The 230,686-nt window shown below is 69.4% G+C and carries 210 protein-coding genes, 1 tRNA gene, 12 pseudogenes and 1 riboswitch; of the genes and pseudogenes, 129 read left to right on the top strand and 94 right to left on the bottom strand.

All coding sequences use genetic code 11. The annotated features are described in order from the left end of the window. Nucleotides 1-16: 16 nt before the first annotated feature. The gene (locus NV348_RS01120) at nt 17-916 is read right to left on the bottom strand and encodes a RecB family exonuclease (protein ID WP_447145252.1); all 900 of its coding nucleotides are present in this window, start codon (nt 914-916) and stop codon (nt 17-19) included. Nucleotides 917-1,035: 119 nt separating this feature from the next. On the opposite strand from NV348_RS01120, the gene NV348_RS01115 reads away from it, so the two are divergent. Next, nucleotides 1,036-1,869 carry a tRNA (adenine-N1)-methyltransferase gene (locus NV348_RS01115; RefSeq protein WP_447145251.1) on the top strand — a complete coding sequence of 278 codons (834 nt, stop codon included), beginning with the start codon at nt 1,036-1,038 and terminating at the stop codon, nt 1,867-1,869. Nucleotides 1,870-2,242: 373 nt separating this feature from the next. On the opposite strand, the gene NV348_RS01110 is transcribed toward NV348_RS01115, so the two are convergent. Beyond that, the gene (locus NV348_RS01110) at nt 2,243-2,767 is read right to left on the bottom strand and encodes a WKL family lipoprotein (protein ID WP_447145250.1); all 525 of its coding nucleotides are present in this window, start codon (nt 2,765-2,767) and stop codon (nt 2,243-2,245) included. A gap of 201 nt (nt 2,768-2,968) precedes the next feature. Between NV348_RS01110 and arc the strand changes: the two genes are divergently transcribed. Continuing rightward, nucleotides 2,969-4,729 (top strand): proteasome ATPase, encoded by a 1,761-nt coding sequence (gene arc / locus NV348_RS01105; RefSeq protein WP_447145249.1) that lies wholly within the window; start codon nt 2,969-2,971, stop codon nt 4,727-4,729. A gap of 306 nt (nt 4,730-5,035) precedes the next feature. Here the strand turns inward: arc and NV348_RS01100 are convergent, their stop codons facing one another. From NV348_RS01100 to NV348_RS01085, 4 genes and pseudogenes are all read right to left on the bottom strand, one after another. Beyond that, nucleotides 5,036-5,728, bottom strand: a complete 693-nt coding sequence (locus tag NV348_RS01100; protein WP_447145248.1) for a peptidylprolyl isomerase — start codon at nt 5,726-5,728, stop codon at nt 5,036-5,038. A 104-nt stretch (nt 5,729-5,832) separates the two neighbouring features. After that, nucleotides 5,833-6,951, bottom strand: coding sequence for a methyltransferase (locus tag NV348_RS01095; protein WP_447145247.1), 1,119 nt, complete (start codon nt 6,949-6,951; stop codon nt 5,833-5,835). Between the two features lie 267 nt (nt 6,952-7,218). Further along, nucleotides 7,219-7,680 (bottom strand): aminotransferase class I/II-fold pyridoxal phosphate-dependent enzyme, encoded by a 462-nt coding sequence (locus tag NV348_RS01090; protein ID WP_447150898.1) that lies wholly within the window; start codon nt 7,678-7,680, stop codon nt 7,219-7,221. Nucleotides 7,681-7,829: 149 nt separating this feature from the next. Next, nucleotides 7,830-8,597, bottom strand: a pseudogene (locus NV348_RS01085) (GntR family transcriptional regulator); the annotation flags it as partial. Between the two features lie 122 nt (nt 8,598-8,719). Here NV348_RS01085 and NV348_RS01080 point away from each other — a divergent pair. Genes NV348_RS01080 through NV348_RS01050 form a run of 7 tightly spaced genes read left to right on the top strand, consistent with a single transcriptional unit; the run spans nt 8,720 to nt 15,757 of the window. After that, on the top strand, nt 8,720-9,559 hold the full coding sequence (locus tag NV348_RS01080; protein ID WP_447145246.1) for a nitrilase-related carbon-nitrogen hydrolase: 840 nt from the start codon (nt 8,720-8,722) through the stop codon (nt 9,557-9,559). Beyond that, entirely contained in the window at nt 9,559-10,977 is a 1,419-nt protein-coding gene (gene hydA / locus NV348_RS01075) for a dihydropyrimidinase (protein WP_447145245.1), read from the top strand. The genes NV348_RS01080 and hydA overlap by 1 nt, the downstream gene beginning before the upstream one ends. A gap of 27 nt (nt 10,978-11,004) precedes the next feature. Then, nucleotides 11,005-12,042, top strand: a complete 1,038-nt coding sequence (locus NV348_RS01070) for a TIGR03842 family LLM class F420-dependent oxidoreductase (protein WP_447145244.1) — start codon at nt 11,005-11,007, stop codon at nt 12,040-12,042. Further along, complete coding sequence (locus NV348_RS01065) at nt 12,039-12,986, top strand: ABC transporter permease (protein ID WP_447145243.1); 948 nt, start codon at nt 12,039-12,041, stop codon at nt 12,984-12,986. The genes NV348_RS01070 and NV348_RS01065 overlap by 4 nt, the downstream gene beginning before the upstream one ends. A gap of 26 nt (nt 12,987-13,012) precedes the next feature. Next, nucleotides 13,013-13,840, top strand: coding sequence for an ABC transporter ATP-binding protein (locus tag NV348_RS01060; RefSeq protein ID WP_447145242.1), 828 nt, complete (start codon nt 13,013-13,015; stop codon nt 13,838-13,840). After that, a complete protein-coding gene (locus tag NV348_RS01055; RefSeq protein WP_447145241.1) occupies nt 13,837-14,601 on the top strand; it encodes an ABC transporter permease in 765 nt (254 codons plus the stop codon). The genes NV348_RS01060 and NV348_RS01055 overlap by 4 nt, the downstream gene beginning before the upstream one ends. Nucleotides 14,602-14,614: 13 nt before the next feature. Continuing rightward, complete coding sequence (locus tag NV348_RS01050) at nt 14,615-15,757, top strand: ABC transporter substrate-binding protein (protein ID WP_447145240.1); 1,143 nt, start codon at nt 14,615-14,617, stop codon at nt 15,755-15,757. 57 nt (nt 15,758-15,814) lie between these two features. Here the strand turns inward: NV348_RS01050 and NV348_RS01045 are convergent, their stop codons facing one another. After that, on the bottom strand, nt 15,815-16,318 hold the full coding sequence (locus tag NV348_RS01045) for a nitroreductase/quinone reductase family protein (RefSeq protein WP_447145239.1): 504 nt from the start codon (nt 16,316-16,318) through the stop codon (nt 15,815-15,817). A gap of 68 nt (nt 16,319-16,386) precedes the next feature. Here NV348_RS01045 and NV348_RS01040 point away from each other — a divergent pair, with 68 nt between their 5' ends. Continuing rightward, nucleotides 16,387-16,743: an arsenate reductase family protein gene (locus tag NV348_RS01040; RefSeq protein ID WP_447150897.1), complete on the top strand. Its 357-nt coding sequence runs from the start codon at nt 16,387-16,389 to the stop codon at nt 16,741-16,743. 167 nt (nt 16,744-16,910) lie between these two features. Then, entirely contained in the window at nt 16,911-17,219 is a 309-nt protein-coding gene (locus NV348_RS01035) for a hypothetical protein (protein ID WP_355275517.1), read from the top strand. Here the strand turns inward: NV348_RS01035 and NV348_RS01030 are convergent. The 3 genes from NV348_RS01030 to NV348_RS01020 form a co-directional block, all read right to left on the bottom strand. Beyond that, nucleotides 17,213-17,746: an NUDIX hydrolase gene (locus NV348_RS01030; RefSeq protein ID WP_447145238.1), complete on the bottom strand. Its 534-nt coding sequence runs from the start codon at nt 17,744-17,746 to the stop codon at nt 17,213-17,215. The genes NV348_RS01035 and NV348_RS01030 overlap by 7 nt on opposite strands. Before the next feature lie 19 nt (nt 17,747-17,765). Further along, entirely contained in the window at nt 17,766-18,635 is an 870-nt protein-coding gene (gene yidC / locus NV348_RS01025) for a membrane protein insertase YidC (protein ID WP_447145237.1), read from the bottom strand. Nucleotides 18,636-18,738: 103 nt separating this feature from the next. Further along, complete coding sequence (locus NV348_RS01020) at nt 18,739-19,038, bottom strand: DUF6412 domain-containing protein (protein ID WP_447145236.1); 300 nt, start codon at nt 19,036-19,038, stop codon at nt 18,739-18,741. An 82-nt stretch (nt 19,039-19,120) separates the two neighbouring features. On the opposite strand from NV348_RS01020, the gene NV348_RS01015 reads away from it, so the two are divergent. Continuing rightward, nucleotides 19,121-19,852, top strand: coding sequence for a TetR/AcrR family transcriptional regulator (locus tag NV348_RS01015; protein WP_447145235.1), 732 nt, complete (start codon nt 19,121-19,123; stop codon nt 19,850-19,852). Between the two features lies 1 nt (nt 19,853). Here NV348_RS01015 and NV348_RS01010 read toward each other — a convergent pair whose 3' ends face one another. Both NV348_RS01010 and NV348_RS01005 read right to left on the bottom strand, forming a co-directional pair. After that, entirely contained in the window at nt 19,854-21,038 is a 1,185-nt protein-coding gene (locus NV348_RS01010) for a DUF418 domain-containing protein (RefSeq protein ID WP_447145234.1), read from the bottom strand. 90 nt (nt 21,039-21,128) lie between these two features. Then, nucleotides 21,129-21,305, bottom strand: coding sequence for a hypothetical protein (locus NV348_RS01005; RefSeq protein ID WP_447145233.1), 177 nt, complete (start codon nt 21,303-21,305; stop codon nt 21,129-21,131). 59 nt (nt 21,306-21,364) lie between these two features. On the opposite strand from NV348_RS01005, the gene dop reads away from it, so the two are divergent. The 5 genes from dop (at nt 21,365) to pafA (ending at nt 26,353) form a co-directional block, all read left to right on the top strand. Further along, nucleotides 21,365-22,864, top strand: a complete 1,500-nt coding sequence (dop, locus tag NV348_RS01000) for a depupylase/deamidase Dop (RefSeq protein WP_218718318.1) — start codon at nt 21,365-21,367, stop codon at nt 22,862-22,864. A 162-nt stretch (nt 22,865-23,026) separates the two neighbouring features. Further along, a complete protein-coding gene (locus tag NV348_RS00995) occupies nt 23,027-23,221 on the top strand; it encodes a ubiquitin-like protein Pup (protein WP_019047503.1) in 195 nt (64 codons plus the stop codon). A 65-nt stretch (nt 23,222-23,286) separates the two neighbouring features. Next, the gene (prcB, locus tag NV348_RS00990) at nt 23,287-24,063 is read left to right on the top strand and encodes a proteasome subunit beta (RefSeq protein WP_447145232.1); all 777 of its coding nucleotides are present in this window, start codon (nt 23,287-23,289) and stop codon (nt 24,061-24,063) included. After that, nucleotides 24,060-24,827, top strand: a complete 768-nt coding sequence (gene prcA / locus NV348_RS00985) for a proteasome subunit alpha (RefSeq protein WP_447145231.1) — start codon at nt 24,060-24,062, stop codon at nt 24,825-24,827. Before prcB ends, prcA begins: the two co-directional genes overlap by 4 nt. A gap of 167 nt (nt 24,828-24,994) precedes the next feature. Beyond that, the gene (pafA, locus tag NV348_RS00980) at nt 24,995-26,353 is read left to right on the top strand and encodes a Pup--protein ligase (protein WP_447145230.1); all 1,359 of its coding nucleotides are present in this window, start codon (nt 24,995-24,997) and stop codon (nt 26,351-26,353) included. A 92-nt stretch (nt 26,354-26,445) separates the two neighbouring features. Here pafA and NV348_RS00975 read toward each other — a convergent pair whose 3' ends face one another. Further along, nucleotides 26,446-27,081 (bottom strand): TetR/AcrR family transcriptional regulator, encoded by a 636-nt coding sequence (locus NV348_RS00975; RefSeq protein WP_447145229.1) that lies wholly within the window; start codon nt 27,079-27,081, stop codon nt 26,446-26,448. Nucleotides 27,082-27,219: 138 nt separating this feature from the next. Here NV348_RS00975 and NV348_RS00970 point away from each other — a divergent pair, with 138 nt between their 5' ends. The 6 genes from NV348_RS00970 to NV348_RS00945 all read left to right on the top strand — a co-directional run bounded on the left by NV348_RS00970 (nt 27,220) and on the right by NV348_RS00945 (nt 32,334). Then, a complete protein-coding gene (locus NV348_RS00970) occupies nt 27,220-28,371 on the top strand; it encodes an acyl-CoA dehydrogenase family protein (protein WP_447145228.1) in 1,152 nt (383 codons plus the stop codon). Nucleotides 28,372-28,387: 16 nt separating this feature from the next. Next, nucleotides 28,388-29,140: a 3-oxoacyl-ACP reductase FabG gene (fabG, locus tag NV348_RS00965; RefSeq protein ID WP_447145227.1), complete on the top strand. Its 753-nt coding sequence runs from the start codon at nt 28,388-28,390 to the stop codon at nt 29,138-29,140. Between the two features lie 16 nt (nt 29,141-29,156). Further along, complete coding sequence (locus NV348_RS00960) at nt 29,157-30,314, top strand: acyl-CoA dehydrogenase family protein (RefSeq protein ID WP_447145226.1); 1,158 nt, start codon at nt 29,157-29,159, stop codon at nt 30,312-30,314. Beyond that, on the top strand, nt 30,311-31,510 hold the full coding sequence (gene pcaF, locus NV348_RS00955) for a 3-oxoadipyl-CoA thiolase (protein ID WP_447145225.1): 1,200 nt from the start codon (nt 30,311-30,313) through the stop codon (nt 31,508-31,510). Before NV348_RS00960 ends, pcaF begins: the two co-directional genes overlap by 4 nt. 93 nt (nt 31,511-31,603) lie before the next feature. After that, a complete protein-coding gene (locus NV348_RS00950; protein WP_447145224.1) occupies nt 31,604-31,882 on the top strand; it encodes an AMP-binding enzyme in 279 nt (92 codons plus the stop codon). Further along, nucleotides 31,879-32,334, top strand: coding sequence for a MaoC family dehydratase (locus tag NV348_RS00945; protein WP_447145223.1), 456 nt, complete (start codon nt 31,879-31,881; stop codon nt 32,332-32,334). Before NV348_RS00950 ends, NV348_RS00945 begins: the two co-directional genes overlap by 4 nt. 18 nt (nt 32,335-32,352) lie before the next feature. On the opposite strand, the gene NV348_RS00940 is transcribed toward NV348_RS00945, so the two are convergent. Beyond that, nucleotides 32,353-32,667, bottom strand: coding sequence for a thiamine-binding protein (locus NV348_RS00940; RefSeq protein ID WP_218718308.1), 315 nt, complete (start codon nt 32,665-32,667; stop codon nt 32,353-32,355). A gap of 105 nt (nt 32,668-32,772) precedes the next feature. On the opposite strand from NV348_RS00940, the gene NV348_RS00935 reads away from it, so the two are divergent. From NV348_RS00935 to NV348_RS00905, 7 genes are all read left to right on the top strand, one after another. After that, complete coding sequence (locus tag NV348_RS00935; protein ID WP_447145222.1) at nt 32,773-33,768, top strand: helix-turn-helix transcriptional regulator; 996 nt, start codon at nt 32,773-32,775, stop codon at nt 33,766-33,768. Further along, a complete protein-coding gene (locus tag NV348_RS00930; RefSeq protein WP_447145221.1) occupies nt 33,765-34,748 on the top strand; it encodes a helix-turn-helix transcriptional regulator in 984 nt (327 codons plus the stop codon). Before NV348_RS00935 ends, NV348_RS00930 begins: the two co-directional genes overlap by 4 nt. Continuing rightward, a complete protein-coding gene (locus NV348_RS00925) occupies nt 34,745-35,773 on the top strand; it encodes a 2-dehydropantoate 2-reductase (RefSeq protein WP_447145220.1) in 1,029 nt (342 codons plus the stop codon). The genes NV348_RS00930 and NV348_RS00925 overlap by 4 nt, the downstream gene beginning before the upstream one ends. A 92-nt stretch (nt 35,774-35,865) precedes the next feature. Beyond that, a complete protein-coding gene (tatA, locus tag NV348_RS00920; RefSeq protein ID WP_447145219.1) occupies nt 35,866-36,132 on the top strand; it encodes a Sec-independent protein translocase subunit TatA in 267 nt (88 codons plus the stop codon). 95 nt (nt 36,133-36,227) lie between these two features. Continuing rightward, nucleotides 36,228-37,181 (top strand): twin-arginine translocase subunit TatC, encoded by a 954-nt coding sequence (tatC, locus tag NV348_RS00915; protein WP_447145218.1) that lies wholly within the window; start codon nt 36,228-36,230, stop codon nt 37,179-37,181. A gap of 3 nt (nt 37,182-37,184) precedes the next feature. Continuing rightward, the gene (locus NV348_RS00910; protein WP_447145217.1) at nt 37,185-39,881 is read left to right on the top strand and encodes a DEAD/DEAH box helicase; all 2,697 of its coding nucleotides are present in this window, start codon (nt 37,185-37,187) and stop codon (nt 39,879-39,881) included. A gap of 119 nt (nt 39,882-40,000) precedes the next feature. Next, a complete protein-coding gene (locus NV348_RS00905) occupies nt 40,001-40,732 on the top strand; it encodes a DUF4333 domain-containing protein (RefSeq protein WP_447145216.1) in 732 nt (243 codons plus the stop codon). 69 nt (nt 40,733-40,801) lie between these two features. Here NV348_RS00905 and NV348_RS00900 read toward each other — a convergent pair whose 3' ends face one another. After that, nucleotides 40,802-41,773, bottom strand: a complete 972-nt coding sequence (locus NV348_RS00900) for a 5'-3' exonuclease (RefSeq protein WP_447145215.1) — start codon at nt 41,771-41,773, stop codon at nt 40,802-40,804. Between the two features lie 118 nt (nt 41,774-41,891). Between NV348_RS00900 and NV348_RS00895 the strand changes: the two genes are divergently transcribed. Further along, the gene (locus NV348_RS00895; RefSeq protein ID WP_447145214.1) at nt 41,892-43,019 is read left to right on the top strand and encodes a M24 family metallopeptidase; all 1,128 of its coding nucleotides are present in this window, start codon (nt 41,892-41,894) and stop codon (nt 43,017-43,019) included. Nucleotides 43,020-43,028: 9 nt separating this feature from the next. Here NV348_RS00895 and NV348_RS00890 read toward each other — a convergent pair whose 3' ends face one another. After that, on the bottom strand, nt 43,029-43,427 hold the full coding sequence (locus NV348_RS00890) for a TIGR03618 family F420-dependent PPOX class oxidoreductase (protein WP_447145213.1): 399 nt from the start codon (nt 43,425-43,427) through the stop codon (nt 43,029-43,031). A 98-nt stretch (nt 43,428-43,525) separates the two neighbouring features. On the opposite strand from NV348_RS00890, the gene dprE2 reads away from it, so the two are divergent. The 3 genes from dprE2 (at nt 43,526) to NV348_RS00875 (ending at nt 46,526) form a co-directional block, all read left to right on the top strand. After that, the gene (gene dprE2 / locus NV348_RS00885) at nt 43,526-44,278 is read left to right on the top strand and encodes a decaprenylphospho-beta-D-erythro-pentofuranosid-2-ulose 2-reductase (protein ID WP_447145212.1); all 753 of its coding nucleotides are present in this window, start codon (nt 43,526-43,528) and stop codon (nt 44,276-44,278) included. Further along, entirely contained in the window at nt 44,257-45,510 is a 1,254-nt protein-coding gene (gene cbiE, locus NV348_RS00880; protein ID WP_447145211.1) for a precorrin-6y C5,15-methyltransferase (decarboxylating) subunit CbiE, read from the top strand. Before dprE2 ends, cbiE begins: the two co-directional genes overlap by 22 nt. Before the next feature lie 263 nt (nt 45,511-45,773). Further along, nucleotides 45,774-46,526 carry a cobalt-precorrin-6A reductase gene (locus tag NV348_RS00875; protein ID WP_447150896.1) on the top strand — a complete coding sequence of 251 codons (753 nt, stop codon included), beginning with the start codon at nt 45,774-45,776 and terminating at the stop codon, nt 46,524-46,526. Between the two features lie 5 nt (nt 46,527-46,531). Here NV348_RS00875 and NV348_RS00870 read toward each other — a convergent pair whose 3' ends face one another. From NV348_RS00870 to NV348_RS00850, 5 genes are all read right to left on the bottom strand, one after another. Beyond that, on the bottom strand, nt 46,532-47,074 hold the full coding sequence (locus tag NV348_RS00870) for a PadR family transcriptional regulator (RefSeq protein WP_447145210.1): 543 nt from the start codon (nt 47,072-47,074) through the stop codon (nt 46,532-46,534). Nucleotides 47,075-47,210: 136 nt separating this feature from the next. Then, nucleotides 47,211-47,714, bottom strand: coding sequence for a ubiquitin-like domain-containing protein (locus NV348_RS00865; RefSeq protein ID WP_447145209.1), 504 nt, complete (start codon nt 47,712-47,714; stop codon nt 47,211-47,213). 166 nt (nt 47,715-47,880) lie between these two features. Continuing rightward, the gene (locus NV348_RS00860; protein ID WP_447145208.1) at nt 47,881-49,446 is read right to left on the bottom strand and encodes a precorrin-2 C(20)-methyltransferase; all 1,566 of its coding nucleotides are present in this window, start codon (nt 49,444-49,446) and stop codon (nt 47,881-47,883) included. Then, on the bottom strand, nt 49,443-50,078 hold the full coding sequence (locus NV348_RS00855) for a precorrin-8X methylmutase (RefSeq protein ID WP_447145207.1): 636 nt from the start codon (nt 50,076-50,078) through the stop codon (nt 49,443-49,445). The genes NV348_RS00860 and NV348_RS00855 overlap by 4 nt, the downstream gene beginning before the upstream one ends. A gap of 48 nt (nt 50,079-50,126) precedes the next feature. Continuing rightward, entirely contained in the window at nt 50,127-50,564 is a 438-nt protein-coding gene (locus tag NV348_RS00850; protein ID WP_218718291.1) for an Lrp/AsnC family transcriptional regulator, read from the bottom strand. Between the two features lie 137 nt (nt 50,565-50,701). On the opposite strand from NV348_RS00850, the gene ddaH reads away from it, so the two are divergent. Beyond that, a complete protein-coding gene (gene ddaH / locus NV348_RS00845; RefSeq protein ID WP_447145206.1) occupies nt 50,702-51,586 on the top strand; it encodes a dimethylargininase in 885 nt (294 codons plus the stop codon). A gap of 114 nt (nt 51,587-51,700) precedes the next feature. Here the strand turns inward: ddaH and NV348_RS00840 are convergent, their stop codons facing one another. Both NV348_RS00840 and cobG read right to left on the bottom strand, forming a co-directional pair. Continuing rightward, nucleotides 51,701-51,922 carry an RNA ligase family protein gene (locus NV348_RS00840; protein ID WP_447145205.1) on the bottom strand — a complete coding sequence of 74 codons (222 nt, stop codon included), beginning with the start codon at nt 51,920-51,922 and terminating at the stop codon, nt 51,701-51,703. Between the two features lie 68 nt (nt 51,923-51,990). Further along, nucleotides 51,991-53,181 (bottom strand): precorrin-3B synthase, encoded by a 1,191-nt coding sequence (gene cobG, locus NV348_RS00835; RefSeq protein ID WP_447145204.1) that lies wholly within the window; start codon nt 53,179-53,181, stop codon nt 51,991-51,993. Between the two features lie 117 nt (nt 53,182-53,298). Between cobG and NV348_RS00830 the strand changes: the two genes are divergently transcribed. The 6 genes and pseudogenes from NV348_RS00830 to NV348_RS00805 all read left to right on the top strand — a co-directional run bounded on the left by NV348_RS00830 (nt 53,299) and on the right by NV348_RS00805 (nt 61,862). Then, complete coding sequence (locus tag NV348_RS00830) at nt 53,299-53,967, top strand: hypothetical protein (protein ID WP_447145203.1); 669 nt, start codon at nt 53,299-53,301, stop codon at nt 53,965-53,967. A 40-nt stretch (nt 53,968-54,007) separates the two neighbouring features. Next, the gene (locus tag NV348_RS00825) at nt 54,008-55,444 is read left to right on the top strand and encodes a DNA polymerase III subunit beta family protein (RefSeq protein WP_447145202.1); all 1,437 of its coding nucleotides are present in this window, start codon (nt 54,008-54,010) and stop codon (nt 55,442-55,444) included. A 116-nt stretch (nt 55,445-55,560) separates the two neighbouring features. After that, a pseudogene (locus NV348_RS00820) lies at nt 55,561-56,042 on the top strand (hypothetical protein). A gap of 154 nt (nt 56,043-56,196) precedes the next feature. After that, a riboswitch (cobalamin riboswitch) is annotated at nt 56,197-56,325 on the top strand. Nucleotides 56,326-56,363: 38 nt separating this feature from the next. Continuing rightward, entirely contained in the window at nt 56,364-60,056 is a 3,693-nt protein-coding gene (cobN, locus tag NV348_RS00815; protein WP_447145201.1) for a cobaltochelatase subunit CobN, read from the top strand. Then, complete coding sequence (locus NV348_RS00810; RefSeq protein ID WP_447145200.1) at nt 60,053-60,904, top strand: acyl-CoA thioesterase domain-containing protein; 852 nt, start codon at nt 60,053-60,055, stop codon at nt 60,902-60,904. Before cobN ends, NV348_RS00810 begins: the two co-directional genes overlap by 4 nt. Before the next feature lie 103 nt (nt 60,905-61,007). Beyond that, nucleotides 61,008-61,862: an acyl-CoA thioesterase domain-containing protein gene (locus NV348_RS00805; protein WP_447145199.1), complete on the top strand. Its 855-nt coding sequence runs from the start codon at nt 61,008-61,010 to the stop codon at nt 61,860-61,862. On the opposite strand, the gene NV348_RS00800 is transcribed toward NV348_RS00805, so the two are convergent. Then, a complete protein-coding gene (locus tag NV348_RS00800; protein WP_447145198.1) occupies nt 61,840-62,190 on the bottom strand; it encodes a hypothetical protein in 351 nt (116 codons plus the stop codon). The two genes, NV348_RS00805 and NV348_RS00800, sit on opposite strands and share 23 nt — an antisense overlap. Before the next feature lie 330 nt (nt 62,191-62,520). Then, nucleotides 62,521-62,976, bottom strand: a complete 456-nt coding sequence (locus tag NV348_RS00795) for a hypothetical protein (RefSeq protein ID WP_447145197.1) — start codon at nt 62,974-62,976, stop codon at nt 62,521-62,523. A gap of 126 nt (nt 62,977-63,102) precedes the next feature. On the opposite strand from NV348_RS00795, the gene NV348_RS00790 reads away from it, so the two are divergent. The 3 genes from NV348_RS00790 to NV348_RS00780 all read left to right on the top strand — a co-directional run bounded on the left by NV348_RS00790 (nt 63,103) and on the right by NV348_RS00780 (nt 66,931). Further along, nucleotides 63,103-63,972 carry a Sir2 family NAD-dependent protein deacetylase gene (locus NV348_RS00790; protein WP_447145196.1) on the top strand — a complete coding sequence of 290 codons (870 nt, stop codon included), beginning with the start codon at nt 63,103-63,105 and terminating at the stop codon, nt 63,970-63,972. Then, complete coding sequence (locus NV348_RS00785; protein ID WP_447145195.1) at nt 63,969-64,346, top strand: DUF5655 domain-containing protein; 378 nt, start codon at nt 63,969-63,971, stop codon at nt 64,344-64,346. The genes NV348_RS00790 and NV348_RS00785 overlap by 4 nt, the downstream gene beginning before the upstream one ends. A gap of 176 nt (nt 64,347-64,522) precedes the next feature. Continuing rightward, nucleotides 64,523-66,931, top strand: a complete 2,409-nt coding sequence (locus NV348_RS00780; RefSeq protein WP_447145194.1) for an MFS transporter — start codon at nt 64,523-64,525, stop codon at nt 66,929-66,931. Nucleotides 66,932-66,968: 37 nt separating this feature from the next. On the opposite strand, the gene dmpG is transcribed toward NV348_RS00780, so the two are convergent. From dmpG to NV348_RS00755, 5 genes are read right to left on the bottom strand one after another with little or no spacing between them, the layout of a single operon-like run. After that, nucleotides 66,969-68,003 carry a 4-hydroxy-2-oxovalerate aldolase gene (gene dmpG / locus NV348_RS00775; protein WP_447145193.1) on the bottom strand — a complete coding sequence of 345 codons (1,035 nt, stop codon included), beginning with the start codon at nt 68,001-68,003 and terminating at the stop codon, nt 66,969-66,971. 14 nt (nt 68,004-68,017) lie between these two features. Then, nucleotides 68,018-68,926 (bottom strand): acetaldehyde dehydrogenase (acetylating), encoded by a 909-nt coding sequence (locus tag NV348_RS00770; protein ID WP_447145192.1) that lies wholly within the window; start codon nt 68,924-68,926, stop codon nt 68,018-68,020. 15 nt (nt 68,927-68,941) lie between these two features. Continuing rightward, the gene (locus NV348_RS00765; RefSeq protein ID WP_447145191.1) at nt 68,942-69,727 is read right to left on the bottom strand and encodes a 2-keto-4-pentenoate hydratase; all 786 of its coding nucleotides are present in this window, start codon (nt 69,725-69,727) and stop codon (nt 68,942-68,944) included. After that, a complete protein-coding gene (locus NV348_RS00760; protein WP_447145190.1) occupies nt 69,721-71,223 on the bottom strand; it encodes an MDR family MFS transporter in 1,503 nt (500 codons plus the stop codon). Before NV348_RS00760 ends, NV348_RS00765 begins: the two co-directional genes overlap by 7 nt. 15 nt (nt 71,224-71,238) lie before the next feature. Then, nucleotides 71,239-72,294 carry a 2Fe-2S iron-sulfur cluster-binding protein gene (locus NV348_RS00755; RefSeq protein WP_447145189.1) on the bottom strand — a complete coding sequence of 352 codons (1,056 nt, stop codon included), beginning with the start codon at nt 72,292-72,294 and terminating at the stop codon, nt 71,239-71,241. Nucleotides 72,295-72,486: 192 nt separating this feature from the next. Here NV348_RS00755 and NV348_RS00750 point away from each other — a divergent pair, with 192 nt between their 5' ends. After that, nucleotides 72,487-73,284, top strand: a complete 798-nt coding sequence (locus NV348_RS00750; RefSeq protein ID WP_447145188.1) for a mycofactocin-coupled SDR family oxidoreductase — start codon at nt 72,487-72,489, stop codon at nt 73,282-73,284. A 1-nt stretch (nt 73,285) separates the two neighbouring features. Beyond that, nucleotides 73,286-74,113, top strand: a complete 828-nt coding sequence (locus tag NV348_RS00745) for a mycofactocin-coupled SDR family oxidoreductase (RefSeq protein ID WP_447150895.1) — start codon at nt 73,286-73,288, stop codon at nt 74,111-74,113. A 108-nt stretch (nt 74,114-74,221) separates the two neighbouring features. On the opposite strand, the pseudogene helR reads toward NV348_RS00745, so the two are convergent. From helR to NV348_RS00710, 7 genes and pseudogenes are all read right to left on the bottom strand, one after another. After that, nucleotides 74,222-76,372 (bottom strand): annotated as a pseudogene (gene helR / locus NV348_RS00740) (RNA polymerase recycling motor ATPase HelR); the annotation flags it as partial. 196 nt (nt 76,373-76,568) lie between these two features. After that, nucleotides 76,569-77,447: an alpha/beta fold hydrolase gene (locus NV348_RS00735; protein WP_447145187.1), complete on the bottom strand. Its 879-nt coding sequence runs from the start codon at nt 77,445-77,447 to the stop codon at nt 76,569-76,571. Continuing rightward, the gene (locus NV348_RS00730) at nt 77,444-78,235 is read right to left on the bottom strand and encodes an SDR family NAD(P)-dependent oxidoreductase (protein ID WP_447145186.1); all 792 of its coding nucleotides are present in this window, start codon (nt 78,233-78,235) and stop codon (nt 77,444-77,446) included. The genes NV348_RS00735 and NV348_RS00730 overlap by 4 nt, the downstream gene beginning before the upstream one ends. A gap of 25 nt (nt 78,236-78,260) precedes the next feature. After that, nucleotides 78,261-78,518 carry a hypothetical protein gene (locus tag NV348_RS00725; protein WP_447145185.1) on the bottom strand — a complete coding sequence of 86 codons (258 nt, stop codon included), beginning with the start codon at nt 78,516-78,518 and terminating at the stop codon, nt 78,261-78,263. A 10-nt stretch (nt 78,519-78,528) separates the two neighbouring features. Continuing rightward, a complete protein-coding gene (locus NV348_RS00720; protein ID WP_447145184.1) occupies nt 78,529-80,190 on the bottom strand; it encodes an FAD-binding protein in 1,662 nt (553 codons plus the stop codon). 11 nt (nt 80,191-80,201) lie between these two features. Beyond that, complete coding sequence (locus tag NV348_RS00715) at nt 80,202-80,573, bottom strand: nuclear transport factor 2 family protein (RefSeq protein WP_447145183.1); 372 nt, start codon at nt 80,571-80,573, stop codon at nt 80,202-80,204. A gap of 105 nt (nt 80,574-80,678) precedes the next feature. Continuing rightward, nucleotides 80,679-82,214 (bottom strand): FAD-binding protein, encoded by a 1,536-nt coding sequence (locus NV348_RS00710; protein ID WP_447145182.1) that lies wholly within the window; start codon nt 82,212-82,214, stop codon nt 80,679-80,681. A 196-nt stretch (nt 82,215-82,410) separates the two neighbouring features. Here NV348_RS00710 and NV348_RS00705 point away from each other — a divergent pair, with 196 nt between their 5' ends. Next, nucleotides 82,411-84,045 (top strand): flavin-containing monooxygenase, encoded by a 1,635-nt coding sequence (locus NV348_RS00705; protein WP_447145181.1) that lies wholly within the window; start codon nt 82,411-82,413, stop codon nt 84,043-84,045. Between the two features lie 46 nt (nt 84,046-84,091). On the opposite strand, the gene NV348_RS00700 is transcribed toward NV348_RS00705, so the two are convergent. Next, nucleotides 84,092-84,598 (bottom strand): flavin reductase family protein, encoded by a 507-nt coding sequence (locus NV348_RS00700; protein ID WP_447145180.1) that lies wholly within the window; start codon nt 84,596-84,598, stop codon nt 84,092-84,094. A gap of 128 nt (nt 84,599-84,726) precedes the next feature. Here NV348_RS00700 and NV348_RS00695 point away from each other — a divergent pair, with 128 nt between their 5' ends. Continuing rightward, nucleotides 84,727-85,422: a PadR family transcriptional regulator gene (locus NV348_RS00695; protein WP_447145179.1), complete on the top strand. Its 696-nt coding sequence runs from the start codon at nt 84,727-84,729 to the stop codon at nt 85,420-85,422. Nucleotides 85,423-85,508: 86 nt separating this feature from the next. On the opposite strand, the gene NV348_RS00690 is transcribed toward NV348_RS00695, so the two are convergent. Continuing rightward, the gene (locus tag NV348_RS00690) at nt 85,509-86,408 is read right to left on the bottom strand and encodes an alpha/beta hydrolase (RefSeq protein ID WP_447150894.1); all 900 of its coding nucleotides are present in this window, start codon (nt 86,406-86,408) and stop codon (nt 85,509-85,511) included. Between the two features lie 212 nt (nt 86,409-86,620). On the opposite strand from NV348_RS00690, the gene NV348_RS00685 reads away from it, so the two are divergent. Then, the gene (locus tag NV348_RS00685) at nt 86,621-86,968 is read left to right on the top strand and encodes a hypothetical protein (protein ID WP_447145178.1); all 348 of its coding nucleotides are present in this window, start codon (nt 86,621-86,623) and stop codon (nt 86,966-86,968) included. Beyond that, nucleotides 86,961-87,590 (top strand): Dabb family protein, encoded by a 630-nt coding sequence (locus NV348_RS00680; RefSeq protein ID WP_447145177.1) that lies wholly within the window; start codon nt 86,961-86,963, stop codon nt 87,588-87,590. The genes NV348_RS00685 and NV348_RS00680 overlap by 8 nt, the downstream gene beginning before the upstream one ends. A 42-nt stretch (nt 87,591-87,632) precedes the next feature. On the opposite strand, the gene NV348_RS00675 is transcribed toward NV348_RS00680, so the two are convergent. From NV348_RS00675 to NV348_RS00660, 4 genes are all read right to left on the bottom strand, one after another. After that, entirely contained in the window at nt 87,633-88,490 is an 858-nt protein-coding gene (locus tag NV348_RS00675) for an IclR family transcriptional regulator (RefSeq protein ID WP_447145176.1), read from the bottom strand. A 180-nt stretch (nt 88,491-88,670) separates the two neighbouring features. Beyond that, complete coding sequence (gene bphC / locus NV348_RS00670) at nt 88,671-89,576, bottom strand: biphenyl-2,3-diol 1,2-dioxygenase (protein WP_447145175.1); 906 nt, start codon at nt 89,574-89,576, stop codon at nt 88,671-88,673. Between the two features lie 28 nt (nt 89,577-89,604). Next, nucleotides 89,605-90,783: an acyl-CoA dehydrogenase family protein gene (locus NV348_RS00665; protein WP_447145174.1), complete on the bottom strand. Its 1,179-nt coding sequence runs from the start codon at nt 90,781-90,783 to the stop codon at nt 89,605-89,607. A gap of 34 nt (nt 90,784-90,817) precedes the next feature. Next, nucleotides 90,818-91,993, bottom strand: coding sequence for a 3-ketosteroid-9-alpha-monooxygenase, oxygenase component (locus NV348_RS00660; RefSeq protein WP_447145173.1), 1,176 nt, complete (start codon nt 91,991-91,993; stop codon nt 90,818-90,820). Between the two features lie 201 nt (nt 91,994-92,194). Here NV348_RS00660 and NV348_RS00655 point away from each other — a divergent pair, with 201 nt between their 5' ends. The 4 genes from NV348_RS00655 (at nt 92,195) to map (ending at nt 95,006) form a co-directional block, all read left to right on the top strand. Then, nucleotides 92,195-92,779, top strand: coding sequence for a hotdog family protein (locus NV348_RS00655; RefSeq protein WP_447145172.1), 585 nt, complete (start codon nt 92,195-92,197; stop codon nt 92,777-92,779). Nucleotides 92,780-92,799: 20 nt separating this feature from the next. After that, the gene (locus NV348_RS00650) at nt 92,800-93,291 is read left to right on the top strand and encodes a nuclear transport factor 2 family protein (protein ID WP_447145171.1); all 492 of its coding nucleotides are present in this window, start codon (nt 92,800-92,802) and stop codon (nt 93,289-93,291) included. 68 nt (nt 93,292-93,359) lie between these two features. Then, complete coding sequence (locus tag NV348_RS00645; RefSeq protein WP_447145170.1) at nt 93,360-94,169, top strand: mycofactocin-coupled SDR family oxidoreductase; 810 nt, start codon at nt 93,360-93,362, stop codon at nt 94,167-94,169. Between the two features lie 69 nt (nt 94,170-94,238). Next, nucleotides 94,239-95,006 (top strand): type I methionyl aminopeptidase, encoded by a 768-nt coding sequence (gene map, locus NV348_RS00640; RefSeq protein ID WP_447145169.1) that lies wholly within the window; start codon nt 94,239-94,241, stop codon nt 95,004-95,006. 18 nt (nt 95,007-95,024) lie between these two features. Here the strand turns inward: map and NV348_RS00635 are convergent, their stop codons facing one another. The 6 genes from NV348_RS00635 to NV348_RS00610 form a co-directional block, all read right to left on the bottom strand. Further along, the gene (locus NV348_RS00635; RefSeq protein WP_447145168.1) at nt 95,025-95,288 is read right to left on the bottom strand and encodes a helix-turn-helix domain-containing protein; all 264 of its coding nucleotides are present in this window, start codon (nt 95,286-95,288) and stop codon (nt 95,025-95,027) included. A gap of 88 nt (nt 95,289-95,376) precedes the next feature. Continuing rightward, nucleotides 95,377-97,005 (bottom strand): MFS transporter, encoded by a 1,629-nt coding sequence (locus tag NV348_RS00630; protein ID WP_447145167.1) that lies wholly within the window; start codon nt 97,003-97,005, stop codon nt 95,377-95,379. A 134-nt stretch (nt 97,006-97,139) separates the two neighbouring features. Beyond that, the gene (locus NV348_RS00625; protein ID WP_447145166.1) at nt 97,140-97,742 is read right to left on the bottom strand and encodes a TetR/AcrR family transcriptional regulator; all 603 of its coding nucleotides are present in this window, start codon (nt 97,740-97,742) and stop codon (nt 97,140-97,142) included. Nucleotides 97,743-97,922: 180 nt separating this feature from the next. Further along, nucleotides 97,923-98,696: a 2-phosphosulfolactate phosphatase gene (locus tag NV348_RS00620; protein ID WP_447145165.1), complete on the bottom strand. Its 774-nt coding sequence runs from the start codon at nt 98,694-98,696 to the stop codon at nt 97,923-97,925. A 158-nt stretch (nt 98,697-98,854) separates the two neighbouring features. After that, entirely contained in the window at nt 98,855-99,754 is a 900-nt protein-coding gene (locus NV348_RS00615) for an SMP-30/gluconolactonase/LRE family protein (protein ID WP_447145164.1), read from the bottom strand. A gap of 96 nt (nt 99,755-99,850) precedes the next feature. Further along, a complete protein-coding gene (locus tag NV348_RS00610) occupies nt 99,851-100,576 on the bottom strand; it encodes a DUF8817 family protein (RefSeq protein WP_447145163.1) in 726 nt (241 codons plus the stop codon). A gap of 321 nt (nt 100,577-100,897) precedes the next feature. On the opposite strand from NV348_RS00610, the gene NV348_RS00605 reads away from it, so the two are divergent. Then, on the top strand, nt 100,898-101,278 hold the full coding sequence (locus tag NV348_RS00605; RefSeq protein WP_447145162.1) for a PPOX class F420-dependent oxidoreductase: 381 nt from the start codon (nt 100,898-100,900) through the stop codon (nt 101,276-101,278). A gap of 76 nt (nt 101,279-101,354) precedes the next feature. After that, nucleotides 101,355-102,644 carry an acetyl-CoA C-acyltransferase gene (locus NV348_RS00600; protein ID WP_447145161.1) on the top strand — a complete coding sequence of 430 codons (1,290 nt, stop codon included), beginning with the start codon at nt 101,355-101,357 and terminating at the stop codon, nt 102,642-102,644. Between the two features lie 44 nt (nt 102,645-102,688). Here NV348_RS00600 and NV348_RS00595 read toward each other — a convergent pair whose 3' ends face one another. Both NV348_RS00595 and NV348_RS00590 read right to left on the bottom strand, forming a co-directional pair. After that, on the bottom strand, nt 102,689-104,068 hold the full coding sequence (locus NV348_RS00595) for a metallopeptidase TldD-related protein (RefSeq protein ID WP_447150893.1): 1,380 nt from the start codon (nt 104,066-104,068) through the stop codon (nt 102,689-102,691). A gap of 11 nt (nt 104,069-104,079) precedes the next feature. After that, nucleotides 104,080-105,609: a TldD/PmbA family protein gene (locus tag NV348_RS00590; RefSeq protein WP_447145160.1), complete on the bottom strand. Its 1,530-nt coding sequence runs from the start codon at nt 105,607-105,609 to the stop codon at nt 104,080-104,082. Nucleotides 105,610-105,785: 176 nt separating this feature from the next. Between NV348_RS00590 and NV348_RS00585 the strand changes: the two genes are divergently transcribed. Beyond that, nucleotides 105,786-106,436, top strand: a complete 651-nt coding sequence (locus NV348_RS00585) for a TetR/AcrR family transcriptional regulator (RefSeq protein WP_447145159.1) — start codon at nt 105,786-105,788, stop codon at nt 106,434-106,436. Here NV348_RS00585 and NV348_RS00580 read toward each other — a convergent pair. Further along, nucleotides 106,433-107,200, bottom strand: a complete 768-nt coding sequence (locus tag NV348_RS00580; RefSeq protein ID WP_447145158.1) for a TSUP family transporter — start codon at nt 107,198-107,200, stop codon at nt 106,433-106,435. The two genes, NV348_RS00585 and NV348_RS00580, sit on opposite strands and share 4 nt — an antisense overlap. 72 nt (nt 107,201-107,272) lie before the next feature. Here NV348_RS00580 and NV348_RS00575 point away from each other — a divergent pair, with 72 nt between their 5' ends. The 11 genes and pseudogenes from NV348_RS00575 (at nt 107,273) to NV348_RS00525 (ending at nt 129,101) form a co-directional block, all read left to right on the top strand. Then, a complete protein-coding gene (locus NV348_RS00575) occupies nt 107,273-108,445 on the top strand; it encodes a sensor histidine kinase (protein WP_447145157.1) in 1,173 nt (390 codons plus the stop codon). A gap of 21 nt (nt 108,446-108,466) precedes the next feature. Beyond that, nucleotides 108,467-109,126, top strand: a complete 660-nt coding sequence (locus NV348_RS00570; RefSeq protein WP_447145156.1) for a response regulator — start codon at nt 108,467-108,469, stop codon at nt 109,124-109,126. A 62-nt stretch (nt 109,127-109,188) separates the two neighbouring features. Continuing rightward, a complete protein-coding gene (locus tag NV348_RS00565; RefSeq protein ID WP_447145155.1) occupies nt 109,189-109,683 on the top strand; it encodes an FxsA family protein in 495 nt (164 codons plus the stop codon). A 44-nt stretch (nt 109,684-109,727) separates the two neighbouring features. After that, nucleotides 109,728-109,931, top strand: a complete 204-nt coding sequence (locus NV348_RS00560) for a hypothetical protein (protein ID WP_447145154.1) — start codon at nt 109,728-109,730, stop codon at nt 109,929-109,931. Nucleotides 109,932-109,961: 30 nt separating this feature from the next. After that, nucleotides 109,962-111,554, top strand: a complete 1,593-nt coding sequence (locus tag NV348_RS00555) for an amidohydrolase (protein ID WP_447145153.1) — start codon at nt 109,962-109,964, stop codon at nt 111,552-111,554. Nucleotides 111,555-111,720: 166 nt separating this feature from the next. Further along, complete coding sequence (gene lnt, locus NV348_RS00550) at nt 111,721-113,277, top strand: apolipoprotein N-acyltransferase (RefSeq protein ID WP_447150892.1); 1,557 nt, start codon at nt 111,721-111,723, stop codon at nt 113,275-113,277. Between the two features lie 202 nt (nt 113,278-113,479). Then, a pseudogene (locus tag NV348_RS00545) lies at nt 113,480-122,086 on the top strand (non-ribosomal peptide synthetase); the annotation flags it as partial. Then, nucleotides 122,064-122,300, top strand: a pseudogene (locus NV348_RS00540) (AMP-binding protein); the annotation flags it as partial. The pseudogenes NV348_RS00545 and NV348_RS00540, both read left to right, overlap by 23 nt. Nucleotides 122,301-122,615: 315 nt before the next feature. Beyond that, complete coding sequence (locus tag NV348_RS00535) at nt 122,616-127,148, top strand: non-ribosomal peptide synthetase (protein ID WP_447150891.1); 4,533 nt, start codon at nt 122,616-122,618, stop codon at nt 127,146-127,148. Continuing rightward, on the top strand, nt 127,145-128,134 hold the full coding sequence (locus tag NV348_RS00530; RefSeq protein WP_447145152.1) for an ATP-binding cassette domain-containing protein: 990 nt from the start codon (nt 127,145-127,147) through the stop codon (nt 128,132-128,134). Before NV348_RS00535 ends, NV348_RS00530 begins: the two co-directional genes overlap by 4 nt. A gap of 76 nt (nt 128,135-128,210) precedes the next feature. After that, complete coding sequence (locus tag NV348_RS00525; protein WP_447145151.1) at nt 128,211-129,101, top strand: ABC transporter permease; 891 nt, start codon at nt 128,211-128,213, stop codon at nt 129,099-129,101. A 147-nt stretch (nt 129,102-129,248) separates the two neighbouring features. On the opposite strand, the gene NV348_RS00520 is transcribed toward NV348_RS00525, so the two are convergent. Continuing rightward, nucleotides 129,249-129,584, bottom strand: a complete 336-nt coding sequence (locus tag NV348_RS00520) for an RNA polymerase-binding protein RbpA (protein ID WP_110040609.1) — start codon at nt 129,582-129,584, stop codon at nt 129,249-129,251. 192 nt (nt 129,585-129,776) lie between these two features. Between NV348_RS00520 and NV348_RS00515 the strand changes: the two genes are divergently transcribed. Beyond that, on the top strand, nt 129,777-130,103 hold the full coding sequence (locus NV348_RS00515) for a hypothetical protein (RefSeq protein WP_447145150.1): 327 nt from the start codon (nt 129,777-129,779) through the stop codon (nt 130,101-130,103). 54 nt (nt 130,104-130,157) lie between these two features. Here NV348_RS00515 and NV348_RS00510 read toward each other — a convergent pair whose 3' ends face one another. Together NV348_RS00510 and NV348_RS00505 are read right to left on the bottom strand one after the other, a co-directional pair. Next, on the bottom strand, nt 130,158-131,192 hold the full coding sequence (locus tag NV348_RS00510) for a hypothetical protein (protein WP_447145149.1): 1,035 nt from the start codon (nt 131,190-131,192) through the stop codon (nt 130,158-130,160). A 111-nt stretch (nt 131,193-131,303) separates the two neighbouring features. Then, nucleotides 131,304-132,170 (bottom strand): SDR family oxidoreductase, encoded by an 867-nt coding sequence (locus tag NV348_RS00505; protein WP_447145148.1) that lies wholly within the window; start codon nt 132,168-132,170, stop codon nt 131,304-131,306. Between the two features lie 94 nt (nt 132,171-132,264). Here NV348_RS00505 and NV348_RS00500 point away from each other — a divergent pair, with 94 nt between their 5' ends. Then, nucleotides 132,265-132,867 (top strand): TetR/AcrR family transcriptional regulator, encoded by a 603-nt coding sequence (locus tag NV348_RS00500; RefSeq protein WP_447145147.1) that lies wholly within the window; start codon nt 132,265-132,267, stop codon nt 132,865-132,867. Here the strand turns inward: NV348_RS00500 and mqo are convergent. Then, nucleotides 132,851-134,293 (bottom strand): malate dehydrogenase (quinone), encoded by a 1,443-nt coding sequence (mqo, locus tag NV348_RS00495; RefSeq protein ID WP_447145146.1) that lies wholly within the window; start codon nt 134,291-134,293, stop codon nt 132,851-132,853. The two genes, NV348_RS00500 and mqo, sit on opposite strands and share 17 nt — an antisense overlap. Before the next feature lie 90 nt (nt 134,294-134,383). Here mqo and NV348_RS00490 point away from each other — a divergent pair, with 90 nt between their 5' ends. Then, the gene (locus NV348_RS00490; RefSeq protein WP_447145145.1) at nt 134,384-135,286 is read left to right on the top strand and encodes a LysR family transcriptional regulator; all 903 of its coding nucleotides are present in this window, start codon (nt 134,384-134,386) and stop codon (nt 135,284-135,286) included. Between the two features lie 6 nt (nt 135,287-135,292). Here the strand turns inward: NV348_RS00490 and NV348_RS00485 are convergent, their stop codons facing one another. Next, nucleotides 135,293-136,057, bottom strand: a complete 765-nt coding sequence (locus NV348_RS00485; protein ID WP_447145144.1) for a M23 family metallopeptidase — start codon at nt 136,055-136,057, stop codon at nt 135,293-135,295. A 184-nt stretch (nt 136,058-136,241) separates the two neighbouring features. On the opposite strand from NV348_RS00485, the gene NV348_RS00480 reads away from it, so the two are divergent. Continuing rightward, nucleotides 136,242-136,574 (top strand): ArsR/SmtB family transcription factor, encoded by a 333-nt coding sequence (locus tag NV348_RS00480; protein ID WP_447145143.1) that lies wholly within the window; start codon nt 136,242-136,244, stop codon nt 136,572-136,574. Here NV348_RS00480 and NV348_RS00475 read toward each other — a convergent pair. Then, a complete protein-coding gene (locus tag NV348_RS00475; RefSeq protein ID WP_495885067.1) occupies nt 136,556-137,536 on the bottom strand; it encodes a glycosyltransferase family 9 protein in 981 nt (326 codons plus the stop codon). The two genes, NV348_RS00480 and NV348_RS00475, sit on opposite strands and share 19 nt — an antisense overlap. A gap of 166 nt (nt 137,537-137,702) precedes the next feature. Here NV348_RS00475 and NV348_RS00470 point away from each other — a divergent pair, with 166 nt between their 5' ends. After that, nucleotides 137,703-138,287 carry an HdeD family acid-resistance protein gene (locus NV348_RS00470; protein WP_447145141.1) on the top strand — a complete coding sequence of 195 codons (585 nt, stop codon included), beginning with the start codon at nt 137,703-137,705 and terminating at the stop codon, nt 138,285-138,287. Between the two features lie 78 nt (nt 138,288-138,365). Beyond that, nucleotides 138,366-138,716 carry a hypothetical protein gene (locus NV348_RS00465; RefSeq protein WP_447145140.1) on the top strand — a complete coding sequence of 117 codons (351 nt, stop codon included), beginning with the start codon at nt 138,366-138,368 and terminating at the stop codon, nt 138,714-138,716. Nucleotides 138,717-138,721: 5 nt separating this feature from the next. On the opposite strand, the gene NV348_RS00460 is transcribed toward NV348_RS00465, so the two are convergent. After that, nucleotides 138,722-138,901 carry an alpha/beta fold hydrolase gene (locus NV348_RS00460; RefSeq protein ID WP_447150890.1) on the bottom strand — a complete coding sequence of 60 codons (180 nt, stop codon included), beginning with the start codon at nt 138,899-138,901 and terminating at the stop codon, nt 138,722-138,724. A gap of 167 nt (nt 138,902-139,068) precedes the next feature. Between NV348_RS00460 and gloA2 the strand changes: the two genes are divergently transcribed. Further along, the gene (gloA2, locus tag NV348_RS00455) at nt 139,069-139,455 is read left to right on the top strand and encodes an SMU1112c/YaeR family gloxylase I-like metalloprotein (protein WP_447145139.1); all 387 of its coding nucleotides are present in this window, start codon (nt 139,069-139,071) and stop codon (nt 139,453-139,455) included. Here gloA2 and NV348_RS00450 read toward each other — a convergent pair. The 3 genes and pseudogenes from NV348_RS00450 to NV348_RS00440 all read right to left on the bottom strand — a co-directional run bounded on the left by NV348_RS00450 (nt 139,452) and on the right by NV348_RS00440 (nt 142,438). Then, nucleotides 139,452-140,252, bottom strand: a complete 801-nt coding sequence (locus NV348_RS00450; RefSeq protein ID WP_447145138.1) for a HugZ family pyridoxamine 5'-phosphate oxidase — start codon at nt 140,250-140,252, stop codon at nt 139,452-139,454. The two genes, gloA2 and NV348_RS00450, sit on opposite strands and share 4 nt — an antisense overlap. Then, nucleotides 140,249-141,506, bottom strand: a pseudogene (locus NV348_RS00445) (lipase family alpha/beta hydrolase). Before NV348_RS00445 ends, NV348_RS00450 begins: the two are co-directional and overlap by 4 nt. A 215-nt stretch (nt 141,507-141,721) precedes the next feature. Further along, a complete protein-coding gene (locus tag NV348_RS00440) occupies nt 141,722-142,438 on the bottom strand; it encodes a metal-dependent hydrolase (protein ID WP_447145137.1) in 717 nt (238 codons plus the stop codon). Between the two features lie 233 nt (nt 142,439-142,671). On the opposite strand from NV348_RS00440, the gene NV348_RS00435 reads away from it, so the two are divergent. Beyond that, on the top strand, nt 142,672-143,130 hold the full coding sequence (locus NV348_RS00435; protein ID WP_447145136.1) for an SRPBCC family protein: 459 nt from the start codon (nt 142,672-142,674) through the stop codon (nt 143,128-143,130). A gap of 69 nt (nt 143,131-143,199) precedes the next feature. Here NV348_RS00435 and katG read toward each other — a convergent pair whose 3' ends face one another. The 13 genes and pseudogenes from katG to NV348_RS00370 all read right to left on the bottom strand — a co-directional run bounded on the left by katG (nt 143,200) and on the right by NV348_RS00370 (nt 156,094). Next, on the bottom strand, nt 143,200-145,428 hold the full coding sequence (katG, locus tag NV348_RS00430) for a catalase/peroxidase HPI (protein WP_447150889.1): 2,229 nt from the start codon (nt 145,426-145,428) through the stop codon (nt 143,200-143,202). 11 nt (nt 145,429-145,439) lie between these two features. Next, nucleotides 145,440-145,874: a Fur family transcriptional regulator gene (locus NV348_RS00425; protein WP_447145135.1), complete on the bottom strand. Its 435-nt coding sequence runs from the start codon at nt 145,872-145,874 to the stop codon at nt 145,440-145,442. A 170-nt stretch (nt 145,875-146,044) separates the two neighbouring features. Continuing rightward, nucleotides 146,045-146,650 (bottom strand): GTP-binding protein, encoded by a 606-nt coding sequence (locus NV348_RS00420; protein WP_218722350.1) that lies wholly within the window; start codon nt 146,648-146,650, stop codon nt 146,045-146,047. Next, a pseudogene (locus NV348_RS00415) lies at nt 146,631-147,004 on the bottom strand (DUF742 domain-containing protein). Before NV348_RS00415 ends, NV348_RS00420 begins: the two are co-directional and overlap by 20 nt. An 11-nt stretch (nt 147,005-147,015) precedes the next feature. Beyond that, nucleotides 147,016-147,423, bottom strand: a complete 408-nt coding sequence (locus NV348_RS00410; protein WP_019047390.1) for a roadblock/LC7 domain-containing protein — start codon at nt 147,421-147,423, stop codon at nt 147,016-147,018. A 152-nt stretch (nt 147,424-147,575) separates the two neighbouring features. Continuing rightward, on the bottom strand, nt 147,576-149,915 hold the full coding sequence (locus tag NV348_RS00405) for a sensor histidine kinase (RefSeq protein ID WP_447145134.1): 2,340 nt from the start codon (nt 149,913-149,915) through the stop codon (nt 147,576-147,578). Between the two features lie 215 nt (nt 149,916-150,130). Then, a complete protein-coding gene (locus NV348_RS00400; protein ID WP_447145133.1) occupies nt 150,131-150,538 on the bottom strand; it encodes a DUF779 domain-containing protein in 408 nt (135 codons plus the stop codon). Then, on the bottom strand, nt 150,538-152,055 hold the full coding sequence (gene exaC / locus NV348_RS00395; protein WP_447145132.1) for an acetaldehyde dehydrogenase ExaC: 1,518 nt from the start codon (nt 152,053-152,055) through the stop codon (nt 150,538-150,540). The genes NV348_RS00400 and exaC overlap by 1 nt, the downstream gene beginning before the upstream one ends. 87 nt (nt 152,056-152,142) lie before the next feature. Further along, entirely contained in the window at nt 152,143-153,273 is a 1,131-nt protein-coding gene (locus NV348_RS00390; protein ID WP_447145131.1) for a transcriptional regulator, read from the bottom strand. 249 nt (nt 153,274-153,522) lie between these two features. Next, nucleotides 153,523-153,843, bottom strand: a complete 321-nt coding sequence (locus NV348_RS00385; protein WP_218716218.1) for a hypothetical protein — start codon at nt 153,841-153,843, stop codon at nt 153,523-153,525. A 65-nt stretch (nt 153,844-153,908) separates the two neighbouring features. Further along, a complete protein-coding gene (locus tag NV348_RS00380; protein ID WP_447145130.1) occupies nt 153,909-155,063 on the bottom strand; it encodes an alkaline phosphatase family protein in 1,155 nt (384 codons plus the stop codon). Next, nucleotides 155,060-155,377, bottom strand: a complete 318-nt coding sequence (locus NV348_RS00375; protein ID WP_447145129.1) for a nuclear transport factor 2 family protein — start codon at nt 155,375-155,377, stop codon at nt 155,060-155,062. Before NV348_RS00375 ends, NV348_RS00380 begins: the two co-directional genes overlap by 4 nt. 93 nt (nt 155,378-155,470) lie before the next feature. Continuing rightward, on the bottom strand, nt 155,471-156,094 hold the full coding sequence (locus NV348_RS00370) for a TetR/AcrR family transcriptional regulator (RefSeq protein ID WP_447145128.1): 624 nt from the start codon (nt 156,092-156,094) through the stop codon (nt 155,471-155,473). Between the two features lie 121 nt (nt 156,095-156,215). On the opposite strand from NV348_RS00370, the gene NV348_RS00365 reads away from it, so the two are divergent. Together NV348_RS00365 and NV348_RS00360 are read left to right on the top strand one after the other, a co-directional pair. Next, nucleotides 156,216-157,277: an NAD-dependent epimerase/dehydratase family protein gene (locus NV348_RS00365; protein ID WP_447145127.1), complete on the top strand. Its 1,062-nt coding sequence runs from the start codon at nt 156,216-156,218 to the stop codon at nt 157,275-157,277. A 16-nt stretch (nt 157,278-157,293) separates the two neighbouring features. Continuing rightward, nucleotides 157,294-157,524: a hypothetical protein gene (locus NV348_RS00360; RefSeq protein WP_447145126.1), complete on the top strand. Its 231-nt coding sequence runs from the start codon at nt 157,294-157,296 to the stop codon at nt 157,522-157,524. A gap of 3 nt (nt 157,525-157,527) precedes the next feature. On the opposite strand, the gene NV348_RS00355 is transcribed toward NV348_RS00360, so the two are convergent. The 5 genes from NV348_RS00355 to NV348_RS00335 all read right to left on the bottom strand — a co-directional run bounded on the left by NV348_RS00355 (nt 157,528) and on the right by NV348_RS00335 (nt 161,432). Then, a complete protein-coding gene (locus tag NV348_RS00355; RefSeq protein WP_447145125.1) occupies nt 157,528-159,057 on the bottom strand; it encodes a polyamine aminopropyltransferase in 1,530 nt (509 codons plus the stop codon). Next, a complete protein-coding gene (locus NV348_RS00350; protein WP_355280310.1) occupies nt 159,057-159,482 on the bottom strand; it encodes a DUF350 domain-containing protein in 426 nt (141 codons plus the stop codon). Before NV348_RS00350 ends, NV348_RS00355 begins: the two co-directional genes overlap by 1 nt. A 28-nt stretch (nt 159,483-159,510) precedes the next feature. Beyond that, on the bottom strand, nt 159,511-159,945 hold the full coding sequence (locus NV348_RS00345; protein WP_447145124.1) for a DUF4247 domain-containing protein: 435 nt from the start codon (nt 159,943-159,945) through the stop codon (nt 159,511-159,513). 220 nt (nt 159,946-160,165) lie between these two features. Beyond that, entirely contained in the window at nt 160,166-160,747 is a 582-nt protein-coding gene (locus NV348_RS00340; RefSeq protein ID WP_447145123.1) for a class I SAM-dependent methyltransferase, read from the bottom strand. Nucleotides 160,748-160,817: 70 nt separating this feature from the next. Then, the gene (locus tag NV348_RS00335) at nt 160,818-161,432 is read right to left on the bottom strand and encodes an HAD family hydrolase (protein WP_447145122.1); all 615 of its coding nucleotides are present in this window, start codon (nt 161,430-161,432) and stop codon (nt 160,818-160,820) included. A gap of 460 nt (nt 161,433-161,892) precedes the next feature. Between NV348_RS00335 and rox the strand changes: the two genes are divergently transcribed. The 10 genes and pseudogenes from rox to NV348_RS00280 all read left to right on the top strand — a co-directional run bounded on the left by rox (nt 161,893) and on the right by NV348_RS00280 (nt 174,812). Then, on the top strand, nt 161,893-163,317 hold the full coding sequence (gene rox, locus NV348_RS00330; RefSeq protein WP_447145121.1) for a rifampin monooxygenase: 1,425 nt from the start codon (nt 161,893-161,895) through the stop codon (nt 163,315-163,317). A 139-nt stretch (nt 163,318-163,456) separates the two neighbouring features. Continuing rightward, nucleotides 163,457-164,956, top strand: a complete 1,500-nt coding sequence (locus tag NV348_RS00325; protein ID WP_447145120.1) for a flavin-containing monooxygenase — start codon at nt 163,457-163,459, stop codon at nt 164,954-164,956. Between the two features lie 186 nt (nt 164,957-165,142). Beyond that, nucleotides 165,143-166,414, top strand: coding sequence for a GlnX family signal transduction membrane protein (locus NV348_RS00320; RefSeq protein WP_447145119.1), 1,272 nt, complete (start codon nt 165,143-165,145; stop codon nt 166,412-166,414). Beyond that, a pseudogene (locus tag NV348_RS00315) lies at nt 166,411-167,389 on the top strand (glutamate ABC transporter substrate-binding protein). The gene NV348_RS00320 and the pseudogene NV348_RS00315 overlap by 4 nt, the downstream one beginning before the upstream one ends. Continuing rightward, nucleotides 167,386-168,558, top strand: coding sequence for a hypothetical protein (locus tag NV348_RS00305; RefSeq protein WP_447145116.1), 1,173 nt, complete (start codon nt 167,386-167,388; stop codon nt 168,556-168,558). The pseudogene NV348_RS00315 and the gene NV348_RS00305 overlap by 4 nt, the downstream one beginning before the upstream one ends. Then, nucleotides 168,555-170,957 carry a serine/threonine-protein kinase gene (locus NV348_RS00300; RefSeq protein WP_447145115.1) on the top strand — a complete coding sequence of 801 codons (2,403 nt, stop codon included), beginning with the start codon at nt 168,555-168,557 and terminating at the stop codon, nt 170,955-170,957. Before NV348_RS00305 ends, NV348_RS00300 begins: the two co-directional genes overlap by 4 nt. Next, complete coding sequence (locus tag NV348_RS00295; RefSeq protein WP_447145114.1) at nt 170,954-171,970, top strand: PP2C family protein-serine/threonine phosphatase; 1,017 nt, start codon at nt 170,954-170,956, stop codon at nt 171,968-171,970. The genes NV348_RS00300 and NV348_RS00295 overlap by 4 nt, the downstream gene beginning before the upstream one ends. Further along, the gene (locus NV348_RS00290) at nt 171,967-173,253 is read left to right on the top strand and encodes a vWA domain-containing protein (protein WP_447145113.1); all 1,287 of its coding nucleotides are present in this window, start codon (nt 171,967-171,969) and stop codon (nt 173,251-173,253) included. Before NV348_RS00295 ends, NV348_RS00290 begins: the two co-directional genes overlap by 4 nt. Nucleotide 173,254: 1 nt before the next feature. Next, the gene (locus NV348_RS00285) at nt 173,255-173,923 is read left to right on the top strand and encodes an FHA domain-containing protein (RefSeq protein ID WP_447145112.1); all 669 of its coding nucleotides are present in this window, start codon (nt 173,255-173,257) and stop codon (nt 173,921-173,923) included. 34 nt (nt 173,924-173,957) lie between these two features. Then, entirely contained in the window at nt 173,958-174,812 is an 855-nt protein-coding gene (locus NV348_RS00280; RefSeq protein ID WP_447145111.1) for an SDR family oxidoreductase, read from the top strand. Between the two features lie 98 nt (nt 174,813-174,910). On the opposite strand, the gene NV348_RS00275 is transcribed toward NV348_RS00280, so the two are convergent. Further along, nucleotides 174,911-175,858, bottom strand: a complete 948-nt coding sequence (locus NV348_RS00275; protein ID WP_447145110.1) for a threonine/serine dehydratase — start codon at nt 175,856-175,858, stop codon at nt 174,911-174,913. 292 nt (nt 175,859-176,150) lie between these two features. Here NV348_RS00275 and NV348_RS00270 point away from each other — a divergent pair, with 292 nt between their 5' ends. The 5 genes from NV348_RS00270 to thpD all read left to right on the top strand — a co-directional run bounded on the left by NV348_RS00270 (nt 176,151) and on the right by thpD (nt 180,063). Beyond that, the gene (locus NV348_RS00270; protein ID WP_447145109.1) at nt 176,151-176,861 is read left to right on the top strand and encodes a response regulator transcription factor; all 711 of its coding nucleotides are present in this window, start codon (nt 176,151-176,153) and stop codon (nt 176,859-176,861) included. A gap of 71 nt (nt 176,862-176,932) precedes the next feature. Then, nucleotides 176,933-177,487, top strand: coding sequence for a diaminobutyrate acetyltransferase (gene ectA / locus NV348_RS00265; protein WP_447145108.1), 555 nt, complete (start codon nt 176,933-176,935; stop codon nt 177,485-177,487). Beyond that, nucleotides 177,484-178,755, top strand: a complete 1,272-nt coding sequence (ectB, locus tag NV348_RS00260; protein WP_447145107.1) for a diaminobutyrate--2-oxoglutarate transaminase — start codon at nt 177,484-177,486, stop codon at nt 178,753-178,755. Before ectA ends, ectB begins: the two co-directional genes overlap by 4 nt. Further along, nucleotides 178,752-179,153: an ectoine synthase gene (locus NV348_RS00255; protein ID WP_357920275.1), complete on the top strand. Its 402-nt coding sequence runs from the start codon at nt 178,752-178,754 to the stop codon at nt 179,151-179,153. Before ectB ends, NV348_RS00255 begins: the two co-directional genes overlap by 4 nt. After that, nucleotides 179,104-180,063 (top strand): ectoine hydroxylase, encoded by a 960-nt coding sequence (gene thpD / locus NV348_RS00250; RefSeq protein WP_447145106.1) that lies wholly within the window; start codon nt 179,104-179,106, stop codon nt 180,061-180,063. The genes NV348_RS00255 and thpD overlap by 50 nt, the downstream gene beginning before the upstream one ends. Here thpD and NV348_RS00245 read toward each other — a convergent pair. Then, on the bottom strand, nt 180,060-181,499 hold the full coding sequence (locus NV348_RS00245; protein WP_447145105.1) for a tetratricopeptide repeat protein: 1,440 nt from the start codon (nt 181,497-181,499) through the stop codon (nt 180,060-180,062). The genes thpD and NV348_RS00245 overlap by 4 nt on opposite strands. Nucleotides 181,500-181,902: 403 nt before the next feature. Beyond that, the gene (locus tag NV348_RS00240; RefSeq protein WP_447145104.1) at nt 181,903-182,523 is read right to left on the bottom strand and encodes a hypothetical protein; all 621 of its coding nucleotides are present in this window, start codon (nt 182,521-182,523) and stop codon (nt 181,903-181,905) included. Here NV348_RS00240 and NV348_RS00235 point away from each other — a divergent pair. Beyond that, on the top strand, nt 182,507-183,712 hold the full coding sequence (locus NV348_RS00235) for a glycosyltransferase 87 family protein (protein WP_447145103.1): 1,206 nt from the start codon (nt 182,507-182,509) through the stop codon (nt 183,710-183,712). The two genes, NV348_RS00240 and NV348_RS00235, sit on opposite strands and share 17 nt — an antisense overlap. 92 nt (nt 183,713-183,804) lie before the next feature. Beyond that, entirely contained in the window at nt 183,805-183,996 is a 192-nt protein-coding gene (locus NV348_RS00230; RefSeq protein ID WP_447145102.1) for a hypothetical protein, read from the top strand. Nucleotides 183,997-184,209: 213 nt separating this feature from the next. Here NV348_RS00230 and NV348_RS00225 read toward each other — a convergent pair whose 3' ends face one another. After that, on the bottom strand, nt 184,210-184,389 hold the full coding sequence (locus NV348_RS00225) for a hypothetical protein (protein WP_447145101.1): 180 nt from the start codon (nt 184,387-184,389) through the stop codon (nt 184,210-184,212). Between the two features lie 127 nt (nt 184,390-184,516). On the opposite strand from NV348_RS00225, the gene NV348_RS00220 reads away from it, so the two are divergent. Next, a tRNA-Leu gene (locus tag NV348_RS00220) sits at nt 184,517-184,601 on the top strand. Nucleotides 184,602-185,334: 733 nt separating this feature from the next. Here NV348_RS00220 and NV348_RS00215 read toward each other — a convergent pair. The 3 genes and pseudogenes from NV348_RS00215 to NV348_RS00205 form a co-directional block, all read right to left on the bottom strand. After that, nucleotides 185,335-186,243: pseudogene (locus tag NV348_RS00215) on the bottom strand (recombinase family protein); the annotation flags it as partial. A gap of 1,343 nt (nt 186,244-187,586) precedes the next feature. Beyond that, nucleotides 187,587-188,719 (bottom strand): IS3 family transposase gene (locus NV348_RS00210; RefSeq protein WP_447145096.1). Its coding sequence is split into 2 segments (ribosomal slippage): nt 187,587-188,458 and nt 188,458-188,719, totalling 1,134 coding nucleotides; the frame shifts between segments, so codons are not numbered across the junction. Nucleotides 188,720-188,797: 78 nt separating this feature from the next. Next, nucleotides 188,798-189,097 carry a Hachiman antiphage defense system protein HamA gene (locus tag NV348_RS00205; protein WP_447145100.1) on the bottom strand — a complete coding sequence of 100 codons (300 nt, stop codon included), beginning with the start codon at nt 189,095-189,097 and terminating at the stop codon, nt 188,798-188,800. A 361-nt stretch (nt 189,098-189,458) separates the two neighbouring features. Between NV348_RS00205 and NV348_RS00200 the strand changes: the two genes are divergently transcribed. The 4 genes from NV348_RS00200 to NV348_RS00185 all read left to right on the top strand — a co-directional run bounded on the left by NV348_RS00200 (nt 189,459) and on the right by NV348_RS00185 (nt 193,306). Continuing rightward, a protein-coding gene (locus NV348_RS00200; protein ID WP_447145096.1) for an IS3 family transposase occupies nt 189,459-190,591 on the top strand; the annotation gives its coding sequence in 2 pieces (ribosomal slippage) (nt 189,459-189,720 and nt 189,720-190,591; 1,134 coding nt in all). A 3-nt stretch (nt 190,592-190,594) separates the two neighbouring features. Then, entirely contained in the window at nt 190,595-191,026 is a 432-nt protein-coding gene (locus NV348_RS00195) for a Hachiman antiphage defense system protein HamA (protein ID WP_495885066.1), read from the top strand. Next, nucleotides 191,010-192,476, top strand: coding sequence for a DEAD/DEAH box helicase (locus tag NV348_RS00190; protein WP_447145098.1), 1,467 nt, complete (start codon nt 191,010-191,012; stop codon nt 192,474-192,476). The genes NV348_RS00195 and NV348_RS00190 overlap by 17 nt, the downstream gene beginning before the upstream one ends. Nucleotides 192,477-192,499: 23 nt before the next feature. Next, nucleotides 192,500-193,306: a helicase-related protein gene (locus tag NV348_RS00185; protein WP_447145097.1), complete on the top strand. Its 807-nt coding sequence runs from the start codon at nt 192,500-192,502 to the stop codon at nt 193,304-193,306. On the opposite strand, the gene NV348_RS00180 is transcribed toward NV348_RS00185, so the two are convergent. Further along, a protein-coding gene (locus NV348_RS00180; protein WP_447145096.1) for an IS3 family transposase occupies nt 193,292-194,424 on the bottom strand; the annotation gives its coding sequence in 2 pieces (ribosomal slippage) (nt 193,292-194,163 and nt 194,163-194,424; 1,134 coding nt in all). The genes NV348_RS00185 and NV348_RS00180 overlap by 15 nt on opposite strands. A 102-nt stretch (nt 194,425-194,526) precedes the next feature. On the opposite strand from NV348_RS00180, the gene NV348_RS00175 reads away from it, so the two are divergent. From NV348_RS00175 to NV348_RS00165, 3 genes and pseudogenes are all read left to right on the top strand, one after another. Beyond that, nucleotides 194,527-195,726, top strand: a complete 1,200-nt coding sequence (locus NV348_RS00175) for a hypothetical protein (RefSeq protein ID WP_447145095.1) — start codon at nt 194,527-194,529, stop codon at nt 195,724-195,726. After that, nucleotides 195,727-196,191: pseudogene (locus NV348_RS00170) on the top strand (helix-turn-helix domain-containing protein); the annotation flags it as partial. Between the two features lie 28 nt (nt 196,192-196,219). Further along, complete coding sequence (locus NV348_RS00165; protein WP_447145094.1) at nt 196,220-196,786, top strand: IS630 family transposase; 567 nt, start codon at nt 196,220-196,222, stop codon at nt 196,784-196,786. Nucleotides 196,787-196,951: 165 nt separating this feature from the next. On the opposite strand, the gene NV348_RS00160 is transcribed toward NV348_RS00165, so the two are convergent. The 5 genes and pseudogenes from NV348_RS00160 to NV348_RS00140 form a co-directional block, all read right to left on the bottom strand. Then, nucleotides 196,952-197,215 carry a hypothetical protein gene (locus NV348_RS00160; RefSeq protein WP_447151223.1) on the bottom strand — a complete coding sequence of 88 codons (264 nt, stop codon included), beginning with the start codon at nt 197,213-197,215 and terminating at the stop codon, nt 196,952-196,954. A 33-nt stretch (nt 197,216-197,248) separates the two neighbouring features. Further along, nucleotides 197,249-197,410, bottom strand: a pseudogene (locus NV348_RS00155) (tyrosine-type recombinase/integrase); the annotation flags it as partial. A gap of 444 nt (nt 197,411-197,854) precedes the next feature. Further along, nucleotides 197,855-198,358 carry a hypothetical protein gene (locus NV348_RS00150; RefSeq protein WP_447145093.1) on the bottom strand — a complete coding sequence of 168 codons (504 nt, stop codon included), beginning with the start codon at nt 198,356-198,358 and terminating at the stop codon, nt 197,855-197,857. Between the two features lie 78 nt (nt 198,359-198,436). Beyond that, the gene (locus tag NV348_RS00145; RefSeq protein WP_447145092.1) at nt 198,437-198,685 is read right to left on the bottom strand and encodes a hypothetical protein; all 249 of its coding nucleotides are present in this window, start codon (nt 198,683-198,685) and stop codon (nt 198,437-198,439) included. Nucleotides 198,686-199,184: 499 nt separating this feature from the next. Next, nucleotides 199,185-200,003: a helix-turn-helix domain-containing protein gene (locus NV348_RS00140; protein ID WP_447145091.1), complete on the bottom strand. Its 819-nt coding sequence runs from the start codon at nt 200,001-200,003 to the stop codon at nt 199,185-199,187. A 916-nt stretch (nt 200,004-200,919) separates the two neighbouring features. Between NV348_RS00140 and NV348_RS00135 the strand changes: the two genes are divergently transcribed. The 26 genes and pseudogenes from NV348_RS00135 (at nt 200,920) to NV348_RS00010 (ending at nt 227,790) form a co-directional block, all read left to right on the top strand. Beyond that, entirely contained in the window at nt 200,920-201,543 is a 624-nt protein-coding gene (locus tag NV348_RS00135; RefSeq protein WP_328715463.1) for a hypothetical protein, read from the top strand. Continuing rightward, nucleotides 201,540-202,772: a cutinase family protein gene (locus tag NV348_RS00130; protein ID WP_447145090.1), complete on the top strand. Its 1,233-nt coding sequence runs from the start codon at nt 201,540-201,542 to the stop codon at nt 202,770-202,772. The genes NV348_RS00135 and NV348_RS00130 overlap by 4 nt, the downstream gene beginning before the upstream one ends. Continuing rightward, nucleotides 202,769-203,890, top strand: coding sequence for a lipase family protein (locus NV348_RS00125; protein ID WP_447145089.1), 1,122 nt, complete (start codon nt 202,769-202,771; stop codon nt 203,888-203,890). The genes NV348_RS00130 and NV348_RS00125 overlap by 4 nt, the downstream gene beginning before the upstream one ends. A gap of 242 nt (nt 203,891-204,132) precedes the next feature. Then, complete coding sequence (locus NV348_RS00120) at nt 204,133-204,597, top strand: cutinase family protein (RefSeq protein WP_447145088.1); 465 nt, start codon at nt 204,133-204,135, stop codon at nt 204,595-204,597. Continuing rightward, the gene (locus tag NV348_RS00115; protein WP_447145087.1) at nt 204,579-205,508 is read left to right on the top strand and encodes a hypothetical protein; all 930 of its coding nucleotides are present in this window, start codon (nt 204,579-204,581) and stop codon (nt 205,506-205,508) included. The genes NV348_RS00120 and NV348_RS00115 overlap by 19 nt, the downstream gene beginning before the upstream one ends. Before the next feature lie 114 nt (nt 205,509-205,622). Beyond that, nucleotides 205,623-206,303 (top strand): DUF8176 domain-containing protein, encoded by a 681-nt coding sequence (locus NV348_RS00110; RefSeq protein WP_447145086.1) that lies wholly within the window; start codon nt 205,623-205,625, stop codon nt 206,301-206,303. A 419-nt stretch (nt 206,304-206,722) separates the two neighbouring features. After that, on the top strand, nt 206,723-206,953 hold the full coding sequence (locus NV348_RS00105) for a hypothetical protein (protein WP_447145085.1): 231 nt from the start codon (nt 206,723-206,725) through the stop codon (nt 206,951-206,953). A gap of 2 nt (nt 206,954-206,955) precedes the next feature. Then, nucleotides 206,956-207,252: a hypothetical protein gene (locus NV348_RS00100; protein WP_062990422.1), complete on the top strand. Its 297-nt coding sequence runs from the start codon at nt 206,956-206,958 to the stop codon at nt 207,250-207,252. 88 nt (nt 207,253-207,340) lie between these two features. Next, the gene (locus tag NV348_RS00095; protein WP_447145084.1) at nt 207,341-208,117 is read left to right on the top strand and encodes an alpha/beta fold hydrolase; all 777 of its coding nucleotides are present in this window, start codon (nt 207,341-207,343) and stop codon (nt 208,115-208,117) included. Next, nucleotides 208,114-208,344, top strand: coding sequence for a hypothetical protein (locus tag NV348_RS00090; protein WP_301903560.1), 231 nt, complete (start codon nt 208,114-208,116; stop codon nt 208,342-208,344). Before NV348_RS00095 ends, NV348_RS00090 begins: the two co-directional genes overlap by 4 nt. A 17-nt stretch (nt 208,345-208,361) precedes the next feature. After that, on the top strand, nt 208,362-209,006 hold the full coding sequence (locus NV348_RS00085; RefSeq protein WP_447145083.1) for a DUF8175 domain-containg protein: 645 nt from the start codon (nt 208,362-208,364) through the stop codon (nt 209,004-209,006). 12 nt (nt 209,007-209,018) lie between these two features. Continuing rightward, nucleotides 209,019-209,816 carry a DUF8175 domain-containg protein gene (locus NV348_RS00080; protein ID WP_357370154.1) on the top strand — a complete coding sequence of 266 codons (798 nt, stop codon included), beginning with the start codon at nt 209,019-209,021 and terminating at the stop codon, nt 209,814-209,816. Beyond that, nucleotides 209,813-211,243 carry a hypothetical protein gene (locus NV348_RS00075; protein ID WP_447145082.1) on the top strand — a complete coding sequence of 477 codons (1,431 nt, stop codon included), beginning with the start codon at nt 209,813-209,815 and terminating at the stop codon, nt 211,241-211,243. Before NV348_RS00080 ends, NV348_RS00075 begins: the two co-directional genes overlap by 4 nt. Beyond that, nucleotides 211,240-212,712 carry an SCO6880 family protein gene (locus NV348_RS00070; RefSeq protein WP_447145081.1) on the top strand — a complete coding sequence of 491 codons (1,473 nt, stop codon included), beginning with the start codon at nt 211,240-211,242 and terminating at the stop codon, nt 212,710-212,712. The genes NV348_RS00075 and NV348_RS00070 overlap by 4 nt, the downstream gene beginning before the upstream one ends. Beyond that, the gene (locus tag NV348_RS00065) at nt 212,709-214,439 is read left to right on the top strand and encodes a putative type IV secretion/conjugal transfer ATPase (protein WP_447145080.1); all 1,731 of its coding nucleotides are present in this window, start codon (nt 212,709-212,711) and stop codon (nt 214,437-214,439) included. The genes NV348_RS00070 and NV348_RS00065 overlap by 4 nt, the downstream gene beginning before the upstream one ends. A gap of 82 nt (nt 214,440-214,521) precedes the next feature. Further along, nucleotides 214,522-215,477, top strand: a pseudogene (locus NV348_RS00060) (M23 family metallopeptidase); the annotation flags it as partial. Nucleotides 215,478-215,501: 24 nt separating this feature from the next. Continuing rightward, the gene (locus NV348_RS00055; protein WP_495885077.1) at nt 215,502-216,038 is read left to right on the top strand and encodes a lytic transglycosylase domain-containing protein; all 537 of its coding nucleotides are present in this window, start codon (nt 215,502-215,504) and stop codon (nt 216,036-216,038) included. 147 nt (nt 216,039-216,185) lie between these two features. Then, nucleotides 216,186-216,746 carry a hypothetical protein gene (locus tag NV348_RS00050; RefSeq protein ID WP_447145077.1) on the top strand — a complete coding sequence of 187 codons (561 nt, stop codon included), beginning with the start codon at nt 216,186-216,188 and terminating at the stop codon, nt 216,744-216,746. Next, the gene (locus tag NV348_RS00045) at nt 216,739-218,337 is read left to right on the top strand and encodes a hypothetical protein (RefSeq protein ID WP_447145076.1); all 1,599 of its coding nucleotides are present in this window, start codon (nt 216,739-216,741) and stop codon (nt 218,335-218,337) included. The genes NV348_RS00050 and NV348_RS00045 overlap by 8 nt, the downstream gene beginning before the upstream one ends. Before the next feature lie 170 nt (nt 218,338-218,507). Further along, nucleotides 218,508-218,867 carry a hypothetical protein gene (locus NV348_RS00040; RefSeq protein ID WP_447145075.1) on the top strand — a complete coding sequence of 120 codons (360 nt, stop codon included), beginning with the start codon at nt 218,508-218,510 and terminating at the stop codon, nt 218,865-218,867. Next, complete coding sequence (locus NV348_RS00035) at nt 218,867-220,759, top strand: hypothetical protein (RefSeq protein WP_447145074.1); 1,893 nt, start codon at nt 218,867-218,869, stop codon at nt 220,757-220,759. Before NV348_RS00040 ends, NV348_RS00035 begins: the two co-directional genes overlap by 1 nt. Before the next feature lie 396 nt (nt 220,760-221,155). After that, nucleotides 221,156-221,785, top strand: a complete 630-nt coding sequence (locus tag NV348_RS00030) for a hypothetical protein (protein ID WP_447145073.1) — start codon at nt 221,156-221,158, stop codon at nt 221,783-221,785. Nucleotides 221,786-221,892: 107 nt separating this feature from the next. Beyond that, nucleotides 221,893-222,768 carry a hypothetical protein gene (locus NV348_RS00025; protein WP_447145072.1) on the top strand — a complete coding sequence of 292 codons (876 nt, stop codon included), beginning with the start codon at nt 221,893-221,895 and terminating at the stop codon, nt 222,766-222,768. Further along, entirely contained in the window at nt 222,765-223,793 is a 1,029-nt protein-coding gene (locus NV348_RS00020; protein WP_447145071.1) for a hypothetical protein, read from the top strand. Before NV348_RS00025 ends, NV348_RS00020 begins: the two co-directional genes overlap by 4 nt. Before the next feature lie 2,026 nt (nt 223,794-225,819). Beyond that, a complete protein-coding gene (locus tag NV348_RS00015; RefSeq protein ID WP_447145070.1) occupies nt 225,820-227,118 on the top strand; it encodes a TraM recognition domain-containing protein in 1,299 nt (432 codons plus the stop codon). 474 nt (nt 227,119-227,592) lie between these two features. Further along, nucleotides 227,593-227,790 carry a DUF4913 domain-containing protein gene (locus NV348_RS00010; protein ID WP_447145069.1) on the top strand — a complete coding sequence of 66 codons (198 nt, stop codon included), beginning with the start codon at nt 227,593-227,595 and terminating at the stop codon, nt 227,788-227,790. Between the two features lie 2,707 nt (nt 227,791-230,497). Here the strand turns inward: NV348_RS00010 and NV348_RS00005 are convergent. Continuing rightward, nucleotides 230,498-230,686 (bottom strand): hypothetical protein (locus NV348_RS00005; RefSeq protein ID WP_447145068.1); only part of this gene is annotated, 189 nt, incomplete at its 5' end.

Raw genomic sequence — 230,686 nt, 5'->3', positions numbered from 1 at the left:
CGCTTCCCCCGTCGGTTCAGACGTCTTCGGCGGACCGCGCCTCCGGCAGTCCCAGCTCGACCGGCGCCTGCTGAGGCCAGCCCGGATACGGCGGCGGGGTGCCACCGAACTCCGGGCACAGCTGCTGGAAGTCGCAGAAACGGCACATCGAGTTGCGGGTGGGCGGGAAATCGCCGGTGCGGCCCGCCGCCAGGATCGCCTGCCACAGCGCGGTCAGGATTCGTTCGAAACGTTCCAGCTCGTCACGGTCGGGGGAGTAGGTGAGCAACACCTTGTCGGCCAGGTAGATCAGCCGCAGCTGGGCGGGCACGATATCGCGGGTGCGCAGGATCATCAGCGCGTAGAACTTGAGCTGGAACAGCGCCCGCGCCTCGTGCAGCGGACCGGGGGCGCGCCCGGTCTTGTAGTCGACGACCCGCAGCAGGCCGTTCGGCGCGACATCGATGCGGTCGACGAACCCGCGCAACGGGATGTCACCGGCCAGTTCGACCTCCACCCGCTCCTCCCGCGCGTGCGCCTCGAACCGGGTCGGATCCTCGAGCTCGTAGTAGCTCTCGACGAGCCGACGCACCTCGTCGAACAGTGCCTCGGGCCCGCTCTCGGCGACCAGCTCGTCGATCCCCGTCCGATCGGCCCGCACCCGATCCCAGGCGCCGGGCACCAGCTCGGCCGCGCGCTGCGGGTGCCGCTCGGCGGCGGGCAGCCCGAACAGGTCCTCGAGCACCGCGTGCACCACCGTGCCCCGCACCGCGGCCCGCGTCGGCGGCTCCGGCACCCGATCGATCGCGCGCAACCGGTACTTGAGCGGACACTGCTTGAAATCGCTTGCCCGCGAAGGAGACAGCGCGGGCCGCGACCGCGGAGCCGGACCCTCGGCGGTGTCGTCGGCAAGGGACGTGGAGACGGGCACTGACATAGTTCGCAGGGTATCGGCACCCACCGACACACGTGCCGCACTTCACCTCCGCCGCACCCCGTTCCGGCGACCGCACCTCGACCTGGCAGGCTGAGAGTCCACTCGAAGAACGGAGATACATGACGGCCAGACGGACCGGTCCATTCGCCATCGGGGACCGGGTGCAGCTGACCGATGCCAAGGGGCGCCTCTACACGGTGGTGCTGGAGGACGGGAAGGAATTCCACACCCACCGCGGTGGCATCAAGCACGACGACCTCATCGGTACCGACGAGGGCACCGTCGTGAAGTCCACCAACGGCACCCCCTACCTGGCGTTGCGCCCCCTGCTCGTCGACTACGTGCTGTCGATGCCGCGTGGCGCGGCCGTCATCTATCCGAAGGACGCGGCGCAGATCGTCCACGAGGGCGACGTGTTCCCCGGCGCGCGGGTGCTCGAGGCGGGTGCCGGCTCCGGCGCGCTGACCTGCTCGCTGCTGCGTGCGGTCGGCCCCGAGGGCGAGGTGATCTCCTACGAGATCCGCGACGACCACGCCGAGCACGCCGTCCGCAACGTCGAGACGTTCTTCGGCGAGCGCCCGGCCAACTGGTCGCTGACCGTCGCCGACGTCGCCCAGTACGAAGGCGAGCAGGTCGACCGGGTCGTGCTGGACATGCTCGCCCCGTGGGACGCGCTGCCGGCCGTGTCCAAGGCGCTGGTCCCCGGCGGTGTGCTGATCGTCTACGTCGCGACCGTGACACAGCTGTCGAAGGTGGTCGAAGCGCTGCGCGAGCAGGAGTGCTGGACCGAACCCCGTTCGTGGGAGTCGATGGTGCGCGGCTGGCACGTCGTCGGCCTGGCCGTGCGGCCGGAACACCGCATGCAGGGCCACACCGCCTTCCTGGTGAGCGCGCGCCGCCTCGCCGAGGGCACTGTCACCCCCAAGCCGCAGCGCAGGCCCTCCAAGGGCTGAGACCCCGCACCCGGGCGGCTCCCGCTTCGCGCCACTAAGGTGCCCTGTGAAGAGCCGCTCGCGGTCGGGTGGCACGGATCGCGACCGAGCGGGTCGCGCCTGGAGGGGGCAGCATGCCGAGCATCGAACCGTCCGCGACGAAGGATCCGTCCGCCGGGGTGCTGTATCCCGGTGATTCCCCGCGCCTGTATCGCGCGGTGTTCGACGTCTTCCCGCCGTATCTGTTCCGCCGGGCAGCAACTCTACGTCCGGCGGCTGCCGGACTGAGCGTCGAGGGTTGTCGGGAATCGGCTGGCGCGGGTTCTCTGCGCGGTGCACAGCGAGCGAACGGCCCCGGCCGGACTATCCGGACAGCGCGGGGCCGCAGCGGGCGTCAGGCGGGCGTGCAAGGGGCCTGTGCGAAGCCGAGCAGCAGGCAGCCGCTGGCGTCGGAGAGCTTCCAGGTGCCGTCGACCTGCTCCCAGGTGACCGGGAAGGCGGGCGCCGTACCGTGCGGCGAGGTGATGGTGACATCGGCGGTAGCGGTATTTCCGCTGGTCACGACGTTGTCGACAGCGAAGGTGAGGGTGTAGCCGGCGAGCATACCGTTCATCTGGTCGATGTTGGACTTGCGCGCGTCACCGTTGACGATGAGCTTGGCCTTCTCGTCGGTGGACAGCGCTGGGTCCGCGAACTCGATCAGCGTCGCCTTCAGGGAATCGGCGGTGGGGGCGGCGGCGTTGTCACCGGACGGAGTTGCCGAAATGCTGGACGGAGCGGCCGCGATACTGGTACTGCTGCTGGTGGCCTTCGTCGAGGAATCGTCGGAGCCGCCGCAACCGGTCAGGGCGACGGTAACGGCGAGTGCCGCAGCGGCGGTAGCGACGGTGACACGGATCGTGCGGGTAGGAAGGAGCATGCTCGGCAACCTTTCGGCTCGATGGGCGAGTGCTCTCGCCTGCTGCCCCGGATCGGGGTGTTAGGGGAGCCTAACACGCGTAATTCGGCGGCCGATGTCGTACCTGCCGTACAAGATGTGATCACGACGAAACCATGTCGGAAAGCGAGAACGGACCGCGCCCGGTAGCGTTGAAAGACCGGGACTGGGAGGAGCAGCATCATGAGCCCCAACGAGAATTCGGATTCGGCGGCCTGGCGAGAGCTCGAGGCGGTACGCGCCGAGGCGGCTGCTCTTCGCAGACAACTCGCCGACTCGCCGGATCGCGCACGCGAATTGGAAGCACGGATCGATTCGCTGACAATCCGCAACGGCAAGTTGATGGACACGCTCAAGGAAGCGCGCCAGCAGCTGATCGCCCTGCGTGAGGAAGTCGATCGCCTGGGTCAGCCGCCCAGCGGCTACGGCATCGTCATCCACACCTACGAGGATCAGACGGTCGACGTCTTCACCTCCGGTCGCAAGATGCGCCTCACCTGCTCGCCCAACATCGACGTCGCGACGCTCGAGTACGGCCAGACCGTGCGCCTCAACGAAGCGCTCACGATCGTGGAGGCCGGGTACTTCGACGCCATCGGCGAAATCGGCACGCTGCGCGAGATTCTCGACGACGGCAGGCGGGCCCTGGTGGTCGGCCACGCCGACGAGGAGCGCGTGGTCTGGCTGTCCGGCCCGCTGTCCAAGATCGCCGAGTACGACGACATGGACGATCCCGATTCCCCGATTCGCAAACTGCGGCCCGGTGATTCGCTGCTGGTCGACACCAAGGCCGGCTTCGCCTTCGAGCGGGTGCCCAAGGCCGAGGTCGAAGACCTTGTGCTGGAAGAGGTTCCCGACGTCGACTACACCGACATCGGTGGCCTCGGCCGGCAGATCGAGCAGATCCGCGACGCGGTGGAACTGCCCTTCCTGCACAAGGATCTGTTCCGCGAGTACGCGCTGCGCCCGCCCAAGGGCGTGCTGCTCTACGGTCCGCCCGGCTGCGGTAAGACGCTGATCGCCAAGGCCGTCGCCAACTCGCTGGCCAAGAAGATCGCCGAAGCCCGTGGTGAGGACGCCAAGGAAGCCAAGTCCTTCTTCCTCAACATCAAGGGCCCGGAGCTGCTCAACAAGTTCGTCGGTGAGACCGAGCGCCACATCCGGATCATCTTCCAGCGGGCCCGGGAGAAGGCGTCCGAGGGCACCCCGGTGATCGTGTTCTTCGACGAGATGGACTCGATCTTCCGCACCCGTGGATCGGGCGTCTCCTCCGATGTGGAGACCACCGTCGTGCCGCAGCTGCTGTCGGAGATCGACGGTGTCGAGGGCCTCGAGAACGTCATCGTGATCGGCGCGTCCAACCGCGAGGACATGATCGACCCCGCGATCCTGCGGCCGGGTCGTCTCGACGTCAAGATCAAGATCGAGCGGCCGGACGCGGAATCGGCGCAGGACATCTTCTCGAAGTACCTCACCGAGACGCTGCCGCTGCACGAGAGCGACCTGCGCGAGTTCGACGGCGACAAGGCCGCGTGCGTCGACGCGATGATCGAGAAGGTCGTCGAGCGGATGTACGCCGAGAGCGACGACAACCGGTTCCTGGAGGTCACCTACGCCAACGGTGACAAGGAGGTCCTGTACTTCAAGGACTTCAACTCCGGCGCGATGATCCAGAACATCGTCGACCGGGCGAAGAAGTACGCGATCAAGTCCGTGCTCGACACCGGTAACCCGGGTCTGCGGATTCAGCACCTCTTCGACTCGATCGTCGACGAGTTCGCCGAGAACGAGGACCTGCCCAACACGACCAACCCCGACGACTGGGCGCGGATCTCGGGCAAGAAGGGCGAGCGGATCGTCTACATCCGCACGCTGGTCACGGGCAAGAACGCCTCGGCGAGCCGGGCGATCGACACCGAGTCCAACACCGGTCAGTACCTGTAAGCCCAACCGCAGAAGGCCGCGTTCCCTCGGGAACGCGGCCTTCTCGCGTACCGGATCGTGTGAACTTATTTCCCGAAAACGCCACGCGACACAGTGTGGATAGGGCACGCTTCACATGTTCGTTGCACCTGATGAGGACCCGTAAACGAGGAGTGTTGTCATGGCCGGTTCCGCCGCTGATCTGCTGACCGAGATCATCCTGCAGACCATTCAGAACCTGTTCAGCTCGATCAGCGCCGGCTGATCACCAGCCGTCCGACGAGGGCCGCGTCTCCCACTCCCGGAGACGCGGCCCTCGGCCGTTGATCAGCCCTGTGTGGTGGTCACCGTGTTGAACACCACATCGGCCACCGGGGTGCCGTCGGCGCCGCCGCCGGTCACACCGGCGCCCGCGATGGTGGCCAGCGCGTCCATGCCCGCGGTGACCCGGCCGAACGGGGTGTAGTTCGGCGGCAGCTGGGTGTCGCGGTAGACCAGGAAGAACTGGCTGCCGTTGGTGCCGGGGCCCGCGTTGGCCATCGCCACGGTGCCCGCCGGGTAGACCGCGCCCGCGAGGTTCTCGTCACCGAACTCGTAGCCGGGGCCGCCCATGCCGGTCGCGGTGGGATCGCCGCACTGCAGGACGTAGATGCCCTGGGTGGTGAGCCGGTGACAGCGGGTGTGGTCGAAGTAGCCCTCGTTCGCCAGGAACGCGAAGGAGTTCACTGTGCGCGGCGCCGCGGCGGCGTCGAGTTCGATCGAGACGGTGCCGCAGGTGGTGTCGAGCGTGGCGGTGTAGGCGGCGGCGGGGTCGATCGTGAGGGCGGGCTCGGCGGCCCACTGCTTGCCGTTCGGCACCCCGGCGGCCGCCGGGGCGCACCCGGGGACGACCGCCTGATGGGCGGGCACGGCCTGGGCGGCGGGGGCGATCGCCACCAGTGCCGCGACGGCGGCGCCGAGGCCGAGCGCGGCCCGCCGGGTGGTGCCGACGATGGAACGGTCCTGCGAATGACTGCTCACCTGGACGGTGTCTCCTCGGAATGGGGTGCTGCCGGACGATGTACCGCGCATCCTGCCAGCCGCCGCCGCGATGCGGGGAGGGACCGCCGAACTCGGTGGCGTGGCTAGCGTGCTCGCAATCGCCACAGCGAGGTGGTCTCCGCGGTGCGGGCCGCGGCCAGTGGATCGTCGCGATCGCTCGCGCGCGGATGACGTGGCCGGGTGGTGAGCCGGGCCAGCACCTGCAATCCGGCGTCGTCGAGCAGGCGGGGGATGTGGTCGGCCGAGCGCAGACCGAGCAGTTCGGCCAGGTCGGACAGCACCAGCCAGCCTTCGCCCCGCGACGTCAGATGCGCGCGCAGGCCGTGCGCGAAATCGGTGAGCATCGACTGGTCCTGGTCGTAGACACCGCGTTCCAGATCGGAGGTCGGGATGCCGGGGAGCCAGGGCGGATTGCACACGACGAGATCGGCGCGCCCCTGCGGATACAGCGTGGGACCGGTGACGGTGATCCGGTCGGCGTAGCCGAGGCGGGTGAGATTGTCGGTCGCGCAGCGCACGGCGCGCGGGTTGATGTCGGTGGCGGTGATCCGGGAGACGCCGCGCTGGGCGAGCAGGGCGGCGAGCACGCCGGTGCCGGTACCGAGATCGAAGGCGGTGCGCACTTCGGGATTCAGCGGCGCGTCCGCGACCAGGTCGACGTACTCGCCGCGGGTGGGGGAGAAGACGCCGTAGCCGGGATGGATGCGCGCGCCGAGCGCGGGCACCTCGACGCCCTGCTGCTGCCAGCGGTAGGCACTGAGCACCCCGAGCAGTTCCGGGAAGGTGACGACCCGGCCCGCGGCGGCCGGGCCGTAGGCGGCGATGCAGGCCGCTCGCACATCGGGCGCGCGGCGAAGATCGAGGTCGTTGGCGTCGTCGAGCTGGACCAGGACGGCACCGAGAATGCCCGCGCGCCGGCGCTTCCTGGCCCGCTCGTGGTCGTAACGCGCCGTCAGGTCGCCGGCCGGGGACGCGGCGCGCGCACGGTCGGCGCGACGGCCCAGCGCCTGCAGGAGCTGGCGGCCGTTGTGGTAGTCGCCCTGCCAGAGCAGGGATTCGCCCGCCCGGATCCGCCGGAACGCCTGATCGGCGGGCAGGCGATCGTCGGCGGTCGTCACGGCGGTCGGCGCGGGTGCGCCGTTCTCGGAATGCCACGGCGCGGTGTGCTGCATGCGGTCTTCGGTCCAAACGATGGTGGACACGGGAGTCTCCCGGTGGTCGACGGTGCTGGTGACACGACGAGCACTTCGACGCCGGGCGCGAGGAGTGAAGCGGACAGCCTCGGTCGCTACCGCGCCGAAATGCGCGGGTCTGCGTCGCCGAGGACCATGCCGAGCGTCACCACTGCTGCCTTTCGAGGGGAGGAAGGCTCCATTCTGCCGTATCAGCCCCGCGCACGAGCCTCCGGGTCGGGCGCGGGGCCGGGCTACCGACTTCGGCGGGCAGATCACCGCAGCCTGGGCGACCGTTCAGGGGCGGCGGATGCGGCGGTAGGTGGGGGTGGCGGTGGTGGCGGTGGCCAGCTCGGCGGCGAGCCAGGGGAGGTCTGTGGACGCGGTGAGGGCGCCCAGGGTGAGGCGGAGGTGGTCGGTCCGTGGGTGCGGGCCGACCTCGAAGGGGCCGCCGGGGGCGGCTTTGATGCCCGCGGCGGCGAGGCTGATCATGGCGGCGTTCTCGTCGTGGACGGGGAGCCAGAGGTTGATGCCGTCGCCGGGGGTGACGGTGACGCCGTGAGTGGCGAGGGCGCGGCGCAAGGCGGTGGCGCGGCGGCGGTATTCGAGGCGGGCGCGGGTGACGGTGGCGCGGGCGTCCGCGTCGTGCAGCATCGTGAGCAGGACGCGCTGGAGCAGGCGGCTGGACCAGCCGGGGCCGAGCATCCGGCGTTCGACCACCGAATCGAGCAGCGTCGCGGGGCCGCCGGCGACGGCCAGGCGCAGATCGGCGCCGTGGGATTTGGAGTACGAGCGGAGGTAGACGCGGCCAGTGAGCGCAGCGGGCTGGTCGCGATGCCCGCGGAGTGGTCGTCCTCGATGATCACGGCAGGGTGCGGGGCCAGCACCGCCGCGAGCGCGCGGACCCGGGCGGTGTCGAGGGAGGCGCCGGTGGGGTTGTTCGCCCGGGGCTGCAGGATCACCGCGCGAGGGGCGGGGCCGTCGAAGGCGCGCGCGAATTCCTCGGGGCGGAACCCGGATTCGTCGAGGCGCACGGCGATCGGGCGGGCGCCGAGGCGGGCCAGCAGGTCCAGGAACGGCGGGAAGCAAGGGTCCTCCACGATGACCGGGTCGCCGAAGCGGACGTGCGCGGCGAGCAGCCGGTCGACCGCGTCGAGTGCGCCGTCGAGCACGGCCAGCCGCTCGCACGGCCACGGCCAGTCCTCGCGCAGCGTGGCGGCGAGGGCGGGCAGTACCGCCTCGCCGAGGTAGTGCGCGGACAGATCGCCGGGGGCGGTGTCGCGGGACAGGGCGTGCAGTGCGGCGGCCAGATCGGGCAGCAGGGCCGGATCGGGGGTGCCGCGGGACAGGTCGACGCGAAAAGCGTTGTCGGAGGGTGAATGCAGCCGCTGATAGCGTCCGGCGGGCTGCGGTGGCAGCTCGCCGACGAAGGTGCCTGCCCGCCCACGGGCAACGATCGCGCCCGTGGCCGCCAGCGCGCGCCACGCCTGGTTGACGGTGGCGGGCGAGACGCGCAGTTCGCGCGCGACCTCGCGCACGGTCGGCAGCCGGGTGCCGGGAGCCAGTGCGCCGGAACGGATCCGGCGGCCGACGGCGGCCGCGATGCCGGCGGCGCTGCGCTCGTCGAGGTCCCCGGCGAAGTCCGCGGGCAGCACGGTCGGCGAGGCGTCGGTCATGGCCCCATTCTGCGGCCGTAACAAACCCTATCCCCGGTACGCCGCCATGTTTTACGACAACGAAACTGTTTCCGCGCAGATGTAACACAATGCGATCGTCGGAGGGGGCAATATAACAAAGCATGGGAATCGTCAGAGCGGCCCTGGTCCAGACCACCTGGACCGGCGACAAAGAATCCATGATCAAGGCCCACGAGGACTACGCCCGGCAGGCGGCGGCGCAGGGCGCGCAGGTGATCTGCTTCCAGGAGCTGTTCTACGGGCCGTATTTCTGCCAGCAGCAGGATCCGAAGTTCTACGACTACGCCGAATCGGTGCCGGGCCCGACGACCGAGCGGTTCGCCGCCCTGGCCGCCGAGCTGAACCTGGTGATGGTGTTGCCGGTGTACGAGCAGGAACAGCCCGGCGTGCTGTACAACACCGCGGCGGTGATCGACGCCGATGGCAGCTACCTGGGTAAATACCGCAAACACCATATTCCGCAGGTACACGGTTTCTGGGAGAAGTTCTACTTCCGGCCGGGCAATTCGGGCTGGCCGGTGTTCGACACCGCGGTCGGTAAGGTGGGCGTCTACATCTGTTACGACCGCCATTTCCCGGAAGGGTGGCGGGCTCTCGGACTGGCGGGCGCGGAAATCGTGTTCAACCCGTCGGCGACCTCGCGGGGACTGTCGAGTTATCTGTGGAAGCTGGAACAGCCGGCCTCCGCGGTGGCCAACGAGTATTACATCGGCGCGATCAACCGGGTCGGTATCGAAGCCGAATACGGCGACGACGATTTCTACGGCACGAGCTATTTCGTCGACCCCGAGGGGAAATTCGTCGGCGAGGTCGCCTCCGACACCGCGCCGGAATTGGTCGTCCGTGATCTCGACATGGACTTGATCAAGGTGGTGCGCGATCGGTGGGCCTTCTATCGCGATCGCAGACCCGACGCCTACGGATCGCTGGTGGAGCCGTGATGCGCACCTTCATCCACGGCGGGACGGTGGTGAGCGCCACCGGGTCCCAGCTGCTCGACGTGCTGATCGAGGACGAGACCATCGTCGCTGTCCTGCAACCGGGTTCGACCGCGCTCGGGGCCGACCCGGCCGCCGCCGCCGAGACCGTCATCGACGCGACCGGCAAGTACGTGATCCCCGGCGGCGTCGACGGCCACACCCATATGCAGCTGCCGTTCGGCGGCACCGAGGCCAGCGACACCTTCGAAACCGGGACCAGGGCAGCGGCCTGGGGCGGCACCACCACCATCGTCGATTTCGCGGTGCAGAAGCCGGGGCAGCGGGTGCAGGACACCCTGGCCGAATGGCACGAGAAGGCGGCGGGCAACTGCGCGATCGACTACGGGTTCCACCAGATCGTCGGTGATGTCGACGACGAATCCCTGAAGGGGATGAGCGAACTCGTCGCCGAAGGGGTCACCAGCTTCAAGCTGTTCATGGCCTATCCGGGCGTCTTCTACTCCACCGACGGCCAGATCCTGCGGGCCATGCAGACCGCGGGCGATCTGGGCGCGCTGCTGATGATGCACGCCGAGAACGGCATCGCCATCGACGTGCTGGTGGAGCAGGCACTGGCGCGCGGCGACACCGCGCCCTACTTCCACGGCACCAGCAGGCCGTGGCAGCTGGAGGAGGAGGCGACCCACCGCGCGATCATGCTGGCGCAGCTGACCGGCGCGCCGCTGTACGTGGTGCACGTCTCGGCCAAGCAGGCGATGGAACAGATCGTCGCCGCACGCGACGCGGGGCACAACGTCTTCGCCGAGACCTGTCCGCAGTATCTGTACCTCTCGCTCGAAGAACAGCTGGGCGCACCGGGTTTCGAGGGCGCCAAGTGGGTCTGCTCGACCCCGCTGCGGTCGCGGGCGGAGGGGCATCAGGACGAATTGTGGCGCTATCTCCGCACCGGTGACGTCACCGCGGTCAGCACCGACCACTGCCCGTTCTGCATGAAGGATCAGAAGGAACTCGGCCTCGGCGATTTCAGCAAGATCCCCAACGGAATCGGCGGCGTCGAGCACCGGATGGACCTGCTGTTCCAGGGTGTCATCGACGGACGGATATCGCTGGAACGCTGGGTGGAGGTGTGCTGCACCAACCCCGCCCGGATGTTCGGGATGTATCCACGCAAGGGCGTCATCAGTCCGGGCGCCGACGCCGACGTGGTGATCTACGACCCCAACGGGCACACCAGCATCGGCCTCGGCAAGACCCACCACATGAACATGGATCACTCCGCCTGGGAGGGCTTCGAGATCGACGGTCACGTCGACACCGTGCTGTCGCGTGGCCGGGTGATCGTCGACGGCGGCGCCTATCACGGCCGCGCCGGGCACGGCCGTTTCGTGCGGCGCGGGCTGTCGCAGAACCTCCGGTAAGAACCCCTATCCGAAACGGAGAGTGCCATGGACATCGGTGTGGTCCTGCAGTGCACCCCACCCGCGTCGCGGGTGATCGAGCTGGCCAGAGTGGCCGAGACACACGGGTTCTCGCATGTGTGGACGTTCGACTCGCACCTGCTGTGGCAGGAGCCGTACGTGATCTACAGCCAGATCCTGGCCGCCACTCGCAAGGTCATCGTCGGTCCGATGGTCACCAATCCGGCCACCCGGGATCAGACGGTGACCGCGTCGACCTTCGCCACGCTCAACGAGATGTTCGGCAACCGCACCATCTGCGGCATCGGGCGCGGTGACTCGGCGGTGCGCGCGATCGGCGGCAGGCCGACCTCCCTGGCGGCGCTGCGCGAATCGGTGGAGGTGATCCGGGAGCTCGGCAACGGGCGCAGCGTCCGGATCGGCGACACCGAGGTGCGGTTCCCCTGGGCCGCCGATTCCCGGCTGGACGTGTGGGTCGCCGGGTACGGGCCGAAGGCGCTCGAACTCACCGGTCAGGTGGCCGACGGGTTCATCCTGCAACTGGCCGACCCCGACATCGTCGCGTGGACCGTCGCCAAGGTGCGCCGCGCCGCCGAGGCGGCCGGGCGTGACCCGCGATCGGTGAAGATCTGCGTCGCCGCGCCCGCCTATGTCACCGACGGATCCGCCGCCGCGCTGGCGCACGCCAGGGAGCAGTGCCGTTGGTTCGGCGGGATGGTCGGCAATCACGTCGCCGCCCTCGTCACGAGATACGGTGCGGACGGCGATATTCCGGCCTCGCTCACCGACTATGTCGCGGGCAGGCACGGCTACGACTACAACGAGCACGGGCGAGCGGGCAATCCGCACGCCGACTTCGTGCCCGACGAGGTCGTCGACCGGTTCTGCCTGCTCGGCTCGCCGGACGAACAGCTCGCCCGGCTGTGGGAACTGGGCAAGCTCGGCGTCGACCAGTTCGCGGTGTATCTGCAACACGATGCCAAGACGGCCACCCTCGAGGCCTACGGCGAGCGGGTGCTGCCCCGCCTGCGTCAGCCCGTCACGGCGACCAAGGACGTCGGGTGAGCGCGGTCGACATCGCGCACACGATCGACGCCACGGCGGTGCTGCCCTCGGCCGGCCGGCGGCCGACGGCGCGGCGAGCACGCGCGGTGCGCGGGGCCTACGCCGTCGCCGCGTTCGCCTCGGTCGTCGTGATCTGGGAACTGGTGAAGCTGCTCGTGCCCGCCGACGGCGTCAGCCTCGGCGGCGTTCGGGTGCTGCCGCGCACCGGCGACGGCGCACTGCCGCACGTCTGGGCCGTGGCGACCGTGCTCGGTGACCCGGACGGGACCGGCACCGTCGGCGCCACCCTGCTGCGGACGGCGGGTTTCACCCTCACCCTCGCGCTGCTCGCCCTGGTGCTCGGCGCGGTGATCGGGATCGGGCTCGCGGTGGCGATGCAGCGATTCGGCTGGCTCGAACGCGGCATCCTGCCCTATATCGTGCTCTCGCAGACCGTTCCGCTGATCGCGCTGGCGCCGCTGGTGGCTGCCTGGGGCGGCAAGCTCGCCATCGGTGGGCAGCCGTGGCGGCCCTGGATGAGCATTGTGGTGATCGCGGCCTACCTGGCGTTCTTTCCGGTCGCGATCGGCATGCTGCGCGGCCTGCAAACCCCGTCGGCGGCGTCGGTGGAACTGCTGCGCAGCTGCTCGGCCGGCTGGTGGGCGACGTTGACGCGCTTACGTTTTCCCGCCGCGGTGCCCGCGTTGATGCCCGCGCTGCGCCTGGCCGCCGCGGCGGCGGTGATCGGCGCGGTGGTCGCCGAGATCTCCACCGGCACGGCCGGGGGGATCGGCCGCCAGATCATCGTGTTCTCCCAGCAGGCCACCGGCGACGCGGCCCGGCTCTACGCGGCGGTCATCGCCGCGGCCCTGCTCGGCGTGGTGCTGACCGGGCTGGTCGGGCTGGTCGAGCTGGCGGCACGCCGCTACAACCATCCGCCGGGCACCGGCGAAAACCCCTCGTAGAACTCGCTTTCCAGGAAGAAGTACGCATGACCACCTCAGCAGTCGTCGGCGCACCGGCGCCACCGGCGGTCGAGCTCACCCACCTCGGCAAGACCTTCGCCGCCGGTGACGTGACCGCGCTCGCCGATGTCTCGCTCACCGTCGCGGCGGGCGAATTCGTCTCGCTGATCGGGCCGTCCGGTTGTGGCAAGTCGACGCTGCTGCGCATCATCGCCGACCTGGAGACCCCCACCAGCGGCACCGCCACCGTGCACGGCAAGACCGCGCGACAGGCCAGGATCGACCAGGACTACGGCATCGCCTTCCAACAGGCGGGGTTGCTGGACTGGCGCACCGTCGCCGCCAATGTCGAACTGCCGCTGGAACTGCACCGGGTGCCCAAGGCGCAGCGGCGGGCCCGCAGCGCCGAACTGCTGGCGATGGCCGGGCTCACCGAATTCGCCGACCGGTATCCGGCCGAACTGTCCGGTGGCATGCAGCAGCGGGTCGCGATCGCGCGGGCACTGGCCAGAAAACCGTCGCTGCTGCTGATGGACGAGCCCTTCGGCGCGCTCGACGAGATGACCAGGGAACGCATGCAGGGCGAGCTGCTGCGGATCGCGGCGGAGACCGCCGCGGCGGTGGTGTTCGTGACGCATTCGATTCCCGAGGCGGTCTACCTGTCGGACCGGGTGGTGGTGCTCTCGGCGCGCCCCGGCCGGATCGGCGACATCGTGCCGACCGGCGGCTGGGGGCGCGACGCCGCGGCCGACGTGCGGTCCTCACCCGAGTTCTTCGCCGCGGTGGCCGCCGTGCGCGCCGCGCTGCGGGGGGAGCACGCCGAGCGGGCCGTGGCCGGACGGGATCTGCCATGAGGACCTGGCTGCCGCCGATCGTCGTCGGTGTCGTCCTGGTGGTGCTGTGGCAGGTGGTCACGGTGGTGGCGGGGGTGCCGTCGTTCCTGCTGCCCGCGCCGAGCGCGATCGCCGGTCAGTTCGTCGACAACGCGGGCCGGATCCTGGACGCCGCGCTGGCCACCGGGGCCAACGCGCTGGTCGGGTTGGTGCTCGGGGCCGTGCTCGGCATCGCCGCCGCCGTCCTGGCGGTGCGGTTCGACGTCGTCGACGGACTGCTCACCCCGCTGGCCGCCGCCGCGGCCGCGGTCCCCATCGTGGCGCTCGCACCGCTGCTGAACACCATGTACTCGACCACTACGGAGACGCCACGCCGGATCGTGGTCACCATCGTCGTGTTCTTCCCGGTGTTCGTCAGCACCGCGCGCGGCCTGCGCCAGGTGCCGAAGGTGCAGGCCGACCTGATGACCTCCTACGCCGCCACCGGCTGGCAGATCACCCGCACCGTGCGGCTGCCCGCCGCGCTGCCGCACCTGTTCACCGGGCTGCGGATCGCCGCGCCCGGCGCGGTCATCGCGGCCGTGATCGCCGAGTACTTCGGCGGCCTGCAGAACGGGCTGGGGAGCCGGATCACCTCCGCCGCCGCCAACACCGCCTACCCCAGGGCCTGGGCGTATGTCGTGGGCGCGATGGCGGTCGGGCTGGTGTTCCTCGTCGCCGTTCTGCTACTCGAACAGCTCACCCGCCGGCCCAGAACACCCCTGCTGTCCACCATCCGATGAGGGAGATCCATCCATGAGCAAGACCGCACTCCGGCTGCGCGGCTGTCTGGCGCTGGCCGCGCTCGTCGCCGCCGCGTTGACCGGCTGCAGCACCACCGACACCGCCTCGGAGACCACCGCCGACGGTCTCACCAAGGTGAAACTGCAGCTGCAGTGGTTCAAGCAGGGCCAGTTCGCCGGGTATCTGGCCGCCGTCGACCAGGGGTTCTACCGTGAACAGGGTCTGTCGGTGGAGATCCTCGACGGCGGCACCGACATCGTGCCCCAGACCGTGCTCGCCCAGGGCCAGGCCGATTACGCCGTGGCCTGGGTGCCCAAGGCACTGGCCTCGCGGGAGGCGGGCGCGGGCATCACCGAGATCGCGCAGGTGTTCCAGCGCTCGGGCACCAAGCAGGTCTCGTTCAAGGCCGACAACATCACCGGGCCCGCCGCGCTGCGTGGCAAGACCGTCGGAAACTGGGGCTACGGCAACGAATTCGAGCTCTTCGCGGGCATGACCAAGGCCGGCCTCGATCCGGCGAAGGACGTGAAACTGGTCCAGCAGCAGTTCGACATGAACGCCTTCCTCGCCAAGGACATCGCCGCCGCCCAGGCCATGTCCTACAACGAGTACGCCCAGCTGCTCGAGACGAAGAACCCGGCCACCGGAAAGCTCTACACCGCCGACGATTTCACCACCATCGACTGGAACGCCGAAGGCGTGGCGATGTTGCAGGACGCGCTGTGGGCCAACACCGAGAAGCTGAAGGATCCGAAGTACCAGGAGCAGACGGTGAAGTTCCTGGTCGCCTCCCTGAAGGGCTGGGCGTTCTGCCGGGACAACCTCGACCGGTGCCGCGACATCACCGTCGCCGCGGGCGCGACGCTGGGCGCCGGGCACCAGCAGTGGCAGATCAACGAGGTGAACAAGCTGATCTGGCCCTCGCCCGCCGGGATCGGCACCGTCGACACCGCGGCGTGGGATCGCACGGTGACCATCGCCGAGGAGACCAAGAACGCCGAGGGCGCGACGGTGCTGACCAAGGATCCCGGCCCCGACGCCTACACCACCGAGTACGTCACCAAGGCCCTGGACCAGCTGCGGGCCGCGGGTGTCGACGTGACCGGGGCGGGATTCCAGCCCACGCAGGTGACGCTCACCGAGGGCGGCAAGTAGCCGGACGCGTCGACGGCCCGGCGGAGCGGTTCCGCTGGGCCGTCGACGTGCGCGATGTCAGCGCGGGGTGAGTTCGACGACCACGCCACCCTGCTGCCAGGTCTGGTAGATGTCGGCCTTGGCGGGCTCGCCGTCGGCGGTGAAGCCGATGCCGTTGAACTTGGCGTTCTGCTTGTTGTCGCGGGCGATGACCGTGTACAGGTCCAGCACGCCTTGCTCGTCGGAATGCACGGTGGCGATGAAGGACTCGGTGCCCCGGCCGCGGGAGAGCCGCACCTGCGCGCCGCCCCGCAGGTTCTTGACCCACGGGCGCAGGGCGGTGCCGATCAGCAGTCTGCCGTCGTGGACGGTGTAGGCGACCGGGACGTCGTAGACCGTGCCGGACTTGCGGCCGGTGACATGCAGGGTCGCCAGCCGCTTGCCGACGATGCCGGACAGTACCGGCACCTTCAGCAGGCTGCGGACGATCGCGTTGACCCGGCCCTGCGAGGGCCGGATCGGTTCGGGACCGGTGGTCGTCGGTGTGCCGTACGGGTTTTCGGAGGGCGCGGTGTCGCTCATCCCTCCAGTATCGGCCGGTGCGCCCGCGTCCGCAGTTCGCGCCGCTGCCCGCCTACTACGCTGCGGGCATGACCGAGATCTGGCACAACCCCCGCTGCACGAAGAGTCGCAACGCCACCGCGCACCTGGACGCCGCCGGAGTCGAGTACACCGTGCGGCGCTACCTCGACGATCCGCCGACGGTCGCGGAACTGCGCGCGGTGCTGGCCCGGCTCGGCGCGCAGCCGTGGGACATCACCCGCACCGGCGAGCAGGTCGCCAAGGATCTCGGCATGGCGGACTGGGGGCGTACCGACGCCGATGTCGACCGGTGGCTGGCCGCGCTCGCCGAGCACCCCAAGCTGATCCAGCGACCCATCGTGCTCACCGCCGACGGCGGCGCGGTGGTGGCCCGCGACGAGGAATCGCTGCGTTCGCTCGACTGAACCGCCGATAGCCCGCGGGTAACTATTCGGGCACGACCGTAACGGCGGAGGCGAATCCCATGATGTAGCTCACATCATCGGGACACGGTGTCCCGAGGCGGATATCGAACCGAACGTGGATCGCCGGCGGGTTCGACAGCGGGAACTCCACGCGGTGGGAGGTTGTCATGAAATCGCTTCGCAAGATCGCTGTGGGAGCCACGGCCGCCGGTCTCATCGGTGCCTCGACCCTGCTCGCCGGACCCGTCCAGGCGCAACCGCCGGGGCACTGTTCGGTGAACCCCATCGCCGGCACCGGCGCCTTCTCCCAGTGCGGGGACCCGGTCTGGCACCAGGTGCGGGTCACCTGCTGGGCCTGGTGGAGCTGGTTCAGCAGCTATGAGCGGTACGGGCAGCCCGCGTTCGGTGGCTTCCACTCCGAAACCGCCTGTGACCTGCCGTTCAGCATGCAGACTTGGCAGGTGATCGTCTACTGAGCCAGCAGGTCGCCGAGGATGACCCGGGTGTCGGGGACGAAGGGCCACGCCGGATCGGCCAGGTGCGCACGGAGTTCGGCGTCGGTCCACCACCAGCCGTCCGCGATCTCGGACGGCTGGTGGCGGATCGGACCGTCGGAGCGGACCTCGTAGCCGAACAGATGGCAGCGCAGCGGTCTGCCCGCCCAGCTGCCGTCCCAGGATGCGGTGGCGCGCAAGGTGAGTGGCGTGCTCGCGGCCGGTGCGATGCCGAGTTCCTCGTGCAGTTCGCGCCGTGCGGTGTCGGCCGGATCCTCGCCCGCGTCGACGACCCCGCCGGCCAGGCAGTCGTGCAGGCCGGCGAAGACGAGTTTGCTGTCGGTGCGCCGATGGACGTAGATCCGGCGGCCGTCGCCGGAGCGCACCAGCACGCCCGCGCTGGCGTGCCAGAGTCCCTCGCGATAGACGGTGCCCCGCTCGGCCGCGCCGATCACCGCACCGGCGGCGTCGTACACGGCGAGCAGTTCCGACTCCGGATGCACAGACACGGCCCGAGGGTAACGCGTCTCAGCGGCGCTGCCGTTTCGGTTTCACCCCCGGTCGCGGTGCAGCCGCCCGGGCACGCGCGGCCGACAGCTCCGCCGCGGCGGCGGCCTCGGCATCGAGCTTGCGGCGGATCAGATACTGCTGGCCGCAGGTCCACGCCGCGTTCGTGGCGAAATAGGTGAGCACCGCGACGGGCAGGATCGCACCGCTCACCAGCGCGCCCGCCGGGAACACCCACAGCGACAACCGGCGCAGGATCGCGGCCGTGCCGTCCTGGGCGGGTGGGGTCAGCCGGGCGGTGAGGTGGGTGGCGAGCGCGGTGATCAGCACCAGCGGGATCGCGAGCGCGGCGACCGAGCCGAACAGCTCACCCGCCCCGGTCAGGGTCGCCGACAGTGGAGCGCCGAAGAGCCCGGCCTCGAGGAAGGCGTTCACCTCGGGCACGCCGAACAGATAGTTCGGGGTCGCGCTGTTGACCGCGGGCGAGAGCGGGGAGTCGGTCGAGGCGAACGGGCCGACCGCGTAGGCGCCGGTCCGGTCGAACGAGCGCAGGACGTGGAACAGGCCGAGGAACACCAGAGCCTGGGCGATCATCGGGACGAACCCACCGAACAGACCGACACCGTGGTCACGGTGCAGCGCCCGGATCTTCTCCGCCTGTCCGCGCTGGTCGCCGGGGTGCTGGGCGCGGAACTTGTCGAGCTGCGGTTGCAGGGATCGGAGCACGGCCTGGGATCGGGCCTGCCGCAGCGCCGGGACGATCAGCAGGGCGCGGACGGTGACGACTAGGGCGACCACGGCCAGCAGCCAGGCGAGGCCGTCGGCGGGACCGAGGGGAACGGCGAGGAGCCGGTGCCAGCACCAGAGCATGGCGGACACCGGAAAATACACGAAATCGAGCATGACGGAACGACCTGTCCGGACAGCGTGCGCGCGGGCGCACGAGAGGGGAGTGGGATCACGGCAGCCGACCGGTGGCGCGCGGCGCTACCCGTCAGTGGTGATCGATACCCGGTGCTCGCGGGCGCGGACGACCCGCGGCGTCCGGATTGCTCTGTCGCAGAAAGGAACCGCGCAGGCGTCGTTGGGCCGAGCGCGGCGGACCGGCGGTGGCGACCCGGACCGGCAGCTGCCGGTGCGTGGTGATCGCGACCAGCGCGCACACCATGGCCGCGGCGACCGCGCCGCAGGCGAGCATGCGGGCGGTGTCGCCGCCCGGCGTCGTCAGCAGGACGAAGGCGGGCAGCACGCACGCGAGAACCGCGTACGACAAGAGCACTGCCCGGGACCGCATGCCGCCGAGCCTACCGACCGGCCGCGAGTGGTTGGTGGAACGCTGTGTCACGGTCATCGCTGGTCCGGGTATCGTTGGGATTGTGACTGCACCCTCCGCCCAGGACGCGCAGCCCGTCGGTGACGGGCGCGCCACTCGTTGGCACGGCCACAAGGCCCGCCGCCGCGCGGAGATGATCGATGCCGCGATCGAGGTGATCGACGAACACGGGCTCGAGATCTCGGTGCAGCTCATCGCCGAGCATCTCGGTCTGCCCCGGCCGGTGGTGTACCGGCACGTCGGTGGCCGCGCCGAACTCGACGCGCTCGCCCGCCAGCGCATCCTGGAGCTGCTGCTCGCGGAGCTGCTGCCCGCGCTGCAGCCGGACGGGACGCTCAAGGACGCGGTGCGCGGCGCCATCGGCACCTACCTCGGCTGGATCGAACGCCACCCCAACCTGCACCGCTTCCTCGGTGACGCCGCGCCCGACGGCAGCGGCACCGCCACCCTGGCCGGCGCCGGGCGCGAGGTGGGTGGGCAGCTGGCCGACATGTTCGCCGCCACCCTGGCCCGCTTCGGGATCGACCCCGCCCGCGCCAGGCCGATGGCCTTCGGCATGGTCGGCCTCGTCGACGGCGTGGTGGCCAGCTGGCGCGCCGACCGGGAACCGGTGCTGTCGACCGAACAGGTGCAGGGCATCCTGACCGAATCGGTGCTGTCGCTGTTCGAGGGCAATGCCCGCAGTCTCGGTGTTCCGCTGCAACGGGATTCGCTGGTGGCCGACCTGCTGGTCGCCCCCGATGCCGCCCCGCCGCCGGCGGAGCGGCTGCGCTGACTCACCCCGCAGGCGTGAGCAGCTGATACGTGCGGTGCCACAGCCATTCGACCGGGCCGCGCTCGAAGCGGCGCAACCAGAGGTGGGCGAACGCCGTGATCACGACGACCACCAGTAGATAGATCCCGATCGTGAACGGCACCCGCGCCGACGCCGGGACCTGCGCGGCCAGCCCGAAACCCCAGCCGTAGCAGAGGAATCCGGCGATCAGGTTCTGCAGGATGTAGCAGCTGAGCGCGGCCCGGCCGACCTCACCGAGCCGGGCGCCCGCATAGCCGACCCGCGACCTGCGCAGATAGAACTCCGCGACCGCGGCGAGGATGCCCAGTGCCACGAACGGCGCGGTCCCGTAGCGGGTGAGCAGCACCAGGTCGCCGCCACCGAAGACGCCGACCGCGAAGTCCAGCGGCGCCGCGACGCCGAAGCCGATCACCAGCAGCCACCGGCGAATCCGCGCCCCGGCGGGCTGGAACACCCCGGCGCGATAGAGCCGTGCGCCGAGCAGGAACAGCGCCACCGACATCGGGAAGACGAAGATCGCCTCCACCCGGAAGGTCCCGGCGTGTTCGAGCCGGAACAGCACCAGATCCCAGAAGGAGCCGTCCGCGTACGGATTCGGATCCAGCGACTCGGTGGCCGACGGTTCCGCGGCGGGCGCGAAGGCCAGGGCGGCCGCGATCGCTGTCAGCATCGTCACGTGGACCGACGCCGCGACGATCAGCCAGCGGCGTTGGGCCCGCTCACTCGTCGCCAGCAGGTAGGCGACGACGAGTCCGGTGACCGCGTAGCCCATCAGGACGTCGAACTCGGCGACGAACAGGAAGTTCACCAGACCGTCCAGGAACAGCAGCCCGGCCCGCACGGGATAGCGGCCCGGCCAGCGCCGCCCGCCGCGCCGGGCCGAATCCTGCTGGATGGCCAGGCCGATCCCGAACATGACTGTCAGCAGGCCGAGGAACTTGCCCTGGGCCAGCTGCTGCAAGACCCGTTCGGTCCACATCCAGCCGTCCGTCGCCGCGGCGCCGAGACTGCCGATGTAGCCGGTGAGCCCGGCCGGGTCGGTGAAGATCCAGATATTGGTGCCGAGAGTGCCCAGGATCGCGATGCCACGCAGGACATCGAGCGCGAGCAGCCGGGTCGGCCGGTCGGTCACCCCGGGGGTGAGCTGTTGCACGGATTCGCTCATGGAATCGAGTATCTCGGCCGGATCCGGCCGCCGGATCGCCCGCGAGGACCACCCCGGGTCATCCGAGCGGGGGACCCGGGGTGGGCACTGTCAGTCGCGCTGCGTCAGAACCTCTTCCACGAGGGTGACGGCCTCCGGCAGCTCGATGTGGTCGTCGGGGTAGGCGACGAGGCCACCGACCAGCAGTTCGACGTGTCCGCGCTCGGTCGGGGCGGCGGCGACGGAGGGGACCAGAAGCCTGCGCGCACCCGGGTGAGCTGGGGCCACCGGAGGCCGCTGGGCGGAGATGCCGGTGCGGGTCGGACGCGTCGCCTAGGCTCGACAGCATGCAGCGCATCATCGGAATCGAGGTCGAGTACGGCATCTCGACCCCCACGGAGCCGACGGCCAACCCGATCCTCACCTCCACCCAGGCCGTTCTCGCCTACGCCGCCGCCGAGGGCGTACCGCGGGCCAAGCGGACGCGCTGGGACTACGAGGTGGAATCCCCGCTGCGTGACGCGCGTGGTTTCGACCTGAGCCGGATGAGTGGCCCCGCGCCCGTCATCGACGCCGACGAGGTCGGCGCGGCGAACATGATCCTCACCAACGGCGCCCGGCTCTACGTCGACCACGCCCATCCGGAGTACTCGGCGCCCGAGGTGGTCGACCCGCTCGACGCGGTCATCTGGGACAAGGCGGGCGAGCGGGTGATGGAGGCCGCCGCCCGGCACGCCTCCAGCGTGCCCGGCGCCCCGCGCCTGCAGCTGTACAAGAACAATGTCGACGGTAAGGGCGCCTCCTACGGCACCCACGAGAACTACCTGATGAACCGCGACACCCCGTTCAGCCACATCATCGCGGGGCTGACGCCGTTCTTCGTTTCGCGCCAGGTGATCTGTGGTTCCGGCCGGGTCGGCATCGGCCAGTCCGGGGACCACGCGGGCTTCCAGCTGTCCCAGCGCGCCGACTACATCGAGGTCGAGGTCGGCCTGGAGACCACGCTCAAGCGCGGCATCATCAACACCCGCGACGAGCCGCACGCCGACGCCGACAAGTACCGGCGCCTGCACGTGATCATCGGCGACGCCAACCTGGCCGAGATGTCGACCTACCTCAAGGTCGGCACCACCGCGCTGGTGCTCGACCTGATCGAGGCAGGCGAGGACCTCTCGGAGTTCCAGCTGGCCCGCCCGGTCACCGCCGTGCACCAGATCAGCCACGACCCGACGCTGCGCGCCACCGTGGCGCTGGCCGACGGCCGCGAGCTGACCGGCCTTGCGCTGCAACGGCTCTACCACGAGCGGGTCGCCAAGTTCGTGCACCGCGAGGGCAACGACGATCCCCGGGTGCTCGACATCATCGACAACTGGGCGATGGTGCTCGACCTGCTCGAACGCGACCCGATGGAATGCGCGAACCTGCTCGACTGGCCGGCCAAGCTGCGCCTGCTCGAGGGCATGCGCAGCCGTGAGGGCCTGGGCTGGGCCGCGCCCAAGCTGCACCTGATGGACCTGCAGTACTCCGATGTGCGCCTGGACAAGGGCCTCTACAACCGGCTGGTGGCGCGCGGTTCGATGAAGCGTCTCGTCAGCGAGCAGCAGGTGCTCGACGCGATGACCAAGCCGCCGACCGACACCCGCGCGTACTTCCGCGGTGAGTGCCTGCGCCGGTTCGGCGCCGATATCGCCGCCGCCAGTTGGGATTCGGTGATCTTCGACCTGGGTGGCGATTCGCTGGTGCGGATCCCGACCCTGGAGCCGCGGCGCGGCACGAAAGCGCACGTCGGGAAGCTGCTCGACGCCGCCCAGACCGCTGCCGAACTCGTCGATCAGCTCACGCACTGAGGCGTTTTCCGGCACGACAGGGCGACAATCCGATCGCTAATAGACCACCTTGTCGGATCGGCTCGGTAGGGTTGTGGGACGAGCACGAACATCGCTCATGATCGCCGACCGTGCTCATCCGAAAGGTCGCGGTCATGATGAGGAAAGAGGAGGTCGGCTGCCATGGCACAAGAGCAGACCAAGCGCGCCGGGGGTGGCGACGAGGACGAGGGTCCCGAGGGTGTGGACGCGGCGGGTCAGGAGCGCCGCGAGAAGCTCGCGGAGGAAACCGACGACCTGCTCGACGAGATCGATGACGTGCTCGAAGAGAACGCCGAGGACTTCGTGCGGGCGTATGTGCAGAAGGGCGGCCAGTGACCTCAGGTGACCCGTTGCGCCTCCACGCGGGGCAGGCTCTCTCCTCGTTCACCGAACATCTCCGTATGCACGCACCGGACCTGTTGCCCGGCAACAGGTTCGGTGCCTCGGATCTGACCGCGGCCAAGGATCTGGCGCCACACGGCACCACCATCGTCGCGGTCACCTACCGGGGTGGCGTGCTCATCGCGGGCGACCGCAGGGCCACCATGGGCAACCTGCTGGCCAGCCGGGACACCGAGAAGGTGTACATCACCGACACCTTCTCGGCGGCCGGTATCGCGGGCACCGCGGGCATCGCGATCGAGATGATCCGGTTGTTCGCGGTGGAGCTCGAGTACTACGAGAAGATCGAAGGCGTACCGCTGACCTTCGACGGTAAGGCCAACAAGCTGTCGAAGATGGTCCGCGACAACCTGCCCGCCGCCATGCAGGGGCTGGCTGTCGTGCCGATCCTGGTCGGGTTCGACGACCAGATCACCGATCAGGACCGCTCGGGTCGCATCGTGTCCTACGACGTGGTCGGCGGGCGCAGCGAGGAGCGGTTCGGCTACACCGCCGTCGGCTCCGGTTCGATGTTCGCGAAGTCCTCGCTGAAGAAGCTCTACCAGCGCGGCATCGATCAGGACCGGGCGTTGCGGGTCGCGGTGGAGTCGCTGTTCGACGCCGCCGACGACGACACCGCCACCGGTGGTCCGGACATGCTGCGCGGGATCTACCCGACAGCGGTGGTGATCGACGTCGAGGGCGCGGCCGAGGTGGCCGAGGACCGCCTGGCCGAGATCGCTCGCGGTGTGATCGCCGACCGGGAAGCCGCGGAAGAAGGGGGCGCCGTCCGATGACGCTGCCGTATTACGCCTCGGCCGAGCAGATCATGCGCGACAAGACCGAGCTCGCCCGCAAGGGCATCGGTCGCGGTCGCAGCGTGGTGGTGCTGGTGTACGACAAGGGCGTGCTGTTCGTCGCCGAGAACCCCTCGGCGACGCTGCACAAGGTCAGCGAACTCTACGACCGCATCGGTTTCGCCGCGGTCGGCAAGTACAACGAGTTCGAGGCCCTGCGCCGCGGCGGCATCCTGCAGGCCGACCTCAAGGGCTATCAGTACGACCGGCGCGATGTCACCGGCCGTGGTCTGGCCAACCTCTACGCGCAGAGCCTGGGCTCGATCTTCACCGATCAGCTCAAGCCCTACGAGGTGGAGCTGTGTGTCGCCGAGGTCGGGTATCCGGAACAGTCGCCGACCTCGGTGCTGTACCGGATCACCTTCGACGGGTCGATCGTCGACGAACGCGAGTACGTCGTCATGGGCGGCACCACCGAGCCCATCCTGACCGCCGTCAAGGCCGCCTACAAGCCGGGTCTGTCCCTGGACGACGCGCTGAAGGTGGCCATCGGGGCACTGCAGGCGGGTCAGCCCGAGGCCGACAAGGACAAACGCGCGCTCGGTGAGGCCTCCCTCGAGGTGGCCACGCTCGAGCAGTCCCGGCCGCGCCGGGCGTTCCGCCGGCTGCAGGGTCCCGCCCTGGAGAAGGCGCTCGGTACGCCGAAGGCGAAAGCCGTGAAAGAGGCGAAGCTGCCCGAGCCCGAGGACGGCGCGGGGGAGTAGACCCCGCCGTCACGATCATGAACGGGCCCGCGGACCGATCCGGTCCACGGGCCCGTTCCCGTCGTGCTCGCCGGGGTCGTTCGCTGTCCGAATCGTTGTGAACACGTATGCGAATGGGATGTCCGGAGCGCCGCGCGGGCCCTGGTCATGGCTGTAGTGTCGATAGTGTGCAGCGACGAATCATGGGGATCGAGACCGAGTTCGGTGTGACATGCACCTTCCACGGTCACCGTCGGCTGTCCCCCGACGAGGTGGCCCGGTACCTGTTCCGCCGGGTGGTGTCCTGGGGCCGTAGCTCTAATGTCTTCCTTCGAAACGGTGCCAGGTTGTACCTCGACGTCGGATCGCATCCCGAGTACGCCACCGCAGAATGCGACAGCCTGGTGCAGCTGGTCACCCACGACCGGGCCGGTGAGCGGGTGCTGGAGGACCTGCTCATCGATGCCGAACAGCGTCTCGCCGAGGAAGGCATCGGCGGCGACATCTACCTGTTCAAGAACAACACCGACTCCGCGGGCAACTCCTACGGCTGCCATGAGAACTTCCTCGTGGTCCGCGCCGGCGAGTTCTCCCGGATCTCCGATGTGTTGCTGCCGTTCCTGGTCACCCGCCAGCTCATCTGCGGTGCCGGCAAGGTGCTGCAGACGCCCAAGGCGGCCACGTTCTGCCTCTCGCAGCGCGCCGAGCACATCTGGGAGGGCGTCTCCTCGGCGACCACCCGCTCGCGCCCGATCATCAACACCCGCGATGAGCCGCACGCCGACGCCGAGAAGTACCGGCGCCTGCACGTGATCGTGGGCGACTCCAACATGGCCGAGCCGACGACGATGCTCAAGGTGGGCACCGCGTCGCTGGTGCTGGAGATGATCGAGGCGGGCGTCTCCTTCCGCGACTTCGCCCTCGACAACCCGATCCGGGCGATCCGCGAGGTCAGCCACGACCTGACCGGCCGCCGCCCGGTGCGGCTGGCCGGTGGCAGGCAGGCCAGCGCGCTCGAGATCCAGCGCGAGTACTACGCCCGCGCGGTCGAGCACCTACGCAACCGCGACCGCGATCCGCAGGTCGACGCGGTGGTGGACCTGTGGGGCCGCACCCTCGACGCCGTCGAGGCGCAGGACTTCGCCAAGGTCGATACCGAGATCGACTGGGTGATCAAGCGCAAGTTGTTCCAGCGCTACCAGGATCGCTACAGCATGGAGATGTCGGACCCGAAGATCGCCCAGCTCGATCTGGCCTACCACGACATCAAGCGGGGTCGCGGCGTCTTCGACCTGCTGCAGCGCAAGGGTCTGGCCAAGCGGATCACCGAGGACGAGGCCGTCGACGCCGCGGTGGAGACCCCGCCGCAGACCACGCGCGCCAAGCTGCGCGGTGATTTCATCACCGCCGCGCAGGAGGCCGGCCGCGATTTCACGGTCGATTGGGTGCATTTGAAGTTGAACGATCAAGCGCAGCGCACCGTGTTGTGCAAGGATCCGTTCCGGTCGGTCGACGAGCGCGTCGATCGGCTGATCGCCTCGATGTAGGCGAACCCCCGGGACGGGGGGCCCGGCGACGGGACCGGTGGCGCAAGGGAGCGATTGCGTAGACGCCACCGGTCCCGTCGTCGCGTCCGGGCTCAGTCGGCGCCGACGACGCTCGCGTAGGTGCCACGCAGTCCGGCGACGAACGAGGTCAGGGCCAGTTCGAAGCTGTCGTCGTCGATCTCGTCGGCGACCGCGCGCAGCAGGTGCGCCTGGTTCAGATGTGGGTAGCGGTCCCGGTAGACCTGCACGTCGTCGGCGAATCCGCCCGCGAACGAACCCACCGTCGAGCCCATCACCAGGTAGCGGGTGGCCGCGCCGATCATGGTCGCGTAGCGCGGCGGCCAGCCCGCGCCGACCAGGCAGCCGTGCACGGCATCGGCCGCGCGCAGGTTCTCCGCGCGGCGGCCGGGGCCCGCGGCGAGGTAGGGCACGAAATTCGGGTGCGCGACCAGCGCCGTCCGATAGCTGCGGGCCCAGGCGGACAGTCCGTCGTACCAGGTCAGGCTGTCGAAGCCCGAGGTGTCGACGTGGCTCATGATGCCCGCCGCGATGTCGTCGAACAGGTCGTCCTTGTTGGGGTAGTGGCCGTACAGCGAGGCGGCCTGCACGCCGAGTTCGGCGGCCAGCTTGCGCATGGAGACCTCGGCGAGGCCATCCCGGTCGATCATGGCCAGCGCGGTGTCGCGAATGCGTTCGCGGCTCAGCAGCGGTACGCGCGGCCTCGCCATGCGCCACTCCTCGTCTGCTCGGGTCCGATGGGGCTTCGAACGCTATCACCGATGACCGGTGCGGCCCTTGATTAACCGAACGGCGTTAGGATACGGTGCCCGAGTAAACCTAACACCGTTTGGTTCAGGAGTGGTCCGATGGATCTCGCACTCACGCAAGCGCACAGCGACCTGCGCGAGCTCGCCCGCGCATGGGTGGACAAGGAAGTCGTGCCGCACGCCGCGCACTGGGATCGGGAGGAATCGGTCGACCCGGCCATCGTCGGCACACTCGGCGCGCTGGGATTCCTCGGCATCGGGATCGACGAGGAGTACGGCGGTTCCGGCGGTGACGCCCTGGCCTACTGCGTGCTGCTGGAGGAACTCGGCCGGGGCGACAGCGCGGTGCGCGGCATCGTGTCGGTCTCGCTGGGGCTGGTCGGCAAGTCGATCGCCGCCTACGGGACCGAGGAGCAGAAGCGCCGCTTCCTGCCGCCGCTGTGCGCGGGCGAGCAGCTCGGCTGCTTCGCGCTGACCGAGCCTGGCACCGGGTCCGACGCGGCGAACCTGATCACGCGCGCCACCCGGGACGGGTCGGACTGGCTCATCGACGGCACCAAGGTCTTCATCACCAACGGCACCTGGGCCGATGTCGCGCTGGTGTTCGCGCGGACCGGGGGACCGGGTCCGAAGGGGGTGACCGCGTTCCTCGTCCCGACCGACGCCCCCGGCTTCGGCCGGACCGAGATCAAGGGCAAGCTCGGCCTGCGTGGTCAGGCCACCGCCGAGCTGGTGCTGGACCAGGTCCGGGTGCCCGACGCGCTGCGTCTCGGCGAGGAGGGCCAGGGCTTCCGGATCGCGATGGCGGCGCTGGACAAGGGCCGGATGGGCGTGGCCGCGGGCTGCGTCGGCCTGGCGCGCGCCTGCCTCGAGGCCGCCGTGCGCTACGCGGGCGAACGCGAACAGTTCGGCAAGCCGATCGCGGGGTACCAGCTGGTGCAGGAACTGCTCGCCGATATCGCCGTGGAGACCGAGGCCGCGCGGCTGCTGGCCTGGCGCGCCGCCGATCTCGTCGACCGGGGCGAGCCGTTCGGTACCGCCGCCTCGATGGCGAAGCTGTTCGCCTCCGAGGCCGCGGTGAAGGCGGCCAACAACGCGATCCAGGTGTTCGGCGGCTACGGCTACATCGACGAGTACCCGGTCGCCAAGTATCTGCGCGACGCACGCGTGCTGACCCTCTACGAGGGCACCACCCAGATCCAGAAACTGCTCATCGGCCGCGCCCTCACCGGCGTGAACGCCATTGTCTGACAGAGGAGTACCAACCATGACCCACAGAACTGCCTTCGTTACCGGGGCGGGCCGTGGCATCGGCGCGGCCACCGCCGCCCGGCTGGCGGCCGCCGGATGCGCCGTCGCTGTCGCCGATCTCGACGTCGACGCGGCCGCGCTGACCGCGGGAAAGATCAATGCCGCGGGCGGCACCGCGATCGGGCTCGGCTGCGATGTCGCCGACGAGGATTCGGTGGCCGCCGCCGTGGCGCGCACCGTCGCCGACCTCGGCTCGCTCGACGTGCTGGTGAACAACGCGGGCGTGCTGCGCGACAACCTGCTGTTCAAGATGTCGGTGGACGACTGGGACACCGTCATGGGGGTGCACCTGCGCGGGGCGTTCCTGTGCAGCAAGGCCGCCCAGAAGCACATGGTCGAGCGCGGTGGCGGCGCGATCGTCAACACCTCGAGTGTGTCGGCCCTGGGCAATCGGGGGCAGGCCAACTACGCCGCGGCCAAGGCGGGCATCCAGGGGCTGACCCGCACGCTGGCCATGGAACTCGGACCGTTCGGCATCCGGGTCAACGCGGTCGCGCCCGGCTTCATCGCCACCGAGATGACCGCGGCCACCGCCGCCCGGATCGGCGTGAGCGCCGAGGAACTACAGGCCAGGACCGCCGAGATCACGCCACTGCGGCGGGTCGGCACGCCGGACGATATCGCCAATGTCGTCGCGTTTCTCGCCTCCGACGAGGCCGGGTTCGTCACCGGCCAGACCCTGTACGTCGACGGCGGACGCCGGCTGTAGGTTTCGGGAGATCATCATGCAGCGCACAGTTTTCACCGATGAGCACGAGGCGTTCCGCAAGACCGCGCGCGCGTTCATCGAGTCGCAGGTCGTGCCGGTCTACGACCAGTGGTACGAGGCGGGCATCGTGCCGCGCGAGTTCTACCGGTCGCTGGCCGATCTCGGCGTCTTCGGGATCGAGGTGCCCGAGGAGTACGGCGGCGCGGGGATCGACTCGTTCAAGTTCCAGGCGATCCTCATGGAGGAAACCGCCAGGGCCGGTGTGTCTTTCGGCGGCTCGGGGGTGCACGTCGGCCTGTGTCTGCCCTACCTGAAGAACCTCGCGACCGACGAGCAGAAGCGGCGGTGGCTGCCGGGGTTCGTGTCGGGCGAGATCATGTTCGCTATCGCGATGACCGAGCCCGGCACCGGGTCCGACCTGGCCGGGATGCGCACGACCGCGCAGCTGTCCGAGGACGGCACCCACTACGTGCTCAACGGGGCGAAGACCTTCATCACCGGTGGCGTGCACGCCGACCGGGTGATCGTGTGCGCGCGGACGGCCCCGCCGTCGGAGACCGATCGCCGCCACGGGATCTCGCTGTTCGTCGTCGACACCGCCTCGCCCGGTTACGCGGTCGGCCGCAAGCTCGACAAGCTCGGGCTGAAGGTGTCCGACACCGCCGAACTGTCCTTCACCGATGTGCGGGTGCCGGTGGCCGACCTGCTCGGCGAGGCGCACCAGGGCTTCGCCTACCTCGGGCAGAACCTGCCGCAGGAACGCCTGTCCATCGCGGTCGGCGCCTACGCGCAGGCCAAGTCGGCGATCCGGTTCGCCCTCGAATACACCAGGGGCCGGACCGTTTTCGGTCAGCCGGTGGCGCACTTCCAGAACACCAAGTTCGAGCTGGCCGCCTGCCGGGCCGAGGTGGACGCCGCCGAGGCCGTGGTCGACCGCGCGCTCGACGCCCTCGACCGGGGCGAACTCGGCCCGGCCGACGCCGCCTCGGCGAAGCTGTTCTGCACCGAGGTCGCCTCGCGGGTGATCGACCGCTGCCTGCAGCTGCACGGCGGGTACGGCTACATCACCGAATATCCCGTCGCCCGCCTGTACGCCGACAACCGGGTGAACCGGATCTACGGCGGCACCAGCGAGGTGATGAAGATGATCATCGCCAAGGACATGGGCCTGTGACGGGCCGCGCGTATCTGGTCGACGGCGTCCGCACGCCGTTCGGCCGCTACGGTGGCGCACTGGCCGAGGTGCGCCCCGACGATCTGGCCGCGCACGTGATCTCCGCGCTCACGCGACGACTTCCGGCCGTGGACTGGGCGCGGGTCGACGACGTGGTGCTGGGTTGCGCGAACCAGGCAGGCGAGGACAATCGCAATGTCGCCCGGATGGCGGCACTCTTGGCCGGGCTGCCGGTGGACGTGCCCGGCGTGACGGTCAACCGTCTGTGCGCGTCCGGACTGGACGCGATCGGTTACGCGGCCAGGGCGATCAAGGCCGGTGACGCCGATCTGGTGATCGCCGGCGGTGTCGAGTCGATGAGCCGGGCACCGTACGTGCTGCCGAAAACCGGTGCGCCGTGGGACCGTTCGGCACAGCTGGCCGACACCACGCTCGGCTGGCGGCTGGTGAATCCACGGATGCGGGCGGAGTACGGCATCGACTCGATGCCCGAGACCGCCCAGCACGTCGCCGACGACCACGGCATCGCCCGTCCCGATCAGGACGCGTTCGCGGTGCGCTCGCAACAGCGGGCGGCGGCGGCGATCGCGCGCGGCAGGCTGGCCCGCGAGATCACCCCGGTGCCGGTCCCGCGGCGGCGCGGCGAACCGGTCGTCGTCGACCGGGACGAGCATCCGCGCGCGACCACGATCGAGGCACTCGGCGGTGTGCGTGCGGTCGTGCCCGACGGCTCGATCACCGCGGGCAACTCCTCCGGGATCAACGACGGTGCCGCCGCGCTGCTGATCGCCTCCGAGGCCGCCGTGCGCCGCTACGGTCTGACGCCACTCGCCGAGGTCGGCGCGGTGACCGCAGCGGGGGTGCCACCACGGGTCATGGGTGTCGGCCCGGTGCCCGCGGTCGAGAAGCTGCTCGCGCGAACAGGTCTCGGGATCGCCGACATCGATGTCGTCGAACTCAACGAGGCTTTCGCCGCCCAAGCTCTGGCCGTACTGCGCGGACTCGGACTGCCCGACGACGCCGAACACGTGAACCCGAACGGCGGCGCCATCGCGCTCGGTCACCCGCTCGGTGCCAGCGGTGCGCGCCTTGCGCTCACCGCCGCACTCGAGCTGGCCGATCGCGATGCGCGCCACGCGGTGGTCACCCTGTGCGTGGGTGTCGGGCAGGGCCTCGCGGTCCACCTCCATCGCTGACCGACGTCGGCCGCACCGAGCCCGCTGCCCGGTGCGGGCCGACCGCCCTCGAACTCCGGCCGATCCGGTCGCTCACCGCGCGACACCGAGGGTGTGCGCGCTCCCTCGCCGAAGCCAGTCGAGGCCGCGCTGGTCCGGCATCCGCGCATCGCGCAGGTCGCGGTGCCCGACACCCATTACGGTGAGGAGATCGTGGCCGTCGTCGTGGCCGACGGCGAGCTGACCGCCGAGGACGTGATCGAGTTCGGCAAGCAACAGGTAGCCCGGTACAAGTACCCGCGCCGCGTGGAATTCGTCACCGAGCTGCCGCTCGGGCCTACCCACAAGGTGCTCGAGCGCGCACTGCGCCGACGTTTCGGAGGAGCGGCATGATTACGGATTTCGCCGATTTCGACACCCTGCGCGCGGCGGCGGGCGCCGAACTCGGACCCAGTGACTGGATCACGATCGACCAGGACCGGATCGACCGGTTCGCCGAAGCCACCGGTGATCACCAGTGGATCCACGTCGATCCCGTGCGGGCCGCCGTGGGCCCGTACGGCACGACCATCGCGCACGGTTTCCTCACCCTGTCGCTGATCGTGCCGATCACCCAGCAGGTGATGACCGTCAGCGCCGCGAGCGCGGCGATCAACTACGGCCTCGACCGGGTCCGGTTCCTCACCCCGGTGCCGGTGGGCGGCCGCATCCGCGGACGCGTGGCGCTCACCGAGATCACCGAGGTCCCCGGCGGCGTGCAGGTACACCGGCGCGTCACCGTCGAACTGGCGGGCGCCGAGCGACCCGCCTGCGTCGCCGACGCCATCGCCCGCTATCTCGGCTGAACCGCCCGGGGCGGCGGACTAGTAGCCGTCGCCCTCGGCCAGATAGCGCTCGATCGTCTCGACCTTGGTGGTGAGCGCGTCGGTGACACCGGGCCGCAGGTCGGCCTTGAGCACGAGGCTGCAGCGCGGCGCGACCGCGAGGATCGCGTCACAGGCCGACTTCACCACGGCCATCACCTCGTCCCAGTCGCCTTCGATCGTGGTGAACATGGCGTCGGTCCGGTGCGGTAGCCCCGAGGCGCGCACCACGCGCACGGCCGCCGCCACGGCGGCGCCGACCGACCCGTCGGCGTGGGCGGCGCCACTGGGCGCCACGGAGAACGCAACAAGCATGGTGGTCCTTTCGCTGCGGGTATCCGAACCATTCTCCCCGCCCGGACGGCCGGCAACCGTGCGCCGACGCGCCGCGACGGTCAGCCGACCATTACCCTCTATCGGGTGGCGATATCCAAGGTCGAGCGGCTGATGAATCTGGTCATCGCGCTGCTGTCGACCCGGCAGTTCCTGAGCGCGGAGCGGATTCGCGCCAGCGTGGCCGGTTACGAGGACTCCGCGACCGACGAGGCGTTCAGCCGGATGTTCGAGCGCGACAAGAACGAGCTGCGCGACCTGGGCATTCCGCTGGAAGTCGGCCCGGTGGGGCGGTTCTCGACGCTCGAGGGCTACCGGATCAACCGCGACGCCTACGAGCTGCCCGACATCGATCTGTCCAGCGAGGAGGCGGCCGCGGTCGCCGTCGCCGTGCAGATGTGGGCCTCGCCCGAGCTGGCGAGCGCCGCCGAGGGCGCGCTGCTGAAGCTGCGCGCGGCCGGCGTCACCGTCGAGACGGAGAACGTCGGGGTGTCGGTGCCCGCCGTACCCGCCCGCACCCGCGGCTCGGAGCCGGTGCTGCGCGAGCTGCTCGCAGCGATCGACGCCGGGCAGGCGGTGCGGTTCGGGCACCACAGCGCCGTCACCGATCCGTTCGTCACCCGCGATGTGGAGCCGTGGGGCGTGGTCACCCGGCACGGTCGCTGGTATCTGGTCGGGCACGACCGCGAGCGCGACGCCGTGCGCACCTTCCGGCTGTCCCGGATCGGTGGCGAGGTCACGCCGTACGGTCCGCTCAACGCGGTCCGCAAGCCCGCCGACACCGACCTGCGCGCTATCGTCGACCGGGTCACCGGCGACGCGCCCGTCACCGGCTCGGCCACTGTCTGGGTCGCCAAGGGCCGCGGTCGCGAACTGCGCCGCATCGGCACCGAGCTCGGCGCCAGGGAACTCGGCGGCCGGGACGGCTCGATCGTCGAGGTGCCGGTCCGGTCCCGCGACTGGGTGGCTCGGCTGATCACCGGGCTCGGCCCTGATGTCCTCGTGCTGGATCCGCCGGAACTGCGCGCCGACGTGATGAACCGGCTACGGTCGGTACTCGACCACACGGAGGTGGCGTCGTGAGTTCACGTCTGTCCCTACGCCTTTCGCGCCTGTTGAACATGGTGCCGTACCTGCTCGCGCACCCCGGCATCAGCGCCGCCGAGGCCGCCGCCGAGCTGGGCGTGACCACCAAGCAGCTGATGAGCGACCTCAACCAGCTGTGGATGTGCGGACTGCCCGGGTACGGGCCGGGTGATCTGATCGACCTGTCGTTCTCCGAGGAGAGCATCGAGGTCACCTTCTCCGCGGGTATCGACCGGCCGTTGCGGCTGACCTCCACCGAGGCGACCGCGCTGCTGGTCGCACTGCGCTCGATCGTGGAGATGCCGGGCATGGTCGACCCGACCGCCGCGCACGCCGCGATCGCCAAGATCGAATCGGCCATCGCCAGCACCGACGCCGTCGTCTCCGGCACGCCGGCCGCCGTGCCGGTCGAGCAGCCGGTCGTCGCCACCGTGCGTGCCGCGCTCGCCGACGCGCGTGCCCTGCGGCTGGTGTACTACTCGGCCAGCCGCGACGAGGTCTCCGAACGGATCGTCGACCCCATCCGGGTGGTGCTGGTCGACAACAACAGCTATCTGCAGGCGTGGTGCAGGCAGGCCGAGGGGGTGCGCCTGTTCCGGTTCGACCGGATCGAGGACGCCACCGAACTCGACGAACCGGCCCGCCCGCCCAGCCACGCCGCCGCCGACGCGGCGGCCCTCGACCTGTTCCAGGACGACCCCGACGTGCCGCTGGCCCGGTTGCGCATCCGCGCCGACTACGCCTGGGTGCTCGACCAGTACCCGATGCACCGCATCGAGTCCCGCCCCGACGGCAGCATCGAGGCGGGCATGCGCTTCGCCTCCGCCGACTGGATGGCGCGCCTGCTGCTGGGGTTCGGCACCGGCGTCAGCGTGCTCGGTCCGCCGGAACTGGTCGCGGCGGTGCGTGAGCGCGCCGACGCCGCCCTGGCCGCCTACGCGGCCGCCGGACTGCCAGGGGAGACCGAGCCCGCGTGAACCAGCGAGTACTGGTCCTCGGCGCGGGCAGCATCGGGGTCTTCATCGGCGGTCATCTGGCCGCGGCCGGCCTCGAAGTGATCTTCGTCGGCCGCCAGCGTGTCCTCGACGACATCGCCGAGCACGGCCTGCACCTCACCGACCTCGACGGTGGGTCGATCGTCGTGCCGCCGGATCGCTTCGGGCTGGCCCTCGAACCCGACGAACCGGAACTGGCCGACCTCGTGCTGGTCACCGTGAAATCCGCCGCCACTGCCGCGGTCGTGCGGACCGTCGCGGGCCGGCTGCGCCCCGGCACCCCGGTGGTGAGCCTGCAGAACGGTATCGGCAACGACAGCCTGATCCGGGAGGTCCTGCCGACCAGCGTCGTGCTGCCCGGCATGGTCCCGTTCAACGTGGTGCACCGCGGCAACGGGCGCTTCCATCGGGGCAGCGACGGCATCGTGGCGATCCAGGACGACCCGGTGGTCGACCGGTTCGCCGGCCAGTTCCGGGCCGCGGGCCTGCCGCTGCGCCGCTATCGCGACCTGCGCCCGGTGCAGTGGGCCAAGCTGCTGCTCAACCTCAACAACCCGATCAACGCGCTGTCCGGGCGGCCGCTGCGCGAGGAACTGGCCGAGCGCGACTACCGGCGCTGCCTCGCGCTCGCCCAGGCCGAAGCCCTCGCGGTGATGAACACTGCGCGAATTCGCCCCGCCCAGCTGACGGCGATCCCGCCGGAACTGATGGTGCATCTGCTGCGCGTCCCCGATGTCGTCTTCCGCCGCGTGTTCGGCCGGGTACTGGCCATCGACCCGCTGGCCCGCTCCTCGATGGCCGACGACCTCGCCCTGGGCAGGCGGACGGAAATCGCGTGGTTGTGCGGCGAAATCGTGCGCCTCGGCGAGATGGTCGGGCACCCGACGCCGGTCAACCGCAGGCTCACCGAGCTGATCCGGAAAGCCGAATCGGGGGACACCCGCCGGTTCACCGGAAGCCGGTTGTTCGCCGAGCTGACCGGGGCGGCGTCCGCCGTCGGGGGTTGAACACGTGGCGAACTCCGCTGCGGGTGACCGGTCATCATCGTCCGGGTGCAGGTAGCATCGGTAATCACCACAGTCTTTGGAGGTATCTGATAATGGGCACGTTCAGCTGGACGCACCTGCTGATCATCGCGTTGCTGTTCGTCCTGCTCTTCGGCGCGAAGCGGCTGCCGGACGCGGCGCGCGGTCTCGGCCGGTCGCTGCGGATCTTCAAGAGCGAGGTCGGGCAGATGCAGTCGGAGTCGGCCGCACCGGCCACGCAGCCGTCCGCCACCCCGGCGCCGCCGCAGCAGCTGCCCGCGTCGGCCCCGCAGGCGCAGACCCCGATCGTCGAACCGCAGCAGGGCCAGAAGTCGGCCTGACCTCGGTATTCACCCCCGGAGCGAGTCAACTGCTCCGGGGCTGAGTGCTGTTGTCGAGCATCCGCCGGACCGAGGGTTAGAGGCCACCACCCACCATGCGCATTCCGTTCGATCCACGGCGCAGCAAGCGCAGGACGAATCCCGACGGCACCATGTCGTTGGTCGAGCACCTGCAGGAACTGCGCACCCGGCTGTTGCTGGCGCTGGCCGCGATCGCGGTCACCACGCTCGTCGGCTTCTTCTGGTACGCGCATCCGTTCTTCGGCATCGAGAGCCTGGGCGAGATCCTGCGCGGACCGTACTGTGCGCTGCCGGAGTCGGCACGGGCGAGCCTGAGCCCCGACGGTGCCTGCCGCCTGCTGGCCACCGCTCCCTTCGAACAGTTCATGCTGCGCCTGAAGGTCGGCTTCACCGCCGGTGTCGTGATGGCGGCGCCGTTCTGGCTGTACCAGCTGTGGGCGTTCATCACCCCCGGTCTCTACGCCAAGGAGCGCCGGTACGCCGTCGGGTTCGTGGTGTCGGGCACGGTGCTGTTCGTGACCGGCGCCGTGCTGGCCTATGTGGTCGTCTCGCACGCGTTGTCGTTCCTGTTGACCATCGGTGACAACGTCCAGATCACCGCGCTCAGCGGTACCCAGTACTTCGGGTTCATCATCCAGTTGCTGATCATCTTCGGCGTCAGCTTCGAGACGCCGCTGGTGATCATCGGGCTGAACCTGGTCGGCGTGCTGCCCTACGAGAAGCTCAAGGCGTGGCGGCGCGGCATCATCTTCGGGCTGTTCGTCTTCGCCGCGATCGTGACCCCGCAGGACCCGTTCTCGATGCTGGCGCTGGCGATCGCGCTGACGGTGCTGTTCGAACTGGCGGTGCAGTTCGCCCGGTTCAACGACGCCCGCCGGGCGCGCCGCGCGGCGAACGAGGGCTGGGGTGCGCTGTCGGACGAGGAGGCCTCCCCGCTGGACACGCCGGACCCGGTGCGGCCCGCGGACCCGGTCGCCGACCCGGAGAAAACCACGCGCCCGGTGTCGGACTACTCCGATACGCTCTGACGGGTGACCGATTCTCCCGCGCGGGCCAACGAGTTGGCGCAGTTCGCCAGCGAAATCTCTTTCGATCTCGACCCTTTCCAGCGGACCGCCTGCGCGGCGCTGGAGGACGGGCACAGCGTGCTCGTCTGCGCCCCGACCGGCGCGGGCAAGACGATCGTCGGTGAGTTCGCGGTCCACTTGGCGCTGGCCTCGGGCGGCAAATGCTTCTACACCACGCCGATCAAGGCGCTGTCGAACCAGAAGTTCGCCGACCTGACCGCGCGCTACGGTCGCGACAGTGTCGGCCTGCTCACCGGCGACCAGTCGATCAACCCCGACGCACCGGTGGTCGTGATGACCACCGAGGTGCTGCGCAACATGCTCTACGCGTCCTCGGATTCGCTGCGCGGACTGTCCTATGTCGTGATGGACGAGGTGCACTACCTGGCCGACCGGTTCCGCGGCGCGGTGTGGGAGGAAGTCATCCTGCACCTGTCGCCGGACGTGCGGCTGGTGAGCCTGTCGGCGACGGTGTCCAACGCCGAGGAGTTCGGCGCGTGGATGGAGACCGTGCGCGGCGACACCGCGGTGGTGGTCGACGAGACCAGGCCGGTGCCGCTGTGGCAGCACGTGATGGTCGGCCGGCGGATGTTCGACCTGTTCGACACCAAGTCCAGCGACCAGAAGGTGCTGGTCGACGAAGACCTCGTGCGGTTCATCCGCCAGCGCGAGGCCGCCGACCGGATGCAGGGCTACGGCGGCCCGCGCGGGCGCGGTGGTCGCGGCAACTTCCGCCCGCTGCCCCGTCCGGAGGTGCTGGCCCGGCTCGACGAGGAAGGCCTGTTGCCGGCGATCACCTTCATCTTCAGCCGCGCGGGCTGCGACGGTGCGCTGGCCCAGTGCCTGCGCGCCCGGCTCGACCTGAGCAGGCCCGACGACGCCGCGCAGATCGACGAGATCATCGAGAAGCACACCGGCGACCTGCCCAAGGGCGACCTGGAGGTGCTCGGCTACTGGGAGTGGCGTGAGGCGCTGCACCGCGGGCTGGCCGCCCACCACGCCGGCATGCTGCCGGCGTTCCGGCACACCGTCGAGGAGCTGTTCGTCAAGGGTCTGGTGCGGGCCGTGTTCGCCACCGAGACCTTGGCGCTGGGCATCAACATGCCCGCCCGGACGGTCGTGCTCGAGCGCCTGGTGAAGTTCAACGGTGAATCGCACGCCGAACTGACGCCGGGAGAGTACACCCAGCTCACCGGCCGCGCGGGCAGGCGCGGCATCGACGTCGAAGGCCACGCCGTGGTGCTGTGGCAGCCCGAGGTCGACACCAGCGCGGTCGCCGGTCTGGCCTCGACCCGCACCTATCCGCTGCGCAGCTCCTTCCGGCCCGGCTACAACATGTCGATCAATCTGATCGACCGGATGGGCGCGCAGGAGGCGCGGGCGCTGCTCGAGCGGTCCTTCGCCCAGTTCCAGGCCGACCGGTCGGTCGTCGGGCTGGTCCGCGGTATCGAGCGCAACCAGGGCGCGATGCGCAAGCTGGAGAGCCAGCTCGGCGGCGTCGACGGCGGGTTCATGGAGTACATGTCGCTGCGCGAGCGGATCAAGCAGCGCGAGCGTGAGATCCAGCAGCAGGGCCGCGCCGATCGGCGTGGCGCCGCGGTCAAGGCCCTGATCGAATTGCGCCGCGGTGACGTGGTGGCGATTCCGTCGGGCAGACGCGCCGGGCTCGCGGTGATCCTGGAACCCGACCAGACCCCCGGCGACCCGCGTCCGCTGGTGCTCACCGAGGACCACTGGGCGGGCCGGGTCTCGGCGGCGGACTTCCCCGTGCCCGCCGAAGCGCTCGGGCACATGCGGTTGCCACGGCGGGTCGATCACCGGACCGCGCGCATCCGCCGCGATCTGGCCTCGGCGCTGCGCAGCACCGGGATCTCCGCGCCGGGCAGGCGCAGGCGCAACGACCACACGCGCGGCGGTGAGGATCGCGAACTGTCCACGCTGCGCCGCAGCCTGCGGTCGCACCCGGCGCACAACCGGCCCGATCGCGAACAGCTCAGCCGCACCGGCGAGCGCTACGCCCGGCTCGCGCGCGAGACCGAGTCGATGCGCCAGAAGGTTGCCGCGACGACGAATTCGCTGGCGCGCACCTTCGACCGGATCGTCGGCCTGCTCGAGGAGCGCGGGTTCGTCGAGCACGGTGAGGTGACCTCCGACGGCAGGCGGCTGGCCCGGATCTACGCCGAGAGCGACCTGGTGGTCGCCGAGGTGTTGCGCCAGGGGCTGTGGCGCGGGCTCGGTCCGGCCGAACTCGCGGCCGTGGTCTCCACGCTGGTCTACGAGTCGCGCCAGGAAGGCGGGTTCCTCACCGCGTCCGGCCCGACCGAACCGATCCGCCGGGCGGTCGGCGCGACCATCGAGGTGTGGACCGAGCTGCGCTCCGACGAGGCGCGGCACAAGCTGCCACCGACCCGCGAACCCGACCTCGGTTTCGTCACCGGCGTGTACAAGTGGGCCCGCGGCGACGCATTGGCCGAGGCGTTGCTGGCCAGTGGCGATCAGGGCACGCCGCTGTCGGCGGGCGATTTCGTGCGCTGGTGCAGGCAGGTCATCGACCTGCTCGACCAGATCCACAACACCGCCGACGACCCGGAGATCGCGGCCACCGCGGCTAAGGCGGTGCGTGCCGTTCGGCGGGGTGTCGTTGCGGTGGACGCCGCGTAGTGGATATGTCTGTGATTTGATTTCTTGGCGTACCGACCGTGATGGCGGAGTCGTGCGAAAGCGGCTGGCCTGGCGCGGGGGGCTACCGTATGTACAACGATGCGAGTGGAGGCGAGTGGATGAGCGGCCCGTACGGACCGAATGGCCCAGGGGAGGGAAGCAACGATCCCACCCAGCACTGGGGTGGTGGGCAGCAGCCGCAGCAGGCTCAGCCGACCCAGCACTGGGGGGGAGGGCAGCAGCCGCAGCAGGCTCAGCCGACCCAGCACTGGGGTGACCCGAACGCGCAGCAGCCGCAGCAGCAGTGGGGTCAGCAGCCGCAGCAGCCGGCCCAGCAGCCGCAGTGGGGACAGCAGCCGCAGCAGCCGACCGGCCCGCAGCAGCAGTGGGGTCAGACCCAGCCGCCGCCGCAGGACTGGAACGCGCAGGCCGCCAATGCCGGGCAGCAGCAGTGGGGTCAGCAGCCGCAGCAGCAGTGGGGACAGCAGCCGCAGCAGCCCGGCCAGCAGCAGTGGGGCCAGCAGCCCCCGTCGTCCGGTGGTAAGGGCAAGGGCCTGGTGATCGGTCTGATCGCGGCGGGCGTGCTGGTGCTCGCCGCCGTCGTCGGTCTGCTCCTGGTCGTGTTCTCCTCCGACGAACTCGACTCCGCCGCCGTGCAGGACGGCGTCTCGCGCGTGCTGAAGGATTCCTACGGCATCGCCGACGTCTCCGACGTGTCGTGCCCCTCGGGCCAGGAGGTGAAGGTCGACGCGACCTTCACCTGCGACCTGAAGGTCAGCGGCGAGGCGAAGAAGGTCACCGTCAAGATCACCAAGGACGATGGCACCTATGAGGTCGGCCGCCCGAACTAGGCTGCCGCACCACCGATTCCGGGCCGTCCGCGCGTACGCGGGCGGCCCGTCGTCGTCGGGCGGAGCGGATCAGCTGTGGGCCGCCGTCAGCGCGGTGACGAGCCGGGTGATCGGGCTCTCGGCGTTGTAGGTGGTGGCCAGGGCGAGCAGCCGATCGGGGTCGATCGGGGTCGCGGGCAGCCGGTCGGGTCCGGACATGATCACCTCGGCATCGCGCACCACCTGCACGACCGGTGCGGCGACCTTCAGGTAGTCCTGGGCCGCAACCAGTTTCGCGCGCACGCCCTTGGCCAGGTCGGAGGCGGGATCGTCGACCGCCGCCAGGAGGGCGTCGAGCGAACCGTACTTCGAGATCAGCTGCGCGGCCGACTTGTCGCCGATGCCGGCCACGCCGGGCAGACCGTCGGAGGCGTCGCCGCGCAGGGTCGCCATGTCGGCGTAGGCGGGGCCCGCGTTCTGTTCCGGCACACCGTATTTCGCCGACACCTCGACGGGGCCGAACAGTTCGGCCTTGGCCAGGCCGCGGCCCGCGTAGAGGACCCGGACCGGCGGCGCGGGCTCGTCGCGGACCAGCTGCAGCAGATCGCGGTCACCGCTGACGACGACCACCGGGTCCGTGCGCTCCCGGCTGGCCAGCGTGCCGAGCACGTCGTCGGCCTCGAGCCCTTCGGCGCCGCCGGTGGCGATCCCGGCGGCCGCGAGCACCTCGAGGATCATCTCCACCTGCGGTGTCAGCGTGTCGGGCACCTCCTCGGCGCCCGGCGCGGCGCCGGAGCTGGTGTCGAGTCGGTGCGCCTTGTACGACGGCACCAGCGCCACCCGGAACGGCGGGCGCCAATCGAGGTCGAGCCCGACGACCAGTCTGCTCGGCCGGTGCTTGGTAATCAGCGAGGCCACCATGTCGGTGAAGCCGCGCAGTGCGTTCACCGAGCGTCCGTCGGCCGCCCTGAGCTTGTCCGGGATCGCGTAGTAGGCGCGGAACCACAGGCTGGCGCCGTCGAGGATCAGCAGGGGTCCACGGGAGGTCTGGTCAGCGGTCACGGGGTCGATTGTGCCCCGAAAGGCCGCTGCGGCGCCCGCCGCGCACCGGGCGCGTCCGGTGCGCGGGTGGTCACTCCGTCCTGGGCCGGTGCGCTCGCGGCGGGTAACGTCGGACCCTATGAGCGCGCACACGGATGCCAGGTTCGCGGCGAATGTCTACGGTCAGCGGCTGGAGCGGGCGGTCGAACTGATGCGCGCGGCGCATCTGGACGCACTGCTCATCACCCCCGGCCCCGATCTGCGGTACCTCATCGGATCGGCCGCCGAATCCTTCGAACGGCTCACCTGCCTGGTGATTCCCGCCGACGGCTCGACGCCCTCGGTGGTGATCCCCAAACTCGAGCTGGCCTCGCTCGACGGGTCGGCCGCGGGCGAACTCGGCCTGCAGATCCTGGACTGGGTCGACGGCGTCGACCCGTATCAGCTGGTGCGCTCGACCCTGCACGCCGGCTCGCGCATCGCCGTCGCCGACGCCATGCCCGCCCTGCACCTGATTCCGCTCGCCGAATCGACCTCCGGCCTGCCCGCCTCGGCGACCCCGGTGCTGCGGCAGTCGCGGATGATCAAGGACGAGGCCGAGATCGAGGCACTGCGCCGGGCGGGCGCCGCCATCGACCGGGTGCACGCCAGGATGAGCGAATTCCTGCGGCCCGGCCGGACCGAGGCCGAGGTGGGCGCCGACATCGCCGCCGCCATCGTCGAAGAGGGTCACACCGAGGCGGCGTTCGTCATCGTCGGCAGCGGCCCGCACGGCGCCGACCCGCACCACGGGGTCTCCGACCGGGTGATCGAATCCGGTGACGTCGTCGTCATCGACATCGGCGGTCCCGTCGAACCCGGCTACTTCTCCGACTCCACCCGCACCTACGTGCTCGGGTCGCCGAGCAAGCAGGTCGCCGACCAGATGGCCTTGCTCGAGGCCGCCCAGGCCGCCGCGGTGGCCGCCGTACGCCCCGGGGTGACCGCGGAGTCCATCGACGCCGCCGCGCGCACCGTGCTGGCCGACGCGGGCCTCGGCGACGCCTTCGTGCACCGCACCGGCCACGGCATCGGCCTGTCGGTGCACGAGGAGCCCTACATCGTGGCGGGCAACGATCTGGTGCTCGAGCCGGGCATGGCGTTCAGCATCGAACCCGGCATCTACTTCCGCGGGAAGTGGGGCGCCCGGATCGAGGACATCGTGGTCGTCACCGCCGACGGCGCCGAGTCGATGAACAACCGCCCGCACGGTCTGACGGTCCTGTAGGCAACCGGCCTATGCCAGGGTGCTCGACGACAGCACCCGGCGTACCTGGATCGCGACGACGACCCGCGTCGGGTTCTCCCGCGGCACCCGGTAGCGGGCGGTGTAGCGGCGTACCGCTTCGGCCACGTCGTCGGCCTCGGTGAGCACGGTGGCAGGTCCCTCGAGGGTGAGCCAGCGTGGCCCCTCGACCTGACTCACCGCCGCGTACCCGCCGCGAGCCGCGTTGCGGGCCTTCACCGAGGCGCCGTCGGTGATGACGCGGGCGATCCCGCTCTCGGGATCCCAGGTGAAGCCCACCGCGACGACATGCGGTGTGCCGTCGGCGCGCAGGGTCGTCAGGGTGGCCAGGTGCCGCTCGGTGACGAAGTCGAGCGCGGCGGGGGAGAGCTGTGTCGTGGCGGTCGGCATGCAGGAAACGGTAGCCGGGGCGATCGGCGTCGGGCTCCGCGGGTTTCGGCCCTCGCCACCCGATTTCCCCGCGCGGCGGCGGATGACAGACTGAGCCCATGGCAAAGCAGCAGAACGAGGGACCCGTGCTGGTCCTGGGCGGGCGCAGTGAGATCGGCGTCGAGGTGGCGCGCCGGCTGGCGCCCGGACGGGTGGTGATCCTGGCCGCCCGCCGGTCCGACGCGCTGGACGCCGAGATCGAGCAGGTGCGCGCGGCGGGCGCGACCGCCGTGCACACCGTGGAATTCGACGCCGACGACACCGCCACCCACGCCCCCCTGCTGGAGAAGATCGCCGCCGAACACGGCGGCATCGGCACCGCGGTCGTGGCCTTCGGCGTGCTCGGCGATCAGGCGCGCGCCGAACAGGATCCGGCGCACGCGGTCGCGGTCGTGCACACCGACTACGTCGCCCAGGTCAGCGTCTTGACGACACTCGCGACGCTGCTGCGGGCACAGAACTCCGGGCAGATCGTCGTGTTCAGCTCGATCGCCGGGGTGCGGGTGCGCCGCGCCAACTATGTCTACGGTTCGGCGAAAGCGGGACTCGACGGTTTCGCGAGCGGTCTCGGTGACGCCCTGCACGACACCGGCGTCCAGCTGCTGCTGGTCCGGTCGGGCTTCGTGATCGGCCGGATGACCACCGGCATGGAGCCGGCGCCGATGGCGAGCACACCCGGCCAGGTCGCCGACGCCGTCGTCCGCGCCCTGGGCAAGGGCAAGGCCCGCGTCGCGGTGCCCGGCCGGCTCGCGGTGATGTTCTTCGTGATGCGGCTGATGCCGCAGTTCGTGTGGCGCCGGATGCCGCGGTGACCGACGCGGCCTGGGCGGGTCCCCCGATCGTTGTTGTCGGGATCGGCGCCGACGGCTGGTCCGGGCTCGGCGAGACGGCGCGCACCGCCCTCGGCGCGTGCGAGGTCGTCTTCGGTTCGCCGCGTCAGCTGGCCCTGCTCCCGCCGGGCGCGGCCGAAGCGGTGCCGTGGCCGAGCCCGCTGCTGCCCGCCCTGCCGGAGTTGTTCGCGCGCAACGCCGATCGGCGCATCGGGGTGCTGGCCAGCGGCGACCCCATGTTCTACGGCATCGGCGTCACCCTGGCCCGCCGCTTCGGCGCGCAGACGCTGCGGGTGTTCCCGCAGCCGTCCTCGGCGTCGCTGGCGTGCGCGCGGCTGGGCTGGCCGCTGGCCGAGGTGCCGGTGGTGAGCGTGGTTGCCCGCCCGTTGCCCACGGTGCTGCCCGAACTGGCCGACGGCCGTAGGCTGCTGGTGCTCAGCGAAGACGAGTCCACGCCACTCCTACTGGCTCGACTGTTGCGCGACAACGGGTTCGGCGCATCCGCGCTCACCGTGCTCGAACAGCTGGGCGGGCCCGCCGAACGCCGGCGCATCGGCACTGCGGCGCGCTGGGCCCACCCGCACGGCGACCCGCTCAATGTCGTCGCGATCGAGTGCGTCGCCGACCCCGGTGCCCGCCGCGACACCCGCCTGCCCGGCCTGGCCGACACCGCCTTCACCGGCGACGGCCAGCTCACCAAAGCCGAGGTCCGGGCCTTGACGGTCACCGCACTGGCCCCGGCGCCCGGCGAGACGCTGTGGGATGTCGGCGGCGGATCCGGCAGTATCGCGATCGAATGGTGTCGCACTCATCCGCTGTGCCGTGCCGTCACCTTCGAACGGCTGCCCGCGCGCCGCGCACAGATCGCCGGCAATGCCGCCGCGCTCGGCGTTCCCGGAATAACGGTCAGGGGCGAGGTGCGCTCGGAGTTTGCCGAGCGGGAATTCCCGGCGCCGGACGCGATATTTCTCGGCGGCGGGCTCACCCAGGACGGCGTGTTCGACGAGTGCTGGCGGCGGCTGCGTCCGGGCGGTCGCCTGGTCGCCAACGCGGTCACCGCGGAATCGGAAGCGCAGCTGCTGGACTGGACCGCCACCCACGGCGGCGCACTGCGGAAATTCCAGATCTACCGGGGTGAACCGCTCGGCGGGTTCACCGCGTGGCGGCCGCACCTCCCGGTCGCCCAGTGGATCGTCACAAAACCCGCTGGTTAGCGCCGCACGACCGCGATTGTTCGATCACGGACAAATCACGCGCAGATCACGGTGAAATCGTTCATGCTGGGTCCTGATGCCATGAAAGTTACGAACCGAACGTGTAAGAAGCGTGGCTCGGGGGTAGGGTCGTGGCCGTTCCGGGTAAATCCCGCCGGTTCGATTTTTTCCATGATGGGGAGTCACATGAAGTACACGAAGTTCACCGCACACGCGGACCGGTCGCCGGTTGATGCGGGTTCGGGCGACGTCAGCGGGCAGTCCTGAGGGTCCTGATCCTCGGCGGCACGGGCGAGGCCCGGGAGCTGGCGCGGATCGCGTCCGGTGAACGGGGACTCGACATCGTGTCCTCGCTCGCCGGGCGGGTCGCACAGCCGCGGCTGCCCGTCGGTCCGGTCCGGGTAGGTGGGTTCGGTGGTGTCGAGGGCCTCCGAACCTGGCTGCGCGAGAACGCGATCGACGCCGTTGTGGACGCGACCCATCCCTTCGCGGCGCAGGTCAGCTCGCATGCGGCGACCGCCGCGAACGATCTCGGCATCCCCGCCCTGCATCTGCGGCGTCCCGAATGGGTCCAGCGCCGCGGTGACCTGTGGACGCGGGTGCCCGATCTGGCGTCGGCGGCCGCCGCCCTGGCCGGGCACGGCGAGCAGGTCCTGCTCACCATCGGCCGACAGGGCGTCGGCGCGTTCGCCGGCTGCGGGCGGCACCGGTTCGTCGTCCGCTCGATCGACGCACCGGCCGCACCCCTGCCGCCGCGCTACGAACTGCTGCTGGCCCGGGGACCGTTCACCTTCGACGACGAGCTGGTGCTGATGTCACGGCACCGGATCGACGTGCTGGTCACCAAGAACAGTGGTGGTGAGCAGACCGAGGCGAAGATCTTCGCGGCCCGCACCGCGGGCCTGCCCGTGGTGATGATCGATCGCCCCGCGCTGCCTGCCGGCGCGGTGACGGTCGAGGAGGTCGGCGACGCCGTGGACTGGCTGCACGACGCCGCGTCACACCGGGTGCGCTGAGGCGCTCACTGCGGTCGCGGCCCGGTGAAGATGCGCGGGAGCTGGTCGAACCAGTGCAGCACGGCCCGCTCGTAGGCGATGCCGAATTCGAGGGTGGCGCGCTGGTGCGGGGCGAGCCCGGTCGGGTCCTCGTCGAGGTAGCGGTCGAGCCGATCCTGGTGGATGTTCTTGTTGGCGGCGATGATCCGATCGCGATGCGCGGGGTCGAGGTGTTCGCCGAAGGACAGCGTGAGCAGCAGCGGCACCCGGATCGTCTCGGCGCCGGGGTCGCGGGCGATCCACTCGGCGAAGGCGTCGCGTCCGGTGTCGGTGATCCGGTAGGGCGTGCGCTCCCTGGCGCCCCGTTCGCCCTTGGTCACCAGGCCGGCGGCGTCCATGGTGGTCAGCTCGCGATACACCTGGCTCTGGGTGATCGTCCAGAAGTCGCCGATCCGTTGCTGGGCCTGGGTGGCGAGGTCCCAGCCCGACATCGGGCCCTCGTGCAGGAACCCCAGTAGCGAGGCCGCGGTGGAGTTCAGCGGGCGGCGTCGAGTCGCGGTATCGGTCAACGGTCAACTCCCTTCGAACGACATTCCTAAGTGGAATGTTACGCCTGGGTGCGCTGTCCACCAAGACCACGGGTGTTGCGGTGTGTTCGCCGGTACGGCGGTGACCCACGGGGCGGGTCACCGCCGCGCGGCTCGATCAGCGCAGGGCGAGGGTGACGGTGTCGCCGTCGCCGAGCTGGTACTGCGCGAGCGAGGTGCCGTCGACGAGCTCGACGTCCCCGTCGATCAGCAGCCGCTGCTGCTCGACGGGGATACCGGTCTGCTCCTCGATGAGCGTCTTCAGCGTGTCGACCGGAGCCGCCGCGTCGACGGTGACCGCGAAGCTCGCCCCGTCGGCGTTCGTGACCGCCAGCGTGAGGGACTCCGCGATCGGTGCCGCGGGCGCACCGGGCAGACCAGGGAGGCCTGGCAGGCCCGGTGCCGCGGGCGCGCCGGGGGCCGCGGGTTCACCCGGTGCCGCGGGGGCCCCGGGCGCCGCGGGAGCGCTGGGGGCCGGTGGCGCCGGTTGAGCCGACGCGGTGGCCGGGACGACCAGGGCCGCGACCGGCGCGGCCAGTGCCACCGCGGTCAGCCCGGTCGCCAGCGCGCGGCGTACGGAAGTGGAGCGGGAGGTGCGACGTGCGTGGTGCTGAACTCTCATCGTGGTGAGTCCTTTCATCGTCCACGAGGACGCGTTGGGGAATCGAACCAGGAAACGAGATGTCACGCTTGTGCCATGGCGGGACGAGCCCGCCGCACCCCAGTGTGCCACCGGACGCCCGGGATGTGGCTGACCTCGCGGGTGTCCTCGTGGCGGAGGCCGTGAGCTAAACGGTCGTGCCGTAGCGCCGGGAGGTGAACACGCGGGTGCCCTCGCTGGTCTCGAACGCGGCGGTGGTGGACGAGCCGATGATCAGCAGCGTCCGCATGTCGACCTCGTCCGGATCGAGGTCGCCCAGGGTGATCACCCGGACCGACTCGGTCGGCCCGCCGACATCGCGGCCGAGCACCACCGGCGTCTCCGGCGCCCGGTGTGCCAGCAGCACATCGCGCATGGCGCCCACCTGCCAGCGGCGCTGCGACGAGGCCGGGTTGTAGATCGCGATCGCCATGTCGGCGGCCGCGACGGCCGAAAGACGCTGGGCGACAACGTCCCACGGCTTGAGCCGGTCCGAGAGCGAGATCATCGCGTAGTCGTGCCCGAGCGGCGCGCCCACCCGGCTGGCCACCGCGTTGGCCGCGGTGAGCCCCGGCAGCACCCGCACCGGCACCCGCTCGAACTGCGGCTCGGCCGATACCTCGAGCACCGCGGCGGCCATCGCGAACACGCCGGGATCGCCCGAGGACACCACCGCGACCTTCGCGCCCCGCTTGGCCAGATCCAGTGCCATGGCGGCCCGTTCGGATTCGACCTTGTTGTCGCTGGCGTGCCTGCGCTGACCCGGCCGGGCGGGGACGCGGTCGATGTAGGTGGTGTAGCCGACGAGATCGGTGGCCTCGGCCAGGGCGGCGGTGACCTCCGGCGTCGTCCACGCGGTGTCGCCGGGGCCGAGCCCGACCACCACGACTTCGCCCGGTGCCACCGGGGCGGCATGGGATTCGTCGTCGTCGTCGGCGCTGCTCGGCGCGGTCTTGTCGCGGGCGACGATCGGCGTCGTCGGTGTCGGGCCGGGCACCAGGGTGATCGCGAAGTAGGGCACGTCGGCTTCGTCGACATCGGCGGCGGGCATGACCCGTTCCCGGGTGCTGCTGGCCCGCTCGACGTAGTAGGCGTCGTCGAGTCGCCCGGAGTCCGAGAGTGCCTGGCGCACACCGGGATAGGTGCGGCCGAGCTTCATGATCGCCGCGGCGTCGGTGTCGCGCAGGCGGCGGGTGAGCTCCTCGACGGGCATGGTGCCCGGGAGCACGGTGAGTACCTGCTCGCCCTCGACCAGCGGCGTGCCCAGCGCCGCCGAGGCCGCGCTGACGGAGGTGATGCCGGGGACGATCTCGGCCTCGAACCGGTCGGCCAGGCGGCGGTGCATGTGCATGTAGGAGCTGTAGAACAGCGGGTCACCGGCGGCCAGCAGGGCGATGGAGCGCCCGGCCGCCAGGTGGACGGCCAGCCGGGCGGCGGCCTGCTCGTAGAACTCGTCGATCGCGCCCTGGTAGCCACCGGGATGATCGGTGGTCTCGGTGGTCACCGGGTAGACCAGGTGCTCCTCGATCTGCCCCGCGCGCAGGTACGGCTCCGCGATGGCGCGCGAGATGCTGCGCCCGTGCCGGGCGCTGTGGAAGGCCACCACGTCGGCGGCGGTGATCAGGCGGGCCGCCTTCACCGTCACCAGTTCCGGATCGCCGGGGCCCAGGCCGATGCCCCACAGTTTGCCGGTGCTGAGCTCGAGCTCGCTCATTCCTGTTCACTCGCGATCGCGTTGAGGGCCGACGCGGTGATCGCGCTGCCGCCGCGGCGGCCACGCACGGTGAGGTACTCGACCCCGCCGAAGTCGATCAGCGCCTGCTTGGATTCGGCGGCGCCGATGAAGCCGACCGGGATGCCGATGATCGCGGCGGGCGTCGGCGCGCCCGCGTCGAGCATGTCGAGCAGGTGGAACAGCGCGGTGGGGGCGTTGCCGATGGCGACCACGGCGCCGTCGAGCTGATCGCGCAGCAGTTCCAGCGCGGCCACCGACCTGGTGTTGCCCAGTTCGGCGGCGAGCGCGGGCACCCGCGGGTCGGTCAGGTTGCACAGCACCGCGTTGTCGGCGGGCAGGCGCTTGCGGGTGACGCCCGCGGCGACCATGTTCGCGTCGCAGATGATCGGCTTGCCCGCGTGCAGCGCGGCGCGCGCGGCGGCGACCACGCCGGGGGAGTAGGCGATGTCGCCGGCCAGGTCGACCTGACCGCAGCCGTGGATCATGCGCACCGCGACCCGCTCGACATCGGCGGGGAAACCGGCCAGGTCGGCTTCGGCGCGGATCGTCGCGAACGAGCGCCGATAGATCTCGGCCCCGTCGGTGAGGTAGCTGGTACGCACATCGGACATGCGGACAACCCTAGAACCTGTGTCCGGCGGCGTTTCCGTCGCGGTGTCTCAGGTGCGTGGCCGCTCGAGAATACGCGACATCACCAGCGAGCTGCGGGTGCGGCCGACGCGCGCGTTCTCCCTGATCCGCTCGACCGTCACCTCGATCTCGGCCATATCGGTGGCCATCACGTGGACCAGCGCGTCGGCCTCGCCCGCGATCGTCCACACGCCGACGACCTGCGGAATCGGTTCCAGGGTGCGCCGCAGCTCGGCGGGGGAGATGTTGTCGCGGTAGTAGACCTCCACGTACGCCTCGGTCGTCCAGCCCAGCGCCGCGGGATTCACCTGCGCGGTGAACCCGGTGATCTGCCCGCTGGCCACCATCTTGTCCACCCGCCGCTTCACCGCGGGTGCCGACAGCCCGACCACCGCGCCGATCTCCTGGAACGAGGCGCGCGCGTGGGTGAGCAGCACGGACAGGATGCGGCGATCGATATCGTCCACGTCACTCCTTCGGCGATGGAACGCAAGATTTCTCCATTTTGGCACCGGAATGCGCAATGAATCGGTGTTCCCCGTGCAACGCGCACACATTTACCTTCGTAGGAACACCTCGATCCGCGCAGCCACCGGGAGCCCTGATGACCGCCGCAGCCCCTCTTCGCGCCACCACCTCCGCGCGGGTCGCCCCGGCGCCCGCGCGGGTCGCCACCCCGCGCCGCTATGTCATGTGCAGGCCCGACCACTTCGAGGTCGCCTACGCGATCAATCCGTGGATGGACCCCGCCGCCCCCGTGGACCGGGCGCGCGCCCTGGCTCAGTGGGAGATCCTGCGGGCGGTGCTCGAGGACCACGGGCACACGGTGGAGACGGTGCCCGGCGAACCGGGCCTGCCCGACATGGTGTTCGCCGCCAACAGCGGGATCGTGATCGGCGGGCACGCGCTCTCGGCCCGGTTCGCCCGCCCCGAACGGGCGGCGGAGGGCCCGGCGTTCCACAGCTGGTTCGCGGCCAGGGAACTGCGCGCGCTCGCCCCGGCGTCCGAGACCAACGAGGGCGAGGGCGATTTCGCCTTCGCCGGGCAGCGGATCCTGGCCGGTGTCGGCTTCCGCTGTTCGCTGTCCGCCCATGCCGAGGTCGAGCGGTACTTCGCGCTGCCGGTGGTGTCGCTGGAACTCGTCGATCCGCGCTTCTATCACCTCGACACCGCGCTGATGGTCCTCGACGACACCACCATCGCCTACTATCCGGCCGCGTTCGGCCCGGCCGCCCGCGATGTGCTGGCCGCGCTGTACCCGGACGCGATCCTGGCCGACGAGAACGACGCGCTGTCGTTCGGCCTCAACGGTGTCAGCGACGGTCACCACGTCTTCCTCGACCCCGGCGCGACCGGACTCGTCGCCGCTCTCCGGGAGCGCGGGTTCGCGCCCGTGCCGGTCGACATGTCCGAACTGCGCAAGGGCGGCGGCGGCGTGAAGTGCTGTGTGCTGGAGCTGCACACGCGCCGCGACACGACCGCCGGGTAACACCCCGCTTGTTTGCTGTGCCGGCCGCTTCCGCGCTGGCCCCGACCTGGCCGGCACCACATCTCCGCGGGATGTGGCTGGTGGTCGGGGTGATGGTCACCCTGACGGTGACGGTCACTGGAATTCGGTGCCACCGTCGCGCAGTAGGTACGCGTCGGAGACGACCTTGCCGATCGCCCGTCCGCCGAGGACCGCCGACGGCCGCTCGGTCGCGGGCCGGACCACCAGGCCCTCCCGGATATTGGTGCCCGCGCCGCCGACGGTCTCGGTGCCCTCGGCCAGCGCCGGCAGCGCCGCCGTAGTGCAGGTCCTGCACGCCGGCGCCGTACACCTCACCGAACAGCCCGACCCGGTCGGCGTCGAGCGCGGTGGTCGGGTCGATCGAATTTCGCCGGGGGAGAACGTCAGTGGGTGTCGACGCGGTAGCCGTCGGGGGTGGCGACGACATCGGTGACCGGTCCGGTCGGGCGGCCGCAGCGGCGGTCGCAGCCGGACCAGTGCTGGCGGCCCGCCACCGCGACGTCCTCGGCCGGGACCACGACATGCGCGGGTGCCGGCGTGCCCGGCCGGACGCGCTCGCTCTCGACCGCGGCCGCGAGATCGGCGCGCACATCGGTGAGCGACTTCGCGCAGCCGGGTCGCCCCGCGCACGCGCTGACCCGCAGCCACGGCGACTGCGCGTCGAAGATCAGGCCCATCGGCGCGAGCACCCGGACCACGGTCTCGGCGGGCCCCTCGTCGAGGTCGGTGATCACCAGGCTGCGCCAGGGCGTCACGAAGACGGGTCGTTCGACGGCGGCGAGGAACTCGGCGGTTCGCGCGGGCAGCGTGCCGAGGGGCACCCCGGCGCCGAGGCTGACCAGGCCGTTGTCCTGGTCCAGCCAGCCGATCGGAAGATCGTGTGCCGCACCCAGATCCAGCGGGGCGCCGGCGGGGGAGCGGTCCAGCGTCTCGGTGATCCGCTCGACGCCGCCGGGGATCTCGTGCAGCCGCCATTGCCCGTCGTCGCCGGTGCCGCGCAGGTCGAGGAAGCCGTGCGCCGCGTCGAGCATCACCTCGACCGCCTCGCTCGCGCTCACCCGCAGCCCGGTGTCGGCGCCCGCGAGCACGACGGCGAACTCGTCGGCGCCGACGGCCTGGATGCCGATGTCGCCGCGCAGGGTGCTCACATCGCCGCGGCCGTCGTCGAGGGTGAACAGCACCCGGCCGGGCAGGTCCGCCAACCGGGGATCGGCCTGGATGCCCACGTCGAGGTCGACGGCGAGTCCGTGCACGTCCGCCCAGCCGCCGACCCGGCCCGACAGCGGTGACGCCACGATATTGCGGACCCGCTCGTGCGTGCGACTGGGCAGCAGCCCCGCGGCGCCGAGCCGATCGGCGAGCGCGGCGGCGTCGCGTACCCGCCGCAGCTGGATATTGCCGCGGGAGGTGAGTTCCAGGTGGCCGTTGCCCAGCTCGCGGGCCGCGTCGGCGAGGGCTTGCAGCTGCCCCGGCGCCAGTCTGCCGCCGGGGACGCGGATCCGGGCCAGCGGCCCGTCGGCGGCCTGGTGCAGGCGCAGGACACCGGGGCAGGAATCGGGGGTGCTCCTGGTCATGATCCGTCCAGCCTACGACCGCCGACCCGTGCGCCGTCGTCAGGCATTGCCGGTGGGCGTCGCCTAGGGTGAGCGGGAATCGTTCGCCAGGCGTTCGCCGACAGGAGAGGTCACCGCATGTTGCGTGAATTCGTGGACAAGCGTGTCGTTCCCGCACTCGACAAGGTCGCGCACGCCCAGACCGGGACCGTCGGCCGCTATGTCGACTGGCTCGAGCGCAGGCATCCGGGGGACGCGCCGGTGGAAACGCTGCAGCGGTTGTCGCGGCAGTACCTCGTCGTCGTCACCACCAGCGGTGTGCTGGTCGGCCTCACCGCCGCCGTGCCCGGGGTGGGCACCCTGCTGAGCCTGGCCGCGACCGGTGTCGACACCGCCGTGTTCCTCGAGGCGTCCTCGGTGCTGTCGGTCGGCGCGGCCGCGGCCTACGACCTCGACCCCGACGATCCGCGTCGCGAGCATCTGGTGTCGAAGGTCGTCCTCGGTGAGGCGGGCACGAAGGTGCTCGACGAGACCGCCGGACACAAGACCGGACAGTGGCTCTCGGTGGTCACCGATCACCTCCCGGGCTTGGCGAGCATGCCCGACTCCCCGGCCAAGCGCTTCATCGTCAACTACCTCGTCAAACGCACCCTGCTGCTGTTCGGCACCCTGATTCCGGCCGGTATCGGCGCCGTCATCGGCGGTGTCGGCAACAACGCCCTCGGCCAGATGGTGGTCGCCAACGTCTACCGCAACCTGGGGACCGGCTCCCCGGAGATGGTCGCGGTGGGCACCACGCGCGACTGACGCTTGACCTTCGACCAGCTCGAACCCCGATGATGACGCGGTGCCCGAATCCGACCTGCTGACCATCGGCGCCTTCGCCCGCGCCTGCGGCCTGAGCGCCAGTGCCCTGCGTTTCTACGCCGACGCGGGCGTCCTCGTCCCCGCCGTGATCGACGAGGCCACCGGCTACCGCTACTACACACCCGACCAGACCGGCCCGGCCCAGCTGATCCGCCGGCTGCGTGCCGCCGACATGCCGCTTCCCGCGGTCGTCGCCGTCCTCGCCGAACCCGATCCCGCCCGCGCCGCGGCACTGGTCGACGACCACCTCGCCGAACTGGACCGCCGACTCCGCGCGGTCCACGCGGCCGCCGACGCGGCCCGGTCGGCGGTGCGGGTCGGCACGATCCCCGGCCACGGCGCCCGGTCCCCGCTCGGCCCGACGCCCACTCCAGGTTCCGCTCGGCCGAGCGGCCCCGGTCCGGCGAGCGGCCCCGCTCTGTCCAACCGCCGCGTTCCGGCGAGCGGCTCCGCGCCGGCTGACGACACGCTGCCGGAGCGGTTCGGGGACGACATCGTGCGGATACGGGGTCCGGTGCTCGCGGCCGCCATCGACCAGATCGCCGCCGCGACGATCACCGACCCGGACCTGCCGGTGCTCAACACCATTCACCTCGAGTCGACCGCCCAGGAACTGACCCTCACCGCCACCGACCGCTACCGCCTGGCCACCCGCACCCTGCGCCCGGCCGACCCGTCCGCGGTCGACTGGTCGGCCACCGTCGATGCCGACGATCTCCGCACGGCCACGTCCTGGCTGCGCCGGGAGCACACGGTCACGATCCGCCCGGACGTCACCCACGTCGTCATCGCCGCCGCCGACCCGGCCGGGCGCGCAGGCGCACCCGAGCCCGGAGCGTCCGGAGGTGACCGTCGTCCGGAGGTACCGGGAGCCGCTGATCGGCCCGGGTCCCGGGCCGACGGTCGCCGACCTAGGGAGTACGCCAACGGTGGCCGACCCGGGCAGCGTGGGAATGCGGCTGACGAGCCTGGTGGCAGCAGCGAATTCGGTGTGGGTGGCCCGGATCGACGACGCTGCCGCCGATCGACCGAGCAATTCCCCGACTACCGGGCAATGCTGGCTGCGCTGCCCGCCGTCACCACACGGGTGGTACTCAGCAGGACAGCAGTGCTGGATGCGCTCGAACAGTCCGGCTCGCCCACGATCACGCTGCACATCGATCCGGCGGGTGAGGTGCGGACCGCGATCGACGACAACCCCCGGCCGCTGCCCGCGACCGTCACCGGACCAGGCATGACGATCCATTTCGCGGTCACCACCCTGTACCCCGCCGTCGCGGCTGCGATCGGACCCGACGTGATGCTCGATCTCACCGCCCCGGACCTGCCCGCCCGCATCCGCTCCGCCGACGACGGCGACCAGCTCACCCTGGCCATGCCATGTCGACCGGCGGCCGACGGCGTGCCGTTCCGGTGACGACGGGCGATCTGCTCGACCGCGTTCACTCGGTCGGCGACGGCGACATCGTGCCGTGCCGCCCGACGACGACCCGACCTCCGCTCCACCGACCACGACCGACGAGGAGACCTCCGATGACCACTGCCGACCCTGTCATGGCCCGAATCACCCAGGGCGTGACCGACTTCCGCTCCGGCGATCCCGAGGGCGCGCGAACCGCGCTGCTCGACGTCTGGACCGACATCGGCCCCACGGGCGACCCCCTCCACCGCTGCACCCTCGCCCACTACCTCGCCGACACTTACGACGACCCGGCCGAGGCGCTGGTCTGGGATTCCGCGCCCTCGACGCCGCCGACGCCCTCACCGACACCCGCCTGCGCGCACACCACGCCGAGCTGAATGTCGCCGGCTTCTACCCGTCCCTGCACCTCAATCTCGCCGACAATTTCCGCCGTCTCGGCGCCTTCGCTGCCGCCACCCGCCATATCGACGCGGCCCGCGCACGCCTGGCCGCTCTCCCGGACGACGCCTACGGTGCCCTCATCCGCACCGCTGTCACCGAGGTCGCCGACGCGATCGCCGCCAACGACACCACTCGCCGTCCGACCCACTGACAGCAACCGCAGCAGCAATGGGGGGGCAGCAGCCTGCCGGCAGCCACCAACCCCCGACGATGCCGGCTCTGCTCGAGACCACCACGCGCTGGTGCAGCGCCCGCTCGCTTCCGCCGGCGCGTGGTGATCATCGGTCCAGCGGTGGACCGCGGGCTGGAAAGTTGCGGTCGACGGGCGGCCAGTACGATCGGGATGCTCGGCGGGCGTCGAGGAAACCGGTGGAAATCCGGTGCGGTCGCGCCACTGTGAACAGCCAGACCCTCTCCGGCGAGCACGACAACCGATCCCGATGGGCGCGTCACCCGAGGAAGGCCTCACCCTGTGATCCTGCTGCTGTCCACCTCCGACACCGATCTGCTCAGCGCCCGCGCGAGCGGCGCCGACTACCGGTGGGGCAATCCCGCGCGGTTGCTGGTGGATGACCTGCCGGGGTTGCTCGACGGCGCCGATCTGGTGATCGTGCGCATCCTCGGTGGCAAGCGCGCCTGGGAAGAGGGTCTCGATGCCGTACGGGCGAGTGGGGTGCCGATGGTCGCCCTCGGTGGCGAGATCGCCCCCGACGCCGAACTCATGGAGTGCTCGACGGTCCCGGTGGGCGTGGCGGCCGACGCGCACAACTACCTCGCCGCCGGTGGCGCGGACAACCTGCGCGAGCTGCACAACTTCCTCTCCGACACGGTCCTGCTCACCGGTCACGGGTTCGAGCCGCCGGTGGAGCTGCCCACCTGGGGCGAACTCGACCGCGCCGCTCGCATTCTCGAACCGCACGCCCCGACCGTCGCGGTCGTCTACTACCGCGCCCAGCATCTGGCGGGCAACACCGACTACATCGACGCGCTGTGCACCGCGATCGAGGCCAAAGGCGCCCGCGCGCTGCCGGTGTACTGCGCCTCGCTGCGCACCGCCGAACCGGAACTGCTCACCCTGCTCGGCCGCGCCGACGCCCTCGTGGTGACAGTGCTCGCGGCCGGCGGCAGCAAGCCGGCCACCGCCTCGGCCGGCGGCGACGACGAAGCCTGGGATGTGGCCGCGCTGGCCGCCCTGGACGTGCCGATCCTGCAGGGCCTGTGCCTGACCAGCGGCCGCGCGCAGTGGGAGGACAACGACGACGGCCTCTCGCCGCTCGATGTCGCCACCCAGGTCGCGGTGCCCGAGTTCGACGGCCGCATCATCACGGTGCCGTTCTCGTTCAAGGAGTTCGACGACGACGGCCTGTCCACCTACGTCCCCGATCCCGAGCGTGCCGCCCGCGTCGCGGGCATCGCCGTGCGCCACGCCCGCCTGCGCCACATCCCGGCCGCCGACAAGCGGATCGCGATCATGCTCTCGGCCTACCCGACCAAGCACGCCCGCATCGGCAACGCCGTCGGCCTCGACACCCCGGCAAGCGCCATCCGGCTGCTCACCGAATTGCGCACCGCCGGTTACGATCTCGGCGAACCCGGCGAGATCCCCGGTCTCGACGAGCGCGACGGCGACGCGCTGATCCACGCCCTGATCGCCGCGGGCGGGCAGGACCCGGATTGGCTCAGTGCCGAACAGCTCGAGGGCAACCCGATCCGCATCGGCGCCGTCACCTACACCCGCTGGTTCGATTCGCTGCCCGCCGACCTGCGCGAGGCCGTCGTCGAGGCGTGGGGCCCGCCGCCGGGTGAGCTCTACGTCGACCGGTCCGCCGACCCGCAGGGCGAGATCGTCATCGCCGCACTGCGTTTCGGCAATGTGGTGCTGATGGTGCAGCCGCCCCGCGGCTTCGGCGAGAACCCCGTCGCCATCTACCACGACCCGGATCTGCCGCCGAGCCACCACTACCTCGCCGCCTACCGCTGGCTGTCGGCGCCCGACGGTTTCGGCGCCGACGCGATGGTGCACCTGGGTAAGCACGGCAATCTGGAATGGCTGCCCGGCAAGACCCTCGGCATGTCGGCCTCCTGCGGCACCGACGCCGCGCTCGGCGACCTGCCGCTGATCTACCCGTTCCTGGTCAACGACCCGGGCGAGGGCACCCAGGCCAAGCGCCGCGCGCACGCCACCCTGGTCGACCACTTGATCCCGCCGATGGCGCGCGCCGAGACCTACGGCGACATCTCCCGGCTCGAGCAGCTGCTCGACGAGCACGCCAACATCTCCGCCCTCGACCCGGCCAAGCTGCCCGCCATCCGCCAGCAGATCTGGACGCTGATGCGCGCCGCCAAGATGGACCACGACCTCGGCCTGGCCGAGCGGCCCGAGGAAGACGTCTTCGACGACATGCTGCTGCACGTCGACGGCTGGCTCTGCGAGATCAAGGATGTGCAGATCCGCGACGGCCTGCACATTCTCGGCCAGGCGCCCGAGGGCGAAATGGAACTCGACCTCGTGCTGGCCATGCTGCGCGCCCGCCAGCTGTGGGGCGGCGAGCAGAACGTGCCCGGCCTGCGCGAGGCACTGGGCCTCAGCGAAGCCGGTGACGAATCCCGCGACCGCGTCGATGTCGTCGAGGCCCGCGCCCGCGAACTCCTCGGCGCCCTGCAGGCGACGGACTGGTCGGTGGACGCCGTCGGCACCCTCGTCGGCGATTACGCCACCGCGATTCTTGCTGGGGGAGTAAGCGATTCGTCCACACCCGGGTCGGATGCGACCGGGCCCGGCGCTGCCGCCACGCCGGGCGGCGTCGAGGTCGGCGGGCGTCTGGCAGCGGTCGAGACCGTTCTGCGGTTCGCCGCGACCGAGGTCGTGCCCCGCCTGCGCGAGACCGGCATCGAGATCGCCCGGGTCCTGCACGCGCTCGACGGCGGTTTCATCCCCGCCGGTCCCAGCGGTTCCCCGCTGCGCGGTTTGATCAATGTGCTGCCCACCGGCCGCAACTTCTACTCCGTCGACCCCAAGGCCGTCCCGTCGCGCCTGGCGTGGGAGACCGGCCAGGCCATGGCGGAATCCCTGCTGGCCCGCTACCTGGCCGACCACGGCGACTACCCGAAGTCGGTCGGCCTGTCGGTGTGGGGCACCTCGGCCATGCGGACCTCCGGCGACGACATCGCCGAGGTGCTGGCGCTGCTCGGTGTGCGACCGGTGTGGGACGAGGCCAGCCGCCGCGTCACCACCCTCGAGGTGATCGCGCTCGACGAGCTCGCTCGCCCGCGCGTCGATGTCACCGTCCGCATTTCCGGCTTCTTCCGCGACGCCTTCCCGCACGTGCTGGCGCTGCTCGACGACGCGGTCCGCCTGGTCGCCGAGCTCGACGAGCCCGCCGAGTCGAATTACGTGCGCGCGCACGCCCAGTCGGATCTGGCCGAACACGGCGACGCCCGCCGCGCGACCACCCGCATCTTCGGTTCCAAGCCCGGTACCTACGGCGCGGGACTGCTGCAGCTCATCGATTCCAAGAGCTGGCGCACCGATGACGACCTCGCGCAGGTGTACACCACCTGGGGCGGCTACGCCTACGGTCGCGACCTCGACGGCGCCCCCGCCGCCGACGACATGCGTACCGCGTACAAGCGAATCGCGGTGGCGGCCAAGAACACCGACACCCGCGAACACGACATCGCCGACTCCGACGACTACTTCCAGTACCACGGCGGCATGGTCGCCACCGTGCGCGCGCTGACCGGCAAGAACCCCGAGGCCTACATCGGCGACTCCACCCGCCCCGACGCCGTGCGCACCCGCACCCTGTCGGAGGAGACCGCCCGCGTCTTCCGCGCCCGCGTGGTGAACCCGCGCTGGCTCGAGGCGATGCGCCGCCACGGCTACAAGGGCGCCTTCGAGATGGCGGCGACCGTCGACTACCTGTTCGGCTACGACGCCACCACCAATGTGGTCGCCGACTGGATGTACGAGAAGCTGTCCGAGAGCTACGTGTTCGACGACGTGAACCGCAAGTTCATGGAGCAGTCCAACCCGTGGGCGCTGCACGGCATCGCCGAACGCCTGCTCGAGGCCGCCGAGCGCAAGCTGTGGGAGCACCCGGAGCCCGAGACGCTGGACAAGCTGCGTCAGGTCTACCTCGAGACCGAGGGCGAGCTGGAGTGAGTACCGAGCAGTCCGCTGCGTATTTCCGGCGCGACGGCGAGATGTACACGCCGACGTCGTGGGGCCGGAGCCTGTGGGCCGACGGGATCCTGTCCGGCCCGCCGGTGTGCGGACTGCTGGCCCGCGCGATCGAGAACCGGTACCGCACCGGCGACTTCGTGCCCGCCCGGTTCACCGTCGACCTGCATCAGCCGGTGCCCGCCGTCCCGTTGACCGTGGACAGCGAGCCGACCCGCGACGGCAACCGGGTGCGCGCGGCGCAGGCGGTGCTGCGTGCCGACGGCGTGGTGGTGGCGCGGGCCTCGGCGGTGCTGCTGAAACGGTCGGCGCAGCCGCCGGGACAGGTGTGGCGCGAGGTGCGCCGCCCGCCGCTGCCGCCCGCGGAGCTGCTGGCCTCGGTCGCGCCGACCGTGCACCTGTTCGACAGTGACGGATCCGGCGACGGCTGGTCGGTCGAGATCTCCCGGCACGAGAACGACACCCGTAAACGCAAGTGGGTGCGCGGGATTCCGGTGGTGGCCGGGGAAGCCGGGTCGCCGTTCGTCTTCGCCGCCATGGCGGGCGAGCAGGCCAGCCTGGTGACGAACTGGGGCACCGAGGGGATCGGGTTCATCAACACCGATGTCTCGATCACCTTCGCCCGGTTGCCGATCGGTCCGGAGATGGGTATCGAAGCGGGCAATCACCTCAGCCACGACGGCATCGCCGCGGGCTCGGCCGTGCTCTACGACGCGGACGGCGAATTCGGCGTGTGCACCGTGTCGGCCGTGGCCAACGAGCGCAGGCAGATCAGCGGCGCGGCCATCGACGCCTATATCCCGCAGCGCGGCGGTGCGCAGCGCGCTTGAGCTGGCCGACTTGCCGGAAAACTAGAACGCGTTCTACTCTGATCATGGTGCGTGGGCGCACCACGGCACCCGGGTGCCGGCCGCAGGGCAGAAGAGAGTCGCAATGAGCACTTCACCGGCGTACTTCACGCAGGACGACGGCGTTTTCCAGCCCACCCGGTTCTCCATGAGCCTGTGGGCCCCGAGCACGCTGTCCGGGCCGCCGGTGTGCGGGCTGATCGCCCGCGAAGTCGAGGCGCGCTACTGCGGCGACGGGTTCGCGCCCGCCCGGCTGACCGTCGACCTGCACCGGGCGGTGCCCGCGGTGCCGCTGACCGTCGACAGCGAGCTGATCCGCGACGGCAAACGGGTCCGCGCGGTCGCGATCGTGCTGCGTTCCGGCGGTGAGCCGGTCGCACGGGGCAGCGCGCTGCTGCTGAAGCGGTCGACCCAGCCGCCGGGGGAGGTGTGGCGCCCCGAGCGGGAACGGCCGCTGCCGCCGCGCGACGCGCTCGCCACCGTCGACGAGGCCATGCACCTGTTCGGCAGTGACGGCAACGGGTGGTCGGTGAAGATGACCGAGCACCAGAACGACGCCAGGAAACGCAAGTGGGTGCGCAATATCCCCGTGGTCGCGGATGAGCAGTCCTCCCCGTTCTGCTTCGCCGCCATGGCCGGGGAACAGACCAGCCTGGTCACCAACTGGGGCACCGAGGGCATCGGGTTCATCAACACCGATGTCTCGATCACGTTCTCGCGCATGCCGATCGGGCTCGAGATGGGCATCGAGGCGGAATCGCATCTCAGCGACGACGGCATCGCCGCGGGCGCCGCGGTTCTCTACGACGCCGAGGGCGCGTTCGGTATCTGCACCACCACGGCGCTGGCCAACGAGCACCGGCAGATCCACGGCTCGGTCATCGACACCCTGTCCGAGGAGTTCGCCCTGACCCAGGTCACGCCGGATCGAGGCCGCTGAACGCCAGGCCCACGGTGGTCGCGCACAGCACGAAGCCGGTCGCGGTGGTGGTCAGCAGATAGCCGAGCGCGATGAGCCGGGCCGGGGGTAACAGCGCCAGCAGCAGTGTCGGGGTCAGCAGCGCGGCCAGGGTCAGCGCCCAGCTGAGCCAGTACGAGGTCTGGATCGGCTCCATCTCGGCGAACGCGATCGTCCGTGGCACCGGCACCTGCCACGCGTCCTGCACCGCGAATGTCGCCGGGACCAGCACGAACACGGCGACGAACAACCCCGCCGCCACTCCCCATCCCGCCCGCCACCTGACCTGTCCCGGCACCGCAGTACTCACCCGCCCACACACCTTCCCTGGCACCCGGTTCACCCACTCCGCCGCGCCCCATGCTGCCTCGAGTGGGCCCCGCCCGCGCGCAACCGCGCACCGTGTCGTCGGTCCCGATCGCCACCGCCGGGTCTCGGACCAGGGCATTCGCCGCTCGCGGCAGCGGGTGTCCGACCCTGCCGGAGGACGCCGGAGTGCCGGGCTGCCCGGCGAAAGGGAACTCGATCGACACGGTGTCCGTCGCAATCCCTTGTGCGCGCGGACTGTCCAGGATCGTCGCGAACATCGGCCGAGCCGCGGCGCGACGACGGAACAGGCCACCGAGCCGATCGAGCAGACTCAGGCCGGGACCAGCGTCACGATCAGTTCGTCGGCGATCGACTCCGCCTTCACCATGCCCGCACCGAGGTACAGGGTGGCGGCGCGCGGCCTGCCGTCGGGCAGCGGTACGACCGAGACCGCATCCACCCGGCGGCCCGCGAGGGCGGCGTAAGGCGGTTCGTCGGTGACGTCGAACGCGGTGTATTTGCCCGAGGCGGCGACGTATTCGATATTGACCGGGTCGACCAGCGGTTCGAACGGGTCCCGCCACGGCGCCGCGCCGATCCGCAGCTCCGCGCCGTCGACACCGGCGTCGAGGAGCAGGGTCGCCCCGTCGTGGAAGGTGAATTCGATCGGGCCCTCGGTGCGGTCGATATCGTCGCCCAGGACGTAGAACATCCGGCGGACGGCGACGATGGTCCCGTCGACCGCGGCATTGAGCGCGGTGCGGCCGTACTCGTCGTTGTCGGACACAGGTCTCCTCCCCGGGTGGATGAGCCATCATGTCGCCGGACGTCGCCGCCACGCAACTCCGGTCGGCGTGTTCGCCGCCGCGACCCGGCCGCGAGCGGCGCCCGCGTCCGCTCGTACAGTGGATTCATGGTGGATCCCACCCCGGACGACACCGTGGACGCGGTGGCGCGCGCGGCCGACCTGCTGGCCGGGCGCCGCGTCGTGGTGATCTCCGGTGCCGGGCTGAGCACCGACAGCGGCATCCCCGACTACCGCGGCCCCGATTCCCCGCCGCGCACCCCGATGACCTATCAGCAGTTCGTCGGTGACGCCGAGTTCCGGCAGCGCTACTGGGCCCGCAACCACCTCGGCTGGCGGCGGATGGACGCGGCCCGGCCGAACCGGGGGCACCGGGCCGTCGCCGCGCTGGAACGCGCGGGCGTGGTCTCCGGTGTCATCACCCAGAACGTGGACCTGCTGCACACCAAGGCCGGGGCGCGCCGGGTGATCGACCTGCACGGCACCTACGCCCGGGTGTGCTGCCTGCGGTGCACCGCGATGATCTCGCGGATGACGCTGGCCGAACGGCTGGAAGCCGCCAATCCCGGTTTCGCGGAGGATGTTTCGGCGACCGGGATCGAAGTGGCCCCCGACGCGGACGCGGTGGTCACCGACACCGCCCGCTTCCGCATGGTCGACTGCGCGAGCTGCGGCGGCATGCTCAAACCCGACATCGTGTACTTCGGGGAAACCGTGCCCGCCGACCGGGTGGCCGCGGCCTACGCCCTGATCGACGAGGCGCGGGCGGTGCTCGTCGCCGGGTCGTCGCTGACGGTGATGTCGGGTCTGCGCTTCGTGCGCCGCGCCGCGAAAAACGGTGTGCCCGTGGTGATCGTCAACCGAGGCCCCACCCGGGGCGACGACCTGGCCGCCGTTCGAATCCATGCGGGCTGCTCGGAGACGTTGCGCGCCTTCGCCGAACGCCTCACCACCCCGGGCGCGCCCGTCCGCCGATGAGCGATTCCCCTGACGACGCGATCGCCGCCTTCTTCACGGGCAAGCCGCATTCTCTCGAGATCTTCACCGTGCTGAGGGAATTGATCGCGGCCACCGGTCCCGCGGAACTATCGGTGGCATCGCAGATCTCCTTCGGGGTCGCGCGCAAGTTCGCGTGGGTATCGCTCTACAACGTCACCGGCCGGAATCCGGAAGGTACTGTGCAAATCATGCTCGCGATCGACCGGGAATTCGCGGGCCCACCGGTGTACCGGGTGAATCAGGTCGGCCGTGCGCGGTGGAATCACCTGGTAGTCGTGCATTCCCTGGCCGAGGCGCGGGCTCGGGAACTGCAAGTTCTGATCGCCGCAGCCTATCGTTTCGGTGCGAAATGATCGGTTACTTGATCCCTCGGTGACGGCGGCGGATTCGACGTGGGTAAGCTCTGCGCACCAGTGCATGAAGAGTTCCACCCGCGGCGCAAAGTTTTCCTCGCAGCGGGGTTGTCGGCCCTCGTGTGGGCCGCATGATCGACCCCCACTTGCCAGCCGATCAGAACCAGGGCTTTTCCATGACCGATACCGTCGTTGCCGAACCACGCCTCACGCATCGCCAGACACTGACGATTCTGTCCGGCCTGCTACTCGGGGTGTTCCTCGCCGCGCTCGATCAGAACATCGTCAGCGTCGCGATCGTCCGGATCGCGAACAGTCTGGACGGATTCGACGAACAGGCATGGGCGACAACGGCGTATCTGATCACCGCCACTGTCACCACCCCGCTCTACGGCAAGCTCGCCGACATCTACGGCCGCAAACCGTTCTATCTGCTGGCGATCGCGCTGTTCGTGCTCGGCTCGGCCGCCTGCTGCTTCGCGACCACGATGTACCAGCTGGCGGGCTGCCGCGCCTTCCAGGGTCTGGGCGCGGGCGGGCTGATGTCGCTGGCGTTCACGATCGTCGGCGATATCGTGCCCGCCCGGGAACGGGTCCGCTATCAGGGCTATTTCCTCATGGTGTTCGGCATCGCGACGGTGCTGGGCCCGGTGGTCGGCGGATTCCTGTCCGATTACGAGAGCCTCGGCGGCATCGAGGGCTGGCGCTGGGTGTTCCTGGTCAACGTGCCGGTCGGCGTGCTGGCGTTCCTGGTCGTGGCCAAGGTGCTGAACGTGCGGCACGCGCGCGTGCGGTCCCGGATCGACTGGCTCGGCGCGCTCACCCTGATCGTCGGAGTGGTGCCGTTGCTGATCGTGGCCGAACAGGGCCGGGTGTGGGGCTGGACCGCGCCGAAGTCGTTGCTCTGCTACGGAATCTGCGCGGGCGGGCTGCTGCTGTTCCTGATCGTCGAGTTCTTCATGAAGGACGCGGCGCTGATCCCGCTGCGCCTGTTCCGCAGCTCGACGTTCAGCATCGCCATCGTCGGCGGCTTCCTGATCGGTGTCTCGATGTTCGGCGCGATCACGATGGTTCCGCAGTATCTGCAGGTGGTGCGTGGTTTCTCGCCGACCGAGGCGGGCCTGTTGATGCTGCCGCTGGTGCTCGGGATCATGGTCGGCGCGCAACTGTCGGGACTGATCACCAAGGCCACCGGGCGCTACAAGGTGCTGCCGGTGCTCGGCGCGCTGATCCTGGCGATCGGCTGCGCGCTGTTCGCCCGGGTCGGCTACGACGGACCGCTGTGGCAACCGCTGGCCTACAGCGCGATCATGGGCTTCGGCCTCGGCGGCTGCATGCAGACGCTGATCATCGCCGCGCAGAACGCGGTGCCGCGCACCGAGATGGGCGTCTCGACCGCGTCGGCGACCTTCTTCCGCCAGCTCGGCGGCACACTGGGCGTCGCGGTCTTCCTGACCGTGCTCTTCGACCGGCTGCCCGGCTCGATCCTGTCCGCGTTCGGCGGCAGCCTGCCGCCGGGTCTCGACGCCGCCGGTCTCGACGCGCTGCAACGCGACACCTCCGGGATCGCCGGGCTGCCCGACGCGCTGCGGGTGCCGATCCTGGAAGGCTTCACCGGCGCCATGCAGGGTGTGTTCCTGCTCGCCGCCGACCTCGCCGTCGTCGCCTGCCTGGTGCTGGTGTTCATGAAAGAGATTCCGCTGCGCGAGGATCCGGTCCCCGAGGAGGAGTCCGACGGCACCCTGCTGCGCGATGTGAGCCTGCACGACGCGCACGAGATGGCCGGTGCCCTGCACCCCGCCGCGACCGGCCGGGTCATCGCGGGACTGCTGCGCCGCGACGACGACCGTCCCGTGCCCTCGGCCACGCTCACGCTCATCGACCAGCACGGGCACCAGGTGGCGCGCGGCAACGGTGACGCCGCCGGTGCCTACGTCATCGAGGCACCGCAACCGGGCAACTACGTCCTGATCGCCGCCGCCGCAGGCCACCAGCCCGAGGCGGTGAGTGTGTCGATGGGGGAGCGGGCCCTGCACGTGGACCTGATGCTCGTCGGCGCGGGCGAACTCACCGGCATCGTGCGCTCGGCCCGGCGGGGCGAACCGCTGCTCGGCGCGACCGTGACTCTCACCGATCCCGAGGGTGACGTCGTCGGCGCCGCGATCACCGGCGAGGACGGCGCGTACGTGTGCCGTGACGTCGTCAGCGGGACCTACACGCTGGTCGCGGTCGCCGATCACATGCGTCCGTCCGCGGTCGCGCTGACGGTGCCGGAGACCGGCTCGCTGCACCACGACATCGACCTCGAGCCGATGGCCATCCTGGTCGGCTCCGCCTGGGTGGACGGCGACCGCCCGGTCGCCGACGTCCAGATCACCGTCCTGGACGCGGGCGGCGATCCGGCGGCGACCACCCGCACCGACGAGAAGGGCCAGTACCTGGTCCCCGACCTGCCCGAAGGCGAGTACACGGTCGTAGCCCGCGGCTACCCACCGGTCGCCAGCCAGGTATCGGTGACCCGCGGCGAGATCACCCACGACGTCACCCTCGGCTACGACACCGAGGAGTCCATGCACCAGCGCTGACGTGTGCCCCGGGGGGAATCGCCCGGGGCACACGGGCTCACACGGTGGCGGTGGCTTCGCGCTGGAGTTCCAGGGCGATGTCGATGAGCTGGTCTTCCTGGCCGCCGACGAGCTTGCGCTTGCCCGCGCGGACGAGCATTTCGGCGGCGGAGACGCCGTAGCGTTCGGCTTGGCGTTCGGCGTGGCGCAGGAAGCTGGAGTAGACGCCCGCGTAGCCCATCATGAGGGCTTGGCGGTCGAGGAGGCATTCCGAGGGCATGGCCGGGCGGACGACGTCTTCGGCGGCGTCGGTGACGGCGAAGAAGTCGACGCCGGTCTTGATGCCGAGTTTGTCGCAGACGCCGATGAAGGCTTCGACCGGCAGGTTGCCGGCGCCCGCGCCGAAGCGGCGGGCCGAGCCGTCGATCTGGGTGGCGCCGGCACGCACGGCGTAGACCGAGTTCGCCACAGCGAGGCCGAGGTTCTCGTGGCCGTGGAAGCCGACCTGGGCGTCGTCGCCGAGTTCGGCGACGAGTGCGGACACGCGATCCGAGACCTGTTCCAGGACAAGAGCACCGGCCGAGTCGACGACGTAGACGCACTGGCAGCCGGCATCGGCCATGATCCTGGCCTGCTTCGCGAGTGCCTCCGGCGGCTGACTGTGCGACATCATCAAAAAGCCGACCGTCTCGAGACCGAGGTCGCGGGCGAACTGGAAGTGCTGCACGGAGACATCGGCCTCGGTGCAGTGCGTCGCGACGCGGCAGATCGAGGCGCCGTTGTCCTGGGAGATCTTGATGTCCTCCTTGACGCCGACGCCCGGCAGCATGAGGAACGCGATGCGCGCCCGCTTCGCCGATTCCGCGGCGGCCTTGATCAGTTCCTGCTCGGGGGTTGTGGAGAACCCGTAGTTGAACGACGAACCACCGAGGCCGTCGCCATGGGTGACTTCGATGACCGGCACACCGGCACTGTCGAGGGCGGTGACGATGTCGCGGACCTCGGTGACGGTGAACTGGTGGCGCTTGTGGTGGGAGCCGTCACGCAGCGAGGTATCGGTGACGCGGATGTCGAGATCAGCTGAATAGATCATGGTGTCGAATCTCCTTACACCCGAGCCGAGATGATCTGGTCGGCCAGCACGTCACCCACGCGGGTGGCGGCGGCGGTCATGATGTCGAGATTGCCCGCATACGGCGGCAGGAAGTCGCCCGCACCCTCGACCTCGACGAAGATCGACACCTTCGCCATGCCACCGGAGATCACCGAGGGGTCGTCGAACTGCGGGTCGTTGAGCAGCCGGTAGCCGGGCACGTATTCCTGGATCGACTTCTCCATGGCGAAGATGCTCTCGGCGATGGCGTCGCGGTCGGCGTCTTCGGGGATGGCGCAGAAGATGGTGTCGCGCATGATCATCGGCGGCTCGGCCGGGTTGAGGATGATGATGGCCTTGCCGCGCTGCGCGCCGCCGATGGTCTCCACGCCCTTGGAGGTGGTCTTGGTGAACTCGTCGATGTTGGCGCGCGTGCCCGGACCGGCCGAGACCGAGGACACCGACGCCACGATCTCGGCGTAGGCGACCGGCACGACGCGCGAGACCGCGGCGACCATGGGAATGGTGGCCTGGCCACCGCAGGTGATCATGTTGACGTTGGCCGCGTCGCGCAGCGAGTCCAGGTTCACCGGGGGGATCACGGCCGGGCCGACCGCGGCCGGGGTGAGGTCCACGGCACGGATGCCCGCGGCTTCGTATTTCGGCGCGTAGGCGCGGTGGACGTAGGCGGAGGTGGCTTCGAACAGCAGGTCGGGCTTCTCGTCGAGGGCGAGCAGCCAGTCCGCGCCCTCGGCGGAGGTTTCCAGACCGAGCCCGCGTGCCCGCTCGAGTCCTTCCGAGTCCGGGTCGATGCCGATCATCCAGCGCGGCTCGATCTTGTCCGAGCGCAGCAGCTTGTAGAGCAGGTCGGTGCTGATGTTGCCGGATCCGACGATCGCGGCGGTGACTGTCCCGTTGGACACGTCGAGCCTCCTTGGCTAGGCGAAAGACAAACGGACGGAACCGAGTCCGGTGAAGGTGGCGACGAAATCGTCGCCGGGGCGGGCGTCGATGGCGCGGGTGCACGATCCGGGCAGGACCACGTCACCGGCCTTCAGCCGCACCCCGAAGGTCGCGACCTTGCGAGCCAGCCACGCCACCGCGATCACGGGATTGCCGAGCACCGCGTCGCTGCGGCCCTCGGCCACGACCGCACTATTGCAGGTCAGCTCGGCGTCGATGGCGGTGATATCGAGATCGGCGGGCGCGACGCGCTCCTTGCCGAGGACATACCCGGCGGAGGAGGCGTTGTCGGAGATGGTGTCGCACAGGCCGATCCGCCAGTCCGTGATACGCGAGTCGATCAGTTCGATCGCCGGGGCGTAGGCGACAGTGGCGGCCAGGACATCGGCCTCGGTGCAGTCCTCGCCGGGCAGGTCGGCGCCGAGCACGAAACCGACCTCGACCTCCACCCGCGGCAGCAGGAACCGGGAGGTGTCGACCGGGACGTCCTCGAAGACCTCCATGTCGGCGAGCAGGTGACCGTAGTCGGGTTCGTCGACGCCCATCATCTGCTGCATGGCCTTCGATGACAGCCCCACTTTGTGGCCGACGATCTTCGCGCCGTCGTCGAGCCTGCGCCGGATATTGAGCAGCTGGATCTCGTAGGCGTCGACCACATCGATGCCCGGATACCGGTCGGCGATGGGGGACACGGCCACCCGATCCAGCTCCGCCCGCGCCAATTCGGCGGCGAGCTCGGTGCGCACGCTGGTTGTCAGCATCCTGGCTCCCTCTTCTCCTCTGGTGATGCTCTCCCATGCTCGTCGTCGAGAGGCTGGACGAACTCGCGTGTTCCCGCTGGATGGGCCGGAAATTGCGGGATCCGGCGTGGAATCATCGCGCACGCGGCGACCAGCACCAGCGTCATCGCCGCGATGCTCGCGAACACCAGATGCACGGCGGCGGACAGCGACTGCGGCGAGGGCGTGCCCGCACCGGCCAGCCGCGCGTTGACGATCGCGCCGAAGACCGCGACGCCCACCGCGCTGCCCAGCGACCGGGCGAACATGGTCGCCGAGGTGACGACGCCGCGATCGGACCACGGCGCGCTCGTCTGCGCCGCGATGAGCGACGGCGTGGCCACCAGACCCATGCCCGCGCCGACCACGAAACACGAAACGGCCACTTGCCACAGCGGCGAGTTCGCGCCGAGCAGCAACATCGAGGCCGTGCCGAGCGCGGCGACCGTACTGCCCAGCACCGCGCACGTACGGAATCCGAAGCGCAGGTACACCTTTCCGGCTCGCGCGGCGGCCAGCGGCCAGCCCAGGGTGAGGCCACCGGTGACCAGCCCGGCGACCAGCGCGCTGGTGCCGAGCACGCCCTGATTGAACATCGGCACATACGTCGTGAACCCGAAGAGCAGGGCGCCGCCCAGCATGGCGGCGACACTGCCGGCCGCCACCACCCGCCGGGTGAACACCCACAGCGGCAGAACCGGGTGCGCGGCCCGGGATTCGACCACCACGAACAGGGCGAGCGACAGCGCGGCGAGCCCGAACACGGCGAGCCCCGTCGGTGATCCCCACGCCCAGGCGCGACCGCCCTCGAGCAATCCCAGCACGAGCGCCCCGGCGCCGAGCGTGAGCAGCACCGCGCCCGCGTAGTCGACGCTGCGGCGATGGCGCGGCACCGATTCGTGGAAGTTGCGCACCAGCATCCAAGCGGCCAGCGCGGCCAGCGGCAGATTGACCAGGAAGATCCACCGCCAGCCGAGATAGTCGGCGCAGATTCCGCCCAGCAGCGGGCCGGTCACCGAGGCCACCGCCCACACCCCGGCCAGATAGCCCTGCACGGTGGCTCGTTCGGCGAGGGTGTAGAGATCACCGGCGATGACCATGGTCGTCGGCTGGATGGCACCGGCGCCGATGCCCTGCACCGCGCGGAACACGACGAGCGCGAGCATGCTGGTCGCCACCCCGCACAGCAGCGAGCCGAGGGCGAACACCGCGACACCGAACAGCATCACCGGTTTGCGGCCGAAGGTGTCGGCGAGCGCGCCGTAGATCGGCACGGTGACTGCCTGGGCGAGCAGGTAACTGGTGAACAACCACGGGAACAGCGCGAAGTCGCCGAGACTGTCGGTGATCGAGAGCACGGCGGTCGCCAGGATCGTCGAATCGAGGGCGACGAGGCCGGTGGCGAGCATGAGGGAGGCGAGCACGGGGCCGCGCTCCGAGCCGAAGCCGACCTCGGAGCGCGCGGTATCGGTTGCCACAGAGCACCTCTCGGGTCAGAAGCGGATGCGGACCGAATCGCTGCTCGGCCTGGCCTGACAGGCCAGCGTGTAGCCGGCGTCGATGTCTTCCTGATCGAGGATCGAACTGGGGCCCATGGTGACCGCGCCGTCGACGACCGTGCAGGCGCACGAACCGCATTCGCCCTCGCGGCACGAGTACGGCACATCGAGTCCGTCGGCCAGCATCACATCGACCAGGGTGCGCGACCGTGGCCAGCGCAGCGCGTGCACGGCGCCGTCGAGTTCCACCTCGACCTGCGCGGCGTCGCCGGCCTCCGCGGCCGCGATCGGCTCGGGCTCGGCGAACGGATCACCGGACAGCGAGACGAACACCTCGGTGGTGATCCGCTCCCGTGGCCACCCCGCGCCGGACAGCGCCTCGGTCACCGCCGCCATGAACGGGCCGGGCCCGCACACGAACGATTCGTAGGACGCGTACGGCGCGGCGAACTCCGCCAGCTGGGTGGCTGTGGGCAGGCCCTGCACCGATTCGAGCCAGTGCAGCACGTGCACCCGGCCCGGATGCCGCGCCACCAGCTCGCGCAGCGTCTCGGCGAAGATCACCGACTCCTGCCCGCGATTGGCGTAGAACAGCACCACCCGGCCCGTGCCGCGCGCCAGTGCCGAGCGCAGGATCGACATCACCGGGGTGATGCCGCTGCCCGCCGCCCACAGCAGCAGGTCGGTGTCGAGGGAGGCCGGGGTGAAGGTGCCCTGCGGCGGCAGCACGTCCAGGGTGTCGCCAGCGGAGACGTTGTCGCACAACCAGTTCGAGCCGTAGCCGTCGGCGGTCCGCTTGACCGTGACCCGCGGCGGTTCGCCGGTGAACGGTGAGCTCGCCAGGGAATAGCACCGGGCGACCGGCTCGGGCCGTTCGCTGGGGATGCGCAGGGTCAGGAATTGGCCCGGCCGGTAGGCGAACCGGTCGGCGGCGTCGTCGGGGACCTCGAACACGAGCGAGCGCGCGTCCGCGGTTTCCTCGATCACCGCCGCCACGCGCAGCGTCACCACCCGCGAGCCACGCGGAACGTCGACAGTCGCCTTCGTCACTGGTGTCCTCCTCGATCACAGAGCCGGTCTTGCGTGGCCACCGTCGCAGCTCGGGCACGGCGCGGTGTCCACCGCTCCCGGTGGCCGGGAGATCACCGCGCACTGTCCGCTGACCGGGAAGAACCGGGCCGACCGGCGCGGCGGCGAACCTAGCGTCGGGCTCGTGGACACTCGATCTCCCGGGGGCGCCCGATGAACCGCATGCAGAACACCGTCGCGCTGGTGACCGGCGCGGCCGGGGGAATGGGCCGTGCCCATTGCCGTCGGCTGGCCGAGGAAGGCGCCGACATCATCGCCGTCGACATCGAGGCCGCCGTGGCGGGGCTCGCGCAGACGGCGGCCGAGGTGGAAGCCGTCGGCCGGATGTGCGTCACCGCCGTGGCCGACGTCCGCGATCAGGCCGCCCTCGATGTGGCGGTCGCCGACGGGGTCGCCGCGCTGGGCCGCCTCGACGCGATCGTCGCCAACGCGGGCATCTACAGCGAGCTCGGCCTGTCCTGGGAGCTGACGGACGAAGCCTGGCAGCGCACCATCGACATCAATCTCACCGGCATGTGGCACACCGTGCGGGCCGGGGTTCCGGCGCTGAACGACGGCGGTTCGGTAGTCATCGTCAGCTCCACCAACGGCATCATCGGCGCGGCGACCGCCGCGCACTACTCGGCGAGCAAGCACGCCGTGGTCGGCCTCGCCCGCACGCTGGCCAACGAACTGGGCCCGCGCGGCATCCGGGTCAACACCGTGCACCCCGGCTCGGTGGCCACGCCGATGATCCTCAACGACGCCGTGTACGCCAAGCTCCGCCCCGACCTGGCCGAGCCCACCCAGGCCGACGCCGCCGAGGCGCTGGCGCGGCGCACCGTGCTGCCGGTGCCGTGGGTGGACCCGGTCGACATCAGCAATGCCGTGCTCTTCCTCGCATCCGACGAGTCCCGTTACGTGACGGGAACCCAGCTCGTGGTGGATGCCGGACTGACTCAGAAGGTGTGACATGGGACGGGTTTCGGGCAAGATCGCGCTGATCACCGGCGCCGCGCGGGGCATCGGCCGCGCACAGGCCATCCGGCTGGCCGAGGAGGGCGCCGACATCGTCGCCGTCGACATCTGCGGACCGGTCGACACCGTGGTGTCCCCGCCGGCGAACCGGGACGACCTCGCCGAGACGGTGCGCGCCGTCGAGGCGACCGGCGCGCGCATCGTCGCCGCCACCGTCGACGTTCGCGACGGCGCCGCCCTGCGCAGCGCCGTGGACGCCGCCGTCACCGAGTTGGGCGGCCTCGACATCGTCTGCGCCACTGCCGGTATCAGCTCCAGCGGGGCCGCGCTGGAACTGACCGAACAGCAGTGGCAGACCATGATCGACGTCAACCTGACCGGTGTGTGGCAGACCTGCAAGGCCGCCACCCCGCACCTGATCAGCCGCGGCGGCGGGTCGATGATCCTGACCAGTTCGATCGCGGGCCTGCGCGGGCTGGTCGGCGTCGCCCACTACACCGCCGCCAAGCACGGTGTGGTCGGCCTGATGCGCTCGCTCGCCAAAGAGCTGGCCCCGCACCATGTCCGGGTCAATTCGGTGCATCCGACCAATGTCGACACCCCGATGATCCAGAACGACATGGTGCGCAAGGTGTTCCGCCCCGACCGCGAGCATCCGACGCGCGAGGAGTTCGCCGAGGCGGCCGTGTCGATGAACATGCTGCCGATCCCGTGGGTCGAGCCCGTCGACATCGCCAACGCGGCGCTGTTCCTGGCCTCGGACGAGGCCCGCTACATCACCGCGGTGACCCTGCCCGTCGACGCGGGCTCGACCCAGCGCTGATCTGTCCGGTGGTGCGGCCTTCGACGGGGACGCACCACCGGGACATCGACAGCCGCCGAGGTTGTCGGCCGGGATGTCAGCTCGTCGGCACGAGATCGGCGAGTCCCGTCCCGTCATGGACTCGGGGAGCCTGCCGTGGTGGAGCACACCCAGGCGCTGGGTGGCGCGGGTGAGGGCGACATACAGTTCGGCCGCGCCGCGCGGACCGTCGGCGAGAATCCGTGCCGGCTCGACGACCAGGACGGCGTCGTACTCGAGGCCCTTGGTCTCCGACGCGGTGACCGTACCCGGCACACCGGGCGGACCGATCACCACGCTGGTGCCCTCGCGCGCGGACTCCGCGCGGACGAATTCCTCGATGGCCGTGGCGAGTTCGTCCGCGTCCACCCGGCGCGACCACGGCTGGACGCCGCACGCACGCACCGACTCCGGTGGCCGCACGTCCGGCGCGAAGTCGGCGAGCACCGCCGCGGCGACGGCCATGATCTCGGCGGGGGTGCGGTAGTTGACGGTCAGCGCGCGATAGGCCCAGCGGCCCGGCACGTACGGCTCCAGCATCGAGCCCCACGAGGTCGCCCCGGCCGCCGAGCGCCGCTGCGCGAGATCGCCCACGATCGTGAAGGACTTGCCGGGGCAGCGGCGCATCAGCACCCGCCAGTCCATTTCCGACAGTTCCTGCGCCTCATCGACGACGACGTGCCGGTAGGTCCACTCCCGGTCCGCGGCAGCGCGTTCGGCGAGCTCCCTGGTGTCGCGTTCGAGGAAGCGCTCGGCCAGATCCTCGCCGAAGAGCATGTCCTGGGCGAACAGGTGGTCCTCATCGTCCATGTGGTCCTCGCGGCTGACCATGTTCTCCAGCACCCGCGCGGCATAGGCCGCCTCGGCCCTGGCGGCCCGCTCGGCGGTGTCGTCGACGGGCTGGTGCCGGCCGAGCAGGTCGACGAGCTCGTCGAGCAGCGGCACATCCGAGACGGTCCAGGCGGCGCCGTCGGCCCGGTAGAGCGCGGCATCGGCGCCCGCCGCCCGCAGCCGGTCGTGCGACGAATACAGCTCGGACAGCAGGGTTTCCGGCGTCAGGATCGGCCACAGGTCGTCGAGTGCCGCGGTGAACGCGGCGTTGTCGGCGAGTTCGGTGACCAGGTCGGCGCGCAGCTGCTCCCACGCCTCGCGGTCGTCGCGGGTGAGCCAGCCCTGCCCGATCCGGCCGATCGCGCGCTCGGTGAGGACATAGGTGACGATCTCGCGGAACACCGCGCGCGCCTCGTTGTGCGGCCGCCCGCTCGCCCGGGCCTCCTCGGTCGCCCACTGCGCGGTCTCGGCGTCGATCCGCACGATGACATCGGAGAGCTCGATCGGCACCGGGTCCACCGGCAGCCGCTGCCGATCTGCGATCGCCGCCGCGAGGACATCGAGGATCCGCAGCGAACCCTTCCGACGGGCCGCCTCCGGCACGTCCTCGGCGGTCACGTGCAGTCCGGGCACGAGGTCACCCGCGGTCGTGAAGACCACGTTGGTTTCGCCCAGCGACGGCAGTACATGCGAGATATGGTGCAGGAACGCCGGATTGGGTCCGACCACGAGCACGCCCTGGCGCTCCATCCGCTCGCGCTGGGTGTAGAGCAGATAGGCGACGCGATGCAGCGCCACCACCGTCTTGCCCGTGCCCGGCCCACCCTCGATCACGAGGACACCGGGGTGGTCGAGCCGGATGATCTCGTCCTGCTCGGCCTGGATCGTCGCGACGATGTCGCGCATACCCTCCCCGCGCGGCGCGTTGACGGCCGCGAGCAGTGCCGCGTCGCCCCGCTCGTCGCCGTCGGGCCTGCCGAGCACCTCGTCGGAGAAGTCGCGCACCCGTCGTCCGCGGGTGTGGAACTGGCGGCGCCTGCGCATGTCCTCCGGCGACGCGGCGGTCGCGACATAGAACGCGCGGGCGGCGGGCGCGCGCCAGTCGAGCAGCAGCGGCTCGAAGTCGTTCGCCTCGTCGAACAGGCCGATGCGGCCGATGTAGGACACCTCGCCCGAGAGCGCGTCGAGCCGGCCGAAGCACAGCCCGTTGTCGGCCACGTCCAGGCGTTTGGCCTCCTTGGCCAGCGCGCGTGCCTCGAAATCCCGGTCCATGGCCGAGACGCCCTTGCCGCGCAGCGCCGCGCTGTAGCGGCCCTTCACCCTCGCGCGCTCGGCGTCGAGCCGCGCGTAGAGACCGTCCACGTAGTGCTGCTCGGACCGTAGTTCGTCCTGATACCCCTGAGTTGACACATGCCCTCACTTTCCCGGTGCACCGACCCCGGCGGAGCGCGTCGATCACTCCCGTTTCCGCAGCTTCTGGCTTCGGCGGACGATTATGCGGCACCACCGGGGCCTTGCGGCAAGGCCCCCTGTGCGCTATATGTTGGATACGGAAGGGGAGTGAGGACTCCTCCCGTCCGGCGCACAGGGGGTATCGGACCAGCGATCACGCCGTCCGATCGGCATCTTTCCGGGTCAGGAACGCCAGTACCGCCGACTCGAATTCGTCCTTGCGCTCGATCATCGCCCAGTGCCCGCAGTTCGGGAACACGTGCAGTTCGGCGCGCGGGATCGTGCGCATCGGGATCAGCGCCATGTCCAGCGGGCTCACCCGGTCGTCGCGGCCCCAGGTGATCAGGGTCGGCGCCTGCACCTTGTGCAGCATCGCCCACGGCGGGGGCGCGTCGGAAGCCTCCATCGCCCGCACCATCATTGCGAACGCGGCCTTGCTGTACATCCGGCGCGCGCTGTCCAGGGTCGCCGGATCGGTGGCCTGGGTCCAGCGCTCCTCGATCAGCTCGTCGGTGACCATCGCCGGGTCGTAGACCATCGAGTGCAGCCACTGGATCAGCCGCTCGCGGGTGGGCGCCTCGGTGAATTCCTGCAGCAGCTTGATGCCCTCGCCGGGCCCCGGGCTGAACAGATTGCGCCCGATACCGCCGATCGTCACCAGCTTGCCGACCCGCTCCGGGTGCGCGATCGCGTAGTTGAGCGCGACGCCGCCGCCCATCGAGTTGCCGATGATGTCGACGCTGTCCAGGCCCAGCGCGTCGACGAAGCGGACCACCGCGTCGAGCGCGGTGACCATCGGGTGCCCGCCGAAGTCGTCGCTCACCCCGAAGCCGGGGAATTCCAGGACCAGGCAACGGAATCGGTCGGCGAACGTGGCGAGATTGCCGCGGAAGTTGCGCCACCCGGTGACACCGGGGCCCGACCCGTGCAAGAGCAGCAGCGGCGGACCGTCGCCGGCCTCGTGGTAGCGCAGCACACCCGCGTCGGTGCGGATCTCGCGCAGGGTGGCCTCGTAGCTCAGATCGTCGGTCATGCGTGGGTGCCCCCGTCGATGCGGATCTCGGTGCCGGTGATGAACGCGCCGTCCTCGGAGACCAGCATCGCGATCACGCCGGCCACCGCGCTCGGGTCGCCCATGCCCGCGCCGCCGGATTCCTGATCGGTCGGCAGGACGGGGGACAATTTCGAGAACAGCGCCCAGTCGGCGTCGGCGGGCACGTAACCCGGCGTGGCGTCGGTGATCCCGGACTTGATGCTGCCCGGCGCGACGCACACCGCGCGCAGGCCCTTGCCGCCGTACTCGAGGGCGATGGCGTGGGTGAAGGACTGGATGCCGCCCTTGCTCGCCGCGTAGGCCGCCATGTACGGGTGCGCGAAGGCCGCCGAGGTGGAGCTGAAGTTCACGATGGTCGCGCGCGGGTTGGCCAGCAGCGCGGGCAGTGCCTCGCGGACCACCAGGAAGGTGCCGGTGAGGTTGATCCGCAGGATCAGATCCCACAGCTCGAGGGAAGTCTGCTCGGTGTGCGCGGCGCGCAGGATGCCCGCCGCGTTGACCAGCGAGTCCAGCCCGCCGAGGGTCTCGACCGTTGAGCGCACGCCGTCGATCACCGACTGCTCGGCGCCGATGTCGATGGTCAGGGTGGTCAGCCGGTCCGCGGTGCCGCGTTCGGTGGCCCGCGCCAGGGTGGCCGCGAGACCGTCGGCCGACACGTCGGCGCCGACCACCCGGGCGCCCTCGTCGAGGAGCCGGAGCACGGTGGCCTGGCCGATGCCGGACGCGGCGCCGGTGACCAGGGTCCGGTGTCCGTCGAGTCTGTTCATGAGTCGTCTCTCCTGAGGTGTGGGGTCAGCCGAGCCGGCCGGGGACCGGCTCGTGCCGCAGCTGATCGGTCGCCAATTCGCCCGCGCGGACCGCGTTCTCGATCGAATCGCGCAGCGCCGAGCAGGTGGGGATCCAGCTGCTCGGCTCGCCGAGGGCCGCGCGCCGGGCGAACTCCGGGCACGCGGACTCGGCGTCGTCGAGCCACTGGATGCTGGTGTGGCTGGGGCTGAACTTCTCGGCCAGCACCTTGTTGCCGCAGGTCGCGCATTCGACGGGATGCATGATGCCCGCCTCAGCGCTCACCGGCGGCGTGCCGCGCGCCGACGTAGCCGAACACCATCGCGGGGCCGATGGTGGCGCCCGCGCCCGCGTAGTCGTTGCCCATCACGGCAGCCGAGGTGTTGCCCGCGGCGTAGAGGCCGGGAATGGGCGAGCCGTCGGCGCGCAGCACCTGGGCGTCGGCGTTGTAGACCAGACCGCCCTTGGTGCCGAGATCACCGATGCGCACCCGCAGCGCGTAGTACGGGCCCTTGTCCAGGACATCGAGCGCCGGCGTCGACAGCGTCGGGTCGCCGTAGTAGTTGTCGTAGGCGCTGACACCGCGACCGAAGTCGGCGTCGTGACCCTCCTCGGCGAATCCGTTGAACCGGTCGACGGTCTCGCGCAGCGTGGCGACGGGCACGCCGATCTCGGTGGCCAGGCCGTCGATATCGGGCGCGCTGCGCACCAGACCGCTCGAGATCCACGACGCGGGGAACTTCTGCCCCGGCACGATGCCGCCGATGGGGTAGCGGCTCTTGGCCTTCGCGTCGACGATCAGCCAGGCCGGATCGTGGCTGCCGCGCAGCTGGGCGTGCACGAACGTCACATAGGGCGAGGCCTCGTTGGTGAAGCGCTTGCCCGTGCTGTCGACGATGATCGAGCGCGGAATCGACCGCTCCGAGACCAGCACCTGATTGATGCCGTCGGGCCGCTGGAACGAGGGCATCCACCACGCGTCGTCCATCAGATCGACCGCGGCGCCGATCTGCTCGCCCGCGACGATGCCGTCACCGGTGTTGTCGATCGAGGCGGCGCTGAAGTTGTCGCGCGCGCCCTCGGGCAGATAGCGCTTGCGCATCGCCTGATTGTGCTCGAAACCGCCCGTGGCCAGCAGCACCCCGTCGCGGGCCCGGATCCGGATCTCGCGGCCGTCGCGTTCGGCGACGACGCCGAGCACCGCGCCCGACGCGTCGGTGATCAGCGAGCGCAGCGGCGTGTTCAGCCACAGCGGCACGTCGGCGTCGCGCAGGGCCAGCCGCAGCCGCGCGATCAGCGCCCGGCCGAGGGTGTCCATGTGCCTGCGCAGCAGGATCGCCTTGACCGCCCGCAGCCCGGTCAGCAGCGCGGTCCAGCGCGCCTTCCAGGTGCGGGTCACCATGTTGAGCTGGACGAAGTCCTTGGAGGTGATGAACAGCCCGGGCGGGGTCGCCAGCGCGGCGGGGCGCAGCAGCTCCTCGTCCTCGCCGAGCTGCTTGAGATCGACCGGCAGCGGCTCGATGGAGCGACCGGCGGGCCGCCCGCCCGGCGCCTCGGGGTGATAGTCGGAATAGCCGGTGCACCACTGGAATCGCAGGTGCGGGCTGGTCTCGAGGAAGGCCAGCATGCGCGGACCCTCGTCGATGAAGGCGTCCAGGTTCTGCGTGGGCACCCGGTCGCCGACGACGGCGTCGAGGTAGGCCCGCACGTCCGCGCGGGAGTCGCCGAGGCCCTCGCGCAGCAGCGTCGGATTGTTCGGCACCCAGATGCCGCCGCCGGAGAGCGCGGTGCTGCCGCCGTACACCGAGGCTTTCTCGATGACGAGGGTGTCCAGCCCGCGATCGGCGGCCGCGAGCGCGCCGGTCAACCCGCCCGCGCCGCTGCCGACGACGAGGAAGCCGACTTCGTGATCCCAGTGTTGTTCGGTCGCAGTCACTCTCGCCTCGCTCAGCCGACGACCATGTCGTCCTGGGACCAGAACGCGCGCATGCTGGTGATGCGGGCGTCCTCGTCGAAGGTCATGACATCGATCGGATCGAGGGTGAACGTCTGGTCGCCGAACTCGGTGACCACCCGGAAGCTGAACGCGGCGCTGTTGCCCGCGACGCGCACGGAGAACAGTTCCGTCGACCGCTTCAGCGGCTCGATGGCCTCGTAGAACGTGGTGATCGCCGCGTGGCCGACATGCGGTTCGGTGCCGACCGGATCCTCCACCGTCGCGTCCTCGCGGTAGAGGGCGACGACGTCGGCAGCCGTACCGCTGCCGACGGCCTCCACATACTTGCGCACCGTCGCGCGAATGTCGTCCGCTGAAGCCATCGTATTGCTCCTGAAATGTCGAGAAGAGTGGATATGTGAACCGAACCACACTCGGTGGCCGGTGGCGACGGGCCCCTCCCGGCCAGCGGGAGGGACCCGGGCGGTTCAGTCGCCCAGCATGTGCCGCACGGCGAGGTAGCTGAACAGCATGGACGCGCCGATCGGGTTGCCGCCGCCGGGGTAGACCTCACCGCTGACCGCGGCCATGGTGTTGCCCGCCGCGTAGAGGCCCTCGATCGGCGTGCCGTCGCGGCCCAGCACCCTGGCCGCGGTGTCGGTGCGCAGGCCGCCCTTGGTGCCGAGATCGGAGATGCCGAACGCCGCCGCGTGATACGGGCCCTTGTCGATGGTCACCAGGGGCGGTTCGCCGCCGGAGAAGGCGCGATCGTAGGCCTCGTCGCCGCGCCCGAAGTCCGGGTCGACGCCGGCGGCGACCATGCCGTTGAACCGCTCCACCGTGGCCTCGAGATTCGCCGCCGGGACGCCGATCTTCGCGGCCAGTTCGGCGAGGGTGTCGGCGGTGTGCCACAGGCCCGCGTCGACATACTTCTGCGTCTCGACCATGGACACGTTGGTGGCCTTGATCGGCGGCACCTCGCCTTCCTTGTCGTCGTAGATCATCCAGAACGGCAGCGTCAGGCCGCGATCGTTCATCTGCCGGATCACCTCACGGCCGAGCCGGTCGTAGGGCGCGGACTCGTTGACGAACCGGCTGCCCTCCTGGTCGACGAAGATGCCGCCGGTGAACCACAGCGCGAACGCCGAGCGCCCGTCCGGGTGGGTCAGGCCCGGCGACCACCACGCCTGATCCATCAGATCGGTGTCGGCGCCCGCCGCGATGCCCGCCTGGTGCGCCAGACCCTGATTTCCCCAGGGCCCCATGGTGTCGCGCGCCTCGCCGGGCACGCCGTAGTGCGCGCGCAGTTGCGCGTTCTGCTCGAAACCGCCCGCCGCGAGCACCACGCCACGACGGGCCCGGATCGCGAACCGGCCGCCGTCGCGTTCGACGATCGCGCCGGTCACCACGCCGTCCTCGACCACCAGCTCCACCAGCGGCGACTCCAGGTACAGCTTCGCGTGCGGATAGGTCGACAGTGCGCGCAGCATCCGCCCGATCAGCGCCTGCCCGCCGATCAGCAGCTCCGGCAGGGGAGCGCCGAGCCGGTCGGTGTCGAGCGGTCCGCGCAGCGACTCGCGCAGCTCGCCGAGCTCGGCGGCGGGCAGCGGAGTCGGCATGATGTGGCGCTGCCCGTCGAGCCTGGCCTTGGGCGCCTTACCGAAGTAGTCCGGCCACGGCAGCATCTGGAAATCGAAATGGTCGTCGGCTTCCAGATAGGCGATGAGGTCGCGACCCCGCCGGACGTAGGTCTGCTGTAGCTCGTCGGGCGTGCGATCACCGACGACGGCGCGGTAGTAGGTGAGCGCGTCGTCGATCGTGTCGTCGGTGCCCGCCCGCTCCAGCACCGGGTTGCACGGGAACCAGACGCCACCGCCACCCGAATACGCGGTCGTGCCGCCGAACTTGTCGGTCGCCTCGACCACCGCGACGTCGAGCCCCTCGCGGGCGGCGGTGTAGGCGCCGGCCAGGCCACCGCCCGAGCCCGCGACCAGCACGTCCACCTCGTCGTTCCAGTCCACCACTGTTTCCTCCTGGTACCACCTCGTAGTGGCGATGACGGTAGGTCGGGTGACGGCGGTCACGGTGCGGGCCGTCCCGATCACCGGGAGGCGATCGATGCGCGAACGTGCCGGTCAGCGGGAAGGACATCTGCTCTCGGGGCTCGCCCGTCCTTAGCGTCGCTCGCAGAGAACCGGTCTCCATCGAAAGGTAGGCACTGTGAATCCCGAGACCCCATCGGCATCAGTGAACGGCCCGGCCGACGTCGACGTGGTCGTCGTCGGTGCCGGCATCGCCGACGGCCTGTACGCACTGCACCGCTTCCGCGGCAGCGGCCTGACCGTGCGGGTGTTCGAAGCAGGCGAGGGCGTGGGCGGCGTCTGGTACTGGAACCGCTACCCGGGCGCGCGGTGCGACGTGGAGAGCGTGGACTACTCGTACTCGTTCGACGACGCGCTGCAACAGGAGTGGAACTGGAGCGAGAAGTACGCCACCCAGCCCGAGATCCTGTCCTATCTCGAGCACGTCGCCGACCGCTACGACCTGCGTCGCGACATCGAATTCGGTACCCGCGTCACCGATATCGTGCTCGACGAGCAGACCCTGCGCTGGCAGGTCGACACCGACACCGGCCGGTCCGTCTCGGCCCGGTTCGTGGTGCTGGCCACCGGTCCGCTGTCGAACGCGAACACCCCGGCCATCGACGGCCTCGACACCTTCGCGGGCCGGGTGCTGCACACCTCGCACTGGCCGCACGAGGGCGTCGACCTGACCGGGCAGCGGGTCGGGGTGATCGGCACCGGATCGTCCGGCATCCAGACCATCCCGTGCCTGGCCGAACAGGCCGAGCAGCTGCACGTCTTCCAGCGGACCGCCAATTACAGTGTGCCCGCGGGAAATACGCCGCTGAGCGAGGCGGACCGGCAGGCGCAGAAGGCGAACTATGCCGAGCGCAGGCGGCTGTCGATGGCCAGCGGCGGCGGTTCCCCGCACCAGGCGCACCCGCAGTCGGCCCTCGCGGTGAGCGAGCAGGAACTGCGCGAGGCCTACGAGCGGCGCTGGGCGCTGGGCGGGGTGCTGTTCAGCAAGACCTTCCCCGATCAGCTGGTGACCCTGGCCGCCAACGACACCGCGCGCGAGTTCTGGGAGGAGAAGGTGCGGGCCGTGATCGACGACCCGCGGGTGGCCGACCTGCTGGTGCCGCGCGATCACCCGATCGGCACCAAGCGGATCTGCACCGACACGAACTACTACCAGACCTACAACCGGGCCAACGTCGAGCTGGTCGACCTGCGGGCGACTCCGATCAGCCGCGTCGACGCCACCGGCGTGCACACCACCGAGACGCACTATCCGCTCGACACCCTGGTGCTGGCCACCGGATTCGACGCGATGACCGGTTCGGTGTCGCGGATGAACATCGTCGGCCGCGGCGGCGAATCGCTCAACGAGGCGTGGCGGGAAGGGCCGAAGACCTATCTGGGACTGGGCATGACGGGCTTCCCGAACCTGTTCAACCTGACCGGTCCCGGCAGCCCGTCGGTGCTGGCCAACATGGTGCTGCACTCGGAACTGCACGTCGACTGGGTGGCCGAGGCCATCGGCTTCCTCGACGGCCGGGGAGCGGTGGCGCTGGAGGCCAGGCCGGACGCGGTGGCCGACTGGGTCCGCGAATGCGCGACCAGGGCGTCGGGAACACTGATGACCCAGGCGAATTCGTGGTACCTGGGCGCCAATATCGAGGGCAGGCCGCGGGTGTTCATGCCCTTCGTCGGCGGCTTCGGGGTCTACGGCGAGATCATCGCCGAGGTCGCGGCCGCGGGATACAAGGGCTTCGACGTCCTCGAGGCGTGAGACACGGCGGCGGGGTGGTCCGATCGGACCACCCCGCCGTTGTCGTTCAGGCCGCGAAGCCGCCGAACCCGCCGCGATAGAACAGCAGCGGCTTGCCGCCCTCGGTGGCCCGCAGATCGGCGATCCGGGCCAGCACCACCGTGTGATCGCCCGCGTCGTGCTCGAGCTCGACGCTCACCTCGATGTGGGCCAGCGCCCCGGCCAGCGCGGGCGCGCCGTTACCCGCCCGGTCCCAGTCGACGCCGGCGAACTTGTCGGCACCGCTGACCGCGAACCGGCGGCACAGCTCGCTCTGCTCCTCGGCCAGGATATTGATGCACAGGGCGCCCGCCTCGCGCAGCAGCGGCCAGCTGGTGGAACTCTTGGCCGGGCAGAACGACACATACGGCGGGTCCAGCGACACCGACACCACCGACTGGCAGGTGAAGCCGAGCGGCCGCGTCCCGTCGTGAGCGGCGATCACCGCGACGCCGGTCGCGAAATGACCGAGCACTCTGCGCAGGTCGGCGGGGGCTGGGATACCTGCGTCGACGGCGACGTTGTCTGCATTCATAGGGGTCCTCCCGAACGGAATTCGTTGCCTCCACGATCCGGGGTGAGCGGGGACCGGCTCAAGATGTTCTCCCGGTGAGCGGTTGTCGGCGGGCAAAAGGCGGTACCGGCGGTTGCTAACATGCACCGATGGCGACTCCCGACCCCGATCCCGGCGTGCCCAACCTGCCGCCGACCAGCTGGGCGGTTCTCGCCATGCTCTCCTACGAGGAAGAGGTCTCCGGCTACGACCTGAAGAAGTGGGCCGACTGGAGCCTGCGCTACTTCTACTGGACGCCGTCCTACAGCCAGATCTACGCCGAGCTGAAGAAGCTCGAGCAGCACGGTTTCGCGAGTTCGCGGCTCGACCACGACAACGCCATGCGGGGTAAGCGGCTCTACCGGATCACCGACGCGGGCCGGGCCGCGGTCACCCTGTGGTGGAACAAGGCGCCGGTCGATCCGTCGGTGCTCAAACACCATGTGCTGGTGCGGGTCATGTTCGGTCACCTCGGCTCGCCGGATCGGCTCAAACAGATCCTGCGCGATCACATCGCCGATGTCGACCAGCTCGAGCAGCGGGCCGCGATCGACGCCGAGGCCGCGAAATCCGAACCGGGCTGGGCCTATTCGCAGATCGTGCTGCAGTGGGCGCAGCGTCACTACGCGGCCGAGCGGGAACTGGCCCAGCAGCTGATCGACGACATCGACAACGCGGCCAAGGTCCTGGCCGGTGCCGAACACGACGATCGCGCCGACTACCCCCATCCGACGCCGGGGCGCTGGCGCGAGATCGAGCAACGGGTGCGCGAAGAAGAGGGCCTGCCACCCGACGCGGCGGAGTAGGCGTGGGGGCGCTCGCGGCGCCCCCACGACCGGTTACTTCGCGGTCAGCCGCTCGATGTCGTCCGCAGCGGCGCCGGGGGAAGCGGTCAGGGCGTGCCGAGTACCTCGCGCGTCATGGCCCAGATCTCGGTGCGCGCGGCGGCGGTCGCGGCCAGCGACGGGATGGTGAGGAAGCCGTGGAACAGCCCGTCGTAGCGGCGGTGCCGCACGGTGACGCCGTCGTCGGCGAGCCGGCGGGCGTAGGCGTCGCCCGCCGAACACGGCGGGTCGAGTTCGGCGGTGATCACCACCGCGGGCGGCAGCCCGGCCAGCGACTCGGCCCTGGTCGGGACCAGGCGGACGTCGTCGGTGCCGTGCGGGGCGTACTGCCGCCAGTACCAGCGCATCGCGCTTGTCGTGTTGTAGTGGCCGGTGCCGAACCGCTGGTAGGACTCGGTCTCGAAGTCGTCGTCGATCACCGGATAGAACAGGATCTGCGCCGCGATCGTGGGGCCTCCGCCGTCGCGGACCGCGATGGCCACGGTCGCGGCGAGATTGCCGCCCGCGCTGTCGCCGGCCAGCGCGATCCGCGCCGGATCACCGCCGTACTCGCCCGCGTGCTCGGCGACCCAGCGCAGCGCGGCGAGGACGTCCTCGTGCGCGGCGGGCCCCGGGTGCTCGGGCGCGAGCCGGTAGTCGACCGCGACCACGACCGCGCCGACCCCCGCGGCCATCGATCGGCAGAACTCGTCGTGACTGTCGAGATCGCAGAACACGAAGCCGCCGCCGTGCGCGAACACGATCACCGGCAGCGCCTGCCCGGAACCGTACGGCTGGTAGACGCGCAGGGTCAGCTCGCCGCCCGGCCCCGCGATGACCACATCGCGTGCCGCGCGCATCTCGGGCAGGTACTTCAGCGGCGCGCGCCTGGCGAGGATGGCGGCGCGCACCTCGGCGGCGCGCATCGTGGCGATATCGGGGAAACCGGCGTCGAGCGTGGCGAGCATCGCCGCCACTTCGGGATCCGGCACAGCCCCCGGTCCGGTGGTGGGATAGACGCGGACAGTCACTGACCCTCCTGGAGATCTCGCGACGAGGTTCGACGGTCGAACCGGTCGTCGGCCCACCGTAGGGTCGGGCCGGTACGGTTCGGACCCCGTTCTCCCGCTGGGCGGAAACCCCAGGTCGACGCGTCGCGCGCGATGCCTACCGTCGGCACATGAACACCGCGAAGGTCTACGTGACCGACACCGTAGTGACGAAACCCGGGCGGGCCAGGGACTTCGTCGACGCCTATCTGCGTGAGTACGCGCCGGGTGCCCGCGAGCGGGGGATGACGTTGGAGCGGATCGTGGTGAGTCCGCCGATCTGGTTTCCCGACGAGTCCAACACCGTCACCGCGACCTGGGTGCTCGACGGGGCCGAGGGGTGGTGGGCGATGACCTGGCAGGGGCGGTCCGACCCGGCGGTGCGGCGCTGGTGGGCCGACGTGGACGACCTGGTCGCGCGGCGCACGCGCTCGATCGGGGCCGAGGCGTCCGAGATCGAGAGGCTCGCCGATGTTTGATGTCGTTCGGCTGGTGCATCTGTCACCGGCGGGCGGTCCGGCCGCCGATCAGCTCAGGGCGGATCTGCGTTCGGCGGTGTCCGGGGTGGCCCGCCGGGTGCTGGTCCAGCCCACCCTGCCGGGGGTGCGCAACGGCGGTGATGTGCTGGCGCACTTGCGCTTCGACGAGGTCGCCGACTGGGAGACCTGTGCGGGCGCGGTGGACGCGGTGCTCGCCGACCCGTGCGTGAGGCATGTCGACGGTGCCGAATACGACGGCGGCACCGCTGGTTTCGCCGAGCCGCGCGCGCCGGGCTCGGTGTACCGGGTGCTGCTGCTGCGGGTCGCGCCCGCGACGCCGGGTGCGACGGTGGAGCGCTTCGAGGCGGACCTGCTGCGCATGCCGCACTACATCCCGACGATGCTGTCCTGGCGGTTGAGCCGGGTGCGTCACGGCATGGGATCCGTGCCGTGGACGCATGTTTGGGAGCAGGAGTTCACCGATCTCGACGGACTCGACGGCCCGTATCTGATGCATCCGGTGCACTGGGCGCACGTCGACCGGTGGTTCGATCCGGAATGCCCGGACGTGATCGTCCACGATCGCGTCTGCCACAGCTTCTGCGAGAACGACCCCGCTTGATCCCGGCCGCCGCCCGCTCCCGCCGGGCGGCGCACCGCGGGATCACGCGTAGCGGGGCGCGCGGTGATCGGTGGCTACCCGCGACGCCGGACCGACGCCCAGCGGCCGCGGATGCTGCTGCAGGGTGGGGCGGACCCGCACCCGGCCGTCGTCGACGTGGCGCCAGATATTGAGCGCCGTCGTGCGCACCGGCGCGGAGAGCCGATGGTCGAACACCATCCGGTCGACCGGCCCGCACACCGACACCGCGGCCACCGCGGACTCGCCGAGATCGCCGATCGGGGCGGCGATGCAGCCGAAGCCGGCCAGCGACTCCTCGCGCTCGACCGCGATCCCGTGCGCGCGCACCTTGTGCAGCTCGACATCGAGTTGGGCCCGGGTGGTCAGCGAGTACTTGGTGCGGGCGGTGGCCTGGCCGGTGACGACCTCGCCGAGCCTGCGCTCGTCGGAGTAGGCCAGGATCGCCTTGCCGACCGCCGTACAGTGCGCGGGCCGCCTGCCGCCGACCCGGGTCGGGACCGCGGCGGCCAGATCGCCGCCCACCTTGTCCAGGTACACGACGTCGGGACCGTCGAGGACGGCCAGATGTACGACGAACCCGGTGACCCGGTGCAGCTCGTGCAGGAACGGCATCGCCGCGCGATGCAGCCGGTCCTGGTGCACGGCCAGCGAACCGAGCTCCATCAACCGGATCCCGAGCTCGTAATCGCGCCCTTCGCGGCGCAGCCAGCGCAATTGCACCAGCCGCTCCAGCATGCGGTGCGCCGAGGACCGGGGTAGCCCGGTACGCCGGACGATCTGGGCGAGGGTGAGCCTGCCCGGGCCGTCGAAGGCGTCGAGCAGCAGGGACGCGCGATCGAGGATCGCACTGGGGGTGGTGGCCTCGGCCTGGATGACCATGGAGCGCTCCATTTCGGATCTACGAGCTGATGCCCAGCCGCATATTTCGATTAGGCATATACCTATTGATACCATCCTCTGTGTCCGTTGTCACATGATTCTTCGAACTGCGGGCAACGACGACGGCCCCCGTGCCGAGCGGAGAGCTCGGGACGGGGGCCGTCGAAGGGCTGTGCGCGGTTACATGGCCGCGAGCGGCTCGCTGCCGGACCAGTCGTGGCCCCAGTAGCTGTCGGCGGTGATTTCCTCGGCGGTGTAATAGGTCTCGTCGACCCGCATCCCCTCGGTGCCGAACTCGACATCCCAGCCGCCGGGCGCGCGCACGTAGAACGACACCATCTTGTCGTTGGTGTGCCTGCCCAGCGTCGAGGACACCGAGAACCCGTCCTTGGTGACGCGGTCCAGGGCCTGGCCGACGGCGTCGAGGGAGTCGACCTCCACCATGATGTGCACCAGGCCGGGGGCGCCACCGTGCGGCGCGGGGCACAGCGCGAGGCTGTGGTGCCGCTCGTTGACGCCGAGGAAGCGCACCCGCATCGGCCCGAACTCCGGCGGCGCCGGGATCCGGAACGCGCCGCGCGGCAGGAACCCGAGCACGTCGGTGTAGAAGCCGAACGCGCCGTTGGGGTCCATGGTCGGGAGCACCACATGGCCCAGGCCCTGGGCGCCGGTGACGAACCTCGCGCCGAACGGCGTCACCACCGGGCTGTGGTCGAGCACCGCGCCGTGGAAGATCTCGAGCGTCGCGCCGGTCGGGTCCTGGAAGGTGATGACCTCCTCGACCCGGCGTGCGTCGGCCTCCTCGACCGAGAGCGGCTCGACGGCGATGCCTGCCGCGGTGACCGCTTCCTGCACCCGGACCAGGGCCGCGTGATCGCGCACCTCCCAGCCGATGGTCACGATGGCGTCGCTGTCACCCGGCACGACCGTGATGCGCGCCGCACGCTCGTCCATCCGCAGGTACAGCGCGTTCTCGTCGGGTCCGCTGCCCTGCGCGAAGCCGAGCACGTCGAACGCGAAGGTGCGCCACCGATCCATGTCGGCCGTCTGGATCTTGACGTAGCCGAGGCCTCTGATGTCAGTCATTGTCCGTTGTCCTTCGTGGTATTTCGGGTCAGATCATCGAGCGGAGGTGGTCCGCCGGCTCGAGACCGAGGGAGCTGACGGCCGAGGCGTGGTACACGGTGCTCGGCACGTGGATGGCGTGGGCGAGGCCGACATGCGCGTCGCGCCAGTAGCGCTGCAGCGGCTTGTCGGTCCGCATGGCGTTGCCGCCGGAACGGGCGAAGATCTGGTCCACGGCCGAGACCGCGCGCCAGGCCGCACGCACCTGGGTACGCCGGACCGCGGCCCGCTCGGCGAAGCCGATCTCCTTGCCCGCGTCGACGGCGTCGAAGATCTTGTCGGCGTTGGCCAGCAGTTCCTGGCGCGCGGCATTGATGTCGGCGGCGGCCTCGCCGATGGCGAACAGCACGTACGGGTCGTCCTTGACCGCGGTGCCCTGCGCGCCGACCCGGTCGCGCTGGTAGTCCAGGTGCGCGGCCAGGGCGCCCTCGGCGATACCGACGACCGCGGAGCTGATGCCCAGCGGGAACATCGTCGACCACGGCATCTTGTACAGCGTCTCGGTGACCCCGTACTCCTTCTGCGCGGTGCCGTCGATGACGTGATCGCCGTTCATCACCCGGTAGTCGGGCACGAACGCGTCCTTGACGATGATGTCCTTGGAGCCGGTGCCCTTGAGGCCCACCACATTCCAGGAGTCCTCGACGATCTGGTAGTCCTGCCGCGGCAGGATCATGTGCAGCATCGTCGGCGGCAGGGCCATCGAGCCGTCGGGGTTGCCGAGCATGGCGCCCAGGAAGATCCAGTCACAGTGGTCGGTGCCGGAGCTGAACTGCCAGCGGCCGTTGAAGAGGTAACCGCCGTCGACCGGGCGGGCGATGCCGGTCGGCGCGTAGGGCGAGGCCATCCAGGTGTCGTGGTCGTCGGCCCACACCTCGTCCTGCACCTTCGGATCGGCGAAGGCCAGCTGCCACGGGTGCACGCCGACGATGCCGGTGATCCAGCCGCTGGCCGGATCGAGCGCGGCGGTGGCCATCACCGTCTCGGCGAACTCGCGCGGATGCGCCTCGAAGCCGCTGTACTTCTTGGGCTGCAGCAGGCGGATCGGGCCCGCCGTCTTGAGTAGCTGGGCCGTGGCGTCGGGCAGCTGCCCGAGACGCTCTGCCTCCGGGGCCTGATCGCGCAGCTGGTCGGCGATCGCGGCGATGTTGTCGAGAACCTTGGTCATCGCAGGTGGTGCTTTCTGTTCGGGGTGGGCGAAGTCAGGACAGGGTGTCGACGATGGCGCCGCGGGCGATGTTGTCGGCCACCTCGGCTTCCCAGCTCGTCACCGCGCGGTCGGTATCGATCTCGAACTCGAAGCGCTTGGTCATGTCCTCGGTGACGTCCTCGACGTCGACGTAGAACTGCTTGTACCAGCGTCGCAGCTGGTAGACCGGCCCGTCTTCCTCCGAGAGCAGCGGGTTGTCGATCGGTGCCTTGTTCTTCCAGATCGCCACGTCCTGCTCGAAGCCGACGGCCACACCGGCGGCGAACTGCTCGGCCATCGCGGTGGCGTCGGCGTCGGACATGCCCTCGGGCTTCTTCACCATCGCGCCGTACTGGAGCACGAAGGAGTTGTCGTCGACGGGGTAGTGGCAGTTGATCAGGACGGTCTCGATCGTCATGCCCTGTGCCTCGCTCCAGAGCCAGTCGATCATGTACGACGGGCCGAAGTACGAGGCGTCCGAACGCAGGGTGGAGTTCGGATCGTCGTAGCTGGTACCGACGGAGATGTCGTGGCGCGGGGTCGAGCGCATGTACTGGGTGGCGACGTGGCCGTCGAAGACGTTCTTGAAGTAGCGCGGGAACGAGTAGTGCACGTAGAAGAAGTGCGCCATGTCGACGACATTGTCGACGATCTCACGGCAGTGCGAGCCCTCGATCAGAATCGAATTCCAGGTGAAGTCGGTCCATTCCGGCGTGCCGTAGCCCTCGATCTCGGGGATGGTCACGTCGTCGGTGGGCGTGCTGCCCTGCGGGTCGTTCCAGACGAACAGCTGACCGTTGCGCTCGAGCGTCGGCCACGAGCGGGTCTTGGCCAGCGGGGGGACCCGGCGCGCGTAGGGGATCGCCGTGCACTTGCCGTTGCCGCCCCAGCGCCAGTCGTGGAACGGGCAGGCGATCGAGTCGCCCTTGACGGTGCCGTGCGCCAGGTTGCCGCCCATGTGGCGGCAGAAACCGTCGAGCACGTGCAGCGCGCCGTCGGATTCGGATTGGAACACCACCAGGGTGGTGCCGAACGCCTTCACCTCGTGCGGCGTGCCGTCGCGGAACGACGAGAGCAGGCCGAGGCAGTGCCAGCCGCGCGCGAAGCGGGTCGGCGCGGCAGCGGCCTCGATCTGTCGGTAATCGGCGGTGGCGTCCAGTGATCGGCCGTTCGGCGGGTTCTCCGGCATCGAAACCTCCATGTATCGGACGGAGTGGGATGAGCTGCGCCGATGGTCGCGCCGCCGACGGGGGTCCGCGCCGGTGGGTTCCCGGTCAGCGGACATGTTTTCGCGGTGTTCGCCCGGCGTCCCGATCAGTGGGAGAGGAACCGGTCACAGGCGCGCGGTCCGCCCTACCGTGACGGCATCCGCCGGATGAGAGGAATGACCATGGGTAACGTCGCGATGGTGCTGGAGACCGCCGACATCCGGATGTTCGCCGAGGCGGCGCACTCCCACAATCCGGCCTACCGGCTCGCCGAACGACCCGTGGTCCCGCCGACCTTCCTGCCCGCCGACGGGGTCGGCGCCGCGGGCGGCCGGGCGGAGACCGATCACCGATTCTTCGGCCCGCCGCCGCGCGCGGGCGACCAGCTGACCGCGATCCGCGCCGGCGCGCCGGGTGCGCCCGCGGTCAGCGCCGCCGAGTCGCTGACCCGCTACTTCGACCGCACCGGCGGACTCGTCGCCGAGTCCTGGGCCGCCGCCGAACCCCTACTGGGTGAACCGGTTTCACCGCAGGCGACTGCGCTGCTTGCCACCTACGCCACCGACTGGCTCGGCGCGGAGAACATCCGCCGGTTCCGCACCAGGGTGCTGCGCGCGCTGCCGTCCGGCGAAGTCATGACCTGCGCGGGGCACATCACGCAGAGTTACGTGCAGGACGGCGAAGCGCGCGTCGACGTCACCCTGTCCGGGACCGACGCCGCGGGCGAGGTCGTCGTCCGCGCGTGGGCGAGCTTCGCCCGCGACTGACCACGCCGAGCAGGAGCACCATGACCGACACCGCCCCCGACTTCGCCGCCCGCCTCGCCCGGCTGGAGGCGATCGAAGCGATCACCGCCCTCAAGCACCGCTACTTCCGTGCCTGTGATGCCAAGGACCCGGCCGGCTTCCGCGACTGTTTCCTCGCGGCGGGCGCCGAACTCGACTACGGCAGCCTGGGCACCCACGACGCGGACGGCATGGCCGCCGTCTTCACCTCGATCGCGTTGCGCCGGGTAGACGGCAAGCCGGTCGTTCTCGACATGCACCACGGCGTGCACCCCGACATCACCGTGCACGACGACACCACCGCGAGCGGCCGGTGGACGCTGCGCTTCCGGCAGCTGAACCTGCTCGCGCGCACCGAGACCGTGGCCACCGGCGAATACGCCGACGAGTACCGGGTCGAGGACGGCCGGTGGAAGATCGCGCGCTGCACGTTCATCCAGCTCTGGTCGCTCACCCGTCCACTGAGTGCGGACGCTCAGGTGGAAAACCTCTGATTCCGCACCGCTCGGGGGCTCGCGATGGTGAGGTGTTCATAGTGCACAACGACGTTCGGAGGTAGGACATGACGCGACGATACGAGGGCAAGGTCGTCTTCATCACCGGTGCGGCCCGCGGCCAGGGCCGGGCCGAGGCGATTCGCTTCGCCGAGGAGGGCGCCGACATCATCGCCATCGACGCGTGCGTGGATTTCGCCAGCACCAGTTATCCGGGCGCCACCGAGGACGACCTGGCCGAGACCGTCCGGCTGGTCGAAGCGGCGGGCGGGAAGATCGCCGCGAGCAAGGCCGACGTTCGTGATTTCGCGGGTCTGTCGGCGGCGCTGGCGGCGGGGATCGAGCAGTTCGGCCGACTCGACGTCGTCGTCGCCAATGCCGGCATCTGTTCGGCGGCACTGTCCTGGGAGATCACCGCCGAGCAGTGGCAGGAGACGGTCGACGTCAACCTGACCGGCGTCTTCCACACCGCGAAGGCCGCGATTCCGTACCTGATCGAGCAGGGCGAGGGCGGGGCGATGGTGTTCACCAGCTCGGTCGCCGGTCTCAAGGGCATCCCGTTCACGGCCCACTATGTGGCCACCAAGCACGCCATCACCGGGCTGGCCAAGACGATGGCCAACGAACTGGGCGCGCACAAGATCCGGGTCAACACCGTGCACCCGGCCGGCGTCGCGACCGGCATGCAGATGGCGGAGATGGGTCCGCTGTTCGAGCAGTACGCCAGCACACTCGCGCCCATTTTCATGAACGCCCTGCCGACCTACATCACCGAAGCCGCCGATATCGCGGCCGCTGTCGCGTGGCTGTGCTCGGACGAGGCGGCACAGGTCACCGGTGCGCAGATCCCGGTGGACATGGGCAACCTGAACCGCTGACCCCACGCCGAATTGGTATTTTTATACCGGCACCGCTAGTGTCGGTATGAAAATACCAATGGAGGCGTGATGGTGGAGTTGAAGACACCCGCGGAGATCGAGCGGATGCGGGTGACCGGTGCGTTCGTCGCCGACGTACTGGCCGGTGTGCATGCGAAGGCCGCCGTCGGGGTGAACCTGCTCGAGCTCGAAGAGTATGTGCGGGAACGGATTCGCGAGCGCGGCGCGGTGTCGTGCTACTGGGACTATGCCCCGTCGTTCGGTCGCGGACCGTTCCGCAACACCGTGTGCCTGGCGGTCAACGACGCGGTACTGCACGGGCTTCCGCACGACTACGTGCTGCGCGACGGTGACGTGCTCACCGCCGACCTGGCCGTCACCATCGACGGCTGGGCCGCCGACTCCGCGGTGACCGCCATCGTCGGCACGCCCGCCCCGGCCGATCAGCGCCTGGTGCGCGCCACCGAGGAAGCCCTCGCCGCCGGGATCGCCGCCGCGCAGCCGGGCAACCACCTCGGGGACATCTCCGCGGCCGTCTCGGCGGTCGCGCGCGCGTACGGCTACCCGGTCAACACCGAGTTCGGTGGGCACGGGATCGGCCGGACCATGCACGAGGATCCGCACGTGTCCAATGTCGGCCGGGCGGGGCGCGGGTTCCGGCTACGTCCCGGGCTCACGATCGCCATCGAACCCTGGTTCGCGGCGAGCACCGCGACGGTCGTCACCGATGCCGACGGCTGGACGATCCGCTCCGCCGACGGCTCCCGGTGTGCGCACAGCGAGCACACGATCGCCGTCACGGCCGAGGGCCCGAGCATTCTCACGCTGCGTGACTGAGCGGAAAGCCCGTGCCGGTCAGGCGGATTCGGCGACCTGCTCGGTGCGGTAGACCTCGGCGAGCTCGGTCAGCGGGATCGCCAGCGCCTCGGCCAGGCCGACGACGGTGCCGAAGGCGGGGGAGGGCAGGCGCCCGGATTCGATCTTGCGCAGCGTCTCGGGGGAGATGCCCGCCGCGCGCGCCACGTCGGCGAGATCGCGATCGCCCCGCGCCGACCGCAGGCAGCGGCCGAGGCGACGACCGGCTTCGACTTGGGCGGGACTGAGGGGGAGGCGCACCATGGCTCCGAGGGTAGGCGGGGTATTTAAATACCGCAAGCCGCGGACGGGCCGGCGATCACGCGGATCACCGGCCCGTCCGCCGCAGGGCTCAGTGTGCGGTGCCGCCGGTGGCCGGCGTGCGGCCGTGCCGCATGATCACGGCGAGGACCAGGGCCACGGCCGCCGCGGCGCCACAGACCCAGAAGCCCAGCTCGTACCCGCGATCACCGAACACATCCGGAATCGGCGCGGGCGGCTGCTCCTGCCCGCCCACGCTGATCAGCGCGGTCATCCCGTTGGCGTGCAGGAACGCGGTGACGATGGCCAGACCGACGGCGACGCCCATCGACTGCATGACGCCGAGCATGCCCAGGCTGATGCCCTGCTGCTCCTGCGGCACCGCCTCCACCATGAGAATCGGCATGGCCGCGTAGTAGAAGCCGAAACCGACGCTGAACACCGCGTTCACGAGCAGGAACACTGTGCTGGTGTGCGGCAGGACGGCGAAGGCCGCCGCCGAGCAGACGAAGATCACCAGCGCGACGACCAGCGGAAGCCGGGCGCCCATGCGCCGCGCGATCACGCCGGCGAGCGCACCGCAGACCATGGTGACCACGGCGCCCAGCAGGGCGATGCGCACCGCGAACTCCAGCAGCGTGTAGCCGCTGCCGTAGGTGTAGCCCGGGTCGAGCGTCACCTGGACGGCCTCGGCGGGCAGCGGCTGGCCGGTCATGGCCTGCATCTTGGCGAGAATGCCCTGCTGCGCGCCCGCTGCGACGGTCGCCTCGTCGGGTGTCTGGGACATGTAGGCGATGGCGTAGGAGACGACGCCGATCTGCAGTGAGGCGAACAGCGCACCGGCCAGGACCAGCGCGACGCGCGGATGGAACAGCAGCTTCATATCCATGATCGGCTGTGCGACCCGGGTTTCCACCAGGACGAACAGGAGTAGCAGCACGACACCGGTGATCACCCAGGCCAGCGTGGTCGGCTTCGCCCAGCCCCAGTCGTGGCCCTTGTCGAGGTAGATCAGGATCAGCGCGGCACCACCGGCGAGCAGCAGCGCGCCGACGTAGTCGATCCGTTCCCGCACGCGCAGCTTGGATTCCGGGACGATGAAGTACACCAGCGGCAGCATCACCAGGGTGAACCCGGCCAGGCACCAGAAGATCGCGCGCCAGCTGTAGTTATCGACCAGGAAGCCGCCGAGCAGCGGTCCGGCGATGGCGGAGACGCCGAGGCCGGTCGCGGTGACACCGAGGCCGAGCGGAACGTACTTGCGCGGCATCAGGTCCCGGATCAGGCCGTAGGCGATGACCGCCGTCGCGATGGCCGTGGCCTGCAGGCATCGGCCGAGCAGGAAGATGCCCCAGTTCGACGTGGTCGCGTCGAGCACGCAGCCGATCATGAACAGCAACCCGCAGATGAGGAACATCCGCTTCTTGCCCCACACGTCGCTCATCTTGCCGATGAGTGGCGAGGCGGCGGCGCCGATCAGGCCGAAGACGATGATGGCCCAGTTGATGTTCGCGCCGACGCCGGGGAAGGTCGGGGCGATCTTCTGCAACGCCGCCGCCACGATCGTGTACTGCATCGGCGCGATCTCGGTGAACAGCACGATCACCGCGAGGACGGTGAAGATGCGGGCTCGTGACGCGCCGTCCAGTCGGCCGGTGTCGTTGTCCGGGTCGGTCGCGACAGGACTCGACGGCTTCGGATCTTCAGGAATGGTGGACATGCCACGCTCCGTTGTTCGGGAACTACTTCGAGAGGGAGTGGAGCGCCGCCGATCGAGTGTGACGTAGATCGCACGACTTCCGACTCGGAGTATGTGACCCTACCGAACGCTAGGTTGGTGAAGTTATGCAAACGTTATGTTTGCTCCCGCTGAGTGGGTGAAAGCAGCGAAATGAAGTCCCGATAGGTGGCCGTGAGGTCGATATCGTCCCTGGCCAGCAGCCATTGGACCTGCAATCCGTCCATCACCGCGAGTAGTAGCGGCGACACCTGGTCGGGGGTGAGGCCGCCGGGCAGGCGGTCGCCGAATTCCGTGCTCAGGAGTGTGGCGAAGTCGGCGCGGGCCTTCGCGTAGCGCTCGGTGAAGAACTCGCGCGCCGGGTGTGCCTCGGTGGTGGACTCCGCGGCCAGGACCGTGAAGGCCTGTACCAGGTCCGGGCGTTCGGTGTTGTATTCGGCGATCTGCTCGAGATGGGCGAGCCGCGCGTCGGCCAGGCGGGCGACGAACGCCGCGAAGTCCCACCGGTCGCGCTCTTCGAGAACGCCGGTCAGGAGGGCGTCCTTGCTGGGGAAGTAGTGCAGGACGCCCGCCGGGGTGAGGCCGACGCGATCGGCCACGGCGGCCAGGGAGGTGCCCTGGTATCCGCGCTCGGCGATGAGGGTGGTCGCGGCGTCGATGATGGCCGCACGTCGTGCTTGCGCCTGGGCCGCCCGGCCGCCTTGTTGTCCCCGAGTCACTCCCCGAGCGTATCGGCCGGGCGCTGGTCGGCGTGTCGGCGGCGCGTCCGGCGCGACCGGTCGGTACGTCCAGGTGGTGAGAATTCCACTGTGGCGCAGCGCTATCCGGATCATGGCGATTAGGCGTTATGCGCTATAGCCAGGACGCATCGTAGGTGGGTATCGCGCTGAGCCCGGCGCTCAGGTCAGGGAGTGGTCGGTGAACGCGCCGTCGACGAGGACCGGCACGGTGGTGTCGGCGTCGAGCTCGATCGCGATCGCGACATCGTCGGCGAACCCGATCGCGGCGAGCTCGCGGCCGGAGGCACTGGACGCGATCAGCGCGGGCACATCGGGCGTGGCCGCGAAAGTGGCCGCCGCCGACTGTGCCTCGGGTGACGCGGCGGTGGCGCCGCGATCGAGGAGGGCGGCGGCGAGTGCGCCCGCACCGACCCAGTCCTCCAGCGCGGGGCGGAGTACCTCGCTCCCCGGCCACTGCTCGCCCGCCGCGACGATCGCGATCGGCTGCTCGGGGGTGCCCCACCCCTGGGTGATCAGCCAGTCGGCGACCGCGCGATAGTTGCGCAGGCAGGCAGCGACGACCGTGCTGCCGTCGACGGTGGCCGCGATGGCGGAGCCGTTCGGCGAGGGCAGCACCAGCCGTTCGGTGAACGGCGCCCGCCGGATCGCCGCGGGCGACAACGACCACGGCCGCCCCCGATCCGCCTCGCGCCGCCCGACCGCCAGCGCCGCACCGTGCCGATCGGCGAACTCCCGCGCCGACGCATCCCGCCACCGGTAGGGGAACACCGCCGTCCCCGCCTCGATCGCGACCGATACCGAGGTGGTGAACGACAACACGTCGACCACCACCACCCCGGCCGCCCCCGGCCCGATCGCCGCGGCCCCCGCCCGGCCCCACTCCACCGCGATCCCGAACCCCCGCTGCCGCGACCATTCCGGCGTCGAATACACCCTGCCCCCTCCTCGACTCGACCGACGAATCCACCAGTCCACCACACAGATCCGCGCGACATCGCGTCGATCCCGGTTCGGGCTCACCGAGGCGGACTTCGCGGCGGTGCGGGAGTGGTTGGGGGACAGACGATGAGGTCAGTGGGGGAGGGCGGGGATCAGATCGAGGGTGGTGGGTGGGCGGAGGCGGCGAAGCGTGCCGTCGATGCTGGTGACGTAGAGGGACCAGGTGGGGCCGTCGGGGGCGAGGCGGGCGGAGGTGGGGCCGATCGGGGGAGGGCGGGGAGCGGGCCGGTCGGGGGTGCGGTCCAGCCGGTCGCCAGGGTGCACCAGCGGCCGGTCGTGGTGTCGACCTGGTAGACGCTGCCGGAGTAGTCGCCGGCGACGAAGGCCAATCCGCTCGCGGTGGTGTCGAGGTCGTCGAGGCCGGGGAGCAGGCCGTCGGGGATCGAGGCGATCGGGGTGGGGCGGTCGGGGGCGTCCAGTGGGACGCGCAGGATCTGGGAGGTGGCGACGTCTTCGGTGAGAACGGCCTGGTGATCGGCGGTGAGGGCGAGGCCGTTGGGGCGGGGCACCGGGGACCAGCCGAGGGTGAATTCGCCGGTGGCGGGGCGATATCGGCTGATGCCGACCGGCGGCCACGGGACCGAGAGCTGGGACAGGAGCAGGTCGCCGTCGGGGAGCAGGAGCAGGCCGTTGGGCTGGACCAGGTCGGGCAGCAGCACGGTGACCTCGCCGGTCGGGAGGTGCAGTCGCCGTAGCGTGCCACCGCCGTTCGGGGTGGTGCCGTCGCCGGTGAGGAAGTAGAGGTCGTCACCGGAGCGGCGCAGACCGGCGGGATTGTCCAGCCCGGTGAGCAGCGTGGTGACCCGGCCGTCGGCACCGACGTGCCGCAGCTCGCCGCGCACGATGCCGGAGACATAGAAGCCGCCCGCGCCGTCGTACTCCAGGTTCTCCAGACCACCGAGATCGGTGGCCAGGACCTCGACCTGCCACCCGCCGCCGCATCCCGCATCGGCCTGCGCGACCCCCAGCGGGCCGAGCCCAGCGACCGCCACCGCGGCGAGTGTGGTTGCGAGACAGCGGATATAGCGAGTCCCGGCGCGTCGATCCATGGCCGAAGCCTAGCCGCCACCCGGCCCGGTCGCGCCGGCTCAGCCGGGGGCGATGGTGGTCAGCCAGGTGGCGAGCAGCGCGGAGGCGGCGGTGTCGGCGGACAGGGCCGCGTGTTCGTCCGCGGTCAGATCGACGGCGTCCAGTGCGGCCCGCCAGTGCGTGAGCCGCTCGGAATCCTCGGTCGCGACCGCGATCTCGGCCAGTGCGGCGTAGGCGCGGGCCCGATCGGGGGCCGACGCGGCCGTGGCGAATCGGCGCAGGCCGGTTTCCAGGACGCGGGCCGCCGCCTTGTCGTCATTCTTGAAATCGCGCAGGATGCGGGCATTGTCGAGGGCCTTGGTCAGCCCGGTCAGCGCACGGGAGCCGCCGTACTCGAGCTCCATCGGCTCGTCGCGCTGGATCACCAGCAGGGTGTTGCCGACGGGATCGACGAGCGAGAACCGGGACTGACCCGGCCGGAACCGGGTGATCCGCGGCAGCCCCTTGGCGGGGATCTTGCCGTACCGGGCACGCAGGGCCGCGGTGAAGTCGGCGTGGCGGGCGGCGACGTCGTCGACCATCACCAGCGCGCCCACATGCTCGGTGGGCAGCGCGACCCCGGGCGGCGCGGGCGCGAAATGCAATGCGCACCCGTGCCCTTCGACCGCGCCATAGACATACGGCCTGGTCTGCTCGTAGACGACGGTGTAGCCGAGCGCCTGGTAGAACGCGAGGGTGGTCGGCAGATCGCCACTCCACAGCATCGGCACGGCGGTATCGGTCATCGGGATCCTTCCGGAGAGCGAGTCGGTCGGATCCGAGGTTAGGAAGAGTTTCGCGAAACCGCCCATAACTCGTCGCGGGAATTCAGTCCCTGCGCGCGCAGCCGCACCGCGAGGGCGAGCATCGGCTGCGCCTCGCTGCGCGACCCGTTCGTCGACAAGAGAACCCGCATGTCACACCCCGTCCTGCGTCCGGATCTCGGCGCGCGAACAGCGATTCTGCACCCGTTCCCCGCCTTTGCGGCAAGACCCGTCGGCCGGTAGGCAATGACAGGGGACGCGGTGGCCGCTGCCGCGCGCGGCGGATATCACTAGGCTGCGAGCATGACCAACCGCCTCGGCGAGCTGCAGACCGCGAACTTCGTTCTCCTCACCACTTTTCGCAAGGACGGTACCCCGGTGGGCACCGCCGTGTGGGCCGTCGCCCGCGAGGACAAGCTGTTCGTCTGGACGGTGACCGACAGCTGGAAAGTGAAGCGGATCCGCCGCAATCCCGAGGTGACGCTGCAACCCTGTGACGCGCGCGGCAAGGCACACGGCGACGTCGTGTCGGGCACCGCCCGCATCCTCGACGCCACCGAGACCGAGCAGGTGCGCTCCTGGCTGCGTCGCAAGTACTGGCTGACCGGTCCGCTGGTGATCCTCGCCAGCAACCTGCGCCGTGGCAAAGCCGGGACCATCGGCATCGAGATCACGCCCGCCTGACGGATCACCCGAAGCAGTACCCAGTACCCGGGGTATCGGATAACGTGGGCTCAGCGGAACCTCCGAAGGGACTCACATGGCCGAGAAACGCACCCGCGCCGTCGTCGTCGCGGGCGCGCGCACCCCGTTCGTGCGCGCGTTCACCGATTTCACCCGCCTCGACAGCATCGCCCTGGCCGGCGCTGCCGTCCGCGGGCTGATCGAGCGCACCGGGATCGCGCCGGGCGAGATCCAGTCCATCGTGTGGGGCGGGGTCGTGCTGCCGAGTCACGCACCGAACATCGCCCGCGAGGTGGCGCTCGATCTGAAACTGGACTTCGGGTGCGAGGGCTACACGGTGACCAGGGCGTGCGCGTCCGGTCTGCAGGCGGTCACCTCGGCGGCCGCGGCGATCGAACGCGGCGAGTACGACATCATGATCGCCGGTGGCAGCGACTCCACCAGCAACGCCGAGATCAAGCTCCCGCAGAAGGTCGTGCACGCCGTCGCGCCGGTGGCGCTGGGCAAGCCGACGCCGAAGGACTACCTCGACGTAGTCCGTCAGCTCGCGCCGTTCACCGACATCCTGCCGCGCCAGCCCAAGATCTCCGAGCGCACCACCGGTGAGGTGATGGGCGAGTCCGCCGAGAAGATGGCCAGGATCAACGGCATCTCCCGCGCCGAACAGGACGAATTCGCCGCCCGCTCGCACCACCGCGCCGCGGCCGCCATCGCCTCGGGTCGCTTCGACGACGAAGTGGTCCCGGTGACCACCCCGTCGGGCACGCGGATCGCGACCGACGGCCTGGTCCGCGCGAACACCAGCGTCGACAAACTCGCCACCCTGCGGCCGGTGTTCGCCGAGGGCGGCACGGTCACCGCCGGCAATGCCAGCCCGCTCACCGACGGCGCCTCGGCGGTCCTGCTCATGAGCGAGGAGAAGGCACGTGCCCTCGGCTTCACCCCGCTCGCGGCGCTGCGTTCCTGGAGCTTCGTCAGCGTCGACCCCGCCGACCAGGTCCTCATCGGCCCCGCGATCTCCATGCCGCGCGCCCTGGACAAGGCGGGCATGACCCTCGCCGACATCGACCTCGTCGACATCCACGAGGCCTTCGCCGCCCAGACCCTCTCGGTCCTGCGCATGCTGGAAAGCCCCGACTGGGCCAAGTCCCGGCTCGACCGAGACGAGCCGGTAGGCACCGTCGATATCGACAAACTCAACGTCCACGGCGGCTCCATCTCCCTGGGCCACCCCTTCGGCGCCACCGGCGCCCGCATGGTCACCACCATGGCCAACGAACTGGCCCGGACCGGCAAACACACCGCCCTGCTCGGCATCTGCGCCGCGGGCGGCATCGGCGCCTCCGCCGTCCTCGAACGCGTGTGACCACGACGGGCAGGTGATCCGCACCGGGTCACCTGCCCGGGCGACTACGTCGCCTGGCTCACCGAGGACATGTGGAAGTCGGGGATGCGCAGGGGTGGCATGGCAGTGCGGGTGAACCAGTCCTTCCATTCGCGGGGGAGGGTGATCTCGGTGGCGCCTGCTTCGGAGATGCGGCGCAGGAGGTCGAGGGGACTCTCGTTGAAGCGGAAGTTGTTGACGGCGGCGGTGACCCGGCCGTCTTCGACGAGGTAGACGCCGTCGCGGGTGAGGCCGGTGAGCAGGAGGGTGGCCGGGTCCACCTCGCGGATGTACCACAGGCAGGTCAGCAGCAGGCCGCGTTCGGTGCGGGCGATCATGTCGTCCAGGGACGCGTCGGAGCCGCCGGTGAGCAGCAGGTTCTCGCCGGGAACGGTCGCGGGAGCGGAGAATTCGGCGGCGGTGGCGCGGGGGTAGACCAGCGATTCGATGACGCCGGCGCCGATCCAGTCGACGCGCTGGGCGGACAGGCCGTTGTCGAACACCGACAGCGACTCCGACGACGACGGGGTCGCCACGAAGGGCCGGTATTCCAGGCCGCTCGCGTTCGGGTCGGAGTAGAGGGTCAGCGGAATGTCGCTGAGCCGCTCCCCGATCCGGGTGCCACCCGCGCGGGAGAAGGCGGTGTGGCCCTCGTGCGCGCCGCGGCCCTCCATCGTCCAGGCGAGGTAGATCATCAGGTCGGCCACCGCCGAGGGCGGCAGCAGCGTCTCGTAGCGGCCCGCGGGCAGGTCGACGCGGGTGGCCGACCAGTCCAGCCGCCGGGACAGCTCGGCCAGCAGGCCGGCAGTGTCGACATCGGTGAAGTCGGCGGTGCCGACACCCACCCAGGCGCTGGCCAGATCGGCGCCCTCGCCACGCTTTCCGTTGATCTCCACCGAGCCGGTGGGCTGGCTGAACCGGCGGCGGATGCCGGTGGAGGTGCCCAGCCAGGTGGTGTGCAGCTGGTGATGGGCGAAACCGTAGAGGCGGTCGGTGCCGTCGAAACCGGTCGACAGATCGCGGGCGAGACCGGCGAACACGTCGATCTCGGTGGCACCGGGCGCGTGGTCCCAGGTGGCGGTGTCGTCGACGGTGGGTTCGAGCAGCGGCATCGCGTCGCGGGCGGGGGTCGCCGTGCGGGCGGCCTCCTCGCTGGCGCGCACCACGGCGTCGATCTCGGCCGGGTCGACGCTGGTGGAACTGATGCTGCCGACGCGGGCGGCGTTCGGGCCGTCACGGAAGACCGAGATCACCGCCCAGTCCCGCGACACCGACGACCCGTTGGTGGTCATCGAGTTGCCCGCCCAGCGCAGCGACGCCTCGTGCGCGTCGGTGACGATCACGATCGCTTCGTCGGCCTTCGACGCCGCCAGCGCGCGTTCGACCACCGCGCCCGCGGGGAACACACCCGATGCACTCACTGGCCGCCCTCCGTCCGGGTATTGAGAATGTTGACCCCGCGCACCAGCACCGACGGGCAGCCGTGGCTCACCGCCGCCACCTGACCGGGCTGGGCCTTACCGCAATTGAACGCGCCGCCGAGCTGCCAGGTGCTCGGCCCGCCGACCGCCTCCATCGCACCCCAGAAATCGGTGGTCGTCGCCTGGTAGGCCACATCGCGCAGCTGACCGGCCAGCTCCCCGTTGCGGATCCGGAAGAACCGCTGACCGGTGAACTGGAAGTTGTAGCGCTGCATATCGATCGACCACGACTTGTCGCCGACGATGTAGATGCCGTCGGAGACCCGCGAGATCAGCTCGGCGGTCGTCGTGTCGCGCTCCGGGTCGGGCTGCAGCGACACGTTCGCCATCCGCTGGATCGGCACATGATGCGGAGAATCGGCGTAGGAGCAGCCGTTGGACCGATCCAGCCCGAGACGGGGTGCGAACACGCGGTCGAGCTGGTAGCCGACCAGTACGCCGTCGCGCACCAGATCCCACTGCTGGCCCGCGACGCCCTCGTCGTCGAAGCCGACCGTGGCCAGCCCGTTGACCTGGGTGCGGTCCCCGGTGACGTGCATGATCGGGGTGCCGTAGCGCAGCGTGCCGAGTTTGTCGGGGGTGGCGAACGAGGTGCCCGCGTAGGCGGATTCGTAGCCGATCGCCCGGTCGTACTCGGTGGCGTGGCCGATGGACTCGTGGATGGTCAGCCACAGGTTGGTCGGGTCGATCACCAGGTCGGTGGGGCCCGCGACGACGCTGGGCGCCTTCACCTTCTCGGCCAGCCACTCCGGGATCCGCGCGAGTTCGCCGGTCCAGTCCCAGATTCCGTCGGCGCCGGTGACGTACTCCCAGCCGCGGCCCGCGGGCGCGGCGAGGGTGCGCATGGTCTCGAAGACCCCGGAGGCCGCGTCGACGGTGATCGCCTCGAACTGCGGATGCAGCCGTACCCGCTGCTGGGTGATCGACGAGCCGGCGGTGTCGGCGTAGAAGACCTGCTCTTTGACCTGCAGCACCGACGCGGTCACGTGATCGACGCCGTCGGCGGCCGAGAGCCGCTCCGAATAGTCCTGCAGCAGCGCCACTTTGTCGGCGGTCGGCACGGTGAACGGGTCGAGGTCGTAGGCCGATACCCACGACACGTCCGCGTAGCGCGGCTCGTCGGCGAGCTCCACCCGTTCGCGGTTGAGCGAACGCAACGTGGTCGCGACGGTGACCGCGCGCCGGGCCACCTCGGCGGCGGTGCCGGGGGTGAGCGCGGCGTGGGAGGCGAAACCCCAGGTGCCGTCGACGATCACACGCACGGCCAGGCCGAGTTCGGTCGAGTCGGTGACGGCCTCGACCCGCCCGTCGCGCAAGCGGATGGACTGGGTCACCAGCCGCTGCACCCGGAGGTCGGCGTGCTCGGCCCCGGCCGCCCGCGCCGCCGACAAGGCGGCCTCGGCCAGCGCGCGCAAGCCGAGTGCGCGGAACTCCTCGTCCACTTCTCCGGAAGTCGCGGTAGTCACTCCGCCTACGCTAGCCGGTAGCACCGACACACGGGAGCCGTGCCCGGGATTGCCGTCACTGCCAGGGCGCATTTCGTGCCATCGTGCGCGAAACCCCGGTTCCGGCAGTCACAACCGTGACGCGCTGACCGCGGTCCTCCCGCCGCGGAGCGCCCCGATGCCGTAGGGTGCCCGCCGTGCCGCCATCCGCCCTCCGCGATCGAAAAAGGGAACGAACCCGTCGTGCGATCCTCGTGGCCGCCGTCGGATTGTTCGAGGCCAGAGGCTATGAGGAAACGACCGTCGCCGACATCGCGGCCGAGGCCGAGGTCGGCACCCGGACCTTCTTCAACTACTTCGCGAGCAAGGAAGAACTGCTCTTCCCCGAACCCGACGAACGGGTGCGCGCCGCCGTCGCGGCCATCGCCACCCGGCGGCCCGGAGAGCGACCGGTGGAGGTGTTGCTGCGCGCGCTGCGCGCGGCCGGTGACAACCCCGGTGAGCATCTCGCCGACGATCTGAACTCGCGGGTGGCGGCGCTGCGCGCGCAGGTCTCGCGCACCGTTCCCGCGGTGAGTGGTCGCGCCGCGCACGCCCAGCTCGTCGCCCAGCGCGAGATCGCCCGCCAGTTGCACAGCGCGTTCCCGCACGAGCTCGACGAGGTCGGCGCGGCCGCGCTGGTCGGTGCGGTCGTCGGCGCGGTCTCGGGCGCGCTGACGGTGCTGTTCCAGCAGCCCCAGCACGGCATCGACGACGGTGAGCGACTCCACCGCAAGATCCACGAGACCACCTCGCGGGTGCTGCAGCCGTGGCTGGCCGCCTCGGCCCCGGTCGAACCGGCGCGCTAACCGAACTGCTGCCAGCCCAGCCGGATCACCATCACCACGACCACGACCAGCAGCACGATCCGCACGAAACCGGCGCCCTTGGCCAGCGCCATCCGCGAACCGACCAGTGCGCCCGCCACATTCGCGACCGCCATGCCCGCGCCGAGGCCCCACAGGATGTGCCCGGTCGCGCCGAGGAACAGCAGCGCGCCGAGATTCGATCCGCAGTTGATCACTTTCGCCATGGCCGCGGCCCGCACGAATTCGGTGCCGAGCAGTGTCGCGAAGGTGATGATCAGGAACGTGCCGGTGCCCGGTCCGAGCAGGCCGTCGTAGAGGCCGATGAGGCCGGCGGCCAGCGCCACCACCAGGATCACCTTGCGTCGCGTCGGCGGATGGGTGGCCATGGTCATGCCGATCGAGGGCCGCAGCGTGACGACCAGCGCGACGCCGACCAGCACCACCATGACCAGCGGAATGAACAGCTCGCGGTCGATCAGCGAGACCGCCGCCGCGCCGCAGGCCGCCGTGATCGCGGCGATCACCGCGCCCGGAATCAGCACCTTCCATTCCATCGGCACCCGGCGCGCGAAGGTGATCACTGCGGTCGCCGTGCCCGAGAACGCGGCCAGCTTGTTGGTGCCGAGCGCCGTCTGCGGGGCGATGCCGGGCGCGACCAGGAACAGCGTCGGCAGGATGATCAAGCCGCCACCCCCGACCACCGCGTCGACCCATCCCGCCGCGGCCGCGGCCACCAGCAGGACCGTCCAGTCTCCTAGTTGCACGCGACCAGGCAATCAAGATCAGGCCCGGAAAGCCAACCGGGTCCGGCCGCACCCGGCGATTAGGCTGGGCCGGTGCGCCGGTTCAGCTTGTGGCTTCGCGGCCGACCCATCGTCGCCGACTCCGTCCTCGCGCTGGTCTTGATGGTGCTCGACGCGCTCGGCGTCGGCGACGAGCACCACAAGGCCGTCTACCTGGTCTTCTCCCTGCTCCTGCCGCTGCCGCTGATCCTGCGCCGGATCTACCCGCGGGCGATGGCCGGGGTGATGTTCGTGCTCTCGGTGCTGTGCACGCTGGTGGGGTATCTGGTGGGTGACGACACCTCCGGACACGTCGCGCTGATCGGGCTCGGCGTGATGCTCTACACCCTCGTCGCCTATGTCGGCAGGCGCGACGGGCTGATCTACCTGGGCTGCCTGGCCATCGATCTGACGCTGTCGATCCTGGTCCTGCGCGAACCCAAGGGCGGCGATCTGGCGCTGGTCGGCGTGATCTACGCGCTGTGCTGGACGCTCGCCGAGTTCAACGGCGCCCGGCACGCCTACGACGCCGAGGTCGCGGCCCGGCTCGCCGTCGCCGACTACGACAAGGAACGCCGCGCCCACGAGGCCGTCGCCGCCGAACGCACCCGCATCGCCCGGGAACTGCACGACGTGGTCGCGCACGCGGTGAGCGTCATCATCGTGCAGGCCGACGGCGCGAAGTACGCCCTGCGCCACGACCCCGACACCGCCGAACGCGCGCTCGCGACCATCGCGGGCACCGGCCGCGACGCGCTGCGCGAACTGCGCCGCACCGTGGCGCTGCTGCGCACCGAGCACGCCCCGGAACTGCTGCCCCAGCACGGCAGCGCGGGCATCGCGAAACTGGCCGAGTTGATGCGCGACGCCGGTCTGGCCGTCGACCTCGAACTGACCGGTGAACTCGACGACATCACCCCCGAGGTCAGCCTCGGCGTACACCGCATCGTCCAGGAATCGCTCACCAACACCCTGCGCCACGCGGGGGCGAGCCCGAAGGCGACCGTGCGGGTGCAGCGCCGCGAGGACGACATCCTGGTCGAGGTGACCGACAGCGGCGGGGTGCCCGTGGAACAGCCGGCCGCCGAGATCCCCGGCGCGGGGATGGGCCTGGTCGGCATGCGCGAACGGGTCGCGGTGCTCGGCGGCACCCTGTCCGCGGGGCGGACCGGCGACGGCCGCTGGCGGGTACTCGCCACCCTCCCGCTGCGCGCCGACGGCGACTGATCCGCCCGCTAAGGTTGGGAAATGCCGATCAGCGTGCTCGTGGTGGACGATCAGGAACTCATGCGGATGGGCCTGAAGATGGTGCTCGGCGCGCACCCGGACATCGAGGTCGTCGGCGAAGCGGGCAACGGGGACGAGGCCGTGCGGCGCGCGGGGGAGCTGCGACCCGACGTGGTCCTGATGGACGTGCGGATGCCCGTCGTCGACGGGGTCACCGCCACCGGCCGGATCGTCGCCGCGGGCGAGGGCATCCGCGTGCTCGTGATGACCACCTTCGATCTCGACGAACACGCCCTCGGCGCGCTGCGCGCCGGCGCGAGCGGATTCCTGCTCAAGGACACCCCGCCCGAAGACCTCGTCTCCGCCATCCGCAGCGTCGCCGCGGGCGACGCGGTGGTCTCCCCGAAGGTCACCAAGCGCCTGCTCGACCGGCTCGTCGCCGAGGACCCGGCGGGATTGCGCGACCCGGGCGTGCTCGACGTGCTCACCGCCCGCGAACGCGAGGTGCTCGAACAGATCGCCGCGGGCCGTTCCAACGCCGAGATCGCCGGGGAGCTGTTCCTGTCGGAGGCCACGGTGAAGACACACGTGGGCCGGGTCCTCACCAAACTCGGGCTGCGCGACCGGGTGCAGGCGGTGGTGCTGGCTTATGAGACCGGTCTCGTCCGGCCGGGCGGCTGAGCGGCCGGGAGAAAAATCGGGCTCTCGTGCGTTGAGGGGATAGATCGTCCGAAAGGATCGCCATGACCGCCGTGCTGTTCGTGTCCTACCTCGTCGTCGAGATCGCCGCGTTCGCCGGCCTCGCCCAGCTGATCGGCGCGGGCTGGGCCCTGCTGGCGCTGATCGCGGTGTCCGGTGCCGGCTTGCTGCTGCTGGGCGCCCAGGGCAGGCGCGTGTTCGACCGGTTCCGCCGGGCGGCGCGGGGCGAGGTCACCGCCGAGAGCGCGGTCGCCGACGGGCTGCTGGTGGCCACCGGATCGGTGCTGCTGTTCGTGCCCGGTCTGGTCACTGGACTCGTCGGCCTGCTCGCGCTGTTCCCGCCGACCAGGGCGCTGATCCGGCCGGTACTGGAGAAGCTCGGCACGCGGCGCTTCGGCCCGCTGCCCTCGTTCGCGCCGTCGCCGTATCGCGGGATGGTGGTCGACGCCGACAGCGGCGATGTGGTCGACGGTGTGGTCGTCGGGCAGTGGTACGACGACGGACATACCGCCGGACCGCGCGCGCTCGGATCCGCCTGAGCCGAGGATTCCCTCCCACGGTGGCGAGGGTCTACAGTGTGCCGATGGCCACCGAGCAGATCACCGTCACGGTGAGCGCGGAACTGGCCGACGCGGTGCGTAGGGCGAGTGCCGCTGCCGGACAGTCCATGTCGGATTTCACGGTCGCCGCGTGGCGACTCGAACTCATCGCCGTCGAGGCGGGCGGACACAGTCCCGCCGGGCTGCGCGACGCCGACATCCGCGCCGTCCTGTCCCTGCCGACCTGACGATCCGCCGATACGGCAGACTGGGGCATCGTGAGTACCCAGTTGCTGATCGGCGGTCGTTTCTACAGTTCCAGCTCCCCGGACGCGACCGCGATGGCGGTCACCGACGGCACCGTGGTGTGGCTGGGGGCCGAAGCGCCCGGCCGGGCGATGCATCCCGATGCGGAGATCGTCGACCTCGACGGCGCGTTCGTCGCGCCCGCGTTCGTCGACCCGCACGTGCACGTCACCGCGCTGGGCCTGCAGCTGACCGGGCTCGATGTCAGCGGCACCGCGTCGCTGGCCGAGCTGCTCGCCGCCCTGCGCGCCCACGCGGCCGTGCAGCCCGACGGCGTGATCATCGGTGAGGGCTGGGACGACACCGCGTGGCCCGAGCAGCGCCCGCCCACGGTCGCCGAACTCGACGAGGCCGCCGGTGCGGGCAGGCTCGTGTACCTGGCCCGGGTCGACGCGCACTCCGCGGTCGCCTCCTCGGCGCTGCTCGACGCGGCGGGCGATCTCGGCGACGGTTACCGCCGCGGTGAGCCGGTGCGCGCCGGCGCCCACCACCGGGTGCGCACCGTGGCCCTCGCGGAACTCGGTCGCGCGCACCGCGATCGGGCCCGCACCGCCGCTCTCGACGCCGCCGCCGCGCACGGCATCGTCGCCGTGCACGAATGCGCGGGCCCGGACATCTCCGGCCGCGCGGACGTGCGCGAGCTGCTGGCCTTCGAGCACGGCGTCGAAGTGCGCGCCTACTGGGGCGAGGCCGTGCGCACCGCCGCCGAGGCCCGCGCCCTCGTCGACGAGCTGGGTGTCGCCGCGCTCGGCGGTGATCTGTTCGTCGACGGTTCGCTCGGCTCGCACACCGCGCTGCTGCGCGAGCCCTACGCCGACGCGAGCGGCTGCGGCAAGAACTTCCTCGACGCGGACACGGTCACCGCGCACCTGCGCGCCTGCACCGAAGCCGGTGTGCAGGCGGGCTTCCACGCCATCGGCGACGCCGCCATGGATCTCGTGGTCGCTGGATTCGCCGCCGTCGCCGCCGAACTCGGCGGACCGGCGGTCGCCGCGCGCGGACACCGCGTCGAGCACGCCGAGATGACCGACGCCGCCGCGATCGAGCAGCTCGCGGCGCTGGGCGTGATCCTGTCCGTGCAGCCGGGTTTCGACGCCGCGTGGGGCGGACCGGACGGCATGTACGCCACCCGCCTCGGCGCCGAGCGCGCCGCGACTCTGAACCCCTTCGCTGCGATGGCCGCGGCGGGCATCTCGCTGGCCATCGGCTCGGACGCGCCGGTCACCACGCTGAATCCGTGGGAGCAGGTGCGCGCGGCGGTCCACCACCGCACGCCCGGCCACGGTCTGTCCCCGCGCGCCGCCTTCGCGGCCGCCACGCGCGGCGCCTGGCGGGCGGGCGGCGTGCGTGACGGGGTCGCGGGCACCCTGGTGCCCGGCGCCCCGGCCTCCTACGCGGTGTGGGACGCGGGCGAGCTCGTCGTCGCCGCGGCCGCCGACACGGTGCAGCGCTGGTCGACCGACCCGCGGTCGCGCGTCCCCGGTCTGCCCCGGCTCGATCCCGGCGCCGACCTGCCGACCTGCCTGCGCACGGTGCACAACGGCGCCACGATCTACAGCCGCTGACCACGACCGCACCGGCACACGAATCACGGAGCAGGACACCATGATCGACCCCGCCACCGAACCCGGGCCCGACGCCACGACCGCCGACGCGGCCGGGGCGGGCCCGACCGACCCCGTGTCTCCGGGCAGTGCGGCGGGCGGTGACCGGTTCGGCGTCCTGGCGCGCATGGCGACCGCCGTCGCGGGCGGCCTGCTGCTGTTCGGCAGCTTCCCGCCCCGGCCGTGGTGGTTCCTCGCCCCGATCGCGCTGGCCCTGCTCACCGTCGCGGTGCGCGGCCCGGGGAAGCTGCGCGGTGGGTTCGGCTACGGGTTCCTCGGCGGTTTCGCGTTCTTCGTCCCCCTGCTGCCGTGGACCGGCATCTACGTCGGGCCGGTGCCGTGGCTCGCGCTCTCGACCGCCTGCGCGGTGTTCATCGGCCTGTGGGGCGTGCTGGCCCGGTGGCTGGGCGGGCTGCCCGGCTGGCCGGTCTGGCTCGCGCTCGCCTGGACGGCCACGGAATGGGCGAGGTCGAGTTTCCCCTTCGGCGGATTTCCCTGGGGGCGTGTCGCTTTCGGGCAGGCCGACGGCTGGTATCTGCCGCTGGCCGCCTACGGTGGCGCGCCGCTGATCGGGTTCGCGGTCGCCCTGACCGGGACCGGCCTGGCCGCGCTCGCGCTGCGGGTGCTCGCCTGGGCGCGCACGCCGGCGCCGCGGGCGACCGGCCGGACCACCCGGATCGGATTTGCCACGGCCGCGGTCACTGTGGCTATCATGCCCCTCGCCGGAGTGATCCTCCGGCCGACGCTGCCCGCCCCGGACGACGGCAACCGGACGATCACGGTCGCCGCGATCCAGGGCAGCGTGCCGCGGTTGGGCCTGGAGTTCAATGCCCAGCGGCGGGCCGTGCTGGACAACCACGTCCGGCGCACCGAGGAGCTCGCCGACGCCGTCGACCGCGGGCAGTCGCCACGGCCGGACGTCGTGATCTGGCCGGAGAACTCCTCCGATATCGATCCACTGCGCAACGCCGACGCCGCCGCGGAGATCACCGCGGCCTCCCAGCGGATCGGCGCGCCGATCCTGGTCGGCGCGGTCCTGGTGAACGGTGACCGCACGACCACCAACTCCGTGATGGTGTGGAACGGCGCGGACGGGCCGACCGACCGGCACGACAAGAAGATCATCCAGCCGTTCGGCGAATACCTGCCGATGCGGAGTTTCTTCCGATTGTTCTCGTCCTATGCCGACCAGGCCGGACATTTCGTGCCGGGCGATGGTGACGGAACGGTCACGGCGGCCGGCGTGCGGATCGGTGTCGCCACCTGTTACGAGGTCGCCTTCGATCGGGCATTCCGGGAATCGATGGCCGCGGGCGCCGAACTGCTGACCGTGCCGACCAACAACGCGACCTTCGGCCGGAGCGAGATGACCTACCAGCAGATGGCCATGTCGCGGGTGCGCGCGGTCGAGCACGGCCGGGCGCTGGTGATCGCAGCAACCACCGGGGTCAGCGCGATCATCACCGCGAACGGCGAGATCGCGCAACAGTCCGAACAGGTCGTCCCCGCCGCGCTGGTTGCCCAGCTACCATTGCGCGACACGACGACGATCGCGACGCGGATCGGCGCGGGGCCGGAAGTGGCGTCCGTTATTCTGACGGCGATCGGCGTGGCGCTGGTGTTTTTCCAGCGCAGGCGAGCGAATCAGACGCAGGTTTCGCGAAGCTCGCAGAATTCCGAATAAGCGGTTTGTTTCAACCCGGGGGAAGCGGCCGAAAGTAGCTGCTACAGGGGTGTATTCCATAGTGCTCGAAACAAATCCACATCGGTAGCCATCCGGCTGCCGGAGTACTCCGAATCAATGGGCGTGGATAGCCACGCCCAGGGCCGTCGTGTGCCCGGGCGCTGCTCGGGGAGTTGTGACACAAGGCAGAACGGAGTGCTTGATGAGTTCATTGGCCACCGACCGCGTCAGCTCATGCGTCACCGACGACGATCCGGGCCAACCGTTCGCTCTCTCGCCCGGTCAGACGGCCCTGTGGTACGCGCAACGGATCCGGCCCGATATTCCCCTCACGATCGCCCACTACGTCGAACTGCACGGTGACCTGGACGTCGGCAGGCTGCTGTACGCGGTCGAGCGCTTCGGTGCCGAATCCCAGGTGGGACATGTACGCCTACTCGAGATCGATGGCGTGCCGCACCAGCGGGTCGACCTGGCCTGGCGGCCGGGCTGGGCCCGGATCGACCTGCGCGGCGAGCCCGACCCGCGCGCCGCGGCGCTGCGCTGGATGAACGACCACGCCAGCACCCCGATCGATATGGAGCGCGAGCCGCTCACCATCAATGTCGTGTTGCGAATCGGTGACCGGGACTGGTTCTGGTACGAACGCGGACACCACATCGTTATCGACGGTTACGGTGCGATGAACGCGCTCACGCGGACGGCCGAGATCTACACCGCTGTCGGTGAACAGCGCGAACCGTCGGTGTCGCGCGCCGCCGCGCTGGTGGACCTCTACGCCGACGAGTCCCGCTACCGCGAGTCCAGCCGCTGCCGCGCCGACCGCGAGTACTGGACCGAACAGCTCGCCGGCGTGGGCGAGCCGATGACGCTGTCTTCGGTGACCGTCACCGGCGACCCCCACGATCCGGGCCGTCATCGGGCCACCGCGGTCCTGGATCCCGATCTCGACACCCTGCTCACCGACGCGATCACCACGCACGGCTCGGCCAACTCGGCGCTGATCGTCGCGGCGCTGGCCGCCTACGTGCGTTCGGTGACCGGTGACCCCGATGTCGTTCTGAGCCTTCCGGTCTCGGCCCGCACCACGGTCGCGCTGCGCCGGTCCGCGGGCGTGGTGTCGAACGTGGTGCCGCTGCGGGTGCGCTTCGACGAGCACACCACCGTCGCCGACGTCGTGCGCCAGACCGAGCTGCAGATCACCGGCGCGCTGCGGCACCAGCGCTACCGCTCCGACGACATCCGCCGCGACTGCGGCTACTCCCGCGACGCCCGTGGCTTCTTCGGCCCGATGGTCAACATCATGCTGTTCCACGACGAGCTGAAGTTCGGCGACATCGCGGGCCAGCTGCACGTGCTCGCGACCGGCCCCGTCGAGGACCTCTCGATCAACATCTACAACGGCGACGGCGGCCGCATCCAGCTCGACTTCGAAGCCAACCCCAAGCTCTACGGCGAGGCCGAGGTGGCCGCCCATCACGGTCGCTACCTGGATTTCCTCGCCCGCTTCCTGGCCGCCGAGCCCACCACGCCCGCCCGCGCGCTGACCGCGATCACCGGCGACGAGCAGGCGAAGGTCCTGCGGGAGTGGAACGCCACCGAGATGCCGGTGCCGACCGCCACGCTGGTGTCGCTGTTCACCGACCAGGCGGGGCGCAGCCCGCACGCCGTCGCCCTCGAATTCGGTGACCGCGCCATCGGTTACGCCGAACTCGGCGACCGGGTGAACCAGCTGGCCCGTGAGCTCATCACGCGCGGGGCAGGCCCGGAGACCACGGTCGGGCTGTGCCTGCACCGCAGTATCGAGATGGTCATCGGCATGTACGCGGTCCTGGCCACCGGTGCCGCCTACCTGCCGCTGGATCCGGAGCACCCGGCCGACCGGATCGAAGCCGTCGTGGCACAGGCGCGTCCGGTGTGCGTGCTCACCGCGGCCCGTGACATGGTGCGCCTGCCCGAGGGCACGGTGCGGGTGGATCTGGACACCCTCGATGTCACCGGGCACGCCGTCGCGCCGATCACCGATGCCGATCGGCGCGCACCGCTGCGCCCCGAACACCTCGCCTACGTCATCTTCACCTCCGGCTCGACCGGCAAGCCCAAGGGTGTCGGCGTGACGCACGCGTCGATCGTCAACCGGTTGCGCTGGATGCAGGCCGAATACCCGCTCGACCACACCGACGCCGTGCTGCAGAAGACACCCGCCACCTTCGACGTGTCGGTATGGGAGTTCTTCTGGCCGTTGCAGGTCGGTGCCCGCCTGGTGATCGCCGCGCCGGACGGTCACCGGGATCCGGCCTACCTGGCCCGCATCATCACCGAGAAATCCATCACGACAGCGCATTTCGTGCCGTCGATGCTGTCACTGTTCGTCACCGACCCGCGCGTGGCCGGCGGGGCCGGGCTGCGCCGGGTGTTCTGCAGTGGTGAGGCGCTACCGGGCGCCACCGTCACCGATTTCCACGCCGCGCTGCACGGGCCGGCCGGCGGTCCCGAGCTGCACAACCTGTACGGACCCACCGAGGCCGCGGTCGACGTCACCTACTGGCCGTGCCCGGCCGAGGTGACCACGGTGCCGATCGGCTCGCCGGTGTGGAACACCCAGACCTACGTCCTCGATCCGCAGCTGCGGCCGGTGCCGCCCGGGGTCGTCGGCGAGCTGTACCTGGCGGGCACGCAGCTGGCGCGAGGGTACCTCGGCCGCCCCGATCTGACCGCCGACCGGTTCGTCGCCAATCCGTTCACGCCCGGTGAGCGCATGTACCGCACCGGTGACCTGGCCCGCTGGCAGCTCGACCGGCCGGTTCTGGAATACCTGGGGCGCACCGACTTCCAGGTCAAGATCCGCGGCCTGCGCATCGAACTCGGCGAGATCGAGGCCGCGTTGCTCGCCCAGGACCACATCGCGCGCGCGGTCTGCGTGGCCCGCGCGGGCCGCACCGGCGACGACGAACTCGTCGCCTACGTCGTGGCCGCGCCGGGCAGCGCTGCGCCCGAGCCCGCCGTTCTGCTGGCGGGCCTGCGCCGTGGCCTGCCGTCCTACATGGTGCCCTCGGCGCTGGTCGTGCTCGACGAACTGCCGTTGAGCGCCAACGGCAAGGTCGACCGCAAGGCGCTGCCGGAGCCCACCATCGGCGTGCGGCTCACCACCGGTGCCGCCGCACCGCAGACCGAGCTGGAATGCGCCCTCGCCGAGATCTTCACCGAGGTGCTCGCCCTCGACGGCACCGCGATCGGCGTCGAGGACAGCTTCTTCGACCTCGGCGGCAACTCCCTGGTCGCCGCGCGCGCGGTCGCGCGGATCAACACCACCCTCGACGCGAACCTGACCATCCGGGAACTGTTCGAGGCGTCGACCATCGCGGCGCTGGCCGGGTACATCAGCACCCACAAGCCCGAAACCTCCACGCCGAAGCTGGTTCCCGCGGTCCGGCCCGAGCGGGTGCCGCTGTCGCTGGCCCAGCAGCGGCTGTGGATTCTCAACCGGTTCGCCGAGCACGCCGCCGCGTACAACATGCCGCTCGCGCTGCGGCTGACCGGGCACCTCGACCTCGCCGCGCTGCGGGCCGGTCTGCGGGACGTGCTCCATCGTCACGAGAGCCTGCGCACCAGTTTCCCGGAGGGGCCGGACGGCGCCTACCAGCTGATCCATCCCGCCGCCGCGGTGGAACCGGAACTGGCACCGGTCGACGTCATCGCCGCCGACCTCACCGCCCTGGTCGCCGAGGAGACCGGGCGCGGTTTCGACCTGTGCACCGAGACGCCGCTGCGGGTGGCCCTGTACCGGGTCGGCGCCGACGATCACGTGCTGCTGGTGGTGCTGCACCACATCAGCGGTGACGGCTGGTCGATCGCACCGCTGGCCAGGGACCTGATGTCCGCCGTGGCCGCACGAGCCGAAGGCACCGCGCCGCAGTGGACTCCGCTGCCGGTGCAGTACGCCGACTTCGCGCTGTGGCAGCGGGAACTGCTCGGCGACGAGACCGATCCCGAGGCGCCGCTGGGCAAACAGCTGGGCCACTGGCGCGACGCGCTGGCGGGCCTGCCCGATCAGCTCGACCTGCCGCTGGACCGGCCGCGCCCGCTGCGGCGCGGCACCGGCGGCGACACGGTGGGATTCACCATCGACGCCGAGCTGCGCCGCGCCGTGAGCGAACTCGCGCACAGCCACGGCGTCAGCATGTTCATGGTGCTGCACGCGGTGCTGGCGACCTTGCTGGCGCGGGTCTGCGCGAGCAGCGACATCACCATCGGCACGCCCATCGCGGGCCGGTCCGATCCGGCGCTCGACGAGCTGGTCGGCATGTTCGTCAACACGCTGGTGCTGCGCACCGAGGTCGACCTGGGCGCCGGTTTCGACCGCATGCTCGACCAGGTCCGCGAGACCGACCTCGACGCCTTCGCCAACCCCGACGTGCCGTTCGAGCGACTGGTCGACCTCGTCAATCCGGAACGCTCGACCGCTCGGCACCCGCTGTTCCAGGTGATGCTGTCCTATGACCGCACCCCGGAGCTACGCGTCGAATTGCCCGGTGTCAGTGCCGAACTCGTGCCGCTGGAGTCCGGCGTCGCCAAGTTCGACCTGCAGCTCGAGGTGCGCGACAACCACGACGACGGTCCGCTGGACGCCGAATTCGGTTTCGCCACCGACGTGTTCGACCGCACCACGGTCGAGGCGATCGCCCGCCGGTTCACCGGCCTGCTGGCCGCGGTGGTGGCCGACCCGACGCGGCCAACCGGCGATCTCGACCTGCTCGAGCGTCGCGAGATCGCGCGGCTGGTGCCCGTCGCAGGCGCGCCCGCCGAGCCGGCGGGCACCCTGGCCCGGCTGCTCGGCGAGACCGCGCAGCGACTGCCCGACGCCGTCGCCGTGCGGTACCTCGGCTTCGACACCACCTACCGCGAACTCGACGAGCGCTCGAACCGGTTGGCGCGCAGCCTGATCGCGCACGGCGTCGGTCCGGAGGCCGTCGTCGCGGTCGCGCTGCCGCGCAGCCTGGAATCGATCGTCGCCATCTGGGCGGTGGCCAAGTCCGGCGCCGCCTACGTGCCCGTCGATCCGGCCTACCCGGCCGAGCGGATCGCCCACATGATCGGCGACTCCGGCGCCGCGCTCGGGCTCACCCTGCCCGAGCACCTCGCGGCGCTGCCCACCACCACGGGCAAGCACCGAAAGGCGCCGGAGTGGCTGGTGTTCGGCACGGCCGACTTCGAGGCCGACTGCGCGAGCCGCTCGGCCACCCCGCTCACCGACACCGACCGCAGGCACCCGATGCGCGCCGGTCAGCCCGCGTACCTGATCTACACCTCCGGGTCGACGGGCACGCCCAAGGCGGTCGTGGTCACCCATGCCGGCATCGCCTCGCTCGCCAGCGAGCAGACGCAGCTGTTCAAGGTGACCGACGCGGCGCGGACCATGCACTTCTCCTCGCCCAGCTTCGACGCCTCGGTGCTCGAGCTGCTGCTCGGCTTCGCCGCGGGGGCGACCATCGTCGTCGCGCCCGCCGACCTGTACGGCGGCGCGGAACTGGCGGGTTTCCTGCGCTCGGAGCGGATCACCCACGCGTTCATCACCCCGGCCGCGCTGGCCACGGTGCCCGCGGGCGACTTCCCGGATCTGGGCACGGTCATCGTCGGTGGCGAGGCCTGCTCGGACGAGCTGGTGCAGCGGTGGGCGACGAACTACCGGATGCACAACATGTACGGCCCGTCGGAGGCGACCGTCGCGGTCACCGCGAGCGCGGCCATGGTGGCGGGGGAGCCGGTGCCGCTGGGCGCGCCGGTGCGCGGTATGCGGCTGTTCGTGCTCGACGGCCGCCTGCACCCGGTGCCGCCGGGCACGCCGGGTGAGCTCTACGTGTCGGGTCCCGGTGTCGCGCGCGGCTATCTGGGCAAGCTCGCGCTCACCGCGCAGCGGTTCGTCGCCAACCCGCATGGTCGGGTCGGCGAACGCATGTACCGCACCGGCGATCTCGTCGTCTCCGACGCCGTGGGCCGGTTGCGCTTCCTCGGCCGCGCCGACGACCAGATCAAGATCCGCGGCTTCCGCATCGAACTGCGCGAGATCGACCACGTGCTGCGGGAACACCCGGGCGTGCGCTCGGCGCTGACCGTCGTGCACGTCGACGAGCAGGGCCAGCAGCGGCTCGCGGCGTACGTGACCGCCGACCGCCCGGTGGACCCGGCCGCGGTGCTCGACACCGCGCGCGGCAGGCTGCCCGGCTACATGGTGCCCGCCGCGCTGGCCGTGCTGGACCGGATGCCGGTGACCCCGGCGGGCAAACTCGACCGCAAGGCGCTGCCCGCACCGGAATTCGCGGTCGCCACCGGATCGCGGGCACCGCGCACGCACCTGGAGATGCGGGTCGCCGCGGTGTTCACCGAGATTCTCGGCCGCCCGGTGCCCGGCGCGGAGGACAGCTTCTTCGAGATCGGTGGCAACTCGCTGCTGGCCACCCGGCTCGCGGCGGCCGTGCACGCGGATTTCAGTGTGGACCTGCCGGTCCGGCAGATCTTCGAGGCGCCGACCGTGGCGGGTATCGCCCAGCTGATCACGGAAGCGCCCCGGACGCAGCGGGTGGCGCTGGCGGTACACACCCCACGCCCGGGACGCATACCACTGTCGCTGCCGCAGCAGCGGCTGTGGTTCCTCAACAGATTGTCCCCCGAATCCAGCGCCTACAACATCGCATTCGTCTTGCGAATCGGCGGAGATCTGGACATCAGCGCTTTGCGGTCCGCACTCACCGATCTGGTGGAGCGCCACGAGGTGCTGCGCACGATCTTCCCGGAGGATCTGTCGGGCGCCCAGCAGATCGTGCTGCCGGTCGCCGCGGCGGTGCCCGCGATCGAGTCCGTCGAGACCGATCCCGACCGGGCGCTCGACGCGCTGACCGGGCTGGCCCGGCAGGGGTTCGATTTGACGAGCCAGCCGCCGCTGCGCGCGCGGCTGCTGCGGGTCGGGCCGGAGGAGCATCTGCTCGGCGTCGTCGTGCACCACATCGCCGCCGACGGCTGGTCGCTCGGCCCGCTCACCCGGGATCTGGCGCTGTCGTATGTGGCCAGGTCGGCGGGCACCGAGCCGGTGCGTGCGCCACTTCCCGTGCAGTACGCCGACTTCAGCCTGTGGCAGCGCGCGGTCCTCGGCGCCGAGGACGACCCGGACAGCATCGCCGCGACTCAGCTCGCACACTGGCGTGCCGCCCTGGCCGAACTGCCCGACGAACTGCCGTTGCCGTTCGACCGGCCCCGGCCGGCCGAGCCGACCGGAGTCGCGGGCAGCGTGCGGTGCGAGATCTCGGCGCCGCTGCAGAACGCCATGCAGGAATTGGCGGCCGAGGCGGGCGTCAGCCTGTTCATGGTGGTCCGCTCGGCGCTGGCGGTGCTGCTGCGCAGCGTCACCGGTGGCCGCGACATCCCGATCGGCACGCCGGTGGCGGGCCGCACCGACATCCAGCTCGACGATCTGGTCGGCATGTTCGTCAACACGCTGGTCCTGCGGTCCGACGTGGACCCGGGCCGCAGCTTCGTCGACCTGCTGCACGCCGACCGCGACGACGAACTGGCCGCGATCGCCAACTCCGACCTGCCGTTCGAGCGCGTCGTCGACGCGCTCGGCCGCGACAGCAGGGCGAGCAATCGGCACCCGCTGTTCCAGGTCGCGCTGAGCATGCAGGACGACCGCACGCCGGAACTGGAACTGCCCGGCCTGCGGCTGGCCGCCGAGGAACTCGACATCGCCCGCGCCAAGTTCGATCTGGAACTGCGGGTGGCGCCGGACGCGGGCGAGACCCGCCGGTTCGACTTCGTGTACTCCGCGGAGCTGTTCGACGCCGCGACGGTCGAGACCATGGCCACCCGGTTCGTCGAGATCCTCACCCAGGTGACGGCCGATCCGCGTCGGCTGGTGTGCGAGGTCGACGCCCTCACGGTGTCCGAGCGCCGTGCCCTGGTACCCGCACAGGGACCGGCCCCGGTGACCCCGATCGTGCTGGCCGACATCATCGAACGCGCGGCCACCACCTTCGCGCATCGGCCTGCCCTGCGCTGGTTCGCCGGCGGCAGCGTCGCGGGCGCGGTGGGGGAGCTGAACTACGACGAGGTCGGCTTCCGGGCGCACCGGCTCGGCCGCGCGCTGATCGCCCGTGGCATCGGCACCGGTGACCGTGTCGCCGTCGGCCTGACCCGCGGATTGGAGTGCGCGCTGGCCATTTTCGGCGTCGCGGCCAGCGGCGCGGCGTTCGTGCCGGTCGATCCGCGCTACCCGGCGGATCGGGTGCGGCACATGCTCACCGACTCGGGCGCGCGTGCGGTCCTGACCACCACGGCCGACGTCGAGGCCCTGCGTGCGGCGGCCGGTCCGATCGACACCCAGTGGCTGCTGGTGGACGACGAGGAACTGCACGCCGAACTGGCCGGCTACGACAGCGTTCCCATCACCGACGCCGAGCGGATCCGGCCGGTGCACCCGGCCGACCTGGCCTACCAGATCTACACCTCGGGCTCCACCGGTCTGCCGAAGGGCGTGACCGTCACCCACAGCGGCCTGGTCAGCCTGGCGGTGGATCTCCAAGAACGGATGGGCCTGGACCGGTTCGCCCGCACGTTCTTCTTCTCCACGCCCAGCTTCGACGTCTCCGTGCTCGACATGCTGCTGGCGGTCTGGTCCGGCGCCGAGATGGTGATCGGCCCGATCGACATCTACGGCGGCGACGAACTCGGCGCACTGCTCGAGCGCGAGGACATCACCCACACCTTCCTCACCCCGGCGGTGCTCGCCTCGATCGATGCCACCCGCTGGCCGCTGCCGCGGCTGCGCGGACTCATGGCCGGTGGCGAGGCCGTGCCGCCGGACCTGGTGGAGAACTGGGCGCCGGGCCGGGCGGTTCGTGAACGCCTACGGCCCCACCGAATTCACCGTCATCGCGGCGATGTCGCAGCTGCGCGTGGGTGTTCCGGTGACCATCGGTACGCCGGTGCGTGGTGCGCAGGTCCTGGTGCTGGACGAGCGGTTGCGCCCGGTCGCGACCGGCGTGCCCGGCGAGCTGTACCTCGGCGGCGCCGGCATCGCGCAGGGGTATCACGAGCGGTTCGGCCTCACGGCCGGGCGCTTCGTCGCGGATCCGGCCGGACCCGCGGGCGCCCGGATGTACCGCACCGGCGACGTCGTGCGCTGGACCGCCGACGGCGAACTGGACTACCTGGGCCGCAGCGACCACCAGGTCAAGGTGCGCGGCTTCCGGATCGAGCTCGGCGAGATCAGCGCCGTGCTCGGCAGTCACCCCGCGGTGCGGTTCGCGCACACCGAGGTCAGGCGGATCGCCGGCGACGACCGGATCGTGGCCTGGGTGCAGCTGGCCGAGGGCACCGACCCGACCGAACTGGCCCGGGTGCGCAACCACGCGGCGGCCCGGCTGGCCGGTCACATGGTGCCCGCGTCGCTGACCCTGCTCGACCGCGTGCCGCTCACCCCGGTCGGCAAGCTGGACCGGGGCGCGCTGCCGGAACCGGAGTTCACCGCCACCGCGGGCCGCGCGCCGCAGACCGCGTCCGAGCGACTCGTCGCGCGGGTGTTCCAGGAGCTGGTCGGCGGCAACGAGGTCTCGGCCACCGACAGCTTCTTCGACATCGGCGGCAACTCGCTGCTGGCCACCCAGCTGGTGGCGCGGCTGGCCGCGGCCAGCAATGTCCGGCTGGAGGTGCGGACCGTGTTCGCCGCGCCGACCGTCGAAGAACTGGCCGCGCTCATCGAATCCGGGCCGTCCGGCGACGAGGGCCGCCCCGACCTGGTGAAGCAGGAACGCCCGGAACGGATTCCGTTGTCCGCGGCCCAGCGCAGGCTCTGGTTCCTGAACCGGTTCAACGCGGGCGTCGAGGGCGAGAGCCAGTCGGCGGGCGCCTACAACATCCCGGTCGTGCTGCGCCTGCACGGTCCGATCGACCTGGATGCACTCATTGCGTCTTTGCATACGGTGCAACGTCGGCACGAGACGCTGCGCACGGTGTTCCCGGAGAGCGCGGGTGAGCCCGAACAGCTCGTGCTCGATCCGGAGGTCGCGGCCGTCACGCTGTTCCATGCGATGGCCACCCCTGACGAGGTCGGCGCCGCGGTGACCCGCTTCGTCACACCGGGATTCGACCTGTCGTCCTCGGTGCCGATGCGGGCCGCGCTGATCACCGTCGACCACACCGGCCTGCCGGTGCCCGCCCAGGCCAAGCTGGCCGTCGCGGGGTCGAAGGAGCACGTGCTGGTGCTCGTCGTGCACCACATCGCGATGGACGGCTGGTCGCTGGAACCGCTGGCCGGGGAAGTGGCCGCCGCCTACCGCGGCATCCGCGAAGGCGAGCCGTTCGGTGAGCTGATCCCGGAGATCCAGTACACCGACTACACGCTGTGGCAGCAGGAAATCCTCGGCACCGAGGACGATCCCGACTCGCTGATCAGCAAGCAGCTCGCGCACTGGCGTGGCGCGCTCGACGGGCTGCCCGAGCTGCTCACGGTCCCGGCCGACCGGCCGCGCCCGCCGGTGCCCTCCTACCGGGGCGGCACCGTCGACTGCGAGGTCGACGCGGCCACCCACCGGGCGCTGCGCAGCATCGCCACCGCCAACAACGTCAGCATGTTCATGGTGCTGCACGCGGCGCTGGCCGTTCTGCTGCACCGGGTCACCGGCGACGACGACATCGCCGTCGGCACCGCCACGGCGGGCCGTGGCCACCCGGCCCTGGACGCGATGATCGGCATGTTCGTCAACACCCTGGTGCTGCGCACCGAGGTCACCGACGAGCGGGCCTTCATCGACCTGCTGAGGTCCGTGCGTGACCGCGACCTCGACGCGTTCGCCAACGCCGACATGCCGTTCGAACGGCTCGTCGAGGTGCTCAATCCGGCCCGCTCCCAGGCCCATCACCCGCTGTTCCAGGTGATGCTGTCGGTGCGCAACGCCCCGGTGCGGATGCTCGAGCTGCCCGGGCTGCGGATCGAGGCGGTCGAGGCCGACGCCGGCATCGCCAAGTTCGACCTGCAGTTCACCTTCACCGAGACCGAGACCGCCGCGCGCGTAGCTGACGGCGTCACGCTGGCGGTGAACTACGCGGCGGACCTGTTCGACGAGGTCACCGCGCGCAGGCTGGGCGACCGGCTGGTGCGGCTGCTCACCGCGGTCGCCGCCGACCCGAACACGGCCGTGGGCGATCTCGCGCTGCTCGACGCCGTCGAGTGGACCGCGCTCGCGCCGGTACACGGCACCCGCGCGGACACCCCGGTCAGCTTCGCCGCGGTGTTCGGTGCCGCCGTCGCCCGGTCCAGGGACGCGGTGGCGCTGTGCGCCGGCGACACCGTCGTCACCTACGACGCGCTCGATCGCTGGACCAACCGGCTCGCCCGGGTGCTCATCGGTCAGGGGATCGGCCCGGAAAGCCTGGTGGCCCTGGGTATTCCGCGCTCGGTCGAGTCGGTGGCGACGATGCTCGCGGTCGCCAAGGCCGGTGCGGCGTTCGTGCCGGTCGACCCGAACTACCCGGCTCAGCGGATCAGCCACATGCTCACCGATTCCGGTGCTGCCGTCGGCCTGACGCTGCTGGCGCACCGTGATCGGCTGCCCGGCGACTGCCGCTGGCTGGTGCTCGACGACCCGCATACCCGCGCGACCGTGCTCGGCACCGACGATTCGCCGGTCACCGACGCCGACCGGATCCGGCCGCTGCGTGTGGCCAACCCGGCGTACGTGGTCTACACCTCCGGCTCCACCGGTACGCCCAAGGGCGTGGTGGTGACCCACGGCGGCATCTCGAACTTCGCCGCCGAGTGCGCGGAGCGGTACGACGTGCGGCCCGGCAGCCGGGTCCTGCACTTCGCCACGCCGAGCTTCGACGGGTCGATGCTCGACATCCTGTTCGCGCTCGGCGGGGCGGCGACCCTGGTGATCGCGCCGTCCGGGATCGTCGGCGGCGAGGATCTGCGGCAGCTGTTCATCCGGGAGCGGATCACGCACGCGTTCATCACCACCGCCGCGCTCGGCACCGTCGACCCGGCGGGGGTCCACTCGCTGGCGCACGTGCTCGTCGGTGGCGAGGCGCTGCCGCCGGACCTGCTGGCCCGGTGGGCGCCGGGACGCAACTTCTACAACGTGTACGGCCCGACGGAGACGACGATCGTCACGCTGATGCCGCAGCCGATGAGCCCGCAGGGACCGATCACCATCGGTGGCCCGATCCGGGGCGTCAGCGCCACCGTGCTGGATCGGCGGCTGCACCCGACCCCGATCGGCGTCACCGGCGAGCTGCAGCTGGCCGGCTCGGCGCTGGCTCGCGGCTACCACAACCGGCCGGGCCTGACCGCCCAGCGATTCGTCGCCAATCCCTATGGCGCACCGGGCGAACGGATGTACCGCACGGGCGACCTGGTGCGCTGGCGCGACGGCGCGAAGTCGGCGCTCGACGTCGAGTACGTGGGCCGCACCGACCACCAGGTGAAGGTGCGCGGCTTCCGGATCGAACTCGGCGAGATCGACGTCGCGTTCGGCAGGCACGCCGATGTCGAGTTCGCGCTCACCATCGGGCACACCACCCAGGCGGGCGTCACCGCGCTCGTCTCGTACGTGAAGGCCAGGGCCGGGACCGCGCCGACGGTGCGGGAACTGCTCGACCACGTCGGCGGGCACGTGCCGAACTACATGGTCCCGCAGTCGGTCATGCTGCTCGACGAGGTGCCGCTCAGCCCGGTAGGCAAGCTGGACCGGGCCCGGCTGCCCGAGCCGGTGTTCCTCGCATCCGAGGGCTACCGCGCGCCGGTGACCCCGGCCGAGGTGGCGCTGTGCACGGTGTTCGCCGAGGTACTCGGGGTGGAGCGGGTCGGTGCCGACGACGGGTTCTTCGAACTCGGCGGCAACTCGCTGCTGGCCACCAAAGTCGTTGCGGCGCTGCGTGAGCAGGGCTACGAAATGCCGGTGCAGCTGATGTTCGGCGACGCCACCCCGGCCGGTATCGCGGCCCGGCTCGACGGTGCCGACGCGGGCGCGGCGATGGCGGCGGCGACGGGCCCGGTGCTCGCCATCCGCCCGTCCACCGGCCCGCACGACACCCCGCTGTTCTGCGTGCACCCCGCGATCGGCCTGGCCTGGTGCTACGCCGGACTGCTCGCCCACCTGGCGCCCCAGCGCCCGGTGTACGGCCTGCAGGCGCCGCACGTCTCCGGCGACGACCGGTTCACCTCGATCCCCGAGGCCGCCGGACACTATGTCGCGCACATCAAGTCGATCCAGCCGCACGGCCCGTACCACCTGCTCGGCTGGTCGCTCGGCGGCCTGATCGCGCAGGAGGTGGCGGTGCAGCTGCAGGACGCGGGGGAGGACGTCGCACTGCTGGCCATGATGGACAGCTACCAGCTCGGCGACCGCTGGCTCGACACCGCGATGCCGAGCGTGGCCGACATCCTCGGCGAGTTCGGCGCCGACATCCTCGGCGGGGCAGCGCTGCCCGCCGATATCGACCTGCGTGAAGCGGCGGATCTGCTGCGGGCACAGCCGGGCCCGTTCGCCGCGCTCTCGGTCGAGAACCTCGAGCGGCTCTACACCGGGTACGCCGACGGCACGGTGATGGCGAACCGGTTCCGGCCGCGCACCTTCGACGGCGATCTCGTGTTCTTCACCGCTGCGGCGGACGAGATCAACGCCGCCGATCCGGCCCGGCGGGCCGAGGCCTGGCAGCCGTTCGTCACCGGCAACATCCACAACCACGACCTGCCCTGCAGGCATGCGGCGATGACCACGCCGGAATCGCTGGCGGCGATCGGCCCCGTGCTGCATCGCCACCTCGACGCGGTCCCGGAGATCACCGTGTGCGGCGGCGGCCAGAAGGAGATGCGTCCGTGAGTTTGGCGGTAGAAGTACGTGGCCTGGCCAAGAGTTACGGCAAGGTGCGCGTGCTGAAGGAGATCGACCTGGAGATCCCGGCGGGCACGGTCCTCGGCCTGCTGGGTCCCAACGGCGCGGGCAAGACGACCACCGTGCGGGTCGTCACCACGCTGTTGCGGCCCGACGCCGGCTCGATCCGGGTCGCCGGTGTCGACGTGCTGGCCGATCCGGCCACCGCGCGCACCAGGATCGGCCTGTCCGGCCAGTACGCGGCGGTCGATGCGAACCTGACCGGATACGAGAACCTGCGGATGGTGGCGCGGCTGTACGGCATGTCCCGCAAGCAGGCCGTCGCGCGCGCCGAACAGCTGCTCAACGCGCTCGGCCTGGAGTACGCGGCGGGCAGGCGCGCGGGGACCTACTCCGGCGGTATGGCGCGCCGGCTCGACCTGGCGGGCGCGCTGGTGGCCCGGCCGCCGGTGGTGGTGCTCGACGAGCCGACCACCGGCCTGGACCCGCGCGGGCGCCTGGACATGTGGCAGGTGATCGGCGACCTCGTCGACGACGGCACCACCGTGCTGCTCACCACCCAGTACCTCGAGGAAGCCGACCTGCTCGCCGACCGGATCACGGTCATCGACAAGGGCACGGTCATCGCGCGCGGCTCGGCCGACGAACTGAAGACCTCCATCGGCGGCGACCGGCTGACCGTCACCCTGGCCGCGGGACAGAACCCGAGCCCCGCGGTGCAGGTGCTGCAGCAGGTCGGCGTCGGTGAACCGATCCACGAACCCGGCAGCGACGAGGTGTCGGTGGTGGTGGGCAACGGCTCGCGCACGATGGTCGAAGCGCTGCGTCGCCTCGACGACGCGGGCGTGTGCGTCGTCGACGCCGTCGTCGTCCGCCCCACCCTCGACGACGTGTTCCTTTCCCTCACCGGCACCCCGGCCGAGCCGGCCGCCGAACCCGAAACCGACGATGTGCAAGAGGAGATCCTGTCGTGAGCGAGCCTCGGCGAGCGAACCATCGAGACAGCGTGCGCACGCGCACGACGGAGCCGAATGCCGGCGAGGTGCGGTCGTGAGCATGGCACCGGAGGTCGCGGACGAGTACGAGACCCGTGAGCTGCCGATTCAGACGAGTACACCCCGGCCCGCCGCTCCCGACGAGGCGCCGCCGCGGGCCCGGTTCATCCGTGACAGCGCGATCGTGGCGCACCGCAATCTGCTGACCATCCTGCGGGTGCCGACCCTGCTGGTCACCGCGACGATCCAGCCGCTGATGTTCGTGTTCCTGTTCGCGTACATCTTCGGCGCGTCGCTGGGCGGCGACCAGTATCGCGAGTTCCTGCTCGCGGGCATCTTCACCCAGACGGTCGCGTTCAACGCCGCGTTCACCACGGTCGGGCTCGCGGGCGACCTGCAGAAGGGCATCATCGACCGGATGCGGACGCTGCCGATGTCGCGGCTGGCGGTGCTGATGGGTCGGACGCTGTCCGACCTGGTGGTCAACGTCCTCAGTCTGGGCGTGATGGTGATCTGCGGCTATATCGTCGGCTGGCGCATCCACGGCAGTGTCGCCGACGCCGTGCTGGCCTTCGCCATCATCTTGTTGTTCGCGTTCGCGATGTCGTGGGTCGGTGCCCTCACCGGCCTGATCTCGCCGACCGTCGAGGTCGCGCAGAGCGCGGGCCTGATCTGGATGTTCCCACTGTCGTTCATCTCCTCGGCGTTCATCTCCGCCGAGACGCTGCCGGGCCCGCTGCGCACCATCGCCGAGTGGAACCCGATCACCGCGGTCTCGGCCGCGGGCCGCAAGCTGTTCGACAACGACGCCCCACCGTCGTTCGCCCCCGCCACCGGCTGGGCCGCCGACAACTGCGTCCTCTACGCGATCATCTGCTCGGTGGTCATCCTCGCCGTCGCCATGCCGGCGGCGCTATTGCAGTACCGAAAGGTCGCCAGCCACTGATCTTTCGACTACCCGGTGCCACCTGTTCGGCAAGAACATGGGTAACTCACCGGGTACGGGCAAACACAAAGGAGCGCTACCGGCAGCCGCCTGGCTTCCGGTAGCGCTCCTGTGTCTGGCCTGAATCCCGGGGAGGGCGGAGGAGCCTCAGCCGCGGCGGCGCGTCTTCAGGAGCTCCAGGCGCTCCTTGAGCAGCTCCTCGAGCTCCTCCTTGCTGCGACGCTCCAGCAGCATGTCCCAGTGGGTGCGCGGCGGCTTGACCTTCTTGGTCTCCACCGTGGTGCCCTCCATGAGCTGACCTTCCTGGCCGTTACGGCACAGCCAGGTCGGCGGGATCTCCGCGTCGTCGGCGAACGGGACGTCGAACTCCTCACCGTTGTCGGTGCGGTAGCGGGCGATCCGGCGGGGGGCCAGGTCGTGGTCGCGGTCGGTCTCGTAGCTCACCGCTCCGAGCCGACTGCCTCGGAGTACGCGATCTGCCATGTGTGCTCCCTGTCTTTGGCGGCTGGCGCCGGTCGTGGTCCTACCGTTAACGCACGGGACCTCTGAACTGTTCCATTGTAGTCGCAACGACGAATCGGCCGGGCGGCCCCTGAGCCGGGACGGCCCGGTTCGTGCCCGCTGAGCGAGACCTGAGCCGCCCGATCGGGCGCCGGACCGATAGGGTTTCGCAGCATGTCGCGCAGTCGCCTGCTGTCCTGCCTGTGGTGCGGGCGGGAGATCGTGGATTCCGAGTCGGGGCGCCGTCGCCGCTATTGCCGCCAGTCGTGCCGCCAACGAGCCTACGAGCACCGCACCAGCCTCAAGGGAACCGGGATTCCGGAGGACGCCGTGGTGCTGTCCGCCCAGGAATCCGCGGATCTGGCCGATCGCTGGTTCGCGGCCAGATGCGCCGCGGAGGACGTCGCGACGGCGGTGGCCGAAGGTGCCGAGCACGCGGAGCTGGCGCAGCTCAGCGCCACCCTGGTGCAGCTGTCGCGAGAAGCCGAGCGGTTGCGCTGAAACCCGGTGCGGCCCACCGCACCTCGGTGCGATGGGCCGGACTGCCGAGCGAGGCTAGCTGATGTCGGCGGATTCGCGGGCCCGCAGGTGGACGGCGGTCACCCCACCCGCGACGAGCAGCGCGAGTGCCGTCGCGGCACCCGCGGTGGCGAGGTCGGGGCTGGTCAGCGGCTGACCGCGCAGTGCTTGCCAGAGCACGAGGGTGAGCAACCCGAAGTAGCCCAGCACCGCGACACCGAGCAGTGCCGCGCGGACGGTCTCCTCGCGCAGCCACCGGTACCGGGGAGCCAGCGCGACCAGCACGACGGCCAGCAGCAGCAGCACCTGGATGCCGTGCAGGCCGACGAAGTGCGGGATCCGCAGATCGCCGCCGGTGGTGCTCCAGTGGGTCAGCGGCATGGCGCCGACCCCGTCGCGGACCGCGTCGCCGTGCGGGCCACCCGCGCGGACGGTGTGCCCGGCCATCAGCCCGACGACGGTGCCGTCGGACTGCCGCACCAGTTGCGGCCCGGTGAAGCCCATCAGATACCCGAGCATCATGCCCGCCACCGCCAGCCACAGCCCGGCCTTCAACGCGATCCTGGTAGGCCGATCGGCCAGCTTCTGCCACGAGATGATCACGGCCAGCACGAGATTGGCGAGGAACAGGCCGGGCACACCCGATGCGAAGACCTGCTGACCGATCTGGTTGACGGTGTCGGAGGCGGTGTTGAAATGGCTGAACGTGCCGCGCGCGGCCTGCAGCGCGATGAACCCGACGTCGGCGATCCCGGTCACGGCAAAGACGGTGCCCAGCCACCAGGTGGCCCGCCTGCCCCGGTGTGGCAACCGCAGGATCCAGGCCAGCGTGACGCCGTAGAGGGCGAAGGCGAGCCCGAACTTGGCGGGTTTGAGCCAGACCGACTCGCCGAGCAGCATCCGGTCGTCGACCAGCATGCCGACGACCGATACCAGCACGAGCGCGCTCATCAGCGCGGAGTTCACCAGCAGCGGGCCGTGCCAGGGCGCGCGGTCGGTGCCGGCACCGACCGCGGGTGCGGCGGGGAACCGGAGGCGGGACAGGGTGTGGGAGAGATCGATCGTCGCCATGTCTCGACGGTAGAAATCCGGTGCGCTGCAACACCTCCCGCTGCGGAACGGTTCGCGACCCGTACCCGGGTAGGGGGCAGGCCCTACTCCGGTGCGGTCATCGGGGGTGGATCAGATCCCGAGGCGCCAGATGACCGCGTCGACCGCGCGCGGCGACACCGTCGCGACGGCCTGCAGGATGCGGGTGTAGCGGGGATACAGCTCGATCGGCCGCGTGCGGATCGCGGTGCGGATCCAGTCCGCGGCCTGCTCGGCGGTCAGTGCCGCCGACTCGTCGTAGGCGCCGGTCGGGGCGATCATCTCGGTCCGCACCAGCGGGAATCCGACGGTGGTGACGTGGACGCCGCGTGCCCTGGTCTCGGCGCCGAGGCTGCGCCCGAACGCGCCGAGCGCGGCCTTGGAAGCGTGGTAGGCGGTGAACATCGGCATCGTGCCGGCAGCGACGCCCCAGGTGGCGACGTTGACGACGTGCCCGTCACCGGTCTCGAGCATCGAGGGCAGCAGCCCCATGGTGAGCCGCGCGGCGCCGAAGTAGTTCAGCGCCATGGTGCGTTCGTAGTCGTGGAACCGGTCGGTGGCCTCGGCCGCGCGGCGGCGGATCGAGCGGCCCGCGTTGTTCACCAGCACGTCGATCGTGCCGTACTGCTCGAGGACGGTCTCGACCAGCTCGTCGGTGTCGCCGGGGTCGGACAGGTCGCAGGTGATGCTGTCGGCCCGGCCACCGGCCGCCCGTACCGCGTCACGGACCTCGAGCAGCGGTTCGGTGGTCCGGGCGACCAGGATCAGCCGCGCGCCGTCGCGGCCGAGCGCGAGCGCCGCGGCCCGGCCGACGCCGGACGACGCGCCGGTCAGCAGGACGGTCTTGCCCGCGATCTCGTGCCGTTCGCCGAGCACGAGCCGCGCCACGGTGCGCGGTAACGCGGGCGGGTTGAGCAGCAGTGACTGCGCGAGGCGGTCGAGCACGAGGACTCCTGACATCGAGGGCTGGGGCCGAACGAATTTACTATCTAGTAAATTACAAATCAGTCAATTGAGTGTCAACAGGAGTCACCATAGTGGTTGGATGGGCTGGGTGAGCACAGCCGGAACCAAGGGCGTCCCGCGCCCCGAGCGCGAGCAGCAGATCCTCGACGCCGCCGTCGCCGAGATCGGGCGGGTCGGCTACGCGGGGCTCTCGCCCGCCGAGGTCGCGCAGCGGGCCGGTGTGTCCAAGCCCCTGGTCTACACCTATTTCCAGTCCAAGGACGGGCTCTACATCGCCTGTGTCGAGCGCGCGGCCACCGTCATCTACGACGCGATCGACACCGCCATCACCGGGGCGAGCGGCCTGACGAAGGCCGAACGGACCCTCGACGCGCTGTTCGTCGCCCTCGCGCCGCGCCCGCACGACTGGACCGTCGTCTTCGACCGCTCGCACCCGGACGAGGGCCCGGCCGCCGACGCCGTGCGCGCGGCCCGTCGGCGGATCGCCGCCCAGGCCGCGCGCGGCGTCGCCGACGCGCTCAGCACGCTCGCGCTCACCGACCCCGACGACCTGTCGGCTTTCACCGATGTCTGGATGGGGTCGGTGACCTCGCTGGTGCTGTGGTGGCTGCGACACCCCGAGCAGACGGCGGGCGAGATGAGCGCGCGCAGCCACCGTCTGATCGGGGCCCTGGTCAACGCGCCGCGCTGACCGCCGGTGCGCCCTCGGGCAGCAGCTCGGCCAGCAGCGGCGCCCACTCGTAGCGCCGTGCGGGGAAGCAGCGGTCGAGCAGGTCCCGCATGATCGACGGGGCGATCGAGGCGCCGGGTGACGCGCCGAGCAGTCCGGCGACAGTGCCGTCGGCGCCGGTCACCAGTTCGGTGCCGAATTCGAGCACGCCGCCGCGCCTGCGGTCGGGTGTGACCAGCTGGGCGCGCTGCCCGGCCGGGATCAGCTCCCAATCGGCCGGGTCGGCGGTCGGGTAGAAGCGCTGTAGCTGCCGGAACTTCCGGCGCGGCGACGCGAGCAGTTCGGTGATCAGATAGCGCACCAGATCGAGGTTCTGCAGGCCCGCGGCCACCAGCGGCACGATGTTGTGCGGTCGCAGCGTGGTGAACAGGTCGGTCAGTTTCCCGTGCCGCAGCAAGCGGGTACTGAAGGTGGCGTAGGGGCCGAACAGCAGCGCGGCCGACCCGTCGACCTCGCGGCGGTCGAGGTGCGGCACCGACATCGGCGGTGCGCCGAGCGCGGCCTGGCTGTAGACCTTGGCGGTGTGTTCGGCGACGACATCGGGATTCGTCGTCCGCAGGAACTGCGCGCCCAGCGGGAACACGCCGTACCCACGCACCTCGGGCAGGCCCGCTCGTTGCAGCAGCCGCAGCGCGTAGCCGCCCGCGCCGACGAACACGAAGCGCGTGCGCACCCGAAAACGCCTGCCGCTGTCCAGATCCCGGCCGCGCACGGTCCACAGACCGTCCTTGTCCCGGGTGAGCCCGGTGATCTCGCGGTGCAGCCGCACCGCGTTGCCCGCCGTGGTCATCGTCGACAGCAGCGACCTGGTCAGCGCGCCGAAATCGACATCGGTGCCCGCGGTGTGCCGGGTGGCGGCCATGGCTTCGCCGTCGGCCCGGCCGCGCACCAGCAGCGGCGCCCACCCGGCGATGACGGCGCGGTCTTCGGTGTACTCCATCGCGGCGAAGGCGGGCCGCTCGCGCAGGGTCGCGTAGCGCTGCCGCAGGTAGCTGATATCCCGGTCGCCGAACACCACGGTCACGTGCGGGGTCGGGGTGGTGAAGGTCGCCGGGTCGAGCTCGCCGCGACGGGCCAGTGCCGCCCAGAACCGCCGGGTGAGCTGGAACTGCTCGGCGATCCCGGCCGCGCGGTCGCCGTCACCGGGGTCGGGCATGTAGTTGAGTTCGCACAGGCCGGAGTGGCCGGTGCCCGCGTTGTTCCAGGGATGGCTGCTCTCGGCGGCGGGCTCGCCGAGCCGCTCGAACAGCGCGATCGACCAGTCCGGCGCGAGCGTGCTGAGCAGGGCGCCGAGCGTGGCCGACATGATGCCGCCGCCGATCAGCACCGCGTCGAGAATGTCGTCGCCGCCGCCGGATGCGGGGTGGCGGGGTGTCGTCTCGGTCATCGTCGAACCTCCCGTGAGCTGTGTACCGTCATCGTCACGCGACCGAGAGTGATCCGTCCAATACGGAATCATCGCGGATATCATCCGAATATGGATGATTCAGGCGACGGGGGAGCGCAGACGCTCGCGCCGCTGCTGGCCGCGTTCGATGCGGCGGCGGGCGAAGGGCACATCACCAGGGCGGCCGAGCGCCTCGGCGTGCCGCAGTCCTCGGTGAGCCGTCGGATCAAGACACTCGAGCAGACGCTCGGGGTAGCGCTGTTCCAGCCGGTCGGGCGCGGCGTGACGCTCACGCCGCAGGGCCGTGAGCTCCACGAACGCACGCGCGGCCTGGTGCGCTCTCTCGACGACGCGGTGCGCCGGGTGCGCGCCGACGCCGACCCCGACAACGGGCTGGTCCGCTTCGGTTTCCCGCTGACCCTGGGCCCGGTGAGCATTCCGTCGCTGCTGGCCCAGTTCCACACCAGGGCGCCGAGGATCCGGCTGCACCTGGTGCAGGCACACGGTGAGGCGCTGGCCGAACAGGTGCGCGCGGGCGGGCTCGACCTGGCGGTGATGATCCCGCCGCCCGCGGACCTGCCGACGGTGCCGCTGGGCAGGCAGCGCATCGACCTGCACGTGGCCCGCACCCATCCGCTGGCCGGCCGCGCCCGGGTCGATCTCGCCGAGCTGGCCGACGCGGCGTTCATCGCCAACCCGCCCAGTTACCAGCTGCGCAATTTGCTCGACAGCTGGTGCGCCGCAGCCGGTTTCACGCCGCGCGTGCTGTTCGAGATCACCGAGTTCGAGACCCTGCGCGAACTGGTCGCGCTCGGGCTCGGCGTCGCGCTGCTACCTGCCGCCGAGATTCCGCACCCCGATCTGGTGGTCGTGCCGATCGATGGCGAACGCGACCGCGAGATCGGCCTGGTCTCGGGAGACCATGGCCCGACACTCGCGGTCGCGCGGCTTCGGGATTTCCTGATCGCGCACACGGCGCGACTCGGGTGGTAGAGCGGATCAGTCCTGGGCGATACCGGCGTCGACGCCGCGGGCGGCGAGCCACGGGTGCGGGTCGATCGGGGCGCCGTAGAGCGAGCCGTCCTGGACGTGCACCTCGTAGTGCAGGTGGGGGCCGGTCGACTGGCCACGGTTACCGACGGTGGCGATGACGTCACCGGCGTTCACGTGCTGACCGGTCTGGACGAGGATCTCGTTGATGTGACCGTAGACGCCGATGGTGCCGTCGTCCTGCAGGATGCGGACCCACAGGCCGAAGCCGGAGGCGGGTCCGGTCTCGATGACGGTACCGTCGGTGACCGAGAAGACCGGCGCGCCGATCGGGTCACCGAAGTCGATGCCGTTGTGCGCGGCACCCCAGCGAGCGCCGAAGTAGGAGGTCAGCCGTCCGTTGACCGGGCGAACGGTGTGCGGGCGCGGCGGCGGCGGGGGCGGGGCGAGGGCCTGCAGCGGCGGCAGCGCGAGCGCGACGGCCTCGCGGTGCTCTTCCCACGGGATCGGGGCGGACGCGGGGGTCTCGCCCTGCGGCCCCTGGGCCTCGGCGGGGGTGTAGGCGGTGAAGCGGTACGGCGACTGGCCCGCGTGGACACCTTCGGTGGCGGCGGCGGTGATGCTGGTGTCGGAAACCGGGGCCTCGGGCTCACCGAAGGTGGCGACCGAGGTTCCCACGAGTGCGGACAAAGCCACCGCACCCGCGACAACGCCTCCCCAGCGACCGGCGAGGGCGTCGGAGACTCGAGCGGATAACGGGTTGGTCACGAACATGTTTCGAACGTAGCGAAACCGTGATCTCGACGGCGAATGATGTGGCTGCGATCACGATCGGCTATAACGCCAGTTGATCTATAACGACACCATAACGAATGCGGGAATTCCGAGGAGCGACCGGGGGGAATCCCCAGGACGCAAGATCATTGCCGAACCTCGGCTTCCCGGGGACACTGATTCAGTGGACGCTAACGGAGTTCGGGCCATCACCGCGCTGGCCGACCCCACCCGGCGCGTGATCTTCGAGGCTTTGCCCTCGGGTCCGCGGTCGGTGGCCGACCTCGCCGCGGCCGCCGGAATCACCAGCTCGGCGGCCTCCCAGCACCTGCGCGTCCTCCGCGAAGCTCACCTGGTGAGCATGCGCCGCGACGGCAACCGGCACCTGTACTCCCTGGACCCGCGCGGCCTCAACGACGCCCGCGACTACCTCGAGCAGTTCTGGCCCAGTGCGCTGGCCGCGCACGCCGCCGCCCTGCGCGACGCCGCGGCGTCAGGTCAGCCGACCCGGCGGTAACGCAATCGGGTCGATTCCGCCCAGTCCTGCTTGTCCAGCTGTGCGTCGACCGCAGCGATCACCTCGGGCACGCCGATCCGCAGCAGCCCCGGGTCGGGTACCCGGCCCTCGGGGTCGCCCACCTGGCCTGCCCACAGCACCGCGTGCCTGCCGAGCAGGTGGGCGGGCGGACCGCCGCGGCGCGGCGGCGTCGGGCCGAACAGCAGCACCGTGCGGGTACCGAAGGCCGTCGCCAGATGCGCGACACCGGTGTCGCCGCTGATCACGAGGGCGGCCTCGGCGACCGTGGCCGCCAGATCGGTGAGGTTCTGCCTGCCCGCCAGCACCCGGTCGTCGGGCAGTCCGGCCTGGGCGGCGACCTGGACCGCGATCTCGCGTTCGAACGGGTCGCCGGTCAGCACGACGTCGCGGCCCAGCACCAGCAGATGCCGGACCACGGCCGCGAAACGTTCCGGCGGCCAGCGGCGCGCGGGCGCCCCGGCGCCGACGTGCACGACCACGCAGTCGCGGCGGCTGATCGACGCCACCGGCGGCACCAGCCCCAGATTGCGGCGATCGGCCGCGATGCCCTCCGCTTCCAGCAGCCGGCACCACCGATCGACGACATGAGCTTCCGGGTCCCAACGGGGACCGGCGGGCCTGGGCGAGGCGGGGGAGCGGTGACCGATGATCCGCGCGGCGCCGGTGTCGGCGAGCGCGCGGGCACTGGCGCCATCGGCGCCGTGCAGGTTCACCGCGAGTTCGGGCGCGGGCCCGTCCCAGATCAGGGCGGCCGGATCGGCGGTGGGCACCAGTTCGTCGACCGAGGAGATCAGGTCGACGATCCGCTCCAATCGATGCGGCGCCGCCAGCACGATCTTGCTCCTGGGTTCGGCCCGACGCAGAGCACGCAGAGCCGGGACCGCGGCGAGGACGTCACCGAGGCCCCGAGCTTGCAGCACGAGTACAACCGACACCTTCATGACCTACCCGGGACCTGTACCGACCAAACGTTCGCGCATGCGACGACGTGGCGGTCGTCACGCGGGGAGGTCACGGCCACGGTCGGCGGGCGGTGGGTGATCGCGACACGATCACGGCTCCAGCTAATATCGGGAAAACGAGAGCTACCGGGCATAACATCTCGTCATGACGACAAATACCGTGCTGGAGAGCCCAATTGCGGCTCTTGCCAAGAAAACCTGGCAAACAATTCTGGTCACCGGCCTCCTCGCGGTGGTCCTCGGCATCATCGTGCTGGTGTGGCCCGGTCCGTCGCTGCTCGTGGCGGGCATTCTGTTCGGTATCTACATGGTTGTCAGCGGCGTCTTCCAGTTGATCGCCGCCTTCACCCATCTGCCGAGCACCAGCTTCCGCGTGCTCTCGTTCATCAGCGGTGTGCTGTCGCTGATCATCGGCATCTTCTGCTTCCGCGACGATCTCACCTCGATCTTCCTGCTGGGGTTGTGGATCGGCATCAGCTGGCTGTTCCGTGGCGTCGCGGTGCTGTTCGCCGCGGTGTCCGACAAGGGCGTGCCCGGCCGGGGCTGGCAGATCTTCTACGGCATCATCAGCGCGATCGCGGGTGTCATCCTGATCGTGTGGCCGATCAATTCGCTGGCGACCCTGACCGTGGTGGTCGGTATCTTCCTGATCGTCATCGGCATCATGGAGATCATCACCGCCTTCGGCGTCCGCAAGGATTCGCACCTGCTGGAGCAGCAGGGGCTGTAATACACGGAGAAAGTTCGTCGGGAATCGGCCGGTGCCTTCGGGCACCGGCCGCTTTCCTGTGAACTACGCTCGCCAATCATGGAATTCGTTTACAACCTGGTGGTCGTCACCCATCTGCTTGGCATGGCCGCCGTGGTCGGCGGCTTCGCAGCCTCGCGCCCGGTCGTCTCGGCGCTGATGGTGTGGGGTGCGCGGGTCCAGCTCATCACCGGACTGGTCCTGGCCGGGCTGGCCTCGGCGGTCGATTCGCTGGGCAAGGATCCGGACACAACCAAGCTGGCCGTGAAACTGGCGATCTCGGTCGTGGTCGTCGCGCTCGCCGAGATGGGCCGGGCCGATGCCAAACGCGGCAAGCAGATCGACTGGATGACCGACGCCGCCGGCGGACTCGCGATCGTCAACGTGCTCGTCGCCGCTCTCTGGAACTGAGTACCTCAGACGCGCGTGAGCAGATCGGCCGCCACCCGGTCGGGGATCTCGAGGTGCGGGCAGTGTCCCGCGTCCGGGTACTCGACCAGGTCGGCGCCGGGGGAGCGGTGGGTGATCGCGGCGGCCATGTGCTCGCCCGTCACGGGATCACGTCGGTAGTGCGTCGCGCCCAGGGCCGGGTCCAGCGGGTGATCCGGTGAGAAGACCTCACTCCAGCTGCGGACGAACAGCGACTCGGGACTGCCACCGATCCCAGAGGTCCGTCATCGCCCCTCCTGAGTCCCTGCCTGTCCTGCCGACCGAATGTAGTGGGCGAACGCGGGCACTGCCACCGCGGCGGTACCGTCGCGGGATGGAGTTTCTCGGGATCCATCATGTCGCGATCATCGCGACCGACTACGCCCGCTCGAAGCGCTTCTACACCGAAATTCTCGGTGGGACAGTGCTCGCCGAGAACTACCGGGCCGATCGGGACTCCTGGAAGCTCGACGTCACCCTGCCGGGTGGGTGCCGGATCGAGTTGTTCTCGTTTCCCGATCCGCCCGCGCGCCCGAGCAGGCCCGAGGCGGCGGGCTTGCGGCATCTCGCCTTCGTGGTCGCCGATGTGCCCGCCGCGCTCACCGCTCTGCGCGAACGCGGCGTCCGCACCGAGGAAGTGCGCACCGACGAGTACACCGGCCAGCACATGGCCTTCTTCTTCGACCCCGACGACCTGCCGCTCGAGCTGTACGAGGGTTAGTCGGCCGCGCGGGCCCGGCGCGTCAATTCGACCGTCGCCGAGCGCAGTTCGCCGATCTCCGACAGCGGTGCGGCGTACCCGACCCGGGTGCGCGCGACGCCGCGCGGCGTCTCGACCCGCAGGTCGAGGCCGTAGCGGTCGGCTCGTTCGCAGACCGCGGCGGTCGCGTCGGGGAAGCCGCCGAGCCGGGTGGCCATCGCCAGCAGGGCGTCGGCGTGGTCGGCGTTGAGGTGGGCGATGCCGGGGGTGGCCAGCGGCACGATCGGATCCGGCTGGGCCGCCAGGTACTCCTGCGCCGACGCGGAGTCCATCCGGCCGTATCCGCCGACCCAGCGCACCCGCTGCACGCGCAGCACCCAGAGGGTGAAGTCGCTGTAGTCGATGTAGTACTTCGCGGCCGGAATGGCTGCCAGATGGGCAGCGCGCGCGGCGTCGGCCTCGGCGCCCTCCGGTCGTTCCACCACGCCGGCCAGGGTGATCCGGGTGCCCGCCAGCGGGTCGGCCGGGATATCCGGGGTCACGATCGCGATGCTGGCGCGCGGGTCGGCGGCCAGGTTGCGGCCGTGTTCGGCCAGCCGCGAGACGCTCAGGACGGGCGCGCCGTCGAGCAGTCCGTAGGTGATGAACGACGCCCACGGCGCGCCGTCGGCGGTGAGACTGGCCAGGGTGCCGGTATTGGTGGCCGCCGCAATGGTTCTGGCCTCCTCGGCCGCCGAGGGGCGGGCCTCGTTGGCCAGGGGAGCGGTCGGCAGCGGGATGGAGGGTGCGTCGCCGGGGTCGCCGTGGTCGAGAGTCATGGCCACAGCGTATCCACCCGTACCGCCCTGCGGGGCATGCTCGTCAGCCAGCTGTACAGCGCCGCGTACACCGCGTCGTGATTGAGCAGGCTGAAATGGTTCGCCGCGGGCACGTGCAGGCCGTTGACCGCGTCGAAGCCGATCCGGCGGGTCCGGCCACGTCCCGAGCCGCTCCCGGTGAGCACCATGCCGTCGCCGACCACCCGCCCCAGCGGGTGCTGCGGGCTGCGGGTGACGGTCGCGGTGACGAAGTAGTGGTCGGCGCCCGCGATCAACGGCACCTCGCGGACCGCCCGCGCGCGCAGCGCGTCGGTATCGAGGTCGCGCCAGTCCTCGTCGACGAGCGAGCCCTGCCGCAGGTCGCGGATGCCCGCACTGCGCCTGCGCAGGAGCTTGCTCAGTGGACGGGTCTCCGGCAGCAGGTCCAGCGCCGCCGCGGCGTAGTGCGCGATCTGCTCCAGCGGGGCGCCGAGATGCGGGGAACCGAGGCAGACCACCTGCCGAACCGCGCGCACCCAGGCCTCGTCCGCCTCGTCGGCCAGGTGGCAGGCGCCGCGCGCGACCAGACCGCCCATCGAATGACCGAGCAGGCAGATCTCGTGCACCGGCAGCGGCCAGGCCGCGACCAGACGGGCCAGCAGGGCGCTGAGCTGGGCGGCGTTCTCGGAGATGTGCAGGCCGGTGTTGTAGCGCACGAGGATCGGGGTGTAGCCGAGGTCTTCCTCGAGCCGGTCACCGTAGGTCGGGCGGCCGCCGAGCCGCCAGGCGTGCTCGGTCTCCACGAGCCCGTGCAGTTGCACGACCAGTCGCGTCGTCGGCACGGCGACGTGGGCCGCCAGCTGTTCCGGCGGGACGGGCGCGCCGTCGACGCGGAAGGTCATGGGGGGAGGCCAGGATCGGCGCCTCGTCCTCGAGCGCGTCGCCGATCAGACCCTGGAGGGCGGCCAGGACACCCGCGCCCCAGACGGTGCGCGACGGCGCGGTCACGCCGGGCATCTGGACCGCGCTCGCGACCTCGCCGACCACGAACCCCGTCCCGCCGACCACCGCGTACACGCCGTCGGTGAGCGCGTCGTGCACGACCTTCACCGGATCCGCGGCGGGACCGACCCCGAGTCTTACCGCCGCGAACACGCGGTCGGAGATGGCGCGGTGGATGGCCGCGATGCCGTCGACCGCGCCGACGAATTCGTCGCCGGCCAGGCGCGTGAGCGCCTGCACCTCGGCCTGGGGTTGGGGGAGCTGCTCGGTCACGGGTTTGAGAGTACAACTGTGCACTGAAATGCGCCGCGTGTGGGGCCGATTCGGGAGAAAGGCCAGCGCCGGGGGTTCGCTGTGCTCATGTGTCACAATGAGCAATGTCGATACTGCGATATGCGCATTAAAACATGTATTCGACTCGAGCCAGCCAACTGAAAAGGAAGGCGAGGACGGCGGGGGAGGCCCCGCCGTCCTCGCGACGGACCACGTCACGGTCGATGGATGATCGCGTACCAGAGCGCGCCCATCGTGCCGAGGACGAAAAGCGGTGAGATGACCCAGGTCTCGACCCGGTTCCCGGTCCGCTCGATCAACGGCACCCGGGTCCGCAACGGGAACGGCCACAGCAGGCGGCAGCCGCGATCGGTGAGGCAGTCGCCGAGCAGGTGGGCCAGGCAGCCGAGGCCGACGCAGATCGGCAGCCAGACCGGCCGGTCGACGATCCAGTGATCCACCGCGAAGGTGCCCGCCGTCGCCAGCACGATCACGGTGCCGTAGGTGCGCAGGCTCTTCCCCGGCGGGCACAGGTGCAGCGACCGCACCGCCAGCGCGAGCAGGAAGAACACCAGGCCCAGGGTGAACGGCCTGCCGAGATAGTGCTCACCGGCCCAGGTGGCGGCGACCGCGACGACCACGAACAGCAGCGAGTGGGTACCGTGCCGGTGCCCACCGGAGAGCCAGGAGATCAAGCGGCACAGGTGATGTGACACCGGGCCCAGCACATGCGAGATGGTTCCGCTCGGATGATCCGCGTCCGGCAGCAGCGCGGCACCTGCGGTCAGCAGGGTGCCCATGATCAGTTCGGCGATCCCGAATCGTGTGGTGTCGCTGTCGAACAGAGGGAAAGCGGCGACCGTGAGCGGGAGCGCCGCGGCGGTCCCCGCCCAGGCCAGCGCCCCACTGGTCGCGTGTGAATGTCCAAGCACCCCGCAACGTTAGTCGACCTCACTATCTCGACGCATATGCCGAGGAAGGCGGGAATGCGGGGTGCGCCAGGATGGTTGGCGCAACCGGATGGTCGAGATCATGCCGGGCTTCGCCGAGTACCGGGAGAAGACCAGCCGCGAGATCCCGGTGTTCGCGGTGTCGCGGGTGAGTTAGGCGCAGGCTCGAGCCGAATCCTTGCCGGGGCGGGTGAGCTGCTGGTTTCATCGGCTCCGTGACCGAAACCACCGACGCGCCCCGCATCGTCCACGCCTCCCGCGAGATCGCGGCGAGCGCCGCCACCCTTTTCGAACTGATCGCCGACCCCGCTCAGCAGCCGCGCTGGGACGGCAACGACAATCTCGCCGAGGCGGCGGCGGGCCAGCGGGTGAAAGCCGTCGGTGACGTGTTCACCACGACGCTGACCACCGGCGCCGACCGGGACAACCACATCGTCGAGTTCGAGGAGGGCCGCCGCATCGCGTGGCACCCCTCCGAGCGCGGCAAGACCCCGCCCGGTCACCTGTGGCGCTGGGAGCTGGAGCCGATCGACGACACCACGACCCGGGTGACCCACACCTACGACTGGACGCAGCTGCACGACGAGCTGCGCCAGGTCAGGGCCGAGGCGACCACCTCGGACAAGCTGCGGGCCTCGGTGGACCGGCTGGCCGAGGTCGCCGAGACGGCCTGATCGGCCGCTGCGCGACAGCGAAACACCCCGCGACTCCGAGCGAGTCGCGGGGTGTTTCATGACCGGCGATCAGGCCAGGTCGAACCGATCCAGGTTGCTCACCTTGGTCCACGCGGCGACGAAGTCGCGCACGAACTTCTCCTTCGCGTCGTCGGTCGCGTAGGCCTCGGCCACGGCACGCAGCTGCGAGTTCGCGCCGAACACCAGGTCGACGCGGCTACCGGTCCAGGTGAGCGCGCCGGTCGCGCTGTCCCTGCCCTCGTAGACGTTGTCGTCGGTGGCCGACGGCGCCCACTCGGTGCCCATGTCGAGCAGATTGACGAAGTAGTCGTTCGTCAGCGCGCCCGGCGTCGTGGTGAGCACGCCGACCGGCGACTGCTGGTAGTTCGCGCCGATCACGCGCAGACCACCGACCAGGACCGTCATCTCCGGCGCGCTCAGGGTGAGCAGGTTCGCCTTGTCGACGAGCAGGTACTCGGCCGGGACCCGGGCGTCCTTGGCCAGGTAGTTGCGGAAACCGTCCGCCTTGGGCTCGAGCGCCGAGAAGGACTCGACGTCGGTCTGCTCCTGGGTGGCATCGGTGCGGCCCGGCGTGAACGGCACCGTCACCGCGTAACCGGCGGCCTGCGCGGCCTGTTCGACACCGACCGCGCCACCGAGGACGACCAGATCCGCGAACGACACCTGGGCGCCGCCCGTGGCGTTGAACGACTCCTGGATGCCCTCGAGCGTGCGCACGACCTGCGCGAGCTCGTCGGGCTGGTTGACCTCCCAGCCCGCCTGCGGCTGCAGGCGCAGGCGACCGCCGTTGGCGCCGCCGCGCTTGTCGCTGCCACGGAACGACGAGGCCGCCGCCCATGCCGTCGACACCAGCTGCACGACCGTGAGCCCCGAGGCCTGGATCTGGCTCTTGAGGGTCGCGATCTCGGTGTCACCGATCAGCGCGCCGGTGTGCGCGGGGACCGGGTCCTGCCACAGCAGCTCCTCGGACGGCACCAGCGGGCCGAGGTAGCGCACGACCGGACCCATGTCGCGGTGGGTGAGCTTGTACCAGGCGCGCGCGAACGCGTCGGTGAGCTCGGCCGGGTTCGCCAGCCAGCGCCGGGTGATCTGCTCGTAGATCGGGTCGAGGCGCAGCGACAGATCGGTGGTCAGCATGACCGGGGTGCGCTTCTTGGTGGCGTCGAACGGGTCGGGCACGGTGTCCGCGCCCGCGCCGTCCTTCGGGATCCACTGGTGGGCGCCCGCCGGGCTCTGGCTGAGCTCCCATTCGTAGCCGTAGAGGGTCTCCAGGAAGTTGTTGTCCCAGGTGATCGGCGTGCTGTTCCAGATGCCTTCCAGACCACTGGTGATCGCGTCGGCGCCGACGCCGGTGCCGAAGCTGCTCTTCCAGCCCAGGCCCTGCTGCTCGAGCGGCGCGGCCTCGGGCTCGGGGCCGACGAGGTCGGCGGGCCCGGCGCCGTGGGTCTTGCCGAAGGTGTGCCCGCCGACGATCAGCGCGGCGGTCTCCTCGTCGTTCATCGCCATCCGGGCGAAGGTCTCGCGGATGTCGATCGCGGCCTTGATCGGATCCGGATTGCCGTTGGGGCCTTCCGGATTCACGTAGATCAGGCCCATCTGGACCGCGGCGAGCGGACGCTCGAGGTTGCGCTCACCGGTGTAGCGCTCGTCGCCGAGCCAGGTGCTCTCCGGACCCCAGTAGACGTCCTCCTCCGGCTCCCACGCGTCGACGCGACCGCCGCCGAAACCGAAGGTGGGAAAGCCCATCGACTCGAGCGCGACATTGCCGGCGTAGACGATGAGGTCGGCCCAGGACAGCTTCTTGCCGTACTTCTTCTTGACCGGCCACAGCAGGCGGCGGGCCTTGTCCAGGCTGGCGTTGTCGGGCCAGCTGTTGAGCGGGGCGAAGCGCTGCATGCCCGAGCCGGCGCCGCCGCGGCCGTCGCCGACGCGGTAGGTGCCCGCCGAGTGCCAGGCCATCCGGATGAAGAACGGGCCGTAATGGCCGAAGTCGGCGGGCCACCAGGGCTGCGAGGTCGTCATGACCTGCTCGATGTCCTGCTTCACCGCGGCCAGATCGAGGGTCGCGAACTCGGCCGCGTAGTCGAAGTCGTCGTCCATCGGGTTCGCCACCGGCGGATTCTTCTGCAGGATCGTGAGATTGAGCTGATGCGGCCACCAGTCACGATTGCTGCCACGGATGTCGGCGGAGGCGAACGGGCGAGCCGATGTCACGGGGCAGCCATTGTCACCGGGTTCCGTGTTGGCTTCCGCGATAGGTGGATGTTCCTCGGGCACGGTGAGTCCTTTCATGGGAGTGATGGTGATGTCGTGCAGTCGGGGCAGCGGCCCCAGTAGATGACTTCGGCTTCGTCGACGACGAAACCGGTGTCATCGAGAGCGGTCAGACAGGGCGCATCGCCGACTGCGCAGTCGACATCGACAATCACGCCACAGGATCGGCACACCAGGTGATGATGGTTGTCGCCGACCCGGGTCTCGTACCGGGCGACGGTGCCCATGGGCTGGATCCGCCGGAGCAGGCCCGCGGTGGTGAGTACGCGCAGCACGTCGTAGACGGCCTGGTGGCTCACCGCGCCGAGGGTGCCCCTGACCCGGCTCAGGATGGTGTCGGTATCGGCGTGCGGATGCTGGTGCACGGCGGTGAGCACCGCCAGACGCGGCGCCGTGACGCGCAGGGAAGCCGCGCGGAGCATGCGCTCGAAGTCCGATGTGGTGGACACATTCCAGATTATTACTCGTTCCAGATGGCAGCGGAAGCATTTCCGGCCAAGTGACCCGGGCCACATCTATACGCCGCCGTATGTGGCGGAAGCTGCTGGGACTGCGGCTCGCGGCCGCTGCGGCGGTCACGCGAGCAGTGAGCCGGGACCGCCCCCCGGCGGACCGACCGCTAGGTGGTCACCGGGGTGCGGGTGGCGCGTTCGATGAGGTACTCGACGAGATGGGTGAGTACCGCCTTGGCCGAGGGCCGGTCGCGGGCGTCGCAGAGCACCACGGGGGTGTTCGGGTCGAGGTCGAGCGCGTCGCGCACCTCGTCGACGGTGTAGCGGGGCGCGCCTTCGAAGCAGTTCACCGCGATCAGGAACGGCAGCCCGCGCCGCTCGAAGAAGTCCACCGCCGCGAACGAATTGCTCAGCCTGCGGGTGTCGGCGAGCACGATCGCGCCGAGCGCGCCGCGGCACAGCTCGTCCCAGAGGAACCAGAACCGGTCCTGGCCGGGGGTGCCGAACAGGTACAGCACGAGATCGCGGTCGATGGTGATGCGGCCGAAGTCCAGCGCGACCGTGGTCGTCGACTTCTGTTCCACCCCCGACAGGTCGTCGACGCCGGTGCTGACCTCGGTGATCAGCTCCTCGGTGCGCAACGGTGCGATCTCGCTGATCGAGGAGACCATCGTGGTCTTGCCGACGCCGAAGCCGCCGGCGATGAGGATCTTCACCGAGGCGGCCAGATGCTGCCCGCCCGGTGCCGTGGGGTCAAAGTTTTCGGATGCCATCCAGAACCGCTCGCAATACGTTGAGGTCTCCGACGCCGGCCTCGGCCGTCACGGGAGCCCGGAAGATGAGGTGGCCCTCGCCGATGAGATCACCGACGAGGATCTTGGTCACCGCCAGAGGAAGTTTCAGCACGGCCGAGACCTCGGCCACCGACTGCGCGCGCTTGCACAACTGTGCGATCGTCGCGTATTCGGGTTCCGGGCGCCGCAGGGTGGGGCGGGATGCACCGCCACCACCACCGTGAGCATGTCCAGGTCGTGCGCCGCACCCATGGTGCGGCCGCGGGTCACCGCGTACGGGCGGACCAGGGGTCCGGCCGCGTCGTCGAACCACGGATCGCCGAGTCGAGTCATGGTGCTGCTTCCTATAGCTCTGCCAGTCCGTGCCGCGGCTCGGTCGACAGGTAACTGCCGACCCGCTGCACGGTGAGGTTCATTTCGTAGGCGACCATGCCGAGATTCGCCGACTCGTTCGCCTGCAGCGCCAGGCACGCGTTGTCGCCCGCCGAGGTGACGAACAGGACCGCACGATCGAGCTCGATCACCGCTTGCCGCACACCACCGCCGTCGAACCGGCTGCCCGCGCTGCGCGCGAGACCGTAGAGCGTCGACGACATGGCGGCGAAGTGTTCGGCGTCCTCGCGCTTCATCTGCGAGGAACGTCCGAGCAGCAGCCCGTCGGTGGACAGCACGACCGCGTAGCGGACCCCCGCCAGCCGGTCGACGAGATCGTCGAGCAACCAGTTGAGATCACCGGGGTGGGAAGAGTTCACCTCAGCCTTCCTGTTCATCCTGATTCGATTGATCAGTGGTCTTGCGGGGTGTTGCGTTCAGCTGCCCCCGCCGCGCTGTGTCTGTTCATCCTGATTCGGTTGATCAGTGGTCTTGCGGGGTGTTGCGTTCAGCTGCCCCCGCCGGGCTGTGTCTACTCATCCTGACTAGGTTCGATCAGTGGTTTGCGACCCTGCCGGGTGCCGTTCTCGATCGCGGACATGATGTCGCGCGCCTGTTCGGCCGAGCGGGGCCGCTCCGGGGCGGGGGGCGCCTCCGGGGTGGCCGGGTCCTCGGTGAGTTCGGGTGCCAGGTTGGTCTGGCGCTGGCGGCGCGGCAGGGCCGGGCGCTCGTCGGAGCCGTGCGTCTCGACCGGGGGCAGCTCCGGGGCAGGCGCCACCGGACGCGGCGGCGCGGGCGGTTCGGCGACCAGGGTGGCCACCGCCGTCGGCGCCGGTGCGGTTTCGATCGCGGCGACCGGCGCGGGCTCGGGTGCGGGCGCGGGCAGTCCGCGCCGCAGCGGACCGGTGGTGGCGGGCGGCATCATCGAGGTGTCGGAGTCGCCGGCGAGTAGCGACAGCGGGATGAGCACGATCGCGCGGATGCCGCCGTAATCGGACTCGCTGAGCCGCACCGAGACACCGTGCGAGGTCGACAGCCGGGCGACGACGAACAGGCCGAGCCGTGAGTCCGAGGACAGCGTGCCGACACCGAAGTCCGGCGGATCGGCCAGCATGTCGTTGTAGCGGACCAGGTCCTCGGGGCTCATGCCCATGCCCTGGTCGGTGATCTCGATGACCACGCCCTTGCCGACGACGTTGCCGCCTGCCTCGACCCGCGACTGCGGCGGAGAGAACGCGGTCGCGTTGTCGACGAGCTCGGCGAGCAGGTGCACGAGGTCGGCCACGACGGTGCCGACGATCTCCACCTCGGGCAGCTTGGTGACGCGCACCCGGGCGTAGTCGAGCGTCTCGCCGATGGCGCTGCGCACGATATCCATCACCGGAACCGGCTTGCGCCACTGACGTCCGGGCCTGCCGCCGCCCAGGATGATCAGGTTCTCGGCGTTGCGGCGTTCGCGGGTGGCCAGGTGGTCGAGCCGGAACAGGGTCTCCAGCAGCGCCGGATCCTCCTGGCGGCGTTCGGCCTCGTCGAGGATCTCGAGCTGGCGGTGAACCACGATCTGGCTGCGGTGGGCGATATTGAGGAACACCGCGCGCACACCCTCACGGGTGCGGGCCTCGTCGACGGCGGCACGCAGCGCGGCCGAGGCGGCGTGCTCGAAGGCTTGGGCGACCTGACCGATCTCGTCCTTGCCGAAGTCCAATGAGGGGGAGGTCTGCACGGCGTCGATGTCGCCGCCTTCGCGCAGCGCGCGCATGGTGGCGGGCAGCTGTTCGTCGGCGAGGGCGAGGGTTTCGGTCCGCAGTCTGCGCAGGCGGCGGATGATCCGGTTGGCCAGGATCACCGCGACCAGGAACACCAGCACACTGAGCGCGAGCACGCCGCCGCCGGCGAGGGCCGCGTTGATCTCGGCGCGGTGCGCGGTGTCCTCGGCCAGCTTCTGGACGTGCCGGTTGTGCGCGGTGTACGCGTCGAGCATGGCCCGGTTGATTTCGGCTGCCGCGCTCTGCCATTCGGGCGTAGACAGCGGCAGTGCCGCGGCGGCCGTCTGCTTGGCCGAGGTGCCCGTGGTCTGCGTGGCCGGTGCCGCGAAGCGCTGCACGACGGCCGATTCCATCGCGCTGAGCTGCTGCCAGTTCGACGACGACAGCAGCGCGGTGAGCGCGGTGCGCTGGGCTTCGTCGATTTCGGCGGCGACATTGGCGATTTCGTTGTGATAGAAGCCGCTCTGCTTGACGAACTCGTCGAGCGGAATGGTGGTGGGGCCACCGGAGGTCACCATCGATACGGCGAGGGCGTTGCTGCGCGACATCGCCTCGGCGGCGTTGAGCAGGCGCATGCCCTCGCCGACGCCGGAGGCGACCACGGCGTCGGGGGCGGCGCGCTCGGCGACCTTGGTGCCCTGGGAGAAAACGTCGAGCAGCTTGTTGTAGAACATGTACGCGTCGGAAGCGGGCAGCAGGCCGGCGTCGGCACCGCCGCGTACACCGGCCAGATGTGTACCGAGAGTGTTGAATCCACCCTTGTCGTCGCCGATGTTGGAATCGTCGACCTCGCGGATGCTCTCGGAGGCCTTGATCAGGCCGCGAAACGCGGCGTCGAGCCGGGCGCGGGCGGGTGCGAGAGCGGCCTGGGCGGTCTCGTCACCGGCCAAGTGGGCCAGGGTGAGCTGGCGTTCGGATTGGACGGCCTCGATGAGCTCGCGCGTGTAAGGCACCGCCGCTTGCATTTCCGAAGCCCAGGTCTTGGCCTTGTTGCTCTCGTCGACCAGGTAGCCCGCCGTTCCGACGCCGACCACCACCAGCGTGAGACTGGGGATGAGAGCGATCGCCAGAATCCGGGTTCGAACACCGAGCCTCGCTAAGAACATCGCTATAACGTAACGGAATTGTTGCAGTCTTGACCTGCGTGTCTCGCTGAGCGAGACGTGATTTGGTTTGCGCGGGAACGTCTTTGCTATGCGCGGACCCGCACGGGATACGGCGAGCTCGCCCCGCCGGCTGAGCCGCGATGGCCCAGTCGGCGGGGGCTCGCCATGACCTGACAGCGCCGGGAAGGTCCTACCAGGTCAGGTCCGAGGCACCGCTACAGCGTGCGGTCGGCGCCGGTTCGTGGGGGCGGTGCGGCCGCCAGTGCCGCGTTCTCCGCGTCGGTGAGCTGCCGGGCGCGCAGCACGAAGCGCATGCCCTGGCCGGCTTCCAGTGATTCGGCGCTGGCGTGCCCACGCACCGCGTCGACGGTGAGGTGGGTGTCCTTCCAGCATTCGAACTGTTCGGGGCTGATCCAGAACTCGGTGTGCCAGCTGAGCCTGCCCAGCAGGACGTCGGCCTTCTCGATCGGGAACTGCTTGGCGGACAGGCACACCGGTGCGACCTCCTCGTCGCCGCACTCGCCCGCCTGGCGGAACAACACCGGGCCGTTGTCCTCGATCAGCCTGCGCAACAGGGTCTGCGCGCGCTCGGTGATCTCCACGCGGTGGATCCGGTTCTGCATCAGAACATCCCGAGTTTCGTCGTCGAATAACTGACGAGCAGGTTCTTGGTCTGCTGGTAGTGCCCGAGCGTCATGGCGTGGTTCTCCCGGCCGAAGCCCGACTTCTTGTAGCCGCCGAACGCGGCGTGCGCGGGATAGGCGTGGTAGCAGTTGGTCCAGACCCGGCCCGCCTTGATGCCACGGCCCAGTCGATGAGCGGTGTTGATGTCGCGGGTCCACACGCCCGCGCCGAGGCCGTAGCGGGTGTCGTTGGCGATGCGGACGGCCTCGTCGACGGTGTCGAAGCGGGTGACCGCGACAACGGGTCCGAAGATCTCCTCCTGGAAGATCCGCATCGTGTTCTCACCCTCGAAGATGGTGGGTTCGATGTAGTACCCACCCGGCAGGCCGTCGACCTTGCGTGCTTCCCCTCCAGTCAGCACGCGGGCGCCTTCGGCTCTGCCGATGTCCAGGTAGGACAGGATCTTCTCGTACTGGTCGTTGCCGGCCTGCGCGCCGATCATCGTCTCGGTGTCGAGGGGATGACCTGACACGACGGCCTCGGTGCGGGCGATGCAGCGGGCGAGGAACTCGTCGTAGATCGACGAGTGGATCAGCGCGCGTGACGGGCACGTGCACACCTCGCCCTGGTTCAGGGCGAACATCACGAAGCCCTCGACGGCCTTGTCGAGGTAGTCGTCGTCGGCCGCCATCACGTCGGGCAGGAAGATGTTGGGGCTCTTGCCACCCAGTTCCAGGGTGACCGGAATGATGTTCTCGCTCGCGTACTGCATGATCAGCCGGCCGGTGGTGGTCTCGCCGGTGAACGCGATCTTGGCCACCCGCGGACTCTGGGCCAGCGGTGTGCCCGCCTCCACCCCGAAGCCGTTGACCACGTTGAGGACTCCCGGCGGGAGCAGATCCGCGATCAGCTCGACGACCAGCAGCAGCGAGGCGGGCGTCTGCTCGGCGGGTTTGATCACCACGCAGTTGCCCGCCGCCAGCGCGGGCGCCAGTTTCCACGCCGCCATCAGGATCGGGAAGTTCCACGGGATGATCTGGCCGACGACACCGAGCGGCTCGTGGAAGTGGTAGGCGACGGTGTCGGGGTCGATCTGCGAGATCGAGCCCTCCTGGGCGCGCAGGACGCCGGCGAAGTAGCGGAAGTGGTCGACGGCCAGCGGCAGATCGGCGGCCAGGGTCTCGCGGACCGGCTTGCCGTTGTCCCAGGTCTCGGCGACCGCCAGCGGCTCGATGCTGTTCTCGATCCGGTCGGCGATCTTGATGAGGATGTCGGCGCGCTCGGCGACCGGGGTCGCGGCCCAGCGGTCGGTGGCGCGGTGCGCGGCCTCGAGCGCCATGTCGATATCGGCGGCCGTGGACCTGGCCACCGTGCAGAAGGTCTCGCCGTCGACCGGCGAGGTGTTGTCGAAGTAGCGGCCTTCGATGGGGGCGGCCCAATCACCCCCGATGAAGTTGTCGTATCGGGCGGCATAGCTGACGATGCCGGTATCCGATCCGGGTTTGCCGTAGATCATGCGTCTCGCTCCTCGCGACCTCTGCGTGGTGGAACACACTATGGTCGGCGAAGGTTGGTACGAGGTTGGTGAGCGGGTTCGCCCAGCTCAGCCCTGGCGCGCGGTGTACAGACGGGCGGTGACGACGGCCCGGCGGACATCGTCGCGGGGCAGCAGGCGCAGCGCGTGCTCGTGCACCGCGATGTCGCTGGGGCAGCGCTGGCCGAAGGCCACGGCGTGCTCGGCCCGGTCGCTGTTGAGCACCGCGTTGCGGATGCCCACGTCGAGATGCGCGCGCCACTGCTCGACACCGGGGAGATCGGAACCGGGCAGCAGCGGCCCGCGGTAGAGCCACAGCGCCGAGGTGAGGTCGCCGCCCTCGATCGCGGCGAGCAGGTCGACCGCGTCGCAGGACACCGGACCGGTGAGCATGTAGCGCCGGTTGGCGATCTCGCCGCGGGTGGCCCGGCGCAGGTGCGAGACGTCGGCTTTGAGGGTGTTCAGCGAGACCGGGCGGTCGCCGTAGACGGCGGCGTGCAGCTGCTCGGGCGTGTAGCCCTCGGGTTCGAGCGCCAGCAGGGCCAGGATCTCGAGCTGGCGCGGCGGCAGCGGCACCGGCCTGCCGTCGCGCAACAGCCGTGCGGCGCCGAGGCATTCGAGCCGGACACCGGGTGCGGGTGCGGGCGCCTCGGCGCGCAGCATCGTCTCGACGGCGGTCACCAGGGCCCGCACCGAGGTCATCACCATCGGATGCGAGCGTTCCCAGGTCGAGGACAGATCGAGCACACCCACCTGGCGGCCGTCGGGGCCGTGGATCGGCGCGGAGTAGCAGACCCAGCCGTGCAGCGCGGCGACCAGGTGCTCGGCGGAGAAGACAGTGACGGCTTTGTCGTCGTGCAGTGCCAGCGACAGGCCGTTGGTGCCCATATGGCTCTCGTCCCACACCCCGCCGGGCGCGAAGTTCATCTGTTCACCCTGGCGCCGCAGGGTCCGATCACCTGCGGTCCACAAGATGGTGCCCGATTCGTCACTGACGACGGCGAGATAGCCGGATTCCTCGGCCATGCCGCGCAGTTGCCCGGCGAGTTCGGTGACCGGTCTGCGCAGCGGCGATTCCGACCAGCGGTCGCTGATGTCGTTGAAGCCGGGGGCGACGGTCTGCGCCGGGTCGACGGTGTGCAGCGAGCGCTGCCACGACTTGGCGACCTCTTCGCGGACCGGCCCGGTGTCGCGAGGCAAGTGCAGGGGGGCGCGAGGGCGCGGCCAGCTTGTTCCACTGCTTCTCGAGGGCGCCACGATAGTCCGAGAGCCGGTCCGGCCTGGGCGATCCGGCGATCGGGTCGTCGTGTGCGCCCACGTTCACTCCCTGCTCGTCGGTGGCGCCTTCCTGTCTATCAGCTGCGCCACCGCGGTGTGCACCGTTTACCGGAGGACGACCGGGTCGCCGGTGCATGCTCTGTCGTGGCGGCTTGACGCCGCCGTCGTCGGCTACTTGTTCAGGAACAGCCCGGCGATGTCGGCGTTCTTGATCGGGGTGTCGATATTGCGCTGGCCCGCGCACAGCAGGTCGACCTGCACGATCATCGAGTCGACCAGAGTGCCCGCCGGCTCGTTGTCGGTGCCGTTGCGCTGTTTGATCGCCTTGGTGATGGTGATCCGCTTGGTGTCGGGCTCCTGGTTGACGTAGTCGCGGCACGAGGTGTCGCCACCCTGGTTGAGCACCCGCTCGACCTCGGTGCAGCCGCTCGCCAGTGCCGCCAGCACCGCGACGCCGACGGCGACGGCACCGGTTCGGGTGGTGGCGTGCATGGTTCCTCCTGAGGGTCGCGCCGCGCGGGTGCGCGTCGAGTGGCCTCCAGCCTAAGCGGTCGGTCTCAGCCGCGGTGGATCCGCAGTGGAACGAGCAGTTCGGCGGCGGTGAGCGAGCCGTGATGGCCCACCATGATCGATTGGAGCGGTTCGGCCGCGGATCGGATCACGCCGGCGTCCCCTCGTGCGACGACGACCAGATCGCCGATCCGGTAGGCGGATTCGGCGGTGACCGTCGGCCCGAACCAGCCCGCCTCGATCACTTCGGCGCGGGTGCGGATCAGGAAATCACCGCCGAGCACGCCCGCCCAGGTGCCGGCCACGTCGGCGGTCGCGCCGTCGGCGGTGTAGACGTGGCGGGCGCGGGGCTCGCCGGCGAGCTCGGCGACGCCCGCGGACAGGTGCGGGTGGGTGTCGAAGTCGATCCGCTCGGTGAGTTCGACCATGCCGTGGTCGGCGGTGACGATCAGCGCCGAGCGGGCGGGCAGGCGCGCGGCCAGTTCGGCGGCGATCCGGTCGACGTGGGCCAGCTCGAATCGCCAGGCCCGCGAGGCGGGACCCCGCGCGTGCCCGGTCGTGTCGAGTTCCGAATGATAGGTGTAGACCAGGGTTTTCGGCGCCGAGCCGAGCGCGTCGAGCACACCGTCGATCAGGTCGCCGACGGAGAAGGTCGCCCGGAAGCCGCCGCCGCGCCAGCCAGCCCTGGTCAGACCCGAGCCGTCCTGGTATCCGGGCGCGACCTGGATCGCGGCGACGCCTGCCGCGGTGGCGCGCTGGAAGACGGTGGGCCGTGGCTGGATTCGCTCGGGCGGGAACGCGGCGAGCGCGTCGATCTTCGGGCCCGCGCCGTTGAGCTGCCAGCGCAGGCTGTTGAACAGCCGCTGCTCCTCGGGCAGCCGCACCAGGTAGCCGACGATGCCGTGCTCCCCGGGCGGCAGGCCGGTGCCCAGGGTGGTCAGGCTGGTGGCGGTGGTGCTCGGGAAGCCCGCGGTCATGGCGGCGTCGGGCAGGCTCGACAGGAACGGCGCCGTCGCGGCATGCGCGGCCAGTGCCTGTGCGCCGAGCCCGTCGACGAGCAGGACGCACACGTGGTCGACGTCGAGACCCAGGCCGAGCCGGTCGGTCTCGCCGTCGACGCCGAGGCAGGCCAGCGCCGAGGGGAGCAGATCGGCGAGGGAGGACTCGCCGTAACGCGGGGTGAGCAAGAGTTGGTCGTTCACGCCTGTCCGGTTTCGAATCGGCTGATCAGCCCGTCGCGCAGGACGAACCGCCAGGTGGTACGCATCGAGCCCCATCGGCTGTTGGTGTAGTCGGCGGTGAGCTCGAGACCGTTATCGTCGACCGACTCGACCTCCAGATGGCCGTTGCTGCTGAAGATCTCGGCCTCGGTCCACCGCGCGAGGTCGCGTTCGACCCCGTCGTCGGACATGGTCGCGTCCGCGGTCAGCACACCGTAGAAGCGGTCGGTGTCCTGGGCGTTGAGCGCGTCGACGAACACTTCGACCACGGGATCGAGTTTCGCGGTGGCAGACATCGGCTCTCCTGCTCGGGTGGCACACGACGGATGACGGTGCACCCCACTGTAGGTGAGCGCGCGGGCGTGGCCGGGGGAATGCGCGACGGCGCGTCAGGCGTCGGTGGAGTGTGGGGCGATGAGGCCGGTGAACGCCCGCATGATCGCGTCGACGAGGTCGGGCGCGTTGGTGCCCATCTGCTCGCTGCGCTTCTCGAGGTGCCCGTCCAGCCACAGCGAGGCCAGCCCGTGGCCCAGTGCCCACCAGGCGACGGCGAGGGTGTCGGCTCGGTCGGCGGGCAGCACACCCGCGGCGACCGCCTCGCTGACGGTGTCGGCGAGGATCTGGAAGGCTTCGTCGCCCGCCTCGTGCGCGTCGGGGTGTTTCTCGGGCTGGGACAGCTCGGGCCGGAACATCAGCCGGAACTGCGCCGGATGGTCGCGGGAGAACCGCACGTAGGTCTCGGCGAGGGCGGTCAGCGCATCCAGCGGGGAGCCGGCCGCCGCCTTGGTCGCGGTGAGGTCGGCGGCAAGCTGCTGGAAGCCGTCCACCGACAGTGCCGACAACAGCGCGGCGCGGTCGGCGAAGTGGTGATAGGGCGCGCCGCTGCTGACCCCGGCCTCGCGGGCGACGCGGCGCAGGCTCACCGCGGCCAGGCCCTCGCTCTCGATCAGGCGCAGGCAGGCGTCCATCAGCGTGGCCCGTAGGTCGCCGTGGTGGTAACTGGTGCGCTTCACTCCCTGAGCGTAAGTGAGAGGTCGGCCGACATCGGCACTGGACAGGAAATCTATGCAGTGTTTAGATTATTTGAGCACTGCTCAGATGAGCGGCTGCCCCGGAGAACGAAGGGTGAACACCATGACCACTCGGGTATTGGTCACCGGCGCGACAGGTTTCGTGGCCGGCCACTGCATCGCCGAACTGCTCGACCACGGCTACGCCGTCCGAGGCACCGTGCGTGACCTCGAAGCGCACGCCAAACGCGCACACCTGACCGACATCGCTCGCCGTACCGGCGGTGACCTCGAGTTCGTTGCCGCCACCCTCGGCGACGACGCGGGCTGGGCCGAGGCCGTGGCGGGCTGTGACACCGTGCTGCACGTCGCCTCGCCGTTCCCGTCCGCGCCGCCGGACGACGAACAGGCGCTGATCGGCCCCGCCGTCGACGGCACCCTGCGGGTGCTGCGCGCCGCGGCGGCGGCCGGCGTGCGGCGCGTCGTGCTGACCTCGTCGGTCGCCGCGGTGGCCTACGGCCACGACACCGACGACGTCCGCACCGAGGCCGACTGGTCGGTGGTCGGCCGGGTCCCCGCGTACCAGAAGAGCAAAACCCTCGCCGAGCGCGCCGCCTGGGACTACGTCGAATCACACGGCGGCGGAATCGAACTCGTCGCCGTGAATCCCGGTATGGTGCTCGGCCCGCTGCTCGACGCGACGACCAGCACTTCGCACGAGCCGATCCGCAGGCTGCTCAACCGCGATGTGCCGGGGTCCGTGCAGACCGGCTGGACGCCGGTCGACGTGCGCGACCTGGCCGTCGCACACCGGCTGGCGATGGAAGTGCCCGCGGCGGCGGGCAATCGATACATCTGCGCCGCAGAGCCGTTGTGGATGGGGGAGCTGGCCGCGATCCTGGCCCGCGACTTCGCCGCGCAGGGCTTTCGGGTGCCGACCCGGGTGCTGCCGAACTGGGTGGTCCGGCTGGTCGCGGTGTTCGACAAGGGCGTCCGGCTGACCGTCCCGGTGCTCGGCCGCACCGAACACGTCAGCGCCGAGAAGGCCCGCCGCGAACTGGGGTGGACCATGCGCCCGATCGAGGACACGATCCGCGACACCGCCGACAGCCTCATCGCCTTCGGCATCGTCACCGCGCCCGGCTCGCGCGCGGCCGCGCCCGCCGCTCGGGCCGGAACCCGGTGAGCGGGAGCGGAAGACGATGCTGATCACCGCGCTCGTCCTCGCCCTGGTCGGCGTCTTCCGGCGAAGACTACGCGGGGTGTCCGGCGACCCCGGGCCGGTGGGTCGTCGCCTCGCAGTGGTGGCAGCGGCGACACGGCGTGCTGGAGAGCGCCTGCTCGGTGAACCGGTGCCTGCGCTGTCGGCGGTCGTGGCCGTCATGGGCCTGACCCTCGTCGGCAGCCACCTGGCGTGCTCCGGAATGGTCTGAAGGTCAGCGCCATTCCTGGCGTTGCAGATCCAGGATCACCGGGTGCATGAGGGTCGACACCTGTGGGTCGACCGCGCGGCGGTCCGGCGGGAAGACCGTGGCGGCGGCGAGGGTGCGGTCGTCGAGGGAGCGCAGCGGGGTGGGGGAGCGCAGGGCGGGAGCCGGGCTCTCGCCCGCCGCGGCGAGCACGAAGCCCCAATCACCGAAGCTCGGCACGTCCACGTGATACGGCGTCGTGCGCAGCCCGGCCGCACGCACGGTGGCGTCGATGGTCCAGAACGAGCGCGGCGCGAAGAACGGCGACCCGGACTGCACCACCAGGCGGGCATCGGGGGCCAGCACATTCGCCGTCATCGCGTAGAACTCCTGCGAGTACAGCTTGGCGACCGAGGTCTGGTCCGGGTCGGGCAGGTCGACGATCACCGCGTCGAAAAGCCCGGGGGCACCGCGCAACCAGGAGAAGGCGTCGGCGGTGATCACCCGCACCCGGGGGTCGTCGAAGGAGCGCTGGTTGAGCGCGGTGAGGCGCTCGTCGCCGCGGGCGAGGTCGATCATCGCCGGATCGAGCTCGACCAGCGTCACCTCGGCGACGTCGGGGTAGCGCAGGATCTCGCGCAGGGCCAGGCCGTCGCCGCCGCCGAGGACCAGCACCGAGCGATGCGCGCCCGCCAGCACCGGATGCACCAGCGCCTCGTGATACCGGTACTCGTCGACCGAGGAGAACTGCAGCCCGCCGTTGAGAAAGAGCCGGGTATCGGTGGTGCCGAACGGGGAGAACGACTCGGTGAGCACGATCTGCTGGTACTGCGTGCGGGTCTGCCACACGATCGGATGCGCGAACAGCGCCTGCTGCGCGGTGGCCTCGAACCGGTCGGCGTAGAGGTAGGTACTCGCGAGCCCGCCCGCGACGAGCACGGTCGCGGCGACCAGCACGCGCCGGGCCGTGCGCGTCATCTGCGCGCGAAAGAAGAAGAACGCCAACGCCGATCCGGCCGCCGCGTTGACCACGCCGACCACCAGGCTGCCGCGGATCTGCCCGAACACCGGCAGCAGCAGGAACGGGAACGCCAGCCCACCCAGCAGCGCGCCGACGTAGTCGGCGGCGAACAGGTCGGCGACCGCGCCGCTGGCCTCCTGCCTGCGCACCTGCTGCAGCAACTCCATCAGCAGCGGAATCTCGGCTCCGATCAGCATGCCGATCACCGCCGCGGCCAGCACCAGGGTGCCGGTGTAGATGTTCAGCCAGGCATAGCTGGCGTACAGCGCCGCCACCGACAGGCCGCCGATCACGGCCAGCGCCAGCTCGACCGCCACGAACGCGGCGGCGGCGTGGCGGCGCAGCGGTTTCGCGGCGAGCGCGCCGACGCCCATCGCGCACACCATCACGCTCAAGGTGATGGAGGCCTGCGCCGCGGTGTCGCCGATCAGATAGCTGCCGAGGGTGACCAGCGACAGTTCGTACACCAGACCACAGGCCGCGCAGACGAACACGGTCGCCAGCAGCGCCGCCCTGGCCAGGCGGTGCACCGGCATCAGGTCAGGCCCGCGGCCACCACCAGCGCGACCGCGACATGCGCCGACGCCGTGACCCACACCGCCGGATGCGGTTCCGGATCGGCGACGACGGCCCGGAAGTCGCCCGGGGTGAGCGCGTCGAGCAGGACGAACGCCAACGCCATCGCGGCCAGGCCGATCACCCCGTAGATCGCGCTCGCCAGCAGCGCCTGCAGGATCTTGCCCTCGGAGGTCCAGATGGCGGTGGCCACGATGATCCCGACGCCGAACAGGTTCGACGCGAGCAGGGTCGCGGCATTGCGGTTGCGCTCGAGCCAGATCTGGGCGCGCAGATCACCGGGGGTGAGCAGGTCGACGACGCCGAAACCGACGGCCATCAACACGATTCCCACCGCGGAATAGGCGAGCGCGGCACCCGCGTCCGCCGCCAGGTCGGCGAGCATGTGTGTCCTCCTGTGCTGTGATGATGTACTACTTGCCGCCCTGGTCACTGCCGCCGCCGCGGAAGTCACCCGCCGCGGAACCGCTGTTCCAGCCGTAGGTGCTGGTGTGCGTGTGATGGCGGCGGGTGCCGTTGGCGAGGCTGTCGACCAGCACCAGCGAACCGCCCGCGTGCGGCGACACCGCGACGAGGTCCTTGTCGAAGCGCAGGTAGTGGTTGTCGCCGGTATTGCGGCGGTCGCGCGGGTCGGTGGCCTTCGCGATGGCCGCGGCCACGGCGGCGGGCGCGGCGGCCGCGGTGAACGCGAGACCGTCGTTGGCCTGATCGAGCTGGCGGGCCCGCTGATAGCGCTCGGCCACGAATTCGCGTGGATTCTCGTCCCTGGTCACCACGACCACCACGATCACGGCGACGACCACGGCGCAGATTCCCGCCACGATCCATGTGGTGCGATTGATCGTCACGCTGTAAGAAGCCCTCCCCGTACAAACTGCGCCGGACTGTATCACCCGGCGCGGGCGTATCGAAAACCGTTGCGCCCGCCGCGCCCTGGTCAGTCGGCGGCGGGGAGCCGGTCGCCGGCTGCATCGTCTTCCAGCCGGCGGTGGCCTTCCTCGGTTCGGCCGAGGCGTCCTATGTCACCGGGCAGACATCATCGTCGACGGGGACTGGGGCCTACCCGGGCTAGCGTGGCCTGCGCCAGACCAGGGTGTAGCGCCACATCAGGCGTCGGCGGATCTGCGCGCCGGGTAGCAGTTCGCCGGTCACCGAACGGATCTCGGCCAGCGTTTCCTTCGGGTCGCGGACCGCGGCCCCGGGACCGCCCATCGAGCCGCGGCGCCACCAGTCCAGGCCGCGGATCGCGGGTAGCAGTGGGAGATAGTGGAAATCGGTGAGCGGGTGCATCTTCCAGAGGCCGACCACCGCGAGGGTGCCGCCCGGCGCGACCAGGTGCCGCAGCGCGGCGATGCCGTCGCGGACGGGAACGTGGTGCAGCGTCGCGACGGCGGTGACCACATCGAAGGTGTCGTCGAGATCGCGGAAGTCGGCCTGTTCGAGGTGCACGTTGGGGGCGGCGGGCGCGGTGGCGATGACCTGGTCGTCGACGTCGACACCGAGGACAGCGTCGCAGCGGGTGGCCAGCTTGCGGGCGAGCAGGCCGTCGCCGCACCCGACGTCGAGCGCGGTGCGGGCATCGGCCGGAACCTGATCGAGGATCCAGGGGTGGTACTGCGTGTTGTGATTCCAGTAGGGGTCCGTCGACATGTCACGACAACGCCCGGGACCACGCCGGGGTTCCGCGGGAAATCCGTCCGCGCGCAGGCGGTTCCGGTGCCTAGCCGCGACCGGCCGCGTAGCCGGCCAGCCAGCCGGGGAACTGGGTGAGGTCGTCGAGGACGATATCGGCGCCCGCGGCCCGCAACCCGTCGGCGTCGTACGGACCCGTCGTCACACCGACGGCCAGCACGTCGGCAGCTTTCGCGCCGCGCATGTCCCCGGCGTGGTCGCCGACGAAGACATCGGCGGACTCGGCCCGGAGGATGTCGGCCTTGGCGGTGGACCACAGGTCACCGGCGAGACGGTCGATCTCCCATCCGAGATGGTCGATGTGCAGCCGTGCGTTCGGCTCGAACTTGCCCGTGACCACCAGCGTGCGTCCGCCACCCGCGCGCACGGCGTCGAGTGCGGCGCTCGCGCCGGGCAGGGCGGGGACGCGGGGGACGATGTCGGGGTAGAGGGCGCGGAACCGGGTGACCAGATGGGGGATCAGGTCGTCGGGCGCGCCCGCGTCGGCGAGCAGGGTGGCCAGCGGTGGTCCGAGATGGTCGGCGAAGTGGCTGCCCACCAGGGGCAGGTCGAATTCCCGCGCCAGGGTGTCGATCGCGACGGCGACGCCGGGACGCGAGTCGATGAGGGTCATGTCCAGATCGAAACCGACGGTGAGGGTCACCGGGCGAGCGTATCGGGATCGGGCCGAACCCCGCGCTGACGGGCTGATTCACGTGGAACCCCGCGTGCACTCACTGCCGAAAACGCTTGGGGGAGTGCGGCTGTGCGATGCGCGGTGTGCATCACTGCAGGCAGTGTGAGAAGTATGGCGATTTCGAGGCGGGCGAGGGCAGGCCAGTTCCCGGGCTCATTCGACGGCTCGGGCGCGAGGAATCCGCACTCACCAGCAGCAGCTGCAACGATGCATCGACTGCCATGAAGAAGGCCGAACTGGGCCGGTCGGGACGGATCGCAGGGGGACTGTCACCGCCGATCAGGGTGCGGACAAACCAATGGCAAGGAGGGGAAACCACTCCTTGCCACTCTCAATGTATAACGCACTCGGGGGCTTGCGGCAAGACCCCGGTCATCCTGCACAATCGCCTGCCGAAGCTATGACCAGCGGAAATGAGGGGGCATTGATGATCGACGTGATCGTTGTGGGCGGCGGACCGACCGGGGTGATGCTGGCGAGCGAACTGCGCCTGCACGGCGTTCGGACGCTCGTCCTGGACCGGGACCCGGCGCCGACCCCGGTCGTGCGCGCGATGGGACTGCACGCCCGCAGTCTCGAGGTGCTGGGGCAGCGCGGCCTGCTGGACCGATTCCTGGCCGTCGGGACGCAGCACCCGCTCGGCGGGTTCTTCGCCGGGATCGTGACACCTCAGCCCATCGGGCTCGACACCAGTCATCCGTACGTGCTCGGCATCCCGCAGACGGTCACCGAGCGCTTACTGACCGACCACGCTCTCGCGCTCGGTGTGGAGATCCGGCGCGGCGCCGAGGTGGTCGGGCTGACGCAGGACGACGACGAGGTCGATGTCGAACTGGCCGACGGCACGCGGGTGCGCTCACGCTATCTCGTCGGCTGCGACGGCGGCCGCAGCACCGTACGCACACTGCTCGGCGTCGAATTCCCTGGCGAACCGAGCCGGGTCGACACCCTCCTGGGCGAGATGCGGCTGACCGCGTCACCGGAGACGCTGGCCGCCGTGAACGCGGAGGTCCGCAAGACCCAGCTGCGCTTCGGTGCCGTGCCGCTCGGTGACGGCGTGTACCGCGTCGTCGTGCCCGCGGCCGGTGTCGCCGCGGACAGGGCCGTCCCGCCGTCCTTCGACGAACTGCGGCAGCAGCTGGTGGCCACCGCGGGCACCGATCTCGGCGCGCACGCGCCGCGCTGGCTGTCGCGCTTCGGTGACGCCACCCGGCTGGCCGGCAGCTACCGTGTCGGCCGGGTGCTGCTGGCGGGCGACGCCGCGCACATCCACCCGCCGCTGGGCGGACAGGGCCTGAATCTGGGCCTCCAGGACGCGTTCAACCTGGGCTGGAAACTGGCCGCGGAGATCGCGGGCTGGGCACCGGACGGCCTGCTCGACAGCTACGAGACCGAACGGCGCCCGGTCGCCGCCGACGTCCTGGACAACACCCGCGCGCAGATGGAACTGGTCTCGCTCGAACCCGGTCCACAGGCCGCGCGCAGGTTGCTGGCGGAGCTGATGCGGTTCGACGAGGTGAACCGGTACCTGATCGAGAAGATCGTCGCGATCGGGATCCGCTACGACTTCGGCGACGGCCACGACCTGGTCGGCAAGCGGCTGCGGGACGTCACGCTGCAGGACGGCCGCCTCTACGACCGCATGCACGCCGGGCGCGGGGTGCTACTGGATCAGACCGGCCTGCTGTCGGTGGCCGGCTGGGCCGATCGGGTCGACCATGTCGTCGACGGCAGCGCGGAACTCGACGTGCCCGCGGTGCTGCTGCGCCCCGACGGCCACGTCGCCTGGGCTGGGGCGGACCAGCGGGAACTGCTGGTTCACCTGCCCCGCTGGTTCGGCGCGGCCCGCTGACCGTGCCGACTCGGCTACCCCGGCACGCCGTGAGATGGCCCAGCCGAACTAGACGTAACCATGCGAAACACGTAACCTCGAGGCACGGCTCGGGCGACGGTGCTCGGGCGGCGACGACTCTACGAAACGAGTTACCTCAATGACGCGGCATGTCGACGTACTGATCATCGGCGCTGGCCTGTCCGGAATCGGCACGGCCTGTCACCTCACCCGCGAGCAGACCGGTCGCAGCTACGCGATCCTGGAGCGCCGCGAGAACATCGGTGGCACCTGGGACCTGTTCAAGTACCCCGGCATCCGCTCCGACTCGGACATGCTGACCTTCGGCTTCGGCTTCCGCCCGTGGATCGGCACCAAGGTGCTCGCCGACGGTGCCAGCATCCGTCAGTACGTGGAGGACACCGCCAAGGAATACGGCGTCACCGACCACATCACCTTCGGTCGCAAGGTCGTCACGGCCGACTTCGATCGCGCCGCGGCCCTGTGGACCGTCACCGCCCTGATCGAGGCGACCGGCGAGACCGAGACCTGGACCGCGAACTTCCTGGTCGGCGCCAGCGGCTACTACAACTACGACGAGGGCTATCAGCCGACCTTCCCCGGTCAGGACGACTTCCAGGGCCGGATCGTGCACCCGCAGCACTGGCCCGAGGATCTGGACTACACGGGCAAGAAGGTCGTGGTCATCGGTTCCGGCGCCACCGCGATCACCCTGATCCCGTCGATGGCCGACCAGGCCGCGCACGTCACCATGCTGCAGCGTTCGCCCACCTGGATCCAGGCGCTGCCCTCCGACGACCCGGTCGCGATCGGCCTGAAGAAGTCCCGTGTGCCCGACCAGATCGCCTACAAGATCGGCCGCGCCCGCAACATCGCCCTGCAGCGCGCCAGCTTCCAGCTCTCGCGGACCAACCCGGAGCTGGCCAAGAAGCTGATGCTGGCCCAGGTGCGCCTGCAGGTCGGCAAGAACGTGGATCTACGCCACTTCACCCCGAGCTACAACCCGTGGGACCAGCGCCTGTGCGTGGTGCCCAACGGTGACCTGTTCAAGGTGCTCAAGAGCGGCAAGGCCGACATCGTCACCGACAAGATCGCGACGTTCACCGAGAAGGGCATCCGGACCGAATCGGGTCAGGAGCTCGAGGCCGACATCATCGTCACCGCCACCGGCCTGAACGTGCAGATGCTCGGCGGCATCACCCTGTCGATCGACGGCGAGCCGGTGAAGTTCAACGAGACGGTCGCCTACAAGAGCGTGCTGTATTCCGACATCCCGAACTTCCTGATGATCATCGGCTACACCAACGCGTCCTGGACGCTCAAGGCCGACCTCGCCGCGGCGTACCTGTGCCGCGTGCTGAACATCATGCGCGACCGCGGCTACACCACCTACGAGGTGCACGCCAACCCCGAGGACATCGCCGACGAGTCGCTGATGGGTGGTGCCCTGACCTCGGGCTACATCCAGCGTGGCAACGACGCGATGCCGCGTCAGGGTGCGCGTGGCGCCTGGAAACTGGTCAACAACTACTACCGCGACCGCACGCTGATGCACAAGGCGCCGATCGAGGACGGCGTGCTGAGGTTCAGCAAGACCGGCACCACGCTGAAGCCGGGCGAGAGGGTCGCCGGCGCCTGATCGCCGGCGCCACCAGATCCCGAACGGGGTCCGTCACCGAATGGTGGCGGACCCCGTTCTTTTCGTCACGGTGATCGATGCCCGATCCGGTTGCGCGGAACCGGTTTCGGTCGCCCGGGCGAATTTCCAGCGCCTCCCGTACTATCGCGATCGAAGACACCGCCCGGGGAGACGAAGGAGGACGGTGTGGGATCTCGCCTACCGGCGACCATCCGAGACGCGGGGATGTGGGTGCGGCGTTTCGCCGCGACGACACCGGGTGTGATCGGTGCGGTGCTCATGGTGACCGCGGTGGCCTGCCTGATCGCCGGATCGACTGTGGGACAACAGCTCGACGCCAAGATCGGTCGCACCGAGCAGGTGCTCGACCGCACCGAGCCGCTGGCGTTCGCGGCGCAGAGCCTCTACGTCTCGCTGTCGGCCGCCGACGCCGGTGCCGCGACGGCGTTCCTGTCCGGTGGCGTCGAATCACCGCAGGTGCGCGACACCTACGAGCAGTCCCTCGCTGAAGCCGCTGCCGCACTGGCGGACGCGACCGCGGGCGCCACCGATGCCCAGACCAGGGCGATCGTGGCCCGCATCGCCGCCGATCTGCCGACCTACACCGGCCTGGTGGAGACCGCGCGCGCCAACAACCGCCAGGGCTTCCCGGTCGGCTCGGCGTATCTGCGGCAAGCCTCCGATCTCATGCAGACCTCGTTGCTGCCCAACGCCGAACAGCTGAACCAAGCCCGCTTCGCCGCCGTCCGCGAGGACCAGCACAGCATCGGCGCGCTGCCGTTGACCTCGGTTGTGCTCCTGCTGCTGGTGCTCGCCGCCTGCGGTGCCGGTTCGGTGCTGTTGCTGCGCCGCACCAACCGGCTGGTGAATCCCGGTGTGGCGCTGGCCGCCGCGGCCGCGCTGCTGGCCCTGGTGTGGTCGACGGCAGCCACGCTCACCGCCGCGCGACTGCTCGAGACCGGTGACACCGGGGCGGGGGCTCGGGTGGAGAACCTGGCGAGCGCGCGCATCCTGGCCCAGCAGGCCCGCACCGACGAGACCCTGGCGCTGATCACCCGCGGCGACATCACGGCTCCGGAGAACGCGTTCCACACCCACACCCGCGACCTCGAACAGCGGCTCACCGCCGCGGGTGCGGGCGACTCCGAAGCGGGCCGGGCACTGACCAACTGGCGCGCGGGCCACAACGCCCAGCGCACCGCCTACGAGAAGGCCGACTACGCCGGCGCGGTCACCCAGGCCATCGGCACCGGTTCCGACAGCTCGGCCACCAGCTTCGCCCGGCTCGACCGGGAACTGCGTGACGCGCTGGCCCAGGCCCGCACCGACCTGCGCGACGGCGTCGACGCCGCCGGAGCCACCTTCACCCTCAGCCCGTTCGGCACGCTGATCCTGCTGCTGGCCGCGGCGGGCGCGGTGGTCACCGGGCTGTGGCCCCGACTGAAGGAGTTCCTGTGAGCACCCGGCGTCCTTTCCTGGCCGTGGCGCTGGCCGCGGCGGTCGTCCTGGTCGCCGGCTGCGGTGATGCGCCGGAACCGTCGGCGATTCCGGCTACCGCCGTCGCCCCGCCGATCCCCGGTGCGGAGGCCATCACCGCCGCCCCCACTGCGGAGGGCACGGGATCCTGCGACACCGAGGCCACCTTGGCGCCGACGGCGCAACCGCGTCCCGGCGCGATGCCCGCCGGTTCGTCGATGGCGGCGATCGTCGCCAACGGCAGACTGCGGGTCGGCGTCGACCAGAACACCTACATGTTCGGCTTCCGCAACCCGTCCACCGGACGGCTGGAGGGGTTCGACATCGACCTGGCCAGGGAGATCGCGCGCGATCTGTTCGGTGATCCGGACAAGATCGAACTGCGCTCCGTCGCCGCGGCCGACCGGATCCCGCTGCTGCAGGACAAGAAGGTCGACATGATCGTGCGGACCTTCTCCGCCACCTGCGAGCGTCGCCGCGACGTCGACTTCTCCAGCGTGTACTACCGCGCGGCGCAACGCATCGCGGCCCCGAAGGGCGCGGGCATCACGAACGCGGCCGGCCGGCCTCGCCGACAAGCGTGTGTGCGTCACCAAGGGCACCACCGCGGCCGCGCCGCTGTTCGCGCTGCCGAAACCGCCGACCGTGCTCGGCGTGACCAACTGGACCGACTGCCTGGTCGCGCTGCAGCAGGGCACCGTCGACGCGATCAGCGGTGACGAGCCCATCCTGGCCGGACTGGTCGCCCAGGACCGAAATCTGGAACTGGTCGGCGACGAGATCGGCACCGGCGCCTACGCGGTCGGCGTGCCCAAGGGCAGCAGCGACCTGGTCCGGTTCGTCAACGGCGTGCTCGACCGGACCCGCACCGATGGCACCTGGCAGCGGATCTACCAGCAGCACCTGGGGGTGCTCGGTCCGTCGCCGGGCCCGCCCGTGCCCCGGTACGTCGGATGACCTGGCCGATGCTCGGCCTCGCCGAGATCGATCGTGAACTGGCCGCGCGCACCGCGGAATTGGCGAAGGTGACCACCACCCTGCTGGAACTGGACCGGCATCCCGGACTGGCCCTGGTGCGCCGGTATCCGCCGACGGGGGAGACCGCGCGCCGCTGGGCACCCGTGGAGCAGGCGCTCGGCGAACTCTGGGAGGACCTGGGCCGGGTGCGCGCGATCCTGTCCGAAGCCGAGACGATCCGCAGTGGCCGCGGCAAGGTCGACGACCGCGCGCGCGGCCGGCTCACCGAACTGCTGCGTGGCCGTCCGCACGAAGTGGCGCGTATCCCGATCCCGTTGGCGCAGCGCGGACTCACCGGTCCCGCCGAGACCCTTGTGACGGTCGGCATCGCCGATTCGCTGGACCGGATGCGCGCCGCCTTCGCGTTCGTCGCCCCCTTCGCCGAAGAGGTCGAGTCGGTCGACCGGCAGGTGATCGGCGCGCTCGCTCCGCTCCAGCAGCGCGTCGAACAGGCACACGGTGCGCTCGACGCCGCCGCCGAACCACTGGCGACCCTGCTGAGCCGCGCGGGCACCGACCCGCTGGGGTTCGGCCCTGGGGAGATCATCGCCGCGCTCGCCTCGCTGACCGCGCTGATCGAGACCGAATCCGCCCGGCACGCCGACCATCTCGCGGTCGCCGCCGACCTGCCCGGCGCGGTCACGCGGCTGCGGGCCCGGCTGGCCGATCTCGACGCGCTGCAGCACCAGGCCGACGACACCGCCGCGCAGGCCGCACACAAGGTCGCCACCGGCGAGCTCCCCGGTGGTGGGGAACCGGCCGTGCGGCTGCTCGCCGCACTCGACAGCCTCGGCGCGCAACCGACCAGGCCGACGGTGGAACACCTGCTCGCGCTGCGTGCCCGCACCGACCAGGCCGTCGACACGGCAACGCGGCGAGAGGAACTGGCGCGCGGTCTGCTGGACCGGCGGGCCGAACTGCGCGGCCGCTTGACGGCCTACCGGGCCAAGGCGTCCCGGCTCGGGGTGAGCGAGGACCGCGACGTCCTCGCCGCCGATCGCATCGCCGCCGGCCTGCTCGGCCGCACGCCCTGCGATCTGGCCGCTGTCACCCGGGCGGTCGCCGACTATCGTTCGATCATCGGGGAGAAAGCGGGGCGGACAGCATGACATGCAGTGAACCGGGGTGCGGCGGCGCCGTCGAGGACGGCTACTGCGCCGTCTGCGGCACCGCCCCCGTGGCGACCGCGCCGCCGCCCAGCGCGGCGCCGCCGTCGGGCGCGGGCCGCTCCTCGCACACCACGGCGCAGCCACGCAATGGTGCCGCGCCGCCCACTCCGGGCAGGTGCGCCGAACCCGATTGCGGCGGAACGATCGTCGACGGCTACTGCGACACCTGCGGCACCGCGCCCACCGCGACCCCCGTGTACAGCCCGTCCGCGCCGACGGTCAGCGCCGGCGGGCGCGCCTCGAGCCGCTCGGTGCGGACCCACCGGACGGGGTCGGCCCGCTCGGCCGCGCGCGGCAGGCTCGGTGCGGGTCTGGTCGAGGTGCCGCCGATTCCGCGCGTCGACCCGGCCACTGCGGTGCTCACCGACCCGCAGGTTCCCGAATCCGACCGGTTCTGCGGTAAGTGCGACAAGCCCGTCGGCCGCAGTCAAGACGGCGTGGTCGGCCGGACCTCCGGCTTCTGCCCGCACTGCGGCACTCGCTACTCCTTCGTGCCCCGCCTGCGCGCGGGCGACGTCGTCGGCGGTCAGTACGAGGTGGCGGGCGCGCTGGCGCACGGCGGTCTCGGCTGGATCTATCTGGCCGTCGACCATCGCGTCAACCGGCGCTGGGTGGTCCTCAAGGGCCTGATCGACACCGGCGACCCGGATGCCCTCGCGGCGGCCGTGGCCGAGCGCCGCTTCCTGGCCGAGGTCGACCACCCGAACATCGTCAAGATCCACAATTTCACCGAACACGCCGACGCCGACGGTGATCCGGTCGGCTACATCGTGATGGCCTATGTCGGTGGCACCTCGCTCAAGCAGATCCTGCGCACCTACCGCGCCGAGCACGACAGCTACCTGCCGCCCGCCCAGGCCATCGCCTATGTGCTGGAAATGCTGCCCGCACTGGGCTACCTGCACGCGCGCGGCTGGGCGTACTGCGACTTCAAGCCCGACAACGTGATGCAGACCGAGGAACGGCTCGAGCTGATCGACCTCGGTGCCGTCATCTCGATGGACGACCGCACCAGCCCGATCTACGGCACCATCGGCTACCAGGCGCCCGAGATCGCCGAGACCGGCCCCACCGTGGCCACCGAGGTCTACACCGCCGGCCGCACGCTGGCCGTGCTGATGATGCGGATCGCCTCCGTCGCCGGCAAACTCGGCCAGCTGCCCTCGCCCGACGCCGAACCCCTGCTCGCCCGGCACGATTCACTGCACCGGTTCCTGCTGCGGGCCACCGACGACGATCCGCTGGCCCGCTTCGGGTCGATGTCGGAGATGGCCGATCAGTTGACCGGCGTCCTGCGCGAAGTGCTGGCCACCGGCGACGGCCTGCCGCGTCCGGGCATGTCGAGCTCGTTCGGTCCCGCCCGCGCGGTCTTCGGCATCGACAGCGCCACCCCCGAGCCCGCCGCGCTGATCAGCGGCCTGCCCGCGCCGCTGGTCGATCCGGCCGACAGCGGCGCCGCCCTGCTGGCCACCACCGACGCGGCGACCCCCGCCGAACTGGAAGCGGCGCTGACCGCGGGTCTGCGGGCGGTGGTCACCGGATCCGGTGAGTCGGTGGAGATTCCGCTGCGCCTGGTCCGCGCGGAACTCGAGGCCGGGGATGCCGAGGCCGCGCTGACCCGCCTCGCCGCCCTGGATATCGAACTGGAATACGACTGGCGCCGGGTCTGGTACCGCGCCCAAGCGGCGCTGCTGACCGGTGACCACGCCTCGGCCGCCGCCGATTTCGAGGCCGTCTACGCCGCGCTGCCCGGCGAGCCCGCGCCCAAACTCGCCCTGGCGGCAGCGCTGGAACTCGGTGCGGCCGAGACCGAAGCGGCGGCGGCACACCGTGATCGCGCGCTGGCGCTCTACGAACTGGTGTGGCGTACCGACCACACGTATCTGTCCGCCGCCTTCGGCGCGGCCCGGCTGCGGCGCGCGCGTGCGGACCGGGCGGGCGCCGTCGCGGTGCTCGACCAGGTCGACCGCGGCTCGTCGATGTTCACCGAGGCCAGGGTCTCCGCCGTGGAAACCCTGCTGGCCGGCCGCGAACCGGCCGAGCTGGACGAGGCGCTGCTGCGCGAGGCCGGCGAGCGGGTCGAACGACTCAGCCTGGACTCGCGCACGCGGACCGCGCGGGTGCGCATGCGGGTACTCGAGGCGGCGCTGAACTGGATCCGGTCGGGACAACGGCCGAGTGCGCCAGGCAAGCTGTTGGACGTGGAATTCACCGAGCAGGGAGTGCGGACGGGGTTGGAACGATGCTTGCGGACATTGGCTCGGGAAGCCGACGACATGTGGACTCGGTTCGTGCTGGTGGATCAGGCCAACGCGGTGCGGCCGAGGACCACTCTGTGAGCGCCCCCGGGTGCCCGGACTGCGCGGGGTCGGGCAGGGCGGGCCACCGCTTCTGTGAGGGGTGCGGGCGGGAACTCGGCGTGCGCAAGGTCGCGCTGCCGGTACACGATCCGGGCGCGGTGCCGCAGTGCTCGACCTGCGGTGAACGCCGCTACGAGGGCGGCTTCTGCGCGCAGTGCGGCAGCCCGAAGCCGGTCCCGGACCGCTTCGAGGACGATCTCGGCGCGGTGTATCTGCTCACCGACCGCGGAATCAGCCACGCGCGCAACGAGGACGCCGTCGCCGCGGTCGTCCGTGACGGCGACGGCACCCGCGTGATCGTGGTCAGTGACGGCGTCTCCACCTCCCAGGATCCGCAGGCCGCCTCCGGCACCGCGGCCCGCTCCGGCGTCGATGCCGCGCTGGCCGCGCTCGCCGACGGCCGGTCCGCGCGCGACAGCGTGATGGCGGGCCTGGCGACCGCGACGGCGGCGGTGCGCGGGATGTCGCGCAGCAGTGAGTACGCGCCCTCGTGCACCTACGTGTCGGCGATCGTGCGCGAGACCGCCGAGGGCACCGAGATCACCGTCGCCAATGTCGGTGACAGCCGGGCGTTCTGGCTCGCCGCGGGCGACCCGACCGCCTCGCGCAGGCTCAGCGTCGACGACTCCTGGGCCCAGGCCCTCGTCGACGCGGGCGCCCTCGACGAGGAAGCCGCCATGCGCGACCCCCGCGCGCACACGCTGCTGCGCTGGCTCGGTGCCGACGGTGGGGAAGCGCCGTGGTCGGCGAACTGCCTGCAGAGCATGGTCGTCACCGAACCGGGCACTCTGCTGCTGTGCAGTGACGGCCTGTGGAACTACCTGCCCGACGCCGTCGCGCTCGCCGGGTTCACCGTCGAGACCTCACCGCAGGCGGCGGCTCGCGCGCTGGCCGACTTCGCGTTGAACAGCGGCGGCAGCGACAACATCACGGTCGCGCTGGCCCCGGTGCCCGCGCCCGCTGCCGTACCGCACGATCCAGGAGTGTCATGAGCTCAGAGACCGCAGGTCTGTCGATCGCCGTCGACCAGAACGAGTTCCTCGCCGAGGGCACGCGTGTGGTCGACGCGGTGCTCACGGTGGCCACCGGCCCCGAACTCGCCGCCGTCGCGACCCCGCCGCCCCGGCTGGAGATCCTGATCATCGACTGCTCGGGGTCGATGGGCAACAAGCGCAAGTTCGAGAACGCGCGCACCGCCACCCGCACCGCGCTCGACGAGATCCCCGACGGCACCGCGTTCGCCATCATCGAGGGCACCGAGTCCGCCCGGATGATCTACCCGACCGGGACCATGTCGGCGCCCGCGGATCACGGCCACCGCAGCGCGGCCCGGCGCGCGCTCGACAAGCTGCGGCCCGACGGCGGCACCGCCATGGGGTCCTGGCTCGCACTGGCCCGCCAGGTCGCCGCCGCACACCCCGGCGCACAGGCCCACGCCATCCTGCTCACCGACGGCAAGAACGAGCACGAGACCCCGGAGCAGCTGGCCACCGAACTCGACCGTGCCGAAGGCCTTTTCGTCTGTGACTGCCGTGGCGTCGGCGACGACTGGATGGCCGCCGACCTGCACAAGATCTCCTCGAAGCTGTCCGGCGACGCAGACATGGTGGCCGATCCGAAGGATCTGTCCGCCGACTTCGCGAAGATGATGCGGTCCTCGGTGGCGCGCGTGATCCCGGAGCTCACCTTGACGGTGTGGACCCCGGCGGGCGCGCGGGTGCGGATGGTCAAGCAGGTCGCGCCGGTGCTGGAGGACCTCACCGCCCGCCGCACCGACGCGGGCCCGCAGGTGGGGGAGTACCCGCTCTCGTCCTGGGCCGCCGAAGAGCGGGAGTACCACGTGCAGATCGAGCTGGAACCGGCCGCGCCCGGCCGCGAGAAGCTGGCCGCGCGCCTGAGCGTGCTCGCCGGTGACGAGGTGCTCGGCCAGGGACTGGTGCGCGCGGTGTGGACCACCGACACCACGCTGTCCACCCGGATCAGCACCCGCGTCGCCCACTACACCGGGCAGGTCGAACTGGCCCAGGCCGTGCAGGAGGGCCTGGCCGCCCGCCGCAACGGCGACCTGACCACCGCGACCGCGAAACTGCGTCGCGCGGTGGAACTGGCTGCCGCCTCCGGGCACGAGTCCACCGCCAAGCTGCTGCGCAACGTGGTGGAGGTCGACGACCGCGACGGCACGGTCAAGCTGCGCGGCCAGGTCGCCGCCGCCGACGAACTCGCGCTCGACATCCGCTCGACCAAGACCGCGCGGGTCCGGCCGGAGGGTGCCTGACATGCCGATCTGCGCGGACGGGCATCAGTCGCGGTCGCTGGACTACTGCGATGTGTGCGGCTCGGCGCTGGCGGGTCCCGGCGCGCCGGATCCGGGCGATCTGCGTCTGTGCCCGTCCTGCGCCACGCCGACCAGCGGCCGGTTCTGTGAGGTCTGCGGCTACGACTCGGCCCTGCCCCCGCCGCCGCGCCCCGAACCCGACCCCCGCCGAGCCGACCAGACACTCGTCCGCGCGGACGCCCCGCGCCCCGAGCCGGTCACAGCGGTCTGGGTCGCGCGGGTCTTCGCCGACCGCGAGTTCTACACCAGGGTCCAGGCCGACAAGGGGCCCGACGCTGAGCGCGTCGCCTTCCCCGACTTCTATCCGGAACGGCGGATCACGCTGCACGGCAGCCAGTTCCTGATCGGCAAGCGCTCGACCTCGCAGGGGATCGTGCCCGAGATCGACCTCGGCATCGCCCCGGCCGACATCGGGGTGTCGCGCGCGCACGCGCTGATCCGGGTGGACCCGGCCGGCGGGCTCACCGTCACCGACCTGGGCTCCACCAACGGGACCAGCCTGGACGGCGCCGAGCAGCCGATCCCCTCCCAGGTCGCGGTCCCGCTGCGCGAAGGCAGCCGGATCCACGTCGGCGGGTGGACCACGATAGCGATCACCGCGGGACCATAGACGAATCCGTTCACCGAACCGTAGGGTCGGGACCATGACGAAGTTCGACGGGAAGACCTGCCTGATCACCGGCGCCGCCAGCGGGCTCGGCCGCGCCACCGCGTTCGCGGCCGCCGCCAAAGGCGCTGCCCTCGTGCTCACCGATATCACCTCCGACGCGCTCGCCGAGACCGCCGCCGAGCTGCGCGCCACCGGTGCCACGGTGCATCTCGCGCACGCCGCCGACGTCAGTGATCATGCCGCCGTCGTCGGCCTGGCCGCGCATACGTTCGAGGCGGTCAGCCGGGTCGACATCGTCATGAATGTCGCGGGTATCGCCACCTGGGGCACCGTCGACAAGCTCACCCATCAGCAGTGGCGGCGCACCGTCGACATCAACCTGATGGGCCCGATCCACATCATCGAGGAATTCGTGCCGCCGATGATCGCGGCGGGCCGCGGCGGCCATCTCGTCAACGTGTCCTCGGCGGCCGGGCTGTTCGGTCTGCCCTGGCACGCGCCCTACAGCGCCACCAAGTTCGGCCTGCGTGGTGTCTCGGAGGTGCTGCGGTTCGATCTGCGCAGGCACAAGATCGGTGTGAGCCTGGTCCTGCCGGGTGCGATGGCCACCCCGATGGTGGACAGTGTCGATATCGCCGGCGTCGACCGCGACAACGTGGCGCTGCAGAAGGCGATGAGCCTGTTCCTGCGCCACGCGGTGACCCCCGAGCAGGCCGCCACCGCCGTGGTGAAGGGCGTCGAGCGCAACCGCTACTGGGTCTACACCTCTCGTGACATCCAGCTCGCGCACTGGGGCCAGCGCTATGTCCCCTACGGCTACACCCTGGCCATGCGCGGTCTCAACTCGGCCATGTCCGGTTACGCCGCCAAGAACGCCCTGGTCCGCTGACCAGCCGGGCCCGGATCGTCACCGGTCTCTACGCCGTGCGCAACCCCGACATGCCGGCCCGGATCGCGCAGTTGACCGCCCCGAACCGCTGACCTCGCTCAGCGCACCAGGTCGCTGGGATCGGTGTTGGCCCCGCACAGGATGACGCAGACCCGCTCGCCGGGCTCGGGCCGATACGCCGCGCCCGCACCGCCGTCGAGCAGCGCGGCCAGCGCGGTCGCCGCGCCGTACTCGACCGCGATCCGGTGCTCGTCCCAGAGCTGCCTGCGCGCCCGCCGGATCAGCTCGTCGTCGACCAGTACCGAGCGGACGCTCTCGTGCTGCGCGGCGGCCAGCGCCATGGCCGAGACATTCGGCGCGCCCAGGGAATCGGCGGCCACCGAGTCGACGGTGACGTCGACCGGCCTGCCCGCCTCGATCGCCGCGTGGAGCGAGCGGCAGCCCACCGGCTCGACCGCGACCGTGCGGACCCCGAAATGCTGTGCGGCGACCGCTGTTCCGGTGAACAGTCCACCACCGCCGACGGCGACGAGCACCGTGTCGAGATCGGGCACGCGCGTGTGGATTTCGCGCAGGAGGGTGCCCGCGCCCGCCGCGATGAGCGGATGGTCGTAGGCATGCGAGGACAGCGCGCCGCTGGTCGCAGCGAACTCCTGGCACGCGGCCAGCGCCTGCTTGTACTCCGGACCGATCAGGCGCACCTCGGCGCCGTAGTCACGCAATCGCCGGATTTTCACCGGGGGAGCGGTATCGGGCAGGAAGACCGTCGCAGGCACCCCGGCTTCGCGCGCGGCCCACGCGCACGCGAGCCCCGCGTTGCCGCCGGAGGCGATCGTCACACCGGCCGCGGGCAGCGTCCCCGCCGCCGCGTGCGCACGCACGAAATTCTGTGCGCCCCGCGCCTTGAACGAGCCGGTGAACTGCAGGAACTCCAGTGCGAAGGTCAGCGGACCGGCGCCGGGAGCGGCCGGTGCGACGGTGATAGGGCGCACCAGTCCGTCGATCCTGGCCGCGGCGGCGTCGATGTCGTCATAGGTCGGTGTCACGCCTCGACTATGCCACCGGAACAGCACCGCCGACGGCCGTCCGGATCGCCCGCTGACCGGGCGAATTGTTACGGCGGGTTTACGCGGCCCTGAGGCTGGGTAAATAACAGATCGGTAACGAGCTCGAAGACGGGATGTCGTGTCGGTCTGGGGACGCGAACTCCCCGGGGTGATCCGGCGCACGTCCCGGCGTGTCAGCAAAGGATGTGCACATGAGCGAGCGCAGCGAACGGTGGCCGAACGCGGCCGCCGACGCGGTCATGGCCGAACCGAACGAGAGCGAGGTGCGAGCATGAGTGCGAACCTGATGATCGTGGACGACGACGTCCAGATGCGCGGCGATCTGCGCCGTGCGATGGAAGACGAGGGGTACGCCGTCGCCGAGGCGGGCGTCCCCGAGGACGCTCTCGACCAACTCCGCAGCGATGGACCGCCCGACCTGATGATCGTCGACCTCATGCGTGGGGAGACCGACGGCTTCGACTGCATCAGGGAGATCCGCCGCGACCACGACGTGCCGATCATCGTCATCAGTACGCGCTACGACACCCACGATGTCGTCGCGGCCCTCGAGGCGGGCGCCGACGACTTCGTCAGCAAGCCGTTCGAGATCAAGGAGATCACCGCACGGATGCGCGCACTACGCCGTCGTGCCCGGATCACCGCCGATCGCGATGTGACACCCGAAGCGGTGCTCGACGCCGATCCGGTCGCTCCCCTGGTGCTGGCCACCGATGCGGGAGCGGTGCGCCGCGGCGACGCCGAGATCCATCTCACGGTCACCGAGTTCCGGCTGCTGTGTGAGCTCGCCGAGACGCCCGGCCGGGTGCTCAGTCGTGCCGTCCTGCTCGAAAGAGTGTGGGACCAGGGCTTTTTCGGTGACGAGCGGATCGTCGACGTCCACGTGCGCCGGCTGCGCACCAAGATCGAACGCGACCCGTCCGACCCGCGCATCGTGGTCACGGTGCGTGGTCTGGGCTATCGGCTCGATCCGCAAGCGTAGTAAAAGACTCGTCATACAACTGCAAAGAGCTCGACACAGAGACCGCAAAGTCGGTTCGACACTGTAGATGTATGCCTTCGTCCACCGTGTCCAACGAATCCGCTTCCGCCCCCGCGGTTCTCGGTTCCGAACCGATACTGCGCCCACCGCGGCTGGGTGACGGAGCCCAGCTGTGGCGGATCGCCCGCGATTCGCAGGTACTCGACGTCAACTCCAGCTACGCCTACCTGCTGTGGTGTCGCGACTTCGCCGCCACCTCGCTGGTCGCCGACAGCGACGGCCGCGCGGTGGGGTTCGTCATCGGCTACATCCGTCCCGAAGCGCCGGACACCGTGTTCGTCTGGCAGATCGCCGTCGACGCCGAATTCCGTGGCCGCGGCCTGGCCGACGGCCGGATCCTGCACGCGCTGCTGGATGCGGTGGCGCCCGCCGGCATCACCACGCTGGAAACCACGATCTCACCCGGCAACACCGCCTCCCAGGCGCTGTTCGCCGCGGTGGCCCGAGAGCGCGGTGCGGGTTTGCGCACCGTCTCTTTGTTCGAAACGCACGATTTCCCCGATTCACACGAGGCCGAGCAGCTGTACGTCATCGCACCCGCTCAGCGCCAGGAGGAACGACGATGATCACGACCACCGACACCAGCATCTTCGAAGCGATGGAATCGAATGTGCGTGGATACTGCCGTGACTGGCCCGCTGTCTTCGCCACCGCCGAGGGTGCCTGGTTGCGCGACGAGGAGGGACGGGAATACCTCGACTTCTTCGCCGGCGCCGGTGCGCTGAACTACGGCCACAACAACCCCGTGCTCAAACGCGCGCTGCTCGACTACATCGCGAGCAACGGCATCACCCACGGCCTCGACATGTCGACCGTGGCCAAACGCGAACTGCTGGAGACCATCCGCGACACCCTCCTGTCGCCCCGCGGCCTCGACTACAAGGTGCAGTTCCCCGGCCCGACGGGCGCCAACGCCGTCGAGGCCGCGCTGAAGCTGGCCCGCAAGGTGACCGGCCGCAAGACGGTGCTCAGCTTCACCAACGCCTTCCACGGCATGACGCTGGGCGCGCTGTCGGTCACCGGCAACGCGGCCAAGCGGGCGGGCGCCGGTGTGCCGCTCGAGCACGCCACACCGATGCCCTACGACGGCTACTTCGACAACACCATCGAGGACTTCGGGTGGATGCAGCGCGTCCTCGACGACAGCTCCTCCGGTTTCGACCGCCCCGCCGCGGTGATCGTGGAGACCGTGCAGGGCGAGGGCGGCGTGAACCTGGCCCGCGCGGAATGGCTGCGGCACCTGGCCGGCTTGTGCGCCGCGCGCGACATCCTGCTCATCGTCGACGACGTCCAGATGGGGTGCGGCCGTACCGGCCCGTTCTTCTCGTTCGAGATCGCCGGCATCACCCCCGACATCGTCACGCTGTCCAAGTCGATCGGCGGCTACGGCCTGCCGATGGCGCTGGTGCTGCTCAAGCCCGAGCACGACCAGTGGGCGCCGGGTGAGCACAACGGCACCTTCCGCGGCAACAATCCCGCCTTCGTCACCGCGACGGCCGCGCTGCGCGAGTACTGGAGCGACGACAAGCTCGCCCAGCGCACCGCCGCCAACGGCGAGTACGTCGGTCGCACGCTGTCGGCGGTGGCCGACCGGTACGAGGGCGTCTCGACCCGTGGACGCGGCATGGTGCACGGCATCGTGTTCGACGACCCGTCGCAGGCCGGCAAGGTCTGCCGGACCGCCTTCGAACAGGGTCTGCTGGTGGAGACCTCCGGCTCGATGGACGAGGTGGTGAAACTGCTGCCGCCGTTGACACTCGGCAGCGACGAACTCGCCCGTGGCCTGTCGGTCCTGTCGTCCTCGATCGACGCCGTGTGCGGAGGTGCCGCATGATCGTGCGCACCACGGCCGAGATCACCGGCACCGAACGGGATGTGGCAGGTCCCGGCTGGCGCAGCAAGCGCATCGTGCTGGCCGGGGACCGGGTCGGCTTCTCCTTCCACGAGACCACCATCGAGGCGGGCACCGTCCACGAGTTCCACTACCAGAACCATGTCGAGGCGGTCTGGCTGATCGAGGGCGAGGGCAGTCTGCTCGACCTCGACAACCAAACCGTCTACCAACTGGGCCCCGGCTCGATGTACCTGCTCGACGGCAACGAACGTCATCAGGTGAACGCCCGCACCCGGCTGCGGATGCTGTGCGTGTTCAATCCGCCCGTCACCGGCCGCGAAATACACGATGAGAACGGGGTGTATCCGCTCATCGTCGAGGAGGACGCCCGTGTCTGATCGGCTCGACCGCTACCCGACCCGGCTGATCGAGCCGGCCCCGCACATCGAACGCACCGATCCGACGGTGTGGGGCCGGGTGACCTCGCCCGAGCTGGCCGGTTTCGACACCAACGGTTACGCGGTGATCCCCGACCTGCTCAGTCCCGACGAGGTGGCCGCGTTCGGCGCGGAGATCGGCCATCTCGCCGCCGATCCCGTGCTCTACGGCGACGATCGGGTGGTGGTGGAACCGGTGGCCGGACAGGTGCGATCGGTGTTCCAGGTGCACCGGCTCAGCACACCGATCGCGGAGCTGGTAGCCGAATCGCGGATCGTCGGGCTCGCCGAGCAGATCCTCGGATCGGCGGTGTACCTGCACCAGACCCGGGTCAACTACATGCCCGGATTCGGTGGCAGCGGCTTCGCCTGGCACTCGGATTTCGAGACCTGGCACGCCGAGGACGGCATGCCGGCGCCGCGGGCGGTGAGTCTGTCGATCGCGCTGACCGACAACTACCCGTTCAACGGCAGCCTGATGCTCATGCCCGGCTCGCACCGCACCTTCGTGCCGTGCCTGGGGGAGACGCCCGAGGGGCACTACCGGGAATCGTTGCAGGAGCAGCGGATCGGTGTGCCGACCAACGACGACATCACCTTCCTCGCCGCCCGCTACGGCATCACGCAGTTCACCGGGCGGGCCGGGTCGGCCCTGCTGTTCGACTCGAACCTGATGCACGGTTCGGCGAACAACATCACGCCGTTCCCGCGATCGAACATCTTCCTGGTGTTCAACAGCGTGGACAACGCGCTGGCGGAGCCGTTCGCGGCGCCGCGGCGCAGACCCACGCACATCGCGTCCCGCGAGGTGACTCCGGTGCGCGCGGTCGCTCCGGAAACGCTGTCGGCGCTGGCGGACCAGGCGCGTTAGCGGGGAAGTTCGGTGAGGGAGGCCGCGGCCCGCGGATCGTCGTGGGCCGCGGCCTTCCACCAGTGTTCGGCACCGGCGCGGTCACCGTCGCGCAGCAGCAGCACGCCCAGGTCGTAGGCGGCGGCACTGTGTCCGGCCTCGGCGGCCTGCGTCAGCAGGGTGCGCGCCGAATCGTGTTCGCCGCGTTCGTTCATCGCGGTTCCCAGGTCGTAGAGCGCACGCCCGAAGCTCTGCCCGCTCGAGGCCTGCGGCGCGCGCAGAGTCGGCGGTACGATGGCCGGTGTCGACTCGACGGGCGGGTCCGGCGGAATCGCCGGAGGCGGGGGAGTCGAGTGGCCCGCTACGCGGAGGTCGCGCGGTGCGGGTGTCGGGGGTTCGGACGGCAGGACCGTCGGTGGATCGGCCGCCGGTCGTGTGACGGTCGCCGGTGGCATGACCGCCGGGGCCGAGGAACCCCCGTCCACGGCAACCGATACCGGTTCCGGGGGAAGCGAAGTCGGTTGCCGGGGAGGCGTAGTCAGCTGCGCGAAGGCCGCCGCCAGGGAACTGGTCGACGGCTTCGCGGCCGCTTCCGGAGGCTCAGCTGTCGGCATCGCAGCCGCCGCTGGGGGCCCGGTGGTCGGGAATGCGGCCGGTGCTGGAGGTTCAGCTGTCGGCATTGCGCCCGCTGCCGGGGGACTGGTGGCCGGAATTGTGGTCGGTGCCCGATCAGGTGTCGGTAGGGCGGCAGCTGGGGGCTCAGTTCGCGAGATCGCGGCCGCCGCCAGGGGATCGGCTGTCGACAGTGCCGCCGCTGCCGGGGCGTTGGCCGCCAGCATCGCGGCCGTGATGGCGGGAGTCGGCGGCATGGTGACCGGCGCGAACGGGGTGTGTGCGGTGGCGGCGCGGATCGACGTCGCCGCGGTCGAAGACGCCCGCGCCACGAACGGCGCGGGGTCCGGCGCCGGGAAGGTGGTCAGCTCCACCACGAGCTCGTTGAAATCCGGTGTGCCGGGACCGGTGCTGCACCACAGCGTCGACGCGCCGCCCGGGAACAGATCGATGACCATGCCGTAGTTGCCGGTCCAGGACTGTTGGGTCCCCGACCCGGCCACCCAGACCGGCGTAAGGGTGAACAGCGGCTCCGGCCCGTCCACGGTGACCGTGATGTCGACGCCGTCGGCGAGCGCGTCGTACCAGATGTCGACGCCCTGCAACGATTTCCCGTTCAGATGCACATACCCGCCCTGCACGGTCAGGCCGAGGCCCAGCCCGGTCACCTCGGGCGGCGGCAGCACCGAGACCGCGCGCAACCGGACCGCCGTCGTCCCGGCCGGCAACGCCTCGGCGTACATCGGATACACCTCGGCGCCGCACCAGTCGATCGGGTCGGCGCTGGTGTAGCGCTGTTCGAGTGGAATCGGGTCGCCGAAAGGTTGCGCGCCGGGATGATTCATCGGTGCAGCCCGCCCTTTCCGCGTTCGACCCCCCACGCGGCGCCTGACGCTGGCCGCGGTTGCGCGCTACACCGTACTCGCGTCTACGAGATAGCGCGACCCTTTCCGCGCAACGCCCTGGCGAACCCGCTGACCTGGGCCCGGATGCCGGATCCGAAGCCTCGGCAACGATTTTCGCACAGGGGCGTTCGCGTGCGGCGGGTCGGACGGCGACCGACTCGCCGATCTCCTCCTCGATCGCGGCGGGCACGACCGGCTTCGGCGCGTTGCGCGCCTCGTGGCGGCCCGCACCCGCATCGCGCCCGCGGCCCCGATCACCGCGACACTGCCGTAGGTGCCCACGCTCAACGTGACCAGCAGGAAGAACAGCCCCTGCCGGTCGGATCGCCGTCTGCCTTCGCGGTCACATCGGTGACGACCAGCGGCACGCCCTGATGATCGGAGACGCGCCCGTGGCCGCGCCGCCGAACTGCACCCCGAGCTGAGTCTGGTCGCCGACAGCATCCTCGACCTGAGCCTGGAGCGCGGCGGGTGTCAGGCCACCGATCTGGCCGAACAGTTCCTGCTCGACAAGTCGACCGTCAGCAGACAGGTCGGCGCGCTCGAGCGGCTCGGCTACCTCACCCGCGAGGTCGACCCCGGCAACCGGCGCGATCACCTCCTGCACGCCACCGAGTCCGGTCGGATCGTCGCGCGCGAGGCCGAGCGCCGCCGCCGCGAGGCCTTCGCCGACCGCTTCGCCGACTGGACCGACGCGGATGTCGCGGCCCTGGCGACCCTGCTCATCCGCTACAACCGGGGCGACTGAAGGCACCGCGCCGTCGGCGCCGGAATCGCTCCGACCAGCCCGATCGGGCATCCCGCTGGCTACTGCGCGGGTCACGACCGCCGACGGGCGATGGCGCGGTGCGGCCCGTGAGTCGGTATAGTCGCCGCGGATGAGTAGTGACACCACCCACCCTGCGCGGCAGCCTTCCCCACGCCCGATCAATCGAGCATGGTGGCTGGTGCCGGTGTTGCTCACCGTGGTCTCGATCGTGTGCGTGCGCATCCCGCTCTGGCCGTTCGAGCAGTACTCCGGCGGGTTCATCGACCTGCAGGTGTATCGCCTCGGCATCGAGGCCATGCGCGACGGCGCCGATATGTACGGCCAGTTGCCCAAGACCTCCATCGGGATCGGTCTGCCGTTCATCTATCCGCCGTTCGCCGCCATCGCGCTCGCGCCGTTCGCGCTACTGCCCTGGGGCGCGGCGAAGGTCCTCTACGTGGTGGCCTCGGTTGCCGCGCTCGGCTGGACGCTGTTCCTCGTCGCCCGGCGCTACCACCGCGACAACCGTCAGGCCGCGCTGCTGGTGACCGCGTGCGCGCTGCCCGCCGCGATGCTGCTGGAGCCGGTGCGCTCGACCATCGACTTCGGTCAGGTCAACCTGCTGCTGATGGTGCTCGTCGCCACCGACTGCCTGTTGCCCAAGACCCGCTATCCGCGCGGCATGCTGATCGGCCTGGCCGCCGCGATCAAGCTGACGCCCGCCGCGTTCGTGCTGTTCTTCCTGGTCCGCAAGGACTACAAGGCCGCCGCCACCGCCGCGGCCACCGGCGCCGTCGCCACCATCGCCTCGTTCGCTCTGCTGCCCGGCGAATCCACCCGCTACTGGTTCGGCGGCCTCGGCAACGTCTCGGGCCTGAGCGGCTCGGCGTTCCACACCAACCAGTCCATCCAGGCCGTGCTGGCCCGCCTGCACGTCACCGGGCTGCCGTTCGACGCGCTCTGGCTGGTCCTGGGTGGTCTGCTGCTGGTCCTCGTCGTCGCCGCCATGCGCAAGGCCGCCGACGCCCCCGCGATCGCGCTGGCCCTCAACGCGGTCTTCACACTGCTGCTCTCGCCGATCTCGTGGTCGCACCACTGGGTGTGGATCGCGCCGGCTCTGCTGGCCATCGTCTGCCACGCGCGCACCCTGCCCATCGCCAGCGCCCGCGGCTGGTACGCGACGGCGGTCGTGGTGGCCGCGGTGTTCGTCATCGCGCCGCACAGCTTCCTGCCCGACGGCGAACATCGGGAGACCTCGTGGGCGTGGTGGCAGCACGTCGTCGGCGACACCTATGTCTGGCTCGCGGTCGGCCTCGTCGTGCTGTTCCTGGTCACCGGGCGCAACACCGCCACCGCGACGACGTCGGAGCCCGCCGTCGTCGAGGAGCCCGCCCGCGCCGGGTGAACCATGCAAGGGCGTAGGCCCGCACAATCGTGGTGTCATCGCCGCGGTCTGCCCGTCGGTCACTTCGCCGCCTGATGCGCGGCAGGCCCGGGGTGGCAGACAATCCCGCCGTCGAGGGCGCTGAGCCCGCCGGTGCGGCCTGGATCGTCGCCCAGCAGGGCATCGAGGAGATCCTGGGTGGAGCGCGTGCGGTCCTGTTCGACTCCGCCGCCCTGGGTCACCGCAGGGCCTGGGCGGACCGTCTCACCGTGGACTCGGCCGAGCCGGTCGATCCCGCATCGTGACCGGCCTGTCGGCCCGCCGGGGCGGCATCGTCGCCCGGGCCGCCGAGGACTCGACCTTCGACGGCCTGACCGCCGTCCTCACCCGCAGGCCGGTGCCGGACAGCCCCGATCGCCTCACAGGGCGTCGAACGTGTCGGCGTGCGCCAGCAACCGCCGGCAGCACCGATTCAAGGAATCCCTCGCCAACGACTGGCCCGCCACCCAGGGCCAGATCTAGACCGAACTCACCAACTCGCCGACACCGGCAAGATCACCGTCTCCGACGAAGGTCCCCGCGGCGGCACCGACCTCCGCCACTGGCTCGCCGAGGTCGCGCACCACCCCCTCGCCGAACGCCGCACCCTCGAATCTGCCGTCGGCTGGACCGCCGACCCCTTCTCCATCAACGGCCACATCGCCCTCGCATGGGCAAACGCTTCTACCGCATGAACCAGGAGTAGGCCGAGTGGGCAAAACAGCAGGTCACCTAGGCGATTTGGTTTCCGTCACCGCGTCGGATAATCTTTTGGCACACCAGCAAGTCCGGGTGGCGGAATGGCAGACGCGCTAGCTTGAGGTGCTAGTGCCCGTATTAGGGCGTGGGGGTTCAAGTCCCCCTCCGGACACGTTCTTTACGCACACGGATGGTATCGCTTCGGCGATCACCATCCGTGTGTTGTCGTTGTAGGTCAGTTTCACGCCAAGTTGGCGATACACCTGATGTTTGTCGGCGGGATCTGACCGGCGCAGGGCGTTGAGTAGTCCGCCCACGGAGCTGACTAAGTTTCTGATCTCGTCCCTGCTCATCGGTGAGTGTCCAGCTGTCTGCTGATCCCGCGCGGCAAGACGACTCTCGATGACGTGCTTCTCGCTGAGCACCTGATTGGTCCACGAGGCCACGAGTTGTGGATCGGTCCCCGCCTCGAGTGCCTCCCGATAGGTTGCCAGTTTTCGGTTCTGCTCGGTCAGTAGCCGTCGAGCCACCTCGACTTCGGGATTGTGCTGTGTTCGGACGCTCTCGAGCATCTGCAGCGAGTGTTCGATCCGCTCCGGGGCGAAGACTTGGGCGAGCCACTCGTCGACGGAGCCGACGATCTGCTCCTCGCGTAGGTAAACGGTCGGTGAGTGGTCGATCTTGTTGGCGATCGCGTACTCCGAGGGGTAGCGGCAGCGATAGTAGGGCTTGTCGTGGTTCCAGTTGCCTTGCATCCGTCGCCCACAGGTTTCGTGGATGATGAGGCCCTTGTAGACGTAGGTGTGCTTGCGTCGGGAGGTGACTCGTCCGGTTGTCTGAGGGCCGCGCGATTTCAGGAGAAGCTGTACTTGCTCGAATGCCGAGCGGTCAACGAGGGCCTCGTGTGCTGGCTGATCGGAGAAGACCCACTGGTCCTTGGCGTTCCACGCCAAGTGTGTCTCGTGCCCCAAGGCGACGTCTTCGACGTCGATAAGCGATTCCTGCTTTCGTTGTTTGTTCCAAACCTCGTAGCCGGTGTAGCGGGGGTTGGTCAGGATTGCTCGGATCGCGCTTTTGGACCAGGCGATACCTGAGCGATGACGGTTGCGCGCGGGGTCGTGAGCCGAAGGGCTAGCAATGTCGTCGGTCGTCAGTTGCTGGGCGATGGCGAAAACACCCACACCAGACAGATATGTGGCGAAGATTCGTTGGACGACGGGCGCAGCGACGGGATCCGGTTCGAGACGGTGCAGCCTTTTGCCGTCGGCGGCTTTGCCTGGATGCGGATGCGGGCCGGCGTCGGCGAGTCGGTACCCGTATGGAGGTCGACCGCCGAGGTAGCGGCCTTCGACCCGCGCTTGTGCTGCCATGGCGGCGCGGACTCGGATCTTGATCCGGTTGCGTTCGCCTTTGGACATTCCACCGAAGACCGACATGATCATGTCGTGGGCTTCGGAGTCCGGGTCGATCTGGCCGCCGACTTCGGGTACCCAGAGTTGGATACCATAGTGGACGAAGACAGGGAAGGTCAGGCCGAACTGGTTGCCGTAGAAGGCACGTTGGGGCTCCCCGATCACGACCGCGTCGAAGCCGCGGTCAGGGTCTTTGAGTAGCTCGAGAAGACGGTTGGCCTCGGGTCGCCGCTTCCACGGGATCGAGCGAGATTGGCCGACATCGAAGAACTCGGCGACGACCTGGCCGTGGCGCTCGATCAACGCGTTGGCCCGCCCCAGTTGCCAGTTGCGGGAAGCTTCGGGGTCTTGTTGATCCTCTGTCGACACGCGTCCGGCGAACGCGAACCTGAGCTGAGTCATGATCTCTCCGAACTGTCGTCGTTTGGCTCTGAACGCGGGATTCGCTGCAGCAGCCGCAAAAGTGCAGCTGCTGCAGCAGCATTGAGAACGGGTAGGTCTCGAGGGCCGACGACGCGGACTGCGTCGGGATCGGCATCACCATCACGCTCGACCGGGCGGTTAGCCGGATCCGGCGAAGAGGGTTGATTGGAAGATGACATGACAGAACTCCTGTAACCCCTGTCAACGGCTCTTCCACCGTCCATGAAACCTGAATTTTCGTCTGGGCGCCAGTCAATTCACACGATGCAACGAACGGTCGCTACTCGACTGGACGTTGATTAGCCCACCTTGCACCTGTCAAGCTCACGTCGCTTCTGCGGTCGTCTACCGGACCGCTTGCGGGTCAGGGCATTTACCGACACCGGGTGTGCGCACGACTGGGGGTACGGCGGCCACAAGTCCGCAAGGTTTTGACCAAGGTGCGTGCGCACGCGTCGAGGTTGCGTAGCTGCAGGTGACGTGATCGAGACTTGGGTTAAGCGCAGTTCGTCTGCGCCGCTGTTTGGATGACCGAACCCGCGAGCGTCGTCTCCCCCAAGTTAGGCCGCGGCTCGCCGCTCGACCGAATGCTGCAAGGTGCCGAATACCTATGTGCACACGGTCGTGCGCACACTCCTGTTGAGCTCCGCGCGCCGTGCGCACGCCGACAAGTCAATACTCTGTTCAGCCGATCCGCGTTTCGGTCGGCGCATCTGAATACGTCGAAGGGACCCTCGGTGCACGACTGGCGGCGGCAGACCGAAACCGGTGGACAGCGCTGTCCTACAACACGGTAACCAGCACATATGAGCCATTTTCGTCATAGGCGCGAGATATCTGGTGTCGCCGCAGGGTTGCGTTGCCGCCGCCGCGCTCCGTCGACGGGGCTGTGGACGGCGCCGGAGGAGGACAGCGCGGTGCGCAGGCTGGCTATCTCGTTGTACTGGGTCGCTAGCGTGACACGGCTCGGATCCAGAACGCTGCGGGTTCGGCGTTTCGTTGCTTTGCGCGCGGTCCCGGGTCTTGTGGTGCTCGACGTGCCGCTCTCCATCGGCCGGCCGGAATAGAACCTGCGAGGCGCAGCGTGTTTGCCCGACCGGGCGGGGACCGCATGCACTGCTTCGGCTACCACGCGGACTGCGATCGCCCAGTCCTTCGGTAGTGGGGGGCGATACAACTGGGACCCGCACCGAGAAGGTCAGGGGTTCGATTCCCCTTAGCTCCACAGTATGCGCAGGTCAGGCCGGGTTCCGAGAACTTCTTCGGAACCCGGCCTGACCTATTTACCCCACGTGACTGGGCCCCGTCGGTGGGTCCACCGGCTATGCGAGTTGTAGCTGCTGCTGAAACTCGGTCGGTGACCACTGCTCACGGAACGCTTCCGGGCTGAGAAAGCCCAACGACCCGTGGGGTCGGTAACTGTTGTACTCGATCCGCCAGTCCTCGGCAAGAACACGGACCTCGGTCAACGAATGAAACACCTCGCACGACAAGAACTCGTCGCGGAAACGCCCGTTGAACGACTCGCAGATCCCGTTCTGCCACGGCGATCCCGGATCGATGAACGACGCGTCGACACCGGTGAACCGGCACCAATCCCGCATCGCGTGCGCGGTCATCTCCGTGCCGTTGTCCATCCGGATATGGACTGGCCGCCGGCCTGTGTCCGCGATGATCTCATCGAGCACCCCGACCAACTGATCCGACGTGCACGACCGAAATGCTCTGGTAGCCAACGCTTCCCGCGTGAACTCATCGACGATGTTGAGGAACCGGACCTGGCGCCCGTCGACGGTGACATCAACCTGGAAATCCAACGCCCACATCTGATCAGGTGCGGTTGCCCGCAACCGTTGATTGCGGCCTGCCCCGATCCGCCGTTTCTTCCGGACCCGGAATGGTCGTTTCAGACCTTCCTCGCGCCAAAGCCGTTGGGTCCGTTTGTGGTTGGTGACCATGCCCTCGCCGCGGCAAAGTGCGTGGGCTTTGCGCCATCCCCACCGCGGGTGCTTGGCCGAGATCTCGCGTAACCGCGCCCGTAAAGCCCGGTCGAGCTCAGTGATCGTGGGTGGTCGGCGTTGCACTGATCGGGGTTGCCCCACGACCGCGCACGCGCGTCGCTGTGACACCCGAAACCGTTGTTGCAGAAACACGACGGCTCTGCGGCGTCGGTCCGGGCTCAGAAGTTTCCCCGGTTCACTTCCTTGAGCATGTCGATATCGAGGGCTTGCTCGGCGACCATCTTCTTCAGCCGCGCGTTCTCGCGTTCGAGCTCTTTGAGCCGTTTCGCGTCGTCGGACTTCATGCCGCCGTATTGGGCTTGCCAGCGGTGCCAGGAGGCGTCGGAGATCTCGAGGTGTTTACAGACCTCTTCGATCGAGAAGCCCTGCCCGATCAGCTTCTCGCCTTCGCGGAGCTTCCGGATGACCTGCTCGGGGGTGTGTCGTCGTGCCATGGTGTGTTCTCGTCCTCCTGCACCCATTCTGGTGCATCAGAACTCTCACAACCACTGGACCTGCTCAAAGGGATCCAGTCAGACCCGAACTCCGAGGATGTCGTCGCCGCGCATCGGCATCTCACGGTGGTCCTTCCATCTCAGCCGGGCAATCATCCGATAGCCGAGATCCCGCGCTGCATAGTGCGAACCGATGATCTCGCCGAGGTCTCCGAAACGCGTGTTAGTCGCTGCCGATGTCGGCAACTTGTTCTCCAAGTACTCCGCCGCCCTAGGTTTCCCCAGCCGTCGAAGGATGCTCGCCGCCGCGTACTGCCTCGGCATCAGAGCTGCGGCCCAGGCGACCCCCACGTCGGCAGTGTCGTCGGACGCACTCATATACACAAGGCGATGCGGTCCCAGCTTCTCGCGGACAGCTGGCGCCCACGACCCGATTCCCGCCATAACTCAATTCTCTCACGGAGCTTCGAGGAGACTATCGAAGATCATTCCGCAGCAACGCCTTCCATGCGACTGCGCTCTGTAAACCCTCCGAATTGTCATCGATGCCCCCGGCGAGGTCTCAGCGACGGCTGGTTGGGCCGCCTACGCGGTCTCGGGCGGACAGCGACACTCTTGAACACTGCGAGACGTCGCCTGATTTAGTGGTGATTTCGTGTGACTGGATCCCTTTGAGCAGGTCCAGTGGTTGTGAGAGTTCTGATGCACCAGAATGGGTGCAGGAGGACGAGAACACACCATGGCACGACGACACACCCCCGAGCAGGTCATCCGGAAGCTCCGCGAAGGCGAGAAGCTGATCGGGCAGGGCTTCTCGATCGAAGAGGTCTGTAAACACCTCGAGATCTCCGACGCCTCCTGGCACCGCTGGCAAGCCCAATACGGCGGCATGAAGTCCGACGACGCGAAACGGCTCAAAGAGCTCGAACGCGAGAACGCGCGGCTGAAGAAGATGGTCGCCGAGCAAGCCCTCGATATCGACATGCTCAAGGAAGTGAACCGGGGAAACTTCTGAGCCCGGACCGACGCCGCAGAGCCGTCGTGTTTCTGCAACAACGGTTTCGGGTGTCACAGCGACGCGCGTGCGCGGTCGTGGGGCAACCCCGATCAGTGCAACGCCGACCACCCACGATCACTGAGCTCGACCGGGCTTTACGGGCGCGGTTACGCGAGATCTCGGCCAAGCACCCGCGGTGGGGATGGCGCAAAGCCCACGCACTTTGCCGCGGCGAGGGCATGGTCACCAACCACAAACGGACCCAACGGCTTTGGCGCGAGGAAGGTCTGAAACGACCATTCCGGGTCCGGAAGAAACGGCGGATCGGGGCAGGCCGCAATCAACGGTTGCGGGCAACCGCACCTGATCAGATGTGGGCGTTGGATTTCCAGGTTGATGTCACCGTCGACGGGCGCCAGGTCCGGTTCCTCAACATCGTCGATGAGTTCACGCGGGAAGCGTTGGCTACCAGAGCATTTCGGTCGTGCACGTCGGATCAGTTGGTCGGGGTGCTCGATGAGATCATCGCGGACACAGGCCGGCGGCCAGTCCATATCCGGATGGACAACGGCACGGAGATGACCGCGCACGCGATGCGGGATTGGTGCCGGTTCACCGGTGTCGACGCGTCGTTCATCGATCCGGGATCGCCGTGGCAGAACGGGATCTGCGAGTCGTTCAACGGGCGTTTCCGCGACGAGTTCTTGTCGTGCGAGGTGTTTCATTCGTTGACCGAGGTCCGTGTTCTTGCCGAGGACTGGCGGATCGAGTACAACAGTTACCGACCCCACGGGTCGTTGGGCTTTCTCAGCCCGGAAGCGTTCCGTGAGCAGTGGTCACCGACCGAGTTTCAGCAGCAGCTACAACTCGCATAGCCGGTGGACCCACCGACGGGGCCCAGTCAGGTCCCCCAGAGCGGGCCGGTTGAGTTCTTGAAGGGCGAGGCAAAGAGCCGCGCGCACCTCGACAGACGAACGGTGGCTGAGGCGGACAAGGCGCTGCGAAACGACAACGGCCGCCCGTCTGCTCATGCAGTTCAATTCTTCGCAGATAGACTCGTCGAGAAGGGGGAAGATGACCTCGCTGACCGTGTCTACGCAGCGCAGCTGTCGACGCGAATCGATGAGGATCAGGTCCTGCAGCTGCTGTTTACGTTCACCAGCAACGACCCCCGCAATATCCTTCGAGAGAGTACGACAACCTACCGAGGTTCTATAACGCGCCACGCGGTTGGTCTGCAGGTTCCTGAGGCCCAGGCGTTCACCGCCGCCGTTTACGCCAAGGTGGTCGCAGATGCCTCAAAGCCGTGAGGCCATCGAAGCAGCGATACAGGAGGCAGTACTACCAGGCTTCCGAGGAGGTCTTCTCGCTCGCGGCGAAGCGCGCGGGATGATCTGGCGTGAAGGGATACTGCCAGAAGGTGCCCCGGAATTCGGGCCACTGCTGGACTACGACCTGCTGTCCTACGGTTACTCTCTACTCGGAAGTGGCCTGCGCCTTGTCGAAGCAGACGGATCTCGCGAGCTCAGTCGACGTGCGTTCGAGAATGCTGCGGCTGCGATCGAGTCTGTAATTGCGCGCGGCCCCCAGGCAGATGATCGAGAATTCCACCGCGTGGTTGCGGCCGCAGCTTACCACCTCGGAGGGTTCTCCGCGCGTGCCTACTCGCTCCTGTCGAAGGCTCGGAACTCGGCGCAGACCACGTCAAGCGAGCAGTGTTTGGTGCTGCTCATGCTCAGGAGGCTCGACGATCTTTCCGCTCTGATCTTGGGGTGGCGGGCCGAATCGAGGGCATCGGATGCTGAACTTGTAACTGTGCTCGAGCACCTCCCCGAAGCAGTCGGTATCGACGATCTCGCGGAGGGAGATGCACCTGACGTCTTCGATGTGGTGGACCTGGCGCTTACCGATGCTTTCATGGGTGCGCTGAGCGTTGCGATGCTGGCCTTCGAGCGAGGTGATGCTGAGCTCCTCGCTGATGCTGTGCAGAGGTTGACGACGGGACTTGATGCTGCTGGCGAATTGAATCTGGTTCCCCAGTGGTGGTGCCACCGGCTTGCCATTCATTTGCTCGACGGTCTGTGGCAGGCCAGTCTCCATGCGGTCCTTCCAATAGATCCGCTGGAAGGAGGCGGAGGGGGCTGGCAAGAGCTACGGGCAACCTTCATTGCCACGCTGCTCCGACGTCCTCAGTCGGAGATCGAACTCTGGCCGTCTCAGCTCGAAGCGGCGGCTCGTGTGCTCGATACACACGACAACCTTGTCTTGTCGCTCCCTACAAGCGCGGGCAAGACACGCGTCGCTGAGCTTTGTATCCTCGCCACCCTGGCAGAGCGGAGGCGAATCGTTGTCGTGACCCCGTTACGTGCGCTGTCAGCTCAGACCGAGGCGATCCTAGAGCGCACTTTCGTCCCTTTGGGAAAGACCGTGTCATCGCTCTACGGCACGACCGGCCTCAGCGAAGTGGACCAAGATATCCTCGGTGAGCGCAACATCATCGTCGCCACTCCAGAGAAGCTCGACTTCGCTCTGCGCAATGACCCCGACTTGCTCAACGACGTAGGCCTCGTCGTACTGGACGAGGGCCATATGATCGGGCAAAACGAGCGGGAGGTCCGCTATGAGATTCAGGTTCAGCGACTGCTGCGCCGCCCCGACGCCGCGAATCGACGCATCGTATGCCTGTCAGCGATCCTCCCTGACGGGGATCAAATGCGGACTTCGTCAACTGGCTCACTGATGACCAACCTGCAGGCCTGATCGCCAACTCATGGCGGCCTACTATGTTGCGCTACGGCGAGATCACCTGGCGCGGCGACCATGCCCGTCTCACCGTAACCGTGGGTAGTGAGAAGCCGTACGTTCCCCGATTCTTGTCTGCCTTCACCCCACCGAAGAAGGGGCGAAGGACATCGTTCCCGAACAATCAACAGGAACTGACACTTGCCTCCGCATGGCAACTCGTCGACGAAGGGCAGACGGTCCTGATCTTCTGCCCACTCAGAAAATCGGTCAACTCCCTGGCCATACAGATCATCAAACTCAATGGTCAAGGCGCATTGAGAAACGTATTTGAAGGGGATTCCGTACAGCTGAACACTGCGTTGGCGATCGGCGAGGAATGGCTCGGACCGAGACACCCGATTCTTGCCTGCCTGCGGCTGGGCGTTGCGGTCCACCATGGCTCACTTCCCACCCCCTACCGGAAGGAAGTGGAACGCCTCCTCCGAGAGGGCATCTTGAAGATTACGGTGTCCTCGCCAACACTTGCCCAAGGACTGAACCTCTCTGCCAGCGCGCTGATCATTCACAGCATCTGGCGAACTCGCGCTCTGATCGACGCCTCCGAATTCCGCAACATCGTGGGTAGGGCCGGGCGTGCGTTCGTCGACTCTGTAGGCCTCGTGCTCCACCCGCTCTATAAGAACAGGACTCAAGACCGAACGAACTGGCGAAAGCTGGTCGACGACAGCGCCCATCGCGACATGAGCAGCGGACTGATGCAGCTCGTACAGGCATTGCTCAACCGCATGCTGCACAAGCTTGTGACTGGGCCCCGTCGGTGGGTCCACCGGCTATGCGAGTTGTAGCTGCTGCTGAAACTCGGTCGGTGACCACTGCTCACGGAACGCTTCCGGGCTGAGAAAGCCCAACGACCCGTGGGGTCGGTAACTGTTGTACTCGATCCGCCAGTCCTCGGCAAGAACACGGACCTCGGTCAACGAATGAAACACCTCGCACGACAAGAACTCGTCGCGGAAACGCCCGTTGAACGACTCGCAGATCCCGTTCTGCCACGGCGATCCCGGATCGATGAACGACGCGTCGACACCGGTGAACCGGCACCAATCCCGCATCGCGTGCGCGGTCATCTCCGTGCCGTTGTCCATCCGGATATGGACTGGCCGCCGGCCTGTGTCCGCGATGATCTCATCGAGCACCCCGACCAACTGATCCGACGTGCACGACCGAAATGCTCTGGTAGCCAACGCTTCCCGCGTGAACTCATCGACGATGTTGAGGAACCGGACCTGGCGCCCGTCGACGGTGACATCAACCTGGAAATCCAACGCCCACATCTGATCAGGTGCGGTTGCCCGCAACCGTTGATTGCGGCCTGCCCCGATCCGCCGTTTCTTCCGGACCCGGAATGGTCGTTTCAGACCTTCCTCGCGCCAAAGCCGTTGGGTCCGTTTGTGGTTGGTGACCATGCCCTCGCCGCGGCAAAGTGCGTGGGCTTTGCGCCATCCCCACCGCGGGTGCTTGGCCGAGATCTCGCGTAACCGCGCCCGTAAAGCCCGGTCGAGCTCAGTGATCGTGGGTGGTCGGCGTTGCACTGATCGGGGTTGCCCCACGACCGCGCACGCGCGTCGCTGTGACACCCGAAACCGTTGTTGCAGAAACACGACGGCTCTGCGGCGTCGGTCCGGGCTCAGAAGTTTCCCCGGTTCACTTCCTTGAGCATGTCGATATCGAGGGCTTGCTCGGCGACCATCTTCTTCAGCCGCGCGTTCTCGCGTTCGAGCTCTTTGAGCCGTTTCGCGTCGTCGGACTTCATGCCGCCGTATTGGGCTTGCCAGCGGTGCCAGGAGGCGTCGGAGATCTCGAGGTGTTTACAGACCTCTTCGATCGAGAAGCCCTGCCCGATCAGCTTCTCGCCTTCGCGGAGCTTCCGGATGACCTGCTCGGGGGTGTGTCGTCGTGCCATGGTGTGTTCTCGTCCTCCTGCACCCATTCTGGTGCATCAGAACTCTCACAACCACTGGACCTGCTCAAAGGGATCCAGTCACTTGGAGGCAACGACCTCGACGTGCTGATCGACTACGTGGCGGGCAACGCCGCCTGGAGTTTCCCGGAACTCTCTGACGAAGAGGACGATCGGGCCGCCGCAGTGGCTGCACGTAAATGGAGGGAACAGCTTTCCAGCCTCGACTGCGCACTGTTCAGCCTCCTCAATGACTCTGCAGTCGATGAGGTCGGTATCGAAGAGGCTCTCGACAACGCGCTCGCATCCTCACTCTGGACGCGAAGCGTGGCACGGAGACAAGATGCCGTTCAGATCGCCCTGCGTGCTGGTCTTTCCGCCAGAGCCCGCTTCCTATGGGATCGGACGACGGCAACTCAGCGCCGCAGCTACTTTCTCGCAGGTGTCGGTCTCGAGACTGGGCGCAAGCTCGACGAAAACGCCGACGTGTTGAATCAACATCTGAGAGATGCCGAGCGGAGCATCCTCGACGGTGATGATCACGGAGCCATCGCCGCTATCACTCAGTTCGCTGCGATCGCTCTCACAATCGAACCATTCGCACCACTCAAGCTTTCCGTCGGTTGGGAGGCGACGTTGGCGGGTTGGCTCGAAGGCAAAACCGTTGTGGAGATTGCCGCCGACGACACCTTCGACGCGCTCGAGCTGATCGAGGACACTCTCGCCTACCGATTGCCGTGGGCGATGGAGGCTGTGCGCGTTCGAGCTTCCGCCCATGAAAGTGCTGACGACGCGTGGTTGCTGATCGAGCCAGATCAAGGACATGCGGTGGCGGCGGTTGAAGCGGGAACGCTGAACCGTTCCGCAGCTCTGCTCATGAGAGCTGGTTTCTCCTCTCGGTCAGGTGCAATCGCGGCCGTTCTGTCAGAGAGTGGGCTATTCACCACCTTGGTAGAGCTTCACCTTTGGTTGGGCTCCGCAGACGTGCGTCGACATGCAGACGACGATGACTGGCCAACGCCGTCTACACACGACCTGTGGACCGGGTTCACCAACCGAAGTGTGGCGTCTGGGCAAAAGACATGGACCCACACAGTCGAATACGCGGCAGTTACCTGGTTCGATGACCACCCATCCAGCAGCGCCGCCCCGTATCGAGCCGTCTCCTACGAGGGGCAAACCTTCATCGACATGCCAGATGGGCGACGCGTGGGATTCCTGAACGAGCCGCTCAATCCGAAACGGGCTGGTCTGCTAGAGGTGTCGGGTATTGACTTGAAACTTGCTGGTTTCCTTGGTATTTGAGTGTGGGTGAGTGAGCGGGACCTGCGGCGGGTGTCACCTGCGGCGCAGGAGGTGGTGCGGTTGCGGGTGGTGGCTGCGCTGGAGTCGGGTCTGGTGGGGTCGTATCCGGAGGCGGCGGCGATGTTCGGGGTGTCGTCGCGGTCGGTGGGCACGTGGTGGCGCAAGTACCGCGACATCGGGCGGGAATCGCTTGCCGCGCCGGTGAAGTCGCGAACCGGGCGAGACGAGATGATCAGCGCCGAGGAGCGTGGCGTGTTGTTCCAGGCGATGGCCGATTACACGCCCGAGCAGCTGCTGATCGGCGGGCCGATGTGGACCCGCGCTGCGGTGGTCGACCTGATCAGGATGGTCACCGGAGTAGCGATGACCGAACAAGGCGTGGGGAAATGGCTACGGCGGCACGGGTTGTCCCCGCAGCGACCGGATCGCCGGTCCTATAGGCAGGACCAGGCGCAGGTGAGCGACTGGCTCGAAGCGCGATTATCCGGCGCTCGTGGCTCGCGCCCGGGCCGAGAACGCGGTGATCGCGTGGGCCGACCAGTGCGGGCTGCGGTCGGACACCGCGCCGCCGGGCCGCAGTTGGGCGCCGGTCGGGCAGACCCCGATCGTGCGGGTCAACGGGAAGCGGCTGCGGGTGAACATCATGTCCGCCATCGCATCTCGCGGCGCGCTGTGGTTCACGGTGTTCACCGGCAAGTTCACCGCCGAGGTGTTCATCGGCTTCCTCGACCGGCTGGCTCGCCAGGCCGGCCGGAAGGTGCACGTGATCGCCGACCGGCATCCCGTGCATCGCAGCCGGGCCGTGCGGGCCTGGCTCGCCGACCACGCCGACCGGATCGAGGTGCACTTCATGCCCGGTTACAGCCCCGAGCTGAACCCGGACGAGATCCTGAACGCGGACATCAAACGCCACGTCCATGCCGCCCGCGCCCGTACTACCGACGACCTCGCCCGCGAAACCCGCCGCTTCCTCCGCCGCCGCCAACGTCAGCCCGGCATTGTCCGCGGCTACTTCGGCGCACGACACGTCCGCTACACACGAATCGAGGAAACCGAATAGTTTCGGGTCAATATCTCCGCAGAAAATACCGTTGAGCTCAACTACAGGGGCCCGGCAGATCTATACGGATAAGTACGCGGCAACGCATTGGCCCTGCGACAGCTGATTAGACGGCAAAGCTACACCACCCGTGGCAACTGGGCCATTCACCGAGGAAGCCTGCCACTACGCGACCTGGACCCGGTAGCCATCGTCGATCGGATCCGCCGAGATGTCTATGCCCGCAGCTGCGCTGCTCAGTGACCGCTGGGGGTTCTTGCCAGTCCGGCGATGCTCTGTCGCGAACATCCGCAGCGGGATGAGCGACCGGTTGGCGAAAGCGAACACGTCACTCATCTGGAGCAGTCGCCTAGTCGCCGATGGCTCGGTCGAGGACGGCGGCTGCGGCACGGTGCGGACGACCTCGTGCATGTAGTGCTTCTGGGTCATCGAGGGATCAGTGTGGCCGAGAACATCGGCGGTCACACGGGCCGAGAGTCCGGCGTCGTCGAGGATCGTTGCTACGGCGTGGCGGAAGCTGTGCGGGGTAATGTCCTCGTCGAATCCGAGGGCTTCCCGGACACGTTGCCACGCATGGCCGACGTTCTGCGGGTCGCGCAATGTCCATACCGCCGACGGGAACACCAGATCCAGATCTTCGGACCGAGACTCCGGCGGTGAGGCCAGGCGCCGCGGCGGCCATCGCGGCCTTGCGACGCTTGAGCATCACCACGGCGAAGTCTGGCAACGCCATGGTGCCGGTGTGGTTTTTCGGATCGTTGTCGTCGGTGACACGGACCAGTCCGATGCCCGCGAGGCGGATGACTTTGCCGGTGGGGCGAAGTGTGGACTCGTCGAAGTCGATGTCAGACCACACCAGTCCGAGCATCTGGGAGCGACGTAGGCCGGTTGCGGCGTAGAGGGTGATCACGTCGGCTATGTCGGCGCCCTCGCAGTACGCAGCCACCGTCGGTGGGGTGTAGGCCTTGACCGGTTTGCCCCGCTCCCGTTCGGCCTTGGCCAGTTTGCGTGGACACGGGGTGGTGGAGACTCGCACCGAGGACAAGATGAAGCGCGACTGGTCGACGGTCAGATCGCCTGCGCCGGTGCGTCCCTTGGCTTCGACGTTCTCGGCCATCTTGGCCTCTCGAACCGGGTTGACCTCGAGGGGAGTTCGGCTGCACGCGAACCGGAACATACCCGAGAGCACGTTGCGGGCGGTTCGCATGTTCGACGGTCCTCGGGCGTGGCCGACTTCTTGTAGGAAGGCTTCGATGGTAGAGGTCGTGACTTCGAAAGGCGCCGACCGCCGAAGGCGGTGTCGAAGGTCTTGGCGGCCTCGTCGTAGCGGCTGATGGTCGAGCTTACGCGGTTGAGGGAGATGAGGTGATCGCGATAGTGCTTCCACAGCTCGAGCACGGTGATCGAATCCGACAGTGTGTCATCGAGATCGACACGGATGTCCGCGGCTGCACTGAGAACGGCGTCGAGGGCACGTTGGCCGGTGCGGTCGGGAAGCGCGCGGCCTTGTGTGTTGAGCTTGATCGGGGAGAAGCGGGTGACGTCTCGGCGCCGACCGGAGCTGTCGCGCACATAGATGCGTGCTTTCCAGTGTCCGGGGCGATCTCGGTGAGCATCGGTTTGCCGGGAACCCCGAGAGGCCGTGGCGGTCTACCCCGTCTCATCGTCGTGCTCCTGTGGTTGGTCGTCGGGGTTCGTCAGGGCGGTTTCGAGTGCGTCGATGTCCCAACGGAATTCCTTTCCGACTCGGATGGGTTTGGGCAGCCATGTGTGCTTGCCTGGTTGGCGGGCCCACCGGCGCAGCACTTCGGGATGGATGCCGATGTGGGCGGCCGCGGACCTGGTGTTGACCCACCGGCGAAGCGTCGGCGGAGGCGGGGTCGAGGCTTCATCGCTCACCGACGTGCCTCCGGTCGTGGTCGACGTGGAGCACGGATGCGCAGTGCTGTACGCGCGGTGTCTGAGGAGGGCTGCAATCGCCGAGAGAATTGCGACTATTGGTGCGGTGTCGGCGGAGGCCGCAGCGCACAGAATTGTGATCACGTGGCGGGGCAGCGCTCAAGACACGGCAACGGTCAGAGCCGGTGCGGCACCGGAAATGCCACAGCAGATGAGCGAAGTCAGCTCGCGACGGCAGCGCTGAAGAATCCTCGCGCCCCGGGATCGGGATGGCAGTCGTATGAAATTTCATCGGACACCTTTCGGCCCGATCAGTGGCTCTTCCCATATACAGGAAAACACAAATTCGGCGATGTTCGCCACCAATTTTCTGCTGGCACCGAGAAATTGGCGCCGATTCAGGCACAGTACGACAAGCCCTCGCCCTGTGAATGATCACAGAGCTCCGACCGGCTCGAGCAGATCGGTCGCCGCTGCGCCGGTCGGATGTCGTTGGTGGCTAGTCGAGTTCGGGTCCGGAGTATTCCTCCGGTGTGGCCGTGAGGAGCTGGACATGGTGAGCGAGCATGCCGTCGGTCAGCGCCAGCTGGTAGGAGACCGGTCTGTGGTTGGCGTCGTAGGCGTGCAACGGGCACTGCGAGTCACGTCCACGGGTGACGTTCACGCTGGCTGCCCATAGTCGTCGAGCATCGCTGATCGGGGCCAGGGTGGAAACGAGCTCTTTTGCCTGCGCTGAACTCCGGTGCCTGCCCAGGGCTGATTTCAGCATCGCGACCGTCAACGAACCCTCCCCTTGGGGGTCGACGATCACGGCTTTGCTGTGACCGCTGAACATCCATATCGACGTCGAGCCGATGTCTTGGATGCCGGGAAAGGCTGTGGTGAGTAAGTCGTTGTGGGCCAACAGGTTCCCAAAGGGGTCGACGAAGGCGGCTGGGATGGTGCGGGCTTGGAGCCGCTCGAGGTTGAGCCTCAGGGACTTCTCGGCCCGGACATAGCTGCGCAATGCGTCGGGAGGTGCGAGCATGATCGGGGGCCCTGCGAGCTCACGCAGGTGGGAGGCCATCGCCTTGTCCAGGCGCCATCCGCTGATGATCCCTTCGAGAGTGTCAGGGGGCGGCTTGGACTCGCCGCGCTCGAAACGTCCCAGATGGACGGCGCTGAAGTTGACCGCTGCGGCGGCTTGGTTCTGGGTGAGTCCGAGATCGTCTCGAATCCACGCGATGGTGGTGCCGAGGTCTGGGATCGAGACCTGTGGTCGTTTGGGGGCACGTCGGCGTTGGCGTCCCTTGTGGGGCCGTGCAATTCGTTCGTTCAATTGTCTCCCCCCCGGGAGTTTGTGGTGGACGTCACAGATTGCGTGGTTTGAACGCGATATTGCGATTTCGTGACGAGATCCTTTGTAGCAGAGGTCTATTCATGCGGCAAGTTAGCCAGCCCTGTCCACGCCACGTACGGGCGTGTTCATTAATAGGGTCAGACGCCCGTATCCGGTGAGATGCGGGTCACATCGGGACAGGTCTCTCGCTGGGCGGTAAAGAACATTCTTTGATAGGTCAACGCAAGTTTGCTGCGCAGAACGCATTTCCTTAACTGATCATTTTTTGATGTATCAAAACTTGATCAGTTAAGGCCCTAGCGGACCATGGACTTTCGTGGCTTGGATGGAAGACGCAAGCCAATCTTTGCATTCGAGAAAGGAAATCCCGTGGATCCCATCGTGATCGTCAGCTACATCAACGCCGGGCTGGCGCTGCTGTCCAACGGCCTGGCACTGGCCGGCAACGTGCTGAATTTGGCCCTGCATCTGCTCTGACGCCTGCACTGTAGGGGCACCGCCCCGGTCGGGCGGCAGCCCGCCCGACCGGGCACACCCGGGCCATCGGCCCGAAATCTTCTGCCGCGCAACGCTCGCGGATCCCGTTCGTTTCCACCCTTCATCGAGAAAGGGTCTCCCCGTCATGCCCGTAAATGGCTCGACCACCCACCAAAGCGCTCCCCGCCGTCACTCTGGAATCGGTTTGGCTCGCCGTAGCAGCACCCTGCTGCTGGCAGCCGCCATCCCTGTCGCGATCGCCGTATCTTCCACGGCCACCGCCCACGCAAGCTCACCAGTCTCCACCGTGGCCGACCAAGGAGGGGTCACCAGCCCAGCCCAACCCGGCACCGAAACACCCACTCCACCACTGCCTCCCGAGCCAGTTCCCGAACCAGACCCAGAGCCGACTCCGCCGGTGTACTACGAACAACCCCAGCAAGTGCGCACCGCACCGACCCGCCCTGCCCCCGAGGTGGACGAGCCGGTAGAGCCGGTGCGAATCGAAGAACTGCACCTGCCCGTTCCGGTGGAGCCGGTCGCGCCGATTACCCCGCCGGAGAACACGATCCGGATAGGGGAGTGGCAGACACCGAGCCCCGACTGGGTTCCGGTGGAAGTGCGCGACACCATCAACAACACCGCAGCAGGCGCCGAAGCGCAGATTGCAACCGCCCTTGACTCCGTCGGTATCCCGGCGGGGCGCTCTGATCGCGTCAGCGGCGCGGTCCTGGCAGGCACGGGACTGGGCGGCGCGGCCGGTGCGACCGTGCTCGGCGCACCCGCGGCGGCGGTCGGCGCGACGGTGGGCGGGCTGATCGGCGGCACAGTCGGCGGGATCGCCGGTGCCGCACTAGGAATCGTGATCCCTGTCCCCATCATCGGACAAGCCACCAGCGGAGTCGCGGGCACCGCCCTCGGTGCTGCGGCCGGAGCCGCGGCAGGTGCGGCGATCCTCGGCGTACCTGCCGGTGCTGTCGGCGCGGCGGTCGGCGGGACGATCGGCGCCGGGTTCGGCGCGGGCGTCGGAGTCGGCCAATGACCACGAGCGCCGCAGGCCATGTCGCCGCTGTCGTCGCCGCGATGGTGGGGGCGGCGGTACTCACCGCCTCCTCACCTGCGGCTCCTGCGGTCGCGGTGCCGATCAATGGGTGCCCGGCCTTGTTCATCCTCGGTGTCCAGGGCACCGGCCAGTCGTCGCCGACCGCGGATCCGCTCGCTGACACCGGTGTCGTCGGATCGCTGATCGGGCCCGTCGCCAATGCGGTGCCAGCCCTCGTCCAGCGGGCTTATATCGGCTACGACGCCGGATTCGGTGGCATCGTCCCCGGTGGCGGCTCTGACCCGTATGTGTCCTCGGTGTCGGGCGCGCGGGCCAATCTCGACTCCGCTGCACGCCACGTCGCGCAGGTGTGCCCGGACACGATGCTCGCCGGGATCGGCTACAGCCAGGGCGCCCAAGCGATGGCGAGCTTCGCACGTGATGTCGGCGCCGGAAACGGGCCCGTTGCGGCGGAGCGCGTCGCGGGGATCGCGTTGTATGCCAACCCCGATCGCGGCGAGCTCGAACCGGTCTTTCCTGGGAGGCCGGGCCAGATCGTGCCCGACCCCGCACCCGGCACGTCGGGAGCTGCGGTTTCGACCGTGCAGGTCCTCGCGGCCCCCGCGGGGGGTGCGGGCATCGCCACCACCGACGACGGATACGGAGCACTGGTCGGGCGGGTCGCCGATATTTGCAGCGACGGCGACCTCGCCTGCTCCGCTCCAGGTCAGGCCGCAGTCCTGCGTTTGGGGGCGCAGGTCTTCGCCCAAGCGGACCTGACCAACCCCCTCGCAGCGCTGAACACGCTCGGTGCTGCGCTCTCCGAGGCGCTCGGTGAGGCCTGGAACACCGTGATCCTCAGGGACTTCCAGGTTGGCGCGGGCAGTATCGACTATGCGCCACAGGCGGATTTGGGGCAGCGGCTAGTCGATGCTGGTGACCCCCGCACGTCTGTCACGGATCCCGGTGCGGCAGCTGCGCGATGGAGTGAGATCAGCGCGACGGTCATGGCGAATCCGCTAGTGCTGTTGCCGAGGTTGCTCGCCCAGCTCGGTGGCGCGTGGGGCCAGCTCGCGGCCCAGAACGCCGAGCTGGTCAACCCCGCGACGTGGCTGCGGTTCGCCGACACGGTCGGGCGCCACAACGGCTATGCCTTGACCGGCCAGTTGAACTCGGGCATCGCCTGGATGATCGCCCTCGCACACGACATCGCGGGATCCCGCTCATGACCAGCACCGGGGCGGACGAGTTCCGCGCGAACACCACGATCGGGTTCGACAACCCAGGAGAGATCCTGCGCACCCGCGAGGTCATGGTGCCCCACATCGCCGGTCTCCGGCGCGCCTGGCAGGTGATCTACACAACTAAAACCACTTTCGGTATTCCCGTGGCCGCCTCGGGCATCGTGCTGGAACCGGTTGCGTCCTCCGGTGGCGCGATCGTGGACACCCCGGTGGTGGTGTACTGCCCCACCTTTCACGGTCTGGGTGGTCGATGCGCTCCCTCTGAGCTGCTGGTCGACGGGAACGAACCCGACACGAGCAGTATCGCCGCCGCGCTCGTGCAGGGATGGACGGTCGCGGTGCCCGATGGCGTCGGGCTGGGCATCGACGGCGCTGGTCCACACCATTTCCTGGCCAAGAAGGCAGGCGCCCGGGCGGTGCTGGATCTGGCTCGCGCGGTCGTGTCCCAGCCTGCCGAAGGGAGGATCGAAGCTCCGGTAGCGGTGTGGGGCTACGCAGACGGCGGCCGTGTCGCCGCCGCTGCCGCCGAATACCAGCCCGCCTACGCTCCCGAGCTCGATCTGCGGGCCGTCGCGGCGGGTGCGGTGATCCGCGATCCCGGCGCGTTGATCAACAACCTCGATGGTGGGCCGTGGTCGGGGTTTGCCTTCGCGGGCATGGTCGGCTTGGCGCGGGCCTACTCGCACCTTCCGGTCGATCACCTACTCACCGACGCCGGCATGCGTGCAGTCCAGAGGGCCTCCGAGGCTGACCTGGCCACTTTGCTGGTGGAGTTCTTGCCTCCGCTGGCGGCATGGTGTGAGCGCCCCGACCCCTGGAACGACCCGGTCTGGAACTACATCCTCACCCGCGAAAATCTCGGTAGGAAGACACCGTTGGTGCCGGTGCATCTTTACCACGGGCTGCTCGACGGGCTGGTGCCGATCGAGTCCGGACGCGAACTGTTCGCCGAATACACCTCCCGCGACGTCGCGGTGTCCTGGTCGGAATTCGACGTAACCCACCTCGGCGCAGCCGACCTCGGAGTCCCCGACGTGTTGACCACCTTCAGGGCGGGATTCGCCCGACCACCACGCCATCAAGGCCCCAACCCGACCAACTGACGCGCCTGCCCGCGCCACCCCCTCCGGCGCGGGCAGGCCGAGCCCGCTGTCTCGACACCGAAAGGAAGCCGAATCCGATGAACCACAACACAACTCAGCGCAGAGCCTGCGCGATCGCGGCCGCATGGCTGACAGTGACGGTCATCGGCGCGGCACCAGCCCTGGCCGAGCCCACCACCAGCGCACCTCGCCCGTCGACGACATCGGGCGAACCTGCAACCTCGGCCTGTCCTGCCCTGTACGTGCTGGGCGTGCAGAGCGGTGAGGAGGGCGCCGCCACCACCGTCGAGACCGGCGACACAGGGGTGCTGGGCCAGGCCTTCGGGCGGATGGTCACCAAATCAGGCACGGTGGTCGAGCGGTCCTACATCGTCGTCGGAGACGACGTGAACACGGCGAACTACCCCGCGGCGGTGACCGCAGCGGCCGATCAGATCGAACAACGCGCCGGTGAGGTGATCGACCGGTGTCCATCGACCCAGATCGCGGTCGCCGGCTACGCCCAAGGCGCCGCTGCGGCAGCAGTTTTCGCCGAAAGGGCCGGGGAGACCGGTCACGAGTCCCCGCGGAGAAGGTCGCGGGGATCGCGTTGCTGGCCAACCCTTCACGACGAGCCGCAACTGGTTCTCTGCCCGGCACCGACAAAGCGGAAGTTCCGTCCGCTCCAATCGGTACGGACGGCACCGCGGTGTCGAAGGTCAAGCTGACCAACATCGGATTGTCTGGCGCCGGGATCGCCGCCAGCCCTATACCGACCAGCTACGGCTCGCTGGTCGGCCGTGTAGCTGATCTGTGTGTGGCTGGTGACGCCACCTGCGATGTTCAGTCCGCGAGCCCGCTGCTGACCGCGGTCAACAACATCACCGGACAAACCGAGGGCAAGGACCCGGTCGCCGCGATCGCCACCGTCGCCCAAGCGCTGGCCTCCACCGCATTCACCACCGCGGTCGGCGTCGTCAACGACGACATCACCGGCACCAGCCTGGACCAGCTCTCCTACACACCGAACCAAACTCTCGGCCAGCGCATCGCGACCGCATCCTCACCGACTGCCACCACAACCACCGAATCCGACGCCCTGTCAGCGCTGTTCAAGATCGGCACGATCGGCTTGAGCGCCGTGGTGTCGGTGGCACAGAAGGTCTTCACCGCCACGACCATCGCCGAACTTGCCGCTGTCGGGCTGTCCAACCCCGCCGCCGCGGTCGCGGTGCTCGGCACGAAAGTCGCTGAGGCGGCGGTGGATCTGGCGCCACCCCAGTCGATCAGTAGCTGGGTCAACGCGGCGTTCGAGGCGATCACCTCCACGATCACCGACCCCCACGACCTATACACGACCTCAGCGACCGCCCAATACAGCAACTCCACCGGGCGACGCAGCAGCTACAGCACCGTCTCGGTGACGACCAGCGGCGACACCCCACTGGCCGCGACCACCGCCTGGTTCACCGCCATCGCCCACGACCTCGCCTCCACAGACACGCCATCGAAGCAGTCGACGACGTCGAGCAGCACGACGGATTCCAGCCCACACCCAGTCCCGTCCGCAACAAAAACCCCTGCCACGCAACCCGGTTTGCCTGCGGCACCGACCAGTCCGGCGGTGGCACACCCCTAGACCCCTTCGGAGCACGACGGGGGGCACTCGTCATCCCCCTGATCAGTGGCTCTTTCCAGCGGCGTGCTCCGAAGGGCCCCAACCACCACCCAACCAATCGAGGAGGTGAACAACATGCCCACCGACGACCTGAGCCCCCACCATGGTGCCGCCTGGCTACACAAACCCGACAGCCCAGAACCACATTCAGACGACCCCCAGCGAGTCGACCCACACGTCGACAGCCAAGCAGGACAGCACAACCGGGGGCCTGCGCACCGCTTCCGCATCGTCGCGATCAGCGCGGCTGTCTTGAGCGTTGTCACCGGATTGGCTGCGGCCCTCGCGGTGAGCATGTCGGGCGAAAGCCGGGACCGTGCCGCCACCTCCCCGACCACCTCGGCCCCGCCGACGGGCACCACCACCACCTCTGTCGTAGTTGCCACAGAGCGGGCCTGTGCAGGGTTGACCGCTCAGACCGTGACGGCCGGTGCCGGTGATACCGCGACCGTCGCGGGCGTGATCGCGGCGTTCGAACACGCCTACTACGTGACCCGCAGTGCTGAACAAGTCCTGCGGTTGACGAGTCCGCAGGCTGGGCTCGCACACGAACCGCTGGCCGCCGCGATCACCGCGCTGCCGATCGGCACCACCCACTGTGTCGGCGTCACCTCCATCGCGGAGAACACCGCCGAGGTCCACCTGGTGGAACTGCATCCCGACGGCCGCCGCTTCGACTACCTGCAGGTGATCAACGTATCCGCCGTCGCCCCCGCCGGATTGGTCATCACCAACATTCAGAAGCGAGGCAGCTGATGCATGCCTTGACCTTGCGCCAGCACCCCCTCGCTGGGATCGGTGGTCGCCGTTTGGATCCGGCCACTGTGAGCGCTCCAGATCGCGTCGCCAGTATCCGGACCGAGCCCCTGCCGACGACCCGAGCGCATCCACCGGTGGTCGCGATTGTCGGCGCGCACGGCGGAGCCGGCACCTCGACGCTCGCTCGGTGGTGGGCGCCAGCGGCGGACTGTGGGCAGTCCTGGCCTGGGTCGGCGCAGACGACGCAGCGGGTCGTCGTGGCGGCGCGGCTGTGTCTGCCGGGGTTGGTCGCGTGTGCAGATCGACTACGTGAATGGCATGTCGGTACCGCTCCTGGCGGTGTCGAGATCGTCGGTGTCGTACTCAGTGCTGCCCGGCCGGGGCGAGTACCGGCGCCGGTACGCCGTTATCGCGCCGTGGTCGAGGACCTGGCCGAACAGGTGTGGGACATCGGCTGGCATGACGAGCTCATCGAACGTGAACTGGCCGAGCTCGCCGAGTTCAGCCCGTTCGACCCAGTCCCGCAACGGCGCGCCCGCCTGACTCAAGCGGTGCCCCTCGATGTTCATCACGTCGGCAGCGAGCTCATCGACGCTCTCGCGCGCACAGCGAAAAACCCTATCGAACAACAGGATTCGGAGAGATAACCATGTCCGTTCTATCCGTGGTGGGTGACAGCGTGTCTGTGCTGGCCCAAGAGATCAAGGTCAACCCGACCATCCCGCCGGGCGGAGACAAACTGACCAATCTGGTGGGGTACTTGTCGTGGCTGGTCATCTTGGCCGGGGTCGCAGCGCTGATCTATGCCGGTGGCAAGTTCGGGTGGGAGCGCTGGCACGGCGGCGCGGTCGAATCCCCCAAGATCGTGTTCGCGGCCATGGTCGGCGGCATCATCGCGACCTCCGCCGGCGCCATCATGAACGCCGCCGTCACCGGAGGTTCCTGACATGCAGGCACCTCAGTTCAGCCACGAATCCCCCAGCAGCGCACCAGATCCGCGCACCGTGACTATCACCGCGGCCGACGGCACAGCGTTGACGGCGACCCGCTTCGGGAAACCGGACGCCGTTTTGACCGTCGTCTACCTGCCCGCACCGCTGGCCAGCGCAGCGCACTTCTCGCCCATGATCGCGCTGATCGCCAGACATTTCAGCGCAGACATCGCGCAGTTGGTCTACGACCAGCGGGGCCACGGCAACGACCTGCCGCTGCGTCCGGGCCGGGCGGGGATGGCCCAACTGGTCGAGGACCTGAACACGGTGATCTCCCACATCGATGGTCGTGTGGTGTTGGTGGTGCATTCGCTGGCAGCGATTGTGCTGCAGGAGTGGCTCTACCGCCATCGACGAGACGAGACCCGCATCGTGGCGATCGTGGCGATCGCACCGGTCACCGAACTTCCAGACCACGCTGGGACGCTGACGGCACGCTCGACGGGGGCTGCCCGCCGAGACGGCACCCGTCTCATCCACGAACTTTCCACGGCGCTGGGTGAGCACCGCCTTCGTACCGAGGCCGAGATCGAATCCGCCCGCCGCATCTTGCGTGCGTATCGGCGATGCAGGGCCGACCTGTCAGCAGTCGAAGACCTCCTGCGCGCAACGCCGACCTGGATCGTGGCCGGGCGAGCGGACCCGGTGGCTGTTTACGAGCGGGTCAAGGTGCAGGCCGAGACTGTGTGGGCCGAGATGAGCAGCGTGCGCGACGGCAGGCATGACCTCGCCCGTGCCTTTCCTTGGCTGCCAGCTGCGGCGGTGTCATCCGCGATCCAGGTCGCCCGCGACGCCGACAGGTTCGGGGGCGGCTGGTGATCGCCGAACCGCTGCCCGCGCAGGTGTTGGCGCCGCTGACACAGCTGGTGAATTGGCTGGCCTGGTTCGTGCTGCTGCTGTGCGTGGGACGCGCGACCTTCGTCGGCGGCCAACTCGCCCTCCGGATCTACCGAGAAGAAGCGATCGAAGGCTTCATCGGATCCCTCGCCGCCGCCGCACTCCTCGGCTCGGCCAGTGCCCTGGCAATCGCCATCCTTCCCACCTGAAAACACAGGACATCCCTATGTCACAGAAACTTTCGGCACGCGCCCACCGGACGATCACCGTGTGGATCGTGCTCGCCATGGCGGCCATCGCCGCCACGGGCTGTGGTGACACCGACGCCGACGAGGACCCGCGCGCACCTGCCACCACCGACGCTGCACAGCTGATCCCGAGTGGGCTGAGCTGGCGGACCTACCAAGGCATCGACCTGCCGATCGCAGTGCAAGGTCCCCGCGTGATCGATGGTGTGGTCGCCACGGACTGTGACCGGTCCCCGGTCGGAGCCGCTCTGGCCGCGATCCACGCGACCGTGCGCATGTCGGTCGCACCGGACGGTCAGTGGGCCTCGGTCGGGCAACGAATGATCGCCCCTGGCCGAGGACGCGACACCTGGGCGACAGCTCGCGCCCAGATCTCGATCACCACCCCGGCCACCGACATGGTGCCCAGGATCCTCGGCTACCTCGTCACGGCCTACGCCGACACCGAAGCGCAGGTCCAGACCTACTCGACCTATCCGGACCGCTCGATCACCCGCAACACCGCCACCGTCATCTGGGCCACCGACGGGTGGCGACTGCGACTGCCCGACACCGTCACCGAAAGCCCGGTCACCGCAGTGGATTCGGTGCCCAACGACATGGTCGCCCTGCCGAAACCGTGAGGACCAACTCTGATGCGTTCGACTCGAACCCTGCTCCTTGTGCTCAGCATCATCGCCGCTGTGGTGATCGTCGTGTTCGTCCTGACCGTCACCGGCGACGACCAGCCTGACACCGCCCAACCCTCAGTGCAGAGCGGACAGCCCACGACGACCGCCACGCCGCCGCCGACACCGTCATCAGCGCGTCCGCCAACAGTCGACATGTTCGGCAACCGTCTCGAAGTCCCAGTTGAGGAAGCCGGTGCGGCGCTGCCGCAGATCGCCGAGGATCGGATCGAAGCGACGCGATCGGATTTCCTGACCGCGGCACCGGCTCGATTGCAGTGGCAGCGAATCTGGGACGGCGCGGCCGTGCCGGTCTCAGGCAGCGACGGCCCCGCACGCATCGACGCCGGTGTGGCGGAAGGATTCGCCCACACACCCCAAGGTGCTGCATTGGCGGCGATGGACGCGATCGGGCGGGTCTACGCCGCACCGGAACCGATCTGGCGAAATGTAGTTCGGGACCGCTTTTACGGTGGCGGCGATACGTTGATCGACCAGTTCGCCCGTTCCCGGGCCAGCGCCCCGGATATGGCTCGCTACGTCACCGTCCCCGAAGGGGTGCGGGTACAGCCCGGCTACCGCGATGACCTAGCCGTGGTTCAGCTCGCGGTCCGTTCCACGAGCGGGTACGCGATCGCGACCTGGCCCATGGTCTGGGTCGAGGGCGATTGGCGCATCCGCACTCCCGACGACATTGAAACTCTCTGGCGCCCAGCCACACCCACCGCCTCAACGGCTGGATTCGGCCGCTGGAGGCAGTCGTGACCAGCATCCTCGCCGCGCCGGTCGCACCGGGAGATGGTGTCCACGCCCAACTCCCCGATCTCGCCTGTGTCGCGGTGCCCGGGATAAAGGAAGCGTGCCAACTCGCAGATGCGGCAGGGGGCGTGGCTGAGATGGCGAGCGACTCGGTGATCGGCGGCATCGCAGCCGATCTCATCGACAGCCTCGTGACGGCGCTGCGGTTGGTGATGGCCTGGTGGACGACCTTTCCGTCGCCGGAACTAACCACCTCCCAGGGCCAGCCCGCCCCGGTACTCGCCCAGATCCGCGAATACACCAGCGGCCTGCAGGTGGTGCTGTTGACGGCCGGGATCATATTCGCGGCCGCACGTCTGGCATTGGCCAAGCGGGGTGCCGCGGCGGGGGAAGCTCAGGAGAGCTTTCTGATGTTGGCGCGGGCAACGTTCGGCGCGATGACGTTCGGTGTGTTGATCACCGTCGCGACTACGGCTGGCGACGAGTTCGCATCATGGGTTGTCTTCGACGCGGCCCGCGGTGACCTCGATACCGCCGTCGGTCGCATCGCCGATCCGCGGATCACGGGCAACCTCGGCTCCGGAATCCTGCTCGTTCTCAGCGTGCTCGGCTTGATCAGCTTGTTGGTTCAGCTGGTCATGCTGGTGGTTCGACAGGCTCTGCTGGTTGTGGTTGTCGCGGTGATTCCGATGGCGGCAGCAGCGTCGGGGACCGGGCCCGGTTCGCAAGCCTACAAGCGCCTGGTGGCGTGGTCGCTGGCGTTCGTGCTGTGGAAGCCGGTCGGAGCGTTGGTCTATGCGATCGCGTTCACCGTCACCGGCAGTGGTGACGAACCAGATCCCCAGATGATCTTGCTGGGGGTGATCTTGATGGTGATGAGCGTGATCGTGCTACCAGCGCTGATCCGCTTGATCGCACCAGCGGCATCCACGCTCGGAGGCGGAGGCGGAGCGGCATCAGCGCTGGTCGGCGCTGGCGCGGGTATCGCCATGTCGGCTGTCGGCAGCGGCGGATCGCAGGCCAGAAAGATGTCTGAGGCTCAAAACTCTGGTCCATCGGCCGGATCATCGAGCCGGGCAGGCTCACCGCCTTCTGGGCCGAGTGGCGCTGGTGGGGCGCGGCCGATGGCAGCGAGTTCGGGATCGCCGTCTGGCGGGACAGGCTCGGCGCCGGGTGGCGGCGGGTCTGTGTCAGCAGGTCCGGTTGGGGGTGGTTCGCGTGCTGGCGGGGCTTCTGCCGCGGGTGCCGGTGGTTCGGGCAATGCGGCCGCTGCCGGTGCGATGGGCGCGGGCCCTGCGGGGGCGGCGATGTTAGGCGCCCAACTCGCAGGCGGCGCGCTGCGAGGCACTGCTTCGGCCGCTCAAAGCTCTATTCCGGAGTCGTCGCCACAGATGGATCCCGATGCACTCGGTCCCGGGGAGGTCCGGCGATGAGCACACGGATGTATGGGCGCTGGGAGCAGCCGCGCTCAGCCGGGTTCTTCGGCCTGACCTGGGGCGTTTCGCTGCTCGGTCTCGGCTTGATCATCACGGTGATGGTGTCGTTCATGATCACCCGCTCGCTGGAATTCGCAGGCGCTGTCCTGCTCGGTGCGGCAGTGGTGTTCGTCCCGCTGGCGGTGACGCGCAACGGGCGCACCGGTTGGGAACTGTTGCTGCTTCGGGTTCAGTTCGCTCGCGCTCGTTCTCGCGGCGAGCTGACCTACCGGTCCGGGCGGTTCTCCCGGCTTCCGGGTTTGGCGAAACTGCCTGGGTTGCTGGCTGATTCGCGCTTGACCGAGTACGAGACGTCGGGTGGGAAGCGGTTCGCGATGCTGCATATCCGGCGTAGCGATCACTACACGGTGATCGTGCGGGTGATCCCGCGCGGCAAGGAACTCGTTGACCAGGCCCAAATCGATTCCTGGGTTGATGGATTCGGTCAGTTCCTGGCCTCGCAAAGCCGTGGTGGAGAAGTCGTCGCGGTGACTGCGGTGTTGGACAACACCGTCGAGACCAGGTTGAAGCAAACTCGGGAAGTCGCCCGGCTGATCCGACCGAACGCCCCTGACTTCGCCAAGTCGGTGATGAGGGAAGCCGCCGCTGACAGCGGTGGGGTCGGGGTGCGGATCGAAGCTCGTATCGCGATCACCTACCGAGCGATCGGCAAAGGCCGCATCCGCCGTGACCAAGCCGAGCAAGCCCGCGAGATCGGGCAACGACTGCAATCGGTGCTATCGCAGCTCGCCCGCGCCGGCCTACCCGCCACACCCCTATATGCGTGGGAAGTACTGGGCCTGGTCCGGAGCCGATTCGACCTCGCCTCCCAACGCGATGTCGAGGCGGCCGGGGCGCAGATCGTGGAGTCGCAGTCGTGGGATTCGGTCGGACCGCTCGCCCATCATGATCGGTGGGATCACTACGTCCACGACGGCGCCCGCTCGATCACCTGGGAAATGGACGGTGCACCCCGCGGGGCGGTGATGGAAACCGTCCTCGAAGAGCTGTTGCGTCCACGCCCGGATATCCCGCGCAAACGGGTCGCGATCGTCTACCGCCTGCATTCAGCCGCTGAAGCGACGTCGTTGGTGGACTCGGACTTCCGCGACGCGGTCGCCGCCGAACAAACCGAACGAGGGATCTCATCGGCGGCGGCGCGGATCCGGGTCGGGAACACCTCGGCCGCGCGGGAGGAGCAAGCGCGCGGGGCGGGGTTGACCCGGTTCGGGGTGTTGGTGACGGTGACCGATCACCTCGATGCAGACCTGCCCGGAATCGAAGCGTCGGTCAAAGGGATGGCGGCGGCGTCGCGGTTGACGGTGCGCCGCTGCTACGGCTACCAGGCCGCGGGGTTCGCTGCCTCCCTCGGGATCGGGCTGATCTTGCCTGAACACGCTTCCATCTCCGATCGGGTGTCGGGATGAACGCGCGCGCGGGGAGCTTCCGTCGCCGAGGCAAGCCCGCGAAAACCGAGATCGTCGAGGGCATCAGGATCCTGACCACCCTCCATCGTGGTCAGGTCGAGATGACGGCCCTGACCAGGGGTGGCCTGCGCGGTTGGCGGGCACGAATGATGCTCTCGAGCGATGACCATCGACGTGCGACCGCAGCGCGCCGCCGCGACGGCGCCGCCGGTGACGGGTTCGACCTCACCGCCCCGGCGTTCACCGACCGCGGCTATACCGGTGCGGGCGGTGGCCGGGCGTCGGTGGTCCCGCGTACCCCGGAGTGGCGTGCGACGACCGTGCAGGTGGCTGGGTTGTGGCCGTTCTGCGTCGGCGCGAGCGCCCCGACCGCGGGGGTGCCGGTAGGTAGCCACTACATCACCGGCGCCCCGGTGCATTTCGACCCGATGTCGTGGTTTCTGCGGGGGTTCATCACCGCGCCGATCGCGTTCGTGTTGGCGCTCAACGGCTTCGGCAAGTCCTCGCTGATCCGACGCATCGTCGCGGGTGCGGTTGCGGCGGGGGAGACCGTGCTGTGCATGGGCGACACCAAAGGCGAATACCGCGACCTGGTCGAGCGCCTGGGTGGGCAGGTCGTCGATGTCGGCTACGGCCACGGGACCATCAACCCCCTCGATGTCGGCGCCTTGGGCGCCACCATCGACCGGCTTCCCGATGCCGATCAGCGTCGCCAGGTTATGGCGCGGGTCGAAGCGGGCCAGATCAACATCGTCGCCGGGCTGATCGAACTCGTGCGCGGCGCCCGGGTCGAAGACTACGAGGAAGTCTTACTCGCCGCCGGTCTGCGCGAGCTCTACAGCCCGGCAGGTGGTTTCACCCACCAGAACCCGCCACTGCTGGAGAACCTGCTCGCGGTGATCTCTGCCGGAGGCGAGCGGTTGCGCGCATTCGCTGAAGAAGACGACGAAATCTCCTACCGGGCCGCTACGAAGACGTTGCGTCGGTCGATGCGTGCCCTGGTCGAAGGACCGTTCGGGGCGATCTTCAACGGACCCACCTCGACCCGGCTGGATCTGTCGAGTCCCGCGATCTGCATCGACATCTCCCGTATCCCCGAAGGCGACACCAAACTGCTGGCAGCGGTCTTGATGACCTGTTGGTCGGACGGGTTCGGCGCGGTCGCCGCCGCCCACGCCCTCGCCGACGCGGGCCTGGCCCCGGCACGGACGTTCGAAGTCGTGATGGACGAGATCTGGCGTGTGCTCGGCGTCGGTGAATTCATGGTCGACCGCGTCGACGCGCTGACCCGACTCAACCGGCCCTTGGCCACCGGGCTGATCATGTGTTCCCACACCATCAAAGACCTCGCCGCCTTCGACTCCCCAGCCGCACAAGCCAAAGCGCTCGGGTTCTTCGAACGCGCCCGCGCGAAGATCATCGGCCCGGTCGGGCCCGAAGAAGCCAACCGCATCGCCGCGGTGGCCGGGATGACCGACACCGAGAAATTGTTGGTCACCTCCTGGGCGGCGCCGCGCCCACCCAGCGACGACGACCTCGATACCTCGCGACGCGAAATACCGCCGGGCACAGGGTGCTACCTGCTCAAGACCGGTGAAGCCGAAGAGCCTGGCATCCCGTTCCGGATGGTGTTCACCCCCACCGAACGCGACTCCGATATCCACAACACCAACCGCCGCTTCGACAACCTCGGCCACACCTCCGGTGGGGCGGTGAATCCGCGATGAGCACCGTCGAACCCGGTCGTCAGCGAAACCCCATCCCGAGCTCGCACACCCACGAGACCCACAGTCACCCGGTGGTGTCGCGATGAGTAGTGCCGCTCGGGCAACGGTCGCGGTCGTGGGCGCGGTCCTGATGCTGCTTGGGCTGCTGCTGTTCGCGGGCGTTGTCGAGGAGGGGGGCTGCGCGCCGTCGGCGGTGCAGAGCGGGGCGGCCTCGGCGACCGGTGACGCGAGGACGATGCCGATGGCCGAGGGCAGCTACACCTTGACCTCGGGTTTCGGGATGCGTTGGGGCACAAACCATCAGGGCCAAGACTTCGCCGCCGCGTCCAAGACTCCCATCTACGCGGTCGCCGACGGACTCGTCGTGCGGGTCGGAGCTGCCAGCGGGTTCGGGATCTGGGTGGTCATCGACCACAACATCGACGGCGAAACCGTGTCCTCGGTCTACGGTCACATGTTCGCCGACGACGTCCGTGTCGAACAAGGCCAGAACGTGCGTATCGGTCAACTGATCGCCGGCGTCGGCTACAACGGTCAAACCGTCCCCCCAGGCCCGGACGGGGCGCACCTGCATCTCGAAATCTGGACCGAAGGAGGACGATTCGGCGGCGGTACGGCCATCGACCCGATGCCGTGGCTGCTCCATGGAAATGCAGACCAGTCGACCAGTGTCGCGACATCGAGCGCGGTGTCGCCGCCGACGACATCAGTCAGCGATGCTCCCGTAGCTGGCGCCGGTGCGGCGGCAGGCTCCGAGCTGCCCGAAATGCCTGCGTCGATCGGCTTGGAGCGTGGGTTGCAGGTCGACTCGATCCGTTTGGCACGCACGATCGTTCAACGGTTCCCTCAGGTGCAGAAGATCTATGGGCAGCGTGGGGATGATCTGCCCGATCACCCCAGTGGCCGGGCGATCGACATCATGATCCCTGACCCGACATCCGGGGACGGCAATGCCCTCGGTGATCAGATCGCCGCTTCGTTCTCACCAACTCCGTTGCACTGCGGATCGACTATTTGATCTGGCGCCAGACCTACCGTGCGGCCAGCGGCGAGTCCAACCTGATGGAAGACCGGGGCGGGGCCACCGCCAATCACATGGACCATGTCCACGTGACCACCCTGGGCGGGGGATACCCAGACGGCTCACCGATCGGCTCCGTCGCGACCAACCCACCCGGCACCAGCACAGCGTCGACGTGTGGATCCAGTGGCGGAGAGGCCGATCTCGCGCCAAACACTGTCCCCGCCGACTTGGAACCGTGGTATCGGCTGGGTGGCACCGTATGCCCGCAAATCAGCGCGTCGCTGCTCGCTGCCCAGGGCAAACAAGAATCCGGGTACCGGCGCGGGCTGACATCGTCGGCTGGTGCGCAAGGTCTGGCGCAGTTTCTGCCCGGCACCGCGACCGCTCTCGCCTCCGACGGGCAGCCGTATGTGATCGACGCCGACAGCAGCGGCGTCGCCAGCGTGTGGGACGACGGCGACGCGATCATCGGCCAAGCCCGCTACCTGTGCGACATCGCCGACCACGTCGATGCCTGGATCGAGCAGGGCAAAGTCGTCGCCCCCAACGGTGCCGTCGAGCTCTACCTCGCTTAAGCTACAACGCGGGCGAATACGCCGTGCTGCGCTCGGGTGGATTTCCCACGGGTTCACCGGATTACGAAGTTCAGACCCGCCCGTATGTGGCCAGCATTCTCGCGATGGCCACCCAGATGTCGACGACGATGAGCTGAGGACACCATGGTGAACCGTCTACCTCTGTGGGCTGTGACCCTCGGTGTCGCGGCCGTCCTGATTGTGCTCGCCACGGTGCTGGTGGTCGGCGCGCAGAACAGTGAGCCCGTGCCCGGTACGCACACACCGGGTACCGCCCACGTGGAGGGGCCGGATCCCTCGGCTGCCGACGCCCGGACCGCCACCCACATGGGTTTGGCGGCCATGTTCTCCTGGCAACCACGCACCGACCCCAGCCCCGGCACCGGATTGACCCGCGCCGCACCGTGGCTGACCGGCGAACTGGCTGCCGCAGCGAACAGTGGTGTCGCGAGCGGATCGGCACCGCTGCCGGAATGGGCGCGATGGCGCGACAGCAACGACATCGTCACCGCCCTGGTCGACGCCGAGCAGACGAAAACCGACATCGCCGGGACGACGGTCGCGGCGTCGGTGACCCAGCAGGTACTCCACAGAGACGGCTCCACCACCCTCTACCGGCGGCTGCACGTCACCGCCACGGTGACAGAGACGTCGCAGGGGTGGCGGATGTCGAGCTATCGCATCAACTCGGTGACCGGCCATGGCTGACACCACCCAACCACTCGAGCCCGCCAGCCCGGTGCTGGCCGCGTCGCCGGAGAACAACCCCGGCAGTACACCTCCGATGCTCGTGCATCGACGGATGGCGGCGGCGATCCAGAACGTCACCGTCGATCTGATGCTGCTGGCGCGGGAACCACACAGCCGCATCCAGACTTTCCGGGATCTCTCGATCGCTGGGCGGGTCCTCAACGAACAGGCTGCGGCGATCGGGGTGCCCGCCAACTGGATCGACTTTGGACGACAAGCTGATCAGGAAGGTCGAAAAGCGACCGGGACTTCCTCGTTGCCTCCTCGCCGTCCGGTCTCGCGGTCGCTGCTGATCGCTCAGCTACACCACCAGGCCGACACACTGTGGACCATGGCCGCCGTGGGCCCGGTCCGGCGCGACCGCGGCCCGGTGAGCGCACCGGCAGCGCAGAAGCTGGGTGAGCATCTGCGGTTGCAGTGGTTGCGGGTGGCGATGGTCGCCACCGCCATCAATCTCACCGAAGCCGAAACCCGTGGCTGGTGGGCCACCGATCCGACCCACTGCCACTCACGCCAGGCCCAGATTCAGCAACAGTCGGTACCCGATCAGGGGCGTCAATGGCGTGAGCTCACCCACTTTGCGAGCGTGCGTGAAGCACGGGTCCGTGTCGCGGCGATGCGCATGGTCGGCATCGACCTCACAGCCAGTGCCCCACATCAACTACCACCTGCCCCGCATCTGCTCGAGGCTACTGCCGAGAACGCCTGGCACACCGCATCTCTGGAATCCGAAGGCGTGGGAGGTGCACGCATCGGCGCCGCGATCGCCGCCACCGGTATCGACGACGCCCACAGCATCGCAGACGGCGACACCCACGACCTGCCGCCTCCGACCAGGTCAGCGCAACACCACGTCGAACCGGATTTCTTACCCGATTGCTTCGAGGAGAGCTCCATGACAACCCATCCCACTACCCCTGGCCCGTCAGCGCCGATCACACCCGAAGACATGGTCCGCGACCGGTTGACCGACCTGTGGACCTTTGCGACTACAGAGGAATTCGACAGCCTCGCCACCGAATACGGGTTCACGACCGAAGAAATGTCGCTGCGCTACGTCGTGGCATTGTTGGATGTCGCAGGTATCGACTACCAGGGTCTGCGACAGACCGAAATCCTGTGGGCAAACTCAGGTGCCAACCTCGTGCGCAAGGCCGCGACGGGCCCGGCACTGACAGTGTGGTCGGCGGCGACCCTGCAGGCGTTCACCGTCTGCGCCCCGTCCGGTCGCATGATCTGGCACGAACGCTTCGGCACCGCCATGGTCGATGGTGTCGACGCGGCGACGGTGTCGGCAGAGAAGGCGATCGAGTTGGCCGCTCACGCTTTGCGTGAGTGGGGCGCCGAAGCCGGTGTCTTGCGGTTGAACCTGGCCCGCAGTCGCGGCCTGGACTTCGATCGGCTGCGCCGCATCGCCGCCACCGAGGGCCTGGTCCTCGATATCGCGACCGTCGCGGTCCGCAACTCGGCCGCCGAACAATGCATCGCGCCCGAACGGGTCGTTTGGCGGACGGTCGACCTGCGCGAGCTCTGGCAGAGCGCGTCATGAAACCCGCTGTGTTCGCGACTACCGCCGCAGTGGTCTTGGCGGTAACGGCGGCGAGTGGGTGCTCGACCGCGGATACGCCGGTGGTCGAACCGGTCTGCAGCGCGGAGGCCTTTCCGCCACCACACTCCGAGGTCTGGCCCTGCTCGGCATCGGATGTTCTGCGGGCCGCGGTGACCACGTTGTATCAACTGGACCCGGTGGTCGGGCTGGATGCGCGGTCGATGTTCGAGGCCACACGACCGCTGATGCGGGCCGCGTACTCGACCGACACTCGCGTGGGGACATCGCTCTGGTCGCCGATCACCGTCGCCTCGTGGCAGGACTGGGTCGAGCACCACGTGCCATTGCGGACCGAGGTTCGTCTCACCGGTGACGACCACCCGCCCGATACCGCGACCTCGTCGAGCCGGGTCCTGACAGTCACCCTGACCCCGGCCGAGCGCACACCGATCGCGTTCTCGGTGTACGCGAGATCGACGCGCCAAGGCCCGGAACGCGCGTGGCTGCTCGCCGAAATGCTGGTGCTGTGATGAACGGCGATCCGGTCGAAGAAGGTGGCCAAGCTGTCCGTCAAGGATTCCTGCAAGCGCTGCAGACCGCCCACACCACCAACGCACTGTTCCGCAGCAGAGGAGGGGAATCGCGCTCACGCGCCGAATCCGAGCAGCGATCCGCGATCGAAGCGGCCAAGAACCAACGGTCGTGGATCGAGCACCAGGCCAGGCTCGGAAATCTGGGGTCGGAGCGAGCGCTGAGCATGGCCAAGATCGACGAGGTCCGCGCACGCATCGCCAACGCAGCACAGATCACCGAGGTCGACCTCCGCCACAAAGAAGGCCAAATCACCCGCGCCGAAACAGATCTCGCACGACGCGAACACGATGGTGCGCTCTCTCGAAGACAGAGCAAGGAGCTACATACCGAACGCATCGCCGGCTACACCAACCGCGAAACCCGCGACGTGGAGCTGCACAAACTCGATTTCGAGCTCAAGAAACTGATGATCGAGATCCGGCGGCGTGCGGCTGGATTCACCGACACCTTGCACCACTCGGATGAACGAACCGGTGCAGGACAGGCAGCGGCGGCCCAGTTCGCCGCCGCAGACGCCACGCGCGACCTTTCCCCGGACGCCGAAGCCGCGGCCCAAGCCTACGAAGAACGGTTCATCGACGACACCGGCCTGGACCTCGAAGGCGTCTTGTCCGACAACGGTGCGGATCTGTCCGATCGCGGGCCTGAAGGCATAGGTGACATGGCCGGGCTTGCTGCGGATCTCACGATCACCGCGCACTTGAACGACGAATTCAACTACCTCGCAGATCATCTCGACCACACCGCCGACCCGGTCGCTGACCCGATCTTCGACGCGGAGATCGTCGAGGCCGGTGAATGGATCGAGGCTGCCGTGTCGGCCGCAGCGGTCCACGACATCGACCCCACCGCCCCCGACCCTGACTTGACCAGCGGGGAGCAGAACCCTCGCTCGCACGCACCACGGGCAAGGAGATCGAAGTATGGCGCGATCCCGATGTGGGACGGGGCCGGTGAGATGTTCGACCCGAACCCGATCCAGGCCAAGCTACTCGCGGTCGTGCAGAACCTGGCCAGCGACAACGCGCGCCTGATCGACCAATCCCGCACCGGGGACAACGAGCAACTGTCGCCGATGGCGTTGGCTCATCTCGATATCGGGCGCCGTACCCGGGAGAACCTGGAAGTGATCGCGACCGCGGTCGGGGTGCCGAAATCGGTGATCGACTACACCCGCGCCTCCGGTGAACGCGGACACCGCTGGCAACCCGGCCAGCCCCTGCTGAGCACCGAGGCTATCGACCGCGACACCCTGCTTCGCGGACACCTGCGGGCAGTCGCGCAACTACAGATGATGGCAGGGGTCGGGGCCGCGTTCTCCCGACAGGGAACCCTGCCGCGCGAGGGATTCGCCGCGTTCCGGCGGGTGATGGGTCTGAACTGGCAACGCGTCGGCGCCGTCGGGCACGCCCTAGGCCTGAGCGCCGTAGAACAACAACACGCGTGGCAACCCACCAACAGCCCGTGGACCGACCACGTCGCCCAGTCCATGGCAATGCTGGAGCGGGCAGCGTTGAGGACGCGGTGGCGGGCCGTCGTCGAGACCAACTTCGCCACGGTGTCGATGCCGGTGATGGTGCTCCAAGCCGCCGGAATCACCCCCGACGACATCAACCGCCAACTCCCCGTCCTGCCCGACCGGATGGTCGAGCTCGCCGCAGACGCCCTCGAACCCGACCCCGCGACGCGCGGCATGGGTGGGGCTGGCATCGACGCCGCGATCGAGGCCACCGGCGCCGAGTCCCAGACCGAATTCGAGCCCACCGATCACCGGCCTGCTTCGCACCCGGATCGATACCGCGGGCCCGACACGGGCCCGGGGCCGTGACCAATCGGATGCCACTGCTATCGCCCGTCACAGCCCGCCATCACAGAAAGTTCAGTGATTCAACAGGATTGGAGAAACCGGGTGAGTCATCCGCTCTCAGGTGCTGAGGATCTGCCGTCGTGGCAGCTTCGGCTGCTCGAACAAATTCAGAACTCGAAGCTATGAGCACTACCGCACGCTGTTTCACGGTTACCCGCAATACTCGGCCGCCGCCAGTGGCCCGAGCATCCAGCTCGAAAACTGGCGGACCAACCTGCGGGCACTCGAAGCCGAGCGCTCCGAGATCGAGCTCCACGCCCACGGACTCGACATCCCGCAACGAATGATCGACTACGCCACCGACACCGGTGCCCGGGGAGCACGCTGGGGCGATACCCGGAAACCGCGCTGTTGCCGATGTCCCCGCCCGGGGCGAGCACCACGCGCCTGCACCTGCTCGACCAGATCGCCGATGATGTGTGGCGCCTGGAACACACGGCGCTGGTCCGTGCGGAGTACCTGCATCGCGTCCACACCGGTGGGTTGGCCGACAACGAGCCAGGAGAACGCCAGCTCCACGACAACATGGCCGCGCTGTGGCGCCATGCCGCCGGCACCGCGGCGCTGATCGACCTCGACCCGGGTGAGGCCCACCAGTTGTGGGGCCGTGGACCCGACTCATGGCAACAGTTAGCGGAGCTGACCGCAGCCTCCTACACCGATACCGAGCTGCAGCAACGGTTCGCCGAAATGTCGTGGAAAGGAATCGAAGCCGAAGCCTCGCGCAGCTTTGACAACCTGGCGGCCAGTGCCTCCACAGATCTCGCACCGCCGACCCCGTGGGAGGTCGCCGAGCGCGCCGAACAGGCGCTAGCCGCAGCCAGCTTCGCTGACGAACTGGCCCCACGCCTTGGTCATGGCATCGGCACGGCGGTAGAAGCGACCAGCGCCGGGCTCGGCACCGACTGGGAGCCCGACCCCGATCCACAACAACACCCCGCCCGGACGCGGACAGGGAGTGGGCGTCGATCAGGGGCGGGGTCATGACCAGCGGGCGCGATCTGCACCAGGAGCCCGCACAGTGGAGCGACTGGATGCACAGGATCCAGAACCTCGCCGCTGATGTGAGCCGATTTCACGAATCGGGAACGATGTTGATCGGCGAGGCCGACCCCGCGGATCCCCCACGGCAGGTCCGGCAGCAGGCTAACCGGCTCGACGCCGCCCTCGACGACGCCGAGCAGCAGGCACGGGCCGCAGGCTTGGATCTCACGTGGATCCATGACGCGCGCACGGTGGGCTCGCAGCAAGGCGCGAGCCCGCACCCCAGTGCGGCGCGGCGGGTTCCCCTGCGCGAGCTGGGAATCGAGCGGTTCTTCCTCGACCTGCTCGACCTGGATCTGTGGCAACTCGAGCGGATGGCAGCCCTCGACTCCGCAGTCCACCTTCGAGTCGCGGCCCGCCACGGCGGTATCGCGGTCGAGTCCGCGCGCACATCCGCCCTGCTCGAGCACATGCACGTGCGGTTTTCGCGGGTCTCATCCCTAGTGGTCGGCGCGCAGATCACCTCAGAGGAAGGCGAACGGATGTGGGGCGCTTGCGCTGATGCCATGCGGCGCATGCACGCCACCGCTACCGACCAGATGAGCGACGCGCAACTACTCGAACAGTGGCAGGAGTATGCCGATGCCGACGCGAGACTGCGGATGCCCCTCTACCGGCGCCAGGACCCTGACACCGGAAAGTTCGTGGAGGACAGTCTCACTGACCTGCCGAGCCCACAACGGATGATCTCGCGAGCCGTCCTGATACGCGAAACCCGTCCACCCGAGGGCACCGAACACCCTGCCACGGAACAGGCACTCGGTGCGGCGATCGGTCAACGGCCCCAAGACGCGGATGCGATCGATGCCGGAGTGGAAGCTGCCAGCACCGACACCCACGCCGACTGGGCGCCGGATCCACGAACCGACCCTGATCCGACCATCCCCGGCTACCAGCCGGGCCACGAACTGGGGGAATGGCGATGACCAGCGCACACGAACCCTCCATGAGTCAGCGCCACGGCGAGCTCCTGCGTCGGGTCCAGAACATGGCTGCCCAGCTGCGCGAGGTGACCGACGCCGGACCGGCCATGTTCGACGACGGCGTCTCCGCAGACAGCCAACTGGTGTGGACCGAGCGACTCGAAACACTCCGCATCGAAAGCGAGCATGCCGAGTTCGAGGCGATGCTGGAAGGTGTCGATCCGGGCTGGGTCCTCGATGCCCGCGAACTCGGCAAGCGCGGCGCGAGCTCACCCTCGCCTCACGTGGTGCGCTCCCACCCCGCACGCGCTAACGAAGCGCAGGAGTTCTACCTCGACATGCTCGAGGTAGACCTGTGGAATCTGGAACGCATGGCCAGCCTGGAGGCCGCGCGGGTGAACCGGATCGCTACTGGGCGATGGAATTTCGACCACGACCCGATCGCGGCGGAGCAGTTCTCCGACAACATGGCTGCCCTGCACAACCGGGTGACGGTGCTCGCGGCCGCGGCGCAACTGACACCGGCCGAAGGTGACAGTCTGTGGGGTTCGAGCGTGGAAGGGATCCGCCGCGTGCACGCGGTCACCTTCGCCGCCTACGACGAGCAAGCCTTGGCACAGGAGTGGAACGGCTATGCCCGCGCGGATCCGGCGTTGGCGGTGCCACCGTATGTTCCGCGAGATCCCGAGACCGGCACGCCTACCGAGACCGCCAACGGTGGGCCCGCCGACGCCGCGTCAGATGCTCGCCGACGCGACGAGTGCGTTGCGGGTCCAGTTCGTCGACACCGCCATCCGCGGCTCCGAATCAACCGATCTCGCCGCCGAGAGCACTGCGATCACCGCCGTGGTCGACGCGGCCCTGGGCGAGGACCGGGAGTGGATCTGGGAGCCCGACCACGACCCGGCAGCTGGGCGCGGTCGAGAGATCAGCACCGACCGCGGACCAGAACTGTAGGGCCGCAACCGCAAATCTGTGCCTTGTCGGCGCATCGGCTAGGGGATCTGGACCGAGGCGACCGAACCTGAACCGCTGGGACTTCACACACCCGACAAGGGTGTGACGTTTTCTCGATCCGAGGAAGCACGATGCCCATCCATACCCGTGAAAACCCACCTTCTGCCTCGAACCCCGCACCGCCGACCGCGATCGCTTCTCCGGGAGCATGCGATGAGCTGGGAAACCCGAGGAACGGCTTTACCAACCCCGACTACTACCGTGAAGCCCGCAGACCACGTCGAAGCCGAATTACGCGCCGACTTCGCCACCCACCACCAAACACGCGGGATCGCCGCCTACGGAGAAACCCGGCCCAGGTCGTCGAACTCAATGCTGCGCGCGCACGCCATCGCCCGCCAATGGCAACAGGGGCGGCACGCCAGAGCATCAGCAGCTGTGGCAACAACTGGACACCGCCGTGCGGGCCTGGACTGCCAACCCTGAATCCGCCCGCGTCGAGTTCATCGATCCAGCAATCGTTCATCGAGGGCGGCTCGGGTATCGACCCGAACACTCCGTCCGTACCCAACGACAAGCCGCGCGGAACTGACCGGGCACCTCGAGCCGGTCAACGACCACTCTGCCCAAGACGGTGCCCGGTGGCGGCCCCGCCACTTGAGTATGGTCCCCGACCTCGGCGCCGATGGGGCTCGGGTAGCGCAGTTGATCGCGCGCTAGGTGGACGATCCGGCGAAGAACTGAGCCTGGCCGAGATCGAGGCGATGAACAACAGCGCTGACGAGCTGCTGTCCGCCGAGGAAACTCCTCGGTGATCTCGATCCACCGGCAGGAAGAGATCACCGCGCTGCTGCCGCCGAGCAACGCAAGCACCCCTCACGGACAACTTCGCCGCGACCCTCGACCAGCTCCCGGCACAGATCGCTGCCTGCGCCGACTCCAAGACCCTGACCGCTCACCCACATCCGGCTGGCCGTCGAATTCGACGGAACACCCCAGGGCGGCAGGTCCTGATCGGAATGGAGCGGCTGATGGATGGTGCGCGAGAGGCCAAATCCTGCGCTGCTCTGTCCGGCAGGCGCTGACCCGGACGAGATCACCAGCGCGCCTACCGCAGGGCTGTCGGGGCAGTTCTGGTCACAACAGCCGGGGCACTCGGCTGGCACAGCTCGACCACGTTCTGTCCGAACGCGACAGCGCGCTGGGCGAAATCGATGGATTGCGTGCCCAGCTCGGCATTGCACCCGACCAGCCTCCGGCGCTCGTACTAGCCGCAGCGGTGCAGAGACTCCCACCACCGAGCTGGACGGCCACCTCCGCCCACTGGAGCCAGGTGGGGCGGTAATCTCCGGCGCTGTCGAGGCTGCTCCTGCCCCATGACCGACTTCGCACGCCGGTGGACGACCCCGAACTCACCGGCGTCATCGACGCGTCCCCCGCGAAGCTACATCGTCTACCCCCAATTCTGAAAGGTCCAGGTAAATCATGCTCTCTCCCCCATGTGAAACCCGCCGTCGCACAAAGTCCGGGATGGGTGAGGAAGATGGCATGCTCCTCATTCTGTTGGCACTGCTCGCTGTCGTGTTCGAAGCAGTGGGCGGCGTTGAAACTCGGCAGCTGGTCGGCCGGGCAGCCGATGTCATGGAACCCGTTCATCGCCTTGCCGTCGGTCACCGCCGCAGACAAACGATGGCCCTGGCAGTCGACGCCGATCGCCGTGGTGCTGCTGTGCGCGATCGCGCCTGGCGGTGCGCGGGTGAGATGCACCACCGGCCGCGAGGTCGATGTGGCCGCGCGAACGATGCAACGGCTGGTGGCAAGATCCGCATCGCTCGCGGCGCCGACAACCTCAAGCCGACAACCAACGATTGCTCGCCGACGCGCCACCCGAAGTGCGAGCGAATCCGGGACCAGCTGGTGGGGCGACGGTCATCGGCGATAATCGCCCTGCACGTACCCGCCGGAACTCGGTGTCACAGCAGGTTGACGGCCGGTCCAGCGACTAGCAAGACCGTCGCGTGGCGATCCCGGCAGTGCTCTCAGCATGGGGGCCGTGGCTGCCACCCTCGAACAAACCGGACCTATACTCGGCACACCGTGTACGGGCGCGAGCAAGTCGGCCGGGTGTGGGTATGTGACCTGCAAGCGGTGACCGGGCAGGTGGTGTGCGGGTTCTGGGTGAATCTGTTCAACCAAGTCACCGGGTTACCCGCGGCGCCAAAGCTGGCGGGGTTCTTCGTGTCCGGGTCGGCCGGTTCGGCTAATGAGATCGCCAATGCCAAGACCGATGCCTACTTCGACGGCGGCGCCCAAGAGCTGTTCGCGCTGTGTGTCTTCGCCGCCGCGTGCGCGGGCGGAGACCTGCACCATAGTCGCGGGGAATGGCTCGGCCGCGACCAAGATCCGACCCCGGCATTGATTTTGCGCCACTACGGCCACGACCGACCCGCGGCCAGGATCGTCGAATGCCAAGGCCTCTACGCCAGACAACGTGACGGCCTCTACGACATGGCGCGAAGGTTTCAACGTGCTCTCCGATTCCGGGGTACGCCCAGATGGTCACGCCCCCGGTTCGGAAGCTGTTCCAGGTCAGCGAAACCACCGCCAAGCCCGACCACAGCATCGAGTCGGGGCGGGAAAGTGTCCTCGATTCGCAACGGTGTCCTGATCGAGTCCACCGAGCAGGCGCGTACCCACCTGTTGCCGGAGTTCGATCACGTCTCGTTCGTCACCTCCAACGACACCCTGTATCCGCTGTCGATGACCGGGCCTGATGGTGCCACTCCTTTGACCGCCGCGCTGGTCGGCCAAGTCCTCCGAAGCCGCTCTCACCTGCGGCGGGCCCGCCCGGACGGGCGACTGGCGACACCGTTGTTGTGTGTGCTCGACGAAGCCGCCAACTGCGCCCGAGTCAAAGCGAACTGCTCCTCCTACTACACCTATTCGGCGGGCTGCGGGATCATCCTGATGACGATCCTCCAGGTCCTCGAACAAGGCGAAAACCTGTGGGGTGTCAATGGTTTGGAAGACCATGATGGGCCCAGGCGATCGAGGTCTACGGCGGCTCCATCGCCTCGCGCGACTATTTGGATCATTAGTCAGCGATGGCCGGGCAACACGACGTCTCCGACCGCTCCCGCTCCTACACACCCGGCGGGAAATCCAACGCAACCCGTCCTGGCGCGCAGAACCTATTCTCGATGTCGCGATGCTCGCCGCCCTGCCGAAAGACCGGGCCTGGTCCGACTTGGCCACGGCCCGGTCGTGTCCGCAAAATTCCCTGGTTCGACAGCGAGTACCCGCGCCGCTGGTGCGCAAGTCGATGCAACGGTTCGAAGGTGGGCGGGTCTCTGCACTGGTCAAGTCGAGCCCTTCGGGAGCGGGGACCAGTCGTGACGAGCCCGAACGGCTGGATCGACTGCCACTGCGCAGACACCCTCGATGCCGCCACCAGTTCGGTCATTTTCACTCGATTTCGCGCAGGCGTGGATGTTGCCCACGATCAGCGTCCGTTATGGCGCAAGCGAACCGGGAGAACACCTTCACCTGGTGCACGCAAGTGATGGTCTCATCGCCCGTCGCGGTGCGGGTCGCCCATCTGCACACCGCGTTCAAGCGATGGGCGCCGTCCAAAAAGCCGGATCGAGCCTGAGCACCTTCCCTACTGGAGCCACTTGACCCGCACGTCAACCCTCATCCTCGACGAGCGGCGAACGGCCCCTGCACCGGTGCTCCGCACCCATCCCCAGACCACCCCGTCGTTGCTCCGTTCGACCCCGTCCCGCCCTGGTTGGTTCGGCACCAAGCCTGCCGTTGTCGACACGGTAAACCACCGAGAAGTTCGACCACTAGCAGCGAATTCGCCGAACAATGGCTGCTGCCATGACGGCAGTAAAGATCGCCGCAAACGACCAGAGGGGGCCAGTACACGTGTGTCGGTGGTGGTGGCGACACCAGCGTCGCCATATCCGCTTCGCAGGGCTGCACGCCTGCTTCGAGGCCGCAATCAATATTGACGACAAGATGGCGATGTCAGCCTTGTTCGTCCGCCAATCGACCCGCAGTTGAGGCTGATCCTCGACGCCGCCAACGGCCCCTGCACAGGTGCACACCACAGCACATCGATAGCCCTGGGCTCACGAGCGACCAAGTACCGGCGAACTGGTTCGCGCCCCGGATCGGCCACCCCCGATCGAAGCCCTCGGCTTCGCTCCGACTTCCGGGCCTTGGCCGAGGGCGGTGATCCGCAATGAGTATGGCGAACGCGACCACAGTCCAGAAAGGGGTCCTCAAGGCACTACAGAATCAAGCCGCTGACTGCACAGAAGCTGCTGACCACCCAGCGCGCCAGCGGTATTGAGTCGACCCGGGACCGACGCAGAATATCCACACTTGGGCGACGCTGCACACCGAACTCGCCGCAGCCCCCTGCGGGCGGGGTCCCGGCCGAGTGGGTCGATCAGGCCCGCGAACGCGCATAAGGCCAATCCGCTGGAACACCAACCTGTTCCTACGCCGCGCCAGCCCCGATCGACCGCGACCTAGGGATTGATCCCGACAACCTCCCGCGCCGATATCTAGCGACTACCCGGTTCCGCGGCATTCACGCCGCCTACCCCACGGCACCGGGCGACACGACGACACCACCGGCGACCGTGGACCAGACCCTCACCACGCTCTGGCGCCGATCCGTCCAGATCGGTGTCCTGATCGGTATCGACACCGACCAAGCCCGACAGCACTGGCCCCACCAGCAATGGAGTGTGCTGCAAGCCTCGGCATCGGCGGCCGGGCAGACCCAAGCCCACCTCTCCCACCCAACACTGGCACGCGATCGCGAACACCGACACTGACCAGCTTCACACCGCACAATCCATCGCCTTGACCCGAGTAGGGATCACACCGAACCCGACGATCGCCCCACCCGAGCTCCGATCACGCCACACTCCACGGCCCTCAGCGAACAGCGATGTCGGCGGTGTGGGTGGCCTGTTCCTCCGAGCGGCAGGCGCACACATCTGGTGCCAAAGTGTCGACGCCACGCGATCCCAGGCGGCCCACACCGACTATGACGCCGACATCACCGCACCGGTGTTCAGCGACCCCAAATCAACTATCTCCGGGATCAATCCATGAGCACCCCTCGGCTGTCCCGCGTCTGGTCTCCGATCTGCCCGCCCCACAGGCAGAGTCGCTCGCGCTGATCCACATGACCTGGCTCGCCACGCCGGGTGTCGTCCGTGGACGCTGAGGAGCATGCCCCCCGAACTCGTTCGCCTCGACCTTGACCCGGCATCGCCGAGATCACCGCCGCCAGCAGGGAGTGCCCGCGGTGGATCAAACACGGTCACGAATACGGCAACGCGAACAGGGTGTAAGGCGACCGACGACGGTGTTGCGCGATCCACCCAAACAATAACGTGATCCGTCGTGGGTTCGGCCGAGTCGTCGCCGACACGAACCGGCTCGTCGACATGGCCACGGTCTCGGTCCTGCGCCACCAACATCTGCAACGAGCCGGGATCGAATCAGAAATCCAGAACCTGCGGTGGCGTACCAGCTTCGACGGAATATGGATGCGATCCGCACGCGCATCATTCACACCGCCGCCGCGATCGGAATGAGGCCCTGCCCAACGCGTCCGCGCTGTGACCGTGACCGATGCCCACTCCGCTGACCGTCTCGCCGCCCACAGACTGCCTGCCGTCGATGATCTGACCGCGCTCTGGCGATGCAGCCACCCCGGCGGTCGCGGCGAGTGTTCGTTCGTCGCCAGCCAGTTCGCGCCGCACCACCACCCCCGCCGACAGCTGTCGTCGAAACCGCCGACGCCGGTGGTGCCACCGACGACACAAGAACTTCTCACCCGCGCTCGCCAGCAACCCATCGACCCCAGGTACTGCAGCGGATGATCCCTCGACCACCGGGCACAGGATCGAGAACGCAGTCCACCTCAGCTCTCGGTCACGGCAACAGCACCTGACAGAACGAGCCGGCTGAGCAAACACCTGCACGCCCAGCCAACCAAACAGATCGCTGCCTCATTGCGGGCCTTGAATTGTGACAACTGAGGCTGGCCTAGTTGGTCGGAGTCGTGACCAAGGACGCTGTTTGGCTGTTACCTCGCAGATGATCCGACCGTCGGCATCCATCGCCTCAGCTTGGCCGCGCACATTTTGACGCCAGGTGGTGACTGACCTGGCTGGGTCCTGCGGCCGGACCTGCCGACTGTGGTGATCGCCGTCGTTATCACACCTGAGTGGCGGCTGGTCGCTGTTCATGGTCTGCGACGCAGATCTCCTGTAGGCCCTGCACCGGCCGATAGCGGGTTTCGCAACATCCTGAGCCTCGAATCGGGCGTCGACAATTTCGAACCGTCTGTAGTCTTGCGGAGCTACTTTTACGAAACGGTTCATCAAATTTGCAACATCAAGCAGGAGAAGTCAATTGACCGTAATCGTCTCGCTGCACTGCCCGGACCTCGTTGACGCAATCACCGAGTGATCGGTTCGATAGATTTACGGACGCAGCAACTCATGGGGGCGAGTAGCAGACCCGGTCTTCTGGACCATCGGGCACAGAGAAGTCCCCCGCCGATGCGACAGCCGGTATACCAGTCAGTGGTGGTTGCGCCAGCCCGGATAAACGCTGTGGCAGTTCTGCGGGAGTGGTTCATGAAACGACACGCGGCGGCAGAACCAGCGCAGAACGGCGATCTGACGGTCGTTGACGCACCAGGGGGCCATATGGATCCGTTGAGTGAGTCAAGGCTGAGTCAGACGATGGTAGAGGTCGCCGCACGGACTGAAGCCATACCTTGAGGAGCGCCGCGGTGAGATTCGCCGCCGCAGACCGAAACCCGAAGTTGCTCCAATCCTCGGCGATATGCAGCGGCACCGAACGGTTGACCGCTTGCCGCCGCAGCACGCAACCCGGGGATGCCGGTGACGGTTACGCAGTTCTG

It is taken from the genome of Nocardia fodinahabitans (genome assembly GCF_052983615.1).
This window is presented reverse-complemented; position numbering and strand designations above follow the sequence as displayed.

Excerpts from the sequence above, each read along its gene's own strand:
- NV348_RS00680 (WP_447145177.1), top strand. The coding sequence starts at position 86,961 with ATGTTTGATGTCGTTCGGCTGGTGCATCTGTCACCGGCGGGCGGTCCG.
- ectB (WP_447145107.1), top strand. The coding sequence starts at position 177,484 with ATGATCACGACCACCGACACCAGCATCTTCGAAGCGATGGAATCGAAT.
- NV348_RS00675 (WP_447145176.1), bottom strand. The coding sequence starts at position 88,490 with ATGGTCATCCAGGCCGAGGCCACCACCCCCAGTGCGATCCTCGATCGC.
- NV348_RS00945 (WP_447145223.1), top strand. The coding sequence starts at position 31,879 with ATGATTACGGATTTCGCCGATTTCGACACCCTGCGCGCGGCGGCGGGC.
- NV348_RS00660 (WP_447145173.1), bottom strand. The coding sequence starts at position 91,993 with ATGCCGGAGAACCCGCCGAACGGCCGATCACTGGACGCCACCGCCGAT.
- NV348_RS01070 (WP_447145244.1), top strand. The coding sequence starts at position 11,005 with ATGGACATCGGTGTGGTCCTGCAGTGCACCCCACCCGCGTCGCGGGTG.
- NV348_RS00280 (WP_447145111.1), top strand. The coding sequence starts at position 173,958 with ATGACGAAGTTCGACGGGAAGACCTGCCTGATCACCGGCGCCGCCAGC.
- NV348_RS00685 (WP_447145178.1), top strand. The coding sequence starts at position 86,621 with ATGAACACCGCGAAGGTCTACGTGACCGACACCGTAGTGACGAAACCC.
- lnt (WP_447150892.1), top strand. The coding sequence starts at position 111,721 with ATGGCGACCGCCGTCGCGGGCGGCCTGCTGCTGTTCGGCAGCTTCCCG.
- NV348_RS00065 (WP_447145080.1), top strand. The coding sequence starts at position 212,709 with ATGAACGCGCGCGCGGGGAGCTTCCGTCGCCGAGGCAAGCCCGCGAAA.
- prcB (WP_447145232.1), top strand. The coding sequence starts at position 23,287 with ATGCACGCACCGGACCTGTTGCCCGGCAACAGGTTCGGTGCCTCGGAT.
- NV348_RS00895 (WP_447145214.1), top strand. The coding sequence starts at position 41,892 with ATGAGCGCGCACACGGATGCCAGGTTCGCGGCGAATGTCTACGGTCAG.
- bphC (WP_447145175.1), bottom strand. The coding sequence starts at position 89,576 with ATGACTGACATCAGAGGCCTCGGCTACGTCAAGATCCAGACGGCCGAC.
- arc (WP_447145249.1), top strand. The coding sequence starts at position 2,969 with ATGAGCCCCAACGAGAATTCGGATTCGGCGGCCTGGCGAGAGCTCGAG.
- NV348_RS00695 (WP_447145179.1), top strand. The coding sequence starts at position 84,727 with ATGGCGACTCCCGACCCCGATCCCGGCGTGCCCAACCTGCCGCCGACC.
- NV348_RS00630 (WP_447145167.1), bottom strand. The coding sequence starts at position 97,005 with ATGTCCACCATTCCTGAAGATCCGAAGCCGTCGAGTCCTGTCGCGACC.
- NV348_RS00855 (WP_447145207.1), bottom strand. The coding sequence starts at position 50,078 with ATGTCCGATGTGCGTACCAGCTACCTCACCGACGGGGCCGAGATCTAT.
- NV348_RS00890 (WP_447145213.1), bottom strand. The coding sequence starts at position 43,427 with ATGCCGACCGCCACGACACAGCTCTCCCCCGCCGCGCTCGACTTCGTC.
- NV348_RS00635 (WP_447145168.1), bottom strand. The coding sequence starts at position 95,288 with ATGGTGCGCCTCCCCCTCAGTCCCGCCCAAGTCGAAGCCGGTCGTCGC.
- fabG (WP_447145227.1), top strand. The coding sequence starts at position 28,388 with ATGACCCACAGAACTGCCTTCGTTACCGGGGCGGGCCGTGGCATCGGC.
- NV348_RS00785 (WP_447145195.1), top strand. The coding sequence starts at position 63,969 with ATGAGCGATTCCCCTGACGACGCGATCGCCGCCTTCTTCACGGGCAAG.
- NV348_RS00070 (WP_447145081.1), top strand. The coding sequence starts at position 211,240 with ATGAGCACACGGATGTATGGGCGCTGGGAGCAGCCGCGCTCAGCCGGG.
- map (WP_447145169.1), top strand. The coding sequence starts at position 94,239 with ATGGTGGAGTTGAAGACACCCGCGGAGATCGAGCGGATGCGGGTGACC.
- NV348_RS01050 (WP_447145240.1), top strand. The coding sequence starts at position 14,615 with ATGAGCAAGACCGCACTCCGGCTGCGCGGCTGTCTGGCGCTGGCCGCG.
- NV348_RS01080 (WP_447145246.1), top strand. The coding sequence starts at position 8,720 with ATGGGAATCGTCAGAGCGGCCCTGGTCCAGACCACCTGGACCGGCGAC.
- NV348_RS00420 (WP_218722350.1), bottom strand. The coding sequence starts at position 146,650 with ATGGCATCCGAAAACTTTGACCCCACGGCACCGGGCGGGCAGCATCTG.
- NV348_RS00490 (WP_447145145.1), top strand. The coding sequence starts at position 134,384 with ATGGATGATTCAGGCGACGGGGGAGCGCAGACGCTCGCGCCGCTGCTG.
- NV348_RS00780 (WP_447145194.1), top strand. The coding sequence starts at position 64,523 with ATGACCGATACCGTCGTTGCCGAACCACGCCTCACGCATCGCCAGACA.
- dop (WP_218718318.1), top strand. The coding sequence starts at position 21,365 with ATGCAGCGCATCATCGGAATCGAGGTCGAGTACGGCATCTCGACCCCC.
- NV348_RS00960 (WP_447145226.1), top strand. The coding sequence starts at position 29,157 with ATGCAGCGCACAGTTTTCACCGATGAGCACGAGGCGTTCCGCAAGACC.
- NV348_RS00030 (WP_447145073.1), top strand. The coding sequence starts at position 221,156 with ATGTCCCCGCCCGGGGCGAGCACCACGCGCCTGCACCTGCTCGACCAG.
- NV348_RS00340 (WP_447145123.1), bottom strand. The coding sequence starts at position 160,747 with ATGTCGACGGACCCCTACTGGAATCACAACACGCAGTACCACCCCTGG.
- NV348_RS00285 (WP_447145112.1), top strand. The coding sequence starts at position 173,255 with ATGCCGATCTGCGCGGACGGGCATCAGTCGCGGTCGCTGGACTACTGC.
- NV348_RS00080 (WP_357370154.1), top strand. The coding sequence starts at position 209,019 with ATGCGTTCGACTCGAACCCTGCTCCTTGTGCTCAGCATCATCGCCGCT.
- NV348_RS00505 (WP_447145148.1), bottom strand. The coding sequence starts at position 132,170 with ATGTCAGGAGTCCTCGTGCTCGACCGCCTCGCGCAGTCACTGCTGCTC.
- NV348_RS00470 (WP_447145141.1), top strand. The coding sequence starts at position 137,703 with ATGACGACAAATACCGTGCTGGAGAGCCCAATTGCGGCTCTTGCCAAG.
- prcA (WP_447145231.1), top strand. The coding sequence starts at position 24,060 with ATGACGCTGCCGTATTACGCCTCGGCCGAGCAGATCATGCGCGACAAG.
- NV348_RS00290 (WP_447145113.1), top strand. The coding sequence starts at position 171,967 with ATGAGCTCAGAGACCGCAGGTCTGTCGATCGCCGTCGACCAGAACGAG.
- tatC (WP_447145218.1), top strand. The coding sequence starts at position 36,228 with ATGCGCATTCCGTTCGATCCACGGCGCAGCAAGCGCAGGACGAATCCC.
- NV348_RS01110 (WP_447145250.1), bottom strand. The coding sequence starts at position 2,767 with ATGCTCCTTCCTACCCGCACGATCCGTGTCACCGTCGCTACCGCCGCT.
- ectA (WP_447145108.1), top strand. The coding sequence starts at position 176,933 with ATGCCTTCGTCCACCGTGTCCAACGAATCCGCTTCCGCCCCCGCGGTT.
- NV348_RS01060 (WP_447145242.1), top strand. The coding sequence starts at position 13,013 with ATGACCACCTCAGCAGTCGTCGGCGCACCGGCGCCACCGGCGGTCGAG.
- gloA2 (WP_447145139.1), top strand. The coding sequence starts at position 139,069 with ATGGAGTTTCTCGGGATCCATCATGTCGCGATCATCGCGACCGACTAC.
- NV348_RS00765 (WP_447145191.1), bottom strand. The coding sequence starts at position 69,727 with ATGCTGACAACCAGCGTGCGCACCGAGCTCGCCGCCGAATTGGCGCGG.
- NV348_RS00735 (WP_447145187.1), bottom strand. The coding sequence starts at position 77,447 with ATGACCGACGATCTGAGCTACGAGGCCACCCTGCGCGAGATCCGCACC.
- NV348_RS00655 (WP_447145172.1), top strand. The coding sequence starts at position 92,195 with ATGGGTAACGTCGCGATGGTGCTGGAGACCGCCGACATCCGGATGTTC.
- NV348_RS00790 (WP_447145196.1), top strand. The coding sequence starts at position 63,103 with ATGGTGGATCCCACCCCGGACGACACCGTGGACGCGGTGGCGCGCGCG.
- NV348_RS00600 (WP_447145161.1), top strand. The coding sequence starts at position 101,355 with ATGGCCGAGAAACGCACCCGCGCCGTCGTCGTCGCGGGCGCGCGCACC.
- NV348_RS00970 (WP_447145228.1), top strand. The coding sequence starts at position 27,220 with ATGGATCTCGCACTCACGCAAGCGCACAGCGACCTGCGCGAGCTCGCC.
- NV348_RS00650 (WP_447145171.1), top strand. The coding sequence starts at position 92,800 with ATGACCGACACCGCCCCCGACTTCGCCGCCCGCCTCGCCCGGCTGGAG.
- NV348_RS00995 (WP_019047503.1), top strand. The coding sequence starts at position 23,027 with ATGGCACAAGAGCAGACCAAGCGCGCCGGGGGTGGCGACGAGGACGAG.
- NV348_RS01055 (WP_447145241.1), top strand. The coding sequence starts at position 13,837 with ATGAGGACCTGGCTGCCGCCGATCGTCGTCGGTGTCGTCCTGGTGGTG.
- NV348_RS00610 (WP_447145163.1), bottom strand. The coding sequence starts at position 100,576 with ATGACCGATACCGCCGTGCCGATGCTGTGGAGTGGCGATCTGCCGACC.
- NV348_RS00940 (WP_218718308.1), bottom strand. The coding sequence starts at position 32,667 with ATGCTTGTTGCGTTCTCCGTGGCGCCCAGTGGCGCCGCCCACGCCGAC.
- NV348_RS00035 (WP_447145074.1), top strand. The coding sequence starts at position 218,867 with ATGAACGGCGATCCGGTCGAAGAAGGTGGCCAAGCTGTCCGTCAAGGA.
- NV348_RS00300 (WP_447145115.1), top strand. The coding sequence starts at position 168,555 with ATGACATGCAGTGAACCGGGGTGCGGCGGCGCCGTCGAGGACGGCTAC.
- NV348_RS00205 (WP_447145100.1), bottom strand. The coding sequence starts at position 189,097 with ATGAGTGCGTCCGACGACACTGCCGACGTGGGGGTCGCCTGGGCCGCA.
- NV348_RS00375 (WP_447145129.1), bottom strand. The coding sequence starts at position 155,377 with ATGTCTGCCACCGCGAAACTCGATCCCGTGGTCGAAGTGTTCGTCGAC.
- NV348_RS01120 (WP_447145252.1), bottom strand. The coding sequence starts at position 916 with ATGTCAGTGCCCGTCTCCACGTCCCTTGCCGACGACACCGCCGAGGGT.
- NV348_RS00450 (WP_447145138.1), bottom strand. The coding sequence starts at position 140,252 with ATGACTCTCGACCACGGCGACCCCGGCGACGCACCCTCCATCCCGCTG.
- NV348_RS00350 (WP_355280310.1), bottom strand. The coding sequence starts at position 159,482 with ATGCTCGCCGACCTGGCGGCGGACGCGGGTGCCGCGCTCGCCTATTCC.
- NV348_RS00405 (WP_447145134.1), bottom strand. The coding sequence starts at position 149,915 with ATGTTCTTAGCGAGGCTCGGTGTTCGAACCCGGATTCTGGCGATCGCT.
- NV348_RS00560 (WP_447145154.1), top strand. The coding sequence starts at position 109,728 with ATGGCCACCGAGCAGATCACCGTCACGGTGAGCGCGGAACTGGCCGAC.
- NV348_RS01010 (WP_447145234.1), bottom strand. The coding sequence starts at position 21,038 with ATGAGCGAATCCGTGCAACAGCTCACCCCCGGGGTGACCGACCGGCCG.
- NV348_RS00400 (WP_447145133.1), bottom strand. The coding sequence starts at position 150,538 with ATGCAGAACCGGATCCACCGCGTGGAGATCACCGAGCGCGCGCAGACC.
- NV348_RS01035 (WP_355275517.1), top strand. The coding sequence starts at position 16,911 with ATGAAATCGCTTCGCAAGATCGCTGTGGGAGCCACGGCCGCCGGTCTC.
- NV348_RS00085 (WP_447145083.1), top strand. The coding sequence starts at position 208,362 with ATGTCACAGAAACTTTCGGCACGCGCCCACCGGACGATCACCGTGTGG.
- cobG (WP_447145204.1), bottom strand. The coding sequence starts at position 53,181 with ATGACCAGGAGCACCCCCGATTCCTGCCCCGGTGTCCTGCGCCTGCAC.
- NV348_RS01040 (WP_447150897.1), top strand. The coding sequence starts at position 16,387 with ATGACCGAGATCTGGCACAACCCCCGCTGCACGAAGAGTCGCAACGCC.
- rox (WP_447145121.1), top strand. The coding sequence starts at position 161,893 with ATGATCGACGTGATCGTTGTGGGCGGCGGACCGACCGGGGTGATGCTG.
- tatA (WP_447145219.1), top strand. The coding sequence starts at position 35,866 with ATGGGCACGTTCAGCTGGACGCACCTGCTGATCATCGCGTTGCTGTTC.
- ddaH (WP_447145206.1), top strand. The coding sequence starts at position 50,702 with ATGACCGCCGCAGCCCCTCTTCGCGCCACCACCTCCGCGCGGGTCGCC.
- NV348_RS00645 (WP_447145170.1), top strand. The coding sequence starts at position 93,360 with ATGACGCGACGATACGAGGGCAAGGTCGTCTTCATCACCGGTGCGGCC.
- NV348_RS00565 (WP_447145155.1), top strand. The coding sequence starts at position 109,189 with ATGACCGCCGTGCTGTTCGTGTCCTACCTCGTCGTCGAGATCGCCGCG.
- NV348_RS00100 (WP_062990422.1), top strand. The coding sequence starts at position 206,956 with ATGTCCGTTCTATCCGTGGTGGGTGACAGCGTGTCTGTGCTGGCCCAA.
- dmpG (WP_447145193.1), bottom strand. The coding sequence starts at position 68,003 with ATGATCTATTCAGCTGATCTCGACATCCGCGTCACCGATACCTCGCTG.
- NV348_RS00355 (WP_447145125.1), bottom strand. The coding sequence starts at position 159,057 with ATGCCGGTGCACCGCCTGGCCAGGGCGGCGCTGCTGGCGACCGTGTTC.
- NV348_RS00255 (WP_357920275.1), top strand. The coding sequence starts at position 178,752 with ATGATCGTGCGCACCACGGCCGAGATCACCGGCACCGAACGGGATGTG.
- NV348_RS00730 (WP_447145186.1), bottom strand. The coding sequence starts at position 78,235 with ATGAACAGACTCGACGGACACCGGACCCTGGTCACCGGCGCCGCGTCC.
- thpD (WP_447145106.1), top strand. The coding sequence starts at position 179,104 with ATGAGAACGGGGTGTATCCGCTCATCGTCGAGGAGGACGCCCGTGTCT.
- NV348_RS00975 (WP_447145229.1), bottom strand. The coding sequence starts at position 27,081 with ATGGCGAGGCCGCGCGTACCGCTGCTGAGCCGCGAACGCATTCGCGAC.
- NV348_RS00160 (WP_447151223.1), bottom strand. The coding sequence starts at position 197,215 with ATGACCCAGAAGCACTACATGCACGAGGTCGTCCGCACCGTGCCGCAG.
- NV348_RS01045 (WP_447145239.1), bottom strand. The coding sequence starts at position 16,318 with ATGAGCGACACCGCGCCCTCCGAAAACCCGTACGGCACACCGACGACC.
- NV348_RS00690 (WP_447150894.1), bottom strand. The coding sequence starts at position 86,408 with ATGCTCGCCACGCTCGACGCCGGTTTCCCCGATATCGCCACGATGCGC.
- NV348_RS00045 (WP_447145076.1), top strand. The coding sequence starts at position 216,739 with ATGGCTGACACCACCCAACCACTCGAGCCCGCCAGCCCGGTGCTGGCC.
- NV348_RS00805 (WP_447145199.1), top strand. The coding sequence starts at position 61,008 with ATGAGCACTTCACCGGCGTACTTCACGCAGGACGACGGCGTTTTCCAG.
- dprE2 (WP_447145212.1), top strand. The coding sequence starts at position 43,526 with ATGGCAAAGCAGCAGAACGAGGGACCCGTGCTGGTCCTGGGCGGGCGC.
- NV348_RS00365 (WP_447145127.1), top strand. The coding sequence starts at position 156,216 with ATGACCACTCGGGTATTGGTCACCGGCGCGACAGGTTTCGTGGCCGGC.
- NV348_RS00360 (WP_447145126.1), top strand. The coding sequence starts at position 157,294 with ATGCTGATCACCGCGCTCGTCCTCGCCCTGGTCGGCGTCTTCCGGCGA.
- NV348_RS00130 (WP_447145090.1), top strand. The coding sequence starts at position 201,540 with ATGACCACGAGCGCCGCAGGCCATGTCGCCGCTGTCGTCGCCGCGATG.
- NV348_RS01020 (WP_447145236.1), bottom strand. The coding sequence starts at position 19,038 with ATGCGGTCCCGGGCAGTGCTCTTGTCGTACGCGGTTCTCGCGTGCGTG.
- NV348_RS00305 (WP_447145116.1), top strand. The coding sequence starts at position 167,386 with ATGACCTGGCCGATGCTCGGCCTCGCCGAGATCGATCGTGAACTGGCC.
- NV348_RS00190 (WP_447145098.1), top strand. The coding sequence starts at position 191,010 with ATGCCTCAAAGCCGTGAGGCCATCGAAGCAGCGATACAGGAGGCAGTA.
- NV348_RS00510 (WP_447145149.1), bottom strand. The coding sequence starts at position 131,192 with ATGGCGACGATCGATCTCTCCCACACCCTGTCCCGCCTCCGGTTCCCC.
- NV348_RS00125 (WP_447145089.1), top strand. The coding sequence starts at position 202,769 with ATGACCAGCACCGGGGCGGACGAGTTCCGCGCGAACACCACGATCGGG.
- NV348_RS00055 (WP_495885077.1), top strand. The coding sequence starts at position 215,502 with ATGGAAGACCGGGGCGGGGCCACCGCCAATCACATGGACCATGTCCAC.
- NV348_RS00520 (WP_110040609.1), bottom strand. The coding sequence starts at position 129,584 with ATGGCAGATCGCGTACTCCGAGGCAGTCGGCTCGGAGCGGTGAGCTAC.
- NV348_RS00010 (WP_447145069.1), top strand. The coding sequence starts at position 227,593 with ATGGCTGCTGCCATGACGGCAGTAAAGATCGCCGCAAACGACCAGAGG.
- NV348_RS01115 (WP_447145251.1), top strand. The coding sequence starts at position 1,036 with ATGACGGCCAGACGGACCGGTCCATTCGCCATCGGGGACCGGGTGCAG.
- NV348_RS00700 (WP_447145180.1), bottom strand. The coding sequence starts at position 84,598 with ATGAATGCAGACAACGTCGCCGTCGACGCAGGTATCCCAGCCCCCGCC.
- NV348_RS00475 (WP_495885067.1), bottom strand. The coding sequence starts at position 137,536 with ATGAAGGTGTCGGTTGTACTCGTGCTGCAAGCTCGGGGCCTCGGTGAC.
- exaC (WP_447145132.1), bottom strand. The coding sequence starts at position 152,055 with ATGATCTACGGCAAACCCGGATCGGATACCGGCATCGTCAGCTATGCC.
- NV348_RS00110 (WP_447145086.1), top strand. The coding sequence starts at position 205,623 with ATGCCCACCGACGACCTGAGCCCCCACCATGGTGCCGCCTGGCTACAC.
- NV348_RS00665 (WP_447145174.1), bottom strand. The coding sequence starts at position 90,783 with ATGACCAAGGTTCTCGACAACATCGCCGCGATCGCCGACCAGCTGCGC.
- NV348_RS00750 (WP_447145188.1), top strand. The coding sequence starts at position 72,487 with ATGAACCGCATGCAGAACACCGTCGCGCTGGTGACCGGCGCGGCCGGG.
- NV348_RS00570 (WP_447145156.1), top strand. The coding sequence starts at position 108,467 with ATGCCGATCAGCGTGCTCGTGGTGGACGATCAGGAACTCATGCGGATG.
- NV348_RS00605 (WP_447145162.1), top strand. The coding sequence starts at position 100,898 with ATGACCAACCGCCTCGGCGAGCTGCAGACCGCGAACTTCGTTCTCCTC.
- NV348_RS00020 (WP_447145071.1), top strand. The coding sequence starts at position 222,765 with ATGACCAGCGCACACGAACCCTCCATGAGTCAGCGCCACGGCGAGCTC.
- NV348_RS00325 (WP_447145120.1), top strand. The coding sequence starts at position 163,457 with ATGACGCGGCATGTCGACGTACTGATCATCGGCGCTGGCCTGTCCGGA.
- NV348_RS00485 (WP_447145144.1), bottom strand. The coding sequence starts at position 136,057 with ATGTTCGTGACCAACCCGTTATCCGCTCGAGTCTCCGACGCCCTCGCC.
- NV348_RS00865 (WP_447145209.1), bottom strand. The coding sequence starts at position 47,714 with ATGAGAGTTCAGCACCACGCACGTCGCACCTCCCGCTCCACTTCCGTA.
- NV348_RS00515 (WP_447145150.1), top strand. The coding sequence starts at position 129,777 with ATGTCGCGCAGTCGCCTGCTGTCCTGCCTGTGGTGCGGGCGGGAGATC.
- NV348_RS00905 (WP_447145216.1), top strand. The coding sequence starts at position 40,001 with ATGAGCGGCCCGTACGGACCGAATGGCCCAGGGGAGGGAAGCAACGAT.
- NV348_RS00270 (WP_447145109.1), top strand. The coding sequence starts at position 176,151 with ATGAGTGCGAACCTGATGATCGTGGACGACGACGTCCAGATGCGCGGC.
- NV348_RS00745 (WP_447150895.1), top strand. The coding sequence starts at position 73,286 with ATGGGACGGGTTTCGGGCAAGATCGCGCTGATCACCGGCGCCGCGCGG.
- NV348_RS00830 (WP_447145203.1), top strand. The coding sequence starts at position 53,299 with ATGTTGCGTGAATTCGTGGACAAGCGTGTCGTTCCCGCACTCGACAAG.
- NV348_RS00245 (WP_447145105.1), bottom strand. The coding sequence starts at position 181,499 with ATGAATCATCCCGGCGCGCAACCTTTCGGCGACCCGATTCCACTCGAA.
- mqo (WP_447145146.1), bottom strand. The coding sequence starts at position 134,293 with ATGACCGAGACGACACCCCGCCACCCCGCATCCGGCGGCGGCGACGAC.
- NV348_RS00465 (WP_447145140.1), top strand. The coding sequence starts at position 138,366 with ATGGAATTCGTTTACAACCTGGTGGTCGTCACCCATCTGCTTGGCATG.
- NV348_RS00185 (WP_447145097.1), top strand. The coding sequence starts at position 192,500 with ATGTTGCGCTACGGCGAGATCACCTGGCGCGGCGACCATGCCCGTCTC.
- hydA (WP_447145245.1), top strand. The coding sequence starts at position 9,559 with ATGCGCACCTTCATCCACGGCGGGACGGTGGTGAGCGCCACCGGGTCC.
- NV348_RS00725 (WP_447145185.1), bottom strand. The coding sequence starts at position 78,518 with ATGCATCCCGTCGAATGCGCGACCTGCGGCAACAAGGTGCTGGCCGAG.
- NV348_RS00715 (WP_447145183.1), bottom strand. The coding sequence starts at position 80,573 with ATGGCTTCAGCGGACGACATTCGCGCGACGGTGCGCAAGTATGTGGAG.
- NV348_RS00860 (WP_447145208.1), bottom strand. The coding sequence starts at position 49,446 with ATGAGCGAGCTCGAGCTCAGCACCGGCAAACTGTGGGGCATCGGCCTG.
- NV348_RS00385 (WP_218716218.1), bottom strand. The coding sequence starts at position 153,843 with ATGCACGCCACCACCCGAACCGGTGCCGTCGCCGTCGGCGTCGCGGTG.